At 64.6% G+C, this 217964-nt stretch carries 231 protein-coding genes, 5 tRNA genes, 1 pseudogene and 1 riboswitch (2 of these 238 only partly in view); of the genes and pseudogenes, 126 read left to right on the forward strand and 111 right to left on the reverse strand.

The features are described from left to right. Both GA645_RS07330 and GA645_RS07335 read right to left on the reverse strand, forming a co-directional pair. Nucleotides 1-558, reverse strand: partial view of a phosphotransferase gene (locus tag GA645_RS07330; protein WP_152221347.1) — the 5' portion only. 519 nt of this gene lie to the left of the window's left edge; the window shows 558 of its 1077 coding nt (coding positions 1-558); the start codon lies at nucleotides 556-558; its stop codon lies beyond the left edge, outside the window. 95 nt (nucleotides 559-653) lie between these two features. Then, nucleotides 654-1685, reverse strand: a complete 1032-nt coding sequence (locus GA645_RS07335; protein ID WP_152221349.1) for an ABC transporter substrate-binding protein — start codon at nucleotides 1683-1685, stop codon at nucleotides 654-656. A 264-nt stretch (nucleotides 1686-1949) separates the two neighbouring features. Between GA645_RS07335 and GA645_RS07340 the strand changes: the two genes are divergently transcribed. Continuing rightward, complete coding sequence (locus tag GA645_RS07340) at nucleotides 1950-2684, forward strand: SDR family NAD(P)-dependent oxidoreductase (protein ID WP_152221351.1); 735 nt, start codon at nucleotides 1950-1952, stop codon at nucleotides 2682-2684. Between the two features lie 87 nt (nucleotides 2685-2771). Continuing rightward, the gene (locus GA645_RS07345; protein WP_152221353.1) at nucleotides 2772-3446 is read left to right on the forward strand and encodes a GntR family transcriptional regulator; all 675 of its coding nucleotides are present in this window, start codon (nucleotides 2772-2774) and stop codon (nucleotides 3444-3446) included. 16 nt (nucleotides 3447-3462) lie between these two features. On the opposite strand, the gene vapC is transcribed toward GA645_RS07345, so the two are convergent. The 7 genes from vapC to GA645_RS07380 all read right to left on the reverse strand — a co-directional run bounded on the left by vapC (nucleotide 3463) and on the right by GA645_RS07380 (nucleotide 9118). After that, nucleotides 3463-3867, reverse strand: coding sequence for a tRNA(fMet)-specific endonuclease VapC (vapC, locus tag GA645_RS07350; protein WP_152221355.1), 405 nt, complete (start codon nucleotides 3865-3867; stop codon nucleotides 3463-3465). Next, complete coding sequence (gene vapB, locus GA645_RS07355) at nucleotides 3867-4097, reverse strand: type II toxin-antitoxin system VapB family antitoxin (protein ID WP_152221357.1); 231 nt, start codon at nucleotides 4095-4097, stop codon at nucleotides 3867-3869. Before vapB ends, vapC begins: the two co-directional genes overlap by 1 nt. 137 nt (nucleotides 4098-4234) lie before the next feature. Further along, on the reverse strand, nucleotides 4235-4936 hold the full coding sequence (locus GA645_RS07360; protein ID WP_152221359.1) for an ABC transporter ATP-binding protein: 702 nt from the start codon (nucleotides 4934-4936) through the stop codon (nucleotides 4235-4237). Nucleotides 4937-4939: 3 nt separating this feature from the next. Then, nucleotides 4940-5707: a high-affinity branched-chain amino acid ABC transporter ATP-binding protein LivG gene (livG, locus tag GA645_RS07365; protein ID WP_152221361.1), complete on the reverse strand. Its 768-nt coding sequence runs from the start codon at nucleotides 5705-5707 to the stop codon at nucleotides 4940-4942. Continuing rightward, on the reverse strand, nucleotides 5704-6960 hold the full coding sequence (locus tag GA645_RS07370) for a high-affinity branched-chain amino acid ABC transporter permease LivM (RefSeq protein WP_152221363.1): 1257 nt from the start codon (nucleotides 6958-6960) through the stop codon (nucleotides 5704-5706). The genes livG and GA645_RS07370 overlap by 4 nt, the downstream gene beginning before the upstream one ends. Continuing rightward, nucleotides 6957-7880: a high-affinity branched-chain amino acid ABC transporter permease LivH gene (livH, locus tag GA645_RS07375; protein WP_152221365.1), complete on the reverse strand. Its 924-nt coding sequence runs from the start codon at nucleotides 7878-7880 to the stop codon at nucleotides 6957-6959. Before livH ends, GA645_RS07370 begins: the two co-directional genes overlap by 4 nt. Nucleotides 7881-7996: 116 nt before the next feature. Then, entirely contained in the window at nucleotides 7997-9118 is a 1122-nt protein-coding gene (locus GA645_RS07380; protein WP_152221367.1) for a branched-chain amino acid ABC transporter substrate-binding protein, read from the reverse strand. Between the two features lie 308 nt (nucleotides 9119-9426). Between GA645_RS07380 and GA645_RS07385 the strand changes: the two genes are divergently transcribed. Both GA645_RS07385 and GA645_RS07390 read left to right on the forward strand, forming a co-directional pair. Then, complete coding sequence (locus GA645_RS07385) at nucleotides 9427-9744, forward strand: DUF2288 domain-containing protein (RefSeq protein ID WP_152221369.1); 318 nt, start codon at nucleotides 9427-9429, stop codon at nucleotides 9742-9744. Between the two features lie 66 nt (nucleotides 9745-9810). Beyond that, entirely contained in the window at nucleotides 9811-10167 is a 357-nt protein-coding gene (locus tag GA645_RS07390; RefSeq protein ID WP_152221371.1) for a DUF5064 family protein, read from the forward strand. 134 nt (nucleotides 10168-10301) lie between these two features. Here the strand turns inward: GA645_RS07390 and phnE are convergent, their stop codons facing one another. From phnE to GA645_RS07410, 4 genes are read right to left on the reverse strand one after another with little or no spacing between them, the layout of a single operon-like run. Further along, entirely contained in the window at nucleotides 10302-11072 is a 771-nt protein-coding gene (gene phnE, locus GA645_RS07395) for a phosphonate ABC transporter, permease protein PhnE (protein ID WP_152221373.1), read from the reverse strand. After that, complete coding sequence (locus tag GA645_RS07400) at nucleotides 11069-11911, reverse strand: ABC transporter permease (RefSeq protein ID WP_152221375.1); 843 nt, start codon at nucleotides 11909-11911, stop codon at nucleotides 11069-11071. Before GA645_RS07400 ends, phnE begins: the two co-directional genes overlap by 4 nt. Beyond that, on the reverse strand, nucleotides 11905-12711 hold the full coding sequence (locus tag GA645_RS07405; RefSeq protein ID WP_152221377.1) for a phosphonate ABC transporter ATP-binding protein: 807 nt from the start codon (nucleotides 12709-12711) through the stop codon (nucleotides 11905-11907). Before GA645_RS07405 ends, GA645_RS07400 begins: the two co-directional genes overlap by 7 nt. Then, nucleotides 12708-13565: a putative selenate ABC transporter substrate-binding protein gene (locus tag GA645_RS07410; RefSeq protein WP_152221379.1), complete on the reverse strand. Its 858-nt coding sequence runs from the start codon at nucleotides 13563-13565 to the stop codon at nucleotides 12708-12710. The genes GA645_RS07405 and GA645_RS07410 overlap by 4 nt, the downstream gene beginning before the upstream one ends. 309 nt (nucleotides 13566-13874) lie before the next feature. Here GA645_RS07410 and GA645_RS07415 point away from each other — a divergent pair, with 309 nt between their 5' ends. Beyond that, nucleotides 13875-14771: an NAD(P)-dependent oxidoreductase gene (locus GA645_RS07415; RefSeq protein WP_152221381.1), complete on the forward strand. Its 897-nt coding sequence runs from the start codon at nucleotides 13875-13877 to the stop codon at nucleotides 14769-14771. Next, nucleotides 14768-15556: a hydroxypyruvate isomerase family protein gene (locus tag GA645_RS07420; RefSeq protein WP_152221383.1), complete on the forward strand. Its 789-nt coding sequence runs from the start codon at nucleotides 14768-14770 to the stop codon at nucleotides 15554-15556. The genes GA645_RS07415 and GA645_RS07420 overlap by 4 nt, the downstream gene beginning before the upstream one ends. Here the strand turns inward: GA645_RS07420 and GA645_RS07425 are convergent. After that, a complete protein-coding gene (locus GA645_RS07425) occupies nucleotides 15539-17701 on the reverse strand; it encodes a bifunctional diguanylate cyclase/phosphodiesterase (protein ID WP_152221385.1) in 2163 nt (720 codons plus the stop codon). The genes GA645_RS07420 and GA645_RS07425 overlap by 18 nt on opposite strands. Before the next feature lie 302 nt (nucleotides 17702-18003). Here GA645_RS07425 and GA645_RS07430 point away from each other — a divergent pair, with 302 nt between their 5' ends. Next, nucleotides 18004-19662: a phosphoethanolamine transferase gene (locus tag GA645_RS07430; RefSeq protein WP_152221387.1), complete on the forward strand. Its 1659-nt coding sequence runs from the start codon at nucleotides 18004-18006 to the stop codon at nucleotides 19660-19662. 69 nt (nucleotides 19663-19731) lie between these two features. Here the strand turns inward: GA645_RS07430 and GA645_RS07435 are convergent, their stop codons facing one another. Together GA645_RS07435 and rapA are read right to left on the reverse strand one after the other, a co-directional pair. After that, a complete protein-coding gene (locus GA645_RS07435) occupies nucleotides 19732-20184 on the reverse strand; it encodes a universal stress protein (protein ID WP_152221389.1) in 453 nt (150 codons plus the stop codon). Between the two features lie 299 nt (nucleotides 20185-20483). Next, nucleotides 20484-23336: an RNA polymerase-associated protein RapA gene (gene rapA / locus GA645_RS07440; protein ID WP_178119499.1), complete on the reverse strand. Its 2853-nt coding sequence runs from the start codon at nucleotides 23334-23336 to the stop codon at nucleotides 20484-20486. A gap of 223 nt (nucleotides 23337-23559) precedes the next feature. On the opposite strand from rapA, the gene GA645_RS07445 reads away from it, so the two are divergent. The 7 genes from GA645_RS07445 (at nucleotide 23560) to GA645_RS07465 (ending at nucleotide 28234) form a co-directional block, all read left to right on the forward strand. Beyond that, on the forward strand, nucleotides 23560-23862 hold the full coding sequence (locus GA645_RS07445) for an aspartate-semialdehyde dehydrogenase (protein ID WP_152221393.1): 303 nt from the start codon (nucleotides 23560-23562) through the stop codon (nucleotides 23860-23862). A gap of 50 nt (nucleotides 23863-23912) precedes the next feature. After that, nucleotides 23913-24512: an alpha-ketoglutarate-dependent dioxygenase AlkB gene (locus GA645_RS07450; RefSeq protein WP_152221395.1), complete on the forward strand. Its 600-nt coding sequence runs from the start codon at nucleotides 23913-23915 to the stop codon at nucleotides 24510-24512. Beyond that, nucleotides 24509-24670, forward strand: a complete 162-nt coding sequence (locus GA645_RS28760) for a hypothetical protein (RefSeq protein WP_178119500.1) — start codon at nucleotides 24509-24511, stop codon at nucleotides 24668-24670. The genes GA645_RS07450 and GA645_RS28760 overlap by 4 nt, the downstream gene beginning before the upstream one ends. Before the next feature lie 216 nt (nucleotides 24671-24886). Next, entirely contained in the window at nucleotides 24887-24997 is a 111-nt protein-coding gene (ccoM, locus tag GA645_RS29175; RefSeq protein WP_279381559.1) for a cytochrome c oxidase subunit CcoM, read from the forward strand. Between the two features lie 181 nt (nucleotides 24998-25178). Next, the gene (locus GA645_RS07455; RefSeq protein WP_152221397.1) at nucleotides 25179-27167 is read left to right on the forward strand and encodes an FUSC family protein; all 1989 of its coding nucleotides are present in this window, start codon (nucleotides 25179-25181) and stop codon (nucleotides 27165-27167) included. After that, nucleotides 27154-27363: a DUF1656 domain-containing protein gene (locus GA645_RS07460; RefSeq protein WP_152221399.1), complete on the forward strand. Its 210-nt coding sequence runs from the start codon at nucleotides 27154-27156 to the stop codon at nucleotides 27361-27363. Before GA645_RS07455 ends, GA645_RS07460 begins: the two co-directional genes overlap by 14 nt. Before the next feature lie 13 nt (nucleotides 27364-27376). Next, nucleotides 27377-28234, forward strand: a complete 858-nt coding sequence (locus tag GA645_RS07465) for an HlyD family secretion protein (RefSeq protein ID WP_152221400.1) — start codon at nucleotides 27377-27379, stop codon at nucleotides 28232-28234. On the opposite strand, the gene GA645_RS07470 is transcribed toward GA645_RS07465, so the two are convergent. The 3 genes from GA645_RS07470 to GA645_RS07480 form a co-directional block, all read right to left on the reverse strand. Continuing rightward, nucleotides 28215-29393 carry an MFS transporter gene (locus GA645_RS07470; RefSeq protein ID WP_152221402.1) on the reverse strand — a complete coding sequence of 393 codons (1179 nt, stop codon included), beginning with the start codon at nucleotides 29391-29393 and terminating at the stop codon, nucleotides 28215-28217. The two genes, GA645_RS07465 and GA645_RS07470, sit on opposite strands and share 20 nt — an antisense overlap. Before the next feature lie 207 nt (nucleotides 29394-29600). After that, entirely contained in the window at nucleotides 29601-30071 is a 471-nt protein-coding gene (locus GA645_RS07475; protein WP_152221405.1) for a MaoC family dehydratase, read from the reverse strand. Next, nucleotides 30068-31021 (reverse strand): alpha/beta hydrolase, encoded by a 954-nt coding sequence (locus GA645_RS07480; RefSeq protein WP_152221407.1) that lies wholly within the window; start codon nucleotides 31019-31021, stop codon nucleotides 30068-30070. The genes GA645_RS07475 and GA645_RS07480 overlap by 4 nt, the downstream gene beginning before the upstream one ends. 335 nt (nucleotides 31022-31356) lie before the next feature. Here GA645_RS07480 and fadD2 point away from each other — a divergent pair, with 335 nt between their 5' ends. Further along, nucleotides 31357-33045: a long-chain-fatty-acid--CoA ligase FadD2 gene (fadD2, locus tag GA645_RS07485; protein ID WP_152221409.1), complete on the forward strand. Its 1689-nt coding sequence runs from the start codon at nucleotides 31357-31359 to the stop codon at nucleotides 33043-33045. A 73-nt stretch (nucleotides 33046-33118) separates the two neighbouring features. Here the strand turns inward: fadD2 and GA645_RS07490 are convergent, their stop codons facing one another. Then, a complete protein-coding gene (locus GA645_RS07490) occupies nucleotides 33119-33355 on the reverse strand; it encodes a YdcH family protein (protein ID WP_152221411.1) in 237 nt (78 codons plus the stop codon). Nucleotides 33356-33814: 459 nt separating this feature from the next. Between GA645_RS07490 and fadD1 the strand changes: the two genes are divergently transcribed. Together fadD1 and hrpA are read left to right on the forward strand one after the other, a co-directional pair. Then, the gene (gene fadD1 / locus GA645_RS07495) at nucleotides 33815-35500 is read left to right on the forward strand and encodes a long-chain-fatty-acid--CoA ligase FadD1 (protein ID WP_152221412.1); all 1686 of its coding nucleotides are present in this window, start codon (nucleotides 33815-33817) and stop codon (nucleotides 35498-35500) included. 197 nt (nucleotides 35501-35697) lie between these two features. After that, nucleotides 35698-39717: an ATP-dependent RNA helicase HrpA gene (gene hrpA, locus GA645_RS07500; RefSeq protein ID WP_152221414.1), complete on the forward strand. Its 4020-nt coding sequence runs from the start codon at nucleotides 35698-35700 to the stop codon at nucleotides 39715-39717. 75 nt (nucleotides 39718-39792) lie between these two features. Here the strand turns inward: hrpA and GA645_RS07505 are convergent, their stop codons facing one another. Then, on the reverse strand, nucleotides 39793-40497 hold the full coding sequence (locus GA645_RS07505; protein WP_152221416.1) for a glutathione S-transferase N-terminal domain-containing protein: 705 nt from the start codon (nucleotides 40495-40497) through the stop codon (nucleotides 39793-39795). A 138-nt stretch (nucleotides 40498-40635) separates the two neighbouring features. Here GA645_RS07505 and GA645_RS07510 point away from each other — a divergent pair, with 138 nt between their 5' ends. Further along, nucleotides 40636-41073, forward strand: a complete 438-nt coding sequence (locus GA645_RS07510) for an HIT family protein (RefSeq protein ID WP_152221418.1) — start codon at nucleotides 40636-40638, stop codon at nucleotides 41071-41073. 26 nt (nucleotides 41074-41099) lie between these two features. Here the strand turns inward: GA645_RS07510 and GA645_RS07515 are convergent, their stop codons facing one another. After that, nucleotides 41100-41522, reverse strand: coding sequence for a 3-isopropylmalate dehydratase (locus GA645_RS07515; RefSeq protein ID WP_152221420.1), 423 nt, complete (start codon nucleotides 41520-41522; stop codon nucleotides 41100-41102). Between the two features lie 193 nt (nucleotides 41523-41715). Here GA645_RS07515 and GA645_RS07520 point away from each other — a divergent pair, with 193 nt between their 5' ends. Then, nucleotides 41716-42780 (forward strand): GGDEF domain-containing protein, encoded by a 1065-nt coding sequence (locus GA645_RS07520; protein ID WP_152221422.1) that lies wholly within the window; start codon nucleotides 41716-41718, stop codon nucleotides 42778-42780. A gap of 5 nt (nucleotides 42781-42785) precedes the next feature. Here the strand turns inward: GA645_RS07520 and GA645_RS07525 are convergent, their stop codons facing one another. Further along, on the reverse strand, nucleotides 42786-43298 hold the full coding sequence (locus GA645_RS07525) for an ankyrin repeat domain-containing protein (RefSeq protein WP_152221424.1): 513 nt from the start codon (nucleotides 43296-43298) through the stop codon (nucleotides 42786-42788). Between the two features lie 407 nt (nucleotides 43299-43705). Between GA645_RS07525 and GA645_RS07530 the strand changes: the two genes are divergently transcribed. Genes GA645_RS07530 through GA645_RS07540 form a run of 3 tightly spaced genes read left to right on the forward strand, consistent with a single transcriptional unit; the run spans nucleotide 43706 to nucleotide 45671 of the window. Next, complete coding sequence (locus tag GA645_RS07530; RefSeq protein WP_152221425.1) at nucleotides 43706-44827, forward strand: beta-ketoacyl-ACP synthase III; 1122 nt, start codon at nucleotides 43706-43708, stop codon at nucleotides 44825-44827. A gap of 2 nt (nucleotides 44828-44829) precedes the next feature. Next, entirely contained in the window at nucleotides 44830-45438 is a 609-nt protein-coding gene (locus GA645_RS07535) for an RNA polymerase sigma factor (RefSeq protein WP_178119501.1), read from the forward strand. Beyond that, on the forward strand, nucleotides 45432-45671 hold the full coding sequence (locus tag GA645_RS07540; protein WP_152221427.1) for a zf-HC2 domain-containing protein: 240 nt from the start codon (nucleotides 45432-45434) through the stop codon (nucleotides 45669-45671). The genes GA645_RS07535 and GA645_RS07540 overlap by 7 nt, the downstream gene beginning before the upstream one ends. Before the next feature lie 224 nt (nucleotides 45672-45895). Here the strand turns inward: GA645_RS07540 and GA645_RS07545 are convergent, their stop codons facing one another. Continuing rightward, complete coding sequence (locus tag GA645_RS07545) at nucleotides 45896-46810, reverse strand: DedA family protein/thiosulfate sulfurtransferase GlpE (RefSeq protein WP_152221429.1); 915 nt, start codon at nucleotides 46808-46810, stop codon at nucleotides 45896-45898. A gap of 298 nt (nucleotides 46811-47108) precedes the next feature. Here GA645_RS07545 and GA645_RS07550 point away from each other — a divergent pair, with 298 nt between their 5' ends. Beyond that, nucleotides 47109-48425, forward strand: a complete 1317-nt coding sequence (locus GA645_RS07550) for an OprO/OprP family phosphate-selective porin (protein WP_152221431.1) — start codon at nucleotides 47109-47111, stop codon at nucleotides 48423-48425. Nucleotides 48426-48569: 144 nt separating this feature from the next. Here the strand turns inward: GA645_RS07550 and GA645_RS07555 are convergent, their stop codons facing one another. After that, nucleotides 48570-49034 (reverse strand): GNAT family N-acetyltransferase, encoded by a 465-nt coding sequence (locus tag GA645_RS07555; protein ID WP_152221433.1) that lies wholly within the window; start codon nucleotides 49032-49034, stop codon nucleotides 48570-48572. A gap of 145 nt (nucleotides 49035-49179) precedes the next feature. On the opposite strand from GA645_RS07555, the gene GA645_RS07560 reads away from it, so the two are divergent. Both GA645_RS07560 and GA645_RS07565 read left to right on the forward strand, forming a co-directional pair. Continuing rightward, entirely contained in the window at nucleotides 49180-50319 is a 1140-nt protein-coding gene (locus GA645_RS07560) for an acyl-CoA dehydrogenase family protein (RefSeq protein WP_152221435.1), read from the forward strand. Nucleotides 50320-50361: 42 nt separating this feature from the next. Next, a complete protein-coding gene (locus GA645_RS07565) occupies nucleotides 50362-51543 on the forward strand; it encodes a CaiB/BaiF CoA-transferase family protein (RefSeq protein WP_152221437.1) in 1182 nt (393 codons plus the stop codon). A gap of 6 nt (nucleotides 51544-51549) precedes the next feature. Here GA645_RS07565 and GA645_RS07570 read toward each other — a convergent pair whose 3' ends face one another. From GA645_RS07570 to GA645_RS07580, 3 genes are all read right to left on the reverse strand, one after another. After that, on the reverse strand, nucleotides 51550-52047 hold the full coding sequence (locus tag GA645_RS07570) for a SprT family zinc-dependent metalloprotease (protein WP_152221439.1): 498 nt from the start codon (nucleotides 52045-52047) through the stop codon (nucleotides 51550-51552). A 235-nt stretch (nucleotides 52048-52282) separates the two neighbouring features. Beyond that, entirely contained in the window at nucleotides 52283-52879 is a 597-nt protein-coding gene (locus tag GA645_RS07575; protein WP_152221441.1) for a Yip1 family protein, read from the reverse strand. A 160-nt stretch (nucleotides 52880-53039) separates the two neighbouring features. Further along, nucleotides 53040-53636, reverse strand: a complete 597-nt coding sequence (locus tag GA645_RS07580) for a DNA-J related domain-containing protein (protein WP_152221443.1) — start codon at nucleotides 53634-53636, stop codon at nucleotides 53040-53042. Nucleotides 53637-53737: 101 nt separating this feature from the next. Between GA645_RS07580 and ttcA the strand changes: the two genes are divergently transcribed. The 7 genes from ttcA (at nucleotide 53738) to GA645_RS07615 (ending at nucleotide 58156) form a co-directional block, all read left to right on the forward strand. Next, the gene (ttcA, locus tag GA645_RS07585) at nucleotides 53738-54565 is read left to right on the forward strand and encodes a tRNA 2-thiocytidine(32) synthetase TtcA (protein ID WP_152221445.1); all 828 of its coding nucleotides are present in this window, start codon (nucleotides 53738-53740) and stop codon (nucleotides 54563-54565) included. A gap of 20 nt (nucleotides 54566-54585) precedes the next feature. After that, on the forward strand, nucleotides 54586-55257 hold the full coding sequence (locus tag GA645_RS07590; protein ID WP_152221447.1) for a DNA-3-methyladenine glycosylase I: 672 nt from the start codon (nucleotides 54586-54588) through the stop codon (nucleotides 55255-55257). Nucleotides 55258-55285: 28 nt separating this feature from the next. Further along, the gene (locus GA645_RS07595; RefSeq protein ID WP_152221449.1) at nucleotides 55286-56050 is read left to right on the forward strand and encodes an NAD-dependent deacylase; all 765 of its coding nucleotides are present in this window, start codon (nucleotides 55286-55288) and stop codon (nucleotides 56048-56050) included. A gap of 69 nt (nucleotides 56051-56119) precedes the next feature. Continuing rightward, the gene (locus GA645_RS07600) at nucleotides 56120-56746 is read left to right on the forward strand and encodes a C40 family peptidase (RefSeq protein ID WP_152221451.1); all 627 of its coding nucleotides are present in this window, start codon (nucleotides 56120-56122) and stop codon (nucleotides 56744-56746) included. A gap of 81 nt (nucleotides 56747-56827) precedes the next feature. Further along, nucleotides 56828-57358 (forward strand): C40 family peptidase, encoded by a 531-nt coding sequence (locus GA645_RS07605; RefSeq protein ID WP_152221453.1) that lies wholly within the window; start codon nucleotides 56828-56830, stop codon nucleotides 57356-57358. An 18-nt stretch (nucleotides 57359-57376) separates the two neighbouring features. Next, the gene (locus tag GA645_RS07610; protein ID WP_152221455.1) at nucleotides 57377-58039 is read left to right on the forward strand and encodes an O-methyltransferase; all 663 of its coding nucleotides are present in this window, start codon (nucleotides 57377-57379) and stop codon (nucleotides 58037-58039) included. 41 nt (nucleotides 58040-58080) lie between these two features. Continuing rightward, nucleotides 58081-58156: transfer RNA gene (locus tag GA645_RS07615), tRNA-Ala, on the forward strand. Between the two features lie 53 nt (nucleotides 58157-58209). On the opposite strand, the gene GA645_RS07620 is transcribed toward GA645_RS07615, so the two are convergent. From GA645_RS07620 to GA645_RS07640, 5 genes are all read right to left on the reverse strand, one after another. Further along, nucleotides 58210-58908, reverse strand: a complete 699-nt coding sequence (locus GA645_RS07620; RefSeq protein WP_152221457.1) for a pirin family protein — start codon at nucleotides 58906-58908, stop codon at nucleotides 58210-58212. A gap of 139 nt (nucleotides 58909-59047) precedes the next feature. Further along, the gene (gene tcyN, locus GA645_RS07625) at nucleotides 59048-59803 is read right to left on the reverse strand and encodes an L-cystine ABC transporter ATP-binding protein TcyN (protein WP_152221459.1); all 756 of its coding nucleotides are present in this window, start codon (nucleotides 59801-59803) and stop codon (nucleotides 59048-59050) included. Next, nucleotides 59800-60474, reverse strand: a complete 675-nt coding sequence (tcyL, locus tag GA645_RS07630) for a cystine ABC transporter permease (protein WP_152221461.1) — start codon at nucleotides 60472-60474, stop codon at nucleotides 59800-59802. Before tcyL ends, tcyN begins: the two co-directional genes overlap by 4 nt. Beyond that, a complete protein-coding gene (gene tcyJ, locus GA645_RS07635) occupies nucleotides 60471-61271 on the reverse strand; it encodes a cystine ABC transporter substrate-binding protein (protein WP_152221462.1) in 801 nt (266 codons plus the stop codon). Before tcyJ ends, tcyL begins: the two co-directional genes overlap by 4 nt. Nucleotides 61272-61387: 116 nt before the next feature. Next, a complete protein-coding gene (locus tag GA645_RS07640; RefSeq protein WP_152227962.1) occupies nucleotides 61388-62389 on the reverse strand; it encodes a D-cysteine desulfhydrase in 1002 nt (333 codons plus the stop codon). Nucleotides 62390-62627: 238 nt separating this feature from the next. Here GA645_RS07640 and hflK (GA645_RS07645) point away from each other — a divergent pair, with 238 nt between their 5' ends. From hflK (GA645_RS07645) to GA645_RS07675, 7 genes are all read left to right on the forward strand, one after another. Next, the gene (gene hflK, locus GA645_RS07645; protein WP_152221464.1) at nucleotides 62628-64589 is read left to right on the forward strand and encodes a protease modulator HflK; all 1962 of its coding nucleotides are present in this window, start codon (nucleotides 62628-62630) and stop codon (nucleotides 64587-64589) included. Further along, nucleotides 64586-65647 (forward strand): protease modulator HflC, encoded by a 1062-nt coding sequence (hflC, locus tag GA645_RS07650; protein WP_152221466.1) that lies wholly within the window; start codon nucleotides 64586-64588, stop codon nucleotides 65645-65647. Before hflK (GA645_RS07645) ends, hflC begins: the two co-directional genes overlap by 4 nt. Beyond that, nucleotides 65640-66680 (forward strand): protease modulator HflK, encoded by a 1041-nt coding sequence (gene hflK / locus GA645_RS07655; RefSeq protein WP_152221469.1) that lies wholly within the window; start codon nucleotides 65640-65642, stop codon nucleotides 66678-66680. Before hflC ends, hflK (GA645_RS07655) begins: the two co-directional genes overlap by 8 nt. 133 nt (nucleotides 66681-66813) lie before the next feature. Continuing rightward, on the forward strand, nucleotides 66814-67266 hold the full coding sequence (locus tag GA645_RS07660; protein ID WP_256676092.1) for a hypothetical protein: 453 nt from the start codon (nucleotides 66814-66816) through the stop codon (nucleotides 67264-67266). An 18-nt stretch (nucleotides 67267-67284) separates the two neighbouring features. After that, on the forward strand, nucleotides 67285-69249 hold the full coding sequence (locus tag GA645_RS07665; protein ID WP_152221471.1) for a cation-translocating P-type ATPase: 1965 nt from the start codon (nucleotides 67285-67287) through the stop codon (nucleotides 69247-69249). 64 nt (nucleotides 69250-69313) lie between these two features. Further along, nucleotides 69314-69520 carry a hypothetical protein gene (locus GA645_RS07670; RefSeq protein WP_152221473.1) on the forward strand — a complete coding sequence of 69 codons (207 nt, stop codon included), beginning with the start codon at nucleotides 69314-69316 and terminating at the stop codon, nucleotides 69518-69520. 198 nt (nucleotides 69521-69718) lie between these two features. Next, the gene (locus GA645_RS07675; protein WP_152221475.1) at nucleotides 69719-69973 is read left to right on the forward strand and encodes a hypothetical protein; all 255 of its coding nucleotides are present in this window, start codon (nucleotides 69719-69721) and stop codon (nucleotides 69971-69973) included. Between the two features lie 88 nt (nucleotides 69974-70061). On the opposite strand, the gene GA645_RS07680 is transcribed toward GA645_RS07675, so the two are convergent. From GA645_RS07680 to GA645_RS07695, 4 genes are read right to left on the reverse strand one after another with little or no spacing between them, the layout of a single operon-like run. Continuing rightward, on the reverse strand, nucleotides 70062-70700 hold the full coding sequence (locus GA645_RS07680; RefSeq protein ID WP_152221477.1) for an ABC-type transport auxiliary lipoprotein family protein: 639 nt from the start codon (nucleotides 70698-70700) through the stop codon (nucleotides 70062-70064). Continuing rightward, nucleotides 70697-71635 carry an MlaD family protein gene (locus GA645_RS07685; RefSeq protein WP_152221479.1) on the reverse strand — a complete coding sequence of 313 codons (939 nt, stop codon included), beginning with the start codon at nucleotides 71633-71635 and terminating at the stop codon, nucleotides 70697-70699. The genes GA645_RS07680 and GA645_RS07685 overlap by 4 nt, the downstream gene beginning before the upstream one ends. Next, entirely contained in the window at nucleotides 71636-72421 is a 786-nt protein-coding gene (locus GA645_RS07690) for an ATP-binding cassette domain-containing protein (RefSeq protein WP_152221480.1), read from the reverse strand. Continuing rightward, nucleotides 72418-73563 carry an MlaE family lipid ABC transporter permease subunit gene (locus GA645_RS07695; protein WP_152221482.1) on the reverse strand — a complete coding sequence of 382 codons (1146 nt, stop codon included), beginning with the start codon at nucleotides 73561-73563 and terminating at the stop codon, nucleotides 72418-72420. Before GA645_RS07695 ends, GA645_RS07690 begins: the two co-directional genes overlap by 4 nt. 130 nt (nucleotides 73564-73693) lie before the next feature. Then, a riboswitch (cobalamin riboswitch) is annotated at nucleotides 73694-73921 on the forward strand. Nucleotides 73922-74033: 112 nt separating this feature from the next. On the opposite strand from GA645_RS07695, the gene btuB reads away from it, so the two are divergent. From btuB to GA645_RS07750, 11 genes are all read left to right on the forward strand, one after another. Beyond that, nucleotides 74034-75878, forward strand: coding sequence for a TonB-dependent vitamin B12 receptor (gene btuB, locus GA645_RS07700; protein ID WP_152221483.1), 1845 nt, complete (start codon nucleotides 74034-74036; stop codon nucleotides 75876-75878). Between the two features lie 14 nt (nucleotides 75879-75892). Then, nucleotides 75893-76504, forward strand: coding sequence for a cob(I)yrinic acid a,c-diamide adenosyltransferase (gene cobO / locus GA645_RS07705; RefSeq protein ID WP_152221485.1), 612 nt, complete (start codon nucleotides 75893-75895; stop codon nucleotides 76502-76504). 28 nt (nucleotides 76505-76532) lie between these two features. Further along, nucleotides 76533-77825 carry a cobyrinate a,c-diamide synthase gene (locus GA645_RS07710; protein ID WP_152221487.1) on the forward strand — a complete coding sequence of 431 codons (1293 nt, stop codon included), beginning with the start codon at nucleotides 76533-76535 and terminating at the stop codon, nucleotides 77823-77825. Beyond that, on the forward strand, nucleotides 77822-78472 hold the full coding sequence (gene bluB, locus GA645_RS07715) for a 5,6-dimethylbenzimidazole synthase (RefSeq protein ID WP_152221489.1): 651 nt from the start codon (nucleotides 77822-77824) through the stop codon (nucleotides 78470-78472). Before GA645_RS07710 ends, bluB begins: the two co-directional genes overlap by 4 nt. Next, nucleotides 78469-79398 carry an adenosylcobinamide-phosphate synthase CbiB gene (gene cbiB / locus GA645_RS07720; RefSeq protein ID WP_152221492.1) on the forward strand — a complete coding sequence of 310 codons (930 nt, stop codon included), beginning with the start codon at nucleotides 78469-78471 and terminating at the stop codon, nucleotides 79396-79398. Before bluB ends, cbiB begins: the two co-directional genes overlap by 4 nt. Beyond that, a complete protein-coding gene (gene cobD / locus GA645_RS07725; protein ID WP_152221493.1) occupies nucleotides 79399-80400 on the forward strand; it encodes a threonine-phosphate decarboxylase CobD in 1002 nt (333 codons plus the stop codon). A gap of 8 nt (nucleotides 80401-80408) precedes the next feature. Next, nucleotides 80409-81878 carry a cobyric acid synthase gene (locus GA645_RS07730; protein WP_152227966.1) on the forward strand — a complete coding sequence of 490 codons (1470 nt, stop codon included), beginning with the start codon at nucleotides 80409-80411 and terminating at the stop codon, nucleotides 81876-81878. A 178-nt stretch (nucleotides 81879-82056) separates the two neighbouring features. Next, nucleotides 82057-82578 carry a bifunctional adenosylcobinamide kinase/adenosylcobinamide-phosphate guanylyltransferase gene (cobU, locus tag GA645_RS07735; RefSeq protein ID WP_152221500.1) on the forward strand — a complete coding sequence of 174 codons (522 nt, stop codon included), beginning with the start codon at nucleotides 82057-82059 and terminating at the stop codon, nucleotides 82576-82578. Further along, nucleotides 82575-83630 (forward strand): nicotinate-nucleotide--dimethylbenzimidazole phosphoribosyltransferase, encoded by a 1056-nt coding sequence (cobT, locus tag GA645_RS07740; protein ID WP_152221502.1) that lies wholly within the window; start codon nucleotides 82575-82577, stop codon nucleotides 83628-83630. Before cobU ends, cobT begins: the two co-directional genes overlap by 4 nt. Then, nucleotides 83627-84217 carry an alpha-ribazole phosphatase family protein gene (gene cobC, locus GA645_RS07745; RefSeq protein WP_152221504.1) on the forward strand — a complete coding sequence of 197 codons (591 nt, stop codon included), beginning with the start codon at nucleotides 83627-83629 and terminating at the stop codon, nucleotides 84215-84217. The genes cobT and cobC overlap by 4 nt, the downstream gene beginning before the upstream one ends. Then, entirely contained in the window at nucleotides 84214-85023 is an 810-nt protein-coding gene (locus GA645_RS07750; protein WP_152221505.1) for an adenosylcobinamide-GDP ribazoletransferase, read from the forward strand. Before cobC ends, GA645_RS07750 begins: the two co-directional genes overlap by 4 nt. A gap of 61 nt (nucleotides 85024-85084) precedes the next feature. Here GA645_RS07750 and GA645_RS07755 read toward each other — a convergent pair whose 3' ends face one another. Then, nucleotides 85085-86917, reverse strand: coding sequence for an acyl-CoA dehydrogenase C-terminal domain-containing protein (locus GA645_RS07755; protein WP_152221508.1), 1833 nt, complete (start codon nucleotides 86915-86917; stop codon nucleotides 85085-85087). Nucleotides 86918-87091: 174 nt separating this feature from the next. On the opposite strand from GA645_RS07755, the gene GA645_RS07760 reads away from it, so the two are divergent. The 5 genes from GA645_RS07760 (at nucleotide 87092) to GA645_RS07775 (ending at nucleotide 90608) form a co-directional block, all read left to right on the forward strand. Then, entirely contained in the window at nucleotides 87092-87508 is a 417-nt protein-coding gene (locus tag GA645_RS07760; RefSeq protein ID WP_152221510.1) for a MarR family winged helix-turn-helix transcriptional regulator, read from the forward strand. Nucleotides 87509-87587: 79 nt separating this feature from the next. After that, a complete protein-coding gene (locus GA645_RS07765) occupies nucleotides 87588-88790 on the forward strand; it encodes an MFS transporter (RefSeq protein ID WP_152221512.1) in 1203 nt (400 codons plus the stop codon). Next, complete coding sequence (locus tag GA645_RS28995) at nucleotides 88787-88909, forward strand: hypothetical protein (protein WP_256676222.1); 123 nt, start codon at nucleotides 88787-88789, stop codon at nucleotides 88907-88909. The genes GA645_RS07765 and GA645_RS28995 overlap by 4 nt, the downstream gene beginning before the upstream one ends. Nucleotides 88910-88957: 48 nt before the next feature. Next, nucleotides 88958-89515 (forward strand): glutathione peroxidase, encoded by a 558-nt coding sequence (locus tag GA645_RS07770; RefSeq protein WP_152221514.1) that lies wholly within the window; start codon nucleotides 88958-88960, stop codon nucleotides 89513-89515. Nucleotides 89516-89681: 166 nt separating this feature from the next. Further along, nucleotides 89682-90608 (forward strand): DUF2167 domain-containing protein, encoded by a 927-nt coding sequence (locus tag GA645_RS07775; RefSeq protein WP_152221516.1) that lies wholly within the window; start codon nucleotides 89682-89684, stop codon nucleotides 90606-90608. A gap of 55 nt (nucleotides 90609-90663) precedes the next feature. Here the strand turns inward: GA645_RS07775 and GA645_RS07780 are convergent, their stop codons facing one another. The 3 genes from GA645_RS07780 to purM are packed head-to-tail and all read right to left on the reverse strand — an operon-like array spanning nucleotide 90664 to nucleotide 93102. Next, nucleotides 90664-91380 carry a DUF3108 domain-containing protein gene (locus GA645_RS07780; protein ID WP_152221518.1) on the reverse strand — a complete coding sequence of 239 codons (717 nt, stop codon included), beginning with the start codon at nucleotides 91378-91380 and terminating at the stop codon, nucleotides 90664-90666. Between the two features lie 10 nt (nucleotides 91381-91390). Further along, nucleotides 91391-92041 (reverse strand): phosphoribosylglycinamide formyltransferase, encoded by a 651-nt coding sequence (purN, locus tag GA645_RS07785; protein ID WP_152221520.1) that lies wholly within the window; start codon nucleotides 92039-92041, stop codon nucleotides 91391-91393. Beyond that, nucleotides 92041-93102, reverse strand: coding sequence for a phosphoribosylformylglycinamidine cyclo-ligase (gene purM / locus GA645_RS07790; protein ID WP_152221522.1), 1062 nt, complete (start codon nucleotides 93100-93102; stop codon nucleotides 92041-92043). The genes purN and purM overlap by 1 nt, the downstream gene beginning before the upstream one ends. A gap of 211 nt (nucleotides 93103-93313) precedes the next feature. On the opposite strand from purM, the gene GA645_RS07795 reads away from it, so the two are divergent. After that, nucleotides 93314-94357 carry a DUF2066 domain-containing protein gene (locus tag GA645_RS07795; protein WP_152221524.1) on the forward strand — a complete coding sequence of 348 codons (1044 nt, stop codon included), beginning with the start codon at nucleotides 93314-93316 and terminating at the stop codon, nucleotides 94355-94357. A gap of 157 nt (nucleotides 94358-94514) precedes the next feature. After that, nucleotides 94515-95219 (forward strand): DnaA regulatory inactivator Hda, encoded by a 705-nt coding sequence (hda, locus tag GA645_RS07800; protein ID WP_152221526.1) that lies wholly within the window; start codon nucleotides 94515-94517, stop codon nucleotides 95217-95219. Nucleotides 95220-95243: 24 nt separating this feature from the next. On the opposite strand, the gene GA645_RS07805 is transcribed toward hda, so the two are convergent. The 3 genes from GA645_RS07805 to arsC are packed head-to-tail and all read right to left on the reverse strand — an operon-like array spanning nucleotide 95244 to nucleotide 96640. After that, complete coding sequence (locus GA645_RS07805; protein ID WP_152221528.1) at nucleotides 95244-95693, reverse strand: DUF2069 domain-containing protein; 450 nt, start codon at nucleotides 95691-95693, stop codon at nucleotides 95244-95246. Next, nucleotides 95694-96290, reverse strand: coding sequence for an NAD(P)H:quinone oxidoreductase (gene wrbA / locus GA645_RS07810; protein WP_152221530.1), 597 nt, complete (start codon nucleotides 96288-96290; stop codon nucleotides 95694-95696). Then, nucleotides 96287-96640, reverse strand: a complete 354-nt coding sequence (gene arsC / locus GA645_RS07815) for an arsenate reductase (glutaredoxin) (RefSeq protein WP_152221532.1) — start codon at nucleotides 96638-96640, stop codon at nucleotides 96287-96289. The genes wrbA and arsC overlap by 4 nt, the downstream gene beginning before the upstream one ends. 124 nt (nucleotides 96641-96764) lie before the next feature. Between arsC and GA645_RS07820 the strand changes: the two genes are divergently transcribed. Together GA645_RS07820 and GA645_RS07825 are read left to right on the forward strand one after the other, a co-directional pair. Beyond that, nucleotides 96765-97994 (forward strand): YihY family inner membrane protein, encoded by a 1230-nt coding sequence (locus tag GA645_RS07820; RefSeq protein ID WP_152221534.1) that lies wholly within the window; start codon nucleotides 96765-96767, stop codon nucleotides 97992-97994. 157 nt (nucleotides 97995-98151) lie between these two features. Beyond that, nucleotides 98152-98355 (forward strand): hypothetical protein, encoded by a 204-nt coding sequence (locus GA645_RS07825; RefSeq protein ID WP_256676093.1) that lies wholly within the window; start codon nucleotides 98152-98154, stop codon nucleotides 98353-98355. On the opposite strand, the gene GA645_RS07830 is transcribed toward GA645_RS07825, so the two are convergent. Next, complete coding sequence (locus GA645_RS07830; RefSeq protein ID WP_152221538.1) at nucleotides 98356-98751, reverse strand: hypothetical protein; 396 nt, start codon at nucleotides 98749-98751, stop codon at nucleotides 98356-98358. A gap of 184 nt (nucleotides 98752-98935) precedes the next feature. Then, nucleotides 98936-100345 carry a PilZ domain-containing protein gene (locus GA645_RS07835; protein WP_152221540.1) on the reverse strand — a complete coding sequence of 470 codons (1410 nt, stop codon included), beginning with the start codon at nucleotides 100343-100345 and terminating at the stop codon, nucleotides 98936-98938. A gap of 30 nt (nucleotides 100346-100375) precedes the next feature. Between GA645_RS07835 and GA645_RS07840 the strand changes: the two genes are divergently transcribed. Both GA645_RS07840 and GA645_RS07845 read left to right on the forward strand, forming a co-directional pair. After that, nucleotides 100376-100846 (forward strand): TlpA disulfide reductase family protein, encoded by a 471-nt coding sequence (locus tag GA645_RS07840; protein WP_152221542.1) that lies wholly within the window; start codon nucleotides 100376-100378, stop codon nucleotides 100844-100846. After that, the gene (locus GA645_RS07845; protein ID WP_152221544.1) at nucleotides 100846-101121 is read left to right on the forward strand and encodes an acylphosphatase; all 276 of its coding nucleotides are present in this window, start codon (nucleotides 100846-100848) and stop codon (nucleotides 101119-101121) included. The genes GA645_RS07840 and GA645_RS07845 overlap by 1 nt, the downstream gene beginning before the upstream one ends. A gap of 1 nt (nucleotide 101122) precedes the next feature. On the opposite strand, the gene GA645_RS07850 is transcribed toward GA645_RS07845, so the two are convergent. Further along, nucleotides 101123-102082, reverse strand: a complete 960-nt coding sequence (locus GA645_RS07850) for a hypothetical protein (protein ID WP_152221546.1) — start codon at nucleotides 102080-102082, stop codon at nucleotides 101123-101125. 8 nt (nucleotides 102083-102090) lie between these two features. Beyond that, on the reverse strand, nucleotides 102091-103806 hold the full coding sequence (locus GA645_RS07855) for a proline--tRNA ligase (RefSeq protein WP_152221549.1): 1716 nt from the start codon (nucleotides 103804-103806) through the stop codon (nucleotides 102091-102093). A gap of 111 nt (nucleotides 103807-103917) precedes the next feature. Here GA645_RS07855 and GA645_RS07860 point away from each other — a divergent pair, with 111 nt between their 5' ends. Then, nucleotides 103918-104325 (forward strand): PaaI family thioesterase, encoded by a 408-nt coding sequence (locus tag GA645_RS07860; RefSeq protein ID WP_152227968.1) that lies wholly within the window; start codon nucleotides 103918-103920, stop codon nucleotides 104323-104325. An 83-nt stretch (nucleotides 104326-104408) separates the two neighbouring features. Here the strand turns inward: GA645_RS07860 and GA645_RS07865 are convergent, their stop codons facing one another. After that, nucleotides 104409-105743 carry an OprD family porin gene (locus GA645_RS07865; RefSeq protein WP_152221551.1) on the reverse strand — a complete coding sequence of 445 codons (1335 nt, stop codon included), beginning with the start codon at nucleotides 105741-105743 and terminating at the stop codon, nucleotides 104409-104411. 718 nt (nucleotides 105744-106461) lie between these two features. On the opposite strand from GA645_RS07865, the gene GA645_RS07870 reads away from it, so the two are divergent. Both GA645_RS07870 and GA645_RS07875 read left to right on the forward strand, forming a co-directional pair. Then, the gene (locus GA645_RS07870) at nucleotides 106462-106887 is read left to right on the forward strand and encodes an HIT domain-containing protein (RefSeq protein WP_152221553.1); all 426 of its coding nucleotides are present in this window, start codon (nucleotides 106462-106464) and stop codon (nucleotides 106885-106887) included. A gap of 3 nt (nucleotides 106888-106890) precedes the next feature. Continuing rightward, nucleotides 106891-107097 carry a SlyX family protein gene (locus GA645_RS07875; protein WP_152221555.1) on the forward strand — a complete coding sequence of 69 codons (207 nt, stop codon included), beginning with the start codon at nucleotides 106891-106893 and terminating at the stop codon, nucleotides 107095-107097. Nucleotides 107098-107157: 60 nt separating this feature from the next. Here GA645_RS07875 and GA645_RS29260 read toward each other — a convergent pair whose 3' ends face one another. Together GA645_RS29260 and GA645_RS07885 are read right to left on the reverse strand one after the other, a co-directional pair. Then, nucleotides 107158-107757: a cold shock domain-containing protein membrane protein gene (locus tag GA645_RS29260; protein ID WP_372239783.1), complete on the reverse strand. Its 600-nt coding sequence runs from the start codon at nucleotides 107755-107757 to the stop codon at nucleotides 107158-107160. A 216-nt stretch (nucleotides 107758-107973) separates the two neighbouring features. Then, nucleotides 107974-108444: a Dps family protein gene (locus tag GA645_RS07885; protein ID WP_152221557.1), complete on the reverse strand. Its 471-nt coding sequence runs from the start codon at nucleotides 108442-108444 to the stop codon at nucleotides 107974-107976. 245 nt (nucleotides 108445-108689) lie between these two features. On the opposite strand from GA645_RS07885, the gene GA645_RS07890 reads away from it, so the two are divergent. The 17 genes from GA645_RS07890 (at nucleotide 108690) to nadA (ending at nucleotide 122334) form a co-directional block, all read left to right on the forward strand. Further along, nucleotides 108690-108959, forward strand: a complete 270-nt coding sequence (locus GA645_RS07890) for an FmdB family zinc ribbon protein (RefSeq protein ID WP_152221559.1) — start codon at nucleotides 108690-108692, stop codon at nucleotides 108957-108959. Nucleotides 108960-109002: 43 nt separating this feature from the next. Beyond that, on the forward strand, nucleotides 109003-110781 hold the full coding sequence (gene aspS / locus GA645_RS07895; RefSeq protein WP_152221560.1) for an aspartate--tRNA ligase: 1779 nt from the start codon (nucleotides 109003-109005) through the stop codon (nucleotides 110779-110781). 73 nt (nucleotides 110782-110854) lie between these two features. Further along, nucleotides 110855-111601 (forward strand): YebC/PmpR family DNA-binding transcriptional regulator, encoded by a 747-nt coding sequence (locus tag GA645_RS07900; RefSeq protein ID WP_152221562.1) that lies wholly within the window; start codon nucleotides 110855-110857, stop codon nucleotides 111599-111601. A gap of 116 nt (nucleotides 111602-111717) precedes the next feature. Then, nucleotides 111718-112242 carry a crossover junction endodeoxyribonuclease RuvC gene (gene ruvC, locus GA645_RS07905; RefSeq protein WP_152221564.1) on the forward strand — a complete coding sequence of 175 codons (525 nt, stop codon included), beginning with the start codon at nucleotides 111718-111720 and terminating at the stop codon, nucleotides 112240-112242. Nucleotides 112243-112273: 31 nt separating this feature from the next. Next, a complete protein-coding gene (gene ruvA / locus GA645_RS07910; RefSeq protein ID WP_152221566.1) occupies nucleotides 112274-112879 on the forward strand; it encodes a Holliday junction branch migration protein RuvA in 606 nt (201 codons plus the stop codon). A 10-nt stretch (nucleotides 112880-112889) separates the two neighbouring features. Next, a complete protein-coding gene (gene ruvB, locus GA645_RS07915) occupies nucleotides 112890-113948 on the forward strand; it encodes a Holliday junction branch migration DNA helicase RuvB (protein WP_152221568.1) in 1059 nt (352 codons plus the stop codon). Between the two features lie 52 nt (nucleotides 113949-114000). Then, nucleotides 114001-114447, forward strand: a complete 447-nt coding sequence (ybgC, locus tag GA645_RS07920) for a tol-pal system-associated acyl-CoA thioesterase (RefSeq protein WP_152221570.1) — start codon at nucleotides 114001-114003, stop codon at nucleotides 114445-114447. A gap of 1 nt (nucleotide 114448) precedes the next feature. Beyond that, the gene (tolQ, locus tag GA645_RS07925) at nucleotides 114449-115144 is read left to right on the forward strand and encodes a protein TolQ (protein ID WP_152221572.1); all 696 of its coding nucleotides are present in this window, start codon (nucleotides 114449-114451) and stop codon (nucleotides 115142-115144) included. Between the two features lie 24 nt (nucleotides 115145-115168). Continuing rightward, nucleotides 115169-115633, forward strand: coding sequence for a protein TolR (gene tolR, locus GA645_RS07930; RefSeq protein WP_152221574.1), 465 nt, complete (start codon nucleotides 115169-115171; stop codon nucleotides 115631-115633). Beyond that, nucleotides 115630-116727: a cell envelope integrity protein TolA gene (gene tolA, locus GA645_RS07935; RefSeq protein ID WP_152221575.1), complete on the forward strand. Its 1098-nt coding sequence runs from the start codon at nucleotides 115630-115632 to the stop codon at nucleotides 116725-116727. Before tolR ends, tolA begins: the two co-directional genes overlap by 4 nt. After that, nucleotides 116724-118022 (forward strand): Tol-Pal system beta propeller repeat protein TolB, encoded by a 1299-nt coding sequence (gene tolB / locus GA645_RS07940; RefSeq protein WP_152221577.1) that lies wholly within the window; start codon nucleotides 116724-116726, stop codon nucleotides 118020-118022. The genes tolA and tolB overlap by 4 nt, the downstream gene beginning before the upstream one ends. 52 nt (nucleotides 118023-118074) lie before the next feature. Continuing rightward, complete coding sequence (gene pal, locus GA645_RS07945; RefSeq protein WP_017522099.1) at nucleotides 118075-118581, forward strand: peptidoglycan-associated lipoprotein Pal; 507 nt, start codon at nucleotides 118075-118077, stop codon at nucleotides 118579-118581. 6 nt (nucleotides 118582-118587) lie between these two features. Continuing rightward, on the forward strand, nucleotides 118588-119442 hold the full coding sequence (ybgF, locus tag GA645_RS07950; protein WP_152221579.1) for a tol-pal system protein YbgF: 855 nt from the start codon (nucleotides 118588-118590) through the stop codon (nucleotides 119440-119442). Nucleotides 119443-119639: 197 nt separating this feature from the next. Continuing rightward, entirely contained in the window at nucleotides 119640-120287 is a 648-nt protein-coding gene (queE, locus tag GA645_RS07955) for a 7-carboxy-7-deazaguanine synthase QueE (protein ID WP_152221581.1), read from the forward strand. A 20-nt stretch (nucleotides 120288-120307) separates the two neighbouring features. Next, complete coding sequence (gene queC / locus GA645_RS07960) at nucleotides 120308-120982, forward strand: 7-cyano-7-deazaguanine synthase QueC (RefSeq protein WP_152221583.1); 675 nt, start codon at nucleotides 120308-120310, stop codon at nucleotides 120980-120982. Nucleotides 120983-121041: 59 nt separating this feature from the next. Further along, nucleotides 121042-121117 (forward strand) — tRNA-Lys (locus tag GA645_RS07965). A gap of 158 nt (nucleotides 121118-121275) precedes the next feature. Further along, nucleotides 121276-122334 carry a quinolinate synthase NadA gene (gene nadA / locus GA645_RS07970; protein WP_152221584.1) on the forward strand — a complete coding sequence of 353 codons (1059 nt, stop codon included), beginning with the start codon at nucleotides 121276-121278 and terminating at the stop codon, nucleotides 122332-122334. A 76-nt stretch (nucleotides 122335-122410) separates the two neighbouring features. Here the strand turns inward: nadA and GA645_RS07975 are convergent, their stop codons facing one another. Beyond that, nucleotides 122411-123847, reverse strand: a complete 1437-nt coding sequence (locus GA645_RS07975) for a M48 family metalloprotease (protein ID WP_152221586.1) — start codon at nucleotides 123845-123847, stop codon at nucleotides 122411-122413. 226 nt (nucleotides 123848-124073) lie between these two features. Here GA645_RS07975 and GA645_RS07980 point away from each other — a divergent pair, with 226 nt between their 5' ends. Beyond that, nucleotides 124074-124325, forward strand: a complete 252-nt coding sequence (locus GA645_RS07980; protein ID WP_152221589.1) for a sulfurtransferase TusA family protein — start codon at nucleotides 124074-124076, stop codon at nucleotides 124323-124325. Between the two features lie 53 nt (nucleotides 124326-124378). After that, nucleotides 124379-125458 carry an AI-2E family transporter gene (locus GA645_RS07985; protein WP_152221591.1) on the forward strand — a complete coding sequence of 360 codons (1080 nt, stop codon included), beginning with the start codon at nucleotides 124379-124381 and terminating at the stop codon, nucleotides 125456-125458. A 71-nt stretch (nucleotides 125459-125529) separates the two neighbouring features. On the opposite strand, the gene GA645_RS07990 is transcribed toward GA645_RS07985, so the two are convergent. Next, nucleotides 125530-126003, reverse strand: coding sequence for a peroxiredoxin (locus GA645_RS07990; RefSeq protein WP_152221593.1), 474 nt, complete (start codon nucleotides 126001-126003; stop codon nucleotides 125530-125532). 12 nt (nucleotides 126004-126015) lie between these two features. Continuing rightward, nucleotides 126016-126573, reverse strand: a complete 558-nt coding sequence (locus GA645_RS07995) for a glycine cleavage system protein R (RefSeq protein WP_152221594.1) — start codon at nucleotides 126571-126573, stop codon at nucleotides 126016-126018. A gap of 172 nt (nucleotides 126574-126745) precedes the next feature. Here GA645_RS07995 and dapA point away from each other — a divergent pair, with 172 nt between their 5' ends. The 7 genes from dapA to GA645_RS08030 all read left to right on the forward strand — a co-directional run bounded on the left by dapA (nucleotide 126746) and on the right by GA645_RS08030 (nucleotide 132011). Beyond that, nucleotides 126746-127624: a 4-hydroxy-tetrahydrodipicolinate synthase gene (gene dapA, locus GA645_RS08000; RefSeq protein WP_152221596.1), complete on the forward strand. Its 879-nt coding sequence runs from the start codon at nucleotides 126746-126748 to the stop codon at nucleotides 127622-127624. 13 nt (nucleotides 127625-127637) lie between these two features. After that, nucleotides 127638-128828 (forward strand): outer membrane protein assembly factor BamC, encoded by a 1191-nt coding sequence (gene bamC / locus GA645_RS08005; protein ID WP_152221598.1) that lies wholly within the window; start codon nucleotides 127638-127640, stop codon nucleotides 128826-128828. Beyond that, a complete protein-coding gene (locus tag GA645_RS08010) occupies nucleotides 128767-129525 on the forward strand; it encodes an MBL fold metallo-hydrolase (protein WP_152221600.1) in 759 nt (252 codons plus the stop codon). The genes bamC and GA645_RS08010 overlap by 62 nt, the downstream gene beginning before the upstream one ends. Nucleotides 129526-129555: 30 nt before the next feature. Beyond that, nucleotides 129556-130266: a phosphoribosylaminoimidazolesuccinocarboxamide synthase gene (gene purC / locus GA645_RS08015; protein WP_152221602.1), complete on the forward strand. Its 711-nt coding sequence runs from the start codon at nucleotides 129556-129558 to the stop codon at nucleotides 130264-130266. 94 nt (nucleotides 130267-130360) lie between these two features. Then, nucleotides 130361-130450 (forward strand) — tRNA-Ser (locus GA645_RS08020). A 221-nt stretch (nucleotides 130451-130671) separates the two neighbouring features. Continuing rightward, nucleotides 130672-131031: a nucleotide pyrophosphohydrolase gene (locus GA645_RS08025; RefSeq protein WP_152221604.1), complete on the forward strand. Its 360-nt coding sequence runs from the start codon at nucleotides 130672-130674 to the stop codon at nucleotides 131029-131031. Further along, entirely contained in the window at nucleotides 131031-132011 is a 981-nt protein-coding gene (locus GA645_RS08030; RefSeq protein ID WP_152221606.1) for a hypothetical protein, read from the forward strand. Before GA645_RS08025 ends, GA645_RS08030 begins: the two co-directional genes overlap by 1 nt. Here GA645_RS08030 and GA645_RS08035 read toward each other — a convergent pair. From GA645_RS08035 to GA645_RS08060, 6 genes and pseudogenes are all read right to left on the reverse strand, one after another. Further along, nucleotides 132000-132988, reverse strand: a pseudogene (locus tag GA645_RS08035) (tyrosine-type recombinase/integrase). The gene GA645_RS08030 and the pseudogene GA645_RS08035 overlap by 12 nt on opposite strands. Further along, nucleotides 132988-134280, reverse strand: a complete 1293-nt coding sequence (locus tag GA645_RS08040; RefSeq protein ID WP_152221608.1) for a hypothetical protein — start codon at nucleotides 134278-134280, stop codon at nucleotides 132988-132990. Before GA645_RS08040 ends, GA645_RS08035 begins: the two are co-directional and overlap by 1 nt. A 106-nt stretch (nucleotides 134281-134386) precedes the next feature. Further along, a complete protein-coding gene (locus tag GA645_RS28765; protein ID WP_178119502.1) occupies nucleotides 134387-134539 on the reverse strand; it encodes a hypothetical protein in 153 nt (50 codons plus the stop codon). A 218-nt stretch (nucleotides 134540-134757) separates the two neighbouring features. Further along, entirely contained in the window at nucleotides 134758-135150 is a 393-nt protein-coding gene (locus GA645_RS08050; RefSeq protein WP_152221610.1) for a hypothetical protein, read from the reverse strand. Next, on the reverse strand, nucleotides 135143-135358 hold the full coding sequence (locus GA645_RS08055) for a hypothetical protein (protein ID WP_152221612.1): 216 nt from the start codon (nucleotides 135356-135358) through the stop codon (nucleotides 135143-135145). The genes GA645_RS08050 and GA645_RS08055 overlap by 8 nt, the downstream gene beginning before the upstream one ends. Further along, nucleotides 135355-135579 (reverse strand): DNA-binding protein, encoded by a 225-nt coding sequence (locus tag GA645_RS08060; protein ID WP_178119503.1) that lies wholly within the window; start codon nucleotides 135577-135579, stop codon nucleotides 135355-135357. The genes GA645_RS08055 and GA645_RS08060 overlap by 4 nt, the downstream gene beginning before the upstream one ends. A 137-nt stretch (nucleotides 135580-135716) precedes the next feature. Between GA645_RS08060 and GA645_RS29000 the strand changes: the two genes are divergently transcribed. Further along, nucleotides 135717-135986 carry a DNA-binding protein gene (locus tag GA645_RS29000; RefSeq protein ID WP_152221613.1) on the forward strand — a complete coding sequence of 90 codons (270 nt, stop codon included), beginning with the start codon at nucleotides 135717-135719 and terminating at the stop codon, nucleotides 135984-135986. A 128-nt stretch (nucleotides 135987-136114) separates the two neighbouring features. Here GA645_RS29000 and GA645_RS08070 read toward each other — a convergent pair whose 3' ends face one another. From GA645_RS08070 to GA645_RS08115, 10 genes are all read right to left on the reverse strand, one after another. After that, on the reverse strand, nucleotides 136115-136327 hold the full coding sequence (locus GA645_RS08070) for a carbon storage regulator (protein WP_152221615.1): 213 nt from the start codon (nucleotides 136325-136327) through the stop codon (nucleotides 136115-136117). 201 nt (nucleotides 136328-136528) lie between these two features. Further along, the gene (locus tag GA645_RS08075) at nucleotides 136529-137266 is read right to left on the reverse strand and encodes a hypothetical protein (protein WP_152221617.1); all 738 of its coding nucleotides are present in this window, start codon (nucleotides 137264-137266) and stop codon (nucleotides 136529-136531) included. Beyond that, on the reverse strand, nucleotides 137259-138083 hold the full coding sequence (locus GA645_RS08080) for a hypothetical protein (RefSeq protein WP_152221619.1): 825 nt from the start codon (nucleotides 138081-138083) through the stop codon (nucleotides 137259-137261). The genes GA645_RS08075 and GA645_RS08080 overlap by 8 nt, the downstream gene beginning before the upstream one ends. Before the next feature lie 287 nt (nucleotides 138084-138370). Next, a complete protein-coding gene (locus GA645_RS08085) occupies nucleotides 138371-138778 on the reverse strand; it encodes a hypothetical protein (RefSeq protein ID WP_152221620.1) in 408 nt (135 codons plus the stop codon). A 26-nt stretch (nucleotides 138779-138804) separates the two neighbouring features. Then, nucleotides 138805-139596 (reverse strand): hypothetical protein, encoded by a 792-nt coding sequence (locus GA645_RS08090; protein WP_152221623.1) that lies wholly within the window; start codon nucleotides 139594-139596, stop codon nucleotides 138805-138807. Between the two features lie 726 nt (nucleotides 139597-140322). Beyond that, complete coding sequence (locus GA645_RS08095) at nucleotides 140323-141075, reverse strand: amino acid ABC transporter ATP-binding protein (RefSeq protein ID WP_178119618.1); 753 nt, start codon at nucleotides 141073-141075, stop codon at nucleotides 140323-140325. An 11-nt stretch (nucleotides 141076-141086) separates the two neighbouring features. Further along, nucleotides 141087-141809 (reverse strand): amino acid ABC transporter permease, encoded by a 723-nt coding sequence (locus tag GA645_RS08100; RefSeq protein ID WP_152221627.1) that lies wholly within the window; start codon nucleotides 141807-141809, stop codon nucleotides 141087-141089. A 28-nt stretch (nucleotides 141810-141837) separates the two neighbouring features. Next, nucleotides 141838-142698, reverse strand: coding sequence for an ABC transporter substrate-binding protein (locus GA645_RS08105; protein WP_218572350.1), 861 nt, complete (start codon nucleotides 142696-142698; stop codon nucleotides 141838-141840). 81 nt (nucleotides 142699-142779) lie between these two features. Continuing rightward, nucleotides 142780-143163 carry a VOC family protein gene (locus GA645_RS08110; RefSeq protein ID WP_152221629.1) on the reverse strand — a complete coding sequence of 128 codons (384 nt, stop codon included), beginning with the start codon at nucleotides 143161-143163 and terminating at the stop codon, nucleotides 142780-142782. A 405-nt stretch (nucleotides 143164-143568) separates the two neighbouring features. Further along, nucleotides 143569-144375, reverse strand: a complete 807-nt coding sequence (locus GA645_RS08115; RefSeq protein WP_152221631.1) for a phytanoyl-CoA dioxygenase family protein — start codon at nucleotides 144373-144375, stop codon at nucleotides 143569-143571. A gap of 97 nt (nucleotides 144376-144472) precedes the next feature. Here GA645_RS08115 and GA645_RS08120 point away from each other — a divergent pair, with 97 nt between their 5' ends. Both GA645_RS08120 and GA645_RS08125 read left to right on the forward strand, forming a co-directional pair. Beyond that, nucleotides 144473-145366: a LysR family transcriptional regulator gene (locus tag GA645_RS08120; protein ID WP_152221633.1), complete on the forward strand. Its 894-nt coding sequence runs from the start codon at nucleotides 144473-144475 to the stop codon at nucleotides 145364-145366. Between the two features lie 190 nt (nucleotides 145367-145556). Continuing rightward, the gene (locus GA645_RS08125; protein WP_152221635.1) at nucleotides 145557-145925 is read left to right on the forward strand and encodes a hypothetical protein; all 369 of its coding nucleotides are present in this window, start codon (nucleotides 145557-145559) and stop codon (nucleotides 145923-145925) included. Nucleotides 145926-146128: 203 nt separating this feature from the next. Here the strand turns inward: GA645_RS08125 and GA645_RS08130 are convergent, their stop codons facing one another. From GA645_RS08130 to GA645_RS08140, 3 genes are all read right to left on the reverse strand, one after another. Beyond that, nucleotides 146129-146512: a hypothetical protein gene (locus GA645_RS08130; RefSeq protein ID WP_152221637.1), complete on the reverse strand. Its 384-nt coding sequence runs from the start codon at nucleotides 146510-146512 to the stop codon at nucleotides 146129-146131. A 104-nt stretch (nucleotides 146513-146616) separates the two neighbouring features. After that, the gene (locus GA645_RS08135; RefSeq protein WP_152221638.1) at nucleotides 146617-146961 is read right to left on the reverse strand and encodes a carboxymuconolactone decarboxylase family protein; all 345 of its coding nucleotides are present in this window, start codon (nucleotides 146959-146961) and stop codon (nucleotides 146617-146619) included. A 131-nt stretch (nucleotides 146962-147092) separates the two neighbouring features. Then, entirely contained in the window at nucleotides 147093-147575 is a 483-nt protein-coding gene (locus tag GA645_RS08140; protein ID WP_152221640.1) for a transcription elongation factor GreAB, read from the reverse strand. Nucleotides 147576-147719: 144 nt separating this feature from the next. Between GA645_RS08140 and GA645_RS08145 the strand changes: the two genes are divergently transcribed. The 4 genes from GA645_RS08145 (at nucleotide 147720) to rmuC (ending at nucleotide 151099) form a co-directional block, all read left to right on the forward strand. Further along, the gene (locus tag GA645_RS08145) at nucleotides 147720-148088 is read left to right on the forward strand and encodes an antitoxin Xre/MbcA/ParS toxin-binding domain-containing protein (RefSeq protein WP_152221642.1); all 369 of its coding nucleotides are present in this window, start codon (nucleotides 147720-147722) and stop codon (nucleotides 148086-148088) included. Beyond that, the gene (locus tag GA645_RS08150) at nucleotides 148089-148859 is read left to right on the forward strand and encodes an RES family NAD+ phosphorylase (RefSeq protein ID WP_256676097.1); all 771 of its coding nucleotides are present in this window, start codon (nucleotides 148089-148091) and stop codon (nucleotides 148857-148859) included. A gap of 76 nt (nucleotides 148860-148935) precedes the next feature. Then, a complete protein-coding gene (locus tag GA645_RS08155; protein WP_152221644.1) occupies nucleotides 148936-149145 on the forward strand; it encodes a hypothetical protein in 210 nt (69 codons plus the stop codon). 589 nt (nucleotides 149146-149734) lie between these two features. Then, nucleotides 149735-151099, forward strand: coding sequence for a DNA recombination protein RmuC (rmuC, locus tag GA645_RS08160; RefSeq protein ID WP_178119619.1), 1365 nt, complete (start codon nucleotides 149735-149737; stop codon nucleotides 151097-151099). Between the two features lie 42 nt (nucleotides 151100-151141). Here rmuC and GA645_RS08165 read toward each other — a convergent pair whose 3' ends face one another. The 4 genes from GA645_RS08165 to GA645_RS08180 form a co-directional block, all read right to left on the reverse strand. Beyond that, nucleotides 151142-152488, reverse strand: coding sequence for an FAD-binding oxidoreductase (locus GA645_RS08165; protein ID WP_152221648.1), 1347 nt, complete (start codon nucleotides 152486-152488; stop codon nucleotides 151142-151144). Between the two features lie 88 nt (nucleotides 152489-152576). Beyond that, a complete protein-coding gene (locus GA645_RS08170; protein ID WP_152221651.1) occupies nucleotides 152577-153467 on the reverse strand; it encodes a metal-dependent hydrolase in 891 nt (296 codons plus the stop codon). An 8-nt stretch (nucleotides 153468-153475) separates the two neighbouring features. After that, nucleotides 153476-155248 carry an SDR family oxidoreductase gene (locus GA645_RS08175; RefSeq protein ID WP_152221653.1) on the reverse strand — a complete coding sequence of 591 codons (1773 nt, stop codon included), beginning with the start codon at nucleotides 155246-155248 and terminating at the stop codon, nucleotides 153476-153478. Beyond that, nucleotides 155245-156129, reverse strand: coding sequence for a M24 family metallopeptidase (locus tag GA645_RS08180; protein WP_152221655.1), 885 nt, complete (start codon nucleotides 156127-156129; stop codon nucleotides 155245-155247). Before GA645_RS08180 ends, GA645_RS08175 begins: the two co-directional genes overlap by 4 nt. A gap of 391 nt (nucleotides 156130-156520) precedes the next feature. Here GA645_RS08180 and GA645_RS08185 point away from each other — a divergent pair, with 391 nt between their 5' ends. Beyond that, on the forward strand, nucleotides 156521-157219 hold the full coding sequence (locus GA645_RS08185; protein WP_256676172.1) for a MerR family transcriptional regulator: 699 nt from the start codon (nucleotides 156521-156523) through the stop codon (nucleotides 157217-157219). 4 nt (nucleotides 157220-157223) lie between these two features. Here GA645_RS08185 and GA645_RS08190 read toward each other — a convergent pair whose 3' ends face one another. Next, complete coding sequence (locus GA645_RS08190) at nucleotides 157224-158132, reverse strand: LysR family transcriptional regulator (protein WP_152221657.1); 909 nt, start codon at nucleotides 158130-158132, stop codon at nucleotides 157224-157226. Nucleotides 158133-158214: 82 nt separating this feature from the next. On the opposite strand from GA645_RS08190, the gene GA645_RS08195 reads away from it, so the two are divergent. Further along, nucleotides 158215-158673 carry a DMT family transporter gene (locus GA645_RS08195; RefSeq protein WP_152221659.1) on the forward strand — a complete coding sequence of 153 codons (459 nt, stop codon included), beginning with the start codon at nucleotides 158215-158217 and terminating at the stop codon, nucleotides 158671-158673. Between the two features lie 143 nt (nucleotides 158674-158816). On the opposite strand, the gene GA645_RS08200 is transcribed toward GA645_RS08195, so the two are convergent. Continuing rightward, complete coding sequence (locus tag GA645_RS08200; protein ID WP_152221661.1) at nucleotides 158817-162293, reverse strand: hybrid sensor histidine kinase/response regulator; 3477 nt, start codon at nucleotides 162291-162293, stop codon at nucleotides 158817-158819. A gap of 262 nt (nucleotides 162294-162555) precedes the next feature. Here GA645_RS08200 and GA645_RS08205 point away from each other — a divergent pair, with 262 nt between their 5' ends. From GA645_RS08205 to GA645_RS08215, 3 genes are all read left to right on the forward strand, one after another. Further along, nucleotides 162556-163125 (forward strand): GNAT family N-acetyltransferase, encoded by a 570-nt coding sequence (locus tag GA645_RS08205; protein ID WP_152221663.1) that lies wholly within the window; start codon nucleotides 162556-162558, stop codon nucleotides 163123-163125. A gap of 67 nt (nucleotides 163126-163192) precedes the next feature. Next, nucleotides 163193-164044, forward strand: a complete 852-nt coding sequence (locus GA645_RS08210) for an AraC family transcriptional regulator (RefSeq protein WP_152221665.1) — start codon at nucleotides 163193-163195, stop codon at nucleotides 164042-164044. A 289-nt stretch (nucleotides 164045-164333) separates the two neighbouring features. Continuing rightward, on the forward strand, nucleotides 164334-166208 hold the full coding sequence (locus GA645_RS08215; RefSeq protein ID WP_152221666.1) for an MFS transporter: 1875 nt from the start codon (nucleotides 164334-164336) through the stop codon (nucleotides 166206-166208). A 63-nt stretch (nucleotides 166209-166271) separates the two neighbouring features. Here the strand turns inward: GA645_RS08215 and GA645_RS08220 are convergent, their stop codons facing one another. From GA645_RS08220 to rdgC, 4 genes are all read right to left on the reverse strand, one after another. Next, nucleotides 166272-166481, reverse strand: coding sequence for a cold-shock protein (locus GA645_RS08220; protein WP_045210321.1), 210 nt, complete (start codon nucleotides 166479-166481; stop codon nucleotides 166272-166274). Nucleotides 166482-166684: 203 nt separating this feature from the next. Beyond that, on the reverse strand, nucleotides 166685-166999 hold the full coding sequence (sugE, locus tag GA645_RS08225; RefSeq protein ID WP_152221668.1) for a quaternary ammonium compound efflux SMR transporter SugE: 315 nt from the start codon (nucleotides 166997-166999) through the stop codon (nucleotides 166685-166687). 134 nt (nucleotides 167000-167133) lie between these two features. Next, nucleotides 167134-168090 (reverse strand): bile acid:sodium symporter family protein, encoded by a 957-nt coding sequence (locus tag GA645_RS08230; protein ID WP_152221670.1) that lies wholly within the window; start codon nucleotides 168088-168090, stop codon nucleotides 167134-167136. Between the two features lie 55 nt (nucleotides 168091-168145). Next, on the reverse strand, nucleotides 168146-169066 hold the full coding sequence (rdgC, locus tag GA645_RS08235) for a recombination-associated protein RdgC (RefSeq protein WP_152221671.1): 921 nt from the start codon (nucleotides 169064-169066) through the stop codon (nucleotides 168146-168148). Nucleotides 169067-169244: 178 nt separating this feature from the next. Here rdgC and GA645_RS08240 point away from each other — a divergent pair. The 4 genes from GA645_RS08240 (at nucleotide 169245) to GA645_RS08255 (ending at nucleotide 171192) form a co-directional block, all read left to right on the forward strand. Then, nucleotides 169245-169320, forward strand: a tRNA-Val gene (locus tag GA645_RS08240). A gap of 15 nt (nucleotides 169321-169335) precedes the next feature. Continuing rightward, nucleotides 169336-169412: transfer RNA gene (locus GA645_RS08245), tRNA-Asp, on the forward strand. Between the two features lie 243 nt (nucleotides 169413-169655). Then, nucleotides 169656-170402, forward strand: a complete 747-nt coding sequence (locus tag GA645_RS08250; RefSeq protein WP_152221673.1) for an FKBP-type peptidyl-prolyl cis-trans isomerase — start codon at nucleotides 169656-169658, stop codon at nucleotides 170400-170402. 370 nt (nucleotides 170403-170772) lie between these two features. Beyond that, complete coding sequence (locus GA645_RS08255) at nucleotides 170773-171192, forward strand: YkvA family protein (protein WP_152221675.1); 420 nt, start codon at nucleotides 170773-170775, stop codon at nucleotides 171190-171192. Here GA645_RS08255 and GA645_RS08260 read toward each other — a convergent pair. Beyond that, nucleotides 171180-171938, reverse strand: coding sequence for a transporter substrate-binding domain-containing protein (locus GA645_RS08260; protein WP_178119504.1), 759 nt, complete (start codon nucleotides 171936-171938; stop codon nucleotides 171180-171182). The two genes, GA645_RS08255 and GA645_RS08260, sit on opposite strands and share 13 nt — an antisense overlap. Nucleotides 171939-172025: 87 nt before the next feature. Here GA645_RS08260 and GA645_RS08265 point away from each other — a divergent pair, with 87 nt between their 5' ends. From GA645_RS08265 to GA645_RS08275, 3 genes are all read left to right on the forward strand, one after another. Further along, a complete protein-coding gene (locus GA645_RS08265; protein ID WP_152221679.1) occupies nucleotides 172026-172343 on the forward strand; it encodes a helix-turn-helix domain-containing protein in 318 nt (105 codons plus the stop codon). Then, a complete protein-coding gene (locus tag GA645_RS08270) occupies nucleotides 172340-172705 on the forward strand; it encodes a hypothetical protein (RefSeq protein WP_152221681.1) in 366 nt (121 codons plus the stop codon). The genes GA645_RS08265 and GA645_RS08270 overlap by 4 nt, the downstream gene beginning before the upstream one ends. Nucleotides 172706-172775: 70 nt before the next feature. After that, the gene (locus tag GA645_RS08275; RefSeq protein ID WP_256676174.1) at nucleotides 172776-173192 is read left to right on the forward strand and encodes a sel1 repeat family protein; all 417 of its coding nucleotides are present in this window, start codon (nucleotides 172776-172778) and stop codon (nucleotides 173190-173192) included. 2 nt (nucleotides 173193-173194) lie between these two features. Here the strand turns inward: GA645_RS08275 and GA645_RS08280 are convergent, their stop codons facing one another. Together GA645_RS08280 and GA645_RS08285 are read right to left on the reverse strand one after the other, a co-directional pair. Further along, nucleotides 173195-174943: a bifunctional diguanylate cyclase/phosphodiesterase gene (locus GA645_RS08280; RefSeq protein ID WP_152221683.1), complete on the reverse strand. Its 1749-nt coding sequence runs from the start codon at nucleotides 174941-174943 to the stop codon at nucleotides 173195-173197. An 89-nt stretch (nucleotides 174944-175032) separates the two neighbouring features. Further along, nucleotides 175033-177111, reverse strand: a complete 2079-nt coding sequence (locus GA645_RS08285; RefSeq protein ID WP_152221685.1) for a carboxy terminal-processing peptidase — start codon at nucleotides 177109-177111, stop codon at nucleotides 175033-175035. Between the two features lie 138 nt (nucleotides 177112-177249). Between GA645_RS08285 and GA645_RS08290 the strand changes: the two genes are divergently transcribed. Next, a complete protein-coding gene (locus tag GA645_RS08290; RefSeq protein WP_152221687.1) occupies nucleotides 177250-178212 on the forward strand; it encodes an NAD(P)H-quinone oxidoreductase in 963 nt (320 codons plus the stop codon). A 29-nt stretch (nucleotides 178213-178241) separates the two neighbouring features. Beyond that, complete coding sequence (locus GA645_RS08295; RefSeq protein WP_152221689.1) at nucleotides 178242-179408, forward strand: site-2 protease family protein; 1167 nt, start codon at nucleotides 178242-178244, stop codon at nucleotides 179406-179408. 23 nt (nucleotides 179409-179431) lie between these two features. Here GA645_RS08295 and GA645_RS08300 read toward each other — a convergent pair whose 3' ends face one another. From GA645_RS08300 to GA645_RS08325, 6 genes are read right to left on the reverse strand one after another with little or no spacing between them, the layout of a single operon-like run. Continuing rightward, the gene (locus GA645_RS08300; RefSeq protein ID WP_152221691.1) at nucleotides 179432-180085 is read right to left on the reverse strand and encodes an HAD family phosphatase; all 654 of its coding nucleotides are present in this window, start codon (nucleotides 180083-180085) and stop codon (nucleotides 179432-179434) included. Then, on the reverse strand, nucleotides 180085-181080 hold the full coding sequence (locus GA645_RS08305) for an ABC transporter ATP-binding protein (protein ID WP_152221693.1): 996 nt from the start codon (nucleotides 181078-181080) through the stop codon (nucleotides 180085-180087). Before GA645_RS08305 ends, GA645_RS08300 begins: the two co-directional genes overlap by 1 nt. Nucleotide 181081: 1 nt before the next feature. Beyond that, a complete protein-coding gene (locus GA645_RS08310) occupies nucleotides 181082-181870 on the reverse strand; it encodes an ABC transporter permease (RefSeq protein ID WP_152221695.1) in 789 nt (262 codons plus the stop codon). After that, the gene (locus GA645_RS08315) at nucleotides 181854-182696 is read right to left on the reverse strand and encodes an ABC transporter permease subunit (RefSeq protein WP_152221697.1); all 843 of its coding nucleotides are present in this window, start codon (nucleotides 182694-182696) and stop codon (nucleotides 181854-181856) included. The genes GA645_RS08310 and GA645_RS08315 overlap by 17 nt, the downstream gene beginning before the upstream one ends. Continuing rightward, the gene (locus tag GA645_RS08320; protein ID WP_152221699.1) at nucleotides 182693-183502 is read right to left on the reverse strand and encodes an alkaline phosphatase family protein; all 810 of its coding nucleotides are present in this window, start codon (nucleotides 183500-183502) and stop codon (nucleotides 182693-182695) included. Before GA645_RS08320 ends, GA645_RS08315 begins: the two co-directional genes overlap by 4 nt. 55 nt (nucleotides 183503-183557) lie before the next feature. Then, nucleotides 183558-184616 (reverse strand): ABC transporter substrate-binding protein, encoded by a 1059-nt coding sequence (locus GA645_RS08325; RefSeq protein WP_152221701.1) that lies wholly within the window; start codon nucleotides 184614-184616, stop codon nucleotides 183558-183560. 355 nt (nucleotides 184617-184971) lie between these two features. Between GA645_RS08325 and GA645_RS08330 the strand changes: the two genes are divergently transcribed. Further along, nucleotides 184972-185688, forward strand: a complete 717-nt coding sequence (locus GA645_RS08330) for a UTRA domain-containing protein (protein WP_152221703.1) — start codon at nucleotides 184972-184974, stop codon at nucleotides 185686-185688. A 346-nt stretch (nucleotides 185689-186034) separates the two neighbouring features. On the opposite strand, the gene GA645_RS08335 is transcribed toward GA645_RS08330, so the two are convergent. The 6 genes from GA645_RS08335 to minC form a co-directional block, all read right to left on the reverse strand. Then, nucleotides 186035-186436, reverse strand: a complete 402-nt coding sequence (locus GA645_RS08335; RefSeq protein WP_152221706.1) for a GFA family protein — start codon at nucleotides 186434-186436, stop codon at nucleotides 186035-186037. Nucleotides 186437-186496: 60 nt separating this feature from the next. Further along, the gene (locus GA645_RS08340) at nucleotides 186497-187786 is read right to left on the reverse strand and encodes a M18 family aminopeptidase (protein ID WP_152221707.1); all 1290 of its coding nucleotides are present in this window, start codon (nucleotides 187784-187786) and stop codon (nucleotides 186497-186499) included. Between the two features lie 360 nt (nucleotides 187787-188146). Next, complete coding sequence (locus GA645_RS08345; RefSeq protein WP_152221710.1) at nucleotides 188147-188782, reverse strand: RluA family pseudouridine synthase; 636 nt, start codon at nucleotides 188780-188782, stop codon at nucleotides 188147-188149. A gap of 86 nt (nucleotides 188783-188868) precedes the next feature. Beyond that, nucleotides 188869-189123 carry a cell division topological specificity factor MinE gene (gene minE, locus GA645_RS08350; RefSeq protein WP_043253957.1) on the reverse strand — a complete coding sequence of 85 codons (255 nt, stop codon included), beginning with the start codon at nucleotides 189121-189123 and terminating at the stop codon, nucleotides 188869-188871. Next, nucleotides 189120-189935, reverse strand: a complete 816-nt coding sequence (minD, locus tag GA645_RS08355; RefSeq protein WP_152221712.1) for a septum site-determining protein MinD — start codon at nucleotides 189933-189935, stop codon at nucleotides 189120-189122. Before minD ends, minE begins: the two co-directional genes overlap by 4 nt. Before the next feature lie 61 nt (nucleotides 189936-189996). Continuing rightward, nucleotides 189997-190914, reverse strand: a complete 918-nt coding sequence (gene minC, locus GA645_RS08360) for a septum site-determining protein MinC (protein WP_152221714.1) — start codon at nucleotides 190912-190914, stop codon at nucleotides 189997-189999. A gap of 145 nt (nucleotides 190915-191059) precedes the next feature. Between minC and GA645_RS08365 the strand changes: the two genes are divergently transcribed. Next, nucleotides 191060-192007 (forward strand): lipid A biosynthesis lauroyl acyltransferase, encoded by a 948-nt coding sequence (locus GA645_RS08365; RefSeq protein WP_152221716.1) that lies wholly within the window; start codon nucleotides 191060-191062, stop codon nucleotides 192005-192007. A 55-nt stretch (nucleotides 192008-192062) separates the two neighbouring features. After that, nucleotides 192063-193247 (forward strand): patatin-like phospholipase family protein, encoded by a 1185-nt coding sequence (locus GA645_RS08370; protein ID WP_152221718.1) that lies wholly within the window; start codon nucleotides 192063-192065, stop codon nucleotides 193245-193247. A gap of 189 nt (nucleotides 193248-193436) precedes the next feature. Here GA645_RS08370 and GA645_RS08375 read toward each other — a convergent pair whose 3' ends face one another. The 5 genes from GA645_RS08375 to GA645_RS08395 form a co-directional block, all read right to left on the reverse strand. Beyond that, nucleotides 193437-194297 (reverse strand): pirin family protein, encoded by an 861-nt coding sequence (locus GA645_RS08375; RefSeq protein WP_152221719.1) that lies wholly within the window; start codon nucleotides 194295-194297, stop codon nucleotides 193437-193439. A 139-nt stretch (nucleotides 194298-194436) separates the two neighbouring features. Beyond that, nucleotides 194437-195249 carry a VacJ family lipoprotein gene (locus GA645_RS08380; protein ID WP_152221721.1) on the reverse strand — a complete coding sequence of 271 codons (813 nt, stop codon included), beginning with the start codon at nucleotides 195247-195249 and terminating at the stop codon, nucleotides 194437-194439. Between the two features lie 3 nt (nucleotides 195250-195252). Next, nucleotides 195253-196602, reverse strand: coding sequence for a serine/threonine protein kinase (locus tag GA645_RS08385; protein ID WP_152221723.1), 1350 nt, complete (start codon nucleotides 196600-196602; stop codon nucleotides 195253-195255). 85 nt (nucleotides 196603-196687) lie between these two features. Next, nucleotides 196688-197173: a GNAT family N-acetyltransferase gene (locus GA645_RS08390; RefSeq protein WP_152221725.1), complete on the reverse strand. Its 486-nt coding sequence runs from the start codon at nucleotides 197171-197173 to the stop codon at nucleotides 196688-196690. 76 nt (nucleotides 197174-197249) lie between these two features. Continuing rightward, entirely contained in the window at nucleotides 197250-197816 is a 567-nt protein-coding gene (locus tag GA645_RS08395; RefSeq protein WP_152221727.1) for a hypothetical protein, read from the reverse strand. A gap of 102 nt (nucleotides 197817-197918) precedes the next feature. Between GA645_RS08395 and GA645_RS08400 the strand changes: the two genes are divergently transcribed. After that, nucleotides 197919-198284, forward strand: a complete 366-nt coding sequence (locus tag GA645_RS08400; protein WP_152221729.1) for a hypothetical protein — start codon at nucleotides 197919-197921, stop codon at nucleotides 198282-198284. Nucleotide 198285: 1 nt separating this feature from the next. Here the strand turns inward: GA645_RS08400 and GA645_RS08405 are convergent, their stop codons facing one another. Together GA645_RS08405 and GA645_RS08410 are read right to left on the reverse strand one after the other, a co-directional pair. Continuing rightward, entirely contained in the window at nucleotides 198286-199869 is a 1584-nt protein-coding gene (locus tag GA645_RS08405) for a beta (1-6) glucans synthase (RefSeq protein WP_152221731.1), read from the reverse strand. 80 nt (nucleotides 199870-199949) lie between these two features. Beyond that, nucleotides 199950-200171, reverse strand: coding sequence for a DUF2061 domain-containing protein (locus GA645_RS08410; protein ID WP_152221733.1), 222 nt, complete (start codon nucleotides 200169-200171; stop codon nucleotides 199950-199952). A gap of 283 nt (nucleotides 200172-200454) precedes the next feature. Between GA645_RS08410 and GA645_RS08415 the strand changes: the two genes are divergently transcribed. The 9 genes from GA645_RS08415 to GA645_RS08455 all read left to right on the forward strand — a co-directional run bounded on the left by GA645_RS08415 (nucleotide 200455) and on the right by GA645_RS08455 (nucleotide 208392). Next, a complete protein-coding gene (locus GA645_RS08415) occupies nucleotides 200455-201309 on the forward strand; it encodes a glycine betaine ABC transporter substrate-binding protein (RefSeq protein WP_152221735.1) in 855 nt (284 codons plus the stop codon). Between the two features lie 211 nt (nucleotides 201310-201520). Continuing rightward, a complete protein-coding gene (locus GA645_RS08420; protein WP_152221737.1) occupies nucleotides 201521-201832 on the forward strand; it encodes a DUF485 domain-containing protein in 312 nt (103 codons plus the stop codon). Then, a complete protein-coding gene (locus tag GA645_RS08425) occupies nucleotides 201829-203499 on the forward strand; it encodes a cation acetate symporter (protein ID WP_152221739.1) in 1671 nt (556 codons plus the stop codon). Before GA645_RS08420 ends, GA645_RS08425 begins: the two co-directional genes overlap by 4 nt. Before the next feature lie 73 nt (nucleotides 203500-203572). Beyond that, nucleotides 203573-205363, forward strand: coding sequence for a DUF294 nucleotidyltransferase-like domain-containing protein (locus tag GA645_RS08430; RefSeq protein WP_152221741.1), 1791 nt, complete (start codon nucleotides 203573-203575; stop codon nucleotides 205361-205363). Then, nucleotides 205360-205986 (forward strand): 3'-5' exonuclease, encoded by a 627-nt coding sequence (locus GA645_RS08435; protein ID WP_152221744.1) that lies wholly within the window; start codon nucleotides 205360-205362, stop codon nucleotides 205984-205986. The genes GA645_RS08430 and GA645_RS08435 overlap by 4 nt, the downstream gene beginning before the upstream one ends. A gap of 151 nt (nucleotides 205987-206137) precedes the next feature. Beyond that, nucleotides 206138-206437: a hypothetical protein gene (locus GA645_RS08440; RefSeq protein WP_152221746.1), complete on the forward strand. Its 300-nt coding sequence runs from the start codon at nucleotides 206138-206140 to the stop codon at nucleotides 206435-206437. A 126-nt stretch (nucleotides 206438-206563) separates the two neighbouring features. Then, nucleotides 206564-207376, forward strand: coding sequence for an SDR family oxidoreductase (locus GA645_RS08445; RefSeq protein ID WP_152221748.1), 813 nt, complete (start codon nucleotides 206564-206566; stop codon nucleotides 207374-207376). Between the two features lie 229 nt (nucleotides 207377-207605). Continuing rightward, nucleotides 207606-208031, forward strand: coding sequence for a hypothetical protein (locus GA645_RS08450; RefSeq protein ID WP_015478190.1), 426 nt, complete (start codon nucleotides 207606-207608; stop codon nucleotides 208029-208031). Nucleotides 208032-208062: 31 nt separating this feature from the next. Next, a complete protein-coding gene (locus GA645_RS08455; RefSeq protein ID WP_152221750.1) occupies nucleotides 208063-208392 on the forward strand; it encodes a YnfA family protein in 330 nt (109 codons plus the stop codon). 269 nt (nucleotides 208393-208661) lie between these two features. On the opposite strand, the gene GA645_RS08460 is transcribed toward GA645_RS08455, so the two are convergent. Genes GA645_RS08460 through GA645_RS08475 form a run of 4 tightly spaced genes read right to left on the reverse strand, consistent with a single transcriptional unit; the run spans nucleotide 208662 to nucleotide 213746 of the window. Continuing rightward, a complete protein-coding gene (locus GA645_RS08460; protein ID WP_152221752.1) occupies nucleotides 208662-208892 on the reverse strand; it encodes a YheU family protein in 231 nt (76 codons plus the stop codon). Between the two features lie 59 nt (nucleotides 208893-208951). Then, on the reverse strand, nucleotides 208952-210154 hold the full coding sequence (locus tag GA645_RS08465; protein ID WP_152221754.1) for an osmoprotectant NAGGN system M42 family peptidase: 1203 nt from the start codon (nucleotides 210152-210154) through the stop codon (nucleotides 208952-208954). Next, on the reverse strand, nucleotides 210151-211944 hold the full coding sequence (gene ngg / locus GA645_RS08470; protein ID WP_152221756.1) for an N-acetylglutaminylglutamine synthetase: 1794 nt from the start codon (nucleotides 211942-211944) through the stop codon (nucleotides 210151-210153). The genes GA645_RS08465 and ngg overlap by 4 nt, the downstream gene beginning before the upstream one ends. A gap of 32 nt (nucleotides 211945-211976) precedes the next feature. Further along, nucleotides 211977-213746: an N-acetylglutaminylglutamine amidotransferase gene (locus GA645_RS08475; RefSeq protein WP_152221758.1), complete on the reverse strand. Its 1770-nt coding sequence runs from the start codon at nucleotides 213744-213746 to the stop codon at nucleotides 211977-211979. A gap of 128 nt (nucleotides 213747-213874) precedes the next feature. Between GA645_RS08475 and GA645_RS08480 the strand changes: the two genes are divergently transcribed. Continuing rightward, the gene (locus GA645_RS08480; protein ID WP_152221760.1) at nucleotides 213875-214357 is read left to right on the forward strand and encodes a MarR family winged helix-turn-helix transcriptional regulator; all 483 of its coding nucleotides are present in this window, start codon (nucleotides 213875-213877) and stop codon (nucleotides 214355-214357) included. Here GA645_RS08480 and GA645_RS08485 read toward each other — a convergent pair. Together GA645_RS08485 and mnmC are read right to left on the reverse strand one after the other, a co-directional pair. Then, complete coding sequence (locus tag GA645_RS08485) at nucleotides 214354-215106, reverse strand: sulfite exporter TauE/SafE family protein (protein ID WP_152221762.1); 753 nt, start codon at nucleotides 215104-215106, stop codon at nucleotides 214354-214356. The two genes, GA645_RS08480 and GA645_RS08485, sit on opposite strands and share 4 nt — an antisense overlap. 54 nt (nucleotides 215107-215160) lie before the next feature. Then, complete coding sequence (gene mnmC, locus GA645_RS08490; RefSeq protein ID WP_152221764.1) at nucleotides 215161-217140, reverse strand: bifunctional tRNA (5-methylaminomethyl-2-thiouridine)(34)-methyltransferase MnmD/FAD-dependent 5-carboxymethylaminomethyl-2-thiouridine(34) oxidoreductase MnmC; 1980 nt, start codon at nucleotides 217138-217140, stop codon at nucleotides 215161-215163. 232 nt (nucleotides 217141-217372) lie between these two features. On the opposite strand from mnmC, the gene pap reads away from it, so the two are divergent. After that, nucleotides 217373-217964 carry the 5' end (the start) of a polyphosphate:AMP phosphotransferase gene (gene pap / locus GA645_RS08495; RefSeq protein WP_152221766.1) on the forward strand. The gene runs 902 nt beyond the window's last position, so the window shows 592 of its 1494 coding nt (coding positions 1-592); the start codon lies at nucleotides 217373-217375; its stop codon lies beyond the right edge, outside the window.

Raw genomic sequence — 217964 nt, forward strand, 5'->3', positions numbered from 1 at the left:
CTCGCGGCCCTCGATGTAGGTCAGCAGGCGGCGCAGGCGCGAGGCGTGCTTCATGTCCCAGAGCAGTTCGTGGCCGGACGCCGGGTGTTCGAAGCCGTCGAGTGCGATTCCCAGGCGGGCCAGGGCATCGCCGAGGCCTTCACGCAGGGCGCGGCTGCGTTGCGGCACGCGGTGCAGCGGCAGGCCGTCGACGAAGGAGAACAGGCGGGCGAGCATCGGCTGGCCGTCGACGATCACGGGAATCTGGTACTCGCCGTTCAGCGACGGGTAGACGCGTTGCACCGGCAGGGTCGGGTCGGCAGCCTCGACGCGCAGCAGGGCGCGGGTCTGGAAGTCCACTACCTGCGGGTCTTCCAGCGGGTGGGAGAGCTTCAGCAGGCGGTCTTCACCGTGGCCGTGGCTGATGTGGAAGTTCAGGTCGCGTTCGCCGGCGAGCCGGTTCAGGGTGCCGCGCTGGCCGAAATATTCTTCGGCGATCGCGGCGGCCTGGGCGTCGCTCACCTGGGCGGGGGCCGCTTCCAGCAGGTGGTCTTGAACGGGGGCGGTATTGAGGGGCACGGGTACTTCTCCAGCGGGTCCGGCAGGTCAATCGTGCAGCGGCCCGGCGAGTCGCGGAGCACCGCCCGACGCAAGGTCGGGCGGTGCTTTTGCGGTTACTTGCTCGCCCAGGCGTTGAAGCGTTGTTCCAGTTCCTCGCCGTGGTCGATCCAGAACTCGGTGTCCATGGCGCGCGCGTTTTCCAGGTTCTGCGGCGCGGTGGGCAGCTTGCCGGCGATGGCCGGATCGATCAGCGGGATGGTGTTCTTGTTGGTCGGGCCATAGGGGATGTTCTCGGCGAACACCTTCTGATGCTCGGGCTTGTTGGCCAGGGCGATGAATTGCTCGGAGAGCTCCTTCTTCGGGCTGCCCTTGACGATGGCCCAGTGGTCCAGGTCGTAGATGCTGCCGTTCCACTGGATGGCGAAGTCACGGCCTTCCTTCTGCGCGGTGGCGACGCGGCCGTTGTAGGCGCTGGTCATCACCACGTCGCCAGCGGCCAGCCACTGCAGCGGTTGCGCACCGGCTTCCCACCACTGGATGTAGGGCTTGAGTTCGTTGAGCTTCTTGAAGGCGCGGTCGACGCCTTCCTTGGTGCCCAGCACCTTGTACAGGTCGGCCTGTTTCACGCCGTCGGCTTCCAGGGCGAATTCCAGGGTGAACTTGGCGCCACGGCGCAGGCCGCGCTTGCCCGGGTACTTCTTCACGTCCCAGAAGTCGGCCCAGCTGGTCGGTGCGCTGGCCAGCTTCTTGGCGTCGTAGGTGAGGACGGTGGACCAGATGAAGATGCCCACGCCGCAGTCGCTCACGGCGGCGTCTAGGAAGTCCTCGCGCTTGCCCAGCTTGGACCAGTCGAGCTGTTCGAACAGGCCTTCGCTGCAACCGCGCATCAGTTCCGGGGACTCCACTTCGACCACGTCCCAGCTGGTCTGGCCGGTGTCGGCCATGACCTTGATCTTGGCCATCTCGCCGTTGTACTCGGCGCCCTGGACGGTCACCTTCGCCTGCTGCTCGAAGGGTTTGTAGAAGGCCTTTTCCTGGGCCACCTTGTTATCGCCGCCGAAGGACACCACGGTGAGGGTTTCGGCGTGGAGCTGGCCGGCGGCGCCGCCGGCGAGCAACATCAGTGCTGCAACTTTCTTGAACATGCGATTACTCCAGATCGGGCCAGTGGCCACGGTAGTCAGAGGGCAGCTTCAAGAGGGGCAGGGACGGCCCTAGCTGGCAGGCCGGCCGAATTGCCCGGTGCTTCAGGGAGAGGAGCGCGGAGCGCAGGTGCGGTCGGTCATGGGATGTCCTCCGGTTTCTTGTTGTTGTGCGAGTGGGACGGAGGCATTAAAACATCTTCCAAAACATGATGCATCATGTTTTATTCTTCTAATCGGATAACGAAACGGACAGGGGAGTGCACCATGAACCAGACTAAGACCTTGCTGCTCACCGGCGCCAGCCGAGGCATCGGCCACGCTACGGTGAAGCACTTCAACGCCGCCGGCTGGCGCGTATTCACCGCCTCGCGCCAGGACTGGAGCGCCGAATGCCCCTGGGCCGAAGGGCTGATCAACCACATTCACCTGGACCTGGAAGACATCGACAGCGTGCAGGCCAGCCTGCCGCAGATCCGCGAAAAGCTTGGTGGCCAGCTGCATGCGCTGGTGAACAACGCCGGTATCTCGCCGAAGGGGGAGCAAGGGCAGCGCCTGGGCGTGCTGGAGAGCGACTACACCACCTGGCTGAAGGTGTTCAACGTCAACCTGTTCTCTACTGCGCTGCTGGCGCGCGGGCTGTTCGACGAGCTGAAGGCGGCCAAGGGCTCGGTGATCAACGTCACCTCCATTGCCGGCTCGCGGGTGCATCCCTTCGCCGGTGTCGCCTATGCCTGCTCCAAGGCCGCGTTGGCGGCGCTGACCCGCGAAATGGCCCACGACTTCGGTCCGCATGGGGTGCGGGTGAATGCCATTGCGCCGGGGGAGATCGACACCGCCATCCTCTCTTCGGGGACTGAGCTGATCGTCGAGCGGGATATCCCAATGCATCGCCTGGGCAAGCCGGAGGAGGTCGCCTCGCTGATCCACTTCCTCTGCACCAGCGGCGCCTCTTATGTGAATGGCGCGGAAATACACGTCAATGGCGGTCAGCATGTGTGATCCTGCTGGCATCGGGCGTGCTCAGTCCGCATCATGCACGCCGGATTCCCGACTGGGCCCGATGCCGCACCACGCGATGAGAAAGCGATGAACTACCCGATCGAAGGGCTGAACCATTCCTACCTGGGCAGCGGCGTCTACGCGCTGCTGCGCGAGGCGCTGATCACCGGCCGCTTCAAACCGGACGACCGCCTGCGCATCCGCGACCTGGCCCAGCAGTTGGGCACCAGTGTGACCCCGGTGCGCGACGCGATCCTGCAGCTGGCCAAGGAGCAGGCGCTGGTGCTCAAGACGCCGCGCGATATCCGAGTGCCGCTGCTCACCCGCGAGCAGTACCTGGAAATCCGCAGCATCCGCATCGCCCTCGAAGGGCTGGCCGCCGAGACGGCCGCCACCAAGGCGAGCGCCGAGCAGCTGGAGGAGCTGGAAGCCAACATTCGCGACAACCTGGCGGCGATCCACGCCGATGACATGGTTCTGGCGCTCAAGCTCAACCAGGCCTTCCACTTCGCCCTGGCCGACATTGCCGGCATGCCACTGTTGCGCGCCTTCCTCGACAGCCTGTGGATGCGTACCGGCCCGCTGATCGCCCAGGCCTACGCCGATTTCAACGAGCGCATGGCCGTCGAGCACCACTGGGAAGTGCTGCGGGCGCTGCGCGCAGGCGACGGCGCCGCCGCGCGCGCGGCCATCCACAGCGACCTGGTCGACGGCAGCGAGAAGATGCTGGAGTTCATTGCCCAGTCCGAGGCGGAGGGCTGAGGTTTCGCCGGTTGGGCTATACCGACGCCCAGTCTTCCAGGCGCAGCCCCGGAACCCGCTCGAACTCCCGCAGGTCGTTGCTGACCAGGATCAGGCCCAGCGAACGCGCATGCCCGGCAATCATCTGGTCGTAGGGGCCGATGGGCGTGCCGGCTCTGGCAAGTTCGGTGCGCAACTGGCCCGTGTGAGCGGCTGCGCTGGCGTCGTAAGGAAGGACGTCGAGGCGGGCCGCGAAGCCCTCGACCACGGCAAGGTTCCGCTCCGGCGCAGCAGATTTTTCCGCGCCGTAGATCAACTCCATCAAGGTCACCGAGCTGATGCACAGCTGTCCGTGATGGCGATTGAAGGCATCGCGCACGGCCTGCGGTTTGTTCTTGATGGTGAAGATGCAGATGTTGGTATCGAGCAGGTACTTGAGCATCAGAAACCTTCCCGCTCCTGCTCGGCGGGCTGTTCCCGGTCCGCCATGAAGTCCTGGCTGACGTCCTCGCCATCGAACCAGCTGTCCCAGCTTTCACCCGCGGGGCTGATGATGCGGGTGCGGCCTACGGCGACCACATCCACGCGCTTGACGTCGTCGGGAAGGGCGACGGCCTTGGGCAGGCGTACGGCCTGGCTGCGATTGCTCTGGAAGACGGAGCCCTGGTCCATGATCGGCCTCCATGGGGATAAAGGTGCCTCCATGCTAGGTGGAAGCAGGGATATGTCAATGGGATATACGTCTCGGCTGCGCGGGATGCCCAATGAAAAACGGCCCCGAAGGGCCGTTTTTCGTGGCAGCGCGGACGTCAGCCGCCGAGGTACGCGTCGCGCACCTTGGGGTTCACCAGCAGGTTGGCGCCGGTGTCCTGCATGACGATGCGACCGTTCTCCAGCACGTAGCCACGGTCGGCGAGCTTGAGCGCCTGGTTGGCGTTCTGCTCGACGAGGAAGACGGTCACGCCTTCCTGGCGCAGCTGTTCGACGATGTCGAAGATCTGCTGGATGATGATCGGCGCAAGGCCCAGGGACGGCTCGTCGAGCAGCAGCAACTTGGGCTTGCTCATCAGCGCACGGCCGATGGCGAGCATCTGCTGTTCACCGCCGGACATGGTGCCGCCGCGCTGGTTGAAGCGTTCCTTCAGGCGCGGGAATAGTGCCAGGACCTTGTCCATCTGCTCCTGGTAATCGCCCTTGCTGGTGAAGAAACCGCCCATGGCCAGGTTCTCTTCCACGGTCAGGCGGGCGAACACGCGGCGGCCTTCCGGCACGACGGCGATGCTCTTGCGCATGATCACGGAGGATTCCTTGCCGACCAGCTCCTCGCCCAGGTACTTGATGCTGCCCGAGGAGGCGCGCGGCGAGCCGCAGAGCGTCATCAGCAGGGTCGACTTGCCGGCGCCGTTAGCGCCGATCAGGGTGACGATCTCACCCTGCTGGACTTCCATGCTGACGTCGTGCAGCGCCTGGATCTTGCCGTAGAAGGTGGAAACCTTGTCGAACTTCAGCATGACTCAGGCCTCCCCCAGATAGGCTTTGATCACATCCGGGTTGCCGCGGATCTCTTCCGGGGTGCCGTCGGCCAGGGGCGTGCCCTGGTTGATCACGTAGATATGGTCGGAAATGCTCATCACCAGCTTCATGTCGTGCTCGATGAGCAGGACGGTGACGCCGTGTTCAGCGCGCAACATGGCGATCAGCGCCTTCAGGTCCTCGGTTTCCCGCGGGTTCAGACCGGCCGCCGGTTCGTCCAGCATCAACAGCTGCGGACGGGTCATCATGCAGCGGGCAATCTCCAGGCGGCGCTGCTGGCCGTAGGCGAGAGTGCCCGCCGGACGGTTGGCGATGTCCTTGAGATTGACGATTTCCAGCCATTGCGCGGCGTAGTCCAGCGCTTCCGCTTCACGACGGCGGAAGGCCGGCGTCTTGAGCAGGCCCGCGAGGAAGTTGGTGTTGAGGTGGCGATGCTGGGCGACCAGCAGGTTCTCCACCGCGGTCATTTCCTTGAACAGACGAACGTTCTGGAAAGTCCGCACCACGCCCTTGTGGGCGATCTTGTGGCCAGGCAGGTCCTGCACGGCTTCGCCGCGCAGGAGGATTTCACCACCGGTAGGCTGGTAGAAACCGGTCAGGCAGTTGAACACGGTGGTCTTGCCGGCGCCGTTCGGGCCGATCATCGAGACCACCTGCTTTTCCTTCACGTTCAGCGCCACACCGTTGACGGCCAGCAGGCCGCCGAAGCGCATGGTCAGGCCGTTTACTTCAAGAATGGTCTGGCTCATTTGCGCAACTCCAGATGCGGACGCTGCATGGGCAGCAGGCCCTGCGGACGCCAGATCATCATCAGCACCATGATGGCGCCGAACATCAGCATGCGGTACTCGCTGAACTCACGCATGAGTTCGGGCAGCAGGATCATCACCACGGCTGCGAGGATCACGCCCAGCTGCGAACCCAGGCCACCCAGCACGACGATGGCGAGGATGGTCGCCGACTCGATGAAGGTGAAGGATTCCGGCGTCACGAGACCCTGGCGCGCGGCGAAGAAGCTGCCGGCGAAACCGGCGAAGCAGGCGCCGAGGGTGAAGGCGGAGAGCTTGATGATGGTCGGGTTCAGACCCAGGGCACGGCAGGCGATCTCGTCTTCACGCAGGGCTTCCCAGGCTCGGCCCAGGGGCATGCGCAGCAGACGGTTGATCACGAACAGCACCAGCAGTACCAGCAGCAGCGCGACCAGGTAGAGGAACACGACCTTGTAGTTCGAGTTGTAGGCAATGCCGAAGAACTCGTGGAAGGTCTGCATCCCCTCGGGTGCGCGGCGCTCGAAGGTCAGGCCGAACAGGCTCGGCTTCTCGATGTTGCTGATGCCGTTGGGGCCGCCGGTCAGCCAGGTCATGTTGCGCAGCAGGATGCGGATGATCTCGCCGAAGCCCAGGGTCACGATGGCGAGGTAGTCACCGCGCAATCTCAACACCGGGAAGCCGAGGATGAAGCCGAAGAACGCGGCCATCAGGCCGGCGATCGGCAGGCACACCCAGAAGCCCAGGCCGTAGTAGTGCGACAGCAGCGCATAGCTGTAGGCGCCCACGGCGTAGAAGCCGACGTAGCCCAGGTCGAGCAGCCCAGCCAGGCCCACCACGATGTTCAGGCCAAGGCCCAGCAGCACGTAGATCAGGATCAGCGTGGCGATGTCCACCGCGCCGCGCGAGCCGAAGAACGGCCAGACGAGGGCGAGAACGATCAGGCCGAGGATGATCTTGCGCTGTACCGAGGAGTGGGTCAGGCGTTCGGCGAGCTTGGTGTGCGGTCTCGACAGGTACTGGCGGGTGCTGGTCACGAAATGGAATTTGTCTCGCATCAGTTGCCAGACGAACATGGCCACCGCGCACGCGGCGATGACCCACAGCGTGGTGTGGCTGACGCCTTCCAGCTGCAGGCCGATGCCGATCACGCTGAGCTTCACGCCGAGCACCGGGTAGGCGACAGCCATTACCAGCAGGGCGCTGAAGAACGCAGTCTTGAGTTTCTTGCTCATACCTTTTCCACCTCCGGGCGGCCGAGGATGCCGGTGGGGCGGAAGAGCAGGACGAGCACCAGCAGGGTGAACGCCACCACGTCCTTGTACTGGTCACCGAACACGTCGGCGCCGAAGGCCTCGGCAACGCCGAGCACCAGCCCGCCGAGCATGGCGCCCGGGATACTGCCGATGCCGCCCAGCACCGCGGCGGTGAACGCCTTGATGCCGGCCAGGAAGCCGATGTGCGGGTTGATCACGCCATACTGCAGTCCCAGCAGCACCGCGGCCACGGCGGCCAGGGTGGCACCAATGACGAAGGTCAGGGCGATGATGTTGTTGGTGTTGATGCCCAGCAGGTTGGCCATCTTCAGGTCCTCGGCGCAGGCGCGGCAGGCGCGGCCCAGGCGGGAACGGGAGATGAACATGGACAGGCCGTACATGGTCAGCAGGGTGATGATGAAGATCAGCACCTGCATGTACGAGATGGTCACGCCGCTCATTTCATCCGGGCCGATGACGAAGTTGCCCGGTAGCAGGTTGGGGATGGCCTTGTCCTTGGAGTCCTGGGCGAGCAGGACCTCGTTCTGCAGGAAGATCGACATGCCGATCGCGGAGATCAGCGGAATCAGTCGGTTGCTTCCGCGCAGGGGGCGGTAGGCGATTCGTTCGATACCGTAGCCGTAGGCACTGGTGACGATGATGCTCGCGGCGAAGGTGCAGATGATGACGACAGGAAGACTCACGATTCCCATCATCGCCAGCCCCGTGATCACAATGAAGGCTACGTACGAGCCAATCATGTACACCTCGCCATGGGCGAAGTTGATCATGCCGATGATGCCGTAGACCATGGTGTAGCCAATGGCGATCAGGGCATAGGTGCTGCCGACGGTGAGGCCGTTGATCAGCTGTTGCAGATAGTGATAGAGATCAGGCATTACCTAACTCCTCGGGCGTCGCGTGAAGCGGCGCTTGTGGCGCGACGGACCCCCGGAATACTCGGATAAACAAAGCCCACTGCAGGTGCAGTGGGCTTTGGGCGTCGGCAGGCGGCTTACTTGGCTTCGGTCTTGGTGCCGTCTTTGTGCCACTGGTAGACCACGAAGTTGAAGTTCTTCAGGTCGCCCTTCTCGTCGAAGGCCAGGGTGCCGGTCGGAGTGTCGAAGTTGTTGGCGCGCAGGGCCGCAGCGACCTTGTCGGTTTCCTCGCTGCCGGCTTTCTTGATGCCTTCGGCGATGACTTCGACAGCGGCGTAGGCCGGGAACACGAACGGACCGCTCGGGTCTTCGTTCTTGGCCTTGAAGGCGTCAACCAGGGACTTGTTCTTCGGATCCTGGTCGAAGGACTTCGGCAGGGTCACGTACAGGCCTTCGGAAGCGGGGCCGGCGATGGCGGAGATCTCTTTGTTACCCACGCCTTCCGGGCCCATGAAGCCGACTTTCAGGCCCTTCTCGGAAGCCTGGCGCAGGAGCAGGCCAAGTTCCGGGTGGTAGCCGCCGTAGTAGACGAAGTCCACCTTGGCTTGCTTGAGCTTGGCGATCATCGCGGAGAAGTCCTTGTCGCCGGCGTTGATGCCTTCGAACAGGGCAACCTTGATGCCGGCGCCTTCCAGGGTCTTCTTCACGGCAGTGGCGATGCCTTCGCCGTACTGCTGTTTGTCGTGGATCACGGCCACGGTCTTGGGCTTGATGTGCTCGGCGATGAACTTGCCGGCGGTCGGGCCCTGCAGGCTGTCCAGACCGATGGTACGGAAGATCAGCTTGTAACCGCGGGAGGTGATGTCCGGGCTGGTGGACGCCGGGGTGATCATGATCACGCCTTCGTCTTCGTAGATGTCGGATGCCGGTTGAGTGGAGCTGGAGCAGAGGTGGCCAACTACGAACTTGATGCCATCGTTGACGACTTTGTTGGCTACGGCCACGGCTTGTTTCGGATCGCAAGCGTCGTCATAGACTACGCCTTCCAGTTGCTTGCCATTTACGCCGCCAGCCTTGTTGATCTGCTCAATGGCCATTTTCGCGCCAACGAACTGCATCTCCCCATACTGGGCGACGGCGCCGGTCACCGGGCCGGCCAGAGCGATCTTGATAGTGTCGGCGGCCATGGAGTAGCTGGCAACGCCGGCGAGTGCCATGGCGGTGAACAGCTGGGAAAGACGCTGAGTACCCTTTTTCATAGTGCTCCACTCTTCTTGTGTTATTCGTTTTTGTAGTCCTGGTAGCCGAAGGCTGCCGAACCGGGATTGCCCCGGACAGGCCCACCGGCAACTGTACCGGTACAGTGTAGAGTGCCGCTTTACCGCTTGAAAAGCGGGGGGCGGCGGGCTGGCCGAGCGTATGTCGCAACGTTGACACAAACGTACAGAAAAACGGCGCCTTCCCGATTCCTCCCAGAGGGTTTCCGTCATCCGGAAAGCACTGTCCGAACCTTGCCTGGCGCGGCCTCGGCGCTATCATGGCGTCGACCGTTTACCAGGTGAGATCCATGACTGAACAAGCTAGCACCCTCTATGCCAAGTTGCTTGGCGAAACCGCGAAGATTTCCTGGCAGGAGCTCGCGCCGTTCTTCGCCCGCGGCAACCTGCTCAAAGTCGAGGGGTCCGCCGATCTGGTGGAAGTCGCGGTGGGCGTGGCTGAGGACGACAAGGCAAAGGTTGCCGCGTGGCTTGCGAGCGGTGAACTGAGCAAGGTCGACGAAATTCAGGCGGAGGATTTCCTCGCCCGTGATCCGGAACTCTGGGCGGTGGTGATCGCGCCCTGGGTGCTGGTACAGGAAAGAGTTCGAAAAGACGTTCTGCACTGACACAGAACGATTTCCAATTCGCCAAGGCGCGCTAGACTATCTGGATTCCATAGAAGGAGATTCGCCATGTTCGAACCGGGCCATCTGCATCTCCAGGCCATGCCGGGACTGGATCAGCAGGAAATTGACGCTCACATTTATTACGAAGTTCGCAGGGATGCGGAGAACGGCACCTATGTGCACTTCACCATGAAAGGCGAAATCGACCGCGCTGCCTTCAGCGAAGAGTGGGACATGCCCAAGGAGCAGGCCTTCAACTTCGCCAGCGATGCGACCCGCATTGCGCAGAAGCATGGCTTGCACCCGCGCTTTGGCGCCGTTGTGCGCAATCACAAGGAGTACGATGCGATGTTCGAGGACATCCGTCAGAAACTCGGCACCCATTATGGTGACCCGGTGGACCTCGATGAGGTGATTCGCTAAGGCGAAGCGGACAGAATGTAGAAGCCCGGCCATGTGCCGGGCTTTTTGTTGCGCGTTGCTTCTGTAGGAGCGGGCCATGCCCGCGTTTCGCGGACGGAGTCCGCTCCTACACGATCAAGGGCCCGCATGCCGCGTCAGTGACTCACCCAGCGCTGCCGCGCCCAGGCGCTCAGCGTATCGACGCCCAATACCAGGAGCAGCATGGCGAGAATCACCGTCGCCGCCTGTGCCTGCTGGAACAGGCTGAGGCTGAAATAGAGCATCTGCCCCAGGCCGCCGGCACCGACGAAGCCAAGCACGCTGGCCATGCGGATGTTGTTCTCCCAGCGGTAGAGCATGTAGGCCACCAATTGCGGCCAGACCGCCGGCAGTGTGCCGTAGGCAAAGGCGGCGACTCGTCCGCCGCCGGCCAGGCGCACGGCTTCAGCGGGAGCGGTGGGGGTGTTTTCCAGTGCCTCGGCGAATAGCCGGCCGAGCACGCCGCCGGTGTGCAGCGCCAGGGCCAGGGTGCCGGCGTTCGGTCCCAGCCCTGCGGCCAGCACCATCAGCGCGCCCCAGACCAACTCCGGCACCGCGCGCAGGGCGTTGAGCAGCAAGCGCGACAGACTCTGGGCGACTCGGCCGAAGCGTCCGGCGGCCGGTAGCGCCAGCAACATGCCGAGAAGCGCCGCGAGCAGGGTGCCGATGGCGGACATGGCCAGCGTTTCCAGAGCGCCTCGACCAATGGCCTGCAGGTGTGGGGCGGAAAGGTCCGGGGAGAGGAAATCGCGCGCGTAGGCGAGCATCTGGCCGAGGCCTTTGGCGCTGAAGAGGCCGCCGGTGTCCATCTCCAGGTAGGCGAACGACGCCACTACCGCGATCAGTACGGCGAGCAGCCAGGCCAGGCTGCGCAGCAATCCGCTCATTCGAGCCTCCCGCGCAGGAAGCGGCTGAGCAGGTCGGCGCCGAGCACCAGGACGAGGAAGGTCAGCAGGATGGCGGAGACTTCGCCGCCGGCGAACATACGCAGCGACAGGTCGATCTGCTGGCCGAGGCCGCCAGCGCCGACGAAGCCCATCACCACCGAGGCGCGGATCGCGCATTCCCAGCGGTAGACGGTGTACGAGATCAGCTCCGGTGCCGCCGCGGGCAGGACGCCGTAGGCGAAGGCCTGCAGGCGCGAGCCGCCGCCCAGCAGTACGGCGCGCGTCGGTCGTGGGTCCACCGATTCGAAGATTTCCGCATAGACCTTGCCGAGCATGCCGCCATAGGTGATGGCAATCGCCAACACGCCGGCGGTCGGACCCAGGCCCACGGCGCGGACGAACAGCAGCGCCCAGACGATTTCCGGCACGCTGCGCAGCAGGATCAGCAGACCGCGCACCGGCCAGCGCAGAGCGCGCGCCCACCAGGCCGGCAGGCCGCCGCGGGGCAGGGCGGAAATCGACAGCGCGCGGGTGGCCAGCAGGGCGGCGGGGAAGGCGATCAGCCAGGCCAGTGCCATGCCGGCGGTGGCGATGGCCAGCGTTTCCAGGGTGGCGCGGCCGAGCAGACCGAGGAATTCGGCGTCATGGGCCGGCGGCCAGAAGCCGCCGAGGAAATTGGCCATGGTCCGCGCGTTGTCGCCGCTGAACAGGCCGGCGATATCCAGCTCGGAGAGGCGCAGGCCCGGCCACAGCAGGGCCAGGGCGAGCAGGGTGAGCAGCAGGCGCGGCAGCGCGGCGGGGTCGCGGGGCGGGCTCTTCGAAAGCGCTGGGTTCAGCATCGCGGAATCTGCACCACCACAGGCTTGCCCACCGGCGAGGAGCTGTCCTGCCGTCCCAGTTTCTCGTTGGCGTAGAGCGCTCGCAGGTCGTCCGGGGTGACTTTCTCCGCAGGCTTGTCGAAGGCGATGCGGCCGTCGCGTACGCCGACGATGCGCGGGAAGTGCTCCAGCGCCAGATCCACCGCATGCAGGCTGGCCAGCAGCGTCACGCCACGGTTCTGCGCCTCGCGGGTGAGCACGCCGAGGGTGTGGCCGGCGAGCACCGGGTCCATCGCCGAGACGGGTTCGTCCGCCAGCAGTACTTCGGCCTGCTGATACAGCGCGCGGGCGATACCGACGCGTTGCAGCTGGCCCCCCGAGAGCTGGTCGCAGCGTTCGAACAGCTTGTCGCCCAGGTCCAGGCGTTGCAGTTCAGCGCGGGCGCCTGCGCTGTCAAGCGGATAGAGCAGGCTGGCCAGGCTCTTCCACAGCGACCACTGGCCAAGTCGGCCGGCGAGTACGGCGGTGACCACCCGCTGGCGTGGCGGCAGCGGCGGTGCCTGGTGCACCAGGGCGACGCGCGCGCGCAGGCGCTGGCGCGCCGAGTCGCCCAGCGCCCAGGGTTGGGCGCCGAGCAGTTCGAAATTGCCCGCCGAAGGTTTCAGGGCGGTGGCCAGTACGCGCAGGAGGGTGGTCTTGCCGGCGCCCGAGGGGCCGATGATCGCCACCCGTTCGCCGGCTTCGACCGCGAGATCGATGCCGGCGAGCGAACGCTGGCCGTTGGCGTGGAAGTGCTCCACGCCGGTCAGTTTCAGGGTCACTTCAGGAGGCCGGCGGCGCGAGCCGACTCCTCGATACCCTTGTAGTTCTCAGGCTTGGTCTCGATGAAGCGGCTGGCCGCTTGCAGGTCGAGGATTTCCTTATCGCGCGGCTTGCTCGGGTCGAGGGCGAGGAAGGCCTTCTTGATCTTCTCGGCCAGCGCCGGATCGAGGTTGCCACGCACGGTCCAGTTGTAGTCGTAGTAGGTCGGGGTGGTGGCGAAGACCTTCACCTTGTTGGTGTCGACCTTGCCGGCGTCCACCAGCTTCTGCCACACCGATGCGTTCAGCACGCCGGCGTCGACCTTGCCGGCCTGGACCCAGGCGACGGTGGCGTCGTGGGCGCCGGAATAGGCCACGCGGGAGAAGAACTGCTCGGGTACCACACCGTCCTTCTGCATGAAATAGCGCGGCATCAGGCTGCCGGAGGTGGACGACACGGAACCGAAGGCAAAGGTCTTGCCCTTGAGGTCCTGGATCGACTTCACGTTCGGGTCGGCGGTGATGAATTTGCTGGTGAACTGCTGGTCCTGCTCGCGCTGTACCAGCGGGATGGCGTTGCCGGTCTTCAGGCGCGCCTGGACGAAGGTGAAACCGCCCAGCCAGGCCATGTCCAGACGATCGGAAGCCAGGGCCTCGACCACGCCGGCATAGTCGGATACCGGAATGAACTTAACGGGTATGCCCAGCTGTTCTTCCAGGTAGGCGCCCAGCGGTTTGAACTTGCGCAGCAGTTCGGTGGGGGCTTCATCGGGGATGGCCGAGACCTTCAGTTCCTTCAGGGCTTCGGCATGGGTAACGGACGCAGCAAAGGACAGCGCAAAGCAGGCGGCGAGCGCCAGGGTGCGTTTCAGCATGGAGCAGTCTCCGGTTCAATAGCGGAAAAAGCCTGGGAAGTTTAGCGGCTGTCTGCCCGCGTATACCCCGACCCAGGGGACACGCACTGCCGGCAGGCTCGGCCTTCGAGCCAGCTGATGATCTGCTGCGCGTCGGCAGAACGGCGTTGAGAATGGCCTCGGATGCTCATTTACTCTCGTAAATTCCGCTCCTCGTCCCTTCTCGCCTTGTTCTGCGCTAGCTCGCGAGATCCTCAGCAGGCTCTTTGCCTTCGCGGGGGTTAAGATGGTCGCCCCCGTGCCCGCTATTTTGCCTCACAGGAGTTACCGATGTCTGCCCTGCCTTCCATTGCCTTTGCCGGTCTGGGCCTGATGGGCGTGCCCATGTCCCGCCGCCTGCTCGCCGCCGGCTACCCGCTGAGCGTGTGGAACCGTTCTGCCGGCAAGCGCGAACTGCTCGCGGGGGAGGGCGCCCGCGCCGTGGAAACGCCGGGACAGCTGTGCGCCGAGGCCGAGGTGGTGATGCTCTGCCTGGCCGATACCGCCGCCGTACGCGAGGTGGTGTTCGGCGAGGGTGGCATCGTCGAGAATGCCCGCGCCGGCCAGGTGCTGGTGGATTTCTCCAGCCTGGAGCCCGCCGCCACCCGCGAGATGGCCGCCGAGCTGGAAGCGCGCACCGGCATGCGCTGGGTCGATGCGCCGGTCTCCGGGGGTACACCGGGGGCCGAGGCCGGCAGCCTGGCGATCATGGCCGGCGGTCGCGTCGAGGACATCGAGCGCGTACGGCCGATCCTGGCGAACCTTGGCCAGCGCCTGACGCGCATGGGGGATGTTGGCGCCGGGCAGGTGACCAAGGTGTGCAACCAGATGATCGTTGCCTGCAATGCGCTGGTGATCGCCGAGGTGGTAGCGCTGGCGGAGAAGTCCGGCGTCGATGCCAGCCTGATCGCCCCGGCCTTGGCCGGCGGCTTCGCCGATTCAAAACCCCTGCAGATCCTTGCCCCGCAGATGGCCGAAAGCAGCTTCGAACCGGTGAAGTGGCACGTGCGCACGCTGCTCAAGGACCTGGATACCGCCGTGAAGCTTTCCCGCGAGGAAGGCTCGGCCACGCCCATGAGCGGCCTTGCCGCGCAACTGATGCGCCTGCACGGCAGCCAGGGCAATCTCGAACGCGACCCGGCTACCCTGGTCGAGCAATACCGTCAGTCGAAGGAAATTTCCGCATGAAACTCTGCGCCAACCTGTCCCTGTTGTTCACCGAAGTTCCGCTGCTGCAGCGTATCGACGCTGCCGCGAAAGCCGGCTTCGATGGCGTGGAAATCCAGTTCCCCTACGACGTTCCGGCCGAGCAGTTGAAGGCCGCGCTGGATGAGGCCGGCATGCCGCTGGTGCTGATCAACCTGCCGGCCGGCGACCTGATGCAAGGCGGTCCGGGCATCGCCGCCGTGCCGGAGCGCACGGCGGAGTTCGAGGCAGCGCTGGCCCAGGCGCTGGACTATGCGCGCATCGTCAAGCCGCAGCACATCAACGTGCTGGCAGGCCGGCTGGTCGAAGGACTGGAGCGCGAGGTCGCGCTGCAGACCCTGGCCGAACGCCTGCGCGCCACGTGCGATGCCTTCGCCGGCACGGGCACCGATGTGCTGATGGAGGCCATCAACTGCCACGACATGAAGGACTTCCTGCTCAACACCCCCGAGCACCTGCAGGACATGCTGGAGCGCGTGGCGCGGGAAAACCTGCGCGCGCAACTGGACCTCTACCACATGGCGCGTATGGGCCTGGAACTGGTGGATTGCATCTATGCGCTGATGGGCCAGATCGGCCATGTGCAGTTCGCCGACTACCCCGAGCGCGGTGAGCCGGGTTCCGGCGAGATGGATTTCGAGGTGCCGCTGCAGGTGCTCGGCGACGTCGGCTATGACGGTTGGCTGGGCGCGGAGTACCGTCCCACCGGTACCACGGCCGACTCGCTGCGCTGGCTGCCGCGCTGGCGCTCAGGCCTGATTGCGTAGCAGGGCCGACTCGCTGTCTTCGTGGTAGGCGTCGAGAAACTCCACCAGCGCGGAGAAGGGCAGGGGGCGGCTGAACAGGTAACCCTGCGCCAGCTCGCAATGATTGTCGCGCAGGAAGGCCAGCTGCGAGGGTGCCTCGACGCCTTCGGCGATCACCTTCAGATGCAGCTTCTGCGCCATGGCGATGATCGCCTGGGCGATCTCGCCATCGCGTTGGGATTGCGGCACGTCGCGGATGAAGGAGCGGTCGACCTTCAAGGCGTCCAGCGGTAGCTGGCGCAGGTACGACAGCGACGAATAGCCGGTGCCGAAGTCGTCGATCGACAGGCTGACGCCCAGCTCGCGCAGGCGGTTGAGCAGCGGGATCGCCTGGTCGATATTGGCCATCACCGCGTTCTCGGTCACTTCCAGCTCCAGGTAGCGGGCCGGCAGACCGGCGTCATCCAGGGTGCGCTGCACTTCCTCCACCAGGTTCTCGCGGCCCAGGTTGCTGGCGCAGCAGTTCACCGCCACCCGCAGCTTGGCGTAACCCAGGTCGTGCAGCTGGCGCAGGTCCTGGCAGGCGCGGCGCAGCACCCAGGCATCCAGTGCGCCGATCAGGCCGTTGGCGGTGGCCAGGCCGATGAAGCGGTCCGGCGCCAGCAGGCCGTGGGTCGGGTGCTTCCAGCGCACCAGCGCTTCCAGCTGTTCCACCTCGCCGTGGTCGATGCGCAGGATCGGCTGGTAGTAGAGCACCAGTTCGTCGTCCCACAGGGCCTTGCGCAGTTCCTCTTCCAGTTGCAGGTCCTGGGTGGCCTTGGTCTTGAGGTGTGGGCTGAAGAAATGGGTGGCGTTACGGCCGTTGCCCTTGGACTGGTAGAGGGCGAGGTCGGCGTGCTTGAGCAGCTCCTCGGCCTGCTCGCCGTCGTTGGGGAACAGGCTGATACCTACGCTCAGGGTCATCACCAGGCTGCGTCCGGCTGTGGTAATCGGCTCCTTCATGCGCTGCATCAGGCGCTGGGCAAGGATGCGCGCTTCGTGATCCTCACCCAGGTCGGCGAGGATGCAGAACTCGTCGCCACCGAAGCGGGACAGCAGGTCGGAGCCACGCAGGGCGCTGCGAATGCGCCCGGAGACGATGCATAGCAGCTCGTCGCCGGCGGCGTGGCCCAGGGAATCGTTGACCCGCTTGAAGTGGTCCAGGTCCAGCAGGATCACCGCCATGCCCTGGCCCTTCTTGCGGTTGCGTTCCAGGCGGACGGCGAATTCCTCATTAAGTGCCGCGCGATTGTGCAGTCCGGTCAGGCCGTCGAAGCGCGCCAGCTGTTGCAGCGAAGCATTGGCGTGATCGAGCTGGCTGAGCAGGGTGTTGACCCGATGCAGTTCGTTCTCCTTGCTCTCCAGGCTTTCCTCGATCCAGGCGGCCCAGAGTCCGGCGAGCACCACCCCCAGGGCCAGCAGGCCGACCATCAGGCCGAGCTGGATGGCGTTGCCCTGCGAGGCGTCGACGACCGGCACCACCCAGCTGGGGAGCCGCAGGGTCAGCGCCGCCATGCCGGTGAAGTGCATGCCGGCAATGGCGCCGCCCAGCAGCAGGCTGGCGAGGATCTGATAGAGCCGCTGGCGCCCTTGCGGTTGCTGGTTGAGCACTGGAGTGAGCGTCAGCGCGGCATAGGCCACCAGGATCGCCAGCAGCACCGAAAGCGCTACCCGCGCGGGATCGTAATACTGCGATGGCGGCGTCTGGATCGCCGCCATCCCGGTATAGTGCATGCTGGCGATGCTCACACCGATGCAGCCGGCGGCCAGCAGGTGTTGCAGCGTGCTGAGCCCGGCGTGGACAAGCAGGCGCATCGCGACCACCGAGGCGCCGATGGCGATGATCAGTGACAACAGGGTCAGGCCGCTGTCGAAGTGCAGCGGCACCGCAGGGTGGAAGGCCAGCATGGCGACGAAGTGCATCGACCAGATGCCGCTGCCCAGGCAGATGCCGCCTACCCACTGCCAGCGGTGGGCGTGCTGGGGCGTCCGCAGCATTCGGCCGGCGATGTTGAGGGCGACGAAGCTGGCGACGCAGGCGATCAGGATGGACAGCAGTACCAACCCGGGATTGTGTGTGCACTCCAACAGCACCGAGTCGGACACGGCGTCCTTCTGCCATTCCATAGCCGGGGGCTCCTGATGTCGGGACGTGGTCGGGGCACGGGTCGATATCACTTTGATGTCATTCTAGGGGGCGGGTATCGCCCTGCAAGGCGCGGCAGGTCTTTCCGACGGGCTGGAGAAGTGCTGCCGACGTACGGTCGTGCCGGAGGAGGACGGTGCCTCATCTCACCCAGGTACGAGGGGGCGTTGTAGCCTGATTGATACTTTTTTGACTGACTTGCCGCTACAGTACCGCCCCCTGTCGGCCGGCCCCGGCCACTGATGTTTCCAATCCGATTATTGCTGTTCAAGGAGTGCACTCGATGGCCGAGGGCAAACGCCACTTCATCCCGCGGGTCAGTTCGACACGACTGGTCATGCTGTTTTCCCTGGCCCTGGTGCTGTTCTACAACGTCGCCACCTGGAAGGCGTTGAACAACCTGGTCCCGCTCCAGGGCGTGAAAGGCGCGGCGTTCTTCCTCTCCTTCGCGTTCTTCCTCTGGGCAGCCTTCACCCTGCTGCTGACACTGGTGTCGTTCCGGCCCTTGCTCAAGCCGGCGCTCACCCTGGTGGCGCTGGTCTCCGCCGGCGCGTCATACTTCATGAACACCTATGGCGTCGTCATCGATACGGTGATGGTGCAGAACGTCTTCGAGACCAACCCCGGCGAAGCCGCGGCCCTGTTCAGCGCGCGGATGGTCGGTTACCTGCTGGTGCTGGGCGTGCTGCCGGCACTGCTCATCTGGCTGACCCCGGTGAGCTACCGCCCGTTCTTCCGTGGCCTGCTCAACAAGGTCCTGGTGGTCATCGGTTGCGTGGCGGTGGTGGCGGTTTCCGTGGGTAGCTTCTATTCCACCTACGCGCCGGTGTTCCGCCAGGAAGACAAGGTGACCCACTTCATCAACCCGACCAACTACATCTATGCGGTGACCAAGTACGCCAAGCAGCGCCTGGGCATCAAGGAGCACCTGGTGGTGCAGCCGATCGGCGAGGATGCCGTGGCGACCCAGCGCGTGCGCGCCGATGGCAAGAAGTCGCTGATGATCTTCGTGGTCGGCGAAACCGCGCGCGCCGATCATTTCTCCCTCAACGGCTACGCCCGCGACACCAACCCGGAGCTGGCGAAGCTCGACATCATCAACTTCGCCAACGTCAGCTCCTGCGGCACCTCCACCGCCGTCTCGGTGCCCTGCATGTTCTCCAAGTTCCCCCGCGAGGACTACAGCGACAAGAAGGGCAAGACCTACCAGGGGCTGCTCGATATTCTCCAGCGAGTTGGTGTGTCGGTGCTCTGGCTGGACAACAACAGCGACTGCAAGGGCACCTGCCTGCGCGTACCGAACCGCGACATTCCCAAGAACCAGCCAGGCCCCTTCTGCGATGGCAAGAACTGCCTGGACGAAGCCCTGCTGCAGGACCTGCAGGCCTACATCGATGGTCTGAAGGACAATGCGATCATCGTCCTGCATGCCGATGGCAGCCACGGTCCGGAGTACTACGACCGTTATCCGAAGTCCCTGGAGCGCTTCAAGCCGGTGTGCCACACCAATCAGCTGGGCAGTTGCAGCACCGAGGAGCTGGTGAACGTCTACGACAACACCATCCTCTACACCGACTTCTTCCTGTCCAAGGTAGTGGAGCTGCTCAAACGCAACGAGGGCCGCTTCGACACCTCGATGCTCTACGTTTCCGACCATGGCGAATCGCTGGGTGAAAACGGCGTGTACCTGCACGCGGCGCCCTACGCCATCGCCCCCAAGGCACAGACCCATGTGCCGATGGTGATGTGGTTCGGCAACAGCGCGCTGGGTGACCTGGGTATCGATCGCGGTTGCCTGGAAACCAAGGCCAAGGCCGACGAGCTGAGCCACGACAACCTGTTCCACTCGGTACTGGGCTTGTATGAGGTGCGCACCAGCCTCTACCAGCCGGACCTGGACATCTTCCACTCCTGCCGGCGCAACATGACCGCCGCCCAGTAATCCGGAGGAGGCAAAAAGAAAGGCCCTGCGGTGTATGCCGCAGGGCCTTTGCGTTTTCAGGGACGGGAATTACTTGTCGCGCACCAGCAGCACCGGGCGGTTGCTGACGCGGATCAGGCCTTCGGCCACGCTGCCCAGCATCAGGCGGCGCACGCCACGGCGGCCGTGGGTGCCCATGACGATCACGTCGGCCTTGGAGGCGTCGGCCTCGATCTCGATGCGCTCGGCGATCTCCTCGCTGGCGCGTTCCTGGCAGACCCGCTCGAACACGGCCTTGACCGGGAAATCGGCGATCTGCTCCCTGGCCTTGGCCAGGATGTCATCGGCGGCCTTCAGGGCTGCTTCGCGCAGCGGCTCGGGGTTGTAGTACACGGCGTAGTCGGGCAGGTGCCGCAACGGGCTGTCGACGATGGTGATGACACGCAGCTCGCCGCCGCTCAGCTTGGCCAGCTTGGCCGCTTCGACCAGGGCACGGTCGGAAACCGGACTGCCGTCCACCGCTACCAGAATGCGCTCGTACATGATGTGTTCCTCAATCAGTGGGTTTGGTAAGAAAACTCTATCCCTCCGAGGGCGAGATTCCCTTGCGCAGCGTCAATGGTAGTTGGTATGTCCGAAAATGCCGGGAATAGAGCGGTGTAACGGCGTATTTCCGCAGGAAGATCCCTAGCGTCGTACCCCCCCTTGTAGGAGCGGGCCATGCCCGCGAGTCGCGCCCATGGGGCGCTCCTACAGGAGAGTGCCTGCCTTCAAGTCAGCGGCAATGAAAAAAGCCGCCACAGGTCACCCCGTGGCGGCTTCTTCATGATGCAGTGGCGGGATCAGCCGGCTACCAGCACGCGGATCGCCTCCAGGCGCAGCGAGGCCTTGTCCAGCATCGCCAGGCTGTCGTCACGCTGCTTGCGCAGCGCTTCCAGTTCGCTGTCGCGCACGCTCGGATTGACGGCCTTGAGTGCGGTCAGGCGCGCCAGTTCCTCGTCCAGGGTGGCGGTCAGCTGCTGGCGAGCCTGCCCCACACGCTCGGCGTGGCGCGGGGTGATCTTGGTCTCGGCCACGGCGAACTGCTTGGCCAGCACGTCGCGCTGGGCCTGCACGAACTTGTTGGCACTGGCGCGCGGCACGCTTTCCAGCTGGTCGTTGAGGGTTTCGAAGGACACGCGTGCGGACAGGTCATTGCCGTTGGCGTCCATCAGGCAACGCAGCGCTACCGGAGGCAGGAAGCGGCCGAGCTGCAGCTTGCGCGGCGCCACGGCTTCGCTGACGAACAGAAGCTCCAGCAGCACGGTGCCCGGCTTGAGCGCCTTGTTCTTGATCAGCGCCACCGAGGTGTTGCCCAGCGAGCCGGACAGCACCAGGTCCATGCCGCCCTGCACCATGGGGTGTTCCCAGGTGAGGAACTGCATGTCCTCGCGGGCCAGGGCCTGGGCGCGGTCATAGGTGATGGTCACGCCTTCGTCGTCGCCCAGCGGGAAGCTGGCGTCGAGCATCTTCTCGCTCGGGCGCAGGATCAGCGCGTTCTCGGAATGGTCTTCGCTGTGGATGCCGTAGGTGTCGAACAGGCGCTCCATGTAGATCGGCAGGGCGAACTGGTCGTCCTGCTCCTCGATCTCTTCCACCAGCGCCTCGCCTTCACCGGTGCCACCGGAGTTCAGTTCCAGCAGGCGGTCGCGGCCGCTGTGCATCTCGGCTTCCAGCGCCTCGCGTGCGGCCTTGCCTTCGGTGAGCAGGGCGGCGAAGGATTCGTCGTCGCCGCCGTCCAGCAGTTCCACCAGGCGCGGGCCGAAACGGTGCTGCAGGGCGTTGCCGGTGGGGCAGGTGTTGAGGAAGGCGTTCAGCGCCTGGTGATACCACTGGAACAGGCGTTCCTGCGGGCTGTTCTCCAGGTGCGGCACGTGGATCTGGATGGTGTGCTTCTGGCCGATACGGTCCAGGCGGCCGATGCGCTGCTCCAGCTGGTCCGGGTGGGCCGGCAGGTCGAACAGCACCAGATGGTGGGCGAACTGGAAGTTACGGCCTTCGCTGCCGATTTCCGAGCAGATCAGCACCTGGGCGCCGAATTCCTCATCGGCGAAGTAGGCGGCGGCGCGGTCGCGTTCGAGGATGCTCATGCCCTCGTGGAACACGGTGGCGGGGATGCCGGACTTCAGGCGCAGGGCGTCTTCCAGGTCCAGTGCGGTCTCGGCGTGGGCGCAGATCACCAGCACCTTGTACTGCTTGAGCATCTTCAGGGTGTCGATCAGCCAGTCGACGCGCGGGTCGAAGCGCCACCAGCGGGCGTTCTCGTCGCCGTCCTCGGCCTGGGCCTGGAAGCTGACTTCCGGGTACAGGTCCGGGTGCTCGCCGATCGGCAGCTCCATGTACTCGATAGGGTTGGCCAGCGCATAGGGGTGCAGCTGGCGCTCGGGGAAGCCCTGCACGGCGGCGCGGGTGTTGCGGAACAGCACGCGGCCGGTGCCGTGGCGGTCGAGCAGTTCGCGCACCAGGCGGGCGCGGGCTTCTTCATTGCCGCCCTCGACGCTGGCCAGCAGCTCGTCGCCTTCGCTGCCGAGGAAACCGTGGATGGCCTCGCGGGCACTGGGGGAGAGACGGCCGTGGTCGATCAGTTCCTGCACGGCCTCGGCAACTGGACGGTACTGGCCGCTTTCGGCGCGGAAGGCTTCCAGGTCGTGGAAGCGGTCCGGATCGAGCAGGCGCAGACGGGCGAAGTGGCTGTCCAGGCCCAACTGTTCCGGGGTCGCGGTGAGCAGCAGCACGCCAGGGATGACCTGCGACAGCTGCTCGACCAGGTTGTATTCACGGCTGGCCTGTTCCGGGTGCCAGACCAGGTGGTGGGCCTCATCGACCACCAGCAGGTCCCATTCGGCGGCGAACAGCGCGTCCTGGGCCTTCTCGTCCTCGCGCAGCCACTCCAGCGCCACCAGGGCCAGCTGGGTATCTTCGAAGGGGTTGCTGGCGTCGCTCTCGACGAAGCGCTCGCGGTCGAACAGGGCGACTTCCAGGTTGAAGCGCCGGCGCATTTCCACCAGCCACTGGTGCTGCAGGTTTTCCGGCACCAGGATCAGCACGCGGCTGGCGCGGCCGGAGAGCAGCTGGCGGTGGATCACCAGGCCCGCTTCGATGGTCTTGCCCAGGCCTACTTCGTCGGCCAGCAGGACGCGCGGTGCCATGCGGTCGGCGACTTCACGGGCGATGTGCAGCTGGTGGGCGATGGGTTGCGCGCGGGCGCCGCCCAGGCCCCAGAGGGAGGACTGCAGCAGGCGGGTGCGGTGTTCCAGGGTGTGGTAGCGCAGGCCGAACCAGGACATCGGGTCGATCTGCCCGGCGAACAAGCGGTCGCTGGCCAGGCGGAACTGGATGAAGTTCGACAGCTGGGTCTCCGGCACGGTGCGCTGGTCGTTCTGCGCGGTGAGGCCGTGGTAGATCAGCAGGCCGTCGACTTCGTCCACTTCGCGGACGGTCATCTTCCAGCCTTCGAAGTGGGTGATCTCGTCGCCCGGGGCGAAACGCACGCGGGTCAGCGGCGCGTTGCGCTCGGCATACTGGCGGGTATCACCGGTGGCCGGATAGAGCACCGTGAGCAGGCGTCCGTCGAGCGCCAGGATGGTCCCCAGCCCAAGTTCCGCTTCACTGTCGCTGATCCAGCGTTGACCGGGTTGATACTGCGCCATGGACACCTCCCAAAAAAAGCCGGCTATGGTACCGGAACGCGCGGCATTCAGCGATGGCCGATGACGGTTCCGGTCGTCCGAAAGGTCGGGCTCGCCGGGAGGAGGGCGCTGGGCGTCGAAGGCTCCTGCCGGACGTGCTGCAAATGACGAAAGTGTAGCGAGCCGGGCTCAAGTCTGTAGCGGACCCGCCGATAGCCTGACCAGAGGAGCTCCGACAGGACCTTTCCACATGCTGCTGCCCATTCCCCACAGCGTGACACCGGTCACCGCCCAGCAGGACGTGCCCAAGCCGCGACCGGATGTCGCCCCGGTGAGCCCGCCTGCGCCCAGTGCGGGCAATTCCGGTGTGGGCCTGGAGCGGCGTCCCGACGAAGAGGTGCTGGAAGAGGAGTACCAGCGCCGCCGCAAGCGCCGCCAGGCCAGCGATGGCACTCCCGAGGTCGAGGCCCTGGAAGAGTTGGAGCAGGTCGAGGAGCTGGGCGACGAGGAGGACACCCAGCGCAAGGGCCGCTGGATCGATATCGAGATCTGACGGCAGGCTCGGAGTAAGCTGGACGAACACCCGACCGCGCCGAGCCTCCCATGCTGTTCGACGATGCCCCCATCCAGTTGCCCGATGCCGAGCTGCGCCTGCTGCCCGACTGGTGCCCGCCGCCGCTGGCGGCGAGCTGGTTCGAGCAGTTGGTCGCCGAGACGCCCTGGGAGCAGCCCAGCGTGCACCTGCACGGGCGCGACTACCCGGTGCCGCGGCTGGTCAACTGGTATGGCGATCCCGAGGCCTTCTACACCTATTCCGGCCTGACCCACGTGCCGCTGCCCTGGACGCCGCTGCTGGCGGAAATCCGTTCGCGGGTGGAAGCGGCAGCCGGGCAGGGCTTCAACGGCGTACTGCTCAATTACTACCGAGACGGCCAGGACTCGATGGGCTGGCATAGCGACGACGAACCGGAGCTGGGTCGCAATCCGGTGGTGGCTTCGTTGAACCTCGGCGGTGCGCGGCGCTTCGATCTGCGCCGCAAGGGTCGCAACACAATCGAACACTCCATCGAGCTGTCCGGCGGTTCGCTGCTGGTCATGTCCGGCGCGACGCAGCATTATTGGCAGCATCAGGTCGCCAAGACGCGCCTTGCGGTCGCGCCGCGCCTGAATCTGACTTTCCGCCTGGTGCATGCCCAGCCATGAGCAACGACGACAAACTGATCGACTTCTCCGCCGAGCGCGACAAGCGCATCCACGACGTGCACGAAAAGCGCCTGCAGGACGTGCGCAAGGCCTTCGAGAGCGCGCTGCCCATGGGCAAGGCGCGCAAGAAGGGCAAGGGCAAGCCGAAGAAGCGCTGATTCAACCCGCCGCAGACTGCTCCCTTTCCCTCGCAATTGCCGCCCTGCGCGGCTTCCCGCCGCACCCGTTCCCCTCTGTAAGTTGACCTGCGTCAGTGCTCCGGCCCTCGCCGGAAAGCGCCTTGTCGACCATTGATCCAGGTCAATTTGTCCTGCCCTGCCGCCGGTAATCTGCACACATCCCCAGACGATGTAGGCAAACAGGAGGCCAGCATCATGTTCATCGACGAAGTGGTTCTCGCAGGCATCGTTACCGTTGGCCTCATGGTGGTGTTCTTCGGTGGGATCGGAATTTTCATCTGGAAGGACAGCCACAAGAAGAGCTGATCCTTACAGATACACAGAGCACGCAAGGCACTTCGGGCGACTTAGGTCGCCCGTTTTTTTTGCCTGCGCGAAAGTCGGGATGTCAATTTGTTAGCAGGCTAATAATATGTCTTGCAACGATGTTTCCATCCCTGTGGCCGACTATCTTTAAGCGATAGACCGGAGCCTTTCGAGAGACCGCGTGCGATCTACGCTACAGGCATTCCTCGCGCCGGATACGCTGGCGCTGAAGTTCGCGATCAAGACCCTCCTGGCCGGCGGTCTGGCGCTCTGGTGCGCGTTCCGTTTCGACCTCGAACAGCCGCAGTGGGCGCTGATGACGGTGTTCATCGTGTCCCAGCCGCTGTCGGGCATGGTGGTGGCGAAGGGGCTGTTCCGTCTGATCGGCACCCTGGCCGGAACCGCCATGTCGGTGGTCATCATGGCGCTGTTCGCGCAGACCCCCTGGCTGTTCCTGCTGGCCGTGTCGGTGTGGCTCGGCCTGTGTACCGCCGCTTCGACCACGTTGCGCAATCACGTTTCCTACGCCTTCGTGCTCTCGGGCTACACGGTGGCGATCATCGGCCTGCCGGCGATCAGCCATCCGCTGGATGTGTTCGACCAGGCGGTGGCGCGCTCCACGGAAATCTGCCTGGGCATCCTGTGTGCGTCGGCGGTCAGCGCGATTCTCTGGCCGCGCCGGGTCGAGGCCAACCTGGACAAGCAGGCGCGGGCCACCTGGCTTACCGGGATGCAGGCCGCGCTCAGCGAAATCGAGGCAGATGCGCGGGAGATCAAGGGCCTGCTGCAGGCGCTGGGCAAGATCGTCGAAGTGGACGTGCAGCGCGACCATGCCTGGTTCGAGGGTTATCGCGGGCGCATGCGTTCGCGGGCGCTGCGCATCCTGTCCCGCGACCTGCTCAGCCTGTTGCGCACCGCGCGCGGCGTGGCCCGCCAGCGCAGCGTGCTGGACGAGGGCGACAAGAGGCGATTGCGGCCCTGGGTCGATGAGCTTCAGGCGGTGCTGCAGGACCCCCAGGTCGACTCGATGAAGGCATTGGGCGAGCGGCTGGAGCAGGCGGGCACTGACGACACCCAATCCAATGATCTGCGTTACTGCCTGACCCGCTGTGCACTGCTGCTGCGCAAGGCGGTGGAGGCCGAGCGCACCATGCGTTCGGTAGCCTCGGGGGCGGTGGATGAGCGAGCGGCGGGCACGCTGTCCTGGCACCGCGACTGGTTGATGGCCCTGTTCTACGGGCTGCGCAGCGCCGTGGCGCTGCTCGGCATGTCGGCCTTCTGGATGGCCACAGCCTGGCCAGCCGCTACCGGCGGGATGCTGCTGGCCGCGGTGATCTGCAGCCTGTTCGCCAACCGCGACAACGCCGTCGCCATCGGCCTGGGTTTCCTGCGCGGCATCCTCTACGCGATTCCCGCCGCCGCCGTGGTTACCCAGTGGCTGCTGCCGCAGTGGAATGGCTTCCCGCTGCTGTGCATGGCGCTGGGCGTACCCCTGTTCTTCGCCTTGCTGGGCATGGCCACGCCGGTGCTGGCCGGCACCGCCACGTCCTTTGCGATCCACTTCATCACCCTGGTGGCGCCGAGCAATGTAATGCGCTACGACCTGGCGTCGCTGCTCAACTCCGCCCAGGGCGTGGTCATCGGCGTGGGTTTTGCGGTCATAGTGTTCCGCTTGCTCACCCTGCCGGCGGACTGGCTCAACCGGCGCCTGATCCAGGCCACCTGCGACGATCTCGGGCGCCTGACCCGACGGCCGATCGAAGAGGCGGAGAACTGGTTCGGCGGGCGCATGGCCGACCGCCTGATTCGCCTCGCCCGGCACTACACCCTGTTGCCGAAGGAGGAGCAGCGGCGCTGGCAGGACGGGTTGCTGGCGCTGGACCTGGGCAACGAACTGATCCACATGCGGGCCTGCCTCAATAGCGCCCACGGTGTGTTGCGCAAGGCGCGCGACCAATTCCTGGGCTCGCTTGCCAGCGTGCTGGAGCAGGGGCCGGGCAGCGGCCGCGAACAGCGCCTGGAGTCGCTCTGCGAGCCGCTGGAACAGGCCCTGGAGCGCGACGTCCACGGCGAAAACGAGCCCAATCGCCTGGCCCGCGCCGCCCTGGCGCAATTGCGCCACACTTGGCGGCAGTGGTGCCAACTGGAGGATCAGCATGGGGCTGCATGAGATTGGCTGGGGCGGCGTCTACCTCAGTCCGTTGTTCATTTACGCGGTGCTGGCCCTGGGCCTGACGGTGGTGCTGCGCCTGCTGCTGCAGGCCACGCCCTTCGGCCGCTGGATCTGGCACGAGGCGCTGTTCGATTGCGCGCTGTTCGTGCTGATCCTGTGCGGTGTTACCTGGGCGCTGAGCGCAGCCCCTTGAGAGGAGAAGTTGCATGCGCGGATTCCTTCGCGTAGCCGTCACCCTGATTCTGGTCGCTGCCGCCGTACTCGCCGGCATCTGGCTATGGCGTTACTACATGCTCTCGCCCTGGACCCGCGATGCGCGGGTGCGCGCCGACGTGGTGGTGATCGCCCCGGACGTGTCCGGCTGGGTCACCGAACTTGCAGTGCAGGACAACCAGCAGGTGAAGGCCGGCGATCTGATCATGCGCATCGACCGCGAGCGCTACGCGGCCAATCTGGAGCAGGCCAAGGCCCTGGCGGAAACCCGGCATCAGCAATATCTGCTGCGCCAGAGCGAGGCCGCGCGGCGCAATCGCCTGGGGATCGCTGCGATCAGCGCCGAAGACAAGGAAACCGCGCAGATCAACGCGGCCATCGCCAAGAGCGAATACGACGAGGCGCTGGCCCAGGTGCGCCTGGCCGAGCTGAACCTTACCCGCAGCGAGATGCGCGCCCCGCGCGACGGCCAGGTGACCAACCTGCGCCTGGCCCAGGGCAACTACACCCAGGCCGGACAGCCGGCGATGGCGCTGGTGGACCAGAAGTCCTTCTACGTCACGGCCTATTTCGAGGAAACCAAGCTGCCCGGCATTCGTGTCGGCCAGCCGGCGAAGATCGTACTGATGAGCGGTGACACGCCCATCGATGGCACCGTGGAAAGCATCAGCAGCGGCATCACCGACCGTAACGCGATCCCCGACAGCCAGTTGCTGGCCAACGTCGAACCGACCTTCAACTGGGTGCGCCTCGCCCAGCGCATCCCGGTGCGCATCCGTCTGGACAAGCTGCCCGAGGGTGTGCACCTGAGCGCGGGGATGACTGCCAGCGTTACCGTGAAGGAGCACTGAGGGGCATATCGTCCCGCTCGCGCTGCAGCCAGCAGGACAGCGCCGCGCAAACGACCGACGCCGCCACCAGGCCGATGCCGGCCCAGGGCGTCCAGGCAATGCCGGCGAGGCTGATCACCGCGCCGCCCAGCGCCGCGCCGAGGGCCACGCCCAGGTGCATGGCCGAGGTGTTCAGCGCCACCCCGGCGCTGCCGCTGGCCGGGTCGCTGGCCAACAGGTAGCTCTGCACTGCCGGCGAGATCATCCAGCTGATGGTGCTCCAGACCATCAGGGCGCAGAGCAGCATCCATGGATGCCCGAGGCTCAGCGGGATCGCCAGCATCGCCAGTGCGAACAGCACCGGCACCACGATCAGCGCACGACGGTGGCCGAGGTGGTCGCTCAGCCAGCCGCCGAGGTAGCCGCCGCCGATGGCGGCCAGGCCGATCAGCAAGAGCGTCAGTGCGATGCTCTGGCTGCCGCTGATGCCGGCGACTTGCTGGAACCAGGGCGTGATGTAGGCGAACAGTGTGAAATGACCACCCAACAGCAGGATCGACACCAGCTGCGCCAGGTTCAGCGACGGGCTGCGCAGCTGGCGCCGGTACGCCGCGCCATTGGCCGGGCTGCCGAGGGTGCGGCGGGGCAAGGCAAGGCGCAGCAGGGCGGCCAGCGGCAATGAATAGAGAGCGATGGCGGCGAAGATCCAGCGCCAGCCGAACCATTCGTTCACCAGCACGCCGGCCGGCACACCGAACACCAGCGATCCGCTGATACCCATGAAGATCAGGCCGATGGCGCGCCCGCGCTGGGCCGGCGGCGCCAGCTCCACCGCCAGCAGGCTGGCCTGCATGATCAGCAGCCCGCAACAGGCCGCCATGCCGATGCGCATGGCCAACAGGGAGACGTAGCCGGGGCTCAGGGCTGCACCGGCGTTGAAGGCAGCGAACACCAGCAGGGTGATCACCAGCAGCCGGCGGCAGTCGGCACCGCGGGTCAGCCAGCCGAGTAGCGGTGCGGCAACGGCGAAGCTCAGGGAGAACAGGCTGGTGAGCTGGCCGGCGAGGCTGAGGGAAACGCCCAGGTCATCGGCGAGCGAGGGCAGGATACCGGTGAGGATGGCCTCGGCGAGGCCGGCGGCGAAGGTGCAGAGGGATAGCAACAGCAGTCGAAGGTCCATGGCGGCTCCGATTCCCGGTGATGGGGTTTCGGGCGGAGGGCCTTCGGTTATCCCAGTTGAGTGAACTGACGGAGGGCAGGGTAGTCGAGAGGAAAACTGTATACAAGTTTCCGGGGCCGGTGGCCGGCCCCGGGATGGACTTCAGAACCTGTTCAAGGTCTTGCCGAGCGCAGCATGAGCAAGCGCAGGCAGACGTTGAATAGGTTCTCAGCCGACGGTGATCGTCGGCAGCGCAGGCAGTTCGATGTCGAGCTTTTCGGTGGGCGCCATCACTTCGGCCTCGCCTTTCACCACGGCCTTGCCATCCTGGTTGAGCACGACTGTGCCGATGCGCACGCGGTTCTTCGGCAGCTTTTCCAGCACTTCCAGCTCCACCGTCAGTTCGTCACCGAGCTTCACCGGGCGGGTGAACGTCAGGTTCTGGCCGAGGTAGATGGTGCCCGGGCCGGGCAGGGTGGTGGCAATCGCCGCGCTGATCAGGGCGCCGCTGAGCATGCCGTGGGCGATGCGCTCCTTGAACTGGGTGGTGGCAGCGTACTCGGCGTCCAGGTGCACCGGGTTGCGGTCGCCGGAGACTTCGGCGAACAGCTGGATGTCGCGCTCGCCGACGCTGCGCTTGAAGCTGGCCTTCTGGCCGACTTCGAGTTCTTCGTAAGGGACGTTTTGCACGGAAGTCATAGGGGCTCCTCGGATTTCTCGACCTGCGGGACGGGGCAGTGCGCCGCCAGCCAGTCGATCAGGTTGTGGGTGACCTCGTCGCGGTTGCTCTCGTTGAACAACTCGTGACGGGCGTCGGGATAAATCTTCAGTTGGACGTCGCGTACCCCCGCCCGGGTCATCGCCTGGGCGAGGTCGTTCAGGCGCTTGCCCTGGCTGACCGGGTCGCGCTCGCCGCCGATCACCATCACCGGCAGGTCGCTGCGGATGCGTGACAGGTGCTCGACCGGGGTGATGTCGGCCAGGCCGCCGAGCAGGTCCAGCCACAGCTGGTTGCTGCAACGGAAGCCGCAGAGCGGGTCATGGACGTACTTGTCGACCTCGGCGGGATCGCGGCTGAGCCAGTCGAAGGCGGTGCGGTTCGGCTTGAAGGCCTTGTTGAAGGAGCCGAACGAAAGGAAGTCGATCAGTGCGCTACGGCCCAGCGGCCCCTGCCGCCAGCGCTGGAAGCGGGCGATCAGCCGGGCACTCTTGTACAGCGCCACCGGCTGGTAGTTGGAGCCGGACAGGACCGCCGCCTTCAGGCTGGCGCTGTGCTGCATCAGGTAGGCGCTGCCGATGTAGCTGCCCATGCTGTGGCCAAGGAGGATGATGGGCAGGTCCGGGTGTTCCTCGCGGATATGCCGGTTCAGCGTGTGCAGATCGCCGATCACCTTGCCCCAGCCGCCATGGTCGGCGTAGTGGCCCAGTTCGCCGTGTTCGGCGGTGCGGCCGTGGCCGCGCTGGTCGATGGCGTAGAGGTGGTAGCCGGCGGCGTTCAGCGCAAGGCCCAGGCGTTCGTAGCGGCCGGCGTGTTCGGCCATGCCGTGGGACAGCATCAGAGCCCCGCGGGACGGGACTTCCGGTGCCCAGTGGCGGGTGTACAACGGTGTCTCGTCGCTGGCGGTCAGCCAGTAGGCGGCGTAGGGCATGGGTCCTTCCCGATTGTTGTACGAATTATCGAGCGCAGGTGAGACACGGCGATCATCGCCGACGCAGCGCAGTGTACAGCGCCGCGCACGTCTGCCCAGGCGATTTTTGCGCAGGCTGGCCGCGGGCATCTCCTGTATGGATTGCCTCGGCTGGCCTAGGCTTCCCGCGACGCCAAGCGCATCGCCGTACCCCGCACGGCGGCGGGGTGGTGGCGGAAGATTCACGTAGTCAATGAAGCTTGCGGGAGTCTTTGCGCTGACCGGGGGAGCTGTTAGCTTCCGTCAAATGACCGCAATGGCGGTTTTGTTTCGCTCAGGTACGAGGATAAGAATAAATGCAACCTGATTTCTGGAACGACAAACGCCCGGCCGGCGTGCCCAGCGACATTGACCTGGCGGCCTACAAGTCCGTGGTGGAAGTGTTCGAACGCTCCTGCAAGAAGTTCGCCGACCGTCCGGCGTTCAGCAACCTGGGTGTCACCCTGACCTACGCCGAACTGGACCGCCTGTCCGCCGCCTTCGGCGCGTACCTGCAGAAGAATACCGACTTGAAGCCCGGCGACCGTATCGCCGTGCAGATGCCCAACATCCTGCAATACCCGATCGCCGTGTTCGGTGCCCTGCGTGCCGGACTCATCGTGGTCAACACCAACCCGCTCTACACCGCCCGCGAGATGCGTCACCAGTTCAAGGACTCCGGCGCCCGCGCGCTGGTCTACGTGAACCTGTTCGGCAAGCTAGTGCAGGAAGTGCTGCCCGATACCGGCATCGAATACCTGATCGAGGCGCGCATGGGCGACCTGCTGCCCACGCTCAAGGGCATGCTGGTCAACACCGTGGTCAAGCACGTGAAGAAGATGGTGCCGGAGTACAGCCTGCCCCAGGCCGTCTCCTTCAAGGACGCCCTGCGCCATGGCCGCGGCCATGGCCTGCAGCCGGTGAAAGTCGGCCTGGAAGACATCGCCGTCCTGCAATACACCGGCGGCACCACCGGCGTGGCCAAGGGCGCCATGCTCACCCACGGCAACCTGGTGGCGAACATGCAGCAGGTGCACGCCTGCCTGCAGCAGCACGGCCCGGACGGCAAGCCGCTGATGCAGGTCGGCAACGAGGTGATGATCGCGCCGTTGCCGCTGTATCACATCTATGCCTTCACCGCGAATTGCATGTGCATGATGGTCAACGGCAACCACAACGTGCTGATCACCAACCCGCGCGACATTCCCGGCTTCATCAAGGAACTCAAACAGTGGCGCTTCTCCGCGCTGCTGGGCCTTAACACCCTGTTCGTCGCCCTGATGGACCGCCCGGAATTCAAGGAAGTCGACTTCTCCAACCTGAAGGTCACCAACTCCGGCGGCACCGCGCTGGTCACCGCCACCGCCGAACGCTGGAAAGCCCTGACTGGTTGCTCGGTGGTCGAGGGCTATGGCCTCACCGAAACCTCCCCGGTGGTCAGCACCAACCCCTATGGCGACAAGGCACGCCTGGGCACGGTCGGCATGCCGGTGGCCGGCACCGCCCTGAAGGTGATCGACGACGACGGCAAGGACCTCGGCCTGGGCGAGCGCGGAGAGCTGTGCGTGAAGGGCCCGCAGGTGATGAAGGGTTACTGGCAGCGTCCGGAAGCCACCGCCGAGGTCCTGGACGCCGAAGGCTGGCTGCGTACCGGCGACATCGCGGTGATCGACCCGGACGGCTTCGTGCGCATCGTCGACCGCAAGAAGGACCTGATCATCGTCTCCGGCTTCAACGTCTACCCCAACGAGATCGAGGACGTGGTCATGGCCCACCCGAAAGTCGCCAACTGCGCGGCGGTTGGCGTGCCGGACGAGAAGTCCGGCGAGGCGGTGAAACTCTTCGTTGTGCCGCGCGAGGGCGGGGTGACGGTGGAAGAGCTCAAGGCCTACTGCAAGGAGAATTTCACCGGCTACAAGGTGCCCAAGCACATCGTCATCAAGGATGCCCTGCCGATGACGCCGGTGGGCAAGATCCTGCGCCGGGAGCTGCGCGAAACCGCCTGAGGTGAGAGCAACAAAAAGGGGGCTGATCCAGGATCAGCCCCCTTTTTTATTGCGGGTTGTCGGCCAGAGCCGGTCAACCACCACAGCCGCCACAGCAGCCGTCCTTCTTGCGCAGGATCTCGTAGAGATCGTCCTTGAGCTGCAGCTTCTGTTTCTTCAGCGCCTCGATGGTGTCGTGCGATGCAGGGGTGATGCCGGCTTCCATGTTCTTGATCTCCTGGTCGAGATCGTTGTGGCTATGGAAGAGCTTGGCGAAATGCGGGTCCTCGGCTTTCAGGCGAGTAATCTTTTCACGGAATTCGGGAAACATGAGGGTTCTCCAGGAGAGTGCAAAAGCACTCTGCGGGATCCGGACCTGGATAGTGTTGAGGTAGATCACTGAAGTCTCCGCGACGATAAGGACCGCATGGACCTGCCTGAAAGCGCCTGATCCGACTCCGAAGATTCACCCCTGCAACGAGGACCAGTCTGACCGCCAGTCCCATCCTTTTTTCCGGTTTCATTTCCCTGAAATCGACTTTGTCAGACAATCCAACAAGGCTCCAGCCCTTCTGGGACGGGCTTTTCCGACAGGCGGAGGGTTGGTGACCGAAACAGCTGCTTTCGGTCATTTTTCTGACTGACAAGGCTGTGTTTGGTGCTGGTCGCTGTTTATCAAAGCTGCTAATCTCGGCCCGCTTTTCGCTCCCTGCCTCCAGGGAAAGCGACATAAACACAACAACGAACCGCACTGCGGTAAAGACAAGCTGTTGCTTAGGAGTGGGCTTCCATGACCGACAATTTCTGGAAGGACAAATACCCAGTGGGGATCGCTGCCGAGATCAACGCTGACCAGTACCCGAACATCCTCGCGGTACTGAAAGAGTCCTGCCAACGCTTTGCAAACAAGCCTGCCTTCAGCAACCTGGGCAAGACCCTGACCTACGGCGAGATGTACAAGCTCTCCGGGGACTTCGCGGCCTATCTGCAACAGAGCACCGATCTCAAGCCAGGCGATCGCATCGCCGTGCAGCTGCCCAACGTGCTCCAGTACCCGGTCGTGGTGTTCGGCGCCATGCGTGCCGGCCTCATCGTGGTCAACACCAACCCGCTGTACACCGCGCGGGAGATGGAGCACCAGTTCAACGACTCCGGCGCCAAGGCGCTGGTGTGCCTGGCGAACATGGCACACCTGGCCGAGGAAGTGCTGCCGAAAACCGGCATCCGCAACGTCATCGTCACCGAAGTGGGTGACATGCTGCCGCCGCTCAAGCGCTTCATCGTCAACTTCGCGGTCAAGCACATCAAGAAGATGGTGCCGGCCTACAACCTGCCCAACGCGCAGAAGCTGACCGACGTCCTGGCCAAGGGCCGTGGCAAGGCGGTGGCGGAAGTCTCGCCCAAGAGCGACGACGTGGCCGTGCTGCAGTACACCGGCGGGACCACGGGCGTTGCCAAGGGCGCGATGCTGACCCACCGCAACCTGGTCGCCAACATGCTGCAGTGCAAGGCACTGATGGGCGCCAACCTCAACGAAGGCTGCGAGATCCTCATCGCGCCGCTGCCGCTGTACCACATCTACGCCTTCACCTTCCATTGCATGGCGATGATGCTCACCGGCAACCACAACATCCTGGTGACCAATCCGCGCGACCTGTCGAGCATGGTCAAGGAACTGTCGCAGTGGAAGTTCACCGGCTTCGTCGGCCTGAACACCCTGTTCGTCGGCCTGTGCAACAACGAAGGCTTCCGCAAGCTGGACTTCTCCGCGCTGAAGCTGACCCTCTCCGGTGGCATGGCCCTGCAACAGGCCGCTGCCGAGCGCTGGAAGGACGTCACCGGCTGCGCCATCTGCGAAGGCTACGGCATGACCGAGACCAGCCCTGTGGTATCTGTGAACCCGTTCCAGAACATCCAGATCGGCACCATCGGCATCCCGGTTCCGTCGACCCTGTGCAAGGTCATCAGTGATGACGGCCAGGACCTGCCGCTGGGCGAGCGTGGCGAGCTGTGCGTGAAGGGCCCGCAGGTGATGAAGGGCTACTGGCAGCGCCAGGAGGCCACCGACGAGATCCTCGACAAGGACGGCTGGCTGCGGACCGGTGACATCGCGATCATCCAGGACGACGGCTACATGCGCATCGTCGACCGCAAGAAGGACATGATCCTGGTGTCGGGCTTCAACGTGTACCCCAACGAGCTGGAAGACGTGCTCGCCACCCTGCCGGGCGTGCTGCAGTGCGCCGCCATCGGCATCCCGGACGAGAAATCCGGCGAGTCGATCAAGGTCTTCGTGGTGTCCAAGCCGGGCGTCACACTGACCAAGGAGCAAGTCATGCAGCACATGCACGACAACCTCACCGGCTACAAGCGTCCCAAGTCCGTGGAGTTCCGCGACAGCCTGCCGACCACCAACGTCGGCAAGATCCTGCGCCGCGAACTGCGTGACCAGGAGCTCAAGAAGGTCAGGGCCTGAGCCGAAGGATGAAGAACCCGCCGCAAGGCGGGTTTTTTTATGCCTGGACGCAGCCGGCGTGAAGGGTCGCCAAGCAATCGACGTGGCGGCCCTTGTCGGTCTTTTGCGACAATTCGCGGATTGTCGCCATGACAGCCCATTCCAGGGACCGGCTCCGCACCCGCTCGCGCCGCTCCCGCCTGATGCCCGCGAAGCCGATGACCACAGACAGCACGCCAACTCCCGAACAGCTCCTGCAGCGCATGGATCACGCGATGATCCGCGACCGCCATCGCCTGCGCCGGCAGCTCCACGAACTGCGCAAGCACCCCGACGAGGCCAAGCTGGCCCAGTGGGCCGAGCGCTTCCAGGCCTCCTGTGCCAAGGTCGAGGCGCGCCGCGCGAGCATCCCGAAGATCCGCTACGACGACAGCCTGCCCATCGCCGCCAAGCGCGACGAGATCAAGGCCGCGCTGGAAAAGAGCCAGGTGGTGGTGATTGCCGGCGAGACCGGCTCGGGTAAGACCACCCAGCTGCCGAAGATCTGCCTGGAGCTGGGACGCGGAACCCACGGCCTGATCGGTCACACCCAGCCGCGCCGCCTCGCCGCGCGCAGCGTGGCGACCCGCGTCGCCGAGGAGCTGGCGGTGCCGCTGGGTGAGCGGGTCGGCTACCAGGTGCGCTTCGAGGACCAGAGCGACGAAAGCACCCTGATCAAGCTGATGACCGACGGCATCCTGCTGGCCGAGACCCAGCATGACCGTTACCTCGAACGCTACGACACCATCATCGTCGACGAAGCCCACGAACGCAGCCTGAACATCGACTTCCTGCTCGGCTTCCTCAAGACGCTGCTGCCGCGTCGGCCCGACCTCAAGCTGATCATCACCTCGGCGACCATCGACCTGGAGCGCTTCTCCAAGCACTTTGGAGATGCGCCCATCGTCGAAGTTTCGGGGCGCACCTACCCGGTGGAAACCTGGTATCGCCCGCTGGCGGCGGAAGTGGACGAGGACGGTGAAGCGCTGTTCGACGACCTGTCCGTGGACCAGGGCATCCTCCGCGCGCTGGACGAGATCGCCGCCCATGAGCGCGAAGTCGGCAAGCGCCCCGGCGACGTGCTGGTGTTCCTTCCCGGCGAGCGCGAAATCCGCGATGCCGCCGACATGTTGCGCAAGGCCAACCTGCGCCACACCGAGGTGCTGCCGCTGTATGCGCGCCTGACGCCGGCCGAGCAGCAGAAGATCTTCGCGCCCATGCCGGGGCGCAAGATCGTGCTCGCTACCAACGTCGCCGAGACCTCGCTGACCGTGCCGGGCATCCGCTACGTGATCGACAGCGGCACCGCGCGCATCAGCCGCTACAGCTACCGTGCCAAGGTCCAGCGCCTGCCCATCGAGGCCGTTTCGCAAGCCAGCGCCAACCAGCGCAAGGGCCGTTGCGGCCGGGTCGAGCCGGGCATCTGCGTGCGCCTGTACAGCGAGGAAGACTTCAACGGCCGCCCGGCCTTCACCGATCCGGAAATCCTGCGCACCAACCTCGCGGCGGTGATCCTGCAGATGCTCCATCTGCGTCTGGGCGACATCGAGGCCTTCCCCTTCATCGAGCCGCCGGACGGCAAGGCCATCAACGACGGCTTCACCCTGTTGCAGGAACTCTCGGCGGTGAACCGCGAGGGCCAGCTGACGCCGCTGGGTCGCCAGCTGGCGCGCCTGCCCATCGACCCGCGCCTGGGCCGCATGCTGCTGGAAGCGGCGCAACTGGGCAGCCTGCCGGAAGTGCTTACCGTGGCCAGCGCGCTGTCCGTGCAGGACCCGCGCGAGCGGCCGATGGATCGCCAGCAGGCGGCCGACCAGGCTCACGCGCAGTGGAAGGACCCGGATTCCGACTTCGCTGCGCTGATCAACCTCTGGCGCGGCTTTGAAGAGCAGCGCCAGGCGCTGGGCTCCAACCCGCTACGCAACTGGTGCCGGAAGAACTTCCTGAATTACCTGCGCCTGCGCGAGTGGCGCGATGCGCACCGCCAGTTGACGCTGATCTGCCGCGAACTGCAGCTGCCCTTCGGCAGTAAGTCGGAAGGTGGCCAGCGCAAGAGCGAGCCCGTCCGCGAGCAGGCCAGGCAGCACGACAACCGTGGCCGCCAGCCGGTCGCCAAGACCGACGAGCCGAAAGCCCGCGACATCGACTACGCCGCCGTGCACAAGGCGATCCTCTCCGGCCTGCTCAGCCAGATCGGCCAGAAGGCGGAGGAGGGCGACTACCTCGGCGCGCGCCAGCGGCGCTTCTGGATTCACCCGTCCAGCGTGATCGGCCGCAAGAAGCCGCAGTGGATCATGGCTGCCGAACTGGTGGAGACCACCAAGCTGTTCGCCCGCATGGTCGCGAAGATCGAGCCGGACTGGCTGGAGCCGTTGGCCGGGCACCTGGTGAAGAAGAACTACCTGGAGCCGCATTGGGAAAAACGCCGTGGTCAGGTGGTGGCCTACGAGCAGGTGACTCTCTATGGCCTGATCATCGTTGGCCGCCGCGCCGTGCACTACGGCCCGATCGACGCGCCGGTTTCCCGCGAGATGTTCATCCGCGAGGCGCTGGTGCGCGGCGAAATCAACAGCCGCGCCAAGTGCCTGTCGGCCAACCGCCAGTTGCTGGAGAAGCTCGACGAGCTGGAAGCCAAGGCGCGCCGGCGCGACATCCTCGCCGACGAGGAAACCCTGTTCGCGTACTACGACGAGCGCCTGCCGGCGGACATCTACCAGTCCGCCAGCTTCGAGAAGTGGTACGAGCGCGAGCACAAGCAGCAGCCCAGCCTGCTGATCATGCGTGAGGAAGACGTCCTCGCCCGCGACGCCAGCGAAGTCACCGCCGGCCTCTACCCAGATCGCTTGCGCCTGGGCGAACTGCAACTGCCGTTGACTTACCACTTCGAACCCGGTCACGCCCGCGACGGCGTGACCCTGCGCGTGCCGGCGCCGCTGCTGCCGCAGTTGCCTGCCGAGCGCCTGGAATGGCTGGTGCCAGGCCTGCTGGAGGCCAAGTGCATCGAGCTGGTGCGCAGCCTGCCCAAGGCCATCCGCAAGAACTTCGTGCCGGTGCCGGACTTCGTCCGCGCCGCGCTGGGCAAGATGGTCTTCGCCGAGGGTGCACTGTCCGAATCCCTCGGCCGCGAGCTGCAACGCATGACCGGCAGCCGTGTACCGGAAGAGGCTTGGGCGGACGCTGAAACCCAGGTGGAAAACCACCTGCGGATGAACATCGAAGTGGTCGACGCCCGTGGCAAGTTCCTCGGCGAAGGCCGCGACCTGGCCGAGCTCACCGCGCGCTTCGCCGAGGCCAGCCAGGCCGCACTGGCGATCCCGCAGGCCGACAAGGCGCAGAAACCGGTGGAAGCCAAGGGCTTCGCCGAAGTGGCGGAGAAGACCCAGCAGAAGGTTGCCGGACTATCGATGACGGTCTACCCGGCGTTGGTGGAAGAGGCTGGCGTGGTTAAGGAAAACCGCTTCCCGACCCAGGCCGAGGCCGACTACCAGCACCGCCGTGCCCTGCAACGCCTGCTGCTGCAACAGCTGGCGGAGCCGGCCAAGTTCCTCCGTACCAAGCTGCCGGGGCAGACCGACATGGGCCTGCTTTACCGCGAGCTGGGCCGCGTCGAGGCGCTGGTGGAAGACATCCTGCTGGCCAGCCTGGACAGCGCGATTCTCGAGGGCGAAAGCAACCTGCCGCGCGACGGCGCCGGGCTGGCCTCGCTGGCTGAGAAGAAGCGCAGTGCCTGGACCGAACACGCCGAGCGCATCGCCCGCTTGACCCTGGAAATCCTCAAGCTCTGGCACGGCCTGCAGAAGCGCTTCAAGGGCAAGGTCGACCTTGCCATGACGGTGCCGCTGAACGACGTGAAGGGGCAACTGGCCAAGCTGGTCTACCCCGGCTTCGTGCGCGACACTCCGCTGGAGTGGCTGAAGGAGTACCCGCGCTACCTGAAGGCGGTCGAGCAGCGCCTGGACAAGGTCGCCGGGCAAGTCCAGCGCGACCGTGTATGGAGCGGCGAGATGGCCGGCTACTGGGAACAGTATTCGGCGCGCCTGGCCAAGCACAGCCAGGAGGGCAAGCGCGATCCGGAGCTGGTGTTGTACCGCTGGATGCTGGAGGAATACCGCGTCTCGCTGTTCGCCCAGCAACTGGGGACCAAGGTGCCGGTGTCGGACAAGCGCCTGTCGAAGCAGTGGAGCCAGGTCGAGGCCTGACCTCCGAGCCCCTTGTAGGAGCGGGCCATGCCCGCGATCGCGCGCATGGCCCGCTCCTACAAGGGGATTCCGAGGTCAATCGCGCTTCGGAATGCCCAACCCGCGCTGCACCGCCGGCCGTGCGAGGAAGCGCTCCAGCACACGCTTCACGTTCTGGAACCTCTCGAACTCCACCAGTTCGCCCGCCTCGTAGAACCCGACCAGGTTGCGAATCCACGGGAAGGTGGCGATGTCGGCGATGGTGTAGCGCTCGCCCATGATCCAGTCGCGCCCTTCCAGGCGCTGGTCGAGCACAGCCAGCAGGCGCTTGGATTCATCCACGTAGCGCTGGAGCGGGCGCTTGTCCTCGTAGTCCTTGCCGGCGAACTTGTTGAAGAAACCCACCTGGCCGAACATCGGCCCGATCCCGCCCATCTGGAACATCACCCACTGCAGCGTCTCGTAGCGGCCGGTCGGGCCGGGGACGATCAGCGAATCGGTCTTGTCGGCGAGGTAGACCAGGATCGCGCCCGACTCGAACAGCGCCAGCGGTTTTCCGTCCGGGCCGTTGGGGTCGATGATCGCGGGAATCTTGTTGTTCGGGTTGAGCGAGAGGAATTCCGGGGAGTGCTGGTCGTTGCGCTCGAAGCTGACCAGATGCGGCTCGTAAGGCAGACCCAGCTCTTCCAGCATGATCGACACCTTCACGCCGTTTGGCGTGGGCAGCGAGTACAGCTGCAGGCGGTCAGGGTGTTCGGCGGGCCATTTGCGGGTGATGGGGAATGTGGAAAGGTCTGACATGCGTACTCCGGTCAGGAAACTGAAGAAAAGCAGCGAAGGGCCTCAGGATAGACCTCCGCGCAGCGCCGGTCATGACCCGCGCTCGACAAACCGGTATGGTGCGACCCCATAACCCCGTCACCGGAGAAGGAACCCATCATGAGCCTGCATGGCGCCTACGATCCGCAGAACATCTTCGCCCAGATCATTCGCGGCGATGCCCCCTGCTACAAGCTGTACGAGGACGACGACGTGCTCGCCTTCCTCGACCTTTTCCCGCAGTCCTTCGGCCATACCCTGGTGATCCCCAAGCGCAGCGCCGCGCGCAACATCCTCGAGGTTGATCCCGAGGCGCTGGGCAAGGTGATGGGTGTGGTCCAGCGCCTGACCGGCGTGATCGTCGCCGAGCTCAATCCCGACGGCGTGCAGGTTGCCCAGTTCAACGGCGCACCGGCCGGGCAGACGGTGTTCCACATCCACATGCACATCGTCCCGCGCTATGCCGGCGAAGGCTTGGGCATCCATGCGGCGAACAGGGCCGAGGCGGCGGAATTGGAGAAGCTGCAAGCGCGCCTCGTTGCCCGTCTGAACGGCTGAGGCACGCCTGAACGGCGGGAGCTCGCTTAGCGGGCGACCACGGGCTTGATGTCGAAGCCTGCGCGGTTGTCGCTGTTGATGCGGAAGCGGTTGTCGTTGCCGGGCTCCAGCGACACCAGCAATTCGCGGCGCAGCATGGCCTTGCTGCACAGGCCGTCGCCGTCCTTGTCGCCGATGATGCCGACCACGTGCTGGCCCGCCGGCACGTGGAAGCTGGCCGACTCGCCGCTACCGATGCGCGCCGCCACCGCCTGGTCGATGGTGACGGCTACATAGCAGCCGCCACCCAGAAAGCCCGAGTCGCGGGTAACGTCCACCTGGACGCTGTCCTTGCCCGCTTGCTGATAGGCCAGCAGGCGATCTGAAGGAACAGGACGGGCCTCATCGTTCTGGTACGAGGCACAGCCCGACAGCACCAGCAACGGCAGGACAGCAAGGATCGAACGCATAGATTTCCTCCACGGATGATGCAGCGAAGGCTAGCCCAGAGCGGACGATCCTGCCGTGAATCAGTCAGCGCACAGATTGATTCGGTCGGATGGCTACGTAGTGTAGGAATTTGGAGTAGTCTTCTGGAGCGGGAGGCAGTCAGGATGACTGGGACGGCCAACCCGCTGAGGGCCGAGCCAAGGAGCCAGGCTGATGTACCGCAACAGCGATCCCGAACAGCTGTACGAACCCAGCACCGGGCCGACAGGGCTGGAAGAGGCCGATCACCGCCTGCTGATGCGGCTGATCTTTGCCTGCACCGGGGCGACCCTGGGGGTGTTCTGTATCCTGCAGAGCCTGGCCGGCAACTACTGGCTGGCCGCCACCGAGGCCGTCGCCTGCACACTGCTGCTGTGGGCTTCGCACCGGCTCAAGTGGGTGCGCCGCCTGGTGCCCTGGATCATCGCCTACCTGCTGCCGACCTTCTGCTTCATCCTCTATATCATCGTCATGCCCAAGGCCTCGGCCTCGGCCTTCGTCTGGGTCTACCTGATGCCCGTCATGGCCTACCTGCTGCTGGGAAAGTTGCGCGGATTCCTGCTGGCCGTGCCGTTCATGCTGCTGGCGACACTGCTGTACCTGTATGTGAACCGTCCGCACCTGGACGCGCCGGGGCTGATCGATGTCGGCAACGGCATCTTCTGCGGTGTGCTGGTTCTGGCGTTCATGCACCTCTACGAGGGGCGTCGCGCCGACGCCTATAAACAGCTGCGCCGCCTTGCGCTCACCGACGCACTGACCGGCGTGGCCAGCCGCGAGAGCTTCCGCCGTGCACTGCAGCGCTGTATCCAGGAAGTGGCCCTGTACGACGCGCGGCTGGTGCTGGTGGTGCTGGACGTCGACCACTTCAAGCTGATCAATGACCAATGGGGGCATGACGCCGGCGACAAGGCGCTGCAGCACCTGTGCAAGTCCTTGCGTCACCGCTTGCGCGCCACCGACCTCATCGGCCGCCTGGGCGGGGAGGAGTTCGGCATCCTGCTGCCGTACACCGACCGCTTCGATGCCCAGCCGCTGGTGGAGGAGCTGCGCAAGGAGGTGTCGCGGCGGCCGCTGGAGTACTCCGGGCAGCGCATATCGTTGTCCGCCACCTTCGGTCTGGCCGAGTGGCCCACCGACGGCCTGGATGCCGACGAGCTTTACCGCTGCACCGACCGCCGCCTGTACCGGGGCAAGGCGGAAGGGCGCAACCGGCTGGTGTGCAGCGACTCGGTCTGAGCGGCTCAGGCGGCGTCGAGCAGGGCGAGGGTATCGGTGGCGTTCATCATCCGCGCCACGGCCAGGGGCGTCAGGCCGCTGGCATCCTGCGCCGCACGGTTGGCGCCGTGTTCCAGCAGGCAGCGGACGATCTCCGGACGATTGAACATCGCTGCCATCATCAGTGCGGTCTTGCCATCGGGAGAGGCGCCTTCGACGTTGGCGCCGTGGGCGAGCAGCAGGCGGACCATCTGCAGGTCACCCTTGAAGGCCGCGCCGGCCAGTGGCGATTGCCCGGCATTGTTGTGCAGGTCCGGGTCGGCGCCGTGTTCCAGCAATGTCCGCACCGTGTCCTGGTGGCCGTAGTAGCTGGCCAGCATCAGCAGGCTGTCGCCCTTGTGGTTGCGCAGATTGGCCGGCAGACCCTGGCGCAACAGGGCGGCGAGGCGCTCCGTGTCGCCCTGGCGGGCCAGGTCGATCACCTGATTGGCGAATTCCAGTGTCTGTTCGTCCATTTCCGGGCGGGGTATGTCACTCATCCTGTCGGTCTCCCTGGTCAATGGCGTGAAGCATACGGGTCGCCACCGAATCCGGCGCGCCAGCCATGACTATGGTGCCCTTGCAGAAAATCAATCGATGGGGCCATGCCGGTCAGTACGAGGCTTTATTACGGAAAGTGGCGTAATCGCCGCGCTTTGCCGGCGACTTTTTGCCGAAAATTGCAGCATAATCAGTCCCCCTGTGCTTGTACTAAGGTGCCACCGCGCACCGCCGGGCGGCGAAAGATGCCGCCTGCAGACGGGGATGGCAGACTGCCTTGCTACATACCCAGGCCTCCGCGCCATGTCGCGAAGCCCAAGATTATCCAGTGCCGGCCGCCGTGCGGGCACCTTGATGCCTAACTTTGCCGCCTGGTCCGGCGGCTCGATACAGAAGAGGATTGACCGTGCATAAAGTCGTGATCAGCGGAACTGGCCTGTACACCCCGCCGTTCAGCATTTCCAACGATGAACTGGTGGAATCCTTCAACAGCTACGTCCGCATTCACAACGAGGAGCACGCCGACGCCATCGCCAAGGGCGAGATGGAGCCGCTGGCCGAATCCAGCTCCGCTTTCATCGAGAAGGCTTCCGGCATCAAGAGCCGCTTCGTGGTGAACAAGGAAGGCATCCTCGACCCGCAGCGCATGGCGCCGCGCATTCCGGAACGCTCCAACGAAGACTGGGGCATCCTCTGCGAAATGGCCGTACACGCTGCCAAGGAAGCCCTGCAGCGCGCCGGTCGTACCGCCGCGGACATCGACGGGGTGATCGTCGCCTGCTCCAACCTGCAGCGCGCCTACCCGGCGGTAGCCATCGAAGTACAGGCCGCCCTCGGCATCCAGGGCTTCGGCTTCGACATGAACGTCGCCTGCTCCTCGGCCACCTTCGGCCTCCAGGCCGCGGTGAACAGCGTGCAGCTCGGCCAGGCCCGCGCCATCCTGCTGGTCAACCCGGAAATCTGCACCGGCCACCTGAACTTCCGCGACCGCGACAGCCACTTCATCTTCGGTGATGCCGCCACCGCCGTGATCGTCGAACGCGCCGACCAGGCCACCAGCAAGCATCAGTTCGATGTGGTGAGCACCAAGCTGCTGACCCAGTTCTCCAACAACATCCGCAACAACTTCGGCTTCCTCAACCGTGCCGCGGAAGAGGGCATCGGCCAGCGCGACAAGCTGTTCGTGCAGGAGGGCCGCAAGGTGTTCAAGGACGTCTGCCCGATGGTGGCCGAGCTGATCGGCGAACATCTGGCGCAGAATGACATCCCGGTCAGCGACGTGAAGCGCTTCTGGCTGCACCAGGCGAACCTGAACATGAACCTGCTGATCACCCGCAAGCTGATCGGCCGCGATGCCGAGGCCCACGAGGCGCCGGTGATCCTCGACACCTACGCCAACACCAGTTCGGCCGGCTCGGTCATCGCCCTCCACAAGTACCAGGATGACCTGCCCGCCGGCTCCATCGGCGTGCTGAGTTCCTTCGGCGCCGGTTACTCCATCGGCAGCGTGATCCTGCGCAAGCGCTGATCGTGCCCATCGACGACAACGAGCTGTTGTCGCGCCTGCTGGCCGGTGACCAGCAGGCCTTCCGCACCCTGGTAGCGACCTACCAGGGCGCGATGCGCGCCGTTGCCATCGCTATCGTCGGCAGCGCCCAGGCTGACGAAGTGGTGCAGGACGCCTGGCTTGCCACCGTGCGCAATCTCGACGGCTTCCAGCGTCGCTCCAGCCTCAAGACCTGGCTGCTGACCATCACCGCCAATACCGCCAAATCCCGTCTGCGCAAGGTTCGCCGCGATATCTCGCTGGACGATCTACCCGCGCTCCACGGCAGCATCGACGACTCCCGCTTCGCCCCCGACGGCCACTGGAGTCCGGCACCGCTGGCCTGGCACGAGGACTCCCCGGAGGCCCTGCTGGCGGAGGACGAGCTGCGTGAATGCCTGGAAAAGACCCTCGCCAGCCTGTCCGAGCTGCAGCGCAGCGTCCTGTTGCTGCGTGAGCGGCAAGGGCTTGAGCTGGAGGAGATCTGTAATCTTCTGGACGTTTCGCTCTCCAATGTCAGGGTGCTGCTGCATCGCGCACGGTTGAAGGTGTTCGCCACGCTGGAGCACTTCGAGGAGACCGGGGAATGCTGACCTGTAAGGAACTGGTGGCACGCTCCAGCGACCTGCTGGACGAACAACTGGGCTTTCGCGAGAAGCTGGCGCTGAGGCGGCACCTGCTGCTGTGCCGCAATTGCCGGCGTTACCTGCGGCAGATGCGGCTGGCCCAGGCCACGTTGCGCGCGCTACCGGAAAAGTCCGGCGCGGACATCGACCTGCTTGCTGCCCATCTTGCCGAGCTGCGGCGGGATCATTCGCGACGGTAATCCAGCACTTCTGTAGGGCATGGAACCGTTCGCGGTCGTACGCCGATTCGCCTTGATTTGTCGACGGCTCCGGGGTGGGTTTCGGAGTGCCCTGAAACCGAGGTCAGACGGCGCATAACGTCGAACCTTATATGCCCTACGGTCCTGCCGATATTGCGCACTCCTGTAGGAGCGGGCCATGCCCGCGATCGCGCCCATGGGGCGCTCCTACCGCTGGGCCCAGATCAGCTTGGCCCCTGCGCATGCCACGCATCCAGCCCACCCGACAGTGCCCACGCACGCGGATGCCCGGACGCCTGCAGACGCTCGGCGAGCATGGCAGCGGAAAGTTCGTGGGGACAGGCGCAGTAAATCACGACATCGCGATCACCCAGGCTGTCGCGCAACTGGTCCAGCGGCGCGTCGAGGCCGAAGGGGATGGAACCGGGGATCGCCTCGCCATCGAACTGTGCGCGCACATCAAGGATCAGCGGCGGCTGCTCGGCGTCGAGACGGGCGCGCAGTTCGTCGACACTGATGCGCGGGATCCGCGAGGTGCGGCGCAACAGGCTGAAGCGCTGCCAGAGCTTCCAGGCGATGAACAGGGCGAAGGCGCCCAGCAGCAGGGCCGCGCCGAGGCTGGCGTACTGGGTGAGCCAGCCGAGCACATAGTCCACCGCGTCGCTGAAGATGCTGCCGATCATCAAGGCCGAACCCGCCCAGAGCGCGGCGCCGGCGCAATCGTAGCCGAGGAAGCGGTGCACGCGGGTGCCGGTCATCCCGGCCATGGTGGTGGTCAGCGCGCTGGCGCCGGGGAGAAAACGCGAGATCAGCAACGCGCGCGGGCCGATGCGCAGGTACAGGCTCTGGCTCTGACGGATGCAGCTGTCCGGGGACAGCGAGACCTTGCACACGCTGCGCAACATGAACCCGCCGTAGTGCCGGCCGGCGAAGTACCAGATGCAGTCGGCGAGCAGGCAGGCGATGACCGCCACCGCCAGGGCTTCGCCCAGCGGCACGCCGCTGCCCTGCAGGGCCAGTGCGCCGGCGACGATCAGGGCCGGGTAAGCCGGAATCGGCAGGCCGAGTTGCTCCAGCAGGACGTTGAGGAACAGCAGGCTGAGGCCGTGCTGTTGGATCAGGGGTTGCAGTTCGTGCATGGGAATGTCTGAGGGCAAGGTCTTTCAGAGGAAGGTGGAAGCATACCGTCAAAGCGGCTGAGGGAAAGAGCTCGGAGCCTAGTCGGACGCGGCCTAAAGCCTTTATGACATAAGAGAATCAAAAGTTCCTTTGTAATAAAAGTTTTATCTACGAGCAACTGATCTGAAATAACCCCTCGCCAAGATTCCCAGCAACACAAACGGGGGCCGCCAGAACGGCCTGTGCGAGTCCTTGGGGGGCGCGCAGCAGCCAGGCACTCGGCGTGTTCAACGCAAATACCATTAAGGGGAATCTTCGATGATCCGTAAGCACTTCGCCGGTTACGCCGCCACTGCCCTGGCACTGGCCGTTTCCGCCCAGGCTTTCGCAGGTACAGTCACCACCGACGGCGCCGATATCGTGGTCAAGACCAAGGGCGGCCTTGAGGTCGCCACCACCGACAAAGAGTTCAGCTTCAAGCTGGGTGGTCGCCTGCAAGCGGATTACAGCCGCTTTGATGGTTTCTACACCAAGAATGGTGACTACGCGGACGGCGCGTACTTCCGTCGTGCCTACCTGGAACTGGGCGGCACCATGTACCGCGACTGGAAATACCAGGTCAACTACGACATGTCCCACAACTCGGGTAACGCTGACAACGGTTACTTCGACGAAGCTTCCTTCAGCTACACCGGCTTCAGCCCGGTTGTTCTGAAGTTCGGCCGCTTCGACCCGGACTTCGGGCTGGAAAAGGCCACCAGCTCCAAGTGGGTGACCGCTACCGAGCGTACCTCCGCCTACGAAATTGCTGACTGGGTCAACACTCACCAGGACGGCATGGGTGCCCAGGTTGGCGGCGTGATCGCCAACATGGCCTATGTCGATGCCGGCGTGTTCTCCAAGGACGTCGACGACACCAATGGTGACAGCGTCAAGCAGTTCAACTTCCGTGGTGTGTTCGCTCCGATGAACACCGACGGCAACGTTCTGCACGTCGGTCTGGATTACGCCTACCGCGACCTGAACGACACCGCCTTCGACTCCCGTATCCGTCCGCGTCTGGGCATGCGTGGCGTTGCCACCAACGGTGGTAACGACGCTGGCGACAACGGCAACCGTGCTACCTTCGGCGGCGCGACCCTGAGCCCGGCGGGTTCCTACAAGGACGACACCACCTGGGGTGCTGAACTGGCCTACGCCTTCGGTCCGTTCTCCGCTCAGGCCGAATACGTCGACCGCAAGATGAAAGCCGATGCCAACGCTTACCAGGACATCAAGGCTGACGGTTACTACGGCCAGCTGGCTTACACCATCACCGGCGAGTCCCGTGTGTACAAGCTCGATGGCGCCAAGTTCGACACCATCAAGCCGGCTGACAAGCAGTTCGGTGCCTGGGAAGTCTTCTACCGCTACGACCACATCAAGGTCGATGACCCGAACGTGAAAGTAGCCACCGCTACCCGCGACGTCGGCGACACCAAGGCCAGCACCAACACCGTTGGTGTGAACTGGTACGCCAACGAAGCCGTGAAGGTCTCCCTCGACTACGTTCACGTCTCCACCGACGGCATTCGCAACAATGCCGGCGACGACAGCGGCGATGGCGTCGTGACCCGTCTGCAATACGTGTTCTAAGCAGTACGCAGTACCGTTGACTCCTTTGTGTGAACCCCCGCCTCGGCGGGGGTTTTTTTATGGGAGTCGGAAAAGGCACTCGGATTACCGATGTAGGAGCGCCCCATGGGCGCGATCGCGGGCAGGGTCGCTCCTATGTATGGATCAGCGGAAGCCCGGCACCGCCGGCCGCCGCTGGAATTCGACTTCGATCATCTCGTCGAAGGGCGTATCCCGCTCCCGCCGGGCCCAGCCGAGCCTCGTGAGGAACGCCAGCGCCGCAGGATTGTCCGGCATCACGCCAGCTCGCCACAGGGTGCTGAGCTGCAATTCGGGGTGGCTCATCATCAGCGCCATCACTTCGCGCCCAACGCCCGTGCCGCGCAGCTCCGGGCGCACGGCGAGGTCGGTGACGAAGTAGTACGGATGCGCCTCGACGGGCAGGCAGACGCCAACCACCGCCACCAACTGATCGCCATGCAGGATGCTGTACTGCACGCTACCTGCGTCAGCCAGCACGTGAGCCAGCCAGTTCCGGTCCATCGGCCCCAGTTGCGCATTCAGCACCGGGTCAGCGAACCAGCTTTCATACTCGGGAAAGTCGTCAGCGAGGAACGGGCGAATCTGCATGCGGGCGCTCTCCGGTGCCGCTGCGGGAGGGCTCACCCTCGCATTCCCTGGCTGTTTGCGTCAATCGACCCTGAGCGTTCGCGTCATTGAGGCCGTGCGCGGCCAGCACCTACCCTGCGGGCACTCAACCCACCGGGAGTCGACCATGCTGCGCAATCACTTCGAGACTGAGCACAACCTGTTCCGCGATGCGTTCCGAGCCTTCCTCGACAAGGAAGTGGTGCCCCATCAGGAGGCCTGGGAAGAAGCCGGCGTGGTGGATCGCAGCGTATGGCGCAAGGCGGGGGAAATGGGCTTCCTGCTGCCCTGGGCGGAGGAGGAGTACGGCGGAACCGGTCTGAAGGATTTCCGCTACGAACAGATCATGTGTGAGGAACTGGCCGCCATCAACGAGCCAGGCTTCATGATCCCGCTGCACTCGGCACTGTGCGGCCCCTACATCGCCGAGTACGGCAATGCCGAGCAGAAGGCCCGCTGGCTGCCGGGGATCATCCGCGGCGAGAGCATCCTGGCGGTGGCGATGACCGAACCGTCGGCCGGTTCTGACCTTGCCGGCATGCGCACCACGGCAGTGGACAAGGGCGATCACTTCCTCCTCAACGGCTCCAAGGTGTTCATCTCCAACGGGCAGCTGGCGGACCTGGTGATCGTCGCGGCGAAGACCGACCCTTCGAACAAGCACGCCATGGGCCTGTTCGTGGTCGAGCGCGGCATGGAGGGCTTCGAGCGCGGGCGCAACCTGAAGAAGCTGGGCATGAAGAGCCAGGACACCGCCGAACTGTTCTTCAACAATGTGAAGGTGCCGAAGGAGAACCTGCTGGGCGACGCCAAGGGCGGCTTCTTCTACCTGATGAACATGCTGGCTCAGGAGCGCCTGACCAACGCCTGCGGCGCGGTGGCCGGCGCCGAGGCAGCCCTGAACACGACCATCGACTACGTGAAGGAGCGCAAGGCCTTTGACCGTCCGGTGGCGCACTTCCAGAACACCCGTTTCAAGCTTGCCGAGATGCGTACCCAGATCGACGTGGCGCAGGTCTTCACCGACCGCTGTGTGATGGACCACAACCAGAAGAAGCTGACCCCTGAGGTTGCCGCCGAGGCCAAGCTGTTCACTACCGAGTTGCTGTGCAAGGTGGTCGATGAAGGCGTGCAACTGCATGGCGGCTGGGGTTACATGTGGGAGTACCCGATCTGCAAGATGTACGCGAATGCGCGCATCCAGCGCATCTTCGCCGGCACCTCGGAGATCATGAAAGAGATCATCAGCCGCGGCATGAAGCTCTGAGGCGCGGCGCCCACGCATCGATTGAGCGAAACAGGAGTGCCCATGAACGGCCCGCTCGCCTCACTGAAGATCCTCGATTTCTCCACCCTGCTGCCGGGGCCGTTCGCCTCGCTGCTGCTGGCGGACATGGGCGCCCAAGTGTTGCGCGTGGAATCGCCCACACGCATGGACTTGGTACGCGTGCTGCCGCCGCACGTGGACGGCACCTCCGCCAGCCACGCCTACCTCAACCGCAACAAACGCTCCATCGGCCTGGACCTCAAGCAGCCGCAGGCGGTGGAGGTGGTGAAGCAGTTGGTGCAGGAGTACGACATCGTGCTGGAGCAGTTCCGCCCCGGCGTGATGGACAAGCTCGGCGTCGGCTACGAAGCGCTGAAGGCGATCAACCCGAGGCTGATCTACGTGTCGATCACTGGTTACGGCCAGACCGGACCGCTGCGCGACCGTGCCGGGCACGATATCAACTACCTGGCCCTGGCCGGCATCGCCAGCTACACCGGCCGCCGCGACACCGGCCCGTTGCCGCTGGGTGTGCAACTGGCGGACATCGGTGGCGGTTCGCTGCATGGCGTAATGGGGCTGCTGGCAGCGGTCATCCACCGGCAGCAGACGGGAGAGGGGCAGCAGGTCGATGTGAGCATGACCGACTGCGCCTTCAGCCTGCATGGTATGGCTGGCGCGGGCTATCTCGCTGCGGGCGTGGAGCCGGACATGGAGTCCCTCGCGCTCAACGGCGGTAGCTTCTACGACTACTACCGCACCCGTGATGGCCGCTGGTTCTCGGTGGGCAGCCTGGAGCCCCAGTTCATGCAGCAGTTCTGCGCCGCCATCGGCCGCCCGGAACTGGCCGCCCGCGGGCTCTCGCCCAAGCCGGAAGACCAGCAGGCGCTCAAGCGCGAGATCGCCATCGAGTTCGAGAGGCACGATTTCAGCGAATGGCAGGAGCGCTTTGTCGCGCTGGATGCCTGCGTCGAGCCCATGCTGTCGCTTTCCGAGGCGGTGGAGCACCCGCAACTGCGTGAGCGCGGTGTGGTCACTCAAGTGCCCAACGGCAAGGGCGGTGAGCAGCGGCAGATGGCCTGCCCGATCCGCTTCTCCGCCGGCCGGCCAGAGCCGCGTCATATTGGTGTCGCGTTAGGTGCACACACGGGCGAGGTGATGGCCGAACTGGGTTATTCGACCGAGCAGGTCGAGGTGCTGAAGGCGGCGAAGGTCATCGCCTGAGCGGCATCACTCGCGGCGGGTTTCGCCGGTGAAGATCAGTGTCGCGCGGCAGCGCCGGCAGTAGTAGCGACGGCCCTGGGCGACCAGGTTGTGGCGCTGGGCGGAGAAAGGGAATTCATTGCCCTCGCCGCAGTGGCAGCGGTACAGGTAGCGGGTGGCGCGGCGGCGCTTGATCTCGTAGGTGTGGCAGCGATCTGGTGGCAGGCCGTAGATGCCGCGCATGATCAGCTGCCACTCCTCGCCGTGGGGGCGGATGCGCGGGCCGAACATCTGGTGGGCGATCAGGTGGGCCACTTCATGGGCCACGGTCTGCTGCAGGAAGTGGTCGTAGTTTTCCCGATACAGCTGCGGGTTGAAGCGCAGCAGGTTTTCATCGAGGTGGGCGACGCCGGCCTTCTGGCCGCGTAGCCGGAAGCTCACTTCCGGGCGGGGAAAGCGCCGCTGGAAGAAGGCTTCGGCCTGCTGGTAGCAGGCTTCGACGCGAGCATTGAGCTGTTCAGGCATACAGTGGTTCTCCGGCGGGGGCAGATTATGCCGCAGTCGAAGCGCGGGTGGAGGATTTCTCTCGGCCGCTCGTCCGGGGTGCAGGTTCAGGCAAGCCAGAAGAGTTTCAGGCAAGAGAGGGCCATTGCAGGAGCGGGCCATGCCCGCGATCGTGGGCATGGCCCATTCCTACAGGAATCGTTGGCGCAAAAGAAAACCGGGCCAGATGGCCCGGTTTTTCATGCAAGGAAAAGAATCAGGTGTATTCCGGACCAACACCGCTGCCCCAGAGGATCACTGACAGCGCAATCATCGCCACCAGCACCACCAGTCCCACCGCCAGCACGGAGCTGGAGAACAGGAAACCTTCATCCTTGGGAATGTTCATGAAGGTCGGGATGCCGACGTAGAGCAGGTAGACGGTGTAGCAGATCGCGGCGGTGCCGATGACCATGCCCAGCCACAGGTGCGGGTAGAGCGCCGCCAGGCCGCCGATGAACAGAGGGGTGGCGGTGTACGCGGCGAATACGACGCATTGGGTCAACGATGGCGCGGCGTCATAGGTACGTGCCATCCAGTGGATGAAGGCGCCCATCACGGCGACGCCAGCGAGCATGGCGATATAGGTCATGATGGTCAGCTGCATCGCGCTGGCGGCTGTGAGCTTGACCGGTCCTGCGTTGCCCAATACCCAGCCGACCTGCGTGGTGCCGATGTAGGCGGAAATGACCGGGATGGCAGCGAGGATCAGGACGTGGGTCAGGTACATGTGGCTGATGGATTCTTCCTCGCCACGGATGTCCTGCCATTCCTGATCGGGATGGGTGAAGAGCCCCCACACATGATGGATCATGTCAGCATTCTCCTCTTCTTATAGAAGGCCGCCCCCCAGCAAGACGCCGGAGACGCGTAGCCAGCGTCATCCGGTGTCCGGCCGACCTTTGCGACCTTATGACGCAGTATAGGGAGGGCTGGAGACCACGTCGTCCGTGGGTTTAGAGCAAATGGAAGTTTCACGGGCGACTGTAATAGCGCTCCAGAATTTCCATCGCCTTGTTGATCGACTGCAGCCGCGTGGTGCTGCCGCCACGATCCGGATGATGCTGGCTGACCAGCTGACGGTAGCGCAGCTTGATCAGCGCATAGTCCACCGGGCCTTCTTCCAGCTCGAAGAGAGCCAGCGCGGCGGCCTTTTCCTCGTTGCCCTGCATGCGCGTCCAGAAACTTTCCAGCAGCTTCTCCACGTCGCGCTCGGTGGTTTCCTTCAGGTGTTTTTCGTCCAGGTAGTAGGCGCGCAGGGCGTCCTGCTCACCGAGCGCCTGCGCACCACTTATATAAGGAGAGAGGCGGATCTGCAGCGGTCCGATCTCCAGGTGCGCGGTGCGCTCTTCCCAGAGCCGGTCACGCAGGCGATAGAGCGCGTTGAACACCAGGAAGTGCGTGCGGAACAACACCAGCTTGTCGATCAGCGGAAGATTGGGCACGTGAGTGGAGTGCCGCGCCTTCAGTTGCTGGATCAGCTGGAATTCGGAGAGTCCTTCAGGCGCTTCGCGCAGCAGTTCAAGGAGCTGGTCGGCGAGGTCGAGGCTGTGGTCTAGGTCGAGAGTCATGCTGTCAGATTAGCAGCGAGCCGATCAGGGGGCTGGGGTATGGGCCGCTTTGCGCGTAAAATGACCGGCTTTTCGTCTTGCCTTTCGGATTCCAGAGCACCATGGCCAGCACCCTTTCGGTCAACCAGAACAAACTGCAGAAACGCCTGCGCCGCCAGGTTGGCGAAGCGGTCACCGACTTCAACATGATCGAGGACGGCGACAAGGTCATGGTCTGCCTGTCCGGCGGCAAGGACAGCTACACCCTGCTGGACATCCTGCTGTACCTGCAGAAGGTGGCGCCGATCCAGTTCGAGATCGTCGCGGTGAACATGGACCAGAAGCAGCCCGGCTTCCCCGAGCACGTGCTGCCGCAGTATCTGGAGTCCATCGGCGTGCAGTACCACATCATCGAGAAGGACACCTACTCGGTGGTGAAGGAGAAGATCCCGGAAGGCAAGACCACCTGCTCGCTGTGTTCGCGTCTGCGCCGTGGCACCCTCTACACCTACGCCGACGAAATCGGCGCGACCAAGATGGCGCTGGGGCACCACCGCGACGACATCCTGGAAACCTTCTTCCTTAATATGTTCTACGGCGGCACCCTCAAGGCCATGCCGCCCAAGCTGCTGTCCGACGACGGCCGCAACGTGGTGATCCGCCCACTGGCGTACTGCAACGAGAAGGACATCGAAGCCTACTCGGTGCTCAAGGAATTCCCGATCATCCCGTGCAACCTGTGCGGCTCCCAGGAGAACCTGCAGCGCCAGGTGGTCAAGGAGATGCTGCTGGACTGGGAGCGCAAGTCGCCGGGCCGCACCGAGATCATGTTCCGCGCCCTGCAGAACGTGGTGCCGTCGCAACTGGCCGACCGCAACCTGTTCGACTTCAACAGCCTGCGCATCGACGAGACCGCCACTCCGCGCTTCCTCGATGTGATGAATCTGTAAGCCCTTCGCAAGGACGCCCGATGCGCGATTACCAGTGGCTGTACGAGTACTGCCTGAACCGCTTCGGTTCGGTCGAGGCGCTGGAAGCTCGGCTGCCTCAGCCCCGGTCGCCGAACGAGCTGGCGGCGGTGGGCGATGACCGCTACCTGTCGCTGATCAGCCTGCGCATCTTCCGCGCGGGCCTCAAGCACAGCTTGGTGGATGCCAAGTGGCCGGCCTTCGAAGAGGTGTTCTTCGGTTTCGATCCGCAGAAGGTCGTGCTGATGGGGGGCGAGCGCCTGGAAAACCTGATGCAGGACGCCCGGTTGATCCGCCACCTGGGCAAGCTCAAGAGCGTGCCCCGTAATGCCCAGATGGTCCTCGATATTGCCCGTGAGCACGGCAGCTTCGGCAAGCTGCTGGCGGACTGGCCGGTGACTGATATCGTCGGCCTGTGGAAGCTCCTGGCCAAGCGCGGTAACCAGTTGGGCGGACTGTCGGCGCCGCGTTTCCTGCGGATGGCCGCCAAGGACACTTTCATTCCCACCGATGACATGGTCGCCGCGCTGAAGGCGCAGGAGATCATCGACAAGGCGCCCACCAGCCAGAAAGACCTGGCACTGGTGCAGGCGGCCTTCAACCAGTGGCACGCAGAAAGCGGCCGGCCTCTGTGCCAGCTCTCTGTCATGCTGGCGCACACGGTCAACCACTGACAGGCGGCCTGGCCGCGGAGGAGGGCGCATGGATTCGGCGATCGAACGTACCGGCGCGGCACTGGCCCGCGCCGAACGTATCCTGGTGATCACCGGCGCTGGCGTCTCCGCCGACTCCGGCATGCCCACCTATCGTGGCCTCGGCGGTCTCTACAACGGTCGTACGGAAGAAGGGCTGCCCATCGAGGCGGCGCTTTCCGGGCCGATGCTGCGCGATAACCCGGCGCTGTGCTGGAAGTACCTGGCCGAGCTGGGGCGAGCCTGCCTGAACGCACAGCCCAACGCCGGCCATGACGCCATTGCTGAATTGCAGCGGCGCAAGCCGGAGTGCTGGGTGCTGACGCAGAACATCGATGGCTTCCACCGCCGCGCGGGCTCGCCGCTGGAGCGGCTGATCGAGATCCATGGCGAGCTGGCCCCGCTGTACTGCCAATCTTGCGGTCAGGAAAGCGCCGGGCTGGTCGAGCACCTGGATGGTCCGCTGCCGCCGAAATGTGTGCGCTGCGGCGGCGTGTTGCGTCCGCCGGTGGTGCTGTTCGAGGAGATGCTGCCGGAAGCGGCGATCGACACGCTCTATGCGCAGCTGCGCAAGGGATTCGATGCCGTATTGCTGGTGGGGACTACCGCGAGCTTCCCCTACATCATCGAGCCGGTGATGCGTACCAGGGCCGCCGGAGGCTTTACCGCCGAGGTAAATCCGGGGCTGACTGACCTGAGTTCAGTGGTCGCAGAAAGAATGGTGGGTCGAGCCTTAGACATTATGCCGCGCCTGTTGAGTCACATTCCGCGATAAAAAACTTGCATTGAGCCGATTGAGCGGGCACATTAGCCCGCTATTAAATGGAACTAATGAGACACGGTCGTGCCCATGCTTAAACGCTTCGCACCCCTCGTGCCCATGAGTTTCGTTCTGTTGCTGGCCGCTTGTGCCAGCCATTCGCCGGAATCGCAGCAAAGCCAGGTAGCCGTAGCGCCGACCAGCCGAGCCGCAATTCAGATCGACCAGCATAAGGTCGCGCAGGCGGGTGAGTCGCAGGACGAGGGGGCCAAAAACTATAACGGCAGTTCGACCACGCACATTTCCGACATCCTGGATCGTGCGTTCTCGCTGATCGGTACTCCGTACCGTTTCGGTGGGAAATCGGAGCGGACTGGTTTCGATTGCAGCGGCTTCGTGGGCTATCTGTTCCGCGAAGAAGCAGGCATCAGTCTGCCACGCTCCACGCGCGAGATGATCACCATGGATGTCCCGCTGGTCTCGAAAGAAGACCTGCAGCCGGGCGACCTGATCTTCTTCAACAATCGTGGTCGTGGTCGGGTGAGCCATGCCGGCATCTATATCGGTGACGGTCAATTCATCCACTCCGCCAGCCGCCGTGGCGGTGGTGTGCGGGTGGACAGTCTGGACGAGAGCTACTGGCGCCTGAGCTACATGGAAGCCAAGCGCATTCTCGAGCCGGGTTACCAGCCAGAGACGGCTACACGCTAAACTTAAAGTTTTACTTTAAGTATTGCGTTCAAGTCACTGTGGGTGCAAAGTGATGGCATTCCTTCGCAGGGATGCCATCACATGTCCGTTCCACAGCGCATCATCCTCCTCGCGGTTCTCGCCTCCCTGGCCGCCTGCGCCAGTCGCACTCCGCCGTCACCGCCTCCCGTGGTGAGAGCACCTTCGCTCCCTGCCTACAACTCGCAAGCTGCCGATGATGTCCTGATCCGTGCCATTGGCCTGGTCGGTACGCCCTATCGCTGGGGTGGCAATACGCCCGATGGCGGTTTCGATTGCAGCGGCCTGATCGGCTATGTCTACCGTGATGCCACCGGCCTGCAACTGCCGCGCTCCACGCGCGAGATGATTTCCATGCGCGCGCCCAGCGTCGGCCGCGAATCACTGCAGAGTGGTGACCTGGTGTTCTTCGCCACCAACGGTGGACGTGGCGTCAGTCATGCGGGTATCTATGTCGGAGAAGGGCGCTTCGTGCATGCGCCCAGAACGGGCGGGACGGTACGCCTGGACAGCCTCGACAGCGCCTATTGGCAGAAGGCCTTCCTGGAAGCCAAGCGCGTCCTCGCCGTGCAGAGTCTCGCTCTACATCCCTGATCGTTTTCGGGAGGGGTCATGACCACGCGTACGCTGAACCTGGACGACACCCTCTACCAGTATCTGCTTGATGTTTCCTTGCGGGATTCACCCATCAAGGCCAATCTGCGCGCGGAGACTGCGGCGCTGCCGATGTCGCGCTGGCAGGTTGCGCCGGAGCAAGGGCAATTCCTTGCGCTGCTGGTGAAGCTGATTGGCGCCCGTCGCCTCCTCGAGGTGGGTACCTTCACCGGCTACAGCGCACTGTGCATGGCCGAAGCGCTTCCTGCCGACGGCCATCTCCTGTGCTGCGACCTGCCCGGCGACTATAACGAGATCGCGCGCGCCCACTGGCGCGAGGCGGGCGTCGATACCCGAATCGAATTGCGCCTGGGTCCGGCGCTGTCCACGCTGGAAAGCCTGATGGTCGGAGGCGAGGATGGCTGCTTCGATCTGGTCTTCATCGATGCCGACAAGGCGCGTTATTCCACCTATTTCGAGTACGCCCTGAGCCTGTTGCGCAGTGGCGGTCTGGTGGTCTTCGACAACGTGCTGTGGAGTGGAAGGGTGCTGGAAGTAGAGCCGGAGAGCGCCGATACGCGCGCCATCCAGCAGCTCAATCGGGCCTTGAAGGAAGACGCCAGGATCGACTACTCGCTGGTACCGATCGGCGACGGCATGAGTCTCTGCCGCAAGCGGTGAAATTGCCGGCCTGACAGTCCAGGGCTAGATTGCCTGGTATCGGGCCGATAGCTCAGCTGGGAGAGCGCCGTGTTCGCAATGCGGAGGTCGTGAGTTCGATCCTCATTCGGTCCACCAGATGCAAAAAGGCACGCCATTGGGCGTGCCTTTTTCGTTTCTACCGCGTTCCGTCAGGCGATGTCGACCAGGATGACTTCGCTGTCTTCCAGTGCCGTCACCTTGACCACGGCCTCCTGGGAGATGGCTGCGCCGTCACGGGCTTCCAACGTTACGCCGTTGACTTCGACCTTGCCGGTCGCCGGCACCAGGTAGGCGCGGCGGTCTGCGCCCAGTTCGTACTCGGCGCTCTCGCCAGCCTTGATGGTGGCGGCGACCAGGCGACCTTCTGCACGGATGCGCAGGGCGTCGGTGTCGTTCTCATAGCCACTGGCCAGGGTGACGAAGCGTCCGCTGCGGTCGCCCTTCGGGAAGGGTTTGGCGCCCCAGGACGGCGTGCCGCCGCGTACCGAGGGGATGATCCAGATCTGGAAGATCTTGGTGACTTCCTTCTCCAGGTTGTACTCGGAGTGCACGATGCCGGTCCCGGCGCTCATGACCTGCACGTCGCCCGCTTCGGTGCGGCCCTTGTTGCCCAGGCTGTCCTGGTGGGTGATCGCGCCCTGGCGGACATAGGTAATGATTTCCATCTCGCGGTGCGGGTGCGGCGGGAAGCCGGTGCCGGCGGCGATTTCGTCATCGTTCCAGACGCGGAGGTTGCCCCAGTCCATGCGCTCGGGGTCGTAGTACTCGGCGAAGGAGAAGTGGTGCTTGGCGTTGAGCCAGCCGTGGTTGGCACCGCCGAGTTGCTGGAAGGGTCTGCGTTCGATCATGGCGAAGTCCTCATGGGCAAGGCCGGCGGAGTCACCGGCTCGTGCAGTTCATGGGAGTTATCTTCTCTCGCATATGATCGATATAAAAGCGCAAATATCCGAGCAAACAAATCGATTTTGTCGATTTGTTTGTGATGGGTCAGGACCCGCCCTGGGTTAGGAATTTGCTCAGGAACTGCCGCGTGCGTTCCTCGCGGGGGTTGGTGAAGAGTGCCTTGGCGTCGCCCTGTTCGACGATCACGCCCTTGTCGATGAAGATCGCCCGATTGGCCACGTCGCGGGCGAAGCTCATCTCGTGGGTGACGATGACCATGGTGCGCTTTTCCTGCGCTAGCCCACGGATGGTCGACAGCACCTCGCCAACCAGTTCGGGGTCGAGTGCTGAAGTCGGCTCATCGAACAGGATCACGTCCGGCTGCATCGCCAGCGCCCGGGCGATGGCCACGCGCTGTTGCTGACCGCCGGAGAGGCGCTTGGGATAGGCGTCTTCCTTGCCGCTCAGGCCGACCTTGGCGAGCAGCGCGCGGGCGCGTTGCTCGGCCTGGGCGCGGGGTTCCTTCTTCACGATCACCGGGCCTTCGATCACGTTCTCCAGCGCGGTGCGATGCGGGAACAGATTGAAGTTCTGGAACACGAAGCCCACGTGCTGGCGCAGCTTGCGGATCAGCCCCTGCTGGCCGCTGAGCGGGCGCGAGGCGTCGATACGGATCTCACCGACCTGGATGGTGCCGCCGCTGGGCACTTCCAGCAGGTTCAGGCAGCGCAGCAGGGTGGTCTTGCCGGAGCCGCTGGGGCCGATGATCGCAACCACTTCGCCGGGTTCGACGGTCAAGTCGATGCCCTTGAGCACCTCCTGGCCGCGGAACTGCTTGGTCAGCTGGCGTACTTCGATCATGCCTCGTGCTCCTGGTCATGACGGTTGACCCGCTCTTCCAGGCGGTTCTGCAGGTGCGACAGGATGCTGGCGAGCACCCAGTAGAGGAGCGCGGCGGCGAGGTACATGGTGAATACCTCGAAGGTGCGCGCCGTGATGAGTTGGGCCTGGCGGAACAGCTCCGGCACCTGGATGGTGGCGGCCAGCGCGGTGTCCTTGACCAGTGAGATGAAGCTGTTGCCCAGCGGCGGCAGCGCGGTGCGCGCAGCCTGCGGGAGGATCACCCGGCGCAGGGTCTGTGCGCGGGTCATGCCGATGCTCGATGCCGCCTCCCACTGGCCACGGTCGATGGAGCCGATGGCGGCGCGCAGGATCTCGCAGACATAGGCGGCCATGTTCAGCGAGAAGCCGATCAGCGCCGCGGGCAGCGGGTCGAGCTCGATGCCCAGTTGCGGCAGGCCGTAGTAGATCATGAAGAGCTGGACCAGCAACGGCGTGCCGCGGAAGAACGACACGTAGATGCGGGCGAGCCAGCTCAGGGCGGTGAAACCGTACAGGCGCATCAGCGCCAGTCCGAAACCCAGCAGCAGTCCGAAGAACATGCCGCCTACGCTGAGGACTACCGTGAAGACCGCGCCCTTGAGCAGGAAGGGCGCGGAATCCAGCGCAAGCTGCAGGCTTGCGTCGATCATTGGGTCACGTCAGCCTTGAACCACTTTTCCGAGAGCTTCTTGAGGGTGCCGTCGGCACGCAGCTTCTCGATGGCCTTGTTCAGCGCCGCGAGCAGCTCCGGGTTGCCCTTGCGCAGGGCGATACCGGCTTCCTGGCGGGCGAAGGGCGCACCGGTCAGGGTCATGGCGCCATTGGTCTTGTTGACCATGTCGAAGGCGGCCAGGCGGTCCACCAGAATCACGTCGATGCGGCCGCTGCGCAGGTCCTGGAATTTGGTCGGATCGTCCTCGTAGGTGCGTACGTCAGCTTTTGGGACATGTTCCTTGAGCCACTGCTCGTAGTTGGTGCCCAGGCCGACGCCGACCTTCACCCCGGCGAGTTTCTCGGGGGTGTCGTACTTGCTTTCGTCACCCTTGCGCACCAGGGCCTGGATACCCGAAACGGTGTAGGGCTCGGAGAAGTCGTACTTCTTCTTGCGCTCTTCGGAGATGGTCACCTGGTTGATCACCAGGTCCAGGCGCTTGGACTCCAGGGCGGCGAGGATGCCATCCCACTTGGTCGGCTGGAGCTTGGCCTTGACGCCCAGTTCCTTGGCGATCAGGTCGGAGAAGTCCACTTCGAAACCGGCGAGCTTGCCGCTTTCGTCCTGGAAGCTGAAGGGCGGGTAGGTTCCCTCGAGGCCGACGCGGACTTCGCCCTTGGACTTGATCTGGGCAAGCTGGTCTTCGGCGGCCTGGGCCTGGCCGAACAGACCGGCGCCGAGGGAGAGAGTCAGGCTGGCAAGCAGGAAATGACGGCGCAGTGCAGAGAAGGTCATGGTGAGCCCCGTTTTTGGTGTTTTATGCAGGTTAGTCAACGTCGGGTGACTATAGGGTCGTAGTTGTTATGCAATAAAATAATAAAAAATTACATGCTTATTTCTTTGTTTGTTTTTCAGCTCGCCGGGTGATAGGCAAACAGCGCCGGTGAGCCTCCGGTGTGCAGGAACAGCAGCGGGCCCTGGTTGGCGAAACGCTGGCGGGCGACTCCATCGAGCAGGCCGGCCATGGCCTTGCCGGTGTAGACCGGGTCGAGCAGCAGCCCTTCATGGCTGGCCAGCAGGCGTATCGCATCCAGTGTGCCGGCGTTGGGTTCGCCATAGCGTGGGGCGAAGTACTCGTCCCAGAGTTCCACTTTCGGCGCCTTGGCAGTGTTCTGGCCGAGGAGTTCCAGTGTGCGCTGGATCAGCCCCTCCACTTTCGGTCGTTGCGCAGCATCGGTGCGCGAGACTGTCACGCCAATGACCGGCAGTCCCGGCATGGTATCGGCCAGCGCCACGGCCAGCCCGGCATGGGTGCCGGCGCTGCCGGAGGCCAGTATCACGGCGGCGAAGCGCTGCCCGCTGTGGCGAATCTGATCGGCAAGCTCCAGCCCGGCGCGCACATAGCCCAGCGCACCGAGGGCGTTGGAGCCGCCAATGGGCACCAGGTAGGGCTTGCGGCCTTCGCGCAGCAGACGCTCACCGGTCTGCTGCAGCAGTTCGTCGGCGTTGTCCAGGTTGGGCACCAGTTCGACCTCTGTGCCGAACAGGTCCAGCAGCAGGCGGTTACCGTTGCTCAGGTAATTGTGGTCGCCGGTGTCGATGGGATTTTCCAGCAGCGCAACGCAACGCAGGCCCAGCTTGGCGGCGACGGCGGCTGTCTGGCGCACGTGGTTGGACTGGATGGCCCCCGCCGTCACCAGGGTGTCGGCACCGGCGCGCAGCGCATCGGCGGCCAGGAATTCGAGCTTGCGTACCTTGTTGCCGCCCAGCGCAAAGGGCGTGGTGTCGTCGCGCTTTGCGTGGATATCGCGGCCCAGGTGGGCGGAGAGCCGCTCCAGCTTGTCCAGCGGCGTGGGGCCGCCGGCCAGTTCGAGACGAGGGAAACGGGCGAGCGATTCGCGCAGGGAGCTCATGGAGGCATCTCGGTTCGGCACGGTGAGACAGCCACGATAGAGCGCCAGGCGGCGCTCGGCAATGGACAGGCTGCCGCGTGGCAGGCGCTGCCGCGACAACAATTTCACAAGTTTCGTTATAAAGTTACAATTTATTCGTCGCCGGTTTCACGCAGCCTTAATTTTCTACGCTCAGGCTCGCCGGCGCGCCGCTTTCGGTCGAAGAAGGCGGACGATCCGTTCAATCGTTGGAGCATCCATGAGAGTCGACCTGGATATCGAGGACCGCAGCCTGGAAGGGTTGCCGCGTTTCCAGCGCTCGGCGTACCAGTCGCGTCGCTTGATGCTGCTGGCCTGGCTGTCGGGCAGCTTCGCCGCGCTGCTGTTCCTGGCGGCGATCCTGATTGGCCTGTTCGCGTCCGACTCGCTCTGGCTGCCCTTGCTGTGCAACAACGCCGCAGCCTTGCTGTTGCTGGCGGCGGTCAGCCAGTCGGCCTGGCGAGTGGCTCACTGGCGCGCTACCGCGATCGGCTCGATGGCGCCGGCAGTGGCTGCGGAGACGCCGGTCGACCTTGCCCAGCTCAGTGCCTACGACCGCCTGCTCGAACGCCTCAGCCGTTCCGGCCAGAGCCTGGCGCAGCGCATCGGCGTCGGTGCTCTCTGGTTGGCGGGTCTGGCGCTGGTGGCCCTGTTGGTCGTCAAGGCCGGCTGGAGCCTGGCAACCCCGGCTGCCGCGCTGGGCCAGGCCGGCTGGCTGGTCACAGGATTGCTGACCTTGGCGGCCTTCGGCCTGCTCGTGGTGGAGCGCCACCTGAGTACGGCCAGCGCGGAAGAATGGCCCGAAGCCTCCGCCCTGGCACTGATGGTGCGGGCGGTGATCGCCGTGCAATTGCTGTCGTTGCCCGGCCTGCTGTTCTCCAATGGCGAGAGCCTGTGGCCGAGCCGTTTCGTGGTGCTGGTGGGGCTGCTGCCGGCGCTGCTGGCGGTGGAGCTGATCCTGCGCGCGCTGCTCTCGGTCTTCAGCCCGCTACGGCCGCGCGAAGAACCCCGCCTGATCGGTGAAAGCCTGATTGCCGCGCAATTGCGCTGGCCGCCGCGTCCGCTGCAGTTCCTGCAGAGCGAACTGCAACAGCGTTTCGGCATCGATCTGCGTCAGGTCTGGGCCTTCGGCTTCATGCGCCGCGCGTTCCTGCCGGTGGCGGGGTTGATCCTGCTGGTGGGGTGGTTGCTTACCGGGGTCAGCGAGATTGCCATGAACGGCCGAGGCGTCTACGAGCGCTTCGGCAAACCGGTGGAGGTCTATCCGCCGGGGCTGCACGTCGGGCTGCCGTGGCCGTTCGGGCGCGTGTTGCCGGTGGAGAACGGGGTGATCCATGAGCTGGCGACCTCCGGCGATTCCGCCCGGGCGGACTTGCTGGTGGACGCCGAAGGCCCTGCGCCGGAAGCGGCCAACCGTCTGTGGGACGCCTCCCATGTCAGCGAGAACTCACAGGTGATCGCCAGCGAAGCGGGCGGCCAGCAGAGCTTCCAGATCGTCAACATGGATGTGCGCTTCGTCTACCGCATCGGCCTGAGCGACAAGGCCGCACTGGCGGCGACCTACAACAGTGCCGACGTGCCGACGCTGATCAGCAGCACCGCCAATCGCGTGCTGGTCCACGATTTCGCTGCCCGTACCCTCGACGGCGTGCTCGGGGCGGAGCGCGAGGCGCTGGCGCGGGACATCGGCAAGGCCGTGCAGGCCGACCTCGACCGCCTGGACAGCGGGGTGGAAATCCTTGCAACGGTGGTCGAGGCGATCCATCCGCCGGCCGGCGCAGCCAATGCCTACCATGGTGTACAGGCGGCGCAGATCACCGCACAGGCGCTGATCGCCCGCGAGCAGGGCAAGGCTGCCGAGCAGACCAATGCCGCACGCCAGGCCGCCAGTGCCGCGACCGACACGGCATCCGCCAGCGCGCGGGAAACCCTCGCCCAGGCCCAGGCCGCCGATCTGCGCTTCGGCGCCGAGCGCTCCGCCTGGCAACGTGCCGGGCAGGCCTTCCTGCTCGAACAGTATTTCAGCCAGCTGGGCCAGGGCCTGGCCGGAGCCCGCAGCCTGGTCATCGATCACCGCCTGAGTGCGGACCAGGCCCCGACCCTCGACCTGCGCAGCTTCGGCGCGCCGGTCGATCCGCAGCGCGGCAAGCCCGCCAACCGTACCCAGGAGATCGCACCTTGAGTCCGACCCACGTTCACGGCGATCACCACCACGACCACGACCACGACCACGACCACGACCACGACCACGGTCATGACCATGATCATGGTCATCATCACGCTCATCACCATGACGAAGGCCCGGCGGGGTTCCCCTGGCGCCGTACCGCCCTGGCCAGCCTGCTGGTGCTGTTCGCCGCCGCGACCGCCTGCCTGGTGCAGGTGCGCTCCGGCGAGGCGACGGTGATCACCCGTTTCGGCAATCCCGCCCGGGTACTGCTCGAACCCGGACTCGCCTGGCGCCTGCCGATACCGTTCGAGGCCGCCGTGCCGGTGGACCTGCGGCTGCGTACCACCTCCAGCGGCCTGCAGGACGTCGGCACCCGCGATGGCCTGCGGATCATCGTGCAAGCCTACGTCGCCTGGCAGGTTAAGCCCGAGTCGGACAACGTCCAGCGCTTCATGCGCGCCGTGCAGAACCAGCCGGACGAAGCGGCCCGGCAGATCCGCACCTTCGTCGGCTCCGCGCTGGAAACCACCGCCAGCGGCTTCGATCTCTCCGACCTGGTCAATACCGATGCCGGCAAGGTACGCATCGCCGACTTCGAGCAGCGCCTGCGCGAGCAGATCGAGCGCCAGCTACTCGATACCTACGGCGTGCGCGTGGTCCAGGTTGGCGTCGAGCGACTGACGTTGCCGAAAGTCACCCTGGGCGCCACGGTCGACCGCATGCGCGCCGAGCGCGAGACCATCGCCACCCAGCGGACCGCCGAAGGCAAGCGCAAGGCTGCGGAAATCCGCTCCGCCGCCGAGCGCGACGCGCGCATCCTGCAGGCCGACGCCACAGTGAAGGCCGCCGATATCGAAGCCCAGTCGCGGGTACAGGCCGCCGACATCTACGGCAAGGCCTATGCCGGCGCGCCCGAGCTGTACAACCTGCTGCGCTCGCTGGACACCCTCGGCACCGTGATCAACTCCGGCACCCGCCTGGTGCTGCGGACCGACGCCGCGCCGTTCCGGGTACTGGTGGATGGCCCGCCGCAGCAGCCCACCGCCAAACCGGGCAGTGCGCATGACTGAGTCGCGGGAGGAGGGCGCAAGCCCCTGGCTGCAGGCCGGGCGCCTGGCGTTCCTGGCGCTGTATGGCGTGACCCTGCTGGCGGCGCTCGGCTGGGCGCTGTCCAACGTCCGCCAGATCGGCCCGGAAAGCCGGGCCGTGGTCCTGCGCATGGGCGCGCTGGAGCGCATCCAGAACGCCGGACTGCTGCTGGCCTGGCCGCGTCCGTTCGAGCAAGTGGTGATCCTGCCGTCTGCCGACCGGGTGATCGAGCGCCGTGTGGAGACCCTGTTGCGCTCCCAACAGGCGCAGAAGTCCGACCTGGATGGCAGCCTGGCGAACGACGCCACCGCGGGCTCCGGTTATCTGCTCACTGGCGATGCCGGTGTGGTGCAGCTGGATGTGCGGGTGTTCTACAAGGTCACCGCCCCCTATGAATTCGTGCTCCAGGGCGACCATGTGCTGCCGGCGCTGGATCGCCTGGTGGCGCGCAACGCCGTGGCGGTCTGCGCATCACGCGACCTGGACACCATCCTGGTCGCCCGCCCCGAGCTGATCGGCGCCGACAGCAGCGTTGCCGAGCGCCGCGAGCGCTTGCGTGGCGACCTTCAGCAGGGCATCAATCGCAGCCTGGCCGCGCTGGTCTCGGCCGGCAACGGACTGGGCGTCGAAGTCGAGCGGGTGGACGTGCAGTCCTCCTTGCCGCGCGAGGCGGTGAGCGCCTTCAATGCCGTGCTGACCGCCAGCCAGCAGGCGGAGCAGGGCGTCGCCGCCGCGCAGAACGACGCCGCCCGCCAGCTCCAGGCGGCCAACCAGGCCGCCGATCGCACGTTGCAGGTCGCCCATGCCCAGGCCAGCGAGCGCCTGGCCCGTTCCCAGGCGGATACCGCCACCATCACCAGTCTCGCCCAGACCCAGCAACAGCACGCCGACCCCGGGCTGTTGCTGCGCCTGTACCGCGAGCGCGTGCCGGGCATCCTGTCCCGTGCCGGCTCGGTGACCACTGTCAACCCAAGTGATTCCGGACACCTGATCCTCGAGGGACCGCAGCCGTGAGCACGCTGATCGCCGGAGGCTGTGAATCAATGTGCGGACAGCGTCGTGGCGAACCGCTACGCTCGCAACACAAGCCCGGCAGCTTCGTCCGGGCGGATAACGACAATCAGGAACACCAGGGGCGGGACATCCAATGACATCAGCCGGACTTCACACCATCCAACACACCCGAGGGGCGCTGCGACGCCTGGCCCTGCAGTGCCTGGGCGCGCTGGCGCTGGTACTGGGATGCAGCCTTCCGGCGCATGCCGACCGGGTTCTGCCCTCGGGCATGATGCTGGCGTTCGTCGACTACGCGCAGTTCCCGTCGATCACGTTGAAACGCCCCAGACCCAGCCTGCTCAAGCAGATACTCACCCTTGGGCTGTACAGGAAGAACATCACCTATCCGGTGGCGGCGTCCGTGCGCATCCGTGACGAGGACAACCATTTCGTCGTGAATGGATTGATGCCGTTGCTCAAGGGCAAGGTCGTTGCCGTCAAGCCCGGCATCGATAAGCAGATCAACCAGATCTGGGTCCTGACCGAAGCGGAAGCGAACGAGTACGCCACCCGGCCGGGAACCCTGTTCCCACCCCTCAACTAAAGCAGGCACCTTCGCGGTATGAGCGTTCACCACCATCACGGCCATGCGCACCACGGCCACCACCATGGCCACCTCACCGGTGGAATGCTCACCCGCGACGAACAGCGCAGCGCCGCGCGCCAGCTCAGCCTGGCGATGATCGCCCTCGGTCTGCTCATGCTGGGCCTGCTCTGGCGCTGGTTCGCCCCGCAGCAGGAAGGCGTGGCGCAGATACTCCTGGGCGTCGCCTCGCTGCTGGTCGCGGTGCCCGTCCTGCGCTCGGGCTGGTACAGCCTGCGTCATCCCAGCCTGCACGGCATCACCGACCAGCTCATCGCCCTCGCCATGCTCGGCGCCTGGGCCACCGGCGACCTGATGACCGCCGCATTGCTGCCAATCATCATGATCTTCGGCCATGTGCTGGAAGAGCGCAGCGTGATCGGCTCGCAGGAAGCCATCGAGGCGCTGGGCCGGCTCACCCGCAGCCAGGCCCGGCTGATCGACGCCGATGGCAGCGTGCGCGAGGTGGATAACAGTGAGCTGCGGCCGGGCGACCAAGTGGAGGTCCGAGCCGGCGACCGCGTGCCCGCCGACGGCCGTGTACTGGAAGGCCAGGCCAGCCTGGATACCGCGCCGATCACCGGTGAGTCCGTACCGCTGGAGGCAAGCGCCGGCATGGAGGTCTACGGCGGCGCGATCAACCTCGACGGCCTGCTGTGCATCGAGGTGACCCGCACCGGCGATGCCTCCACCCTCGGCAAGGTCATCGCCCTGATGCAGCGCGCCGAACAGTCCAAGCCGCCCATCACGCGCCTGCTGGAGCGCTATGCCGGGCGCTACATGGTGCTGGTGCTGCTGATCGCCGCCGTCACCTGGTTCATCACCAACGACCCGCAGGCCATGCTGGCCGTGCTGGTGGCCGCCTGCCCCTGTGCCCTGGTGCTATCGGCGCCGGCTACCGCCATTGCCGGCATCGCCGTCGCCGCCCGCCACGGCATCCTGATTCGCAGCTCGGCGTTCCTCGAGGAACTGGCCGACCTGACCTCGCTGGTGATCGACAAGACCGGCACCCTGACCTACGGCGCGCTGCGCCTGCAGGCGGTACGCACGGAGCCCGGCGAAAACCGTGACGACATCGAGCGCCTGGCCGCCAGCCTGGGCGCCGCCAGCAGCCACCCGGTCAGCCGCGCCCTGGCGTCGCTGGCACCGCACGATGCGCACCATCCGCTGGCTGAGATCCAGGAACGCCAGGGCCTGGGCGTGGTCGCCCGGACCGGGCAGGGCGATGCCGCGCTCGGTCGTCCGGAATTGTTCACCCGCCTGGGGATTACCACGCCGGAAGTACCGGACCATGACGGCCCCATCGCCGGTCTCTCGCTGGGCGGACGTTTCCGCGCCTGGTTGCTGCTGGCCGACAGCGTCCGCCCGGAGGCCACTCACGCGGTGGCGGACCTGCGGGAGCTGGGGATTGGCCGGCAACTGCTGCTCACCGGCGACCGCCAGAGCGTGGCCGATGCGCTGGCGCGCGAGGTTGGCATCGACAGCGTGGTGGCCCAGGCACTGCCCGAAGACAAGCTGAAGCGGGTCAACGAGGAGATCCGCAAGGGCTTCCGGCCGTTGGTGGTGGGGGATGGCATCAACGATTCGCTGGCGCTCAAGGCTGGCGTGGTCGGCGTGGCGATGGGCGCCGGCGGGGCGGATATCGCCCTGGCTTCGGCGGATATCGTGCTGATCGGCAGCGATCTTCGCCGTCTGGGGACCTGCGTGCGTTTGAGCCGCCAGTGCCGCAGCACCCTGCAGGTCAACGTGCTGATCGGCCTGGCCTGGACCCTGGCCATCGTCGCTGCGGCCGCCTTTGGCCTGCTGGGGGCAGCTGGGGCGATGATCGCGGCGATCCTGCACAACCTCAGCACCTTGCTGGTGTTGGGCAACGCTGGCCGCCTGCTGCGCTTCGACGAAGCCCTCGGCCAGCCGGGCGCTCGTCTTGCCGACGCAGCGGCGTGAGCCGCAGGTCGGCGAGATCGGCTATCATGTGTGCCGTTCCAATCTCTTGCAGACCCCTAGAACCATGACTTCCTCTCAGCAGCCGCCCCGCGACGACAGCGCGGACAACGCTCAAGACTCCACCACCCTGTCCCTGACCGAACTCGCCAAGGCCGCCCTGGCGGCGCAGAAGCAGGCGAAATCGGCCTATCAGCACCGCAAGCCGCACGACAAGGCGGAGTTCCGTCCGCCACATCCGCGCGGCTCACGCCGCTCGATGGGCAAGCGCTGAGACAAGCTTCCACCGGTGAGCTCTCCAGGTAGTTCGACATGCCTGGCGGGTCCGGAGGCTGAACTGCGTCGCTGTGTTCGGGTCGAATTTCCACCGCCACCTTCAGGCGGTCGTTCGAATCATCAGCCCGCTTTCGCGAAACCGTCAGGGAACGACGGGCGCGCCACCCCTCGGCGCATCGCGTAGCAAGGAGAAGCCATGAAATATCTGCTCCCCGTACTCGCCCTGCTGGCCCTGGGTGGTTGCATCACCATGACCGGCAATTACGAAGTTAGCGCCCACGACGAAGCGGGCAACGCCCTGGGCAAGGGCAAGTTCCTCGCCCACGGCAGCGGCATCTACACCGTGCGCAACTCCCTCTGCTCCGTATACCCCAAGGCCATCGTGACCATCCGCGACGTGGGCAACGACCAGGAGTTGGAGGGCGAGAGCCCGTACCGCTGCCACAAGTGATGGGCGGTGATTGCCGCACCTGACTACCAGGCAAGCACCTTCGGCGACCTGCGCCCGGTAGGCGATACCTGCGAGGAAGGCCTCTGGATCAGCGTCCGGCTGTGGCCGGCTGCCCGATCTTCTGCGCCTGCCCCTGCTGCAGCGTCCACTCCACCACCTGCGCGGCGAGCTGGTCGCTGGCCTTGCCGAAGGCGCTGACCACTTCCGCGACCTGTTTGCCGTCCACCGCCTGGCGGATCTCGAAGCTGCGCGAGGCGACGATGCGCTGGCCAAGGGTGCGTACCAGGCGCGCTTCGTAGCGGATGTGCACGACCGGTTTGCCGCCCTGGTATTCGCTCTGGAAGGCGCGCAGGTCGCCGGTGAGGTCGAGGTCGGCCTGCAGGCTGGTTTCGTCGCTGCTCAGGGCGCGGATGCTGCCGTTGGCGGTGAAGGCGTCGAGCAGGCGGTCGCGCAGCAGCCCCGGCGCACGGTTGCTCCAGCGCGCGCCCTGGTAGCTGCTGATCTGGTTGCCCTGGGGGATCACGGCAATGCGGTTGCTGTCCAGCGCGAGGCTCGCGCTGGGAGTGCTGACCCGCAGCGACCAGTCCACCGTGGCGCTGCCGCGTGCCGGCTGCTGGGTGGCCGGCAACAGGTAGAAGTCCGGGGTTTCCGCTTCCGGGAGGATCGAGCAGGCGCCAAGCAGGCCGAGCAGCGCGGCGACACCGAGCAGGCGGGGAAGGGCGGTCATGGCTGGAACTCCTTGTTGCGCTCGCGGCCGAGCAGATAGCCGGTGGGGTTTTCCTGCAGGCGGCGGGTGACGCCGCGCAGGTCCTCCAGAGTGGAGCGCAGTTCGCGTACTGCCGGGCCGACTTCGCCCAGGCCGTTGAGGCCGCCGTTCACCGCGTCATAGTTGTTGTTGAGCAGCTGCTCGATCCGCTCGCTGCTGGCGCGCAGGGCGGCCAGGGTCTTCTGGGTGTCGTCGAGCATGGCCGGGCCGCGGCTGCCGAGGGTCTGGTTGGCGCGTTCGAGCAGCGCACTGGCGTTGGCCAGGGTGACGCGCGCCTGCTCGCTGGCGGCGGCCAGTTCCTTGACGGTCTGGCGGATGTCCTCGCGCTGTTCGGCGATCACGCTGGTGGCCTGGTCGATGTGATCGAGGGTGCGGCTGATGTGGTCGACGTTTTCCTGGGAGAACAGGTGGCTTGCGTTGGTGAGCAGGTTGTTGATGTTTTCGGCGATGTCTCCGCCATTGGCGAGGAATTTGGCCAGCGGCGAAGGAATGGTCTTGATCACCGGGATGCTGCCGTCCTTGCTCACCAGCGGTGGGCTGTCCTGGGCGGCGCTGGAGAGCTGGATGGTGGACTGGCCGGTGACGCCGGTCAGCGCCAGCTTGGCGCGGGTGTCTTCGCGGATAGGCGTGCTCTCGTAGACGCGGATGCGCGCACGGACCTTGCGCGGGTCGTTCGGGTCCAGGCGCAGGGACACCACGTCGCCCACGCGGATGCCGCTGTACTGCACGGTGCCGCCTTCGGAGAGGCCGGTTACCGACTCGTTGAAGATCACGTCATAGAACTTGAACTGCTGGTCGTTGGCCGACTGCGACAGCCATAGCGCGAAGAGCAGGGCGCCGATCGAGACCAGCAGGGTGAACAGGCCGATCAGCACGTGATGGGCACGGGTTTCCATTCAGCTTTCCTCCCGCAGGTGCTCAGTGGCCTGCAGCGCGGCACGGCCCCGCGGGCCGTGGAAGTAGTCCTGCACCCAGGCGTCGTTGGTCTTGGCGACCTGGTCCAGCGGCCCCACCACCAGCACCCGTTTCTGCGAGAGCACGGCGACGCGGTCGCAGATGGTGTAGAGGGTGTCCAGGTCGTGGGTGACCAGGAACACGGTGAGGCCGAAGGCGTCGCGCAGGGTCAGGATGAGTTGGTCGAAGGCCGCCGCGCCAATCGGATCGAGGCCGGCGGTGGGTTCGTCGAGGAACAGGATGTCCGGGTCCAGCGCCAGGGCGCGGGCCAGGGCCGCGCGCTTGACCATGCCGCCGGAGAGTTCGGCGGGGTACTTGGCGCCGGCATCCGGTGGCAGTCCGGCGAGGGAGATCTTCACCTTGGCGATGAACTCGGCGTCGGCGCGAGACAGCCTGGCGTGCTCGATCAGGGGCAGGCAGATGTTCTCGCTGACCGTCAGCGAGGAGAACAGCGCGCCGTTCTGGAACAGGACGCCGAAGCGCCGCTCCAGCTTCGAGCGCCGCGGCGGCGGCAGCTCCAGCAGGTTCTGGCCGAAGACCTGCACGCTGCCCTCGCTGGGCTGGCGCAGGCCGATGATGCTGCGCAGCAGCACGGATTTGCCGGTGCCCGAGCCGCCAACCACGCCGAGAATCTCGCCTTTCATCACGTCGAGGTCGAGGTGCTCGTGCACGGCATGGCTGTCGAAGCGGTTGGCGAGGTCGCGGACGACGATGATCGGCTCGCTCACCAGCCCATCTCCATGAAGAACAGGGCGAACACCGCATCCAGCAGGATCACCACGAAGATCGACTGGACCACGCTGGAGGTGGTGTGTTCGCCCACCGACTGCGCGCTGCCGCTGACGCGGAAGCCTTCCAGGCAGCCGATCACGGCAATGATGAAGGCGAAAACCGGGGCTTTGACGATGCCGACCAGGAAGTGCTGCACGGCGATGTCGTTCTGCAGCATGTAGAGGAACATGCGTGGCGAGATATCCAGTGCCAGGGCGCAGACCACGCCGCCGCCGAAGATGCCGGACATCATCGCCAGGAAGGTCAGCAGCGGCAAGGTCAACAGCAGCGCGAGCACGCGTGGCAGCACCAGCAGCTCCACCGGGTCCATGCCCTGGGCCTGGATAGCGTCGATCTCCTGGTTGGCCTTCATCGAACCGATCTGCGCGGTGAAGGCGCTGGCGGTGCGGCCGGCCAGGAGGATGGCGGTGAGCAGTACGCCGAACTCGCGGAGGAAGGCGAAGCCGACCAGGTCGACGGTGTAGATCGCCGCGCCGAACTTCCTCAGCACGGTGGCGCCGAGGAAGGCCACTACCGCACCGACCATGAAGGTGAGCAGGGCGACGATGGGCACGGCGTCCAGGCCGGTCTGCTCGATGTGCGCGGTCAGCGAGGTGAGGCGCCAGCGGCGTGGACGCACCAGCGTGCGCGCCAGGGTCTGCAGGGTCAGGCCGATGAAGCCGAGCCCGCCGACGACATGACCGCGGAAGGCCAGGGTGGCGATGCCGATGCGTTCGAGGACATCGATGATGGCATTGCCGGGTGGCGGTTTCTGTTCGTCCAGCCGGCACTGGGTGATGGCGCTGCCCACGGTGCGCAGCAGCGCCAGGCGCTCGGCGGGCAGGTTGCGGGTGATCTGTTCGAGCTGGCCCATGCGCGCGCCGCCGATGACGTCGGCGAGCAGCGCCGCGCCGGCGGTGTCGAGAGCGCCGAGGTTACTGAAGTCCAGTTCGGCGGGTTGGCCGCCAAGGCGTACGTCGGCGACCTGGGATTCCAGGGTGCTGAAATGCGCCAGCGTCCAGTCGCCGCTGACGTGCATCAGCGGAGGGCTGGCGCGGGGATCGAGCTGGAGCTGGCCGGGCTGTGCAGTCGTTGTCATGCCTCGCATTCTAGCGAGTTTCTGTGGTGCCTCCACTTGACTTGTATATATCGTTTTAGCCGCTCTGGGGCGGGCGTTGGCGCTGGATGCGACAGCCTGTTCAATTGACGCCCCAGGCCGCGAGCCACTAAGCTGCGCGCCTGCTTCAGGTGCCCCCGGCGCAAGTCGGGGGTGAAACAGGGAAGCCGGTGAATTCGGACCTCGTGGGTCCGACCATTCCGGCGCTGCCCCCGCAACGGTAAGCGAGCATCGAGCCGCATTTCGCCACTGTGCCATTGGCATGGGAAGGCGCGGTTTCAGGAGCCTTTCACGGCCCCACTCGCAAGCCCGGAGACCGGCCTGTTGCAAGCCATGGCACGCGGGAGGCGTTGTCGATCGCTCCGTCCGGCCTATGCTGCCGGGGCGTTCCCGTCCTCCGCCTGCCCTTTCGGGTCAGAGCCGCGCGGGTGAGAGCGGCGGAGTGAGTTCACGTGAAGCAGTTCTTCAATTGGCCGACGGCGCTGGCGCTGGGCGGCTTCTCCTGTTTGGGCCTGGCGGCCGACGAAACGCCGCTGGCGCTCGACGATCAAGTGGTGACCGCCACGCGCACCGAGCAGCGCGCCGGGCAGAGCCTTGCCTCGGTCAGTGTGCTGGATCGCGAAGACATCGAACGCGCCCAGGCGCAGTCGGTGCCCGACCTGTTGCGGCGTCTGCCGGGTATCTCCCTGAGCAGCAACGGCGGGCCCGGCAAGGCCACCAACCTTTATCTGCGCGGCAGCGAATCCGACCATGTGCTGGTGCTGATCGACGGCGTCAAGGCCGGCTCGGTGTCTTCCGGTGGCGCATCGTTGCAGGACCTGCCGGTGGAACTGATCGAGCGCATCGAGGTGGTGCGCGGGCCGCGCTCCAGCCTGTATGGCTCCGAGGCCATCGGCGGGGTGATCCAGATATTCACCCGCCAGGCCGTGGAGCAGGGCTTCAAGCCCTGGGCCTACGCCGGCGCGGGCAGCCAGAGCACCTATGAAGGCAGCGCCGGGGCCTCGGCCGGCAATGGGCGCGGCTGGTTCGCCCTGGGTGTGTCCAGCCTGGATACCGCCGGCATCGATGCCAAGGCCAACGGCGCCAGCGGCCATGAGCCGGACAGCGACGGTTACCGCAATCTCTCGGGCTCCCTGCGTGCCGGCTACCGTTTCGACAACGGCCTGGAGCTGGACGGCAGCCTGTTGCAGACCGATTCGCACAACGACTTCGATCAGGTGAACAGCCGTCGCACCCAGGGCTTCGACGCCTACAACGATGGCGTGCAGCGAGTGATCGGTGGCCGCGCGCGCTTCGCCCCGCTGGAGCCCTGGCGGGTGACCCTGTCCGCCGGGCGCAGCGAGGACAACTCCGACGCCTATCAGGACGGCGCCTTCTACTCGCGCTTCGACAGCCGTCGTGACACCGCGTCCTGGCAGAACGACCTGGACCTTGCCCCCGGCCAGACTCTGACCCTGGGCTACGACTGGCAGCAGGACGAGCTGGGCAGCTCCACCGACTACGCGGTGACCTCCCGCGACAACCGCGGCACCTTCGCCCAGTACCTGGGCAGTGCGGGTCGCCACGATTGGCAGCTGAGCCTGCGCCACGATGACAACCAGCAGTTCGGCAGCCGCAACACCGGCAACCTCGCCTGGGGCTATGCGCTGACCGACGCGGTGCGTACCTTCGCCAGCTACGGCACGGCCTTCAAGGCGCCGACCTTCAACGAACTCTATTACCCCGGCTACGGCAACCCCGACCTGGACGCGGAAACCTCGCGCAGTGTGGAGCTCGGCCTGGACGGCCATCACGGCTGGGGGCACTGGGCGGTGAACCTGTATCGCACGATGATCGACGACCTGATCGCCTACGACTCGGCATTACGCGCCCCGGGCAACATCGACCAGGCGCGCATCCGCGGCGTCGAGCTGCAACTGGGCAGTCAGTGGCAGGACTGGGTGTGGAACGCCAACGCCAGCCTGCTCGACCCGGAAAGCCGCGCCAGCGGCAGCCGTGGCAATGACCTGCCGCGCCGCGCCCGGCAACTGTTCAACCTGGACCTCGACCGGCGCTTCGACGCGCTGAGCCTGGGGGCCAGCCTGCACGCCGAGGGGCATCGCTACGATGACCTGGCCAACCGCAATCGTCTGGGCGGCTTCGCCACCCTGGACCTGCGCGGCGAATATGCGTTGAGCCCGGAGTGGCGCCTGCAAGCGCGCCTGAGCAACCTGTTCGACGCCGACTACCAGACCACCCTGGGCTATGAGCAGCCCGGCCGCGCCGTACTCTTCGGCGTGCGCTACCAGGCCCTTTGAGAGGAGAGAGACCGATGAGTGAATCCCTGGAAAAGGACGAACGCCACCGTTCGCGCATGCAGCGCAAGAAATCCGTGGTCGACGAGAAGATCGCCCAGGCCCAGGGTGAGCGTGGTGTATTCCTGGTTCACAGCGGCAACGGCAAGGGCAAGAGCAGCTCGGCCTTCGGCATGGTCGCCCGCGCACTGGGCCATGGCATGAAGGTCGGTGTGGTGCAGTTCATCAAGGGCGCCGCCACCACCGGCGAGGAAGCCTTCTTCCGCCGCTTCCCCGAGGAGGTCAGCTACCACGTGATGGGCGAGGGCTTCACCTGGGAGACCCAGGACCGCCAGCGTGACATCGCCAAGGCCCGTGAAGCCTGGGACATTGCCCGCCAGTTGCTGAGCGATCCGCAGGTCGGCCTGGTGGTGCTGGACGAGGTGAATATCGCCCTCAAGCACGGCTATCTGGAGCTGGACACCGTGCTTGCCGACATCGCCGCCCGCCCGCCGATGCAGCATGTGGTTGCCACCGGGCGCGGCGTGCAGCCGGCGATGGTCGAGGCGGCCGATACCGTGACCGAGATGGGCCTGGTGAAGCACGCCTTCAAGGCGGGCATCAAGGCGCAGAAAGGGGTGGAGTTCTGATGGATTCCCTTATGGCGGAGTGCGCCCGATGACCTCGCGCCAGTGCCCCGCACTGCTGATCGCCGCTCCCGCTTCCGGCCAGGGCAAGACCACCGTCACCGCCGCCCTGGCGCGCCTGCACACGCGCCTCGGGCGCAAAGTGCGGGTGTTCAAGTGCGGCCCGGATTTTCTCGACCCGATGATCCTCGCCCGCGCCAGCAATGCAGCGGTCTACCAGCTGGACCTGTGGATGGTCGGCGAGGACGAGAGCCGCCGGCTGCTCTGGGAGGCCGCCGACGAGGCCGACCTGATCCTCATCGAAGGCGTGATGGGCCTGTTCGACGGTTCGCCCTCGGCCGCCGATCTCGCGCGGTGTTTCGGCGTGCCGGTAATGGCTGTGATCAATGGCCAGTCCATGGCCCAGACCTTCGGCGCGCTGGCGGTCGGCATGGCCACCTACCAGAGCGACCTGCCATTCTCGGGCGTACTCGCCAACCGCATCGGCAGCCAGCGCCACCGTGATCTGGTACGTGACAGCCTGCCGGAGTGGATTCGCTGGTACGGTGCGCTGCCACGCGACACCGAAGTGGAACTGCCCAGCCGGCATCTGGGGTTGGTGCAGGCCGACGAGCTGGCCGACCTCGATGCTCGCCTGGACGCCGCCGCCGATGCCCTGGCCGCCAGCGCCAGTACCGAACTGCCGGCGCCGGTGCGCTTCGCCGCGCCGCAGCCGCGCGCCGTGCAAGGTCGCCTCGACGGCGTGCGCATTGGCGTGGCGCGGGACAATGCGTTCGCCTTCCTCTACCAGGCCAACCTCGACCTGCTGCGTGAACTGGGCGCCGAGCTGGTGTTCTTTTCGCCGCTGCGCGATGCGGCGCTGCCGGAGGTGGACAGCCTCTACCTGCCCGGTGGCTACCCGGAACTGCACCTGCGCGCTCTGGCGGAAAACCAGGCCATGGCCCAGGCGATCCGTGCGCATCATGAGGCCGGAAAGCCGATCCTCGCCGAGTGCGGCGGGATGCTCTATCTGCTCGACGGATTGACCGATGTGGCGGGCGAGCGCGCCGAACTGCTTGGCCTGCTGCCCGGTGAGGCGCGCATGCAGAAGCGCTTGGCGGCACTGGCGCTGCAGGCGGTGACGCTGCCTGAAGGCACCTTGCGTGGCCACACCTTTCACCATTCGCTGCTCGACAGTGCCGAAGCACCACTGGCCCGTGGCGTCTGCCCGAACGACAAACCGGTGGCCGAGGCGGTGTTCCGCCGTGGCCGGCTCACCGCGTCCTACATCCACTTCTACCTGTCGTCCGATCCGGACGCCGCAGCGGCGCTGTTCCGACCATGACCGACCACGCATACAGCCTTGAGGAGCGCGCCGCGCTCTACCGCGCCATCGCCGAGCGCCGCGACATGCGTCACTTCAGTGGAGGCGAGGTGGCACCGGAGCTGCTCGCCCGCCTGCTGGAAGCCGCGCACCAGGCGCCCAGCGTCGGCCTGATGCAGCCGTGGCGCTTCATTCGCATCACCCAGCCGCCGCTGCGCCAGGCGATCCATCGCCTGGTGGAAGAGGAGCGCGTGCGCACCGCCGAGGCGTTGGGCGAGCGTTCCAGCGAGTTCATGCGGCTGAAGGTGGAGGGCGTGCTCGACTGCGCCGAGTTGCTGGTCGCCACGCTGATGGATGGCCGCGAGGCCCATGTGTTCGGCCGCCGCACCTTGCCGCAGATGGACCTGGCCTCACTGTCCTGCGCGATCCAGAACCTCTGGCTGGCGTCCCGCGCGGAAGGCCTGGGCATGGGCTGGGTGTCGCTGTTCGACCCGGTCGCGCTGGGCGAACTGCTCGGCTTGCCCGCTGGCGCCGAGGCGGTTGCGGTGATCTGTCTCGGACCGGTCACCGAGTTCTATCCGGCGCCCATGCTGGCCCTGGAAGGCTGGCGCCAGCCGCGTCCGATCAGCGAGCTGGTATTCGAAAATCATTGGGGAGAACAACCATGAGCCCGGCCCTGCTGGCTCTGCTCGGGGTGGCGCTGGACGCGCTGCTGGGCGAGCCAAAACGCTGGCACCCGCTGGTGGCCTTCGGGCGCTTCGCTGACCGCCTGGAGCGCCGCTTCAACCGCTCGCGCACGGACACCGCGACCGACACCCCCGGCCTCGGCTGGCGTAGCCACGGCGTCACGGCCTGGATTCTCGCGGTGATCCCGCTGACATTGATCGCGCTGTTGCTAAGCCTGCTGCCCTACGTCGGCTGGCTGGTGCAGGCCCTTGCACTCTATGCCGCGCTGGGCCTGCGCAGCCTGGGTGAACACGCCGAGCCGGTGGCGCTGGCATTGCGCGCTGGCGACCTGAATGAAGCGCGCCTGCGCGTAGGCTACGTGGTCAGCCGCGAGACCTCCGCGCTGGATGAAACCGCCGTGGCCCGCGCCGCCACCGAGTCGGTGCTTGAGAACGGCAGTGACGCGGTGTTCGCCGCGCTGTTCTGGTTCGCCGTCGCCGGCGCGCCGGGCGTGGTGCTGTATCGCCTGAGCAATACCCTCGATGCGATGTGGGGCTACCGCAACGCCCGCTTCGAGCGTTTCGGCTGGGCGGCGGCGAAGATCGACGACCTGCTCAACTACATTCCCGCACGGCTGGTGGCGCTGACCTACGCGCTGCTCGGGCAGACCCGCCTGGCCCTGCGCTGCTGGCGCACCCAGGCGCCCCAGTGGGACAGCCCCAACGCCGGCCCGGTGATGGCCGCTGGCGCCGGCGCCCTGGGCGTTTCGCTGGGGGGTGCGGCGCGCTACCACGGCGAGCTGCATGAACGTCCGCAACTGGGCGAAGGCCCGGCGCCGACCGCTGCGGACATCTGGCGAGCGCTGGCCCTGGTTCGCCAGGGTGTGCTGCTGTGGCTGGCGGTAATCCTGATTCTCGGAGTGCTCTGAATGCTCGAACATGGTGGCCGGTTGCGCCGGGCGGCGCAGCAATACGGTATCCCACTGGCGGAGTGGCTGGACCTGTCCACCGGCATCTCGCCCTGGCCGTGGAACCTGCCGACTATCCCGACCAATGCCTGGATGCGCCTGCCCGAAGACAGCGACGGCCTGGAGGCCTCCGCGTGTCGCTACTACGGCGCCGAGCAACTGTTGCCGCTGCCCGGCAGCCAGGCGGCCATCCAGTTGCTTCCGAAACTGCGCCGGCCGGGCAAGGTCGGCGTGGTTTCGCCCTGTTATGCCGAGCACGCCGAAGCCTGGCGCAGTGCCGGGCACATCCTGCGCGAGGTCGGCGACCACGAGGTGGCGCATCACCTGGAGCGCTTCGACGTGCTGGTGGTGGTCAACCCGAACAACCCCACCGGTCGGCGCATCGAGCCCGGCGTGCTGCTGGAGTGGCACGCGCAGTTGCAGGCGCGTGGCGGCTGGCTGGTGGTGGATGAAGCCTTCATGGACTGCACCCCGGAGCAGAGCCTGGTACCCAGCTGCACCAGCCGTCCCGGTCTGATCGTGCTGCGTTCCTTCGGCAAGTTCTTTGGCCTGGCCGGCGCGCGCCTGGGCTTTGCCTTCGCAGAGCCGCGTTTGCTGGCGAGCCTGGCGCAACTGGTCGGCCCCTGGGCGGTGAACGGCCCCACCCGCTGGGTCGCCCAGGCGGTGCTGGGGGATTACCACGAGCATGTTCAGCGGCGCCGTGATCTGGCCGACGCCAGCCGGCGACTGGCGGGGCTGCTGGGTGAGCACGGTTTCGCGCCCCAGGGCGGCACGTCGCTGTTCCAGTGGACGGTGTCGATGCAGAGTCGTGCGCTGCGCGATCACCTGGCGCGCCAGGGGGTTCTGGTGCGCCTGTTCGAGTCGCCCGCCAGCCTGCGCTTCGGCCTGCCGCCGGACGAGGAGGGCTGGCGGCGGCTGGAGCATGGCCTGCGTACTTTCAACCAGATGGAGAGCCTGCGATGACCACTCGCATGGCGCAGGGCGCGACGTTGATGGTGCAGGGGACTACGTCGGACGCCGGCAAGAGCACCCTGGTGACCGCCCTGTGCCGCTGGTTGCGCCGCCAGGGCGTGGCGGTGGCGCCGTTCAAGCCGCAGAACATGGCGCTCAACAGCGCGGTGACCGCCGACGGTGGTGAGATCGGCCGCGCCCAGGCGGTTCAAGCCCAGGCCTGCGGACTGCCGCCGCACACCGACATGAACCCGGTGCTGCTCAAGCCCAACAGCGACGTTGGCGCTCAGGTGATCATCCATGGCCGCGCGGTGACCAGCATGAACGCCGCCGCCTACCACGACTACAAGCGGGTGGCGATGCAGGCGGTGCTGGAGTCCCACCAGCGGCTAGCAGCGAAGTACCCGGTGGTGATGGTCGAGGGGGCTGGCTCGCCGGCGGAGATCAACCTGCGCGCCAACGACATCGCCAACATGGGCTTCGCCGAGGCGGTAGACTGCCCGGTGATCCTGGTGGCGGACATCGACCGGGGCGGCGTGTTCGCCCACCTGGTCGGCACCCTGGAGCTGCTGTCCGAGTCCGAGCGGGCGCGGGTGAAGGGCTTTGTGATCAATCGCTTCCGCGGCGATATCGCGCTGCTGCAAGGCGGGCTCGACTGGCTGGAAGAGCGCACCGGGGTGCCGGTGCTCGGCGTGCTGCCGTACCTGATGGACTTCCACCTGGAAGCCGAGGACGCCATCGACATCCGCCAGGCTGCCAAGACCGGCGAGCGCCTGCGGGTGTCGGTGCCGGTGCTGCCGCGCATCAGCAACCACACCGATTTCGATCCGCTGCGCCTGCACCCGCAGGTGGAACTGACCTTTGTCGGGCCGGGGCAGCCGCTGCCGCCGACCGACCTGATCATCCTGCCGGGCTCCAAGAGCGTGCGCGCCGATCTGGCCTTCCTCCGCGAGCAGGGCTGGGGGGCGGCGATCCAGCGTCACCTGCGTTATGGCGGCAAGCTCCTGGGCATCTGCGGTGGTTTGCAGATGCTCGGCCGCATCCTGGCCGATCCTCATGGACTGGAAGGTGCGGCGGGGGAGAGTGACGGTCTCGGCCTGCTGGATTTGCGTACTGTGCTGGAGCCGGAGAAGCAACTGCGCAACGTCACTGGCCGGCTGGCGCTGGAGGATGCCGAAGTGGCCGGGTACGAGATTCATGCCGGCGTCACCGAGGGGCCGGCGCTGGAGAGCCCCGCCGTGCGTCTTGGTGATGGCCGCGTCGAAGGTGCGCTGAGCGCGGATGGCCAGGTGATGGGGACCTATCTGCACGGCCTGTTCGAGTCGCCGGCCGCCTGCTCGGCACTGCTGCGCTGGGCGGGGCTGCGCGAGGTGCGGAGCATCGATTACCACGCGTTGCGTGAGCGCGACATCGAGCGCCTGGCCGATCAGGTCGAGGCACATCTGGATACTGAAAAATTGAGGGCGCTGTGCGGACTGAAGAACGCATGACCGTTCGCGGTTATCTGCCGTATCGCCGCGCCATGATTTCGGCGGATAACGCCGGGGGCGTTATGCGCCCTACGAGACTGTGCGGACCTTTCTGGTTCCCCGCGTTCGCGGGGATGACGCCTGATTCACCCTCGTCGTTCCCGCGAATGTGGGAAACCAGCAACAGTGGAGACTTGCCATGCTTGAACTGATCCTCGGCGGTGCCCGTTCCGGCAAGAGCCGCCTGGCCGAGCGGCTGGCGCTGGAAAGTGGCCTGCCGGTCACCTACGTCGCCACGGCCCAGGCCGGCGATGGTGAGATGTCCGCGCGCATTCTCCAGCACCGCGCGCGCCGTCCCGCGCAGTGGGGCCTGGTGGAAGAGCCGCTGGCGCTGGCCGATGCGCTGGAGCGTCTGGCTGGGCCTGAGCGCTGCGTGCTGGTGGACTGCCTGACCTTGTGGGTCACCAATCTGCTGATCTTTGAGGACGGCTGGCGCCTGCGCGGCGAGATCGATGCGCTGCTGGAAGTCCTGCCGCGCCTGCCGGGGCGGATCATCCTGGTGAGCAATGAAACCGGTTTGGGGGTGGTGCCGCTGGGCGAGCTCAGCCGCCGTTATGTCGATGAGGCCGGCTGGTTGCACCAGTCGCTGGCCGAGGTCAGCGAGCGTGTGGTGTTCACCGTCGCCGGCCTGCCTATGGTGCTGAAGGGGGATGCGTTATGAGTTTGCAATGGTGGTTGCAGGGTACCCAGCCGATCGACCGCGTGGCGCAGGACAAGGCCGCCGCGCGCCAGGACCAGCTGACCAAGCCGCGTGGCGCGCTGGGCCGGCTGGAAGAAGAAACTATCCGCCTGGCCGGCCTGCAGGGCCGCGAGCGGCCAACGCTGGAGCACATCTGGATCGCCCTGTTCGCGGGCGATCACGGTGTGGTGGCGGAAGGCGTGTCGGCCTACCCGCAGGCGGTCACCGTCGAGATGCTGCGCAACTTCGTGCACGGTGGCGCGGCGATCAGCGTGCTGGCCCGCGACCTCGATGCGCGTCTTGAGGTCATCGACCTCGGCACGGCGACTCCGCTGGAGCCGCTGCCGGGCGTGCTGCATGTGATGGTCGGCGCCGGCACCGCGAACTTCACCCAAGAGCCGGCCATGACGGCCGCGCAGTGCCTGATCGCCTTGGAGACCGGACGCGAGGCGGTGCGACGCGCGCAGCAGGCGGGCACGGAGCTGTTCATCGGTGGCGAGATGGGTATCGGCAACACCAGCGCCGCCGCCGCACTCGCCTGTGCGCTGCTGGATGAGCCGGCGCAGGTGCTGGTCGGCCCCGGCACCGGGCTGGATGCCCAGGGCGTGGCGCGTAAGGTCGAGGTGATCGACCGTGCGCTGGCGCTGCACCGTCCCCACTGCGACGACCCCTTCGAGGCGCTGTGCCGCCTGGGCGGCTTCGAGATCGCCGCGCTGGTCGGCGCCTACCTGGCCTGCGCGCAGAAGGGCATTCCGGCGTTGGTGGATGGTTTCATCTGCAGCACCGCCGCGCTGTGCGCGACCCACCTGAATCCCGATTGCCGTGACTGGCTGTTGTTCGCCCATGCTGGTGCGGAGCCTGGGCACAAACGCGTGCTCGGCGCGCTGAATGCGCAGCCGCTGCTGGACCTCGGCCTGCGCCTGGGCGAGGGCAGCGGCGCGGCGCTGGCGGTACCGCTGCTGCGTCAGGCCTGCCGGCTGCACAACGACATGGCCACCTTCGCCGAGGCGGCGGTGTCGGATCGCCCGGCATGACGCTGCGCCTGGACCTGCTGCGCCACGGCGAGACGGAACAGGGCGGCGGATTTCGCGGGCGCCTTGACGATGTGCTGACCGACACCGGTTGGGCGCAGATGCGGGCGACGGCGGGCGAGGCGTGTCGCTGGTCGGCGGTGGTCAGTTCGCCGTTGCGCCGGTGCGCTGCCTTCGCCGAGCAGCTGGCGGGCCGCCATGGGCTGCCGCTCTCTTTCGACGTGGACCTGCGCGAGCTGGACTTCGGCCAGTGGGAAGGCCTTTCGCCCGCTAAGCTGATGGAAAGCGATTCGCAGGCGCTGGGACGCTTCTGGTCCGATCCCTACGCCTTCCCGCCACCGGGAGGCGAGCCGATGGGCGACTTCGAGTCGCGCGTGTTCCGCGCGCTGGAACGGTTGTATTGCAGTCACGCCGGAGCGACCGTGCTGGTGGTGACCCACGGAGGGGTGATGCGCCTGCTGGGGGCGTTGGCTGGCGGCTTGCCGGCCCGGCGTTTGCTGGAGGTGGTGGTCGAGCACGGCCAGTGCCTGTCGCTGGCGGTGACGCGTGAAGGCGATGGCTGGCGAATCCAGCAGGTGGATCAGCGATGAGCGAACAACCCGAACAAGAGGAGCCCGTGCCGCCGCCAGGCGACGCATACGCTTCCTCGCCGGCCGGTCAGCTCAGTGACTGGTGCCTGCCTTTGGTCGCGCTGCAATTCCTCACCCGCCTGCCGGTGCACTTCAGGCGGATGCCGACGTCCGTGCAATTCGGCCGGGCGACGCTGTTCTATCCGCTGGTGGGGTTGTTGATCGGTGGGCTGCTGATGGGCGTGGGCGCGCTGCTGGGCAACGTGCACCTGCTGCTCCAGGCAGCGCTGCTGCTGGCGCTGTGGGTCGTGATCAGTGGCGGCCTGCACCTGGACGGGCTGGCCGATACGGCGGATGCCTGGGTTGGCGGCCTGGGTGATCGAGAACGCACCCTGGCGATCATGAAGGATCCGCGCTGCGGACCGGTGGCGGTGGTGACCCTGGTCGTGGTGCTTCTGCTGAAGTTCGCCGCGCTCACGGCGGTGCTTGGCAATCACCAGTACTGGGCTCTGCTGCTGGCGCCCTGGCTCGGGCGTTGCGCCTTGCCCTTGCTGTTTTTCACCACCGCATACGCCCGCCGCGGCGGTCTGGGACAGGCGCTGGCGGACCATCTGCCACGCAAGGCGATGCCCTGGATGCTGGCGGGCAATGCCGTGCTGATGGTGCTGGTGGGCCTGCCTGGAATGCTCGCGGTGGCGGTTGCACTGGTGGTCTTCGTCTGGCTGCGCAGACGCTTCATCGCGCGCCTGGGCGGCACCACCGGGGACACCGCCGGGGCGATGCTGGAACTGATCGAGTGTGCGGTGCTGCTGGCGCTGGCGGTCTAGGTTTCCCCCCTGTAGGAGCGGGCCATGCCCGCGATCAGCGCGCATGACGCGCTCCTGCCCATCAATCGAAGGCGAAATGCTCCGTCTTCAGCCCCATGATTGACCGCACCGGCTTCGCCATCGCCGCCGCATGCCCCTTGGCGCGAGGCAGCAGGCGGGCGAAGTAGAAGTCACTGGTGGCGATCTTGGCCTTGTAGAAGTCGCTCGACTCGCTGCCGCCCTGGCGCAGGCGCTTGCGTGCGGCGGCTTCCTGCAGCGCCCAGGAGTACGCCAGCGCGGCGTAGCCGGAGAACATCAGGTAGTCGTGGCTGGCGGTGCTCACAAGATCGCGCTGCTTGCGGGCGGTGAGGGCGATGCGCATCGTCAGCAGGTTCCACTGCGCGCAGAGCTTGAGCAGGGTGAGCGCGCGGCCGCGCATGGCCGGTTCCTGCTTGAGCAGCTCCATGGCGAGCTTCGCCACTTGCTTAGTGAAGTCACGTACGGCCTTGCCCTGGGTCATCAGCAGCACCTTGCGACCGAGCAGGTCCAGCGCCTGGATGCCGGTGGTGCCCTCGTACAGCGTGGCGATCCGCGCGTCGCGGACGATCTGCTCCATGCCGTGTTCCTTGATATAGCCGTGACCACCGAACACCTGCATTCCGAGGTTGGCGCTTTCCAGGCCCAGCTCGGTCAGGCAACCCTTGAGGATCGGGGTGAGGAAGCCGAGCTTGTCGTCCCAGCGGTCGTACTCGGCGTTGTCCTTGGTCAGCAGGCCCTGGATCATCTTGTCGGCGTACTGGGTGGCCAGGTAGATCAGCGCGCGGCCGCCCTCGGCCACTGCCTTCTGGGTCAGCAGCATGCGGCGTACGTCGCCGTGGTGCATGAGGCTGTCGGCGATCTGTTCAGGTTCCTTGGTGCCGGAGAGGGCGCGCATCGAGCGGCGCTCACGGGCATACGCGAGCGCGCCCTGATAGGCCAGCTCGGCGGTGGCCACACCCTGGATGGCGGTGCCGATGCGCGCGCTGTTCATGAAGGTGAACATGCACTCCAGGCCCTTGTTCGGTTCGCCGATCAGATAGCCGGTGGCGCCGTCGAAGTTCATCACGCAGGTGGCCGAGGCCTTGATGCCCATCTTCTTTTCCAGCGCGCCGCAGGTCACGCCGTTGCGCGGGCCGAGTGCGCAGGCTGACCCGCTGCTTTGGGATGGTAGAAACTTCGGCACGATGAACAGGGAGATACCCCGTGTGCCTTTCGGCGCATCCGGCAGGCGCGCGAGGACGATGTGCACGATGTTCTCGGTGAGGTCGTGCTCGCCGGAAGAAATGAAGATCTTGGTACCGGTGATTGCATAGCTGCCGTCGGCGTTGGTTTCCGCGCGAGTCTTCACCTGGCCCAGGTCAGTGCCGCACTGCGGCTCGGTCAGGCACATGGTGCCGCCCCAACGGCCTTCGGTGAGCGGGGTGAGGTAGGTCTGTTTCTGTTCCTCGGTGCCGTGCTGCATGACGGTGTTCATCGCGCCCAGCGACAGGCCCGGGTACATCGAGAACGGCCAGTTGGCGGTGCCCATCATCTCCTGCTTGAGCGCGCCCAGGCTCATCGGCAGGCCCTGGCCGCCGTATTCCACCGGGTGCGAAAGGCCTTGCCAGCCACCGGCGACGTAGGCGTCATAGGCCTCCTTGAAGCCCTTGGGCGTGCGTACTTCGCCGTTCTCCAGGTGGCAGCCTTCTTCGTCGCCGCTGTGGTAGAGCGGGGCGATCACTTCCTCGCAGAGCCTGGCGCATTCGCCAAGGATGGCGTCGACCATGTCCGGCGTGGCTTCGCCGCCGTTGACCAGGTTCTGGTAGTGAGTGGGGAAATCGAAGACTTCGTTGAGCAGGAAGCGGGTGTCGCGCAGCGGAGCTTTGTAGACGGGCATCGGGAACCTCGGACCGTGATGCGCCCCGTCGAATGCGCGGGGCTGGATGGCCGCAGTTATACGACCGGCTCCCCGCGATGCCCTTGGCTGCGCCAACGCGGCGATCTGGCAGATGGGACAATCAGTCGCGGCGGTCATTGACGGCTCGCTGATTGCGGGTATATACACGCATCTATGCTGACGACCCAATGCCTCTGTACCAAACTGCGCCGCTCCGCCCGCGCGGTCACCCGTGTCTACGATGACGCCCTGAAGGGTGTCGGGCTGACCACGCCGCAATTTTCCCTGTTGCGGCACCTGTCGCGGTTGGAGCAGCCGAGCATTTCCGACCTGGCCGATGCCATGGGACTGGACCGCAGTACCCTCGGGCGTAACCTCAAGCCGCTGGAAGGCGAGGGGCTGGTGCGCCTGGCCGAGGGTGAGGATCAGCGCAACCGCATCGTGGTGCTGACTCCGGAAGGACTGGCGCGCATCGAACTGGGCCGCGAAGCCTGGGATGCGGCGCAACGGGATGTGGCGGCGCACCTGGGCGAGGACAAGCGCCGTCAGCTGGAAGACTTGCTGGATGAACTGGCTGAGCTGGAGAGCTAGCGGCGGTCTGCGTGCACTGCGGAGTTCTTCAATTTAGAAGACGAATTAAAAGCGGGTATATACCCGTGTGGGAGAAATGATGTCGAAGCTATCGCGTACGGGGTTCTGGATACTCCTGTCCGGCGCCCTGATCCTGGCCCTGTCCCTGGGCATCCGCCATGGCTTCGGCCTCTTCCTGGCGCCGATGAGCGCCCAGTTCGGCTGGGGGCGCGAGACCTTCGCCTTCGCCATCGCCCTGCAGAACCTCATCTGGGGCATCGCCCAGCCCTTCACCGGAGCCATCGCCGACCGCTTCGGCGCCATGCGCACGGTGCTGGTGGGCGGAATTCTCTACGCCATCGGCCTGGTACTGATGGGCTTTTCCGATTCGGCTTTCAGCCTGTCGCTGAGCGCCGGTCTGCTGATCGGTATCGGTCTGTCCGGTACCTCCTTCTCGGTGATCCTCGGCGCCGTGGGGCGCGCGGTCCCGCTGGAGCGACGCAGCATGGCCATGGGCATTTCGGCGGCTGCCGGTTCGTTCGGTCAGTTCATCATGCTGCCAGGTACCCTCGGGCTGATCGGCTGGCTGGGCTGGTCCGCCGCGCTGCTGGCGCTGGGGCTGCTGGTGGCCTTCATCGTGCCGCTGGCGGCGCTGATGCGCGACAAGCCGCTGCCCATGCAAGGCCATGAACAGACCCTCGGCGAGGCGCTGCGCGAGGCGGCCGGGCATTCCGGTTTCTGGCTGCTGTCTCTGGGCTTCTTCGTCTGCGGCTTCCAGGTGGTGTTCATCGGTGTGCACCTGCCGGCCTACCTGGTGGACCGCCACCTGCCGGCTACCGTCGGCACCACGGTGCTGGCGCTGGTAGGGCTGTTCAACGTATTCGGCACCTATATCGCCGGCTGGCTCGGCGGGCGGATGAGCAAGCCCAGGCTGCTCACCGGCCTGTACCTGCTGCGCGCAGTGGTGATCCTTGCCTTCCTCTGGGCGCCGCTTTCGGTGTGGACGGCCTACGCCTTCGGCATCGCCATGGGGTTGCTATGGCTTTCCACGGTGCCGCTTACCAACGGCACCGTGGCCACGCTGTTCGGCGTACGCAACCTGTCGATGCTGGGCGGTATCACCTTCCTGTTCCACCAGATCGGCGCCTTCCTCGGTGGCTGGCTGGGTGGTTATGTGTATGACCACACCGGCAACTACGACCTGGTCTGGCGGATTTCCATCCTCCTCAGTCTGCTCGCTGGCCTGCTTAACTGGCCTGTGCGCGAACGCCCGGTCGAGCGGCCGGTGCTGGAGGCTGCGTGAAACGTACGCTGGTGATCGCGCTGGCGCTAGGCATCAGCCTGGCGCTGGCCGGCCTCGCCTGGTGGGGCTGGCAGCGTGGTGGGCTGGCGCTGATGCAGCTGGGCATGGGCAGTTGCTGAGGGTGGCCGCGCAGCGTAGCGTGGCGGGATAATTCGAGGATCACCACCATGCCTGCACGCCTTTCCCTGCTTGCCTTGTCCCTGTTGCTGCCGCTGGCGGCCCAAGCCGCCGATTGCCCGGCACTGCTCAAGACCCAGGGCGAGCTGCCCAAGCTGCGCTCCAAGGACAATCTCGACCTCTGCGAGCTCTACGCCGGCAAGCCGCTGGTGGTGGTGAACACCGCCAGCCACTGCGGCTTCACCCCGCAGTTCAAGGGGCTGGAAGCGCTGTACCAGAAGTACAAGGGCCAGGGCCTGGAAGTGCTCGGCGTACCTTCCGACGACTTCAAGCAGGAAGATGCCGACGCCGCCGAGACCGCCAAGGTCTGCTACGGCAACTACGGCGTGACGTTCAACATGACCTCGGTGCAGCACGTCCGGGGCGACCAGGCCATCCCGCTGTTCCAGGACCTTTCCGCTCAGGCCGACCAGGTGCCGCGCTGGAATTTCTTCAAGTACGTGGTGGATCGAAAGGGCAAGGTCGTGGCGGAGTTTTCCAGCCTGACCAAGCCGGATGATCCCGAATTGCAGGCGGCCATCGAGAAGGCTATCGCCAGCCAGCCTTGACGTGGCAGGGGCGTCAGAAGGCCGGGCCGATGCCCGGCTTTTTTGTGTCCGCGCCGCCGGGAGGACATTTTCTGTTACACACGCGTCGCTGGAATGCGACAATCCTCGGTCCGGAACCGCGCCAGGCGGTTGCCGGGTCATGGACTGATTCAGGAGATTCAACCCTATGGATGGCAAAGCCCTCTTCCTTGTCGCATTGCTTGCCCAGGCTGTCGCCGCGCCGGCATTCGCAGCCACTGCCAACCCGAGCGAGGCGCCCGCAGCTGCTGCCGCACAGGCCGCCGAGTCGGACGAGGAGATGTCCCCCGAGACCTTCGTCGCCAGCTTGCACTTCCAGAAGGGCAAGGTAGTGGTCGGCGACAACCTCGCCACCTTCGACCTGCCTGGCAACTTCGTCTTCCTCGACGGCAAGGATTCCGAGCGCGTGCTCGAGGCCTGGGGCAACCCGCCGAGCGAGGAGCCGCCGCTGGGCATGCTGATGCCCGCTGGTGTATCGCCCTTCGAGCCCGCCGCCTGGGCAGTAACTGTGGAGTACGAGGAGAGCGGCTACGTCTCCGACGAGGACGCGGGGAAGATCGATTACGCCCAGATGCTCAAGGACATGCAGGGCGATCTGAGCGAAGCCAATCCGGCGCGCGAGAAGCAGGGCTTCGAGCCGATCCAGCTGATTGGCTGGGCGGCGCCGCCGCACTATGACGCGGCGGAGAAGAAGCTGTACTGGGCCAAGGAGCTGAAGTTCGGCGACAGCAAGGAGCACACGCTGAACTACAACATCCGCGTGCTGGGCCGCAAAGGCGTGCTGGTGCTGAACTTCGTCGCCGGCATGGAGCAACTGCCGGAGATCGAGCAGAACGTCGGCAAGGTACTGGCGATGACCGAGTTCAATCCGGGCAGCCGCTACATGGACTTCAACCCTAGCGTCGACAAGGTTGCCGCCTATGGCCTGGGCGCGTTGATCGCCGGCAAGGTGGCGGCAAAGGTCGGCCTGTTCGCCACGCTGCTGGTCCTGCTGAAGAAACTGTGGATCGTCCCGGCGCTGGCCATTGGCTGGATCGCCCGTCGCTTCAAGCGCAAGCCGTCCGCCGAGGGCTGATTCGCAGCCAAAGAAAAGCCGGGCAATGCCCGGCTTTTTCGTGATGCTGCAAGGATCAGCCTTTCTCGCCCTGGACGGTCTTGCCGTTCACGGTGCCGTCCTTGAGCATGATCTGGTACTCCTTGCCATCGGACTCCTGCTGATACAGGCGGACGAGCAGGAAGTCCCAGTCCTTGGCGAACCAGAGGATGGTCTTGCGGTTGCTCTTGGTGGGGTCGCGCACGCGCTCCACCTTGATGGCGGTGATCAGGCCGGCCTGGGTGCGGACCTTTTCCTCGCCGAGCACGCGGAAGTCGTAGGTATCGGTGTCAGTACCTTCGATCACCTGGTAGCTCATGGCCTTCTTGCCGACGGCGACGTCATGCTGCAGCGCGAGCTGGTAGGTGGATTTGTCCAGTTGGCCCTTGTTCAGCGGCTGGCGCACCTGGTCGCCACGGTCGCTGCCCAGTACCTGCTTTTCAGCCCAGTCGAAATCGAGTTCGGTCTGCTTGTTCTTGCCCAGACCTTCACGCGCCCACCGATAGGTCAGCGGCATGTAGACATCGTTCTCGACTTTGAAGGTGCTGCTCTCGGTGAGGCTGGCAAGCAGCATGGATGCCTTGAAATCCAGTTCCCAGCGGCCGCCGGCGCCTTTCTTGAGGCTACGGGAGGCGGTCCCACTGATCGGCATCTGTTTCCAGTCGGCGGTATAGCTGGCCTCGAACGGTTGCAGGTCGAATGCCTGCGCCGGCAAGGTCAGTACAGCCATCAGGAACAGCAGGGCTCTACGCATTGCGAATCTCCTAGGTTCGGTACGAATAGCCGGAGGCGGGGAGAGCCTCCCCATCCAGCATGGCGCCATGCTCGCCAAGGCGCAAACGGCCTTCGGCGAACCAGTGCATGGCCAGCGGGTAGATCACATGCTCCTGCAGGTGAACGCGCTGGGCCAGCGTCTCCGGCGTGTCCTCAGACTGTACCGGGATTGCCGCCTGTACGACCAGAGGACCACCGTCAAGTTCCTCAGTGACGAAGTGCACACTACAGCCATGTTCGGCATCGCCGGCTTCCAGCGCGCGCTGGTGGGTGTGCAGCCCCTTGTACTTGGGCAACAGGGACGGATGGATGTTCAGCAGGCGGCCGTGGTAGTGGCGCACGAAGCCAGGGCTGAGGATGCGCATGAAGCCGGCCAGCAGCACCAGGTCGGGACTGAAACCGTCGATGGCCTGGATCAGCGCGGCATCGAAGCCTTCGCGGTCGGCATAGGCCTTGTGGTCGAGGAAGCAGGTCTCGATGCCGGCCTTGCGCGCACGCTCAAGGCCGTAGGCGTCCGCGCGGTTGGCGATCACCGCGCGGATCACCGCCGACGACGGGGCGTCGGCGAGACTGTCGATCAACGCTTGCAGATTGCTGCCGGAGCCGGAAATCAGCACCACGACATTGCAAGTAGCGGACATCAGTGGCCTTTCAGGTTGTTCAGGACCACGCGCTCGGCGTCGGCGGCGCAGGCGTCGATGCGGCCGATGACCCAGGGCTGTTCGCCAGCGTCACGCAGGGCCTTCAGGGAGGCGTCGACCTGATCCTCGGCGACGCAGATGACCATGCCCACGCCGCAGTTCAGCACGCGGTGCATCTCGGTCTCGTCGACGTTGCCTTTCTCCTGCAGCCAGTCGAAGACCGCCGGGCGCTGCCAGCTGGCCACGTCGACCACGGCCTGGGCGTTGTCCGGCAGGACGCGCGGGATGTTGTCCAGCAGGCCGCCGCCGGTGATGTGGGCCATGGCCTTGACCGCGCCGGTCTGCTTGATCAGCTGCAGCAGCGGCTTCACGTAGATGCGGGTCGGAGCCATCAGCAGGTCGGCCAGGGGCTTGCCGGCCAGTTGGGTGGATTCGATGTCGGCGCCGGAGACTTCGATGATCTTGCGGATCAGCGAGTAGCCGTTGGAGTGCGGGCCGGAGGAGGGCAGGGCGATCAGGGCGTCGCCAGCGATTACTTTCGAGCCGTCGATGATTTCCGATTTTTCCACCACGCCGACGCAGAAGCCGGCCAGGTCGTAGTCTTCGCCTTCGTACATGCCCGGCATCTCGGCGGTTTCACCACCGACCAGGGAGCAGCCGGCCAGCTCGCAGCCGGCGCCGATGCCGGTGACCACGGTGGCGGCCACGTCGACATTCAGCTTGCCGGTGGCGTAGTAGTCGAGAAAGAACAGCGGCTCGGCGCCGCACACGACCAGGTCGTTCACGCACATGGCGACCAGGTCCTGGCCGATGCTGTCGTGCTTGTTCAGGTTCAGCGCCAGGCGCAGCTTGGTGCCGACGCCGTCGGTGCCGGAGACCAGCACCGGCTGCTTGTAACCGGCCGGGATTTCGCACAGAGCGCCAAAGCCACCCAGGCCGCCCATCACTTCCGGACGCGCGGTGCGCTTGGCGACGCCTTTGATGCGTTCGACCAGGGCTTCGCCGGCGTCGATGTCCACACCGGCGTCCTTGTAGCTCAACGAGGGTTGCTTGTTGCTCATAAATCCAGGCCTATAGAGGGATGATTCGTCTTGCGGCCCGAGTGCGCCATCGGCGCGCTCAGTCTGCGCGGGAGGCGCGGGATTTTATCAGGCTTGCCCGGCAGCGGCCATCTCGCGCTGTTGCCGCTGGCTGGACGGCTGTTTAAGGTATAGGTCTCCCGAGGCGCCTCCGTGAGGCCGCCATGCCGATTTCCCCCCGCGAGAGCCCGCCATGCGTCTGACTGTCCGCCTGTTGATCCTCTGCCTGTCGCTGCTCAGCCTGCCCACCTTCGCTGAAACGCTGGGCAACCTCTACCAGGTACACGAGCCGGTCGCCTCCCAGCAGCCGGATGAGCGCAATGCCGGCCTGACCCGTGCCCTGCAGACCCTGGTACAGCGCCTGACCGGCGACAGCCGTGGTCTGCAGAGCCCCGCGCTGGCCGGCTACTTCAAGGACCCGCAGCAACTGATCAGCAAGTACGGCTACGAGAACGGCCCGCCCATGGCGCTGGTGGTCGATTTCGACCCGACTGCCACCGACAAGGCGCTGCGCCAGGCCGGCCTGCAGGTATGGGGCGCCAGTCGTCCGTCCGTGCTGGCCTGGTGGTTGAACGAAGGTGCCAGCGGTAGCAGCCTGGTGGGCGACAGCCAGGAGGCCGCTGCGCCGCTGAACCGCGCCGCCCAGCGCCGTGGTCTGCCGCTGCGCCTGCCGATCGCTGACCTGAGCGAGCAGCAGGTCGGCACTGCGGCGAACCTGAATGCTGCCCAGCCCGACGCACTGAAGTCCGCTTCCGAGCGCTACGGCGCGGACGCACTGCTGGCGGTGGACGCCAAGGAAGCCGGCGGCAAGTGGACCGCCACCTGGCACATGTGGATGGGCGACAGCCGCGAACAGGGCCAGGCCCAGGGCGACACCCCCGATGCGCTGGCCGATGCGGTCATGCTGGGCGTTTCGCAGCGCCTGTCGCAACGCTTCGTCGGCGGCAGTACCGGCGCCGACACCGCACAGGTCCTGCAGATCGAGGGGGCCGACCTCGCCCGCTACGCCGAAGTGTCGCGCCTGCTGGAGCCGATGGGCGCCAAGCTGGTACTGGTGCAGGGCGGCAAGCTGGTCTACAACGTGACCGCCAGCCCCGAGCAACTGCGCGCACAACTGGCTCTGGCCCGTCTGCAGGAAGCGCCCGCCGAGCCGGCCCAGCCAGCGGTGGATGCCAATGGCCAACCGGTGCCGAATCCCGCCGTACCGCGCGCGAACGTCCTGCGCTTCCACTGGTAACAGTTGCCGTTAAGACGGGGCCTGGGCGTGGACAAAGTCCCGTTCCCAGGCCCCGGCCGCTCTGATCCGCACTGAATAGCTGCGTTATCCTTCTGATTTGGATAAACTTTCAGTCACCACGGCCCACCACAAGCGATTGAAGAAACGCCCGGCCCGCATGACTCCTATGCAGCTCCCCTTAAGCGTACGCCTGCGTGATGACGCAACGTTCGCCAACTACTATCCCGGCGCCAATGCTGCGGCGCTGGGCTATGTCGAGCGTCTGTGCGAACCGGAGGCGGGTTGGACGGAAAGCCTGATCTATCTCTGGGGCGCCGAAGGCGTGGGCCGCAGCCATCTGTTGCAGGCGGCCTGCATCCGTTCCGAACAGCTGGGCGAGCCGTCCGTCTACCTGCCGATGGCGGACCTGGTGCCCTACGGTCCGGAAATCTTCGACAACCTCGAACAGCGCGAGCTGGTGTGCCTCGATGATCTCGATGCGCTGGCCGGCAAGCGCGAGTGGGAAGAGGGGTTGTTCCACCTGTTCAACCGCCTGCGCGATTCCGGTCGCAAGCTGTTGCTCTCGGCCTCGGTGTCACCGCGCGAGTTGCCGGTGAAGCTGCCGGACCTGAAGTCCCGCCTGACCCTCTCGCTGATTTTCCAGCTGCACCCGCTGACCGACGACGAGAAGCTCCGTGCCCTGCAACTGCGCGCCTCGCGCCGTGGCCTGCACCTGACCGACGAGGTGGGGCGCTTCATCCTCACCCGCGGTGCGCGCAGCATGCAGTTCCTCTTCGACCTGCTCGACGAGCTGGACAAGGCCTCGCTGCAGGCCCAGCGCAAGCTGACCATTCCCTTCCTCAAGGAAACCATGGGCTGGTAAGGCCCAGGCTTCCTTCGCGGTACTTCAGGCGTTTGTCGCTTCCTGCTTCGGCTCATCGCCTTCGCCAGCGCGCTTGCGGTCGTACTGGAAGCGCCAGCGCGTGTAGATCAGCGCCGAACAGAACAGCGACACGCTGAGGATGATCTCCGCCCAGCCGAAGATGGCGTGGTTGGGATCGAAGGCGTTGAGCACGCCGAGGATGAAGTACAGGTTGATTACGTAGCACGCCCAGGCATGGCCGCGTGCGCTGCCGATCAGGATGCCAGGCGCCACCACCAGCAGCGGCAGCAGCTTGAACGCCAGCACGGCCCAAGGTACCCAGTGCGCGGCGCCATGGGCGTCGGCGAACAGCAGATCCCAGATGACTATGAGCAGAATCAGCCCGATGAAGCTGCCGAGGGCAACGGCCCGGCTGGCGGCCAGCCGGGGCTTGAGCCAGTCCATCGACGGCAGCGGTTTGTTCTTGCGGGCCATTCAGCTCTCCAGTTTGCGGGCAACTTCGGCCAGGCGCTTGCCCAGCGCGCGGCACAGGGTGATTTCGTGGTCATCGAGGCTGCGCTTGCCATCCGCGCCGGCGAAGTGGCTGGCGCCATAGGGCGTGCCGCCGCCGCGGGTCTCCAGCAGCGCAGGCTCGCTGTAGGGGATGCCGGTGACGATCATGCCGTGGTGCAGCAGTGGCAGCAGCATCGACAGCTGGGTCGTTTCCTGGCCACCGTGCAAGCTGGCGGTGGAAGTGAAGACCGCCGCCGGCTTGCCCACCAGGCCGCCGGTCAGCCAGAGGCTGCTGGTGCCGTCGAGGAAGTACTTGAGCGGCGCGGCCATGTTGCCGAAGCGCGTCGGGCTGCCCAGGGCCAGGCCAGCGCAGCCTTTCAGGTCGTCCAGGGTGGCGTAGAGCGCACCTTCGGCGGGGATGTCCGGGGCCACGGCCTCGCATTCGGTGGAGACCGCCGGTACGGTACGCACGCGTGCCTCCAGGCCGCCCTGTTCCACGCCGCGGGCGATCTGTCGCGCCATCTCGGCGGTGGCGCCGTGGCGGCTGTAGTACAGGACCAGGATGTAGGGTGTGCTCAAGGCAGGATCTCCAGCACCTTCTCCGGCGGACGACCGATCACGGCCTTGTCGCCGACGATCAGGATCGGCCGTTCGATCAGCTTGGGATGGCTGGCCATGGCTGCGATCAGTTGTTCGTCGCTGAGCGCCGGGTTGGCGAGGTCGAGCGTCTTGTACTCGTCCTCGCCGGTACGCAGCAGTTGGCGCGCGCCGATGCCCAGCTTGCCGAGCAGCGCCTTGAGTTCGCCTGCGCTGGGCGGGGTTTCCAGATAACGGATGATCTCCGCCTGGATGCCGCGTTCTTCCAGCAGTTCGAGGGCGCCGCGGGATTTCGAGCAGCGGGGATTGTGAAACAGTGAAATCTGGCTCATGTGCCGGGACTCGCAAGGCCGATGAAGTGGCGGCTATTCTAACCGCCTCCTCGGATCGGACTGAACCGCTGTCGTGCGCCGAGATCTACGTGGACGGATTTTCTGTACAGCCAAAGGACAATTCATGCGTGAACGCTTGCAGGGCCTGGTCGAGTTCGGCCGCTATCTGGTCCAGCGCTTCCTCGCCGACAAAGCGCCGAACAGTGCGGCGGCCCTGACCTACACCACGTTGTTCGCCGTCGTCCCGATGATGACGGTGACCTTCGCCATGTTGTCGGCGGTGCCGGCCTTCGAGGGCATGGGGGAACGCATCCAACTGTTCGTGTTCCGCAACTTCGTGCCGTCCACCGGCGAGGCGGTGGAGGCCTACCTGCGCAACTTCATCGTGCAGGCACGGCACCTGACTTGGCTGGGCGTGGCTTTCCTGGCGGTCACCGCCTTCACCATGCTGGTGACCATCGAGAAGGCCTTCAACGCCATCTGGCGCGTGCGCCAGCCGCGCCGGGGCGTCGCTCGCTTCCTGCTGTACTGGGCGATCCTCAGCCTGGGGCCACTGCTGCTGGGCACCGGCTTCGCGGTGTCGACCTACATCACCTCGCTGTCGCTGCTGTCCGGCCCGCATGCCCTGCCGGGCGCGGCGACGCTGCTGAAGTTCATGCCGCTGCTGTTCAGCGTGGCGGCCTTCACCCTGATCTACGCGGCGGTGCCCAATGCGCGGGTGCCTTTCCTGCATGCCCTGGCCGGCGGCGTGTTCACCGCCATCCTGTTCGAAGCGGCCAAGTCGTTGTTCGGTCTCTACGTCAGCCTGTTCCCCGGTTACAAGCTGATCTACGGCGCCTTCGCCACGGTGCCGCTGTTCCTCCTGTGGATCTACCTGTCCTGGCTGATCGTGCTGTTCGGCGCGGAACTGGTCTGCAACCTGTCCTCGACGCGCCTGTGGCGGCGCCGCGCACTGCCACGCCTGCTGGTGATCCTCGGGGTGTTGAGGGTGTTCTTCGACCGCCAGCGGCATGGTGTGCCGACCCGGCTGGAGCACCTGCACCGTGCGGGCTGGTTGCTGCCGGAAGACGAGTGGGAGGAGATCCTCGATTTCCTGGAGGGTGAGCAACTGGTGTGTCGCGTTGGCGCGACCAGTGCGTCCTGGGTGTTGTGCCGCGACCTGGGCAGCTACCGCCTGCATCACCTGCTCAACCGAAGCCCCTGGCCGTTGCCGTGCCTCGACGCCTTGCCGGCCGAGCTGGACGAGCCCTGGTACCCTGCATTGCGGCAAACCCTGGAGCGCTACCAGGCGGAGCGGCAGGCGCTGTTCGGTGCTAGCCTCGCAGAATGGTTGAAGCCGTCACATTCTGAGTGACGTAAAACGTCAGTTTCGGGCGATTCTGATGCTTCGGAAATTTCGTGTTTGGTGTGCGGCGCGCCAAACATGGCTCTTTGTGGATTGGCACGCTTCTGGCTAAAGACCTGCCAGGACAATGATGTCCTGCAGAAGTTCCTTCAAGGCCAGTGAATCCATGAATAACGACCAGAAGAACGTAGTACACCTGCATCAGCGTGACCCCCAGAGCGCCCTGGAGCGGCTGAATAGAATCACTGGTCTACAGTTCAGCAGTTGGCCGGAGTCCCTGCTGCCCACCGTGCAGGGCGAGTTGAAAGGCTCGTCGGCGCAGGTCGAGGCTGAGCTCGAGTCCTTCGCGCAGGCGCGCCAGCTGGGTTGATCAGAGGCTGGTGGCCATCGGGCGGGCGGGGCTTTCCTGCGGCTCCACGGCCTGAATGAACAGCTCTTCGACCACCAGGCGCGACAAGCCGATGGCTGTCCGCAGCCTGACCTGCATGTCCTCGATTCGCTGGCGGAACGGCAGGCGGGCGATGCCCGACAGCAGGATGCGGCTTTGCGCATTCACCGTGCCGTGATCGACGGCCACTTCCCGAGCCTGTTCGCCATCCCGGTAGGTGATTACCAGCGTCACCGGCAGCTCCGCCACGCCAGGCAAGTGCAGCCAGGCGGCGACGTTGTAGTCGGTCAGACGGCCGCCGCTGGCGGAGCTTGCGGAGCGCGCACTACTGACGATGTGACTGGGAACCTTGCTGACGAGCTGGTCGGTGGGCTGCATCTGGCGATCCTGTCGAGAGTGGGCGGCGTACGTGGCGCCTGCCGCATACTGAGTGCTACCGAGAGGCGGCTGGATGAATGACTTCTAGTCGGCTCGGACGAACGTTCCGAATTATAAGTAGGCAATATCCGACAAACCGGGCGTACTGCCGATCTTGGCTGTGACCTGTCTCGCAATTCAGCTTTCAGGCGAGGCGCAGCGGATGCCGGGAGACGAGCGGGGTGCTCAGGTTGGTGGTCGGCAGCGGCAGGATGGTCTGGTTATCGAAGCTGGCCAGTTGCAGCCAGAGGTTTTCACCCTCCACGAAGTGCCCCTGGGGCAGCCAAAGCCCGTGATACCAACCATTGCCGGGCTCGGGGGTGCTCTGCAGTACTCCGGGGTGACGCTGGGCGTCAGGTGCCCGGCGTAGCCAGACGGGCCGGGGAAGCCCTTTCAAATAGCGCAGGCCCAGGTGCAGCCCGTCAGTGTTCAGGTGCCGCCAGCGCACGATGGCCAGGGTTGGCGTGCCGTTGCTGTTGAGGATCAGCAGTAGCTGGCCGACCGGGAACTGATTGGCGCGATTACCGGCGCACTGGATGCGGGCGCCTCCGGCGCTCACGTCGAGTATCCCGGCGTCGCAGCTGCCCTGGTCGCCGGGGGTGAGAAGATGTTGCTGGATAGCGCCAAGTCCAATGACCAGCCGACAGGTGCCGGTCTGCTCCATGCGCTCGTGCCGGCGAGGGTGGTGTCCCAGCCAGTGGTGACGGACGCGTTCAAGCAGGACTCCCTGGTCGGCTTTGCGCAAGGGCGCGGGGTCGTCCAGGGCGATCAGCAGCGCTCCCAGCTCCAGGCGCCGCAGTTGCTCGGCAGGTGTGTCGCCGATCTGCTCGTGATTGATGCAGGGCAGGTCGGCCCCCAAGTCGACCAGGTAGCCCTCCTGGTCCTCCTCATCCCAGGCCTGTAACCGTCCGAGAGCGGCGAGGGGGGCTAGCGCGCCGAACAGCCGCGGGGCTTCTCCCTCGGTCAGGTGGAAGGGGTTGCTCAGGGCGAGCAGCAGGATCTGCTGGTAAAGGCCGCGCAGGGTGCCGGCGGGTACGGGGTCGAAGGCCGCAGCCACTGGTTCGTCGAGACACTCCTGAAACTCGCCGATCCAGTACAGCAGATGGCTGTCACGCCAGAGTGCGCCGGGCGGCTGCTGGTACTGCTGGTAGTGGCGCAGCAGCGCCTGGGCGAGGAAGTGCTGGGCCATGTACAGGCACCAGGCCATGTGCGGCAGCGACGGCTTGCGGCCCTGCAGGATCTGCAGCAGCAAGCGCTTGAAGCCCGCCGCCAGCTCGGTGCAGAAATGCACGATGAGCGCCGGCAGAGCCTTTTCGTGGCGAATCAGCTGCGAATAGTGGCGATATTCTTCGGTCAGGCTTTGCAGGGCGCGTTGCCTTTCCAGTAAGGTCAGCGCACATCGGTTGAGGCGAAACAGTGTGCCCAGGGCCTTCTGCAGTCCTTCCAGCGCAGGAAGGCGCCGGGACTCCTGAAGCCCAGCCGCCAGATTGCTCATTGCATCGGAATCCTCCTCGAGGATATCCGGCACCGCCAGACGCAAGGCATCGAGCGTCATGAACACCCCGCATACACGAGGACTGAAGGCATGGGAGTGCGGCTCCATATTGTGATGGGACTGGTCGCCGGCCTGCTCCTGGCCGGTTGTTCGGCGGACTATGGCACCGATCAGCACGGACAGAAAGTAACCGCTGCGAGCATAGATGGCCAGTGGCTAGTTATTAATTATTGGGCCGAATGGTGCGCACCGTGCCGCAAGGAAATTCCCGAGCTGAACCGGCTCGCTGAGGAGGGCAAGGCAAAGGGCTTCCGCGTGCTGGGCGTGAACTACGACGGCTTGCGCGATGCCGATCTGGCGAAGGCCGCACAGGCGCTGGCGGTGCAGTACACCGTGCTGGCGGATGATCCTGCTCCGCGCTATAGCCTGCCGCGCAGCGAAGCGCTGCCTGTCACCTATATCGTCGACCCTGAGGGCAAGTTGCGCGAGCAGTTGCTTGGCGAGCAGACTGCCGCCGGCCTGCAGGCGCGCCTGACCGCGCTGCGGGAGGAGAAGCACTGATGGCCAGAATCTGTCTGCACGGTTATGTGAGTGGCAAGGTGCAGGGCGTGTACTTCCGCCAGGGCACGCAGGAACAGGCCGAGCGCCTGGACATCGACGGCTGGGCGCGCAATCTGGATGACGGTCGGGTGGAGGTGTTGCTCGAGGGGGAGGAGGACGCCGTGCGCGAGCTGGAGAAGTGGCTGGCCCGTGGGCCGGTCAAGGCGAAAGTGGTGGCGGTGGAGCTGGAGCCGATGACGCCTCAGGGGATCACCGGCTTCATCGTGCGCCGCTAAGTCAGTTGCTCGCTGCGCCGGGGTCGGCGGCCAGGCGACCGGCATCGGTCATCAGGCTGTGGAGGAACTCCTTCTGCAGCTCCGGATCGTTGCGTGTCAGTTCGATCAGGCTCTGTTCCAGCTCGCTGGCTTCCTCTTCCATGCCGAGCTCGGACAGGCGCTTCACGCGGTGCACCCAGTGGTGCACGTCATCCGCTTCCAGGTCGTCGTAGATCAGCCTGTGAGCTTCCTGCAGCTTGCCGCGCAGTGAGCGGCTGACCTGCAGGCTGGCATCGGCACGGGTGTCATCCGTCGGGTCCTGCACACTGAACTGCAGACGGCCGATTCGGCTCACCTCTTCGTCACTGAAGGGACCTTCCAGCAGGTTCAGGCGCAGCACGCCATGACGGTCAGTCAGCAGCTCCTGGGAGTTCTTGCCGGCGGTGATGGTCACCGGACGTTCCGACCAGGGCAGGCTCGAATACTCCGTGCGCTTGTCGCGCTGGTGCTCTTCGATGGCGGCCAGGTTCTGTTCGGCGCGGCCGTTGGACTGCATGTTCATGAACGGATTCATGCCGTCGATGCCATAGCGGATCCAGCCGCGGGTAACGCTTTCCGGCAGGTTGCCGAGGGCGAACACGTTGACCACGTTGGCGCCGATACCGCCAACGAAGGCCACGATGCCCAGCGGCATTTCGTAGACCTTGCGCCAGCCCTGGTAAGGCGTATAGCGGTCGTAACGGCGGGTGACCTCGAACTCGGTGACCTCGAAGGTCTTCTGCTCCTGCACGCGAATGCGTCGCTGCGGCAGCTCCAGGGTGCCTGGCGTGCCCACGTCGATCTGCAGGTTGTGATCGAGCAGTTTGCGCTCGACACGTTCTTCATGCTCGCTGCGTTGCGACAGCTGGTTGGCGCAGCCGCTCAGCAGGAGGCTGCCGCACAAGGCGGCAGCCGCGAGGCTGGAGGTACTTCGGGGGAACATCGCTCTGCTCAGTTGCGGATCTTGGCCGTGATGAAGGCTTGCAGGTCGGACAGGGCGACGCTTTGCGATTCGGCGTCACGACGGCCCTTGTACTCCAGGGCGCCTTCGTCCAGACCGCGCTCGCTGACCACGATGCGGTGCGGGATGCCGATCAGCTCCATGTCGGCGAATTTCACGCCGGGGCTGGTCTTCTTGTCGCGGTCGTCCAGCAGCACCTCGAAGCCGGCAGCGGTGAGGTCCGCGTAGAGCTTGTCGGCGGCGGCGCGCACGGCCTCGTTCTCGTACTTCATCGGCACGATGGCGATCTGGAAGGGGGCCAGGGCGGCCGGCCAGAGGATGCCGCGCTCGTCGTAGTTCTGCTCGATGGCGGCGGCGACTACGCGGGATACGCCAATGCCGTAGCAGCCCATGATCAAGGTGACCGGCTTGCCGTTCTCGCCCAGTACGGAAAGCTTCATGGCTTCGCTGTACTTGGTGCCGAGCTGGAAAATGTGGCCGACTTCGATGCCGCGACGGATCACCAGGGTGCCCTGACCGTCCGGGCTCGGGTCGCCTTCGACGACGTTACGCAGGTCAGCGACTTCCGGTACCGGCAGATCGCGTTCCCAGTTCACGCCGAAGTAGTGCTTGTCGTCGACGTTGGCGCCGGCGACGAAGTCGCTCATCAGGGCCACAGAGCGGTCGATGATGCAGGGCAGCGCCAGGTTCAGCGGGCCGAGGGAGCCGGGGGCGGCGCCGATGGCGGCCTTGATGTCCGCTTCGCTGGCCATCTGCAGGGGGCTGGCCACCAGCGGGTGGTTGCCGGCCTTGATCTCGTTGAGTTCGTGGTCACCGCGAACGACCAGGGCGATCAGCTTGCCTTCCTCGGCAGCGTGCACCACCAGGGTCTTGATGGTCTTCTCGATCGGTGCGCCGAACTTCTCGACCAGATCGGCGATAGTCTTGGTCTCGGGGGTGTCGATCAGGCGCAGCTCTTCGCTCGCCGCGCCGCGAGCGGTTTCGCGAGGCAGGGCCTCGGCCTTCTCGATGTTGGCGGCGTAGTTGGTGGATTCGCCGAAGACGATGTCGTCCTCACCGGAGCCGGCCAGCACGTGGAATTCGTGGGAACCGCTGCCGCCGATGGAGCCGTTGTCCGCCTGCACGGCGCGGAAATCCAGGCCCAGGCGAGTGAAGATCTTGCTGTAGGCCGCGTACATGATGTCGTAGGTCTGCTGCAGCGAGTCCTGGCTGGCATGGAAGGAGTAGGCGTCCTTCATGATGAACTCGCGGCCGCGCATCAGGCCGAAGCGCGGACGGATCTCGTCACGGAACTTGGTCTGGATCTGGTACATGTTGATCGGCAGCTGCTTGTAGCTGTTCAGTTCGTTGCGTGCCAGGTCGGTGATCACTTCCTCGTGGGTCGGGCCGACGCAGAAGTCGCGGTCATGGCGATCCTTCAGGCGCAGCAGCTCGGGGCCGTACTGCTGCCAGCGGCCGGACTCCTGCCACAGCTCGGCGGGCTGGATGGCGGGCATCAGCACTTCCAGGGCGCCGGCGGCGTTCATCTCTTCGCGAACGATGGCTTCGACCTTGCGCAGTACCCGCAGACCCATTGGCAGCCAGGTATAGAGTCCGGACGCCAGCTTGCGGATCATGCCGGCGCGCAGCATCAGCTGGTGGCTGATGACGACCGCATCGGAGGGGGTTTCTTTCAGGGTGGACAGCAGGTACTGACTGGTACGCATCTTTGGCCGTTATGTCGGTTGCGAAGAGGGATATAGGCTGGGCATTGTACGGTGCAGGTCCGGCTGCGTACAGGGCGCGGCGGGCAGAGAGGGAGGAGTAAGGTGAGTCGACTGAATGCAGCGCAGGTACAGGCGTTCATCCGGGCTGGATTGCCCATGGCGGACGAAATGGATTTTCGTATCGATGCACTGGAGGGGCGTAGCGCGTTCGCGCGGATACCGTTCCACGGCAAGCTGGTTCGTCCTGGCGGAACAGTGTCCGGACCGACCATCATGGCGCTGGCAGATGCAGCGATGTATGCGGTGATTCTGGCTCAGCTGGATAACGTCGAGATGGCCGTTACTTCCAACCTCAATATCAATTTTCTCAGCAAGCCGAAGCCGGAAGATCTTTTGGCAGAGGCGAAGATATTAAAGTTGGGGCGTCGTCAAGTGGTATGTGAGGTGTCTGTCTATTCCGTGAGCAATCAAGAAGAGTTGGTTGCCCATGTAACCGGCACCTATGTGTTGCCGATGTAACAAGTTCGTTCGAAGTTGTTTGCAAAATGCATGAAAAAGCCCGGCCGAAGCCGGGCTTTTCATTACCTGCAGTTTGTTCTGTATTACAGAACAGACAGCGGGTAGTCCACGATCAGGCGGAACTCGTCGGCGTTGCCATCGATCTGAGTGGAGTTGGCGCGGTGCCAAGCCTGACGGACGCGGAAGGACAGGTCTTTGGCCGGGCCTTCCTGGATCACGTACTTGGCTTCCACGTTGGTTTCGTGGTGGCGGTCGTCATCACCCCAGAGGCCGGCGTAGGCGGTGCCTTCAGCCTTGCTGCCGTCGATGTGGTCGCCATGGACGTAACGGGTCATGAAGGTCAGGCCAGGTACGCCGTATTCCTTCATGTTCAGGTCGTAACGAGCCTGCCAGGATTGTTCGCCCGGGCCGTTGAAGTCGGAGTACTGCACGGAGTTGGCGAGGAAGATCGAGTCAGCGCCCTTGTTGCTGTTGCGCTCGCCCGGTTCGCCGCCGACGCCCAGGTAGTCGAACGGAGTGTTGCCGTTCACTTTCTGGAAGGCCACGGTGAAGGTATGCGCGCTCAGGGTGTAAGCGGCTGCCAGGGAGAAGGTGTTGTTGTTGATTTCGCCAAGCTTGGCGGTGCCTTCGTCCTTGGTGTTGTAGTAGTTGAAGTCCAGGCCCAGGGACTGGTTGTCGGCGATCGGCAGGGTGTAGTTCAGGTTGAGGTAGTACTGGTTCCACAGGTCTTCCAGCTTGGAACCGTACACGGACGCGCTGAGCTCTTTGTTGAACGCGTACTTGCCGCCGACGAAGTCCGCAGTCTTGGTGGTTTCGCCACCGTACTGGGAGAACAGTTCGCCGTCGCGGTTGGTGGTAACCTGGTTGGTGGAGGAGTAGAAGTGGCCGGCTTCAACGTCCAGGCCATCGATCTCGCTGCTCATCAGGTTCAGACCGCTGGCGGTCTGTGGGATCAGGCGGGTGCCGCCCACTGCGAATACCGGGTTCTGCGGCTGCATGTCGCCCGCTTTCAGCTCGGTCTTCGATACGCGGACTTTAACGGCGGCGCCTGCCTTGCCATAGTCCTTGGCCGGCTCGCCGTCGCTGCCTACCGGCAGGTTGCCGGTGCCGGAGGTGCCTTTGCCGCCATCCAGCTTCAGGCCCAGGTAACCGAAGGCATCAACGCCGAAACCGACGGTGCCTTGGGTGAAGCCGGAGTTGTAGTTTGCCCAGAAGCCCTGAGTCCAGTCTTTGGAGTCATGGGCGCCGTTGACGTTGTTACGATTGAAGTAGTAGTTGCGAACCAGGAAGTTCAGGCTGCTGTCTTCGACAAAGCCTTTAGCGTCAGCCTGGTTGCCTACGAAGGGTTCGGCCATTGCCAGTTGCGTGGTGCCTGCAGATACCGCCAGGGCGATGGCGCTCCACTTCATCACTTTCATTGTGATTGCTCCTTTGGTTTTGAAATTATCTGCCATCACAGTGCCGCGGTGACGGCTCATTCTTTTTGTCGGCGCTAACTTATAGCACGCGTGTTCTCTTGGCGATAGTTGCTTAAATAATCACGCGAAAACTTTACTGGGCTGTCGCAAACCTGCATGAAGCGTGTCGCATTCAGGCAGACCTGATGTTGCAAAAGAGATTTTCCCCCGGTTTGCAGCATGTCGTGCGTTGCGTCAGCCAATGTGGTTCGTTCTCCATTGACCACTTTCGGGTCCTTTCGTCGCGCTGCCTGCGGCTGGCGCGGCATCAATGTCCTTGCCCTTCGTCCCGCGTCTAGCAACAAGCGTGCACAATTGCTCCGTTGTTGTCTCGCGTCGTCGGGCCCGCGGCGCGATGACACATTTCACGGCTTCCTTGGCGGTTTTGCAATAAAGAGCATGCGTCGATGTCGTTTTCAGAATTGTGTCGTGTTAGCTGATTTGGCTATTTTTCGATGCTTTTCGGGTTTCTTTGCGGTGGATTCGCTTCCGGCGGCCTGTTGTCGGAATCTGTAGCGAGCACAATCTGTGCGTCTTTGTGGTGCGCCGCGTGGTGTCATGCCCGGGGGAGTGCATGGTTCGGCGTATTCGCTGGCGGGGCGCTCTAGTATCCTTCGCGCCCTTGGGCCCCTGGCGGGGCTAGTCTTATCAATGCGTTCGTCGAACAGGAGATGTGGTTATGTTCGCCCTGGATTCCCGCCTGAAGCAGGACACTGTCCCGGTGGGGGATTTTCCATTGAGCAGTCTGCTGCTGATGAATGACTCGCAGTACCCGTGGTTCATCCTGGTGCCCCGGCGTGAGGATGTCAGTGAGCTGTTCCAGCTGGATCCCGAGGATCAGCAGCAGCTCTGGAAGGAGGCTACGCAGTTAGCCGAAACCCTCAAGGACACCTTCTGTGCCGACAAGATGAATGTTGCCAATCTCGGTAACGTCGTCAGCCAGCTGCATGTGCATGTGATCGTCCGCCGCCGTAGTGACGTGGCCTGGCCGGGCCCGGTCTGGGGTCGCCATCCGGCAGTGCCGTACAGTGCCGAGGAACTTGCCAGCTTGCGCGAGAAACTGCGCATGGTGCTGGGTGACGATTTCCGTTTCGCACAGGAGTGAGTGATGGAGCTGGAAGATCGGGTTGCCGACCTGGAGAGCCGATTGGCATTTCAGGATGATGCATTGCAGACCCTGAGTGATGTGGTCTACGACCAGGAGCGGGTGATCGAGCGTCTGCGGCTGCAGATGCAGGCGCTGATCAAGCGTCTTGAGGACCTGCAGGGGCAGGTGGGCGTCGCGGATGATGAGGCGCCGCCGCCGCATTACTGAATGCGTGGACTCGAGCCAATAAAAAAGCCCGCCAATCGGCGGGCTTTTTTATTGGGGTGTTCAGCGGCGGTTGGGCAGGGCCGCGATCACGTCCTCGGCCTGCAGTCCCTTGTCGCGCTGGACGACGGAGAACTCCACTCGCTGGCCTTCGATCAGGATGCGGTGGCCTTCGCCGCGGATGGCGCGGAAGTGCACGAAGATGTCTTCCCCGGAATCGCGGGAGATGAAGCCGAAGCCCTTGGAGGTGTTGAACCACTTCACGGTGCCGGTTTCGCGGCTTTCGTCGGTCATTGGTGTCGTGGTTGTGGGGCGGGCTTGGGTCTTGTTCAGGCTCGCCGCCCATTGCAGGGTGACGGCTGCGGCGAGGCTCAGCAGTGGCAGCAGAACGGCCGGTTGTTCGCCGATGAAAGGCAGGGGTGCGAGCAGGATCAGCACTTGCAGTACGACGGCCAGGACTACCAGGGCGGTCGACAGGCTCTGCAGCGCGGCAGGTTGCTTGAGGCCGCTGCTGGGAGCGAGCAGCAGGCTGGTCAGGCCGAGCAGGGCAAGGTAGATGGCATCGTTTTGCTGCAGGTAGGGCAGGGCATCGTTGCGCAAACTGGGGACGAACGACAGCAAGAGTGCTGCGACGCCCGTCAGGAGATGGACGACTTTCAACATGGCTACGGATTCACCTTGAGCGGGTAACGAAGAAGTAGCCGGCCCTCGATGCGACGCCAAATATGGAAATGAAAGCGTGCTGGGCGGCCTATGCGAGAAACGCACGGCGGTTATTTAACAGCAAACCACTTGCCTTCACAAATCAACCGCTTAGGCCATTCGTGGGGGGAAGAAATGCCCGCCTCGTGGCGGGCTTCCTCTTATTAATGAAGAGCTTCAGTCTTCGAGCAGGCTGCGGAGCATCCAGGCGGTCTTTTCATGAACCTGCATGCGCTGGGTGAGCAGGTCTGCGGTGGGTTCGTCGTTGACCTTGCCCAGCAAGGGGAAAAGATTTCGGGCGGTACGCACTACGGCCTCCTGCCCTTGCAGTAGCGCGCGGATCATGTCCCTGGCTTCCGGTACGCCTTCCTCTTCCTTGATCGAGGAGAGGCGCGCGTAGGTGGCATAGGTCCCCGGTGCGGGGAAGCCCAGCGCGCGAATGCGCTCGGCGATGCTGTCCACGGCCAGTGCCAGTTCGGTGTATTGCCCCTCGAACATCAGGTGCAGGGTGTTGAACATCGGCCCGGTAACGTTCCAGTGGAAGTTGTGGGTCTTCAAATAAAGGGTGTAAGTGTCGGCCAGCAGTCGGGACAGGCCTTCGGCGATGGCGGCGCGATCCTGTTCGGCGATTCCGATGTTGATTTCCATGGTGATCTCCTCATCGTTTGGCATGGGCGATTCAAGGGTGTGGAATCGAGGCTAACACCAGGGTGTATGCGAAGCTCTTGGTCTGTATCAACGCAATCGATTGGGTTTTTCTATTAAAGGGTTGTGCGCTCGCCGGACTTTCCGGTCGCCGGTACCCGGCTGCAACCTGTGGATTTTTCAGGCTATAATCCGCGTCTTTGCCCCGGGATGCGGGCCCGTGGCAGCGTATTTAGCCAAGGTGTCCCATGCCGATTTACGAGTACCAGTGCCAGTCCTGCGCGCGTCAGCTGGAATCCCTCCAGAAGCTCAGCGATGCGCCGTTGGTCGATTGTCCGGCCTGCAAGGCTCCCGAATTGAAGAAGATGTTGTCGGCTCCGGGCTTCCGCCTGGGCGGCAGCGGTTGGTACGAGACCGACTTCAAGACCGGAGCGAAGAAGAACCTGGCCTCCGGCGATGCCACAGCGGCCTGTCCGGCCACCGGTTGCGGTGGTGGCGGCTGCTCCGCCAGCGAATGAGCGGTTCCCTAGAATTCAAGACTTTCGAGAAGCGAAACACACCATGATGCGCAGCCACTATTGCGGCCAATTGAACGAGAGCCTGGACGGCCAGGTAGTCACTCTTTGCGGTTGGGTACACCGTCGCCGCGACCACGGCGGGGTGATCTTCCTCGACGTGCGTGATCGTGAGGGTCTGGCCCAGGTGGTGTTCGACCCGGATCGCGTCGAGACCTTCGCCAAGGCCGACCGCGTGCGCAGCGAGTACGTGGTGAAGATCACCGGCAAGGTGCGCCTGCGCCCCGAAGGCGCGCGCAACGCCAACATGGCTTCCGGTGCCATCGAAGTGCTGGGCCATGAACTGGAAGTGCTGAACCAGGCTGAGACCCCGCCGTTCCCGCTGGACGAATACTCCGACGTGGGCGAGGAAACCCGCCTGCGCTACCGCTTCATCGACCTGCGTCGCCCGGAGATGGCCGCCAAGCTGAAGCTGCGCGCGCGCATCACCAGCAGCATCCGCCGCTACCTGGACGACAACGGCTTCCTCGACGTGGAAACCCCGATCCTCGGTCGCCCGACTCCGGAAGGCGCGCGTGACTACCTGGTGCCGAGCCGCACCTACCCGGGCCATTTCTTCGCCCTGCCGCAGTCGCCCCAGCTGTTCAAGCAGCTGCTGATGGTGGCCGGCTTCGACCGCTACTACCAGATCGCCAAATGCTTCCGCGACGAAGACCTGCGTGCCGACCGCCAGCCGGAATTCACCCAGATCGACATCGAGACCAGCTTCCTCGAAGAAAGCGACATCATCGAGATCACCGAGAAGATGGTTCGCCAGTTGTTCAAGGAAGTGCTGAACGTCGAGTTCGACGAATTCCCGCACATGCCGTTCGAAGAAGCCATGCGCCGCTACGGTTCGGACAAGCCTGACCTGCGTATCCCGCTGGAACTGGTCGACGTGGCCGATCAGCTCAAAGACGTCGAGTTCAAGGTCTTCTCCGGCCCGGCCAACGATCCGAAGGGCCGCGTTGCCGCCCTGCGCGTTCCGGGTGGTGCGAGCATGCCGCGCAAGCAGATCGACGACTACACCAAGTTCGTCGGCATCTACGGCGCCAAGGGCCTGGCCTACATCAAGGTCAACGAACGCGCCAAGGGCGTGGAAGGCCTGCAGTCTCCGATCGTGAAGAACATCGCCGAACCGAACCTGAACGTGATCCTGGATCGCGTCGGTGCGGTCGATGGTGACATCGTGTTCTTCGGCGCCGACAAGGCCAAGGTCGTGTGCGACGCTCTGGGCGCGCTGCGTATCAAGGTCGGCCATGACCTCAACCTGCTCACCAAGGAGTGGGCGCCGATGTGGGTCGTGGACTTCCCGATGTTCGAAGAGAACGACGACGGCAGCCTGACTTCGCTGCACCACCCGTTCACCGCTCCCAAGTGCACCCCGGAAGAACTCGAGGCCAACCCGGCCGACAAGCTGTCCCGTGCCTACGACATGGTGCTCAACGGCACCGAGCTGGGCGGCGGCTCCATCCGTATCCACGACAAGGCCATGCAGCAGGCGGTATTCCGCGTGCTGGGCATCAATGACGAAGAGCAGGAAGAGAAGTTCGGCTTCCTGCTCGACGCCCTGAAGTACGGCGCGCCGCCGCACGGTGGCCTGGCCTTCGGCCTGGACCGTCTGGTGATGCTGATGACCGGCGCGGCCTCGATCCGCGAAGTCATCGCCTTCCCGAAAACCCAGAGCGCCGGCGACGTCATGACCCAGGCTCCGGGCACCGTGGATGCCAAGGCCTTGCGCGAGCTGAACATCCGTCTGCGCGAGCAGCAGAAGGCCGCCGAGTAAGTCGATTCGGATTGCAGCGGCGCCCGCACAACGGGCGCCGCCAGCGAAGCAAACAAGCGATACGGAGTGAGTTATGGCTGGTCATTCCAAATGGGCCAACATCAAGCACCGCAAGGAACGTCAGGACGCCAAGAAGGGCAAGATCTTCACCAAGCTCATTCGTGAGCTGACCGTCGCTGCCAAGCAGGGCGGGGGGATCCCGGCGGACAACCCGCGTCTGCGCCTGGCCGTGGACAAGGCACTGACCGCCAACATGACCCGCGACACCATCGATCGCGCCATCCAGCGCGGGGCGGGCTCCAGCGAAGCGGACAACATGGCTGAGCTGACCTACGAAGGTTACGCGCCCAGTGGCGTGGCGATCATCGTCGAAGCCATGACCGACAACCGCAACCGCACCGCAGCCGAAGTGCGTCATGCCTTCAGCAAGTGCGGCGGCAACCTGGGCACTGACGGTTCCGTTGCCTACATGTTCGAGCGCAAGGGCCAGATCAGCTACACGCCGGGCGTGAACGAGGAAGCGTTGATGGATGCCGCGCTGGAAGCCGGCGCCGACGACGTGGTGGTCAACGATGACGGTTCTATCGACGTGTTCACCACCTTCGCCGACTTCATCTCGGTCAACGAAGCGCTGACCAAATCCGGTTTCAAGGGCGACGAAGCGGAGATCACCATGATCCCGTCGACCGTGGCGACCCTGGACCTGGACACCGCGCAGAAGGTCCTCAAGCTGATCGACATGCTCGAAGACCTGGACGACGTGCAGAACGTCTACTCCAATGCGGACATCCCGGACGAGGTGATGGCCCAGCTGGGCTGATCCCACCACCGGCGATGTGCTGAAGCCGGAAGCGGGAGTGGTCGTAAGCGGCGCCTCCCGCTTCCGGTTTTTGTTATTTGAAGTGCGTGTCGCAGACAAGGTTTGATCGGACGGACATGACCCTGATTCTCGGTATTGACCCAGGCTCACGGATTACCGGCTTCGGCGTGGTGCGCGACACCGGCCGTGGCTGCGAATACGTCGCCTCGGGCTGCATCCGTACCGGCAACGGCGAGCTGTTCGAGCGACTGCAGATCGTCTTTCGTGGTGTGCGCGAAGTCATACAGACCTACAAGCCGACCATGATGGGCATCGAGCAGGTATTCATGGCGCGCAACGCCGACTCGGCGCTGAAGCTGGGGCAGGCGCGCGGCGCGGCCATAGTGGCGGCAGCGGAAGAGGGGCTGCAGATCGCCGAGTACACCGCCAGCCAGGTCAAGCAGGCCATCGCCGGCACCGGCGGCGCGGACAAGCAGCAGGTGCAGATGATGGTCATGCATCTGCTCAAGCTGGTGCAGAAGCCGCAGATCGATGCCTCCGATGCCCTGGCCATTGCCCTGTGCCACGCGCATACCCGGCAGAGTCTGGTGCCGCATGGCCTGGTAGGCGCCCGCCGGCGTGGCGGTCGCCTGCGCCTGTGATCCCGAATCTAGCAATTAAGGACACCTACCTGTGATTGGACGCCTGCGTGGCAATCTGGCGGAAAAACAACCGCCGCACCTGATCGTCGATGTGAATGGCGTGGGTTACGAGCTCGAAGTGCCAATGACCACGCTCTACCGACTGCCCAGCGTTGGTGAGCCGGTGACTTTGCATACGCACCTGGTGGTGCGTGAGGACGCTCAACTGCTCTATGGCTTCGCCGAGAAGCGTGAGCGTGAGCTGTTCCGCGAGCTGATCCGCCTGAACGGCGTGGGGCCGAAACTTGCCCTTGCACTGATGTCGGGTCTGGAAGTCGACGAACTGGTACGCTGTGTCCAGGCGCAGGATACATCCACCCTGGTGAAGATTCCGGGGGTGGGCAAGAAGACCGCCGAGCGCCTGTTGGTTGAGCTCAAGGATCGTTTCAAGGCCTGGGAGAACATTCCGTCGATTGCGCCGCTGGTGGTGGAACCCAAGCTGGTTGGCGCAGTCTCAAGCGCCGAATCCGATGCCGTCAGCGCGCTGATTGCGCTGGGCTTCAAACCCCAGGAGGCGAGCCGTGCCGTGGCCGCCGTACAGGAAGAAGGCTTGTCCAGCGAAGAACTCATCCGCCGCGCCCTCAAGGGCATGGTCTAGGTAGCCATAGATGATCGAAGCCGATCGCCTGATCTCCTCTGTAACCGGTCGTGACCGCGAAGAGCAGTACGACCGCGCCATCCGCCCGCTCAAGCTGGCCGACTACGTTGGGCAGCCGGTGGTGCGCGAGCAGATGGAACTGTTCATCCAGGCGGCCCGTGGGCGTCAGGAAGCCCTCGATCACACGCTGATCTTCGGCCCGCCCGGCCTGGGCAAGACCACCCTGGCGAACATCATTGCCCAGGAAATGGGTGTTTCGATCAAGAGCACCTCCGGCCCGGTGCTGGAGCGGCCCGGCGATCTGGCGGCGCTGCTGACCAATCTCGAACCCAACGACGTACTGTTCGTCGACGAGATCCATCGCCTGTCGCCCATCGTCGAAGAAGTGCTGTACCCGGCCATGGAAGACTTCCAACTGGACATCATGATCGGTGAGGGGCCGGCGGCGCGCTCCATCAAGCTGGACCTGCCACCCTTCACCCTGGTGGGGGCGACGACTCGCGCCGGCATGCTGACCAATCCGCTGCGTGACCGCTTCGGCATCGTCCAGCGTCTTGAGTTCTACGGTGTGGACGACCTGTCCAGTATCGTCGCCCGCTCGGCGGGCATCCTCGGTCTTGAGATCGAGCCGGCGGGCGCCTACGAGATCGCCCGTCGGGCGCGCGGTACGCCGCGGATCGCCAACCGCCTGTTGCGGCGGGTGCGGGATTTTGCCGAGGTGCGCGGCACCGGGCATATCAGCAGCGACATCGCCGACAAGGCGCTGAACCTTCTGGACGTTGACGAGCGCGGCTTCGATCATCAGGATCGCCGCCTGCTGTTGACCATGATCGACAAGTTCGACGGTGGCCCGGTGGGCATCGACAACCTGGCGGCAGCCATCAGCGAAGAAAGACACACGATTGAAGACGTGCTGGAGCCCTATCTGATCCAGCAAGGCTATATCATGCGCACTCCCCGGGGGCGTGTAGTGACCCGGCATGCGTACCTGCATTTCGGCCTGAACGTGCCGAAGCGGATGGGGGAGGGGGCGACGACGGATATGTTCGCCCCTGAAGATGGTAATTAATTGCATTTGTGGGCGATTGCTGATTGGCAAAGCCTTTACTTGGTTCTAGAGTATGCGCGCGCAACACGGGGATCAGCCGTTCCAGCAGCGGTTTCGGGTCTATTACGAAGACACCGATGCCGGCGGCATCGTCTACTACGTCAACTACCTCAAGTTCATGGAGCGGGCTCGTACCGAGCGGCTGCGTGATCTGGGCTTTGCCCAGTCGCAGCTGGCGGGAGAGAACCTGCTTTTCGTCGTTCATTCGGCCGAAGCGCGCTATCACGCGCCGGCCCGCCTGGATGACGAGCTGCTTGTCAGCGCCGAGGTGGAGGAGTTGAACCGCGCGAGCCTGAAGTTTCGTCAACAGGTTCGGCGGGCATCGGATTCGACCTTGCTCTGCGAGGGGCGATTCCTGGTGGCGTGCGTGCGGGCGGACAACCTGAAGCCCCGCGCTATTCCAGATGTGTTGCGCGCGGCATTTGCCGGCAGTCCGGACACCCTTTCAGCAGGAGATTAACGTGGAACCGAACGTCGTCGACCATACTTCCATGTGGAGCTTGATCAGTAACGCCAGCCTCGTGGTACAGCTGGTCATGCTGACCCTGGTGGCCGCCTCGGTCACTTCGTGGATCATGATTTTCCAGCGCAGCAACATGATGCGCTCGGCCAAGAAGGCTCTGGAAACCTTCGAAGAACGCTTCTGGTCGGGAATCGACCTGTCCAAGCTCTATCGCCAGGCCGGCAGCAACCCGGACCCGGACTCGGGCGTCGAGCAGATCTTCCGTGCCGGCTTCAAGGAGTTCTCCCGTCTGCGCCAGCAGGCTGGCGTAGACCCGGATGCGGTGATGGAAGGTGTCGCCCGCGCCATGCGTGTCGCCATCTCCCGTGAGGAAGAGAAGCTGGAAACCAGCCTGCCGTTCCTTGCCACCGTCGGCTCCACCAGCCCGTACATCGGTCTGTTCGGCACCGTGTGGGGCATCATGAACTCCTTCCGCGGCCTGGCCGCCGTGCAGCAGGCCACCCTCGCCACCGTGGCGCCGGGTATTGCCGAAGCACTGATCGCCACCGCCATCGGCCTGTTCGCCGCGATCCCCGCGGTCATCGCCTACAACCGCTTCGCCGCTCGCTCGGAAACCCTGATCGGCCGTTACTACACCTTCGCCGACGAGTTCCAGGCCATCCTGCACCGCAAAGTGCACACCAGCGACGATTGACGACGACGTAAGAGGTAAGCCGATATGGCAAGGGTTCGTCACAAGCGCAAGCCGGTCGCCGAAATGAACGTGGTGCCCTACATCGACGTGATGTTGGTACTGCTGGTCATTTTCATGGTGACCGCGCCGATGCTCAACCAGGGGGTCAAGGTCGACCTGCCCAAGGTTTCCAGCGAAGCGCTGCCGCAGGACAACGATTCGCGTGTCCTCACTATCTCCATCAAGGCCGACAAGACCTACTACTGGAACATGGGTTCCGAGGTCAATCCGGACCAGGGCAAGGGCAGCCAGACTGCCGTGTCCCTCAACCAACTGGTCAGTGCCGCCACCGGCATCCTCGCCGAGAATGGTCGCCAGGGTAAGAAGGTCCAGGTCTTCGTCCGGGGTGACAAGGCAGTCGACTACGGTTCGGTCATGGCCGTCATGGGCGGCCTGCAGAAAGCCGGTGTCGGTAACGTCGGTCTGATTACCGAGGCGCCGGGGACTTGATGCACCAGCTCGAGCGCTCTCCTTCGGAAAGCTACTTCTGGCCGATCGTTCTGGCCGTAGCCCTGCACGTCCTGATCTTCGCCATGCTCTTCGTCAGCTGGGCCATGACGCCTGAACTGCCGCCCTCGCGGCCGATCGTTCAGGCGACCCTGTACCAACTGAAGTCCAAGAGTCAGGCGACCCAGCAGACCAACCAGAAGATTGCCGGCGAAGCCAAGAAAACCTCGTCGAAGCAATACGAGCAGGAGCAGCTCGAGCAGAAGAAAGCCGAGCAGCAGGCCATCGCCGAGGCCAAGGCCGAGGAACAAAAGAAGGCCGATGCGGCTCAAAAGGCGGCCGAAGCCAAGAAAGAGGCCAAAGAGGCCAAAGAGGCTGACGCCAAGAAAGAGGCCGAAGCCAAGAAGGCGGATGAGGCCAAGAAGGCCGCCGAGGCCGCCGTGGCCAAGAAAGAGGCCGAGGCGAAGGCGGCTGCCGAGAAGCAGCAGGCCGATATCGCCAAGAAGAAGGCCGAGGAAGAGGCCAAGAAGGAGGCCGCCGAGGAGGCCAAGAAAAAGGCAGCCGAAGAGGCCAAGAAGAAGGCGACCGAAGAAGCCAAGCAGAAGGCTGAGGACGCGAAGAAGAAAGCCGCTGCCGAGGAGGCCAAGAAAAAGGCCGCTGCGGTGGCGGAAGCCAGGAAAAAGGCGGCTGCGGCTGCGGCCCGCAAGGCACAGGAAGACAAGAAGGCCCAGGCACTGGCTGAGTTGCTGTCGGACGATACGCAGCGGCAACAGGCCTTGGCTGACGAGCAAGGTAACGAGGTGGCGGGTAACTACGATGACCTGATCGTGAGTCTGGTCAGTCAGCAGTGGAACCGCCCACCCTCAGCTCGTAACGGAATGAGCGTAGAAGTGCTGATTCAGATGTTGCCGGACGGGACCATCACCAACGTGAGCGTGACCCGCTCCAGCGGTGATAAACCTTTCGATGACTCGGCGGTGGCCGCGGTCCGAAATGTAGGGCGAGTTCCCGATCTGCAAAAACTGGATCGTGCCACTTTCGATAGCCTGTATCGTCAGCGTCGTATGGTCTTCAAACCGGAGGATTTAAGTCTGTGAGTACCTTGATTCGCTTCGCGCTGTTCGCCCTGGCCCTGGTGGCCGGCGCGGCGCAGGCCGCCGACCCGCTGGTGATTTCCAGCGGTCGCGACTCGGCCGTCCCGATTGCGGTGGTTCCGTTCGGCTGGCAAGGCGGCAACGTCCTGCCCGAGGATATGTCCAATATCATCGGCAACGACCTGCGCAACTCCGGTTACTTCGAGCCGATCCCGCGTCAGAACATGATCAGCCAGCCGGCCCAGGCCAGCGAAGTGATCTACCGCGACTGGCAGGCTCTCGGTGCGCAGTACGTCCTGGTCGGCAGTATCGTCCCCAGCGGTGGCCGCCTGCAGATCCAGTACGCCCTGCTCAACGTGGCGACCCAGCAGCAGGTCCTGACCGGCAGCGTGGGCGGCACCACCGACCAGCTGCGTGACATGTCGCACTACATTGCCGACCAGTCGTTCGAGAAGCTCACCGGCATCAAGGGCGCGTTCGCCACCAAGCTGCTCTACGTGACCGCCGAGCGCTTCTCCGTGGACAACACCCGCTACACCCTGCAGCGCTCCGACTATGACGGTGCGCGTCCGGTGACCCTGCTGCAGTCCCGCGAGCCGATCCTGTCGCCGCGCTTCTCGCCCGATGGCCGCCGTATCGCCTATGTCTCCTTCGAGCAGAAGCGTCCGCGCATCTTCATGCAGTACGTCGATACCGGCCGCCGCGAGCAGATCTCCAACTTCGAAGGTCTCAACGGTGCGCCGGCCTTCTCGCCGGACGGCAACCGCCTGGCCTTCGTGCTGTCGCGCGACGGCAACCCGGAGATCTACGTGATGGACCTGGGCAGCCGCCAGCTGCGTCGCCTGACCAACAACCCGGCGATTGACACCGAACCCTTCTGGGGCAAGGACGGCTCGACCCTGTACTTCACTTCGGACCGTGGCGGCAAACCGCAGATCTACAAGATGAACGTGAATTCGGGCGCCACCGACCGCGTGACTTTCATTGGCAACTACAACGCCAACCCGAAACTTTCCGCGGATGAGAAGACGCTGGTAATGGTTCACCGCCAGGATGGTTTCACCAACTTCCAGATCGCGGCCCAGGACCTTCAGCGCGGCAATCTCCGGGTACTTTCCAATACCACTCTGGACGACTCGCCCACTGTTGCGCCCAATGGCACGATGCTAATATACGCCACCCGCCAGCAGGACCGGGGCGTGCTGATGCTCGTCAGCATCAATGGACGCGTTCGGTTGCCAATTCCCACCGCTCAAGGCGATGTTCGCGAGCCTTCCTGGTCCCCTTACCTGAACTGACGGTTGCCAACTTTTTCAAATTTATACACTGGGGTTCATTAGGAGTTACATGATGGAAATGCTGAAATTCGGCAAATTTGCCGTTATCGCCCTCGCCATGGCTGTAGCCGTAGGCTGTTCGTCCAAGAAAGGCGATGCTACTGGTGAAGGCGCCAATGGCGGCGTTGACCCGAACGCTGGCTACGGCGCCAACAGCGGTGCCGTTGACGGCTCCCTGAGCGACGAAGCCGCTCTGCGCGCTATCACCACCTTCTACTTCGAGTACGACAGCTCCGACCTGAAGCCGGAAGCCATGCGCGCTCTGGACGTACACGCCAAGGACCTGAAAGGTTCCGGCCAGCGCGTTGTCCTGGAAGGCCACACTGACGAGCGCGGTACCCGCGAATACAACATGGCTCTGGGCGAGCGTCGTGCCAAGGCCGTTCAGCGCTACCTGGTACTGCAGGGCGTTTCCCCGGCTCAGCTGGAACTGGTTTCCTACGGTAAAGAGCGTCCGGTTGCCACTGGCCACGACGAGCAGTCCTGGGCCCAGAACCGTCGCGTTGAGCTGAAGAAGTAAGACGTGATGCCGATGCGCCTGCGTTTTCTGACCTTGATCGCATGCGGCCTGCCCCTGATGGCGGCGGCCGCGGTTCCGGTACAGGACGGCAATGGTGGCGGTTACGCCAGCCAGCCGCCCTCGGGTTATGGCACCGCAGGCGCTGAGGGCGCCTATGCCGGAGGCGGGGTGACCAATCAGCCCGTCTCCGGACAGGCACAGCTGTTCCTGCAGCTGCAGCAGATGCAGGACGAAATGTCCCGTCTGCGCGGCATGCTCGAAGAACAGCAGAACCAGATTCAGCAGTTGAAGCAGGAAAACCTGGAGCGTTACCAGGAACTCGACAGCCGTATTTCCGGCGGCGCGGGTTCTGGCTCGGCCGGTGCTGCTCAACAGAGCTCCCCCGCTGCCGGTGTTGGTGCCGGAGCTGCCGCGGGTGCTGGCGCAGCCGCCGCTGCACAGCAACAGCAGCCCGCTGCTGCCGCCAGCAGCGAGCCGGGCGACCCGGCAAAAGAAAAGCTCTACTACGATGCCGCCTTCGACCTGATCAAGGCCAAGGACTTCGACAAGGCCAGCCAGGCTTTCAGCGCCTTCCTGCGCAAGTACCCGAGCAGCCAGTACGCCGGTAACGCGCAGTACTGGTTGGGTGAGGTGAACCTCGCCAAGGGTGACCTGCAGGGCGCCGGCCAGGCCTTCGCCCGTGTCAGCCAGGCTTACCCGACCAGCGCCAAGGTGCCGGACTCGCTGTACAAGTTGGCCGACGTCGAGCGTCGCCTGGGCAATACCGACAAGGCTCGCGGCATCCTGCAGCAGGTGATCGCCCAGTATCCGGGCAGCTCCGCCGCGCAGCTGTCCCAGCGCGACCTGAAGAACCTCAAGTAAGGTCCTGTCGGTCAGTCTTGAAAACCCGCGCTTGCCGCGGGTTTTTTCGTTAGAATTCCAGCCCCTCGGGACGCGCCAGTGGTTTCAGCTCGGCTGATGTCTGCAGTGCCCCGTGTATGCCGAGTGCGCTCGTCGCGCTCCTGACTCCAACGCAACGGAGGCGGATGGCCTGTATTGCCGTCACGCCCGTGGCTGATATGCAACAGACCCTGCGAATCACCGAGATTTTCTACTCGTTGCAGGGGGAAACGCGCACCGCCGGCTTGCCGACCGTGTTCGTACGCCTGACCGGCTGTCCCCTGCGCTGCCAGTACTGCGATACCGCCTATGCCTTCAGTGGCGGTGAAATCCAGACTCTGGACGCCATCCTCGAGCGCGTCGCCGCCTACCAGCCGCGCTATGTCTGCGTCACCGGCGGCGAACCACTGGCCCAGCCCAACTGCATCCCGCTGCTGCAGCGCCTCTGCGATGCCGGCTACGACGTGTCGCTGGAAACCAGCGGCGCGCTGGATATCTCCGCCACCGACCGCCGTGTCAGCCGCGTCCTCGATCTCAAGACACCCGGCTCCGATGAAGTGGCTCGTAACCGCTACGAGAACATCGGGGAGCTGACGTCCAACGATCAGGTGAAGTTCGTCATCTGCTCGCGCGAGGACTATGACTGGGCAGTATCCAAACTCATCGAGTACCGCTTGGAGCAGCGCGCCGGCGAGGTGCTGTTCTCACCCAGCCATCGCCAGGTGGATGCCCGTGCGCTGGCCGACTGGATCGTCGGTGACAACCTGCCGGTGCGCTTGCAGCTGCAATTGCACAAGATTCTCTGGAACGACGAGCCGGGCCACTGAGCACGGAGGAGACCTTCTTCATGAACGACAAGAAAGCCGTGATCCTGCTCTCCGGTGGTCTGGACTCCGCGACCGTGGTCGCCATGGCCAAGGCCGAGGGCTACGGCTGCTATACCATGAGCTTCGACTACGGCCAGCGCCACCGCTCCGAGCTGCAGGCAGCCGAGCGCGTTGCACGCCAGCTGGGTGTCATCGAGCACAAGGTGATTGGCCTGAACCTGAACGGCATCGGCGGCTCGGCCCTGACCGACAGCAGCATCGACGTGCCGGAAGCACCGAGCGAAGGCATTCCGGTGACCTACGTGCCGGCGCGCAATACCGTATTCCTTTCGCTGGCCCTGGGGTGGGCGGAAGTGCTGGGTGCGCGGGACATCTTCATCGGTGTGAATGCGGTCGATTATTCCGGCTACCCGGATTGCCGTCCCGAGTTCGTCGAGGCCTTCGAGCGCATGGCCAACCTGGCCACCAAGGCCGGTGTAGAGGGCGAGGGCTTCCGCATCCAGGCGCCGCTGCAGTTCCTCTCCAAGGCGCAGATCGTGCAGGCCGGCATGGCCCAGGGCGTGGACTACAGCCTTACGGTTTCCTGCTATCAGGCAGACGATGACGGGCGTGCGTGCGGCAAGTGCGACAGTTGCAGGCTGCGGGCTGACGGCTTCCGCGCAGCCGGAATTTCCGACCCGACGCGATATTTCTGAAAAAAGTTTTCGTGGGGTGTTGTTTTTGCGTTAGAAATCAGTATTATACGCCCCACGTTGGGTCGTTAGCTCAGTCGGTAGAGCAGTTGGCTTTTAACCAATTGGTCGTAGGTTCGAATCCCACACGACCCACCAACATGTAAGACAAAAGCCCCGTGGTCGAAAGATTACGGGGCTTTTGCTATGCGCTGGAAAAAGTCCGCCGTGCGGCCGCCGACAGCGCGTCGCCCGTAGGGCGGTGATGATAAAATCGTCAGCATAATCAGAACCGCGCCTGTAGAGGTTTCCACACGATGTCCCAGATTTCCGAACGCCTGCTGGTTCAGGCTCACCTGGCGGCCAAGCAGCCGCGGGTGCTGAGCGCGCAGGAAGAGGCCGATTACCGTGCGGCCATCGCCGCCGAGCTGAAAGCGCAGAACGCTGTGCTGGTCGCGCACTACTACTGCGATCCGGTGATCCAGGCGCTGGCTGAGGAGACCGGTGGCTGCGTGTCCGACTCGCTGGAAATGGCCCGCTTCGGCAACCAGCATCCGGCGCAGACCGTGGTTGTCGCTGGCGTTCGCTTCATGGGCGAGACCGCGAAGATCCTCAACCCGGAAAAGCGCGTGCTGATGCCGACCCTGGAAGCGACCTGCTCGCTGGACCTGGGTTGCCCGGTGGACGAATTCTCGGCGTTCTGCGACCAGCATCCGGAGCGCACCGTGGTGGTCTACGCGAACACCTCGGCTGCGGTGAAGGCGCGTGCCGACTGGGTGGTGACCTCCAGCTGCGCGGTGGAGATCGTCGAGCACCTGATGGACAACGGTGAGCCGATCCTCTGGGCGCCGGACCAGCACCTGGGGCGCTACATCCAGCGCGAGACCGGCGCGGACATGCTGCTCTGGGACGGCGCCTGCATCGTCCACGAAGAGTTCAAGGCCAAGCAGCTGGAAGACCTCAAGGCGGTCTATCCGGACGCCGCGATCCTGGTGCACCCGGAGTCGCCGGAGGCCGTGGTCGAGCTGGCCGACGCCGTGGGCTCCACCAGCCAGTTGATCAAGGCGGCGCAGACGATGCCGAACAAGCGCTTCATCGTCGCCACCGACCGCGGCATCTTCTACAAGATGCAGCAGCTGTGTCCGGACAAGGAGTTCATCGAGGCGCCCACCGCCGGTAACGGCGCGGCGTGCCGCAGCTGCGCGCATTGCCCGTGGATGGCCATGAACACCCTGGAGCGCACTCTGGCATGTCTGAAGGAGGGGAGTGGCGAGATCTTCGTCGATCCGGCGCTGATTCCCAAGGCGATCAAGCCGCTCAAGCGCATGCTCGACTTCACCCAGGCCGCCCGGCTGAAAGTGGCGGGCAACGCCTGATCGAATGCGCTGAAATGAAAAAGGCCCGGCTTAACGCCGGGCCTTTCTGTTTCTACCGAAGCGATCTTCCTGAGATTTAGCGGCCCATCATCTGCTTCAGCAGCTGCTCCTGGTCGCGGAACTCCTGCTGGCGAGCATCCAGGCGCGCAGCCAGGGTGAAGTTGCCGCCGGCGCGACGCTTGGCGAAGTCCAGCTGCTCGATGGCGTGCTTGTAGTCGCCGGTCAGCGCGTAGAACTCCGCACGCGCCTGGTACACGCCGATGGCGTTGCCGCTGAGTGTGCAGGCGTCGGCCAGGCGGCTCCAGACATCCGGGTCCAGCGGGCGCTTCTGCGACAGCTTGAAGAGCGTCTTCTCGGCGTCTGCGGCATGGTTGGTCTTCATCATCAGGTCAGCCTGGGCCTGGATCAGCGGATAGCTGTCCGGGTACTGGCCGAGCATTTTCTGTACCCGCGCCTGGGCATCGGGCAGCTTGTTGGCGGTGATGTCCACATCGACCATTGCCAGGTTGTAGCTGATGTCGTTGGGCGCTTTCGCCAGCAGTTGCTGGAGATTGCTGCGGGCCTCGTTGAGCTGGCCGATCTTGGTCTGCGACAGGGCCAGGCCATAGCGCGCGGCATCGTTCTTCGGGTCTTCGTCGAGCTGGGCGCGGAACTGCTTGCTGGCCATGCCCGGGGTGTCCTCGAACATCTGCTGCACGCGCGCGCGCATCAGCTCGTAGCGCGGGGTGTCTTCCTTGCCGCCCTTAGGGTACTGCTCGGCGCGGTTGCGGGTATCGGCGATACGCGAGTCGGTCACCGGGTGAGTCAGCAGGAATTCTGGCGGTTTGCCCTCGTAGCGGTACTGACGGGCGAGGCGCTCGAACATGTTGGGCATGGAGCGCGGGTCGTAGCCGGCGCGCACCATGGTGGCAACGCCGACGCGGTCGGCTTCCTGTTCGTTCTGCCGGGAGAAGCGCAGCTGGTTCTGGATCGCCGCCGCCTGGGTCGAGGCGATCGCGGCGATACCGGCATCACCGGCGCCGGCCGCGGCGGCGACGATGCCGGCGAGCATGGCCGCCATCACTGGCACCTGCATACGCTGCTGGGCCTCGATGCCGCGGGCGAAGTGGCGCTGGCTGAGGTGGCCGAGTTCGTGGGCCAGTACGGCGATGTATTCGCCTTCGCTCTGGGCGTAGAGGAACAGGCCGCCGTTGACACCGACGACACCGCCGGGGGCGGCGAAGGCGTTGATCTGCTTGTCGCGGATCAGGATGAACGCCAGGCGGTGGTCCTGCAGTTCGCTGGATTCGGCCAGGCGGTAGACGGTGGACTCGACGTAGTCCTTGAGCTGTGGGTCATTGAGCGTATCGACCTGACTGCGCAGCATGCTCAGCCAGGCGCGACCGAGCTGGAATTCCTGCTCCGGGGATACGATGGACGAGCTGGCATCGCCCAGGGATGGCAGGTCGTCCGACATCGCGGGCAGTGCGAAGGCGCAGGCGATGGAGAGCAGGGCAGGGCGCAGTACTTTCATGTACAAGAGGCTCGTTCCGAGAAAGCCTCTACTTTAGCCGTACGTTATTGCCAATGCCTAGGTTGCAAGGTGCGACTGCTGCGCAAATCGAAGTCGGCATTTTCCGCTCTACTTGCGTCTCAAACCTCGGTGCTGACAGCTTCCCAGGGGGAGCGTGCCTTGCGGCCACTGGTTAATTTTCCAATGCTTTCGGTATTCTTGAACGCCATTGCCGGAGTTCGTTTCGATGTCAGATTCCACACCGCCCATCCCTGCCTGTGACGCGGAGCTGGATGCCAGCGGTCTCAATTGTCCGCTTCCCCTGCTCAAGGCCAAGCTCGAGCTGAACCGCCTTCCTAGCGGAGCGGTGCTCAAGGTGATCGCCACCGATGCAGGGTCGCAGCGGGATTTTCGCGCCTTCGCCGACCTCGCCGGGCACTCGCTGCTGCATGAAGAGGTCGAAGCAGGCGTCTATCGCTACTGGCTGCGCAAGAAGTAGCCCCCGTTTCCGGATAACCGGGACGTTACCCCATTCGTTTCGCAGGTCTGTTCATGCTCAAGGTTTTGCAGGACTGGATGCAGCGCTATTTCTCCGACGAGGAGGCGATAGTGCTCGCGGTCATTCTGGTGCTGGGTTTCAGTGTCATCCTGACCTTTGGCGGCATGCTCGCGCCAGTGCTGGCGGCGATGGTGATCGCCTTCCTGATCCAGGGCATGGTGGGGGTGCTGGAGCGCCTGCGCGTACCGCACCTGTTCTCCGTCTGGCTGGTCTATTCGCTGTTCCTCGGGCTGCTCGCGGTGTTCCTGCTGGTGCTGGTGCCGCTGCTCTGGAAGCAGCTGTTCACCCTGCTCAACGAACTGCCGAGAATGCTCGGTGAGTGGCAGGCCACGATGCTTATGCTGCCCGAACGCTACCCGGACATGATCAGCGAGGAGCAGGTTCTGCGGACCGTAGAGGCCGCGCGCAGCGAACTGGGCCAGCTTGGACAGTGGGCGCTGACCTTCTCGCTCTCCGGGTTGCCGGTGGTGGTCAACATCATGATCTACCTGGTGCTGGTGCCGATCCTGGTGTTCTTCTTCCTCAAGGACCGCCGCCGCTTCTACCACTGGTTCCGCCGCTACCTGCCGCGCGAGCGGGGGCTGATGAAGCAGGTGTGGAACGAGATGAACCAGCAGATCGCCAACTACATTCGTGGCAAGGTCATCGAGATCTTCATCACCGGGGTGGCGACCTACATTGCATTTGCAGTGCTGGGGCTGAACTATGCGGCGCTGCTTGCCCTGCTGGTCGGCCTGTCGGTGGTCGTGCCCTACATCGGCGCGGTCGTCGTGACCGTGCCGGTGGCGCTGATCGCCCTGTTCCAGTGGGGTTGGGGAGACCAGTTCATCTACCTGATGGCCGCCCACGCGATCATCCAGGCGCTGGATGGCAACGTGCTGGTGCCGCTGCTGTTCTCCGAGGCGGTGAACCTGCATCCGGTGGCGATCATCTGCGCCGTGCTGCTGTTCGGCGGCCTGTGGGGCTTCTGGGGTGTGTTCTTCGCCATTCCCCTGGCGACCCTGGTGAAGGCGGTGCTGGATGCCTGGCCACGCCAGCCGGCGCAGGAGCCGCAAGTCAGCCCGCTGATGTGACCTTGCTCTGGAAGGGGCGGGGAAAAGAAAAAGGCCGCTGATCAGCGGCCTTTTTCGTGGCAGCCCGTGGCTCAGCCCTTGCTCAGTTGCTGGGCTGCGGCGAGCACGGCATCGACGTGGCCAGGGACTTTCACGCCGCGCCATTCCTGGCGAAGCACACCCTGGGCGTCGATCAGGAAGGTGCTGCGGTCCACACCCATGTATTCCTTGCCGTAGAGCTTCTTCAGCTTGATCACGTCGAACAGCTGGCAGACGGCCTCGTCCTTGTCGCTGATCAGCTCGAAGGGGAAGCACTGCTTGGCCTTGAAGTTCTCATGGGACTTGATGCCATCGCGGGACACGCCGAAGACCAGGGTGTTGGCCTTGGCGAAGTCCTCGATCTTGTCGCGGAAGCCCTGGCCCTCGGTGGTGCAGCCGGGAGTGCTGTCCTTGGGGTAGAAGTACAGGACGACCTGCTTGCCCTTGAGTTCCGACAGACGGAACTCGACACCGCTGGTGGCGGGCGCTTGGAAGTCGGCGACGGCTTTGTTCAGTTCAACGGCCATGGGCCTCTCTCCTCAGGGATGCTGCGGGCGCCAGGGTTCGATCAGCGCGTCCAGGTTCAGGGCGTCGGCGAAATCCAGGAACTGGTCGCGTAGCCAGCTGATCTGGGTGCCGGCCGGCAGGGTCACGGTGATGGTGGCGTTGAGCATGCTGGTGTTGGTGTGCGGCGCCTGGTAGGTGTCGCAGGTGAGGTTCTCCAGCTCGATGTTGTGATCGATGAAGAACTGGCACAGCTCGTTGAGGATGTCCGGCCGATACACGGCGCTGACGTAGGCCACGTAGGGCAGGGCCTGGGCGCGGGTGACGTGGACATTGCTGCGGGTGACGCTGAGGGTGAAGCCGTGGCGCTTGGCCAGCGCCGGCAGGCCGCCCTCCAGGCGGGCCAGGGCGTCCCAGCTGCCGGCAACCTGCAGGACCAGTGCGCTGAACTCGCCATGGCGGGTCAGGCGGCTGCTGATGACCGAGCAACGGTTATCGATGCAGGTGCGGCACAGCACGCTGGTCAGCTCCATCGGGTTCGGGCCCAGCGCACTGATCAGAAGAAATTGTTCACGAGGGTGGGAGGTGGACATGCAGCTTTCCTGGGAATGGCGGCCAAGCGGGCCGCACCGACAAAGGGGAAAGGGTAGCGAAAAGAGCCGATGAGGGGAATGTCTGACCGCTCGCGGGACGCTGCTGTCACCTTGTGCGTGGCCGGTGGCGACAGTACCATTACGGCTTTCTTTTTCCGGCAGGAGCGGTTGCATGATTGCGGGCAGTATGGTGGCGCTGGTCACCCCCTTCGATGCTCAGGGTCGACTGGATTGGGACAGCCTCGCGAAGCTGGTGGACTTCCACCTGCAGGAAGGCACCAACGCCATCGTTGCGGTCGGCACTACGGGTGAGTCCGCCACGCTGGACGTGAGCGAGCACCTGGAAGTGATCCGACGCGTGGTCGATCAGGTCAATGGCCGCATTCCGGTGATCGCCGGTACCGGCGCCAACTCCACCCGCGAAGCGGTCGAGCTGACCGAGGCTGCCAAGAGCGGCGGCGCCGACGCTTGCCTGCTGGTGACCCCGTACTACAACAAGCCGACCCAGGAAGGCCTGTACCAGCACTTCCGCCACATCGCCGAAGCCGTGGCCATCCCGCAGATCCTCTACAACGTGCCGGGCCGCACCGCCTGCGACATGCTGCCGGAGACCGTCGAGCGCCTGTCCAAGGTGCCGAACATCGTCGGCATCAAGGAAGCCACCGGTGACCTGCAGCGCGGCAAGGAAGTACTGGACCGCGTCGGCAAGGATTTCCTGGTCTATTCCGGCGACGACGCCACCGCTGTCGAACTGATGCTGATGGGCGGCAAGGGCAACATCTCCGTGACCGCCAACGTCGCCCCGCGCGCCATGAGCAACCTGTGCGCCGCCGCCATGCGTGGCGATGCCGGTGAAGCCCGCGCCATCAATGACCGCCTGATGCCGCTGCACAAGGCCCTGTTCATCGAATCCAACCCGATTCCGGTGAAATTCGCCCTGCACGAAATGGGGCTGATCCCCGAAGGTATCCGCCTGCCCCTGACCTGGCTCAGCCCGCGTTGCCACGAACCGCTGCGTCAGGCCATGCGCCAGACCGGCGTGCTGGCATAAGGAGCTTTCTCGCATGAAGCGACTGGCAGGACTGACTGCGCTCGCCCTGGTCATCGGCAACACCTCCGGCTGCGGCTGGCTGTGGGGCCCGGATGGTTATTTCCGCGACCGCGGCGACGATTACCTCAATGCCCGCGAAACGGCGCCGATGAAGGTGCCCGAAGGCCTGCAGAGCAAGCCGCTCGACCCGCTGCTGCCGGTGCCGATGAACGTCGCCGACACCCATGAGAAGGAAGGCGAGTTCGAAGTACCGCGTCCGCAGCCCCTGGCCAGCGCTGGCGAAGTCAGCGACTTCAGCCTGCAGAAGAGCGGCGATTCGCGCTGGCTGATCGCCCAGCGTCCGCCAGCGGAAGTGTGGCCTGTGGCCCACCAATTCTTCCAGGACAACGGCTTCTCCATCACCAACGAACGTCCGCAGACCGGCGAGTTCAGCACCAACTGGCAGCCGCTCTCGCAGCTCTCCGCGCCCCTGGCGCGCCGCCTGAGCAGCCGTGTCTCCGGCGTCGAGCCCGACAGCGAGGCGCGCGTGCGCGTGCGCATCGAGCCGGGAGTGGAAACCAACACCAGTGAAGTCTACGTGCTGAGCGAAACCCGCCCGGCCGGTAGCACCGCCAGTCCGGACTGGCCGTCCAAGCCGGCGGTGCCGAGCCTCGACGCCGCGCTGCTCGACGAAATGCTGGCCAGCATGGCGACCAGCGCCGAGAAGGGCGGCTCCGTCTCCCTGCTCGCCGCGCACTCGGCCTACGACACTCCCGGCACCGCCGAGCTGAGCAAGGACGGCAGCGGCAACCCGGTACTTACCGTGGATTCCGACTTCGACCGCGCCTGGGTCAGCGTTGGCCGCGCGCTGGATCGCGCCGACATCCGCGTGGACGACCTCAACCGCAGCCTGGGCGTGTACTACGTCAACATCGCCGAAGGCGCGAAGAAGAAGGACGAAGACAAGCCTGGCTTCTTCCGCAGCCTGTTCGGCGGCGGCGAGAAGACCAAGGAAGAGGAAGACGCCAAGGCCAAGCGTTACCAGCTTCGCCTGACCAGCGTGAACAACACGGTGCAGATCACCGTCGACAAAGACATCAACACTTCCGCGCCGGCTGACGTGGCGCAGGGCGTGCTGGAAAAACTCCAGGAGAGTATGCGGAATGCACTTCGCGGTCCTGGGGAGCGGAAGCCGGGGCAATTCGGCCTTGGTGAGCAGCTCTGACACCCGGATACTGATCGATTGCGGCTTTCCGCTGCGTGAAACCATCCGTCGTCTGGCGCGCCTGGGCGTAGAGCCCGGGCAGCTGGACGCGATCCTCGTCACGCACGAGCACTCCGATCACATCAACGGCGTCGAACTGCTGGCCCGGCACCATCGAATACCCGTGTACCTCAGTGCCGGCACCCTGCAGGGAATGCGCAAGCCGGTGACACCGGCGGGGCTGCTCAAATGCGGCGACCGCCTGGTACTGAAAGACCTGGAAGTCACTGCGGTGAGCGTCTCGCACGATGCGCGGGAGCCCTTGCAGTACGTGTTTTCCGATGGCCGGAAGCGCTTTGGCCAGCTCACCGATCTGGGGGCCGCCACGGCGCAGGTGCTGGAGTGCTATCGTGGCCTCGATGCATTGATCATCGAGGCAAACCACGATACCGACATGCTGGCCCGCGGTCCGTATCCCTACCCACTCAAAGCCCGCGTTGGCGGCCAGTGGGGGCATTTGAACAACCGGCAGGCCGCCGAATTGGTGGCGCAGCTGGGCTGGGAAAGCTTGCAGCACCTGGTGCTGGCGCATCTCAGCGAAAAGAACAACTCGCCGCAGCTGGCCCGGCAAAGCTTCGTCGACACCCTAGGGTGCGACCCGGGCTGGCTGCAGGTGGCCGATCAGCATTCGGGACTCGACTGGCGCACCATCGCCTGAGCCCATCCATTCAAGCAAGCGGAGCCCATCATGGAAAAACGCGAAGAACTGTATCGCGGCAAGGCCAAGTCGGTTTACACCACCGATGACGCCGACCGCCTCGTCCTGCTGTTCCGCAACGACACCTCGGCGTTCGACGGCAAGCGCATCGAACAGCTCGACCGCAAAGGCATGGTGAACAACAAGTTCAACGCCTTCATCATGCAGAAGCTCGAAGCCGCCGGCATCCCGACCCAGTTCGACGCCCTGCTGTCGGACAACGAAGTGCTGGTCAAGAAGCTCGCCATGATCCCGGTCGAGTGCGTCGTGCGTAACTACGCCGCCGGCAGCCTGGTGCGTCGCCTGGGTGTGGAAGAGGGCGTGCAGCTCACTCCGCCGACCTTCGAACTGTTCCTGAAGAACGACGCCCTGGGTGACCCCTTCATCAATGAATCCCACGTCCAGGCCTTCGGCTGGGCGACCCTGGAGCAGCTGGCCGAAATGAAGGCCTACTCCTTCAAGGTCAACGAAGTGCTGAACAAGCTGTTCGACGACGCCGGCCTGCTGCTGGTGGACTTCAAGCTGGAGTTCGGCGTGTTCCACGGCAAGATCGTCCTGGGCGACGAATTCAGCCCGGACGGTTGCCGTCTGTGGGACAAGGAAACCCGCAAGAAGATGGACAAGGACCGCTTCCGCCAGGGCCTGGGCGACGTGATCGAGGCCTACGAGGAAGTCGCTCACCGACTCGGCGTGCCGCTGTAAAACGGCGAAATCACGCAAGCGCCTGATACCACGCAAAAAAATCCAAAACAGGGCTTCGCCTTCGGACTTCAAGCTGGTATCATGCGCGCCGCACGGAGAGATGCCGGAGTGGTCGAACGGGACGGATTCGAAATCCGTTGAGTCAGCAATGGCTCCTAGGGTTCAAATCCCTATCTCTCCGCCATTACAGATGGCCGAAACCCCTGAAATGCCTAGCGTTTCAGGGGTTTTGTCTTTTCTGCGTCCGGCGTTTGTCGAAGAAGTGTCGAAGATCGCTTTCATGACCGCCCGCGATCCTGGATTACTCCACTCCTCTTGCTGGACAGCCTGACCTCCAGCCGTTAGCGTCCTGCCTTTCCTACAGCCATTTCCTACATGGCTGCGACTTTCTGGATAGGGCATTCGATGGACGTTGTGAAAGAGCTACAGGCAGAGCTGTGCCGCTTTGCCAAAGAGCGGGACTGGGATCAGTTCCACACCCCCAAAAATCTCGCTATGGCGCTCTCCGGAGAGGCTGGTGAGCTGCTCGAGCTCTTTCAATGGCTGACGCCCGAGCAGAGTCAGCGCGACGCACTCTCCGAGAAAATGCTCCTCGAGATAGAAGGGGAGATGGCAGACGTCCTGCTCTACCTCCTGCGCCTGGCCGACAAGCTCGGTATCGACGTCCTTCAGGCAGCGCGTTCAAAGATCCAGCTGAATGCTGAGAAGTACCCGGTTGATAAAGCCAAAGGGAATGCCGTCAAGTACTCCAGGAGGGACGATTGATGGCTCATTTGGTCTACCAGCCATGCTCCGATGACGATGCGGGCGAGAACCTCCAGAAAACGATCCTCAATCCCGTGCCTTTGTCGAGGATAAGGGCGTGGTTGCCGGAGGCGTTGTACGCGAAGCTTTTGATTGAGAATCCTGACGGAAAGGTCTTCGTATGGGGCGTTGTACCAAGCAGCAATACCAATTCGTCATACGCCAAGTTGTCTCCGGACGATGTGGTGATCTTCAACCGCAAAACGATAATCACCGTCGCTGCAACGGTTACGTACAAGCTTACTTCCAAGAGTCTAGCGATTGAGCTGTGGGGCTATAAAAGCCGGGAAGAGCAGACTACTTGGGAGAACATCTATTTCCTGACCGACGTCCGCCATCTGTCCATCCCCTTCAGGGCGATTCAGCAACATGTGAAGAGCCAGCAGCGGCAGTGCTTCTATCGTTTCAACGAATCGGATAGCGAGTCAGCCTTTGCTGCGTTCGACCAGCTGCAGAGTATGTCTCTTGGTCTGGTTCCGACATTGGCTGACGTGAAAGCTGAAATTCTGGCCAACCTGACTGTTGATGGCGTCGGCTCTGCCCCCACCCGAGGGGAGCACCGTTATATCGTCGATCACCTGTTTGGGAAGAATGCTGAAGGTAGCTGTTCAATTTGCGGTGGTGCTTTCCCTCGGTCCATGTTGGTGGCCTCGCACATCAAGAAGCGCTCAGCCTGCAGCAGAGATGAGAAGCTCGACGTTCAAAACGTCGCGACTGCGATGTGCCGGCTCGGCTGCGATCCTCTGTTTGAACTGGGCTTCATATCGGTTCTTGAAGGCAAAGTCGTTCGACACCCATCTCGAACTGGTTCCGAGCTGATCAGCAGCTACATCGACAAATTGGTGGGGCGTCCCGTAAATGCGTGGACAAAGAAGACTCAAAAGTACTTCCAGTGGCACGCAACGGCTCACGGCTACGGCGTCACGCCCTCAAAGCCCTAGGCCTCGCATCGGATTGAGCCTCACCGCATCCTGCAGATGATCTGGCGATAGATGGGCATAGCGCATCGTCATCGTCAGCGAGCCGTGGCCCAGGATCTTCTGCAGGGTGAGGATATTCCCGCCGTTCATCATGAAGTACGACGCGAAGGTGTGCCGCAGCACGTGGGACGCTTGGCCAGCGGGGAGGGCGATGCAGGTTTTGATGGTCTGGTCGAAGCTGTTCCGGCAGTTGGAGAACAGGCCATGTTCCAGGAAGTGCTGCTGCAACGCGGTTTCCAGCTCGCCATCGATGGGGACTGAGCGCGTCCGCTTTGACTTGGTGTTCGCGAAGGTCACGCATCCAGCTCGTACACGTGCAGGCACCAGCGATTCGGCCTCACCCAGCGTGCACCAGTGGACAGGCATATCCGGGCCACCATCTCGACGTGCGGGGTCTTGCAGCGGTTCCTGATGGCTTCGAACAGGGTTCTGATCTGGCCCTCGTTCAGCCAGGTCAGCTCGCGTTCCTGAAGCTTGAGCGGTTTGACGCGCTGGAGAGGGTTGGCGAAGTCGATGTCGCCCAGTTGCAGCAGCGCGTTGAACACCGCACGCAGGTAGCCCAGCCGGTTGTTGAGCGTCTTCCCGTTCGAGCCGGCCTCGAGCTGTCGGGAGCGATACTCGGCATAGTGGTGCGCCGTCAGTTGGCTGCCCACCGGGTCACCCAGTTCCTTTGCCAGCATGTGCAGCAGGCGTTTGCGGTTCTCTCCGTCCGCGAGCGTATGGCCGTGCAGCACCGCCCAGCGATCAACCAGCTCAGATAGGCGCCGCCGGTCCTTGGGCTTGGCTGTCCATGCAGGGTTCTCGATGCACTTCTGCCGCACCGTGGCTTCGAAGCGCTGGGCCTCCCCCTTGGTCTTGAACCGCTTGCGGAAGCGCTTGCCCTTGATGGGTTCGACGTCGACGAACCAGAGGCCGTCCGGGAGTTTTGTGATGCTCATCAGACGGCATAGCCTCGCCTGAGGTAGCGGTCCGAGATCAGGTCCTTGATGTGCTGCTCGAGGTCGCGACGAGTCCAACCCTTGGCCAGATAGTGGTCTTCGATGACGTGCCAGAATTCCAGTCGGTAGGCGGACTCAATAGCCTTTTTTGCGGGTATGCGCTCCCGTGCAATCAGGCTGATGAACTGGCCCAGGAACATCTCGCAGTTCTTGCCGGAGAAGCCCTGAGCGGTCTTGTAGTAGCGCCGGTATTCGACGCGGTCGATCAGCGGATCACACTCCACCTGCACCTTCACGTCCTGCATGATCAGCGACCAGAACGGGTCGTACACGGCATCCCGGGCGAGCAACTTGAACGCCTCGCAGGCATAGCCGAAAAGGCCTTGCAGGTGCGGACAGATACCGGTGTAGGTCTGCGTGGCGATCACCGCGCCAGAGGGCAGGCAGGTGCCTTGGGCGAACTGTTCGACGATGGAGTGGTGGAAACGGAACTCGATGCGCCACACCGTTTCCTTCGGGTCGTAGGCGGCTTCACCCTCGTCGAACGGATCGCCGTTGAGACCGGACCACACCGCATTCCAGTAATCCAGCTTGTCGCTCGCTCGGGCCTGTAGCGTCTTGTTGTAGATGCACAGCTGAAGGCCGTTGGCCGAGCCGAACATGAAGGTCTCGCCGCGTCCGTACACCGAGGCGTTGCCGTCGAACTCGATGCGGTCGATGCCGCTGATCTGGCGGACCCGGTTCGACCGGCAGTGCATGCGATCCACGATGTCAGCGGGTGGCTTCCAGCCTTGAACATCCAGGGCGATATGCACCGCGCATTGGTTCGTTTCGCAGTGGGTGAGCACCGCGGCGGCGAGATCGTCGAGCACTGTCTGAAGGGCCGCAGGATCGGTGCCGTCGATAGCGTGCGGAGACGCCTCGATCTTCAAGTGCGAGCCGATGGTGTCGAGCTTGATGTTGTGGTTCTTGATCAACAGGATCAGGCCGAGGTCCGCGTTCTGCAGGCGGAACTGGTAGCCGGAGTCGCGGCCGATACGCCCCTTGGACCACTGGCGCCCGGCGAATTCGGCGGTGGCCTCCTTGTCATCGAACAGCGCCATAACCTCGGGGCGGATCATGCCGTTGTACAGCTGCCGGACCGTATCGACGCCGCACCGCAGCACCCGCACGCCGGAGAGGTCGGTGAAGCTGCCGGGCCGCGCATCGACAAACAAACGGCCGCGCGGGGAATCAACGATCTGGCCGTCAGGCTGAACGATCAGGCGGTGCTGGTGGGTCACTTTTCTCATGGGGAATCACCTAACAATGTCCAATAACCAACGAATAGGAAATGGGTTGTCCGACGTGTTACAGGGCCGTCGGCCGCGCCCACCGTCGGGGCGCTCGTGCCTTACGCTACCGTCCGGTGGGCGCGGCCAACGACCAGCACGCGAGGCGTCCAGGATCGATCCAGCAGGTGGGGTATTCGGGGCGATGCAGCTCCCACAGACCGAACAGGTACGCGGTGAGCAGGAAGAGAAGGGTCTTGAGCAAGAGGCACTCCGACATGGCGCGCTCCAGGGTGTGAATGGGGAGTGGCGACGGAGCGAGGGGATCGGGGCGGGGTGCTGCTGCGGCGGCCGGGAAGGCCCGTGCGCGCCGGGAAGAAGATCAACACCAAGGGCGCTGCCCTTGTCATCCCGCTCTTGCCGCCGAGGGCTCGGGAGCGCGGTGCGGAAGAGCTGCACCGCCCTCCCAAGCCGAGGCTGTTTCTGGCGGGTGCGCGGTCAAGGGTGCGCTGCGCCCGTGCTTCCGTTCGCCGGAACGGTGGAGCTGTTCCGACGAGCCGGGAGCTCGGCCCCTGACCGGGATGTTGCAGGGTGGGCGATGCGGCCCAGTACGTTGCCGGAACTCTGCCGGTCGCGGTGCCGCATCACCCGGATCGTGCGAATGGTGTCCCAGAAGGTCTCACTCGCGAATTCATCGGTCACGCCAACGGGCACCGTCAGGAAGTGCGGCTCGTCGCGCACGCCTTCGGCCGGCAGTACCACGCCGATGACACGCAGCAGGCGCCACACCGGCTCGGGGTCCTCGTCCGGCCACACCATTTCGATCAGGACGGTCTGCCCCAGATAGCGCAGCGCGCTTTGTGCATCCAGGCTCACGCGGTCGTTATTCATGGCGGTAGTCCCCGGCGTCAAAGGTGGCTTTGCCCTTGATCAGATCGGCGCGGAAGCGCGCGAGGTTGACCATGCGGAAGGTGCCCATATCGAGGCTGGGAATGGTGCCGTCTTCCGCCCACTGTTCCGCTTCGGCGTACGACACGCCGCACATCTCCGCGAAGGCCGCGACGGTGCAGAGCTCGGGGGCTACTTGGGTTTTGCTCACAGTCGAATCTCCTTATCCATCAGTTGGCTGGTCAGCAGTGCCACGTTGACCATCATGTGTTTGCCGACCTTGTGGGACGGGATGTAGCCGTTGCGAATCCAGCCCCACACGATGTCGTGGCTGTCGCTCATGCGTATCCAGTCGGCGAAGTTGCGCCACGGCATCAGCGGCGGCGGGGCAAGCAGGTCTTTCAGAGTGAGGGGCGTTCCTTCCACATCCATGGGCTTTCCTGCACTATGTTGGGCTTTATCTTCCGGCCTTGAGCTGAGCTCAAGTCAATAATTACCTTTCGGCAAATGTTGATTTGCTGGATTTTTCGCGTCAATAGTTACCTTGTAGGAAAGGCTGAATTCTGGATATGGAAAGCTCCGCAGATAGGGCGCGATTACTGATCAAGCGGGTAGGCCCTAAAAAGCTCAGTCAATTGAGCGACGTTGACCACAGCCGTTGGCTGAACGTCAGCAAGGGCGCTGTGCGGGTGAGTACGGAAGAGCTCGACGTACTGGTGAAGGCTTTTCCTCAGTACGCGCTTTGGCTGGCTAGCGGAGAAATCATTCCGGAGAGCGGGCAGACAAGCCCAGACTACGACGAAGCAAATCGAAACTTGAGCAATCAAGACGCGGGATAAAACTCACTGCCGAGGTGAGTAAACGCTGGTACACATGGCGCTCCCGCAATGGAGCGACGGCGGAAGAAGACAGCAGGGCTGACCATTTAACGTCCAGCTCTGCTACGGATACACGCCCCATCGAGTGATCACGCCCAGGATGTCAGCAGCTCCGCTCGGAGAGTCTTCATCGACTCCGGCGCGCTGATCGCAATGCTTGCGACCTTGGGTCCGGTACGCGCAACGCATACCGCAATCCCCTGCTCCCTGATCTGCCGAATCAGGTCCTCATCACTCACATCCGGATTCGCGGTCAGCAGAATCTGCTCATTCGCGTGACGCTGAAGTACGAGATAGCTCATGGCTCCGCTCCATGTTGCGGCCTACAAATCGCACTAACATGGCAGAGCGAATCTACGCATCAAGGGCAGAACAAGTGTTTCGGCAAGGTCCGACTTATGAGACGCCATCGTCCTACGTATGGATTGGCCTAAGGGCTTTGACAGGATTAAAAATAGAGGGGCGTTGGCAAAAGGTATTTTAGCGGGTGAGTGGGGTAGTGGTCAGTAAAGATCGAATTTTAATCCAACCTCGTTTAATACTGCTTCGAACTCTTTGTTCTTTCTCAAGTAATCGGTGGATTCAAATTTCATAAACTGCATGGTGATCATGATGAGACGGAGTAAGGAGAAATCAGTAAAATTTATAAGCGTAAGGAAGTGAGCTCGTCTGTCTTCTAGGTTAAATCCTTTGGAGTCGCTTAATTTTTCATCAATCATTTTTACCATGACATAAAAAATTCGAGTAACCCCGTAGAGTTGGTCGCGTGAATCAACCCAATCCAAATACTGTTGGAAGTTTTTATCTCTATTAGATCCCCATCTGATTGTTTCTAGTTTGTCTTCAATCTCGATGACAGCTTCCGCTCCGCTTTTGTTGTTAAGGAATTGGGGCTTTCCAAATTTAATAGTCATAGACTCGAAGTATGCCTTCTGAGAGTCAAGCATATTAAATAGGTGTGCCTCAAACGAGCGCAGCGACTCCGTCTTTCTGTTGTTTCTTATTTCGTCACGCAAGTCTCTATTTGCTTCGTTTTGTAAGCTTAATGATTTTATTAAGAGGACTAGAGATATAAAGCTCAGCGCGGGATTCAACAGGCCACCTATGTAGTCGCCAAGCTGGCCCCAAACAGCTGGGTCGGGAGATATGCCGAATTCGAGTCTGTGGTGAAATTGCCAGACGTAGGCGGATACGGCAAGTAACGCAAATATCGCCGCTGTGATTACATATCTATTAATCACTGTGGTACCCTGTGATGATATATTTTACAACTTTCCCAGAGGCTAGGCTTATTGGCTTTGCGATTAGCCGCAAGTGCTTCCAATTGCGGTTTTCTAATCCGTTGTTGTGGTTTAAGTTTTCCGAAAATAACTTCTTGGCCTCTACGGCAACATCGTGATAACCAATTCCAAAGCCGAATGCAATTGTTTTCTCCTCGCCTTCGATCAAGAGGCGCCCGTTCCCGGTATTTATATTTAGTCGAGTAATGCTGGCTGTAATGTCTACTTTTTCATCAGATGCTTTTGCCTGTAGAACCAATGAGGTCTCACTATTGAATCTAGCAATTATGACGCGTTCTCCTATGGCGCGCCTGTATCTGATTTTGACATCGTGACCAAATTTTGTTGATACTTTATGGATGTTTTCCATGGACGATACGCGAAGTTGCTCCAATAACTCTTCGGCAACCACTCCTAGATCGTCTATAATGTCTTGGGCGGAGGGGGATAGATTGCGAGCCTCTAAATAGAGAGCCTCTCGCATGAAGTAAGATAGCAGTTCGGAAAATACTGGATTTCCAATATCGTTATACTTGGCTTGTAATTTGTCATCAAGAATCTCGATTCCGAATACTTGGCCATAAGATCCCTTAAAGGACTTCTTGAGGATCGTTCTTACTCTGTCCTTAGAGCGTTGCCGCTTTGGTACTTTTTTCGTTAATACAGTCTCTGTGATGCATCGAGTGGCATCAGAAGCGCCTCGCAGTGTTTCTAGCCCGGACTTCATATCCACTTCATAATCTGGTGTGTCAATAACTACATCAAGATCAATTGGCATATTTTTCCCTAAATACACAGGCAAGCAGTTCCACTGCTTGCTAATTTCAAAATGGATTTCGGATATTTAGCGGCAGCGCATAGCAGGGTGAATGGCATAATGCCACCTAGTGCTCGGCGGGTAAAGTGGAGCGCTGCGATACGCATTGGGTAAGTCTAGATTCCAGGCAGTGGCTCGCCAGCCTGTAGACTCCAATTGCATTAGTTCGAGTGCCGCCATCCAATTCGCTGCGAGGCGTGATGGTTGTCTCGTTGCATATTAAAAGCCCACAAATGTGGGACTCTTTGCTACGCGGCTTTCGATGCTTTTAGGTCGGAAACTAATTGGGCCATGGCTTGGCAGCGAGTTAGGTGGGACTCGGCCGCCTCCCTGGTGATGGTGTCATGGAGTCGGTAGTCTGCATTGACACGTTGCTCATGAAGCTGCTTCAGGGTATACCCTAGGCGGCGGTGCATGAGGCGAATTCCTTTGTCGCTATCTAGATTATTCTCATAGAAAACAGAAAGCTTCCTATGCGATGGGCCGGCAGTATCGCTGACAGGTGGGACACTGACCGTATCTGCATACTCTAAACCGATGTGATACACGCCATAGTAAGCTCGGGAGATTGAGCACCTAAATTTGATCTCGCTTCCAGGGGCTTCAGCGAGACTTTCGGCCGCCTCTGCAATGAAAAGGGACGGATCAGTTGGCATGTTACTTCCTTATTTTTAAATCATCCTTAGGCAACATATGCAGCTTCAGAGGGCGCTCCCTCTTCAGGTGCGTGAGCGACATTAAATATTAGCCTGTCCCAAGTCTCAAGGTCTGACTCGATAATGGCCTCGGTTATTAAATTATTCAGACGAGTTAGCTCTTCTGCGGATGGTGAATCAATATCTATTTCTGTATAGACGTGGTTGACACCATCGAACATGCCTGGAAGGACAACAGATGCGTCCGGTAGATAGCCGTTGCTGACTATGATGGACTCAACTAGCCCCATGGCTATCTTGAATTCACTCTCAGGTATGTTGGCGCGCGCTAAATTTTTCCTTATTCGCATAATGCTCTTCACGTCCTTGTTTTGAGCTATGTCATGTTCAGGATTGGCTTTAGAGAATCTTTCTATAACATTCTCAAATTTCGAAAAGTCTCCCGAGTAAATCATTGCATTTAGAAGCTCGGAGAGAATGTCTGCCGTGAGTGAGGCATCGAATGCTTGTAGGAGAGGAGTGATGGAGTCGCTACTTTTTCCGAGCCGTCTCAACGAAAGACCAAAATTCATATATTCGACTATGTCGCCAGACGCTTTAATCGATCTTTGATGGCTTTCTATCGACTGTTCAATATCGCCCGAGATTGAATAAAGCATACCCAGGAGCATATAAGCCTCCGCTGGGTTTGCTTTCTTAACTTGCTCAATCTCTCGCTTAAGAGCGTGCATCTCAAATTCAGATGGACGCCCTTTCTGCTTAGCCAAGGAGTTGAGGCGATCCGTAAGATCGTTCCCCTTAGTCTGCTGTACAGCCATATCCCCTCCTAGGGACACCCTGCAAATGGCACGCTAGCACTCACCTAGTCTAGGTGACGGCAGTGCCAAAAGCCGGGAAAAAAATTGCTCCCACCGCGCTGGGCGGTACGCCCAGCGCGGTGGGAGCGATTTTTGGGTAAAACCCCATAGGTGCTGATCGTGCGTCATGTCAACTCCCGTAGTCAATGCTGGAATTGCACGAACTTTGCTGCAGCCGACGGACAGCACAGCGGTGCTGAAGGACGGGCTCTGATTGGGGGGCGCTGGCGAGGCCTATAGGTGGTGGGAGCAGCCAAAAGCCCTTAGCTTGGCTGGCTGTCGAAAAAGTGTCGAATTCACTTGCCGATACTTGCCAGTGCTGTCCAGTACCACAGCGCTGAAAGCTCCGGTTTTACCGGTATTGGCCAATAGTTTTCATCAACAGGCATGGCAAAAATCGGGTTCAAATCCCTATCTCTCCGCCATTACAGATGGCCAAAGCCCCGAAGCTCATTGAGCTTCGGGGTTTTGTCTTTTCAGGGTTTGCCGATAAGGGAAAATCCGGGGCGGAAGGCGCTTCCTGCACATCTAGCCTGATCCTCTGCGCTGCCTTTCTGCACCCCGTCTTCTACGTACCCATTCCGAGCTTTCGCGCCCCAATCGATAAGGGGCTGGCTTCACGCACGCGGAAAGCGGCGAGAACGCGCAGACCGACACTTCCAGCGTTCCGCGTCGATCGACGACTCCCTAATGCTGCATCGACTGAATAAAACTCGCGATACGGCCATTCTGGGGTGAGCTGAGCAGCTCTTCCGGGCACCCGGATTCAAGAATCCCCCCATCCGCCACAAAGCAGATGCGATCAGCCAATTTTCGGGCGAAGTTCATTTCGTGGGTGACGATGATCATCGTCATGCCTTCCTGCGCCAGTTGGCGAATGATGTCGAGCACCCCGGAGACCAGTTCCGGGTCGAGCGCCGACGTCGGTTCATCGAAGAGGATCAGTTCCGGCTTCATCGCCAGCGCCCGTGCGATGGCAACCCGCTGGCGCTGGCCGCCGGAGAGTTGGTCGGGGTAGTAGTGCAGGCGTGCCGAGAGGCCGACCTTGTCGAGAATGACCTCGGCCTCGGCGATGGCTTCGTTCCTGGGGCGGTTCAGTACATGCACCGGCCCTTCGATGACGTTTTCCAGCACCGTCCGGTTGCTGAACAGATTGAACTGCTGGAACACCATGGGCATCTTGCTGCGCGCCATGCGCAGCTTGGACTCGCTCACCTGCTGGTAGGTCTGGTTCTGCTGGTGGCACAGTCGTTCCCCGGTGAAGGTGATTTCACCGGCGCAGGGCGTTTCAAGGAAGTTGATGCAGCGCAGCAGGGTCGATTTACCGCCGCCGCTGGGGCCGATGAGGAAGATGACTTCGCCGCGCTTAACCGTCAGGTCGACGCCGCGCAGGATCTTGGTGTCCCCGTAGGCCTTGTGCAGGCCCCTGATTTGCAGGATCGGTTCGGCGTTCATGATTTGGCCTCTGCCAGCTTGGCGGGAGTGGGGTTGCTGCTGATGCGGGCATTCGCGCGCAGATGGGCAGGCGTCAGGCGTTGCTCGATCCAGTGCACGGCGCGCGCCGCGACGAAGCTCAGCATGAAGTAGATGATCGCGACCATCAGGTAGACCTGCATGCTGAGGAAGGTGTTGGAGATGACGATGGTGCCGTGGCGCAGCAGTTCGTTCACCGCGATGAAGGACACCAGCGAGGAGTCCTTGAGCAGCGAGATGAAGTAGCCGCCGACAGTGGGAACGGCGATCTTGAGTGCCTGGGGCAGGATCACTCGGCGGTAGATCTTGGTTCGCGACATGCCAATCGACAGGCCGGCCTCCCGCTGGCCCTTGTCCAGCGAGAGGATGGCGGCGCGGAACACCTCGGACAGGTAGGCGCCCAGGTTGAGGCTCAGGCCCAGTACCCCGGCCCAGAAGCCGGGGAGCGTCAGGCCCACCTGTGGCAGGGTGAAGTAGATCACCAGTAACTGCACGACCAGCGGGATACCGCGCCAGATCTCCACATAGGTACGCAGCGGCCAGTCCAGCCAGGCGCAGCGCGCCAGTCGCCCGAGGGCGACGGCCATGCCGATGAGGATGCCCAGGGCCATGCTCAGCACCGACAGCTCCAGTGTCACCACTGCCCCTTGGAGCAGGAACGGGAAGTACTTGGGGATGAGGACAAAAAAGAAGTCGTACAAAGCGGGTACCCCTCTGTTCGTGTCGGACTCAGTTCTTGGTCAGCTTGGCTTGCATGGCGTCCCACACGCCGTATTTCTCGAGGATGGCCTTGTGCGTGCCGTCGGCCTTCATCGATTCCAGGGCGCCGTTGATGGCATTGCGCAGGTCCGTGCAGTCATTGCGCACGGCGATGGCCTGGGTGCCGTAGACATAGGGCGCCTTGGCTTCGGCCGCGGCCCATTCCGGCCGGGGTTGGTAGGGAATCGGCTCGCCGACCACGCGCAGGTTCTTCATGGTTTCTTCCTGGCCGATCAGGGTGCCCTGGTCGAGCAGCACGGCATCGGCCTGGTTGTTCTGCAGGGCCATGAAGGGTTCGCCGAAGCCGTTGAAGTCCATCACCTCGCCGACCACGCCGGCTTCCGCGAGGCGGTGGGCGTTGAGCGAGTCGTCGGTGCCGAGCACGGTGGCGAGCTTCTTGCCCTTGAGGTCGCCCATCGATTTGATCGGCGAGTCGGTCTTCACGATCACGTAGTTGAACGACATGAAATAGGGATCGGTGAAGCTGATCCCGGCGCTCTGTACGCGCTCCTGGGTGGCGGACATGGCGGAGAGGATGATGTCCCAGCGCTTGGACTTCAGGCCGGGGATCAGGGTCGTCCACTCGGTAATGACATACTCGGTCTTGGGCACGCCGATACGCTTGCCGATTTCCTTGAACAGTTCGGCTTCGAAGCCACCGTAGGTGCCGTCCTCGTTCTGCCAGATGAAGGGTTTGGTGCCCATCAGGCCGTTGCCCGAGCGCAGGACGCCGGAGGCTTTGACGTCCTCCAGGCAGCTATCGGCAAAGGCCAGGCCGGTGGTGCCGAGGGTGAGCATGAGAGCGCCGATCTTGAGTAGCGAACGTTGCATGTGCGTGTCTCCGATTGGGGCGGGGTCGGCAAATTGCCGTGTTGTGCTCGACGGGGTGCAAGGTTGCTTGGGCGTATCGGGTCAGGCCGGGGCGAAGCAGTAGGCGGCGAGCTTGTTGCCGTCCGGATCGCGGGCGTAGGCGGCATAGGCATGCGGCGCCCAACCACGCGGGCCCGGCGCGCCTTCATCCTTGCCGCCTGCGGCCAGGGCTGCGGCGTGGAAGGCATCGATCGAAGCCCGGTCCGGCGCTTCGAAACTGACGGTCATGCCATTGCCGACGGTGGCGGGGGCGCCGTTCGCGGGGGAGAGGACGAAGAAGGAAGGCTTGTCCTTCCCCCAGATCGACCCCTTCTCGCCAAGATCGGCAACGCGCTGGAGGCCGAGCTGGCCGAGCACGCTGTCGTAGAAGATCCGCGACTTGGACAGGTCGTTGGTGCCAACGGAAACGTGAGTGAAGATCGCCATCTTGTTCTCCTCGATGTGGCTATACGTGGTGGGCTTTCGCAAGGGCGCGCGCTTCCTGCCACCGGGAGGTGGCGACGATGGGCGCTGAAGGAAACGAAGTGGATGAGGGGTACTTCCTTCGTGCATTGGCACGAAGGCGTTGAGTCGGTCCGGGATGTGGAGGTCGCAGGTCTCCAGCGAGATCCAGGCGGGACGCGTGAATACCCGCCCGCTGGGCGCGCCCGGTGAGGGGTAGGCGCGGCCGAGACGGCTCCCCGGCCTGGGTAGCCGCTGTCGCACAAGGCTCGATCATGTGGATGACCTTCGATTCTGGTTCTTGTTCTTATTGTTGGAGCGAGCTCGGGCTCGCTCTCTCGAAACCGTCTATCCGGGGTGGGCAGCCCCTCGGCACGCGGGCGCGGAAGCTCAGGCGTCCTGACGCCAGACGACCGGGAACCAGTCCTCGCGCATGCGTTCGCCGTTCTTCAGGTTGATCCCGGGGAAGGGCGGGGACGTGCGTCCGGGGCGGGCGACATAGCGGACATCGTCACCGATGAAGCGGGTCGAGAAGGCCCTTCTGCGACCGCTACCCTGGTTGCCGGCGGCGCCATGCACGGTGCGGAAGTCGAAGACCACCGCGTCGCCCGGCTCCAACTCCGGCGAAAGGATGTTGAACTCGCCGTTGCTCACATCCGGCATGTCCATGAAGACACTCTCGCCGGTAGCGGAGTTGGTCTCGCCGTAGAAGTCCTTGTTGCTGGCCCAGCTTTTCGGGCGTACCGGCTTGGGCCAGAGGTGCGAGCCCAGCACCAGGCTCAGGGTGTTGAGCTTGGTCACCGGGTCGAGCGGGATCCAGTAGCTGGCGGTCTGCAGGCCGTCTACGCAGTAGTAGGGCAGGTCCTGGTGCCAGGGCGTGGGCTTGGAGGTGCCGGGCTCCTTGACCAGAATGTGGTCGTGGAAGACCTGCACCTGGGACGACTGCATGAGCGATCCGGCGATGCGCGCGGCGGGGGAGTTCATGACAAAATCGGTGAAGGTCGGGATGCGCTGCCAGTTGCAGTAGTCTTCGAAGAACCGGCCGCCTTCACCCGTGCCGACGTTCTCGATGGCGAACGGGCTGGGGTGGGTGAGGTTCTCCTCGAAGCCTTCGCGCAGGCGTTCGATCCATTCGCTGAAGATGCCGCGCAGGACGACAGCGCCATCTCGCTGAAAGATCTCGACATCGGACATCATCAGGCTTGCTCCTCTCTTCTTATTGGTTTTCGAGGAGTATTGCCTTGGGGGAAGAATAGGGAAAATATATGTTTCTTATTCTTGAGTATAGGAAGACATGATAGGTTTCTCCTTCCGCCAGCTCGAATATTTCGTCTCCGCCGCCGAGCATGGAAGCATCAGCGCGGCGGCCAGGGCGCGGCATGTCTCGCAGCCTTCGGTGTCCCTGGCGATCTCTCAGCTGGAGGACACCCTGGGTGAGCGCCTGTTTCGCCGGCAGGTCAGCCGCGGGCTGGAACTGACGCCTGCGGGAGCGCGACTCCTGGGGCAGGCGCGCGACATCCTCAACATGGCGGCCGCCATGACCGTCGAGCACGATGAACGGCAAGCCTTGCGAGGCCAGCTCACGCTGATCTGCTTCCAGGACCTGGGCCCGTATTTTGCGCCTCGGTTGTTGGCGGGCTTTCGCGCATTGCACCCGGAAGTGCTGGTCACGCTGTTCGAGACCGACCTGGCCGGCGTGCATCGCACCCTGAGCGCAGGGAAGGCGGAGCTCGCCCTGACCTATGAGCTGGGACTGGACCCGCAGGCCGAGCGGCAGGTTCTCGCGCAGCTGCCGCCCTATGCCTTGTTACCCGCCAATCACCCGTTGGCGGCACAGGCCGAGGTGTCGCTGTTCGATCTGGCCAGGGAGTGCGTGATTCTCGAAGACATCGCGCAGACGCGGGAGTATTTCCTCTCGCTGTTCTGGGCGCATGACCTGCATCCGCTGGCGCAGCAGTACACGCAGACCTTCGAGATGCAGCGCGGACTGGTGGCCCACGGATACGGCGTGGCGTTGTCCTGCACCCGCCCGGTGGGTGACCAGAGCTATGACGGCAAGCCCATTGCCTGTCGCCCCTTGCGTGAAGAGGTCAAGCCACAGCGCGTCGTGCTGGCACAGTCCAATGCGATGCGGCCTTCTCTGGTTGCCGAGGCATTCATGCGTTGGGCGGCCACTCAAGTCCAGTAAGACGTCCCTCTTCTCTCGTGGCACCTGCAGCCCTATCGAACTGGCGCATTGGAACTGCCTGATCTAGGTTCGAAGAATTCCGTCTCTGCTCTGGTGCAGGTCGTAAGTGCAGGTTGGCAGTGGTCGTCAGAACCAATGTCGGGTCTTTGATATCGATTCCAGGGGGGGCCATATGAAAGCCAGAGGCTTCTTGATCAAGTACTTCTTCGTCAGTCTTCTAGTGGCGATTCTGCTGGCGACCTTGAAGCTTGGCGGACGATCCGGCAATGCCATCTGGCTCCACTTGTTTGCGGGGCTTTTCTTTCTGTCGGGGCTGTTGTTCAACCATCTCAAGGACAACTACGGAAAGATCACTGACGGGCACATGTACAAGATCACCGCCGGGGTCTGCCTGCTCAGCTTCTTATTCATTCCAGCCTTTTCATGGCATGTGCCGCCCGCCACTGCCCTGGGCTACTTCGTGAGCTTCGCAGCGATCAACGCAGTGGCGGTCTATGTGATTTCGTTTGTTTCGATCAGGATTATCGAGAGCGCCCCTTCCGGTGGAGATGAAGGATAAGCAGGTCCCTTTCCTGGACTGGATAGATAGCGAGCGGGCAGGCGGGGAATAGTGATCGTTGCGGCGTTTCAAATACCTGGGACGAGCAACGTAAGTCGGGTGGATGCGAAAGCTTTCAATCGTTTAGGGCAGCCGCTTAATACCTCAGATTCATTCTGAGCGATTTAGCCTTATTGGAATCGAGTCGTTGGGATTTCGCACCATCACCCGCAATACCCATCCATCTTCTCCCGATTCCTCTGGGTCGGCTCCGCCTGATACTGCTGACGCCAGAACTGACAGGGCGCGCTGTTGAAGCGCTTGTCCTGCTCCGCTTTCTCGGCCTCCCGGTTCTGCTGTTCCTGCACGGCCTGCTGGCGTTGCTGGTATTGCTGGAACATCTCTTCATTGCTGCGAGGGGCAGGGGGAGCGGCCGGAATTGCCGCGGGTGCCGCGGGCGCTGTGGCCGGATGGCTGGCCAGAAGGGGTGGAACATCACGCCAGATCAGCCAGCCGGTGGCCGCCACGGCCATGCAGCCGAGCCAGATGCCGGCGGCGATGCTGAGGATGAGTTTCCAGGCGCTGAGATGGGTGGGTGTGTGGGGCATGAGGAGCAGGGGCGGGTGAGTGGGTGGACCCCACTGATACTCCATTGCTGCCGATCAGGAAAGAGGCGAGCCCGCGACGCCTTGGCGGTGTCGCGGGCACGACCTTATTTCTGGGCGGAGGCGTCGAAGGCTTCCATGGCGCGCAGGGAGTAGACATAGGCGGCGCCGGCGTTCATGGCGATGGCGGTGGCCAGGGCCTGGGCGACTTCGGCCTCGGTGGCGCCGGCCCGGCGTGCGGCTTCGGCGTGTACGCCAATGCAGCCGTCGCAGCGGGTGGTGATGGCCACGGCCATGGAGATCAGCTCACGAGTTTTGGCGTCCAGGGCGTCGCCATCGGCGGCGGCGACTTCCAGCGCCTGGTAGGCGGCGATCATTTTCGGGTGCTTCTTGCCCAGGGCGCCGAAGGCTTTCTTCACGGCAGGGACGTATTCGGACCAGTTGAACAGCATGATGCTTCTCCTTGAGACCACGGAAGGGAGGGATGTGGCCTTGAAGCTTAGTCTGCGTCAGCCGGTCGGATGGGTATTGTCTGTTCCGCTCGGTTTTTTCATCGATAGGCTCGACATGCCGCCCGGAGGGTTCAGTAGGCGTCGAGGATCTCGTAGCGCTGGCGGGCGTTGCCCTGGCCGATTTCCAGCTCGTCGCCCGGTAGGCGATGCAGCAGGGCGCTGCCCAGCGGGGCGCGAGTGGTGATGACGAGGATTTCGGTACCCTCGTGCTGCACTTTCAGGCCGGCGGCATCAGGGCCGAGGAAGACCCAGCGCTGCTGGCCACTGTCGTTGACCAGCTCCACCAGGGCGCTGGTCTGGATGCCGGATTGCTCGTCGAAGTCGCGCAGTTGCAGGTTCTCGAACAGCGACAGTGCCTGGCGGATTTCCTCGACGCGGCGCGACTGGCCGGCGGCGAGGTAGGCCGCTTCGAGACCGAGGGTGTCGTACTTGTTCTCGGCGATGTTTTCTTCGTGGGTCGCTGTTTCATGGGCCGTCCTGGCGGCGCGCACGGCGACGTCCAGGTCTTGCGCGAGCCTGGCGAGAATGCGTTGGTAGACCTGCTGTTTGTTCATCACGGGGGAGTCGTCGGTCGGGCTGTGTATTCTGCGGGCTTTACCGCCGCGAGGCGACAGGCGTGGCCGGAGAGGAAGTAGCTGTTCGTGTTTTTTCAGCATTGAGTGGTATATTTGCTGTAAATACACGTTAAGGAGGTCGCCATGAGTGCCCTGTTGCGCGAAAGCCCCGCAGCTGATGCCGTACTGGCCAAGGCGGTACTCACGGCGCGCGAACATCTGGCGATGACCCAGCAGGAGCTGGCGACGATAGTCGGGGTGGAACGTAGCGCCGTCAGCCGCTGGAAGCAAGGCGGTCTGCGGGTGGACAGCAAGACTGGCGAACTGGCCCTGCTGCTGGTGCGTGTCTATCGCGCGCTGTTCGCCCTGTTCGGCGGCAACCTGGAGGACATGCGCCACTTCCTGCGTACCGAGAACCGGCACCTGAGCGGCGTGCCGCTGCAACTGATGGAGCAGGTGCAGGGGCTGGTGGCGGTGGTCGAATACCTGGACGCCATCCGGGGCAAGGTCTGAATGTCCTTCGAAACGGGCGCCCGCATCTGGGCCACGCATGAACCGGAGTCGGTCGTCACCTCCATCCGCGGACGCCTGGTGCGCCTGGTGGAGAGCCAGGGGCAGGTGGCCACGCTACAGCTGGTGGACACGCTGGCCGAGCAGGCGTTGCTGGAAGAGCTGCTGGAAACCAGCAAGCCACGCGTACCGCCGCCTGCCGCGCACCTGCACTATCTATTGAAGACGCCGTTTCGCTATCCGCCGCTGCGCTGGGGCTCGCGCTTCGGCCGGCGGCATGAGCCAAGCCTGTTCTATGCGGCGCTGAAGCTGGACACGGCGATGGCGGAGTCGGCCTTCTATCGCTTCGTGCTCTGGGAGGGGATGGCTACGCCACCGCCGAGTGGGCGGATTCTCTCCGAGCACGCCTCGTTCGAGGCACGCTTCCAGGTACAGCGCGGCGTGCGCCTGCAGTTGCCGCCGTTCCGCGAGTACGAGCCGGCGCTGCGAGATCCGTCGGATTACCGCGTCGCCCAGGGGTTGGGCAGCGCCATGCGCGAGGCCGGGGTCGAGGCGTTCGAGTACCGATCCGCGCGTTGCCCGCACGGCGGGGTGAACGTTGCGCTGTTCGCGCCATCGGCCTTCACCGAGAAGCGACCGCGCAACCTGATGCCCTGGCTGTGCGAAACCACGGCGGAGTACGTTGCCTTCAAGCATGCCCAGGTGCCGGATACACCGCGCCTGTTCCCGCGCACGCAGTTCCTCGTGGACGGGCACCTGCCGTATCCGGCCTGACCGTTTGTCGTGCCGTGGCTTGCCGTCGCCGGCATCGGTGTAAGGTGCGGGATGGTCACGCAGGGAGTGCAACGAGATGGATATACGGATAGCCGTCCACCCCGGCGACAGTCGTCGCTGGCGGGTCTACCTGAACCAGTTCTTCATCGATTGCGACAGCCGCGGTGCGGCTGAACGTGCGTTCGCGCGGGCCTGCGCCGCTGAGCGGCAGTTGGCCTCGCTGCCCAGTCCGCCCATGGTCGTCCGCTCCGAGCGGCGGCGCGCCCGGCGGGTGGCGTGGGCATGAGCCGGCTATTCCTGCCTTCATCGACTCCGCTCCGGATGGTCCGGATATCGGCACGAGCTTCGCCTGGCTGATTCGATTGCCGTTCGCTTTCCGCTCCACATCCTCCCTTCCACTGCCCTCGAATAGGGCGGTCGGCTGCACCCTGGCGCGCACTTGTGCACAACGCTGATGCGCCCTGTCAAGCCCCTGCAATATTGCATTTAGCCACTTGCTTGTTTCTCTTGCGTTTTTTAACTTATTGAAAAGTAAGGGAAATTTTCGTTGGTGAAAAAATCGCCAATCTGTCACGCACCCCCGTCTTACTGGGGGTAGGGCACTTTTTCATCACGTTTTCCACCAACTTATCCACAGCTTCTGTGGATTGTCCCGAGCGCTTGCTCAGGAGCCCTGTTCCAGGGCCTTTACAGGCGACAAGGCGTCTCCAGGTAGCCGCTGTTAGTATTGCGCGATTGTTTGTCACACCCCGGAGTCCTGCATGCCCCTCGACCTCTCCGCCTTGTTGCTCGGTGCGCTTGCCGGCCTGTTGCCCATGGCGGCGCTGGCCTGGCGCCTGCAGTCGCAGCGTGTCGCCACGGAGCAGGATGCGACCCTGCTGCGCGAGCGCCTGGCCAATGCGCAGCTTGCGCAGGACGGCTTGTCCGCCCAGGCCGAGGCGGATCGTGAGGCTTTCCAGCGACTGAGTGGCAGGCATGGCGAATTGTCCGCCGAGGCGGCCGCTCTGCGTCGCGAGGTTGAGCTGGGCCGGCAGGAGCGTGAGCGCCTGGGCGCGTCGGAGCAGGACTGGCAGGCCGAGCGGGCTGACAAGGAAGTGGAGCTGCGTCGCCTTTCGGCCGAGCATGCGGCGCTTTCCGCCGAGTTGCGCGAGCAGCAGGACAACCATCAGCAGCGCCTGGGCGACTTGCAGTCGGCGCGGGATGACCTGCGCGCTCAATTCGCCGAGCTGGCCGGGAAGATTTTCGACGAGCGCGAACAGCGCTTTGCCGAGTCCAGCCAGCAGCGCCTCGGGCAGTTGCTCGATCCGCTCAAGGAACGCATCCAGTCCTTCGAGAAGCGGGTGGAGGAGAGCTACCAGGCCGAGGCCCGAGAGCGCTTCTCGCTGACCAAAGAGCTGGAGCGCCTGCAGCAGTTGAACCTGCGCCTGGGTGAGGAAGCCACCAACCTGACCCGCGCACTGAAGGGGCAGAAGACCCAGGGCAACTGGGGCGAGCTGGTGCTGGAGCGCGTGCTGGAGCATGCCGGCCTGGAGAAGGGCCGTGAGTACGAAACCCAGGTCAGCCTGCGCGCGCCGGACGGCGAGCGCTTCCAGCCGGACGTGCTGATCCGCCTGCCCGGCGACAAGCAGGTAGTGGTGGACGCCAAGGTCAGCCTGACGGCCTATCAGCAGTTCATCGCCGCCGAGGACGAGGTGATCCGCCAGCAGGCGCTGAAGGCTCATGTACTGTCGCTGCGCAGCCATGTGAAGGGTCTGTCCGACAAGGACTACCGCCGCCTGGAAGGCCTGCACAGCCTGGACTTCGTGCTGTTGTTCATGCCAATCGAGGCAGCCTTCTCGGCGGCGCTGCAGGCCGAGCCGAACCTGTTCCAGGAGGCCTTCGAGCGCAACATCGTGATCGTCAGCCCGACCACCCTGCTGGCCACGCTGCGGGTGATCGACAGCCTGTGGCGCCAGGAGCGGCAGAACCAGAACGCCCGCGAGATCGCCGAGCGCGCCGGGGCCCTGTACGACAAGTTCGTGCTCTTCGTGCAGGACCTGGACGAGATGGGCACCCGCCTGCAGCAGCTGGACAAGACCTACGCCGCTGCGCGCAACAAGCTCTGCGAAGGGCGCGGCAACCTGATCAGCCGCGCCGAACAGGTAAAGCTGCTCGGCGCGCGGGCGAGCAAGAACCTGCCGACGGACTGGCTGGAGCGCGCGTTGAGCGATGATTCGCCGCTGGTGGAAGAGGGCGAGTAGGGGCGGCTGGGGACGCGCCTACAAAAAACACTGGGCGATCCGTCAGAACAGCGAGTAGGGCTTGCCCGCCGTGCCATCGGCGAATCGCTGCAGCCGGAAGGCGTGCAGGTCCATTCCGGGATCGCCCCTGTGTATCCACTGGCTCATCAACTGGCCGACGATCGGCCCCATGGCGAATCCATGGCCGCAGAAGCCCGTGGCGATCAGCAGTCCGGGCACTTGCGCTGGTGCATCGAGCACCGGAATGCCGTCGGGCAGCACGTCGATCAGTCCCGCCCAGCTTTCCACGACTTTCACATCGCGTAGTGCCGGGAAGGCCTTCGCCAGATTCTGCTGTGCCGTGAAGACACGCGCGGTGTTCGCCTTTACCTGCGGATCACGCTCACCGAGTACCGGGCCGTTCACGCTTCTTTCCGAACCGGGCAGGCGCTGGCACAGGTCATGGAAAAGCGCGCCATTGAGCTTAAAGGAGAAGCCCGCGCGGTGCTCCGGCAGGTGCGGCAGATAGTGTTTGGCCCCGCGCAGGTAATCGAGGTTGAGGTCGATGTCGGCCTGGGTTTCGTCAGCGAGGTTGATGCTGCCATCGGCGCGCTGGCGGAAGCCGATTCCATGGCCGATGAAGCTTTGCGCGCCGACGTCCGGGCCGGGGCTGGTGCGCGAAACGGTGCAACGTACGGCCTGTTGCGGCAGCTCCAGGCCGAGGCTCTGCACCAGGCGCCAACTGCTGGCGCCCGCGCAGACCAGCAGGTGTCGGGTTTTCACATAGCCGCGTTCGGTTTGTACGCCGCAGATGGCACCGGCGGCGCGATCGCTGCCAGTGACGCCACAGCCTTCGACGAACAGTGCTCCGCGTTCGATGGCGCGCAAGGCGTAGCCGGGAGCGACGCGGCGCGGTTCGGCCTGGCCGTCATTGGCGGTGTACAGGGCGCCCAGTGCGGGGTCGCTCAGCGCCGGCATCAGTTGCGCGACTTCCGCGCGGCTCAGCAATCGGGTGCCGAGGCCGAAGTTGGCGGCGACCTTCAGCCAGTCTTCGTACTTGCGCTGCTGCTCGGGCGTTTCGGCCAGGTACAGGCAGCCGCCCTGGCGCCATTCCAGCGGCAGTTGCAGCTCCTCTTCCAGGCGTTCCCACAGCGGAATCGCCGCCATCATCAACGGCACTTCCGCCGGATCGCGCGCCTGTTGGCGGACGAAGCCCCAGGCGCGGGTGGATTGCTGGCTGGCGATCCCGGCCTTGTCCAGCACCAGTACGCTCAGGCCCTGACCGGCGAGCTGCCAGGCGGTGGCGCAGCCCATGATGCCGCTGCCGGCGATGACCACGTCCACCTGATCCGGCAGGCGCTCCACACGGGAGGAAAGGGCGGGGTGAAGCGGATAGGTTCCCATCGGCATACGGCGGCATCCCTGATTCGAATAACGGATGCCGCAGTATGCGATTGACGTGCGCCGCGCATCCACTGCGCGGGCGCGGCGACAGGCCCTATGAGGCGCGCGCGGCCCGGCTGGCGGCCGGCGAACGCGCCAGGTAGTCCAGCGCTTCCTGGGTGTTGGCTTCATGGTCCGGGTGGTACCAGGGCTTGAAGTAGCGCAAGAAGCTGGTGGCCAGGGAGCTGATCTTCGGCAGCACGCCGGACTTCGAACCATCACGCCAGATTGCGGCGAAGGAGCGCGGATTGGCGATGGTCGGGTCCTGCCGCGACAGGGTGCGGGTGCCGAAGGCGAACAAATAGATGATCAGCGGCCACACCACGAACATCCACAACTGCCGGCTGACAAAGGTGCCGCCCAGGTGCACGTGCAGGTCATGGGCGACATTGCGGTGCTCCACTTCCTCGGCGCCGTGCCAGCGGAACAGGTCGAGCAGCACCGGGTCGGCCTTGGCGCGGTCCAGCGCATCGGCTTCGAGAATCCACTTGCCGAGGATGCAGGTGAAGTGCTCCACCGCCGCGACGATGGCGCAGCGCTGGCCGATCCACCATCGCTTCAGCCAGGGGGTGCGATTGAACAGTTCAGTGCCCAGCGGCGTGTCGCTGAGCAACTGCTCGAACAGGTAGTCCATGACCTTCAGATAGCGCGTGGAGTCGATGCCGTGATGACTCAGGTAGCGCTCCAAAGCACCCGAGTGGGCGCGGGCGTGCATGGCTTCCTGGCGGATGAAGCCCTGCACGTCCTCGCGCAGCCGGCCTTCCTTCACGAAGGGCAGCGCCTTGTTGTAGAGCCGGCAGAACCACAATTCGCCCGCCGGCAGCATCATGTGGATGACGTTGATCGCGTGAGACGCCTCGGCCTCGCCGGGAATCCAGTGCAGCGGCGAATCGGTGTAGTCGAACTGCACCTTGCGTTGCACGAGCTTGTGATGATGGTCGTTCATGGCAGTTCTCAGGCAGTGAGATTGAGGCGGGCGAACAGGCGCGACAGCCAGGGCATGAAGCGCCATTGCAGGGCGCCCAGGTGCACTTCGCTGCCGACCTTCACCACCGGCTGGTTGCGCTCTACCGCGCGGGTGATGCGCTCGCCGACGGTGTCCGGGCTGAGCCGGCGCCGACGGTAGAAACGCTGCACTTTCGCGCGGTGTTTCGCCTGTTGTTCGTCATCCAGGCCGGCAAAGCGCGTGGCCTGGACGATACCGGTGTCGACGAAACCTGGGCACGCCGCGCTGACGCCGATGCCATGGCCGGCCAATTCAGCGCGTAGGCATTCGCTGAGCATCAGCACTGCCGCCTTGCTGGTGGCGTAGGCCGGGTAGTTGCGTGAAGGCGCGAAGGCCACGCCGGAGGCGACGTTGACCAGGTGCCCCGGCTTGCCGCTCTCCACCATCTGCATGCCGAACAGCCGGCAACCGTCGATCACGCTCCACAGGTTGATGCGCAGCAGGCGCTCCCATTCCTGCGGGGTGGTCTTGAGCATCGGCCCGGCCAGGCCGATGCCGGCATTGCTGACCACGACATCGGGCACGCCGAGGCTGCTTTTCACCCACTGGGCAAAGCGCTCCATGGCGGCACTGTCGCCCACGTCCACGCAATAGCTGTGAGCCGTGGCGCCGACCGCGCGGGCCAGCTCGGCGCTACGTTCGGCAGCGGCCGGGTCGATGTCTGCGGCCAGTACGCTGGCGCCGCGTTCGGCGAAACTCAGCAGGGTCGAGCGACCGATACCGCCGCCCGCGCCGGTGACGACCACCAGCTTGCCGGCGAACGGGCCAGAGCCCGGTTTCAGAGCGGCGCGCTGCAATTCCGGCGTGGCCTCGCCGCCCTCGATATGGCTGACGAATTCGTCGATCCACTTGCCCAGCCGGGTCGGTTCGGCGAGCAGTTGCCAGTGTCCGGCAGTGACATCGCGGCGCCACAGGCGCGGCGCCCACAGCGAGAGCTGCTGGAAGAGTTGCTGGCCGACGTAGCGGTCGCGGGTCGGCACGATGAGTTGCACCGGCACCTCGGTGTGGCGCTTGCGCGGCTTGAAGAGCGAGGTGATGAAGTTGGCCCGGTAGAGCTTCACCCCGTGTTCGCCGTCGCTGGCCTGGTGCGGGTTGCGCACCGGGTTGCGGATGCCCTCGACCTTGCGCAGGTACTGCGGCCACAGTTTTGCCGCGCCGAAGCGCCAGGACAGCGATGGCAGCAGCGGCAGGTGGAAGTAGTAGATGTACCAGGAGTGCAGCAGCTGGCTGAACATCTGCAGCAGCGCGCGCGGGGTCTTGTGGCGCAGGCGGTCGCGCATCCAGAAGCCGACGTGATCCAGGCAGGGGCCGGAGACGCTGGTATAGGACGCGATGCGCGCGCGCAGCTCGGGATCAGTGACGCTTTCCCAGGTCTGGATCGAGCCCCAGTCGTGGGCCACCAGGTGCACCGCGCGCTGCGGGCTGACCGCATCGAGCACGGCCTTGAGGTCCTGGCTGAGCAGTTCCAGTCGGTAGTCGCGGGTCTTGCGCGGCTTGTCCGATTCGCCAGCGCCGCGCACGTCGTAGGCCACCAGTTGGAAGCGTCCCGAGAGGTGGCGGATCAGTGGCAGCCAGGTTTCATGGTTGTCCGGGTAGCCGTGGACGAACAGCACCATCGGCAGGTGAGCCTCGCCCCAGCGCCACACGGCCAGGCGTACGTTGCCGGACTGCACGTCCAGCCGTTCCGGCGCCGGCAGGGTCTTCTCCAGCATGGCGTTCATGCCACCTCCCGCCGCGCCGGGGCGCTGATCAGGTCACGGGTGACCCAGCGGCGCACGTGGGGCAGGTCGTCGTCCAGCCAGTAGGCGTCGTCCTCGGTGACCACCAGCAGCTCCTCGAACTTGGCGCCCACGCCGCGCAGGCCCAGGTGCGGCTCGACGGCCCAGAGGCCGGGCGTGGGCGCATGTTGCGAACGATCATTGCTCGACCACAGCGGCGACCAGCCTTCGCGGCGGCCGGTGATCAGGGCGTTCTTCATCAGCGTGGCAATATTGCGCACGCCAAAGCGTGCGAGCGATGGACCGGTGTTGCGCGCGCCGAGTTTTTCCACGCGGTGCGCCAGCACTTCGAAGGGATAGGCCTTGTGTCGCGGCAGGGTGCCCTGGCGCTGGCACAGGCGGTCCACCGACTGGCTGACTTCGGCCAGCGGCAGGCGCTGGCGCACCTGCTCGACGATCAGGTTGCGGTGCGCCAGCAGGTCGTCCATCAGGCGCTCCACCAGCAGGTTGTGGCCGAGTGCGCCGGAGTAGCCTACGTCGGCGGTGTAGGCGCCCAGGGTCGGCGCGCAGTCGAGGATGAAGGGCATGCCTTCCTCCAGGCGCTGCTTGCCGGGGTAGAAGGCCAGGTTGAAGCCGCCCAGGTGGCGCAGGCCGTCGAAGCCCTTGAACGAGGTGCGCGGGCCGAACCAGGCAAAGGGCTGGTGGAACCAGTCGCGCACGCCGTGATCGAGCAGCCAGGTCTTCATCAGGGCGGCGGTCTCGCGCTCGCTGATGCCCGGGCGCAGTTCGCCGGCAATGGTTTCGCAGCAGCGATAGGCCAGCTGCTGAATCTCGCGGAAGTGCCGCAGGTCTTCGGAAGTGGGCACCCAGGCGCCTTGGGACATGGCCTTCTCCAGGCTGGTTGTTGTTATCGTGACATTGAGCAATGTCACGATCGATGCTGACCCATCGACGGGCTTTGCGCCATGCCGTGCGCGCCGGGTCTGAAGTGTTACCGGGGCGGGGAGCCACTGGTGGCGCGGGTTGCGGCCGGCAGGGCGGAATCTGGTGGGTGCAGTTCCCGTCTTTGGTTGGGCCTCGGGGATGAGAAGGGGATCACCGAAGGATTAATCCTTCCGATTGTTCCGGGGGCACGTCGATGGCTATCATCCGGCCATGAGCACACCCCTGAACCTCCTGCAGCGCCTGCTGCAACGCCCGGATGACGCGCCTTCCGCGCTGGAAGACGAGCGCGAGTACTCGGTGGATGAACTGGCCCGCGAGGGCGGCACCACGGTGCGCAACCTGCGCGCCTACCAGGATCGTGGCCTGCTGCCGCCCCCCGAGCGCCGGGGCCGCGCCGGGGTGTACTTCGCCAGCCACCTACGTCGCTTGCGCTTGATTAACCGCTTGCTGGAGCGCGGCTACAACATCGCCAACATCAAGGAACTGCTGGAGAGCTGGGAGCACGGCCATGACCTGGACCATGTACTCGGCCTCGACGAAGCCATCGTCGGCCCATGGAACCTGGAGACGGCCGGAAGCATCGAGTTCAGCGAGCTGCAGGCGCTGTTCGGTGGCGAGCTCAATGATGCGGTGATCGATCAGGCGCTGGCGCAGGGCCTGCTGGCCTTCGACGGCGAACGCATCAGTATTCCCAGCCCGCGCCTGTTCAACGCCGGCGTCGAGCTGTACCGCGCCGGCATTCCGCTGGCCGCGCTGCTGGATCACTTGGCCGTGCTGCGCACCGATACCGAACACCTGGCCGCCGGCATCGTGCGCCTGGTGGTGACTCATCTGGTGGACAAGCCCGGCGCCGACCTGCTGCCCGGTGCGGCCGATCTGGAGCGTCTCGCCGAGGTGTTCCAGCGCCTGCGGCCGGTGGCCGAGCAGGTGGTGCTGGTGGAGCTGGCGCGAGGCCTGAAGCGTTCGGCCAACGAGATGCTCGGGGAGCGCGTGGGGGAAATCCTCCGCCGCCTGGAAACCCCGGAATAAGCAGTCAGCTGGCTGCCTGGGCCAGCTTGCCACGCAGCCAGCGCCGCGCCGGGTCGTCCTCGCTGGCCTCCGACCAGATCTGCACGAAATCGAATGGGGCCAGTTTCAGCGGCGGCTCGAAGCTGGCCAGGCCATGGCTTTCGAGATCGTCCGGAAGCATCCGCGCAGCAATCGTCAGCACCAGATCGGTGCCCGCCAACAGGCTGGGCGCCACGCTGAAATGCGGCACGGTAGAGGCCACCTGACGGCGCCGGCCGAGTTTTTCCAGATGACTGTCGATCTCTTCCGCCGGGCTCTGCTGCAGGGCGACCCGCAGGTGCGGAGCGGCGAGGTAGTCGTCGAGGTCCAGGCGCTTGCGGCCGCCCAGTGTTTCGCGCGAGCACAGGCAGACGAAGCGTTCCTCGAACAAGCGCTGCACGCGCAGCCCTTCCGGCAGCATCGGGAAGACCCCGAGGGCGCCATCCAGCTCGCCGCTCGCCACCTGCTCGGCCATGCCCACGCGCGAGGCCTGGCGTACGTCCAGGTGAATGCCCGACGCCTCGCGGCGCAGGATCGGCAGCAGCGTTGGCAACACCACCCAGGCGCCGTAGTCGGACATGCCCAGGCGCAGCTCCAGTTCGGCGCTGGCCGGCTCGAAATCGTCGCCCAGCACCAGCCGGCGCACGCTGCCGAGAATCTCGTGCAGCGGCCCGGCCAGTTCGAAGGCTCGGCGGGTCAGCTGCATCTGGTTGCCGGCGCGCACCAGCAGCGGGTCGTCGAGCAGGTCGCGCAGGCGACCCAGCGCATGGCTCACCGCCGGCTGGGTCATGGCCAGGCGCTCGGCCGCGCGGGAGACATGGCGCTCATCCAGCAAGGCGTCGAGGATCACCAGCAGGTTGAGGTCGATACGGCGCAAGTCATGAACTGGGTGCATTCAGGGTGTACCAATCATTCATTTCCATGCGCTGGATGGATAGCAGAAGCTGCATTCATCGACAAGAAACGGAGGAAAGTCGATGTCGAAACTGCTTCTTCTGCTGCCCGCCATCGGCGTGGGCGCGCTGGTCGCCTTGCAGGCCGGCAGCAACTCCCTGCTGGGTCGCCAATTGGGCCATCCGTTGAGCGCAAGCCTGACTTCGCTGGGCGTTAGCCTGGCGGCGGTAATCATCGCGCTGCTGGCCTTTCGTGTGCCGCTTCCGCCGGCAGCGGGTATCGCCGCTACGCCCTGGTGGGGCTGGCTGGGCGGGCTGTTCGGTGCGGCCTATCTGACCGTGGCGGTGATGCTGGCGCCGCAGCTGGGCGCGGCGACCTTCCTGGCCTGCGTGGTGGCCGGGCAGATGCTGATGTCGGCGCTGTGCGACCAGTTCGGCTGGGCCGGTTTTCCGGTACGGCGGTTGTCGCCCGAGGGTGTGCTGGCCGTCGGGCTGATCATCGCCGGGGTGGTGTTGTTGCAGTGGCGGGGGAGGGTGGCTTGAAGAGGTTTTGCTGAGGGGGCTGGGCGGGTTCGCGAGCAAGCTCGCTCCTACAGGGAAAAGCTGGCGTGCTCTTCGTAGAGCCGAGGGGGACGCCTAGTCCTTGCTCGCGAACCGCCGCCACTGCCAAGGCGTGGCAGGGCGGCTCATCTCAGGCTCAGATGCCGACTCAACAACGCCCGCAGTGCCGCCGGCTTCACCGGTTTGGGGAGGAACTCCAGCCCGGCCGCGTGGATCTGCGCCACAAGCTCGGGACGGGCGTCCGCGCTGATCACCACGCCCGGCACCGGCTCGCCCAGGCGGGTGCGCAGCCAGGCCATGAGGTCGGTGCCCAGTTCGCCGTCGTCCAGGTGGTAGTCGATCAGCGCCAGTTGCGGGCGCGCATCGCCTTCCAGGAGGGTCTGGCATTCCTCGCGGCTGCGCGCGGTGAGCACGCGACAACCCCAGCGGCTGAGCAGGCTGTTCATGCCGGTGAGGATGCTGTCCTCGTTGTCCACGCAGAGCACCTGCGCGCCGTTGAGCTGTTCCGGGGTTTCCAGCTTGTGTCCGTTGAGCTGCGCTGGCGCCGGTTGGCGCGCCAGCGGCACGCTGACGCTGAACACGCTGCCCTTGCCCGGCCAGGAGCGTACTTCCAGGCGGTGGCCGAGCACCTTGCACAGCCGGTCGGCGATCGCCAGGCCCAGACCCAGGCCTTTCTCGGCGCGGGTCTGGTGACTGTCCAGGCGTTTGAATTCCTCGAAGATCACATGGAGCTTGTCCGGCGGGATGCCCGGACCATGGTCCCAGACTTCCAGGCGCAGGTGCCCGGCTTCGCGACGTACGCCCAGCAGCACGTGGCCCTTGGCGTAGCGGAAGGCGTTGGTGAGGAAGTTCTGCAGCACGCGGCGCAGCAGCTTGATGTCGCTCTCCACGCGCAGCTTGCTGCCGCGCATGTGGAAGTCGATGCCGTGCTCCTGGGCCAGTACGCGGAATTCCACGCCGAGGGTCTCGTACAGGTTGCTCAGCGGGAAGGACGCGACATCGGCGCTGACCCGTCCGCCCTCCAGGCGCGATATGTCCAGTAGGTCGGTGATCAGGTCTTCCGCCGAGCGTAGCGACGAGTCCAGGTGGCGCACCAGTTCGGTGGCCTCCTCGGGCAGTAGCTCCTGGTGGGCGAGGGCGGCGGAGAACAGCCGCGCGGCGTTCAGCGGCTGCATCAGGTCATGGCTGACCGCGGCGAGGAAGCGCGACTTGGACTGGTTCGCCGCCTCGGCCGTGCCCTTGGCTTCGGTGAGCGCATGGTTCAGCTGCGACAGCTCGAAGGTGCGCTCCTGCACCCGTTGCTCCAGGCCTTCGTTGGCGTCTTTGAGGCCCTGCTCGGCGTGGCGGTAGTTGGTGATGTCGGTGAAGCTCATGACGAAGCCGCCGCCCGGCATCGGGTTGCCGATCAGTTCGATCACCCGGCCGTTGGGGAACAATCGCTCGGAAGTGTGCGGGGTGCCCTGGCGCATCCAGTACAGGCGCTTGGCGACGTGCAGGTCCGGATCACCCGGCCCGCACAGGTTGCGCTCGGCGTTGTAGCGGATGATGTCGGCGATCGGCCGGCCGACGTAGATCAGCCCCTCCGGGTACTCGAACAGCTCCAGGTAGCGGTGGTTCCAGGCCACCAGGCGCAGCGACTGGTCGACCACGCTGATGCCTTGGGTGATGTTCTCAATGGCGCCTTGCAGCAGCGCGCGGTTGAACTGCAGCACCTCGGAGGCTTCGTCGGCGATCTTCACCACGTCCTCGACCTGCATCTCGCGGCCTTCGATGGCGGCCTTCACCACCGCCCGCGCGGAGGAGGCGCCGAGCACGCCGGCGAGCAGGCGTTCGGTGTGGGCGATCCACTCGTCGTTGGCGTTCTGGCTCGGGGTGAAGCCCTTGCCCTGGCGGTAGGCGAAGCGGATGAAGCTTTGCCGCGCGCGCTCCTCGCCGACGAAGCGGGCGGCGAGCATCAGCAGGTCTTCCAGCTGCACCGCGAGCATCGAGCGCGAGCTGAGTTTCTGGGAGATTTCCTGGCCGATGAAGCGGCTGGCCTGCCAGTGCTCGGAGACGCGGGTGCGGGAGAACACCGAGACCAGCCCGAACAGGGCGAAATTGCCGATCAGCGAGAGCAGCACGCCGAGGGTCAGCGGTTCGATGGTCAGGCCGAAGGGGCGGCCGGCCAGCCAGGCGAGGCCGGGGAAGGCTTCCAGCGGCCAGCCCAGGCCCTTGGCGACCACCGGCAGCACCAGGGTGTAGGCCCACAGCAAGGAGCCCGCGGCCAGCCCGGCGAATACGCCGCGGCGGTTGGCCTGCTTCCAGTACAGCGCGCCGATCATGGCCGGGCCGAGCTGGGCGATGGCGGCGAAGGCGATCTGGCCGATGGTAGCGAGGCTCGCGGTGGAGCCCAGCAGACGGTAGCTGACGTAGGCCAGCAGGAGGATCAGCGCGATGCTCACCCGGCGCACGGTCAGCAGCCAGTGGCGGAACACCTCGAAGGGCTGCTCGGCCTCGCCTTTGCGGCGCAACAGCCAGGGCAGCAGCATGTCGTTGGAGACCATGGTCGACAGCGCCACGCTGGCGACGATGACCATGCCGGTGGCCGCCGAGGCGCCGCCGATGAAGGCCAACAGGGCCAGCGCCGGATGGGCCTCGGCCAGCGGCAGGCTGATCACGAAGGAGTCGGGGATGACCCCGGCCGGCAGCTGCATCTGTCCGGCCAGCGCGATGGGCACCACGAACAGCGCGGCCAGCACCAGGTAGATCGGGAATACCCAGCGCGCCAGGCCTAGGTCGCGCGGCTCGATGTTCTCCACCACCAGCACGTGGAACTGGCGCGGCAGACACATGATGGCGGTCATCGCCACGCCGGTCTGCAGCAGCATGCCCGGCCAGTGCACGGTTTCTTCCCAGTAGTCGGCCAGCTGCGGCGCGGCGCGGGCCTTGTCGAGCAGGTCGTCGAAGCCGTCGTAGAGGCTGTAGGTGACGAAGATGCCGACCGCGAGGAAGGCGGTGAGTTTGACCAGCGACTCGAAGGCGATGGCCAGCACCATGCCGCGGTGGTGCTCGGTGACGTCGAGGCTGCGGGTGCCGAAGACGATGGTGAACAGCGCCAGGACCAGCGAGACGATCAGCGCGGTGTCCTGGGCGCGGCTGCCGCCGGCGTCGGCTCCGGCGCCGATCAGCAGGTTCACCCCGAGCACGATGCCCTTGAGCTGCAGGGCGATGTAGGGCAGCACGCAGACGATGCAGATCAGCGCCACCACCACCGCCAGGGCCTGCGACTTGCCGTAGCGCGCGGCGATGAAGTCGGCGATGGAGGTGATGTTCTCCTGCTTGCTGATCATGATCATCTTCTGCAGCACCCAGGGCGCGAAGAGCATGAGCAGCACGGGGCCGACGTAGATCGGCAGGAACGACCAGAGCTGGCCGGCGGCCTGGCCGACCGCGCCGAAGAAGGTCCAGCTGGTGCAGTACACCGCCAGGGAGAGGCTGTAGACCCAGGCGCGGACGCGCGGCGAAAGAGGGGCGCGACGGCGGTCGCCATAGAACGCAATGGCGAACAGGACCGCCATGTAGAGCAGGGCGACCGTTGCGATCAACCCACTGGACAACGACATGCTGACTCCGGAAATGAACTGGCTCCCCCGCAGGAGCGCTAGCAGCAGTTTCGCACCAAAGTCCCGATGTGTCAGACCGACTGCTACCAATGTCTCAGTGGCGCTGTGTCGCGCTTCTCACTTGAGTGGCGCTGGCCGGGCTGATAGCTTGCCGGCCTTTGCAGTCCGCCCGTCTGTCGCGCCCTTTTGCGGGTGCGGCACTTCAGGCAGCCGCTACGCTCTGAAATGAGCGAGATCTGCGTCGACGTATCAGGAGCACACCATGTTCAGACCGCTACCGATCACCTTGCAGCGCGGGGCCTTGCGCCTGGAGCCGATGGTGGAGGCCGACGTGCCTGAACTGGTGACCCTGGCGGAGGCGAACCGCGATGTACTGCAGTTCATGAGCGCACCGGGGCGCCCGGACTGGTATCGCCAGGGCCTGGCCGACCAGCGTGAAGGCCGTGCGCTGCCGCTGGTGGTGCGCCTGGGCAACGAGATCGTCGGCACCACGCGCTTCACGGACTTCCTCCCGGCGCTGCCGGCCTGCGAGATCGGCGCCACCTGGCTGGACCAGGCGCAGCATGGCAGCGGCCTGAACGCCACCATGAAGTACCTGATGCTGCGCCATGCCTTCGACAGCTGGAAGATGGTCCGCGTGCAGTTCAAGACCGCCGCAAGCAACCTGCGTTCGCAGCGTGCCATCGAGAAGCTCGGCGCGGTGCGCGAAGGCGTGCTGCGCAATCATCGGCGCCTGGCCGGCGGCCGTCTCGACGACACCATTCTCTACAGCATCACCGACCATGAGTGGCCGCAGGTAAAGGCCGCGCTGGAGGCGAGTTTCAACGGCTGACGGCGCTGGTGTAAGGTGATCGACCCGCTCGTTCTCCAGAGCGGCGGTGCGACATCGGGGCAGGAGCATGACAGACCACCACGCGAGCGGCGAACGTACCCGTTTCTGGCGCGCCCAGGAGCTGGGCGGCGTCGAGCTGCTGCACGCGCGCTACATCGAGCAGGTATTCTCGCCCCACGTCCACGAAGGCTTTGCCTTCGTGATGATCGAGCAGGGGGCGCAGCGTTTCCACCATCGCGGCGCCGAACACTTCGCGCCGGCTGGCAGCGTGGTGCTGATCAATCCTGACGAGGTGCATACCGGCTCCAAGGCTGACGAGGCCGGTTGGCGGTATCGCGGCTTCTACCCTGAGCTGGCGCAGGTTTCCGGGGTGCTGGAAGAGCTGGAACTGAACGGTGGCGGTACGCCGTCGTTCGATGCCAGCGTGGTGCACGATCCGGAGTTGGTGCGGGCGCTGTTCGCCGCCCACCGCCTGGTGGATTCCGACGCCCCCGTATTGCAGCGCCAGACCTGCTGGCGTGAGGCCCTTCTGCTGCTGTTCCAGCGCCATGCGCGGATTCCCGACGCGCCGCCCGCCGGCAACGAACCCGTCGCCGTGGCGCGCGCCCGCGAACTGCTCGGCTCGCGGCTGATGGAGCCGCCGTCGCTGGAAGAGCTGGCCGCCGCCGTCGGACTGTCGCCGTTCCACTTCGCCCGGGTGTTCCGCAAGGCCACCGGCCTGCCGCCCCACGCCTGGCTCAAGCAACGCCGCCTGGAGCAGGCCCGCGCGCTGCTCAAGCAGGGCTGCGCGCCGGTAGGCGTGGCCATGCAACTGGGCTTCGCCGACCAGAGCCATCTCAGCCGCCAGTTCAAGCAGGCCTACGGCGTCGGCCCCGGCGAATATCGGCAGGCGTGTGCGAGATCGTTCAAGACGGCGTGAACCGTTCGCCCCAGGCTTGTCGGGCGAATAGCGCGCAGCGCTATCCGCCGTGATGGAGCGCCCCCAACCGCCTACGACCCAACAGCTTCCCAGATTCCAGGCGTGCGTAGAGCCCTGTCAGAACACCAGGCGGAGATTGCATGGAGCAAGCGGCATGGATGTCGCTGGAGTGAGATTTCGTAGTCGCCTGGATGGACTTGTGCGGAAAATGTGGCTTTTCTTCAGGTCGTTGCCGTCATATCCATGCTGTCATCCCGGCCAGAGGCCCCCACGCAGGTAAACAAGGACGATGTCTCAACACTCGCAATTCGCCCTCTTGGGCAAGAAGCGTTTCCTGCCATTCTTCGTCACCCAGCTGCTGGGTGCGTTCAACGACAACATTTTCAAGCAGTCACTGATTCTGGCGATCCTCTACCACCTCACCGTCGGCGGTGACCGCAACCTGCTGGTCAACCTCTGCGCGCTGTTGTTCATCCTGCCGTTCTTCCTGTTCTCCGCCCTGGGCGGACAGTTCGGCGAGAAGTTCAACAAGGACGCTCTGATGCGTGCACTGAAGCTGGCCGAGATCGGCATCATGGCGGTGGGTGCCGCGGGCTTCGTGTTTGGCAGCCTGCCGCTGCTGTTCCTTGCGCTGTTCGCCATGGGCACCCACTCGGCGCTGTTCGGTCCGGTGAAGTACTCGATCCTGCCGCAGCACCTGCGTGAGGACGAGCTGGTGGGCGGTAACGCCCTGGTGGAGATGGGCACCTTCCTCGCCATCCTCTGCGGCACCATCGGCGCTGGCGTGCTGATGTCGCGGCAGGACTACGCCGCCGGCGTTGGCAGCGCCGTGGTGCTGGTGGCTGTCTGCGGCTTCCTCGCCAGCCGCAACATTCCCCGCGCGGCGGCCGCGCTGCCGGACCTGACGATCGACTGGAACATCTTCCGCCAGTCCTGGAGCATCCTCTTGCTCGGCCTGCGCCAGCGTCCGGCGGTGTCGCGCTCGCTGGTGGGCAACTCCTGGTTCTGGTTCCTCGGCGCGGTCTATCTCACTCAGATCCCGACCTACGCCAAGGAGCTGCTGCACGGCGACGAGAGCGTGGTGACGCTGATCCTCACCGTGTTCTCCGTGGGCATCGCGCTGGGCTCGATGCTCTGCGAGAAGCTCTCCGGGAAGAAAGTGGAAATCGGCCTGGTGCCCTTCGGCTCCATCGGTCTGAGCCTCTTCGGCATCCTGCTCTGGTGGCACTCCGGCGACTTCCCGCAGGGCGAGCAGCCGTACCACTGGCTGGCGGTGCTGGAGCATTCGCAGTCCTGGGCGGTGCTGGCCGACATCCTCGGCATCGGCATCTTCGGCGGCTTCTACATCGTGCCGCTGTACGCGCTGATCCAGGCGCGCACCGAGGAGGACAAGCGCGCGCGGGTGATCGCCGCCAACAACATCCTCAACGCGCTGTTCATGGTGGTGGCGGCGATTGTTTCGATCCTGCTGCTGTCGGTGGCGAAGCTGACGATCCCCGAGCTGTTCCTCGTGCTGTCGCTGATGAACGTCGCGGTGAACGTGTACATCTTCAAGATCGTTCCCGAGTTCACCATGCGCTTCCTGGTGTGGCTGCTGACCCACTCGATGTACCGGGTGGATCACCGCAACCTCGAGGTCATCCCCGACGAAGGCCCTGCGGTGCTGGTGTGCAACCACGTGTCCTTCGTCGATGCGCTGCTGATCGCCGGCTCCGTACGTCGCCCGGTGCGTTTTGTCATGTACTACAAGATCTTCCGCATCCCAGTGCTGAACTTCATCTTCCGCACCGCTGGCGCCGTGCCGATCGCCGGGCGCAACGAAGATCCGGCGACCTATGAAACGGCGTTCGCCAAGGTTGCCGAGTACCTGCGCGAAGGGGAGGTGGTGTGCATCTTCCCCGAGGGCATGCTGACCCTGGATGGCGAGATGAATGAGTTCCGCAGCGGGGTGGAGCGGATCATCGCGGAAACCCCGGTGCCGGTAATCCCGATGGCACTGCAAGGGCTTTGGGGCAGCTTCTTCAGCCGCGACCCGGGCAAGGGCTTTTTCCGCCGTATCTGGTCGCGGGTGTGCCTGGTGGCCGGCCAGCCGGTGGCTCCGGAGGACGCCAAGCGTCTGGCGCTGCAGGAGCAGGTCGCCGTGCTGCGTGGCGCTGCACGCTGAGTTTTCCGGCGGCAAAGAAAAAGCCCCAGCAATGCCGGGGCTTTTTCATGGGCGTGTCGCGGTTCAGATAACCTGAACTTCGTCAGCCTGCAGGCCCTTCTGGCCTTCAACCACAACGAAGGAGACCTTCTGGCCTTCCTGCAGCGATTTGAAGCCGGTGCCCTGGATGGAGCGGAAGTGCACGAAGACATCGTTGCCGCTTTCCGGAGTGATGAAGCCGAAGCCCTTGGCGTCGTTGAACCACTTGACGGTGCCGGTCTGACGATTCGACATGGAATTACACCTTGAACAATTGAATATTGTTTTGCGGAAAGCCCGCGCTCTTCCTGAGTTGCAAGGTGCAGTCGAAGCCGGGTGATGGGGAATGGCCCCACCAGGTCACGAGCCACAGTGACGCAAGCAAACACAGTGGGCCGCAGCATACCGACAAATTTTCGGGAAAGCGACAGCCCGCCGGCATCGAAATCGATGCAGCGTCAGTGGCTCAGTTTCAGGCCAACCAGCCCGCAGAGAATCAGCGCTACGCTGAGCATGCGTACCGGCGCCATGGATTCGCCGAACAGCCAGATGCCAACGGCAACGGTGCCCAGCGCGCCAATGCCGGTCCAGATGGCGTAGGCGGTGCCCAGTGGCAGGTTCTTCATGGCCAGCCCCAGCAACCCGACGCTGGCGGCCATCGCCAGGGCGGTAAGTACCGAGGGAACCAGGCGGGTGAAGCCTTCGGTGTACTTCAGGCCGACAGCCCAGGCGACTTCGAACAGGCCGGCGACGAACAGAATGATCCAGGACATGTTGGACTCCAGACGGTGGATGGATTGAAGGGCCGTCCCCGCTGGAACACCGGAAGGTGGTGAGGTCGTCCTCACGATGTGCATTATTTTGCACAAATCTGACTCCCCGGGCAAGCCGGGGCCGGATCGGGGCTTCACTCCGGGGCCTGTTCCCGCGCGGGCGACTCGTCGGTCATGCGCCGGAACCAGGTGGAGAGCGTGGCGCCGGAGATGTTGTGCCAGACGCTGAACAGCGCGCTGGGCACTGCGGCCAGGGGCGAGAAGTGCGCGCTGGCGAGGGCGGCGCCGAGGCCGGAGTTCTGCATGCCGACTTCCAGCGTCAGTGACTTGCGCTGTGCCAGCGGCAGGCCGAAGAGCTTGGCGGTGAAGTAGCCGAGCAGGAAGCCGAAGCCGTTGTGCAGGATCACCACGGCCAGGATCAGCAAGCCGGACTCGGCGATCTTCGCCTGGCTGGCCGCCACCACCGCCGCGACGATGATCACGATGGACACCACCGACACCAGCGGCAGCACCTCCACCGCATGGCGCACCCGTGCGCCGAGCAGGTGCTGAGCGGCGAGGCCGAGAACGATCGGCACCACGACTACTTGCAGGATCGACCAGAACAGCGCACCGAAGGATACCGGCAGCCAGGCCGAGGCCAGCAGCCAGATCAGCGCCGGGGTGAGCAGCGGGGCGAGGAGGGTAGTGACGCCGGCAATGGCCACCGACAGCGCCAGGTCGCCGCGCGACAACCAGGTCATCACGTTGGAGGCGGTGCCGCTGGGGCAGCAGCCGACCAGGATCACGCCGACGGCGATCTCCGCCGGCAGGTGCATCGCCTGGCAGAGCAGCCAGGCCACGCCGGGCATGATCACGAAGTGGGCGATCACCCCGAGGGCGACGCGCCAGGGATGCCGGGCGACTTCGGCGAAGTCCTCGACCCTGAGGGTCAGGCCCATGCCGAACATCACCACGCCGAGCATCGGCACGATGGCGGGGGTGAGCGGGGTGAAGAGGGTGGGGACGAAGAACGCCAGGATGGCGAAGAGCAGCACCCAGAGGGCGAAGGTGTTGCCCATGAAGCGGCTGAGGAGAATGAGAGCACGCATGGGGCCTTCCTTGTTGGTATGTCAGGCGCCGCGCGGAGGCGGCGCCCGTCGGGCATCAGATGCCTTCCGGCATCGCCTCGCCACCGAGAGCTTCGACCAGCGCCGGGAGGAACTCGGCAAACGTCAGCATCATCAGGGTGAAGCTGGCATCGAGCTGGCCGAGGGCGTCTTCGCCACCGTCCTGCTCGGCCTTTTCCTGCAGCATGTCTTCGAAGCGCAGGCGCTTGATCACCACCTTGTCGTCGAGGACGAAGGACAGCTTGTCCGACCAGGCCAGGGACAGCTGGGTGACCAGCTTGCCGGCGGTCAGGTGCAACTGGATTTCCTCGCTGGTCAGGTCCTGGCGCTTGCAGCGCACCACGCCGCCGTCTTCATGCGTGTCGCGCAGCTCGCATTCGTCGAGGACGAAGAAGTCGCCAGCGGCCTCCTGGGTCTTCACCCATTCGGTCAGGGTGGCGGTCGGCGCGACCTTCACGGTCAGCGGGCGCACCGGCAGCGAGCCCAGGGCTTCGCGCAGGGTGGAGAGCAGGTCTTCGGCCTTCTTCGCGCTGGAGGAGTCGACCAGGATCAGGCCGAGGCTCGGGGCGATGGCGGCGAAGGTAGCCGAGCGGCGGATGAAGGCGCGCGGCAGCAGGGTCTGGACGATCTCGTCCTTGAGCTGGTCGCGCTCCTTCTTGTAGACCTTGCGCATCTGCGCGGTCTCGATTTCGTCGACCTTGTCCTTCAGTGCGTCACGCACGACGCTGCCGGGGAGGATGCGTTCTTCCTTACGCGCGCTGATCAGGAAGAAGCCTTCGCTGGCGTGGACCAGTGGCGCGTCCGGGCCCTTGCCGAAGGGCGCGGAAAAACCGTAGGTGGCGAGCTCCTGGCTGGCGCAGGGGCGCGCCGGCTTGCTGGCCAGGGCCTTCTCCAGGGCATCGGCGTCGATCTGCAGATCCTGGGTGAGGCGGTATACGAGCAGGTTGCGGAACCACATGAGGGGCTAACTCCTGGACACAAAGGCCCCATTATTCCGTCAGGCGCTTTCCAGGCCAACCCCGTTTCGTCATTCGCACACTTCATCTAAGCCTTTGGAACATCTGAAAATTTTTTTCATTGAGGGGCTTGCCAGCCTCGAATCTCCTCCGTAGAATGCGCCCCACTTCGAGAGTGAAGGGTGATTAGCTCAGCTGGGAGAGCATCTGCCTTACAAGCAGAGGGTCGGCGGTTCGATCCCGTCATCACCCACCAAACTCGAGGTCCGACGCAGCGGTAGTTCAGTCGGTTAGAATACCGGCCTGTCACGCCGGGGGTCGCGGGTTCGAGTCCCGTCCGCTGCGCCATATTTCGAAAAGCCCTCAGGTAGCGATACTTGGGGGCTTTTTCTTTGCGCTCGAAAAAGCCGCGCCAGTTCGCATTCCTTCGACCTGTTCGTCGAACATATCCTGTTAATTTTCCTATAAGTTTGCTGTGGGAACTTCTCCTCTGGCAGGGGTTCCTATTGCCCATAGCCACTGGCCACGAGCGCCTGATAAGCTCGCGGCTTCAAAGACCCTGCCATGACGGCGTAAAGACAAGGATTCAGCATGAAACAACATCGGTTGGCGGCAGCGATCGCGCTGGTCGGCCTGGTTCTCGCGGGCTGCGACAAGCAAGCCGCTGAAGTGGAACTGAAGACCCCCGCCCAGAAAGCCTCCTACGGTATTGGCCTGAACATGGGCAAGAGCCTGGCCCAGGAAGGCATGAACGATCTCGACTCCAAGGCTGTTGCCCTGGGTATCGAGGACGCCGTTGGCAAGCAGAAGCAGAAGCTGACCGATGAAGAGCTGACCGAAGCCTTCACCTTCCTGCAGAAACGCGCCGAAGAGCAGCTCGCCAAGAAGAACTCCGAAGCCCTGGAAGCAGGCAAGAAGTTCCTCGAGACCAACGGCAAGCGCGAAGGCGTGGTCACCACCAAGTCCGGCCTGCAGTACGAAGTCGTCAAGAAAGCCGACGGCCCGCAGCCCAAGGCTACCGACGTGGTCACCGTTCACTACGAAGGCAAGCTGGTCGACGGCACCGTATTCGACAGCTCCATCCAGCGTGGCAGCCCGATCGATCTGCCGGTTGGCGGCGTGATTCCGGGTTGGGTCGAGGCGCTGCAACTGATGCACGTCGGCGAGAAGATCAAGCTCTACATCCCGAGCGAACTGGCCTACGGCGCGCAGAGCCCGAGCCCGACCATCCCGGCGAACTCCGTGCTGGTGTTCGACCTGGAGCTGCTGGGCATCAAGGATCAGAATCAGCCGGAAGCTGGTCCGGAAGCGACCCTGGAAGCTCCGAAGCAGAACTGAGTACCTTCGTACCAATGAAAGCGCCCCGTTACCCGCGGGGCGTTTTCGTTTTTGCCGGACCTGCTCTGGAACGGGCGGCAGACCCGAGGGTCTGTTTGGGAGTAGGCTGGGCCGTGCTGTTACGCTTATGCACATAATTGCCGCAGCTGTAGTGACACCGGGTGCTTGACATTCCGGTGGCCATCGAATAGCCGCAACTGCATGATTTTTAACGTATTTGTCAGGCTGGATAAAAAATCGCCTATCTGTCTGGAGCCCTGATGGCTCGGGCCTTTGGGCGATGTTGAAGCTTTCTTTCAACAGAGTTATCCACAGTAAAGGTGGATAACCTGAACCATTCCCGTCTGAGTATTCCTACCAAGGTGGAGTGATGAGAAAACCTCCGGGATTCGATCGCTACCTGAACCTTGCCGGACGATTCCTGGCCCGTGGCCGGGTGCCGGCGTTGTTGTTCGCGGTGGCGCGCAAGAGTGGCCGGCTGAAGCTGGTCCGCAGTGACCTGAAACTGCTGCAGGAACTGCTGGTGGCCTGGGTGCGCGGTGATTATCGCGGCATCAGTTCCCAGGCCCTGGTGTCCGTCGTGGCGGCGCTGCTGTATTTCCTGTCGCCGGTGGATCTGATACCTGACTGGTTGCCGGGTGTGGGGCTGCTCGACGACCTCGCCGTGCTGGCCTGGGTTGTGCGTCGCTGGCAGTCCGAGCTGGATGCCTTCAAGGTGTGGCGTGACGGCCAGGGTGTGGAAACCCGCGAGGCGCTCAGGCAGCTGCCGGCGCCGGTTCAGCGGCGCTGACGCAGCAGCTGGTTCTGCTGGGCAAGCATGCGCTGGATGGAACCGTCGTCCACCAGTGTCTGCAGTGCCGCGTCGAGTCGCTCGGCTGGAATCGGTAGCGTCGGGCCGTAGGAGCAGCGGATCGAATAGCGCTGCAGGATGCCGGGATTGACCCGGATGCTCAGGCCGGGGTGTTCCCGCAGCAGGAATTCCAGCGGCCGGCGCATGTCGACGATGGCGTCCAGGCGATTGTGTTCGAGCATGTGCAGGCGGGTTTCCAGGTCGCGCACGTCGTTGCGACGAATCGCGTGGCTGGCGAAGGCCTCCATCAATGCCGGCGGATAGACGTAGCCGAGGCTGGTGCCGAGTGTGTGGCCGCGCAGGGCGTCGAGTGTGTTCAAGGCGGGCGCGTCACTGCGTTGTGCCAGAACGTCCTCCTCCTCGAACAGGCTGGGCGACCAGTGCAGCTTCTCCGGGGCGCTCATCCATTGCGGGTTGTTGATGCACAGCAGCTGGATACTGCCCTGTTGCAATGAGGCTTCCACACGTTTGTCCGGGGTCTCGACGAAGCGAACCTCGAGGTTCAGGAGCTGTCCGACCCTTTCGCCCAGATCACGAATGAAGCCGTGCGCCAATTCGTGGTCAATACTTTCCACGTAGGGCATTCCGTTGCTTGGCGAGTAGCCCCAGCGCAGTTCGTCGGCGCTACAGAGGACACTGGCCAAGCAGAGGCAGATCAGGAGAAGACGCGGCAAGTCGGTCCCCATGTTCGGCTGGAAGTGACGGCAGCAGCAGTATAGCCGGCACAGGTGCCGGTCAGGCTGTTAAGATGGCGGCCTGCAAGGAGTGTTGTCATGAACGTGCAAGTCATCATGCGTGACGGCGAGGCGGAATACGCCGTTGTTCCCTGGGCCGAGTACCAGGCACTGTTGGCCGCCGCCGGCCGCGGTGCCGCACAGGTGGTCAAACCTGCCGCAGCACCCGTATCCGACGAGGCTCCGAACTGGAAAAACCTGCGCGAGGCGCGCGGCTTTTCCCTCGAGACACTGGCGCGTGCGGTGGGCATCAGTCCGTCCTACCTCGCTCTCATCGAAAGCGGCGAGCGCGAGGCCAGCGACGCCATTCAGCACGGCCTGCGCCGTGCCCTGGGCATTGGGGAGTCCGGGTCTTGAGCGTACAGATCAGTCGCAAACACTGGGAAGGTCTGCTCGGTGAGCTGGAAGACGCCCGCCGCCAGCGCCATCTGTTGACCTACCGGGCGCTGATCGAGCGCCTGCAATTGCCCACGCCGGCGATGACCACCCTGACCGCCGCCCTCGAACATCTCGCCGCCCTGGATGCCCGCGCCGGGCGTCCGTTGCGCAGTTCGCTGGTGATCAGCCAGGGGGCGAGCCGTCTGCCGCGTACCGGCTTCTTCGAATGCGTGGAGCGCCTGGGGCGCTTCTCCGGCGCACCGGATGGTCCGGCGGCGGCGGGTTGGCATGCGGCGGAAGTAGTGCGGGTCTTCGAGTTCGAGTACCCCGAGGAGCTTTGAGGTGGAGACGCCGCGTGAGCTGTTCTGGCGCCTGCGGGCGCGCCTGGCCTATGCCGTGGCGCGACGACTGATGGGCTGGCCCTGGCTGGTCCGCCAGCCACGTGCCTGGCAGTGGATGCAGGGGCAGTTCTCGCGCAGGGCCAACCTGGGCGACATCGCCGCACAGAGTTTCTATGGACACCTGCTGCTGTTCCGGGGGCAGGGCCTGGGCGCTCGCGAGGAAGGGTTGCGTCTGCTGCGTCTGGCCGCGACTGGCGGTGATGCCAAGGCTGCCTATCAGGTCGGCGTGCAACTGCTCAAGGGCGATACCCGCCATGCCGCCGATGCGCAGGAAGCCGCGCGCTACTGGGGGCAGGCCGCAGAGGCCGGCCATCCACTGGCGGCGCGCAAGCTGATGGAGCTTTACCGCAATGGCGGCCCCGGTCTGCTGCCCGATGAGACCCAGGCGGCGCGCTATGAAGCGCGCGCCCATCATCTCGGGCTCTGAGCTCAGTCGGCGCTGAGGATGTGCAGGCTGTAGCCGGGCACGGCCTTGGCGTGCCGCTTGGCCTCGGACGCCAGTCCCGCCAGTTGTCCGGCATCCAGGCGGGCGCAAGCCTCGGCCTTGAGGTGCACCACGCCAATCGACAGTGACAGCAGGGGGAACTCCTCGCGCTGCCCGTGCCGGTTGTGCGAGACGAAACAGCCCGCTTCGAGATGCTCGCGGCTGTAGAAGCGCCGGCACTGCCCCTGGAAGTCTTCCAGCAGGTGATTGAGGTGTTCGCGCCAGTCCCGGTTGCCCAGCACGAGCATGAAGTCATCGCCGCCGATATGACCGACGAAGTCCTGCGCCGGGTCTACCCGTTCGCCCAGGCATTGCGCCAGGCACAGCAGCACTTCATCGCCACGCGCGTAGCCGTAGAGGTCGTTGAAGGGCTTGAAGCTGTCGATGTCCACGTAGCACACCACGGCTTCCCGGCCCTGCTGAAGCAGCCGGGTCAGGCACTGCTGGATCGGTACGTTGCCCGGCAGCAGGGTCAGCGGGTTGGCGTAGCGTGCCTGGCGGATCTTCTGTTCGGTAATCAGCTTGAGCACGTCGATCACCCGGCCCAGCCCCAGGTAGCGGCCGTTCAGGGTGATGATGAAGTCTTCCTCGATGCGCTGTCGCGCACGGCTGGTCAGCAGGCGGCTGACCTGTTGCAGCGACTGGCTGCGTTCCACCGCAAGAAAGTCGCTGCTCATCAGGCGGCTGATCGGCTTGCGTGCGTAGAGTTCCGTCGCGAAGGGTTTCAGCAGGGCGTCGGAGAGGGCATGCCGGTGGACAATTCCAACCGGCTGATCGGCGCTGTCCAGCACCGCCAGGGAGTTCAGGTTGGCCTGGGCGCGGAAGGCCTCCAGTACGTCGCCAATCGGGGTTTCGTCGCGTACCGCCGGCTGTTCGAGCAGCAGCGGTTGCAGGTCGGAGGGTTCGTCGGCGAGCAGGCTGCCGCTGGCATCCACGTCCGGCAGCAGGTTTCGCGCATCGCGCGGTGGCTGTTCGCTGGGACGGCCGAACAGGTAGCCCTGTACCAGGTCGACGCCCATTTCCGAGAGCACCGCGAGCTCTTCGGCAAGCTCGATGCCTTCGGCGATGACCTGGGCACGCGAGGCGTGGGCCATCTTCAGGATGGAGCCGACGAACTCGCGCTTCACCGCATCCAGGTGAATGCCTTCGATGAAATGGCGGTCGATCTTCACGTAGTCGGGGCGCAGCTCCGACCACAGGCGCAGGCTGGAATAACCCGCGCCGAGGTCGTCGAGGGCAATGGAGAAGCCCATCGCCCGATAATGGTGAAGGGCGGTGTCGAGCAGGCTGAAATCCTCGATGGGCGTCTGCTCGGTGAGTTCGATCACCACGTCGCTCGGCGAGATGCCGAAGGTCTGCAGCAACTGCAGGGTGCGACCGGGCTGGTGGGTGGGCTCCAGCAGCGATTCGGGGGAAACGTTGAGAAACAGCTTGCCGTCGAGGTTCAGGTCACGGAAGCGCGCGCAGGCCTGGCGTCGGCAGAGCAGCTCCAGCTGGCTCAGGCGGCCGCTGCTGCGGGCGATGCTGAACAGCGGAAGGGGCGAGTGCAGGGGGCCGTTGGAGGGGCCGCGGGTGAGGGCTTCGTAGCCGACCAGGCGCCGTTCGGAGAGCGACAGGATGGGCTGGAACAGGCAGTGCAGGTCGCCGTGAGCGAGGATCTGGTCCAGGGCGCTCAACTGCTCGGTGACGGTCATGACGGTTCTCGGTGGATGAAAATGCAAAGGGCCGGTTTCCCGGCCCTGTGCATTTCACGACAGCGTCATGACTGTTTGATTACATCCGATCAGTGTTTGGCGACCTGGGAATCCAGGTTCAGGTAGTCGATCAGGATGTGCCCGGACTCGGTCAGGTAGGCGTCGTCCTGCGGCTTGGTCTTATCGTCGTCCGGCAGGGCGTTTTCGTCTTCCTTCTTCAGCTCCTTGAGCGGTTCCTGGCCCTTGGATTTGCGCAGGGTGTTCTCCATGGCCAGCTGGCGGCTTTCGATGTTGGTCTGCTGGGCGCGACGCTTGGCTTCGTTGAGGCTGACGGTCTTCTCTTTCATCAGCTCCTGGGCCAGCGCCAGACGCTCGCGGGCGTAGACGAAGTCGGCATTGTTCGCGGTGCGCGTGTCATGACGGCTGCGCAGCTGGTCGAGGAACGGCTTGAACGGATCGGCCTGGGCCTTGAGCACCGGCTTGATGGTGTCCCAGGGCATGGAGTCGGGCAGGGCGCTCTCGCCGATTTCCTTGTCGTCGACGATGGACGGGTAGCTGATGTCCGGGATCACACCCTGGTGCTGAGTGCTCTGTCCGGAAACGCGGTAGAACTTGGCCAGGGTCAGCTTCAACTCGCCGTGGTTCAGCGGCTGGATGGTCTGCACGGTGCCCTTGCCGAAGGTCTGGCCGCCGACGATCAGTGCGCGGTGGTAGTCCTGCATGGCGCCGGCGAAGATCTCCGAGGCCGAGGCGGACAGGCGGTTGACCAGCACGGTCATCGGGCCGTTGTAGAAGGCCTTGCCTTCGTCATCGTTGAGCACGTCGACGCGGCCATCGCTGTTGCGCACCAGTACGGTCGGACCCTGGTCGATGAACAGGCCGGTCAGTTCGGTGGCTTCCTGCAGGGAGCCGCCGCCGTTGTTGCGCAGGTCGATGACGATGCCGTCGACCTTGTCCTTCTGCAGCTCGCTGATCAGCTTCTTCACGTCGCGGGTGGTGGACTTGTAGTCCGGGTCGCCAGCGCGGTAGGCCTTGAAGTCGAGGTAGAAGGCGGGCACGTCGATGATGCCCAGCTTGTAGCTCTTGCCTTCGTGGTCGAGGGTGATTTCCGACTTCTTCGCGGCCTGGTCTTCCAGCTTCACCGCCTCGCGGGTGATGGTGACGATCTTGCTGGTCTGGTCGTTCGGCGCGTTGGTGGACGGAATCACTTCCAGGCGGACCTGCGAGCCTTTCGGGCCGCGGATCAGCTTGACCACTTCGTCCAGGCGCCAGCCGACCACGTCGACCATTTCGCCCTTGCCCTGGGCGACGCCGATGATCTTGTCGGAGGTGGCGATCTGCTTGCTCTTCTCCGCCGGGCCGGCGGGGACCAGGCGCACGACCTTCACGTAGTCGTTGTCGCTCTGCAACACGGCGCCGATGCCTTCCAGCGACAGGCTCATGTTGATGTCGAAGTTTTCCGCGCTATCCGGCGACAGGTACTGGGTGTGCGGATCGTAGGTCTGCGCGAAGGCGTTGATGTAGGCCTGGAAGATATCTTCGCTGCGGGTCTGCTCCAGGCGCATCAGCTGGTTCTTGTAGCGCTTGGTCAGTTGGTCCTGGATGGCCTTGTTGTCCTTGCCGGCGATCTTCAGGCGCAGGACCTCGTCCTTCACCTTCTTGCGCCACAGGTCGTCCAGCTCGGCGCTGCTCTTCGCCCAGGGCGCCTTCTCGCGGTCGATCTCGAGGGATTCGTTGGTGGTGAAGTCCATCTTGTCGACGCCCTTGTTCAGGGTGGCCAGGGCGAAGTCCAGGCGTTCCTTCAGGCGGTCGAGGTGACGCTTGTAGATGGTGAAACCGGGCTCCAGCTCGCCGCTCTTGAGGAAGTCGTCGAACTGGGTGCGCCAGGGGGCGAACTGGTCGATGTCAGCGGCGGTGAAGTACATGCGTGCCGGGTCGAGGATCTTCAGGTAGCTGTCGTAGATCTTCGCCGAGCGGTCGTCGTTCAGCGGCGGTTTGTTGTAGTGGTGGCGCTTGAGCAGCTCAACGATGTTGAGGCTGGCGATCACCTGGTCCCGGTCCGGCTGCAGGCCATCCCAGACGTTCGGGCTGCTGGTGGCAGCGAACGAGGACAGGGCGCTTGCGCCGAGGATGAACAACAGGGCGGTACGGGGCAAAAATCGCTTCATGCTGATTCGACTGATCGCGGAGTTATGACGCATATTAGGCCGTAATTGGCGGCGCCGGGTTCAATCACTGGAGAATTCGACGCGAAGAAAGGGCCCGACCTTACGGATCGGGCCCTGCAAGGTCACTATGGAGGCAGCGTGAACGCATTGCAAGGTATCGAAGGGCGGGTGGAGTGGGGGGAGCGTCCCTCTCCGGCCTGCGCACAGGGCGAGATTCGCATCCAGGTCGCTGCCGCCGGCCTCAATCGTGCCGACCTGCTGCAGGTGGCCGGTCTGTACCCGCCGCCGCCCGGGGCCAGCGATATCATTGGCCTGGAGTGTTCCGGGGTGGTCACCGAGGTGGGCGCCGGCAGTACCTGGCAGGTGGGCGACCGCGTCTGCGCGCTGCTGGCCGGCGGCGGCATGGCCGAGGAAGTGGTGGTGGACGAACGCCATGCCCTGTCGGTGCCGGCGGGCCTTTCCCTGGCCGAAGCCGCCGCATTGCCCGAGGTCTACGCCACCGCCTGGCTGAACCTGTTCATGCTGGGCGCGCTGCAGCCTGGCGAGAAGGTGCTGCTGCACGCCGGCGCCAGTGGTGTCGGCTCGGCCGGGATCCAGCTGTGCAAGGCCTTCGGCAGCCCCTGCTGGGTCAGCGTCGGCAGCGCCGAGCGCCTGGCCTACTGCGAGGGTCTGGGGGCCGAGGGCGGCGCTCTGCGCGGCGAGAGTCTCGAATCTCTTCGGGATTTCGCGCCGTTCGACGTGATCCTCGATCCGGTGGGGGGCAACTACGCCAAGCTGGACCTGGAAATCCTCGGTCGCGATGGCCGATGGGTGGTCATCGGACTGATGGGTGGTCGCAAGGCTGAACTGGATCTGGCCCTGCTGCTGGGCAAGCGCATCCAGCTGATCGGCTCGACCCTGCGTTCGCGCAGCGCCGACTTCAAGGCGCACCTGATGGCAGAGCTGGGGCAGAAGGTCTGGCCATTGTTCGAAACTGCCAAACTGAGCCCGCAACTGGAGCGGACCTTCTCGATCGGGCAGGCACAGCAGGCCTTTGATGCGCTGGCCAGCAACCAGGTGCAGGGCAAGGTCGTGCTGGTCATCGATCCGGCCTTGAGCTGATCCGCCGCCGGACGCAGGGAGCGCAATCCATGGCGGACACAGGGAATGCCGAAAGTCACGCCGGCGAAGTCGCCGGACTCTGGGAGTTGCCACCCGTGCTGAACGAGGCGCTGCGGATGCTGGTGTATCTGCTGGGAGGGGCGGCGGGCATTCTGGGCGTGATGTTGTGCATGCTCTCGATGCCCGCCGAGACGGTGTGGATTCTGCCCGGCATCCTCGCCGGCGCAACGGTGCTCTATCTCTCCATTTTCGTACACGAACTGGGGCATCTGCTCGCTGCTCGCTGGAGCGGCATGACGGTGCTGCGTATGTGTGTACGCCGCCTGGACGTACGCCTGCTGCGTGAGGGATTGAAGGTCGGCTGGCGGCCCAGGTATAACCGACGTCTGGCCGGCTTCGTCATGGCCTTCGCCGATCCCCGTGGCCCCTGGCGCCGTCAGCAGATGTGGTTCGTCGCTGGCGGGCCGCTGGCGAACCTGGCGGTTGCCCTGTTGGCTGGGGCGATCGTGCTGTGGCTGGAGCCCGGTCCTCTGCGGGGGATTCTACTGGCCATCTGTGCGACCAATGCCTGCGTGGGCGTTGCCAACCTGTTGCCGGTGGTGGGAAGGCCTCGGGTGGTCAGCGATGGACTCTGGCTGCTGCGCTGGCGGCGTGGCATGGACATCGGTCATCCGCAACTTGCGTTCGCCCGCCTGATGGGGCTCTCCTGTGCCGGAACCTGCGCTGACGAGGCGCCAGAGCCAGAGCTGCGGCTGCTGGAATCCCAGGACCAACCCATGCCGCTGGTGGCGCTGTATCTCCGGCTGCGTGCCTTGCAGATCCAGGGACGCTGGCAGGAAGCCGCTGCGCTTGAGGTCCCCTTCCAGGTGCTGCGAAATGCGCTTCCCGAGGCACTGCAGCGACCTCTGTTTGACATGCTACGGCTGATCGGCGCGGAGTTGGCCTTTGTTGCGGCGGTGTCTTCGGGGAGTGCCGCCGGGCTGTTCGATGAATTGCTGCCGGAGCGCCTGAAGCGTGAATACGCGAGCGTCTGGGCGCGCTGCCTGGCTGTGCGAGCTGCCTTCGGTGGGGAGCGGGAGGAGTGTCGCCGGCAGCTGGCTCGCGCGGTGGCCTCTGCCCGGCGCTCGCCCGATCTCTCCCAGGAGACGGAAGAGACGCGCATGTGCGAGCGTTTACTGGAGGCGCTGCCGGCCTGATTCCCCAGGCCGGCTCGCGCGGGTCACTTCCAGGCCAGGCTGTCCCAGCCCATCTTCTGCGCCTGTTCCAGTAGCACCGGATCGGCGTTCACCACATGCGGGTGGCCAACCAGCTTGAGCAGCGGCAGGTCATTGCGCGAGTCGGAGTAGAAGTGCGCGTCAGCCAGCGGGCTGTCGTCGCCCTCCAGCAGGTCAAGCAGGCGCAGTACCTTGCCTTCGCGATAGGTAAGGACGCCCACGGTGCGCCCGGTGTAGTGGTCGTTCACCACTTCCAGGTCGATGGCCAGCACTTCGTCGATGCCGATGCGCTCGGCGATCGGTTGCACCAGGTGCACGCCAGAGGCCGAGATCACCAGGGGGCGGTCGCCGGCTGCGCGGTGGCGGGCGAGGGTGGCGCAGGCGTCGCTGTGGATCAGCGGCTCGATCACGTCCTCAACGAAGGTTGCCACTTCACGCTCGATTTCCTCGACGCTGCGCCCGGCCATCGGCTCCAGGGCGAAGGCCATGTAATCCTCCATGGGCAGCTTGCCCTGCGCGTACAGCGCCATCAGTTCGGCGTCGCGCTTGAGGAACGACTCCGCATCCACCCAGCCGAGATCGGCCATGCGCTGGCTCCACAGGCTCGCGCAATCGCCGTCGATCAGGGTGTCGTCGAGGTCGAAAATCACCAGGGCCATCAGGCCACCTCCCGAATACTTTCAATGTCTACTTGCAGGCTGAGTTCGGTGCCGGCCGGGTACAGGCGCTCGGCGCTGCGGTTGAGGACGTCCACGGTCAGTTCCACGCCAGCGGCGTCTACCCGGTAGCGGATCACGTTGCCCAGCAGGCTGTGGGAGAGTACCCGAACCGGGATGCCGTCGCCGGCGTCCATGCTCAGGCGCAGGGATTCCGGACGGATCGCCACCTTCTGCTGGAAGGGCCGGTCCAGCAGGCGGGTCGCCTGGGCGGCTTCGAGCAGGTTGTAGTTGCCGATGAAGCCGGCGGCGAAGGCATTTTCCGGCGCGGTGTAGAGGGTTTCCGCGTCGCCGCTCTGGACGATGCGCCCGGCGTTCATCAGCACGATGCGGTCGGAAAGGGTCAGCGCCTCTTCCTGGTCGTGGGTGACGAACACCGTGGTCAGTTTAAGCTCCTGCTGGATGCGGCGGATCTGCTCGCGCAGGTGCTTGCGGATGCGCGCGTCCAGCGCCGACAGCGGCTCGTCGAGCAGCAACAGGCGCGGGCGGGTGACCAGCGAGCGGGCCAGCGCCACGCGCTGGCATTGGCCGCCGGAGAGCTGGTGCGGGTAGCGCGAGGTCAATGGGCCGAGTTCGACCATCTCCAGTACCTCGCGTACCCGCTGGGCGGACTCCGCCGCCGGCACCTTCTGCATGCGCAGGCCGAAGGCGACGTTCTGCTCCACAGTCATGTTGGGGAACAGCGCGTAGCTCTGGAACACCATGGCGATGCCGCGCTTCTGCGGGCTCTTGGGCACGATGTCCTCGTCACCCAGCAGGATGCGCCCGCTGTCCACCGCGGTGAGGCCGGCGATGCAGCGCAGCAGGGTGGACTTGCCGCAGCCGCTGGGGCCGAGCAGGGTGACGAACTCGCCGCGCTCGGCGGCGAAGTCGATGTCCTGGAACACCGTGGTGTTGCCGTAGTTCTTGTTCAGTCGTTCGACGCTGAGAAAGCTCATGTCAGGTCTTGTCCTTGTTCAGACGGTTCGCCGCCCAGGTGAGCAGCAGGACGAAGAGGAAGTAGGAAACCACCACCGCACTGGTGTAGTGGCCGCTGCTGTTGCGCATGTTGTTGAGGAACACCTGCAGCGTCTCGTAACGGGTGCCCACCAGCAGGTTGGCGAAGACGAATTCGCCGATGAGGAAGGAGAAGGACAGGAACAGCGCCACCATCAGGCCCTTGCGCAGGTTCGGCAGCACCACCAGCAGGGCGGCCTGCCAGGTGCTGGCGCCGAGCAGGTGGGCGGCGTCCATCAGGTCGTGCAGGTTGATCGCCTGCAGGTTGTTGCTGATCGCCCGGTACATGAACGGCAGGGCGATGGTGAAGTAGCAGCCGATCAGCACCCAGGGCGTGCCGATCAGCGGCAGTGGGCCGGCGGCATAGAGCTGCAGCAGGCCGACCGAGGAGACCACCGGCGGCACCGCGAAGGGCAGCAGGATCAGCACGTTCATCAGTGCGTCCAGGCGCGGGAAGTAATAGTGCACGACGAACATCAGCGGCAGCACCAGCACCACGCTCAGCACCAGCGAGCCGAAGCACACCAGCAGCGACTGGCCGAAGGCGGTGAGGAAGCGCGGGTCGCTCCACAGCGTGAAGTACCACTTCAGGGTCAGGCCGTCAGGCAGCACGCTGGCACTCCAGGAGGTAGCCAGCGAATAGAGCAGGGTGGCGGCCAGCGGCAGCAGCAGGATCAGGAACAGCGCGTAGACCACCACGCGGTGGTACAGCGAATTAGCGCTTCTGGACATGGTAGCTCCGACGCAGCAGCCACTGGTGGGCGAGGGTGATCAGGGTCATCAGGCCGACCAGGAACATCGCCAGCGCACTGGCCATGTTCGGGTCGAGGAACACGTCGCCCGAGACCAGGCCGGCGATGCGGATCGTCACCACGTTGAAGTTGCCGGTGGTCAGCGAATACACCGTGGCGTAGGCGCCCAGGGCGTTGGCCAGGAGGATGACGAAGGTGCCCAGCAGCGCGGGGGTCAGCACCGGGATGCCGATGTGCCGCCAGAACGCCCAGTGGCTGGCGCCCAGCAGCGCGGCGGATTCGCGCCAGTCCTCGCGCAGGGCGTCGAAGGCCGGGAACAGCAGCATCACCCCCAGCGGAATCTGGAAGTAGGTGTAGAGGATGATCAGGCCGGTCTTCGAGTAGAGGTTGAAGTCCTCGATGAGCCCCGCCTGCTTGAGCAGCAGGGTGATGGCGCCGTTGAAGCCGAGGATGATGATGAAGGCGAAGGCCAGCGGCACCCCGGCGAAGTTGCTGGTCATGTTGGCGAAGGCCATCACGAAGTCGCGCAGCTTGCCGTCCACCTGGCGCAGCGAGTAGCTGCCGAGCACGGCGATGAGCAGACCGATCAGGCTCGACCAGATCGATATTTCCAGGCTGTAGCGGATTGCCTGTCGGTAGAAGGGCGAGCCGAGGATCTCGGCGAAGTTACCCAGGCCCCAGGCGTCGCTGGTGCGCAGGCTGTTCACCGCGACCCAGGCCAGCGGTGCCACCTGGAAGGCGATGAAGAACACCGCGAAGGGCAGCAGGCAGAGCAGCGCGATGAGTTTTCCGCGATTCGATCTCATGCCTTGAGCAGCTCCCGGCAGACGGGTTTGTCGTGGGCGGCGCCAAGCAGTTCGCACAGCGTGCCGCACAGTTCGACCTGGCGCGGGCGAGCCTGGTCGTCGAGGCTGAAGGCCTCGCCGAAGACGAACAGCGGTACTTCGCGCTCCTCCGACAGGATGCCGCCGTGGCTGCGGTCGTCGTTCATGCCATGGTCGGCGGTGACCATCACCTGGTAGCCGGCGGCCAGCCACTGGTGCAGGTACTCGGAGAGGATGATGTCGGCGTGCCGCGCGCTGTTGCGGTACTGCGGCGTGCCCAGGCCGTGCTTGTGGCCGGCGTCGTCGATGTTCATCGGGTGCACCAGCAGGCAGTTCGGCGAATGCCGGCGGCGCAGGGACTCGGCGTCGGTGAACAGGTGCGAGTCGGGGTAGTGGTCCGTCCAGTAGAAGTGGCCATGCTGGATCGGCAGGGATGCGTCGTCGGTGTGACGGTCGCGCGCCGGATCGAACGGCGTGCGGTTGTACAGCTCGCTGACCCAGTGGTAGGCCGCCGCGGCGGTGGTCAGGCCGGCGTCGCGGGCGTAGTGGAACAGGCTGCGCTGGTTGGACAGGCGCGACACGTCGTTGTGCAGGATGCCGCTGTCGATGGGCGGCACACCGGTAAGGATGCATTCATAGAGTGGGCGGGACAGCGATGGCAATTCGCATTCCAGCCGGTAAAGCTGACCGCGGCCAGCGTTGCACAGGGCCTGAAGGTGGCCCATGCAGTCGTGGGCGACGCTGTAGTTGAGGCCGTCGAGAACGACCAGGATGACGTCGTGGCGCATGGGGCGGGCCTTTTCGGAACGCGAAACCGCCCCGGCGAACCGGGGCGGCCGGGCGTTACTGCATGTTGATGATGACGTTTTCCTGCCACATGCGCGGCAGACGCTTGGAGGTCTCTTCCCAGGCCTTGGCGTCCTTGATCGGCTGGGCCTTGGCGTACTGCTCGTTGGGCAGCAGCTTGGCCTTCACCTCGGCCGGCAGGGTCAGGTGCTCGGCGCGGATCGGACGGGCATTGCCCTTGGCCAGGTTGATCTGGCCGGCGTCGCTGAAGATGTACTCGCGGGCGAGCTTGGCGGCGTTCGGGTTCTTGGCGTACTTGTTGATGATGGTGGTGTAGCCGGAGATCACCGAACCGTCGGAGGGGATCAGCACCTCGAAGCGCGACGGGTCGATCTGGTCGCGGTAGCTCAGGCCGTTGAAGTCCCAGACGATGCCGACTTCCACTTCACCCTTCTCCAGGGTGTTGATCACCGGGTTGGTCAGCGACAGGCGGCCCTGCTTGGCGATCTGCGCGAAGAACTCCAGGCCCGGCTTGATGTTCTTCTCGTCGCCGCCGTTGGCGATGCTCGCCGCCAGCACGCCGTTGACCGCCTGGGCCGCGGCACTCACGTCACCAATGGTGACCTTGTACTTGCCCTTGAGCAGGTCGGCCCAGCTGTGCGGCACGTCCTTCACCAGCTGCTTGTTGACGATGAAGGCGATGGTGCCGGTGTAGGCCAGCGCCCAATGGCCGTCCTTGTCCTTGGCCCACTCCGGCACCTGGTCCCAGGTGCTCGGCTTGTAGGGCTGGCTGACGTTCTGCTGCACGGCGATCGGCCCGAAGGCGGCACCGACGTCGCCGATGTCGGCGCTGGCGTTCTCGCCCTCGGCCTTGAACTTGGCCAGCTCCTGGGCCGAGCTCATGTCGGTATCCATGTGCTTCAAGCCGTACTTGCTTTCCAGGTCCTTCCAGGTGTCTTTCCAGTTCGCCCAACTGTCGGGCATGCCCACGCTGTTGACCTGGCCTTCCTTGCGGGCGGCGGCTTCCAGCGATTGCAGGTTGGCGTCGGCCGCCATGGCGAGGCCACTGCCGATGGCAATGGCCGATCCCAGCAGTGAAGCAAGCAAGCGTTTCATTCGGTGCTCCTTCGATCGTTAGGGTAGGTCCGTGTCCGGCATCCGCCGACGCGGGGAAACAAGTGGTCTAGATCAGCAGACCCAGGCCAATCTATGCGGCCCGGATGACAGTTTGATGTCCGGCCTGGCGCGGGCCTGGGCGGCGGGGCTGTTTGGCGGGGCATCCGCAGAAAGCGTAGACCATCGCCAATGCCCCGGTTTCATTGGGCTACGCTGTTTTCTTGCGCTGGCACGGGTGCTGCTCGAAAGCTGGTTGTCACGGGACCGTCACGGGACTTTCCTAGGATGAAGAGGCCCCGCACGAGCAGCGAAATGCCCCGTTTCGGGGCTGGACTAGGCCAAGATAGGAGTCGGCATGCGCGACACGGCGCTACCCACGGTGACGGCGATCTGCCGGGCACTGATCGAACAGATAGACAGCGGGCTGCTCAGTGCCGGCGGCAAGCTGCCGGCCGAGCGCAAGCTGAGCGAACTGTTCGATACCACGCGGATCACCTTGCGCGAAGCGCTGGGCCAGTTGGAGGCCCAGGGGCTGATCTATCGCGAGGAACGCCGTGGCTGGTTCGTCTCGCCGCCGCGCCTGCTCTACAACCCGCTGGTGCGCAGCCACTACCACGCGATGGTGGAGGGACAGGGACGGGTGCCGGCTACCGAAGTGCTGTCGGCCCGGCAGATTCCCGCCAGTGCCGCGATCTGCGAGCTGCTGGAGCTGCCGGCGCTATCCAGCGTGTACCAGATCCGCCGATTGCGGCGGGTGGACAGCAGGCTGGTGCTGTACGTCGAGCACTACCTGAACCCGGCGTACTTCCCCGGCATTCTAGACTGCGACCTCACCTGTTCCCTGACCGAGTTGTACGGTAGCCGCTACGACATTCGCTATGGTCGCGTGCGCTTCGACATGGTGCCCACCGCCCTGCATGGCGAGGCGGCCAGCGTGCTGCGCGTCGCCGAAGGCAGCCCGGCGCTGCGCATCACCCGCATAAACCGCGACCAGCACGGGCGGATCATCGACTGCGACCTGGAGTTCTGGCGGCATGATGCCATTCATGTGAGCGTGGAAGTGCCGGACTGATGGCGGCCCCTGTCGGCATCAATCTTCTCTGGGTCCCCGCGTTCGCGGGGATGACGTTTGCGGGGGCATGACACCGCCACTCCCGCGTTCGCGGGGATGACGTTTGCGGGGGCATGACACCGTCACTCCCGCGTTCGCGGGGATGACGTTTGCAGGGGCATGACACCGTCACTCCCGCGTTCGCGGGGACGACGTTTGCGGGGGCATGACACCGCCACTCCCGCGCTTGCGGGGAAGACGTTTGCGCGGCATGACACCGTCACTCCCGCGAACGCGGGAGCCCAGAAAACAACGTAAATCGTCCATGTCGGCGATCGCGCGCATGGCGCGCTCCTACAGGTTCGCTTCAGCGATCCGGATTCCACTCCGGGTAAGCCGGAATCCCGTCCTGCGCCAGCCAGGGCCGGTCATGGGATACCCAGATGTGTCGGGCCGGTCTCGCGCCCGGATCGTCGTCGAGGCTCGCCACGCGCACGATGACGTGAGGCTGGCCGTCGCGCTCGGCGAGCAGCTGCGTCCCGCAACGCGGGCAGAACTTGCGCAGCTTGCCGGGCGACGATTCATACGCCGCCACCTTGTCCTCGCCACGCGTCCAGCGGAAGTGCTCGCGCATCACCCCTGCCGTGGTGGCGAAGGCGGCGGAGTGCGCCTTCTGGCAGGTGTGGCAATGGCAATGGCCGATCGGCATGTCCAGGCCATCGATCTGGTAGGCGATGTCGCCGCACAGGCAGCTTCCGTTGAAAGGCATGATCGGTCTCCGCAATGACTGTCCGTAATAAAAAAGCCCGGCGGGTGCCGGGCCTTCGGGTCAGGGCAGGTCGGCGCTGTCGTAGAAGGCGCTGAGTACCTTGGTCAGGTAGTGCAGGTCCTGGCTGCCGGCCAGTTCGCGGATGGAGTGCATGGCGAAGGTCGGCAGGCCGATGTCCACGGTGCGCACGCCGATCTGGCTGGCGGTGATCGGGCCGATGGTCGAGCCGCAACCCATGTCGCTGCGGGTCACGAAGCTCTGCACCGGCACTTCGTTTTCCAGGCACAGGTGGCGGAAGAAACCGGCGGTCTCGCTGTTGGTGGCGTAGCGCTGGTTGCTGTTGATCTTGATCACCGGGCCGCCGTTGAGCTTCGGGCCATGGTTGGCATCGTGCTTGTCGGCGTAGTTGGGGTGCACGCCGTGGGCGTTGTCGGCCGAAACCAGCAGCGAGCGCTGTACGGCGCGGGTATAGACGTCGTTCTCCGGCAGCACGCGGCGCAGCACCTGTTCGAGGAACGGGCCATCGGCGCCGCAGGCGGAGCAGGAGCCGACTTCTTCGTGGTCGGTGCAGACCAGTACGCCACTCTGCTCGTTGTCGCTGGCCAGCAGGGCTTGCAGGCCGGCGTAGCATGACAGCAGGTTGTCCAGGCGGGCGCCGGCAATGAAGGCCTGGTCGAGGCCGATTACGGCTGCACGCTGGGTGTCGTAGAAGCTCAGCTCGTAGTCGAGGATGGCGTCGGCGGTAATGCCGTGCTCCAGCTGCAGCTGCTCGCCGAGCAGGTCGCGGAAGTCGCGGCCCTCGCCGGCGGAGACCTGGGCCAGGATCGGCGGTAGTTCGGTCTGCGCGTTGATCGCCCAGCCCATGTTGGCCTCACGGTTGAGGTGGATGGCCAGGTTGGGGATCACGGCAATCGGTGCCTTGAAGTCGATCAGGCGGCTTTCGACCTTGCCGGCGAGGCGGAAGGTGACCCGGCCGGCCAGGGACAGGTCGCGGTCGAACCAGGGGGCGAACAGTGCGCCGCCGTAGACCTCGACACCCAGCTGCCAGTAACCCTGGCGCACCAGCTCGGGATTGGGCTTGACCCGCAGGCAGGGGCTGTCGGTGTGCGCGCCGACCAGGCGCAGGCCGCTCTCCAGCAGCGGTGCAGTGCCGAGCTTGAAGGCGATCAGCGAGGAGTCGTTGCGGGTGACGTAGTAGCGGCCACCGGCTTCGGTACGCCAGGCATCGCGCTCGTCCAGGCGATGGTAGCCGGCTTCTTCAAGCCGACGGGCGAGGGCCTGGGTGGCGTGGAAGGGCGTAGGGGAGGCCGCGAGGAAGTCGATCAGGCCCTGGTTGAGTTCTGCACGCATGGGTAACTCCGGACAGCGAATGGCCGGAAGTTTAACGTAAATGCGGGAATCTGCGGCCTGTCGAGGCGTGTCATTGGGCGCCGACTCACCGGCGTATCAACCGGGCCTTGTAGGAGCCCCCATGGGCGCGATCGCGGGCATGGCCCGCTCCTGAAGGTGGGAACTCGCGTATGAGCAAATGTCTTTTGGGCTATTCGCTGTGCTCACCCTTCGGGCCGCACTGAAGTGCGCTCAGCGCAAGCGCTGTCCCGAAGGGGTATCACCCAGAAACAATGTAGGAGCGCACTTTGTCCGCGATAGTCGCGCATCGCGCCGGAAGTCAATCGCGGACGGAGTCCGCTCCTGCGTCAGTCGGAAACGTCAGAACGGCGCGGGCGACTCGAAGCGCAGACGCTCGCCGGTCTGCGGATGGGTCAGGGCCAGCATGCTGGCGTGCAGGCACAGGCGGTCGCGCAGGGTGAGGGCTTCGCCTTCGGCATACAGGCGGTCGCCCAGCAACGGGTGACCGATGCTCAGCATGTGCACACGCAGCTGGTGCGAGCGACCGGTGATGGGCGTGAGCTCCACGCGGCTCCAGTTGCCATGGCGCTCCATGACGCGCCAGAAGGTCAGCGCATGTCGACCCTGCTCGAAGTCCACCACATGACGCGGTTTGGTCGGCGGGTCATAGCGCAGGGGCGCTTCGATGCGGCCGCTGTCCAGCTCCGGTTCGCCCCAGCACAACGCGGTGTAGGCCTTCTCCGTCTCACGATCGTGGAACTGCCGGGACAACTCGCGGTGGCTGTCGGCGTCGCGAGCGAGGACGATCAGGCCGGAGGTCTCCCAGTCCAGGCGATGGACGATGCGTGCTTCCGGATAGCCATTTTCCTGCAGGCGGGTGATCAGGCAGTCCTTGTTGTCGTCCGCGCGACCGGGCACGGAAAGCAGCAGGGTGGGCTTGTTCACCACCAGCAGGGCGGCGTCCTCATGGACGAATTCGATCTGGGAAAGCGGCATGGAAGCTCTTGTGCGACGTGTACGCGAAAAAAAGGGACGAAAACGACTGCGGCGGCCGAAGCCGCCGCAGATCCACCACTACCGGATCAACGCTCCGGCAGGGTGATGTTGAGTTCCAGGATCGAACAGCTGCCCTGGTTGGCCAGTTCGACCTGGACTTGTTCCTGGTCGATGGGGACGTATTTGCGGATCACTTCCAGCAGGTCTTTCTGCAGCTGCGGGAGGTAGTCCGGTTGCGAACGGTTGCCGCGCTCATGGGCGACGATGATCTGGAGTCTTTCTTTCGCGATGGAGGCGCTGGATTGCGCCTTCCGGCTGCGGAAGAAATCTAAAAGGCTCATTCACGTCCTCCGAACAGTCGTTGCAGGAATCCTTTCTTCTGCACATCGAGGAATCGATGCGGCATCTCTTTGCCCAGCAGGCGCTCTACTGCGTCGCTGTACGCCTGGCCAGCGTCGCTTTCTTCGTCGAGGATGACCGGTACGCCCTGGTTGGAAGCCTTGAGCACGGCCTGGGATTCCGGGATCACGCCGAGCAGGCGGATGGCCAGGATTTCCTCGACGTCTTCGACGCCCAGCATTTCGCCCTTGGTGACGCGCTCGGGGTTGTAGCGGGTCAGCAGCAGGTGTTCCTTGATCGGGTCCTCGCCTTTCTCGGCGCGGGCGGACTTGCTTGCCAGCAGGCCCAGCATGCGGTCGGAGTCGCGGACCGAAGAGACTTCCGGGTTGGTCACGACGATCGCCTCATCGGCGTAGTACATGGCCAGGTGGGCGCCTTTCTCGATGCCCGCCGGCGAGTCGCAAATGATGTAGTCGAAGGATTGCTTGAGCTCTGCCATCACCTTGCCGACGCCTTCCTGGGTAAGGGCGTCCTTGTCGCGGGTCTGGCTGGCGGCCAGCACGAACAGGTTTTCGAGGCGCTTGTCCTTGATCAGGGCCTGGGTGAGGGTCGCCTCGCCATTGATGACGTTGACGAAGTCATACACCACGCGGCGTTCGCAGCCCATGATCAGGTCGAGGTTACGCAGGCCCACGTCGAAGTCGACGATGACGGTCTTGTGGCCGCGCAGGGCCAGGCCGGTGCCGATGGCTGCGCTGGTGGTGGTTTTACCGACGCCACCCTTACCGGAAGTGACTACGAGGATCTTGGCCAAGGTGATTCACCCCAAAGAAAAAACGAAGAATTCTGGTCCCTGAAAGTCGCGGCAGTATCCGTTAAAGGCGGGTGATGTTCAACACATCACCCGACAGGCTGACGTGCACCGCCTGCCCCCATTGCGGACTGCGTCGAAGGTCTTCGGCGACCTTGTAATTACCAGCGATGGACACGAGTTCCGCGGCCAGTTGCTGGCAGAAAATCCGTGCGCTGGTGTCGCCCTTGACACCGGCCAGGGCACGACCGCGCATCGGACCGTACACATGGATATTTCCGTCGGCGAGAAGTTCCGCTCCCGGGCTGACCGGGGCCAGCACGATCAGGTCGCCGCCGGCGGCATAGATCTGTACGCCGCCACGCACCGGCGTGGTCACCAGCTTGGTCGGACGGACGACCGGTGCCGGCGGCTCGGCCGGTTTTTCCGGTGCGGCGTCCTTCGCCGGTTCCTGGGGCTGGGCGGTTTGGACTTCCGCCGGCTTCTCGGCGCCTTCCTCGGCGGGCTTTTCCGTCTGGGCGGTGGCGCTGCCGGCTGCCTGCTCCACGGCCTTTTCGGAAAGGCGCTCGCTGCGCGTACGGCGCACCGGGGTGGCACCGGTCAGCGGGGCGGCCGGGTCCTTCGCCTCGACAACGCGTTCACGGGACGAACCGGATGGCGGCAGCACCGGGATGTCGAACATGGTGGCCAGGCGAATGTCTTCCTCGCGGCTGGCGCGGATCGCCAGGGTACGCAGGCCGTGGCGGCGGCAGATATCCAGCACGCCCTGCAGGTCGAGCTGGCCCTCGCCGTCGGGCAACTTGTCCAGCGCCAGCACCAGCGGGGTGCCACGGAAGAAGTTCGGCGCCTGGGCGACCTTGTCGGCGAGCTGACGGTCTAGGCGCGGCAGGTCGTTGTGGGCCAGTTCCAGAACGGTGACGGCGAGCATGCTGCCCTTGAGCTGGAATACGGGGTCGTGGTCGAGAAGGTCAGCTTGGCTCATGGTCGGACTGCGTCATTAAATGGGTTGGACTTATAGCGGACCGCCCCGGTAGCCGCAAGCGTGGCGGATTGCTAGGTCTCTCGTGCAGGCAAGGGGCGTATCGGCAAGGTAGAATGTCCGGCTTTGACCGTGACCGGAAAGTTCCATGGACCGCCCCACCTTTCGCCGTGAGTTCCTCCATCCCCGCCACTGGCCGCTCTGGCTCGGCCTTGGCGCGCTCTGGCTGGTGGTGCAGCTGCCATATCCGGTGCTGCTCTGGCTGGGGCGCGTGCTCGGCGCCGTGATGTACCACCTGGTCGGCAGCCGCGGGGAAATCGTCGCGCGTAACCTGGAGCTGTGCTTTCCGGAGCTGCCGCTGGCCGAGCGCAAGCGGCTGCTGAAGGAAAACTTCGCGTCCACCGGCATCGCCTTCTTCGAGATGGCCATGAGCTGGTGGTGGCCGAAGGCGCGCCTGGCGAAGCTTGCGCACATCGAGGGCCTGGAGCACTTGCGCAAGGCCGAGGCCGAAGGCAAGGGCGTGATCCTCATGGCCATGCACTTCACCACCCTGGAAATCGGCGCGGCGCTGCTCGGTCAGGTCCAGACCATCGATGGCATGTACCGCGAGCATGACAACCCGGTATTCGACTTCGTCCAGCGCGCCGGCCGTGAACGGCACAACGCCGACGCCACCGCCATCGAGCGCGAGGACGTGCGTTCCATGCTCAAGGTGCTGCGCGCCGGCCGCGCCATCTGGTATGCGCCGGATCAGGACTATGGCGCCAAGCAGAGCGTCTTCGTGCCGTTGTTCGGCATCCAGGCGGCGACCGTCACCGCCACCACCAAGTTCGCCCGCCTGGGCCGTGCGCTGGTGTGCCCCTTTACCCAGTCGCGCCTGGCTGACGGTTCCGGTTATCGCCTGACCATCCACCCGCCGCTGGAGGACTTCCCCGGCGAGAGCGAGGAAGCCGATTGCCTGCGTGTCAACCAGTGGGTCGAGCAGGAGATCCGCCGCCAGCCCGAGCAGTACCTGTGGGCGCACCGCCGCTTCAAGAGCCGCCCCGAGGGCGAGCCCAAGCTCTACCCCAAGCGCAAGCGCAAGAGAAGGAAGTAGGTCCCGTCGCGCCGAGGCGACCTAAGCTGGAAACGACGTGACAAGGACTTCGATCGTGACGGACTCCACCAGCCCTGCGACACCCCCAGCCGTAACTGGCCTCATCCTCTCCGGTGGTGGGGCGCGGGCGGCGTATCAGGTCGGCGTTCTGGCGGCGATCGCCGAGCTGTTGCCGCAGGGGGCCGAGAATCCCTTTCCAGTGATCGTCGGCACGTCGGCCGGGGCGATCAATGCGGTCGGGCTGGCCTGCGGGGCGTTGTCCTTCCCGACGGCAGTCCAGCGCCTGACTCAGGTCTGGAAGGGCTTTCGCACCGGCCAGGTGTATCGCGCCGACTGGTTGGGGGTGATCGGCCAGGCCTTCAAGTTCCTTGGCCACAGCCTGCTAGGGCTGGGCAAGCGCCAGCCGGTGGCGTTGCTGGACAGCACGCCATTGCGCTACCTGCTGGAGCGCGAACTGGACTTCACCGGCATTGCCGCCGCCGTGCGCCGTCGCAACCTGCGCGCGGTGGCGGTCACCGCGTTCGGCTACGAATCCGGCCAGGCGGTGACCTTTTACCAGGGGCGCGCCACCATCGATCCCTGGCTGCGCCATCGGCGCGTCGGCGTGCCGACACGCCTGGGCCTGGAGCACCTGCTCGCCAGCTCGGCGATTCCCCTGTTGTTCGCCCCGGTGAAGGTCAATCGCGAGTTCTTCGGCGACGGCGCGGTGCGCCAGCAGGCGCCGATCAGTCCCGCATTGCACCTGGGCGCCAATCGCGTGCTGGTGATTGGCGTGAGTGGCAACCCGACCATGGGCAGCGCCAACGACACGGTGGCCAATTACCGCACCGGTCAGCCGCCGAGTCTGGCGCAGGTGGGTATCCATCTGCTCAACAGCACCTTCATCGACAGCCTGGAAGGTGACATCGAGCTACTGCACCGGATCAACTTCCTCAGTTCGCTGGTGCCGGAGGGTAAGCGCCGCGCGGCGCTGGGGCTGCAACCGGTCGACGTGCTGCTGATCTCGCCGAGCAGGCCACTGGACGAGATCGCCGCCGAGTACCGCCACGAGTTGCCACGCGCGCTGCGCCTGTTCCTGCGTGGGCCGGGGGCGACCAAGGCGAGCGGGGCGGGCGTGCTGAGCTACCTGCTGTTCGAGCCGGGCTACTGCAATGCGCTGATCGACCTGGGGTATCGCGATGCCATGGAAAAGCGCGCCGAACTGACGCGCTTTCTGGGGATGGAGGAGTGGTCGCTGTAGGGCCGAGCGCGGTACGTGACGGGTGGCTTACCGGCCTTGCGGCCAGATCGCGGATAAGAGGCGCTCCTACGGGAGCGCACGGTACCTACCTGTAGGAGCGCGCCATGCGCGCGAATCGCGGGCATGGCCCGCTTCTACAGGGGGCATACCGGCGTATAACCGCGAGCGGTTATACGCCCTACGAGAGCGTCAGACGGCGAACACACCATCGCGATAATCACGCAGCGCCTGCTCGATCTCTTCGCGGCTGTTCATCACGAAGGGACCGTACTGCACGATCGGCTCGTTAAGCGGCTTGCCGGCCAGCAGCAGGACCCGCGCGCCGCTCTCGCTGGAGAGCTGGATCTCGTCGCCCTGGCCGAGCCGCACCAGGCGGTTGGTGGCCACGCTCTCGTCGCCGCGCTCGCCCGGCACTTTCAGCGAGCCTTCGTAGACATACAGCATCACCCTGTGCCCCGCCGGAATGCGCGGGTTGACCGAGGCCCCCGCCGGCAGCTCCAGGTCGTAGTAATGCGGCTCGGTGCCGGGACGTTGCACGGCGCCGTCCAGCGTGGTTTCACCATCGTCGAAGCGGCCGGCGATCACGGTGACGCCGACGCCTTGCGCGGTAGTGGTGCGCGGTACGTCTTCCGGTTCGATGTCGCGATAGCCGGCCGGGGACAGCTTGTCTTTCGCCGGCAGGTTCAGCCACAACTGGAAGCCGCGCATGGCGCCTTCTTCCTGCTCGGGCATCTCGCTGTGGATGATGCCGTGGGCAGCGGTCATCCACTGTACGCCGCCGGGCTTGAGCAGGCCGCGGTTGCCCAGGTGGTCCTCATGGCGCATGCGCCCTTCGAGCATGTAGGTGACAGTCTCGAAGCCACGGTGCGGGTGGGCCGGGAAGCCGGCGATGTAGTCGTCCGGGTTCTGCGTGTCGAACTGGTCGAGCATCAGGAACGGATCGAAGCGCTCGATGCCGGGGCCGCCGATCACGCGGGTCAGGCGCACACCAGCGCCGTCGGAGGCGGGGTGGCCGATGTGTTGGTCGATCAGCGTACGCAAACGGGTCATGGAAACCTCCTTGATCAGTGAATGAGGACATCCTAGTCCTGAATGATGGATCAATGGTTGAGAGTTTTCTGCCAAAACAATCGAATTTATGGATGTTTTTGCGGAAAAAGAAACCGCCGCGAAAGGCGGCGGTTTCGGATCACTCCTGGATCTGCAGCTTGCGCGCTTCGGTATAGACGTAGCGCAGCTTCTCGTACTCGAACGGGGAGTTGGTCTGGCCGTAGCGGAAGTCGTTGCTGTAGCGCTTGTCGATGATCTGCAGCACCGGCAGTTCCCAGTACTCGCGGCCAAGGCTGGCGGTGTTGAGGTAGTCCACCTCGCGCGCCGCCACGAAGTCGGTCGCCAGGCCACCGGTATCGCGCAGGTTGGAAGGACCGAGGATCGGCAGCATCAGGTAAGGACCCGCCGGTACGCCCCAGTAGCCCAGGGTCTGGCCGAAGTCCTCGCTGACTTTCGGCAGGCCCATGGCGGTGGCCGGGTCCCAGAGGCCGGCGACACCGAAGATGGTGTTGAACAGCAGCCGCGCGGTGCTGTTCGCCGCCCGTTCGGGGCGGAGCTGGCCGATGTTGTTGAGCAGCGTCGTTACTTCGCCCAGGTTGCTGAAGAAGTTGCTCACGCCGGTGCGTACGAAGCGCGGGGTGACGTATTCGTAGCCGTGGACCACGGGCAGGAACACCCACTCGTCGAAGCGGTAGTTGAAGTGGTAGACGCGGCGGTTCCACGACTCCCAGGGGTCGTAGACGTTGAGGGCGTCCAGGGTCGCGCGCTCGAATTCGCGCTGGTCCAGGCCGGGGTTGAACTTCAGGGCATCCATCGGGTGCTTGAAGCCGTCGGCCTGCGGCGGCTCGGAGAAGCTGTCGCTGCTGCGGGAGGTGAACTTCAGGTTGTCGTCGGCTTGTGCCAGGCCGCAGCACAGCGCCAGGACGAAAATCCAGGAAGAGCGGAATGGCATGGGTCAGTTCCCTGTCTGCGCGGTTGCCAGGCCCGGGGCCTGCGCATCCTGTCCTTTGAAGAACGCCAGCATGTCCTGGGCGTTCACGCGGTAGTTGAGGTTTCCGCAGTGGCCGCCGAGCGGGTAGAGCGTCAGGCGCTCGCCGAAGGTGCGGCGCAGGAAACCAATGTCGCCCGGGCCGAGGATGACGTCGTCGGCGTTGTGCATCACGGCGATCTTCGGGCTGTCGTGCAGGTAGTCCTGCAGGGCGTAGAGGCTCACCTGCTGGATCATCTGCGGCAGGCTGTTGCCCTTGCCGTGGGCGCGCCAGACCGGGATCAACTGGTCGGTCAGGTAGCACTCGAAGTCGCATTGCATGGCGCGCCTGAAGAAGGGTTCGAGGCTGGTGCCTTCCTTGATCGGGAAGTTCGGCGGGGTGATCAGGCCACGGCGGTTGATCAGGTCGGAGGTGAAGGCCATGTCGGCGGCCGAGAAGCGGAACACCGTGCCGATCAGCATCGCCATTTCTTCGTTGGAGAGATGCTGCTTGGACTGCTGCAGCTCGTAGACGAAGGCGTCGTTGAGGTCGATGTAGCCCTTCTGCTTGAAGTAGCGCGACAGCTTGCTCAGCACCACCTGGTAGAAGGTCTTGGAGTCGTTGATGCCCTTGACCCGGGTCTGCACCATCTTGTCCAGGTTGCTGACCGAGGTGTAGAGGTTCACCGGCGGGTTGAGCAGCAGCACGCGCTTGAAGTTGAAGCTGCGGCGGGTTTCGTCGAGCTGGCTGACGAAGGCAGCATGCAGGGCGCCGAGGCTGTAGCCGGTGAGGTAGTACTCGCTGACCGGCAGTTCCGGATGCTGCGCACGCACCGCCTGCATCACCCGGTAAAGGTCGTCGGCATCGGTGGGGCTATAGCCGGGCGTGGCGGATTGCGAGGCTCCGGCCATGAAGTCCCAGCTGGTCGGCGAGGAGATCTGCACCACGTGGTAGCCGGCGCTGTAGAACAGGCGCTTGAGGTATTCCGGAGTGCTGCTGGAGTAGGGCGCACCGGTGCCGGCGATGATGAACACCAGTGGCGCCTGGTGGTCCTGTTGGGCCAGGCGGTAGTGCAGCTTCTTCACCGCCCAGAAGTTCTCCGGCAACTGGTGTTCGCGTTCCGGGCGCAGCTTCAGGGCGTAGTCGGACTGGCGAATGTCGTCGTCATCGGGCAACTGCGGGCGCAGGTCCGGCGGCGTCGTGGCGATGGTCGCCTCGAACGGGTTGGTCAGCGGAAAGCCGTAGCTTGCCTCGTCGACGTCGCGGCTGAACGCCGGGCCGGAGAGGGCCAGGGCGAGACAGCCGAGCAGGACGGCCGCGCGTGAAAGACATTTCATGGTGAGGAGTCCTTTCGGAAAGAAGCCAACTCTAGGGGGACCGGCGAATATGACCAGCGGATTGCCGACAAGTGCTACCGCTGCTTCACCCCTTGTGGGCCAGGTCACGCAGGGCATCGCCGGTCAGGCGATAGACGGTCCATTCATCCTGCGGGCGGGCGCCCAGGCTTTCATAGAAGCCAATGGCGGGCTCGTTCCAGTCCAGTACGGACCATTCCAGGCGTCCGCAGCCACGCTCCACGGCCAGGCGCGCAAGCTCCGTGAGCAGCGCCTTGCCCAGTCCGGCGCCACGGGAGGCGGGGCGTACGAACAGGTCTTCCAGGTAGATGCCCGGCTGGCTGAGCCAAGTGGAGTAGTTGTGGAAGAACAGCGCGAAGCCCTGCGGCTCGCCGTCCACCTCGCCGATCAGCACTTCGGCGTAGGGGCGCGGGCCGAACAGGTGGTCGTGCATGCGCTGCGCGTCGGCCTTGACCTCATGGACGAGGCGTTCGTAGTCGGCGAGTTCGGTGATCAGTTCGAGGATCAGCGGGATGTCGGCGGGGACCGCAGGGCGGAGCGTGACGCGTGGCATGGGGGCTACCTGAATGAGGGGACGCCCGAGAATGCCCCGTGGCCAGCGTCGCTGGCAACTGCTCGATGCGACGGCGCTACAGGCGCTCCAGGCTCTCCACCCAGACCAGTTCACAGGCGCCGGCGCCGGTGTCCTCGCGACTCAGGGAACTGACCCAGCGCCAGCCGTCGTCGCCCTCCACGCGCACCAGTTTGCCGCTCAGGCGGATGCGCTGGCCCTTGTCGACCTGCGCCAGGGTACGGGCCACGCTGTCGTTGGCGGGGATCATGTGCATGTTGGCACTGTGGGTTTCTATTTCGCGGCGTGGAATCGGCAGCGGGTCGGCTCGCCAGAAGTACCAGCGATTGCCCTGGGAGATCTGAATGCCGGCGAGGACGGTCGGGTCGGCCATCGGTCCCCAGCCCAGGGCGAGGTCGGTGGGGGAGAGGTCGGCCTCGCGGCCCAGGCGATAGTTCTCGCGGCCCAGCACCCGGGCTTCGATGCTGAAATCCTGCAGTGGATAGATGGAGTAGTGCTCCACCCGGAAACCGCCGTCGGGCAACGCGTTGCTCGGCGACACTGGCGCATGGGGGCGCCCGCCCGGCCAGAGCCACCAGAAGCTGATAATCACGCAGGCCAGCAGGAACAGGTTCGATCGCTTCATCGGGGGCTCCGTCGCTGATCGCAGTGTAAGCAGGCGCAGCGCCTCTTGCATCGGCCATTGCGCTGGTTATGCTGGGCGCCGTTTTCGCCCCGGAGAGGCACCATGCCCCGTCGAATGCCCGTCATCCTGCTGTTGATCGTGTTGTCGCTGTGGCTGGCCGCCAGTTACGGCGTGCGTTTCGGGCTGATGGAAGATAGCCGCTGGGTCGGGTTGTGCGCCGAGTCGGCCAGCCGCTGGGAATGCGTCGCGCGTTCGCAACTGGGCTGGCTGATCCATTTCGGCGTGTTCGGCACGCTGGCGCTCGGCTTGTCGGCGGTGGCCTTCCTGATCCCCGGCCGCCTCGGCTGGCGCCTGGCGGCGTTGGGGATGTTCGCCGCGCTGCCCGCACTGGCGCTGTACAACACCAGCCTTGCGGTGTTCGCCGTAGTGCTGGCCGGGCTGCGCCTGGTGCGCGCGCGGCCGTCCTGATTCAGCTGGCGTTCGCCTGCATCCCGCTGGCGAGCGGCAGAGGTTGCTGCAGGCCGCGGCAGAGCGCCCCGAGCAGCAGCAGGCTGACCGCCGCCCAGCCCAGCGCCTGCAGGTTGCTCAGGCCTTCCAGCACCAACTGCGCCGGAAGCCCCAGGGCGATGAACAGGATCAGCAACAGGCTTTCTCGGCGCGGCGCCGTGACCGGTCGGCACAGGTAGACCAGCGCCGGGAACAGCAACGCGACGCTGGGGAAGCTGCGGTAGCGGGCATCGAACACCAGGCCCAGCATCAGCACCGCACCGGCGAAGCCGGCCGCCGCCAGCCAGAGCCCGGCGCGCTTCTCCAGCCAGTCGAAGGCGTCGACACGCCAGCCCCGGCGCACCGACAGCGCCAGGCAGAGATGCAGCAACACCAGCAGGTTCAGCCCGATCAGGCACGCCGCCCACAGCCACTCGTCCCAGGAGCGGCTGGTGACGACCGCCAGCTCTGCCCACAGACCGATGCAGGCACCACCCAGTGCGGCGCCCAGGGGGAGCAGCAGTGCTGCGCGGGTTGACGCAGGACGGCCGCCCAGCAGCAGACCGCCGGCCAGGATCAGCCCGGACAGGCCCAGCCACATCGGCCAGCCCGGCAGGTTGCTGACCGGCCCTGCGAGCACACCCTTTTCCTCGCGATCGGCGCTGAACAGTCCCCAGTAGCCGCCCACCGCGCCTTCGCTCAAGCGCTTCCAGGGCTGGTCGAAGGCTTCGATCAGGTTGTAGTGCCAGCCGCGCTCCTCGGCCATGCGCACGAAACCGCGAATGAAGCGCGCCTCGTTGACCCGGCTGGGCAGGGCGGTTTCGCGCTGGCGGCCCTCGCTGGGCCAGCCGGTCTCGCCGATCAGGATGTCCTTGGGCGCGAACTCGCGGCCGAAGTCTTCGCGAATCTGCGCCACATGGGCGAGGGCGTCGTCGATGCCGCTGGGGTTGTCTTCCCAATAGGGCAGCAGGTGGATGGTGACGAAGTCCACCGCCGGGCCGATCTCCGGGTGGCGATGCCAGAACTCCCAGACGTCGGCGTAGGTCACCGGCTGATGCACCTGCGACTTCACGTGGCGGATCAGTCCGGCCAGGTAGCGGGCGGTGACTTCCTTGCGCAGCAGGGTCTCGTTGCCGACGATCACCGCCTGGACCACGTCCGGGTATTCGTTGGCGGCCTTGATCAGTGCGGCGACTTCACTGTCGGTGTCGACCGGATTGGCGTTGACCCAGGCGCCGAGCATCAGCTTCAGGCCGTGCTTGCGGGCGAGGGCGGGGATGCCCTCCAGGCCGGTCATGGAGTAGGTGCGCACGCAGTCGAAGCGCGTCGCCAGCAGGGCCAGGTCGGCGTCCATCTGCTCGGGGCGCAGGACGAAGGGCTTGTCGAAGGGCGACTGGTCCTTGGCGAAAGGACTGTAGGACGCGCACTGCAACTTGTGTGTCGGCGTCGCCGCGTCGGGCAGGTTCACCGGTTTGCCCAGGCCATACCAGAGCCCACACAGGGCGGTGATGGCGATCAGCAGGGCAAGGCAATAGGGCAGCAGCGGAAAACGCAGGGACTGAGGCATGGGAACGGAGGCACGCGAGCCGTGGCGAGGCGCGCATCTTAGCAATGCCACCGGCCGGCGTCAGCGCCCCCGATGAGCACTCAGGCGTGACGGTGCAGCCAGTTCTGCGCGGGCGCGGCCTCGCTCGGCCGGCCCTGCTCCAAACGCTTCCAGAACTTCTCGTGGAAGTGGAAGCCCACGGCGTTGCACAGCGGCTCGACGATCGCCACCAGCCCACCCACGGCGATGCTGCCGGTCAGGGCATAGGCCACGCTGAAGGCGATGGTGAAGTGCATCAGGGTGAAAGTGACGGTCTTGAGCATGGCGGTCTCTCCGTATCGAGAATTGTTCTCCGTTGAGAGAAGGCTATCGCGGGGCGGCCCCTGCGGGTAATCGAGCCTCTGTATGGAGGCGATAGGCCGTCACCTTCGTCGTGGATGGAAAGGCACGGTCGTGGACGGACGGTTTCTGTCGTGGATCGGATCGTTGCGTGTCGTTCTCAGAGCAGCCCCCCAGCCGCCCCGGCAGATGATGGAGGGGCGGCCAAGACCGCGAATTGCGCCGGGTTCGCCCGGACGCTCCGACAAAAAATACGGGGAGAAAACCATGCGAATGATGCGACGCCTGTTAGGTCTGGGCGCAGGTCTGGTGCTGTCGGCGGCTGCGGGCCTGGCCGGTGCGGCGGCCAAGCCGGAAGTCACTCTGGGTTACGTTGATGGCTGGTCGGACAGCGTGGCCACCACGCACGTGGCCGCCGAGATCATGCGCGAGAAGCTCGGCTACCAGGTCAAGCTGATGCCGGTCGCGGCCGGGATCATGTGGCAGGGCGTGGCGCGCGGCAAACTCGATGCCATGCTCTCGGCCTGGCTGCCGGTCACCCACGGCGCCTACTACGACAAGATGAAGGACAAGGTGGTCAACCTGGGCGTGAACTACCCGGGCGCGAAGATCGGCCTGATCGTGCCCGATTACGTGAAAGCCAACAGCATCGAAGACCTCAAGGCACAGAAGGCTGATTTCGACGGCCGTATCGTCGGCATCGACGCCGGCGCCGGGGTGATGCTCAAGACCGACCAGGCGATCAAGGACTACGGCCTGGACTACAAACTGGTGGCCAGCTCCGGCAGCGGCATGATCGCCGAGCTGACCCGTGCGGAGGCTGACAAGAAGGCTGTGGCGGTAACCGGCTGGATTCCGCACTGGATGTTCGCCAAATGGAAGCTGAAGTTCCTGGAAGATCCGAAAAAGGTCTACGGCGACGAAGAGCACGTCGACAGCGTCGCCAACCCGGCGCTGGAGAAGAAGGCGCCTGAAGTCTGGGCCTTCCTGAAGAAATTCCAGTGGAAGGACGGCCAGGAAATCGGCGAGGTGATGCTCGCCGTGCAGAACGGCGAGAAGCCGGAAGTGGCCGCCAAGAAGTGGGTCGAAGCGCATCCGGATCGCGTGAAAGAGTGGCTGTAAGCGCTTAGATCGCGCCACGCCTGACACAGGAAAATCCCTCGCGAAGCCAAGCCTTCGCGGGGGATTTTTTCATGGCGCGGCGTCTATTCCGGGCTTGTTCGCAAATCCCTTGCAAACGCTACGACTAAAGTCGTCTGGAGCGCTTGCACTGGAGTCCTAAAGTGGAGATCGACGACATCCGCGTCATCCCCGCTGTGAGGACAAGAACAAAATGAACGACAGCATCTACCAGCGGATTGATACCAATCCGCGCTTCAAAGAGTTGGTGGCCAAGCGCGAGCGATTCGCCTGGCTGCTCTCCCTGGTCATGTTGGGCCTGTACGTGAGCTTCATCCTGCTGATCGCCTTCCAGCCGCAGCTGCTGGGCACCAGGATCAGCGCCGATTCGTCCGTCACCTGGGGCATCCCCATGGGCGTCGGGCTGATCCTCTCGGCCTTTGTGCTCACCGGCATCTACGTGCGCCGTGCGAATGGTGAATTCGACCGCCTGAACCAGGAAATTCTCAAGGAGGCCCAGCAATGAAAGGCCGAATCGCCGCGGCCCTCGCTCTGGCCGCCATTGTTCCCGCACTCTGGGCCCCCGCACTCTGGGCTGACGCCCTCACCGGCGAGGTGAAGCGCCAGCCGCTGAACCTCTCCGCCATCATCATGTTCGTCGCCTTCGTCGGCCTGACCCTGTGCATCACCTACTGGGCCTCCAAGCGCAGCAAGTCCGCCGCCGATTTCTACACCGCCGGCGGCAGCATCACCGGCTTCCAGAACGGCCTGGCGATCGCTGGCGACTACATGTCCGCCGCATCCTTCCTCGGCATTTCCGCGCTGGTGTTCACCTCGGGCTATGACGGCCTGATCTACTCCATCGGCTTCCTGGTCGGCTGGCCGATTATCCTCTTCCTGATCGCCGAGCGCCTGCGCAACCTGGGCAAGTACACCTTCGCCGACGTGGCGTCCTACCGCCTCAAGCAGAAGGACATCCGTACCCTGTCCGCCTGCGGTTCGCTGGTCGTCGTGGCCTTCTACCTGATCGCGCAGATGGTCGGCGCCGGCAAGCTGATCGAGCTGCTGTTCGGCCTGAACTACCACGTCGCAGTGGTCATGGTCGGTATCCTGATGGTGCTCTACGTGCTGTTCGGCGGCATGCTCGCCACCACCTGGGTGCAGATCATCAAGGCCGTGCTGCTGCTCTCGGGCGCCACTTTCATGGCGATCATGGTGCTCAAGCACGTCAATTTCGACATCAGCACCCTGTTCTCCGAAGCCATCAAGGTCCACCCGAAGGGCGAGTCGATCATGAGCCCAGGCGGACTGGTGAAGGACCCGATCTCGGCCTTCTCCCTGGGCTTCGCGCTGATGTTCGGCACCGCCGGCCTGCCGCACATCCTGATGCGCTTCTTCACCGTCAGTGACGCCAAGGAAGCCCGCAAGAGCGTGTTCTTCGCCACCGGCTTCATCGGCTACTTCTACATCCTGACCTTCATCATCGGCTTCGGCGCGATCCTGCTGGTCAGCACCAACCCGGACTTCAAGGACGCCACCGGCGCCCTGCTGGGCGGCAACAACATGGCCGCCGTGCACCTGGCCAACGCCGTGGGCGGCAGCCTGTTCCTGGGCTTCATCTCCGCCGTGGCCTTCGCCACCATCCTCGCGGTGGTTGCCGGCCTGACCCTGGCCGGCGCCTCGGCCGTGTCCCACGACCTGTACGCCAGCGTGCTCAAAGGCGGCAAGGCCAACGAAAAGGATGAACTGCGCGTCTCGAAGATCACCACCGTCTGCCTGGGCGTGGTGGCGATCATCCTCGGCATCCTGTTCGAGAAGCAGAACATCGCCTTCATGGTCGGCCTGGCCTTCTCCATCGCCGCCAGCTGCAACTTCCCAGTGCTGCTGCTCTCCATGTACTGGAAGAAGCTGACCACCCGCGGCGCCAAGATCGGCGGCTGGATGGGCCTGATCACCGCGGTGGTGCTGATGATCCTCGGCCCGACCATCTGGGTGCAGATCCTCGGCCACGAGAAGCCCATCTACCCGTTCGAATACCCGGCGCTGTTCTCCATGGCGGTGGCCTTCACCGGTATCTGGTTCTTCTCCATCACCGACAAGTCCACTGCGGCCGACGAAGAGCGCGCGCGCTTCTTCCCGCAGTTCATCCGCTCGCAAACCGGCCTGGGTGCCACTGGCGCAGTCGCCCACTGATCGCCTGAGCCAACCTGCGGGGCCGGGGGTGGAAACACCTCCGGCCCCGTTGCTTTGAGACGGGGACTTCTTGATGTCCGACGATTTCAATTTCGCCGCGCCGCCCTTCGACCAGTTGCGCCCGCAGGAGAGAGAGCAGCTGCGCGATGCGCTGAGCGTGGGTTACTACACGGTCGATGAAGTGCTGCTGGAACCCGGCGCGCCGGTGCCGTGCCTGTTCATCCTGATGAAAGGCGTGATCGAGGAGCGCGGCGAGGACGGCAAGCTGTTCGCCCAGTACGCCGCCGAGGACCTGTTCGACGTGCGCGGACTGTTCTCCGGCAGCAGCAAGCACCGCTACCAGGCGGTCGAGGAGAGCATCGTCTACGAGCTGCCGGCGGAAGTGTTCCACCAGCTCTGCGCGAGCAATCCCGAGTTTGCCCGCTTCTTCCGCGCGGACCTGGCGAGCAAGCGCCAACTGGAGCGTCGCGACGGGCAGAACCTCGCCGAATTCATCCTCACCCGTATCGCCCGCGAGCACCTGCTGCCGGCCATCGAGGTGGAGCCGGCGTTGCTGTTGGGCGATGCTGCACGTCTGCAATTGAGCTGTGGCGCCGATGCGCTGCTGGTGCGCGAAAACAGTGCGCTGGGCATCGTGACCCGTACCGACCTGATGGTTGCGCACTTCCGCGATGGTCGCAGTGAAGCCGAACCCATCGGCCCGCTGGCGCACCGGCCGCTGGCCTGCGTCGAGCTGGGCGACTTCCTGTTCGACGCGATGATCCTGATGACCCGCCAACGCATCGAGCGGGTGGCGGTGTGCGAGGCGGGCAGGGTGGTCGGGTTGCTGCACCTGACCCAGGTGCTCAGCCTGTTCTCCACTCACTCCCATGTGCTGGCGCTGCGCATCGCCCGCGCCGAAAGCGAGGCCGAGTTGCGCGCGGCGGCGGAAACCCTGCACACCCTGATTGCGACCCTGGCCGGCAACGGCATCCGCCTGCGCTTCATCATGCAACTGGTCAGCGCGCTCAATGAGCAGTTGCTGCAGCGCCTCTTCGAACTGCTGATCCCGCCGGAACTGCGTGGCAAGTGCTGCCTGATGGTGATGGGTAGCGAAGGCCGCGCCGAGCAACTGCTCAAGACCGACCAGGACAACGCCCTGATCCTCGCCGACGACCTGCCGGTGGAGAAGGGCCTGCAATTGATGCAGCGTTTCTCCGCGGCCCTGCTGGACTTCGGTTATCCACCTTGCCCTGGCGGTGTCATGGCCAGCCGCAGCGAGTGGTGCAAGCCGTTGTCCGAATGGCAACACGAACTGCGCGATGTGCCGTTGCAGGGGCGTCCGGAACAACTGATGCGCCTGTCGATCCTCGCCGATGCCTGGCCGGTGGCGGGTAACCTGCAATTGTTCGAAAGCCTGCGCGAGAGCCTGAACGCCCTGGCCGGCGACGACAGCCGCTGGCTGAGCGACCTGGCGCTGCCGGCCCTGCAGTTCGACACACCGCTGACCTTTCTCGGCCAGCTCAAGACCCAGGACGCGCAGCTGGACATCAAGCGTGGCGGCATCTTCCCCATCGTCCACGGCGCCCGCGCGCTGGCGCTGCGCGAAGGGCTGGAGGAGCGTGGAACCCTGGGCCGCCTGGCCGCGCTCAAGGCGCTCTGTGTGCTGGACGAGACGCTTGCGGACAACCTGGTGGAGTCCTTCGAGCTGTTCCTGCAGCTGCGTCTGCGCCAGCAACTGGATGGCCAGCGCGACGGACGGATGCAGGGACTCGATGTTTCGCGGCTGAGTCGCCATGAACGCGACCTGTTGCGCTACGGTTTGCACGTGGTGAAGAAGTTCAAGCAGAGCCTGATCCGGCAGTTCCACCTGGAGACCCGATGAACGGCTGCATCAGCCTCCCCGATCACCAGTGGGCCGCGTGGCGCCGCCGCCTGTACTGGTGGCGGCATGATCCGGCGGACGCCGAGGAGCTGGTGTCGCTGGACCTGGAGACCACCAGCCTCGATCCGCGCAAGGCCGACATCCTCAGCATCGGCGCGGTGCGCATCCGGCGTGGCAAGCTGATCCTCGGCGAGCGCCTGGAATTGCTGGTGGAGCCGCCGCCGAGCCTGAGCGGCGAGTCGATTCGCATCCACAAGCTGCGGCGCACCGATCTCGAAGGGCAGTTGCCGCTGGCGGAGGCGTTGCGCCGGGTGCAGGCATTCATCGGCGATCGCCCGTTGCTCGGCTATTACCTGTCCTTCGATGTCGCTGTGCTGCGCCGGCACCTGCGCGAGCAGCTCGGCGCGCGCCTGGACAATCCGCGGGTGGAGGTATCCGAGCTGTATCACCGCAAGATGAGCCGGCGCTTCCCCGACCTGCACCTGGACCTGCGCTTCGATACGCTGGCGCGCAACCTGGATATCCCGGTGGAAGGCCGCCATACCGCGATCGGCGATGCGCGCACCGCCGCGCTGATGTTCCTGCGCCTGCGCAAGGGCTCGCTGCCGCGCGACCTGAGCTGAACGGCGCAGAGAAATACCCGCGCTGTGGATGACGTCACGCCGCCAGTGAGACTTGCGAACACTCCGTCGTTCCACAGGGTGATTCGTCGCACAGCCCCGGCCATGATGGCGTACTACCATACCCGTCCTTTGCCGTCGTGGAGTCGAAAGGATGCCGGGTGTCGTGCTGCTCGCACTGGGAGTTGTGTGGTTGATCGTCCAGTGTGGCGTGGGCTTGCTGCCGCTGGCAGATGCCGGCTCGCTTGAGCCGGTCAGCCGGCCCGAGCGTTTCTGGCAGTTCGCCTTCCTCGGTCCGTCCATTCCACTGGCCCTGGGCCTGTTCCTGCTGCGCTATCGGGTGCGGCGTTTCGCGCAGCTCAAACACGAGAGCCTCAACTGCGCTGCCTACCTGCTGATCTGCGCCGGGGTTGCCCTGGTGCTGGGCAAGCTCTGTGTCCTGCTGATCGATTGAGCGCTTGATCCTGGGGGCTGTGGCGGCGGTTTGCCGGGGGCATTCAGCTCCCTGATTTCGCCGCTGGGGGCGCGAAGCCGTGGTTACACTTCGGCCCACGTCCTAACAGGAAAGGCAAACCTCTCCATGCAAAACCGCATCATGATCACCGGCGCCGGTTCCGGCCTCGGTCGCGAAATCGCCTTGCGCTGGGCCCGCGAGGGCTGGAAGCTGGCCCTGGCCGACGTTAACGAAGCGGGTCTGGCGGAAACCCTGAAGCTGGTGCGTGAAGCCGGCGGCGATGGCATCACCCAACGCTGCGACGTGCGCGACTACAGCCAGTTGACCCAGCTGGCGCAGTCCTGCGAAGAGAAATTCGGCGGCATCGACATCATCGTCAACAACGCCGGCGTTGCTTCCGGCGGCTTCTTCAGCGAGCTGTCGCTGGAGGACTGGGACTGGCAGATCTCGATCAACCTGATGGGCGTGGTCAAGGGCTGCAAGGCCTTCCTGCCGCTGCTGGAGAAGAGCAAGGGCCGGATCATCAACATCGCCTCCATGGCCGCGCTGATGCAGGGCCCGGCGATGAGCAACTACAACGTGGCCAAGGCCGGCGTGGTGGCGCTGTCGGAGAGCCTGCTGGCCGACCTCAGCCTGGTGGACGTGAAGGTCCACGTGGTCTGCCCGTCGTTCTTCCAGACCAACCTGCTGGATTCCTTCCGCGGCCCCAGCCCGGAAATGAAGTCCCAGGTCGGCAAGCTGCTGGAAAGCTCGCCGATCAGCGCCGCCGACATCGCCGAGTACATCCACCAGGAAGTGGCCCGCGACGTCTTCATGATCCTGCCTCACGAACAGGGCCGAATGGCCTGGCAGATCAAGCAGCAGAACCCGCAGGTGATCTACGACGAAATGGCCAAGATGGCGGAGAAGATGCAGGCCAAGCGCCGCTCGCAGGCCTGATCCGGCCCTCTTTCGGTGCACTGAAAGACAGGGCTTGCCCAGTCCGGTGCAAAGGGTTAGCTTTAGTCACCGGCCTGCCTGGCTGAAGAACGTTGGACCCCGGTGAAAGCCCCGCACATTTCGCGGGGCTTTTGCTTTTTCGGGCCACTGCGCATCGACGTGGATTCGCGCTTTGCGTGTCGGCAGGCCTGTGTTAGAAGGCACCGGTGTCATTGAAGGAAGAACCCGCTTGCAGTCCGAATCCATCGTCTATGGTTGCATCCGCGACTGGCCCGGCGACTCGATGGAGCGCCGCCTGCGCCGCGCCGCCAACCGCAAGGTGCTCGACAGCCTGCCAATGGGGGAGGCCTGGCCCTTCCTTGGCCGCGAGATGTTCAGCCGCTGCGAAACCGAGGGCGCCGGCCTGTACCAGTCCCAGGTGATCCATTTCGGCGCCAGCTACCAGACCATCGAGTACGAGTGGAAGCTCTGGGTCGAGCAATTCGAAGCCCTGTTGCGCCGCCTCTATTGGGCCAGCGCGGTGGTGCACCTGGAGACCGAAGTCAACGGCAGCCACACCTTCCGCTGGGAGTCCGAGAACGGCTTCCACAGCCCGCGCGAAGGCGAACTGAAAGTGCGTTGCGCCTGGGAGCGCGAAGGCGGCCTGCGCGGCTGACCGGCACACTTTCCGTCACGGAAGGAACCCCATGATCAATTACCTCTGGTTTGTCCTTGCCGCATTCTGCGAGATCGGCGGTTGCTACGCCTTCTACCTCTGGCTGCGGCTGGACAAGAGCGCCCTGTGGATAATTCCGGGGTTGTTCAGCCTGACGGTGTTCGCCCTGCTGCTGACCCGCGTCGAGGCCAGCTATGCCGGGCGCGCCTATGCCGCGTACGGCGGCATCTACGTCGCCGCGTCGTTGTTCTGGCTGGCCTTCGTGGAGAAGAGCCGCCCGCTGTGGAGCGACTGGGTCGGCGTGGCGCTCTGTGTGATCGGCGCCAGCGTGGTGCTGTTCGGGCCCAGGTTCGCGCCCTGAGTTCTGTTTCCTACGAAGAGCTCGCAACGGGTGGGGTCTTCGTAGGATGGGTAGAGCGTAGCGAAACCCATCAATCACAGGCCGCCACGGTGCAGGTAACGATGGGTTTCGCAGGCTCTACCCATCCTACGCCCTACGCTTGCTAGGTCGTTTTTGTAGGAGCGGATCTTATCCTCGAAATCCCGGCGAAGCCGGGGCACAGGACAGAGCACCGGCCTACGGTCGGATCGCGGACAGGGTCCGCTCCTATGGGGAACAGCGGCGCTGGCTCAGTCCTCCAGCCACTCCTTCGGCACTTCGCTTTTCAGCATCAACTGGCACTGCTGGCTTTCCGGGTCGAAGACGATCACCGCATCGCCGCGCTTGAGGGCATGCCGCGCGCGTTCCACGCGCACGTCCAGCGGCGTGTCGTCGCCATTGTCGGTGCCTTCGCGGGTGACGAAGTCTTCCAGCAGGTTGTTGAGGGTGTCGGCTTCGATGAGATCAAAGGGAATCAGCATGGCGGGTACTCGCAAATTGCAGCGCGGGATTGTAGTCCCGCGCTGCGGCGAGTGCAGCCTCAGTTCTTGCCCTTGTCAGTGCTGTCGCCGGTGTCTATCAGCTCGTCGACCGGCGGCACATGGGTGGCGCTTTCCATGTGCACCGGATGTTCCAGCTGCTTGCTGAAGCGCTCCAGCGTGCCTTCGTGGGGCTTGGCGTCGCTGTCGAACACAGGCGGGCTCAGCAGGTAGGCCGTCAGCAATTTCGCCAGTGCGGCCAGGCTGTCGATATGGGTGCGCTCGTAGCCGTGGGTGGCGTCGCAGCCGAATGCCAGCAGCGCGGTGCGGATGTCGTGGCCCGCGGTGACCGCCGACTGCGCATCGCTGTGGTAATAGCGGAACAGGTCGCGCCGCACGGCGATTTCGTGGCGTTCGCTCAGACGCAGCAGGTGCCGCGACAGGTGGTAGTCATAGGGCCCGCCGGAGTCCTGCAGCGCCACGCTGACCGCGTGCTCGCTGGAGTTCTGCCCTTCGGCCACCGGGGCGATGTCGATGCCGACGAACTCGCTGACATCCCAGGGCAGCGCACCGGCCGCGCCGGAGCCGATCTCCTCGGTGATGGTGAACAGCGGATGGCAGTCGATCGGCGGCTCCTGGCCGCTCTCGCGGATCGCCTTCAGCGCCGTCAGCAGCGCGGCGACGCCGGCCTTGTCGTCAAGATGACGGGCGCTGATGTGGCCGCTCTCGGTGAACTCCGGCAGCGGGTCGAAGGCGACGAAGTCGCCAATGGCCACGCCCAGGGTCTCGCTGTCGGCGCGGCTGACGGTGTAGGTGTCCAGGCGCAGTTCGACGTGGTCCCAGCTGATCGGCAGGCTGTCCACCGCCGTGTTGAAGGCGTGCCCGGAGGCCAGCAGCGGCAGCACGCTGCCGCGCAGCACACCGTTCTCGCAAAACACCGTGACCCGGCTGCCCTCTGCGAAGCGGCTCGACCAGCAGCCCACCGGCGCCAGCGCCAGTCGGCCGTCGGGCTTGATCTCGCGAACGATGGCGCCAATGGTGTCCAGATGCGCCGAGACCGCGCGGTCCGGGCTGTTTCGCCGGCCCGCGAGGGTGGCGCGGAGGGTCCCGCGGCGGGTCATCTCGAAGGGCACACCGATCTCCTCCAGACGCTCAGCGACGTAACGCACGATGGTGTCGGTGAAGCCGGTGGGGCTGGGGATGGCGAGCATTTCCAGCAGCACGCGCTGCAGATAGTCGAGGTCGGGTTGTGGCAGTGGACTCATGCCGAAGCCTCCGGGCTGTGCTGGGATTCGCGGTTGAGCAGTTCGCGGCTCAGCGGGAACAGCAGGTCGACGAAGCGCTCGGCGGTGGGCTGCGGCTCATGGTTGGCCAGCCCCGGCCGCTCGTTGGCCTCGATGATCACGTAGTCCGGCTGGTCGGCGTCGCGCACCAGCAGGTCGAGGCCGGTGACCGGGATTTCCAGCGCGCGCGCCGCACGGATCGCGGCGTCGGCCAATTGCGGGTGCAGGCGCTCGGTGACGTCCTCCAGGGTGCCGCCGGTGTGCAGGTTGGCGGTGCGGCGCACGGCCAGGCGCTGGCCGCTGGGCAGCACGTCGTCGTAACCGAAGCCGGCGGCGGCCAGGGTGCGCTCGGTCTCGCCGTCGAGCGGGATGCGGCTTTCGCCCCCGGTGGCGGCCTGCCGGCGGCGGCTCTGCGCTTCGATCAGCCGGCGGATGCTGTGCCGGCCATCGCCGATCACTTCGGCGGGACGGCGGATCGCCGCGGCCACCACTTCATAGCCAATCACCACGACGCGCAGGTCCTGCCCGGCGTGGTAGCTCTCAAGGATCACGCGGGTGTCGAACTGCCTGGCCTGGGCGATGGCGCTTTCCACTTCGCCGGTGTTGCGCAGGTCCACGGCGACACCCTGGCCCTGTTCGCCGTCCACCGGCTTGACCACCAGTGATCCGTGCTCGGCGAGGAACTTCGCATTGTCCTTGGCATTGCCAGCCAGGCGCTGTTGCGGTTGGCGCAGGCCGGCGCGGTCGAGGGCGCGATGGGTCAGGGTCTTGTCCTGGCACAGGCTCATGCTCACCGCGCTGGTCAGGTCGCACAGCGATTCGCGGCAGCGGATGCGCCGGCCCCCCTGGGTCAGGGTGAACAAGCCGGCGTCGGTGTCCTGCACCTGCACCTCGATGCCGCGTCGATGAGCCTCGTCGACGATGATCCTGGCGTAGGGGTTCAGGCCCTGTTCCGGGCCGGGCCCGAGGAACAGCGACTGATTGATGCCGTTCTTGCACTTGATGGCGAAGGTCGGCAGCTCGCGGAAGCGCAGCTTGCGGTACAGCGATTTGGCCTGCTGGTTGCTGTGCAGCACCGACAGGTCGAGGTAGGCCAGACCCCGGCTCATGAAGTGCTCGATCAGGTGGCGTACCAGCGCTTCGCCCACGCCGGGGCGACTGGACTGCGGGTCCACCGCCAGGCACCAGAGGCTGGAGCCGCCTTCCGGATCGAGGAACGCCTTGGTGTGGTTGATGCCCATGACGGTGCCGATCACCGTGCCGGTCTCGTCGTCCTCGGCGAGCCAGTAGGCCGGCCCGCCCTGGTGGCGGGGGGTGACTTGCGCTGCGTCGACCGGGAGCATGCCGCGCGCCAGGTACAGGCGGTTGATCGCCGCCCAGTCCTCGTCGCTGTGCACCCGGCGGATGCGGAAGCCGCGGAACGGTCGGCGTGCCGGGCGGTAGTCGGTGAACCACAGGCGCAGCGCGTCGGACGGGTCGAGGAACAGTTGCTGCGGGGCGTTGGCCAGCACCTGTTGCGGCGCGGCGACGTAGAGGGCGATGTCACGCTCGCCGGGGCGTTCGTTGAGCAACTCGGCGGCCAGTTGTTCGGCGGTGGCGAAGGTGTGGCCGATCAGCAGGCGGCCCCAGCCGCATTGCAGGATCAGCGGACCTTCGTGGCGTTGTTGCGTGTGGTCGCCGGCGAAGCGGGCCTGGAGGCGTTCGTAGGTCGGCGTCTGGCCTCGCAGCAGGCGCTGGTTGTGGCAATGAGGCAGGTTCAAATGGGTCTTCATGGCGTACTCCCTGAAAAGCATTCGTCCCGGCTTCACAAACCCTGTTCGGTCAGCCAGAGATTGAGCGCAGCCAACTGCCAGAGCTTGGAGCCCCGCAGCGACGTGAGATCGCTCGATGGGTTGCTGAGCAGACGGTCGAACATCGCCGTCTCGAACAGGCCGCGATCCTGGCTCGGGTCGAGCAGCAGCTCGCTGACCCAGGCGCGGGTATTGCCTTGCAGATGCTTGAGGCCGGGTACCGGGAAATAGCCCTTGGGCCGGTCGATCACCTCGCTGGGGATGACGCGACGAGCGGCGGCCTTGAGCACCTGCTTGCCGCCGTCGCCGAGCTTGAAGCGCGACGGAATGCGCGCCGACAGCTCCGCCACCCGGTAGTCGAGAAACGGCACGCGGGCTTCCAGGCCCCAGGCCATGGTCATGTTGTCGACCCGCTTGACCGGGTCGTCGACCAGCATGATGGTGCTGTCCAGGCGCAGGGCCTTGTCCACCGGGTCGTCGGCGCCGGGCTGGGCGAAGTGCTCGCGGACGAACTGGCCGGCCACATCCTCCACCCGCAGGGCTTCGCGTACGGTTTCCAGGTATTCGCCGTGGCTGCGGTCGAAGAAGGCCGCGCGATAGGCTTTCAGCGGGTCCGCTGCACCGGCCACCTTCGGGTACCAGTGGTAGCCGGCGAACAGCTCGTCGGCGCCCTGGCCGCTCTGCACCACCTTGCAGTGCTTCGACACTTCGCGGGAGAGCAGGTAGAAGGCGATGCAGTCGTGGCTGACCATCGGCTCGCTCATGGCCTGGAAGGCCGCCGGCAGCTGCTCGATGACTTCCTTCTCGGCAATGCGCAGCTGATGGTGGCGGGTGCCGTAGTGCCTGGCGATCAGGTCCGAATACTGGAACTCGTCGCCGCGCTCGCCGCCGGCATCCTCGAAGCCGATGGAGAAGGTCAGCAGGTCTTCCACGCCCGTCTCATGCAGCAGGCCGACCAGCAGGCTCGAATCGACCCCGCCCGAGAGCAGCACGCCCACGTCCCGGGCGGCGCGCTGGCGCACGCTCACGGCGTCGCGCAGGCTGTCCAGAACACGGTCTTCCCAGTCATCCAGGGTCAGCTCGCGTTCATCCGGCAGCGGGCCGTAGTCCAGGTTCCACCAGCGCTGACGCTCGGTGTGACCCTCGGCGTCGATGCTCATCCAGGTGGCGGGCGGCAGCTTCTGCACCTCGGCCAGCAGGGTACGCGGTGCGGGCACCACGGCATGGAAGTTGAGGTAGTGGTTGAGCGCCACCGGGTCCAGCGCAGGGTTGATGTCACCCCCCTTGAGCAGGGCCGGCAGGCTGGAGGCGAAGCGTAGGCGCTGGCCGGTCCGCGACAGGTACAGCGGCTTGATGCCGAGGCGGTCGCGGGCGATGAACAGGCGCCGTTTGTCGCGTTCCCAGATGGCGAAGGCAAACATGCCATTGAGGCGCGGCAATAGTTCTTCGCCCCAGGCGTGGTATCCCTTTAGAAGTATTTCGGTATCGCCGCCGGAAAAGAAGTGGTAGCCGAGGGCTTCCAGCTCTCCGCGCAGCTCGGGGTAGTTGTAGATTGCGCCGTTGAATACCAGCGACAGGCCCAGCGTCGGATCGACCATCGGCTGGCCGGAAGCTTCGGCCAGGTCCATGATCTTCAGGCGCCGGTGTCCCAGGGCCATTGGCCCTTCACTGTGGAAGCCCCAGGCGTCAGGGCCTCTCGGGGCGAGGTGGTGAGTGATGCGTTCGACCGCGGCGAGATCGGCGGCCTGGTTATCGAAGCGAAGTTCGCCTGCTATTCCGCACATGTCCTTACCGGTTCTCCGTTGGGGATGAGTGGGTGGTCCCTCAGGGGGGCATAGGGGAGGACCGTCCGATTGGATGAGAGTTCTATTTGATTTCATTGAGGAAAGTTCGAAGGCGCAGGTGAGCGATCATGGCTGAGAGCAAATCAACGACGCGCAATGCCCACGCCCTGTCGATGCTGCAGGCGTTGCGTCGCCTGCAGCAGGCGGCTGACGTGCATTCCAAGAGTCTGGGGCGCGATGGCGAGTTGACGCCGCTGCAAGTGCTGATCCTGCAGGTGGTGGCGCTGGAGGGGGAAATTACCGCTGGTCAGTTGGCGGGGCAGGTCGCGCTGTCCCAGTCATCGCTGTCGGGCGCACTCGCCCGCCTGGAGAGCCAGCGGCTGCTGACGCGCCGGCGCGATGCCGATGATCGCCGCAAGCAGTGGCTGAGCCTGAACGACGCGGGGTACGAGGCGCTGCGTGATGGGCCGGAACTGCTGCCCGAGCACGCGCTGGAGCGATTCGCCGGACTGCCGGAGTGGGAGCAGCACACCATTCTCGCTGGCTTGCTGCGCGCCGCCGAGTTGTTCGAGACGCCCACTACGGCGAGCGTCGAAGAGGCAGAGAGCTAGGACGCCAGCAGCTTCTGCGCGGCCAGCGACAGGCTGACCGCCACCAGCATCAGGGCGAACAGGCGCTGCAGCGTGGCGCCACCCAGGCGCACGGCCAGGCGGTTGCCGACCAGCACGCCGAGGGCACCGCCCGCGGCGAGGCAGGCCAGCAGAGGCAGGGGCGGCTGGGCATGACTCAGGTAGAGCAGGAAGCCGCCGCCGGAAACCAGCGCGATCACCGCCATCGAGGTCGCGGTAGCCGCCAGCATCGACAACGGGGTGAACCACAAGAGCCCCGGTACGATCAGGAACCCCCCACCCACGCCCATCAGGCCGGACAGCAGGCCCACCGCCAGCCCCACTCCCAGCAGCGGACCATTGCGCGTCGCCTGGCCGCCCGCGCGCTCCTGACGCGAGCCCTGCCACATGCGCCAGGCCGACCACAGCACCAGCAGGCAGAAGCCGACGATCAGCCAGGAGTCCGGGACGAAGCGCCCCACCCATTGGCCGATGGCGTTGCCGGGCCAACCGGTGATGACCAGCCAGAACAGTGGCCGCCAGGCCACTTGGCCCTGGCGCGCCCGGGGCACCGCGCCGATTGCCGCCGACAGCGCCACCGCGCCGAGACTGACGCCGATGGCGTCGTGCAGCGGCAGGTGCAGGCTCAGCAGCAGTGGCAGCGCCACCAGCGAACCGCCGGCGCCGGTGAGGCCCAGCAGCAGGCCGAGGATCAGGCCGATGACCGTAGATTCCAGCAGTAATGCATCCATGTCGGTGGTCCGCTCTGGAAGCTGGCGCGGCGCGAGGGAGCCGCCGCGCGGTGATCAGGAGGTCTTCTGCCCGCGCACGACTTCGCGCAGGAAGAAACGGTTGGGGTGGCAGGCCTCGGCGACGGCACGCGGCAGTGGCAGGGGTTCGTCATCCAGCCAGGCCGCCAGCAGCTCGCCGGACAGCGGTGCGGTGATCAGCCCGCGCGAGCCGTGGGCGCTGTTCAGGTACAGGCCATCCAGCCAGGGGCAGGGCGTATCCGGCACCTGTCGAGCGTCCTTGCCAAGCACCGCGTAGGCCGCCGCGAAGGCGTCGCGGTCGGCCAGCGGGCCCACCAGCGGCAGGTAGTCCGGGGTGGTACAGCGGAAGGCCGCGCGGCCCTGCAGGGTTGCCGGGTCGAGTTGGGCGACGTGCAGGCGCTCGGTCAGGTCTGTGGATATCTCTGCCAGCAGGTCGAGGTTGCCCACGTGTTCTTCCAGCGACGGCTCGGTGTCGTCGCGCTTGAATTCGAAGCTGGCGCCCAGGGTGTGCTCGCCAAGGCGCGGCGGCGCCACGTAGCCTTCGGCGCAGACCACGGTGTTCAGCGCCGCGCTGTCGGTGGTAGCGGGCAGGCGGGTGATCTGGCCACGGATGCGCTTCATCGGCAGGCTCTGCGCGCCCTCGAAGCGGCGCACTTCGGCGGCCGTGGCAAGAATGGCGACCGGCGCGCCGGCGAGCCTGTGATCGCCACTCCAGGCGCTCCAGCCGTCGGCATCACGCTGCAGGCGAACTTCCTCACCGGTCAGCACGCGGATGTTCGGATGCTGCGCCAGGTGCCGGCACAGCGCCGGCGGATGCACCCAGCCGCCTTCGGGGTAGAACAGGCCGCCAGCGGGTAGGCCGATACCGGCGATGGCTTCGGCTTGCGCCTTGTCCAGTTGGCGCAGCAGCGTGTCAGGGAAGGCTTCGGCCAATTTCGTCTGGCGCTCTGCTTCAGCGTCGCCAAGGCCCAGTTGCAGCACCCCGCAGTCGGACCAGTCTTCATTCTTCTGCAATCGCTCGATCAGCCGCCGGGTATGGCCGAAACCACTGACGATCAGGCGCGACAGCGCGGTGCCGTGGGCCGACAGCTTGAGGTAGAGCACGCCCTGGGGATTGCCCGAGGCTTCCTCGGCGAGGGCGCAGTGGCGTTCGATCAGCGTCACCTGCCAACCCCGTGCGGCGAGGCTGGCGGCGCTGGCGCAACCGGCCATGCCACCGCCGATCACCAGCGCTTCGCGTGGGCCATTGGGGCGTGTGGGCCGCGCATACCAGGGTTTGCCGGCCGGTTGTTCGGCGCCGATGTATTCGCCCTGGGACATCTCCCATTTCTTGCCGAAGCCCAGCGTGCGACGGATCTTGAAGCCGGCGGCGCCCAGTCCGCGGCGGACGAAGCCGGCACTGGTGAAGGTGGCGATGGTCGTGCCTGGCGCCGAGAGCCTCGCCAGCTGGGCATATAGCGCGTCGTTCCACATCTCCGGGTTCTTCGCCGGCGAGAAACCATCGAGGAACCAGGCGTCGATGCGCGCATCCAACTCCGGCAGCATCTCCACTACGTCGCCCACCAGCAGGGTCAGCACCACCCGGCCACCGGCCAGGACGAAGCGCTGGAAGCCGGGGTTGATCGCGACGTACTGCGCCAGCAACTGCTCCGACAGGTGCGCCAGCTCCGGCCAGAGGGCAAAGGCGCGTTGCAGGTCGTCGAGCGCCACCGGGAACTTCTCCACGCTGACGAAGTGCAGCCGCGCATCGGCCGGCGCCAGCGCATCGAACTGCTGCCAGGCGCAGAGGAAGTTCAGGCCGGTGCCAAAGCCCGTCTCGCCGATGCACAGCCGCCCGCCGGCCGGCAGCGCGGCGAAGCGCTCGGGCAGGCGGTTGCCGGCGATGAACACGTGGTGCGTCTCCTCGATGCCGGAGGCGCGGGAGAAGTACACGTCGCCGTAGACGCGGGAGGTGGGTTGGCCGTTCTCGTCCCAGTCGATCTGGGCACTGTGGGCTTTGGGCGGGGAAGGGAGCATGCGTCGGTCGCGATGAAAGCAAAGGCCGCAGTTTAGCCGATCCGTCACGCGGACCTCAGAGGTTGGCGAAGTTTCGAGGTGCGCCGCGTTGCCGCGGCATATCGCAGGCTCTGGTCATTTTCCTGGTCGACACCTCAAACCTGCGTGGCGTTGTCGTGGCCACGAGAAAATCTCAGCAGTGCTCCCGTCACTTCCGCTACCTTTTACGGCATTCAGATACAAGGAGAGGTGCATGTTCGAATCCGCCGAGATCGGCCATTCCATCGACAAGGAAACCTACGACAAGGAGGTCGCGGTACTGCGCGAAGCCTTGCTCGAGGCACAGTACGAGCTCAAGCAGCAGTCGCGCTTCCCGGTGATCATCCTGATCAATGGCATCGAGGGCGCCGGCAAGGGTGAGACGGTGAAGCTCCTCAACGAATGGATGGACCCGCGTCTGATCCAGGTGGAGAGCTTCCTCCTGCCCACCGACGAGGAACTCTCCCGCCCGCCGCAGTGGCGCTTCTGGCGCAAGCTGCCGCCCAAGGGGCGCATCGGCATCTTCTTCGGCAACTGGTACAGCCAGATGCTCTATTCGCGGGTCACCGGCGAGATCAAGGACAGCCAGCTGGACGGCCTGATCGGCGACGCCGAGCGCTTCGAGCGCATGTACTACGACGAAGGTGCGCTGATCTTCAAGTTCTGGTTCCACCTGTCCAAGAAGCAGCTCAAGGAACGGCTCAAGGCACTGGAGAACGACCCGCAGCGCAGCTGGCAGCTCAGCGACCTGGACTGGAAGCAGAGCGAGGTCTACGACAAGTTCGTGCGCTACGGCGAGCGCGTGT

This window comes from Pseudomonas sp. SCB32 (genome assembly GCF_009189165.1).
Classification (GTDB): domain Bacteria; phylum Pseudomonadota; class Gammaproteobacteria; order Pseudomonadales; family Pseudomonadaceae; genus Pseudomonas.

What these genes read in the sequence shown, in the direction of transcription:
- GA645_RS07335 (WP_152221349.1), bottom strand. Translation starts at nt 1,685, where the DNA reads ATGTTCAAGAAAGTTGCAGCACTGATGTTGCTCGCCGGCGGCGCCGCC.
- GA645_RS07340 (WP_152221351.1), top strand. Translation starts at nt 1,950, where the DNA reads ATGAACCAGACTAAGACCTTGCTGCTCACCGGCGCCAGCCGAGGCATC.
- GA645_RS07345 (WP_152221353.1), top strand. Translation starts at nt 2,772, where the DNA reads ATGAACTACCCGATCGAAGGGCTGAACCATTCCTACCTGGGCAGCGGC.
- vapC (WP_152221355.1), bottom strand. Translation starts at nt 3,867, where the DNA reads ATGCTCAAGTACCTGCTCGATACCAACATCTGCATCTTCACCATCAAG.
- vapB (WP_152221357.1), bottom strand. Translation starts at nt 4,097, where the DNA reads ATGGACCAGGGCTCCGTCTTCCAGAGCAATCGCAGCCAGGCCGTACGC.
- GA645_RS07360 (WP_152221359.1), bottom strand. Translation starts at nt 4,936, where the DNA reads ATGCTGAAGTTCGACAAGGTTTCCACCTTCTACGGCAAGATCCAGGCG.
- livG (WP_152221361.1), bottom strand. Translation starts at nt 5,707, where the DNA reads ATGAGCCAGACCATTCTTGAAGTAAACGGCCTGACCATGCGCTTCGGC.
- GA645_RS07370 (WP_152221363.1), bottom strand. Translation starts at nt 6,960, where the DNA reads ATGAGCAAGAAACTCAAGACTGCGTTCTTCAGCGCCCTGCTGGTAATG.
- livH (WP_152221365.1), bottom strand. Translation starts at nt 7,880, where the DNA reads ATGCCTGATCTCTATCACTATCTGCAACAGCTGATCAACGGCCTCACC.
- GA645_RS07380 (WP_152221367.1), bottom strand. Translation starts at nt 9,118, where the DNA reads ATGAAAAAGGGTACTCAGCGTCTTTCCCAGCTGTTCACCGCCATGGCA.
- GA645_RS07385 (WP_152221369.1), top strand. Translation starts at nt 9,427, where the DNA reads ATGACTGAACAAGCTAGCACCCTCTATGCCAAGTTGCTTGGCGAAACC.
- GA645_RS07390 (WP_152221371.1), top strand. Translation starts at nt 9,811, where the DNA reads ATGTTCGAACCGGGCCATCTGCATCTCCAGGCCATGCCGGGACTGGAT.
- phnE (WP_152221373.1), bottom strand. Translation starts at nt 11,072, where the DNA reads ATGAGCGGATTGCTGCGCAGCCTGGCCTGGCTGCTCGCCGTACTGATC.
- GA645_RS07400 (WP_152221375.1), bottom strand. Translation starts at nt 11,911, where the DNA reads ATGCTGAACCCAGCGCTTTCGAAGAGCCCGCCCCGCGACCCCGCCGCG.
- GA645_RS07410 (WP_152221379.1), bottom strand. Translation starts at nt 13,565, where the DNA reads ATGCTGAAACGCACCCTGGCGCTCGCCGCCTGCTTTGCGCTGTCCTTT.
- GA645_RS07415 (WP_152221381.1), top strand. Translation starts at nt 13,875, where the DNA reads ATGTCTGCCCTGCCTTCCATTGCCTTTGCCGGTCTGGGCCTGATGGGC.
- GA645_RS07420 (WP_152221383.1), top strand. Translation starts at nt 14,768, where the DNA reads ATGAAACTCTGCGCCAACCTGTCCCTGTTGTTCACCGAAGTTCCGCTG.
- GA645_RS07425 (WP_152221385.1), bottom strand. Translation starts at nt 17,701, where the DNA reads ATGGAATGGCAGAAGGACGCCGTGTCCGACTCGGTGCTGTTGGAGTGC.
- GA645_RS07430 (WP_152221387.1), top strand. Translation starts at nt 18,004, where the DNA reads ATGGCCGAGGGCAAACGCCACTTCATCCCGCGGGTCAGTTCGACACGA.
- GA645_RS07435 (WP_152221389.1), bottom strand. Translation starts at nt 20,184, where the DNA reads ATGTACGAGCGCATTCTGGTAGCGGTGGACGGCAGTCCGGTTTCCGAC.
- GA645_RS07445 (WP_152221393.1), top strand. Translation starts at nt 23,560, where the DNA reads ATGCTGCTGCCCATTCCCCACAGCGTGACACCGGTCACCGCCCAGCAG.
- GA645_RS07450 (WP_152221395.1), top strand. Translation starts at nt 23,913, where the DNA reads ATGCTGTTCGACGATGCCCCCATCCAGTTGCCCGATGCCGAGCTGCGC.
- GA645_RS28760 (WP_178119500.1), top strand. Translation starts at nt 24,509, where the DNA reads ATGAGCAACGACGACAAACTGATCGACTTCTCCGCCGAGCGCGACAAG.
- ccoM (WP_279381559.1), top strand. Translation starts at nt 24,887, where the DNA reads ATGTTCATCGACGAAGTGGTTCTCGCAGGCATCGTTACCGTTGGCCTC.
- GA645_RS07460 (WP_152221399.1), top strand. Translation starts at nt 27,154, where the DNA reads ATGGGGCTGCATGAGATTGGCTGGGGCGGCGTCTACCTCAGTCCGTTG.
- GA645_RS07465 (WP_152221400.1), top strand. Translation starts at nt 27,377, where the DNA reads ATGCGCGGATTCCTTCGCGTAGCCGTCACCCTGATTCTGGTCGCTGCC.
- GA645_RS07470 (WP_152221402.1), bottom strand. Translation starts at nt 29,393, where the DNA reads ATGGACCTTCGACTGCTGTTGCTATCCCTCTGCACCTTCGCCGCCGGC.
- GA645_RS07475 (WP_152221405.1), bottom strand. Translation starts at nt 30,071, where the DNA reads ATGACTTCCGTGCAAAACGTCCCTTACGAAGAACTCGAAGTCGGCCAG.
- GA645_RS07480 (WP_152221407.1), bottom strand. Translation starts at nt 31,021, where the DNA reads ATGCCCTACGCCGCCTACTGGCTGACCGCCAGCGACGAGACACCGTTG.
- fadD2 (WP_152221409.1), top strand. Translation starts at nt 31,357, where the DNA reads ATGCAACCTGATTTCTGGAACGACAAACGCCCGGCCGGCGTGCCCAGC.
- GA645_RS07490 (WP_152221411.1), bottom strand. Translation starts at nt 33,355, where the DNA reads ATGTTTCCCGAATTCCGTGAAAAGATTACTCGCCTGAAAGCCGAGGAC.
- fadD1 (WP_152221412.1), top strand. Translation starts at nt 33,815, where the DNA reads ATGACCGACAATTTCTGGAAGGACAAATACCCAGTGGGGATCGCTGCC.
- hrpA (WP_152221414.1), top strand. Translation starts at nt 35,698, where the DNA reads ATGACCACAGACAGCACGCCAACTCCCGAACAGCTCCTGCAGCGCATG.
- GA645_RS07505 (WP_152221416.1), bottom strand. Translation starts at nt 40,497, where the DNA reads ATGTCAGACCTTTCCACATTCCCCATCACCCGCAAATGGCCCGCCGAA.
- GA645_RS07510 (WP_152221418.1), top strand. Translation starts at nt 40,636, where the DNA reads ATGAGCCTGCATGGCGCCTACGATCCGCAGAACATCTTCGCCCAGATC.
- GA645_RS07515 (WP_152221420.1), bottom strand. Translation starts at nt 41,522, where the DNA reads ATGCGTTCGATCCTTGCTGTCCTGCCGTTGCTGGTGCTGTCGGGCTGT.
- GA645_RS07520 (WP_152221422.1), top strand. Translation starts at nt 41,716, where the DNA reads ATGTACCGCAACAGCGATCCCGAACAGCTGTACGAACCCAGCACCGGG.
- GA645_RS07525 (WP_152221424.1), bottom strand. Translation starts at nt 43,298, where the DNA reads ATGAGTGACATACCCCGCCCGGAAATGGACGAACAGACACTGGAATTC.
- GA645_RS07540 (WP_152221427.1), top strand. Translation starts at nt 45,432, where the DNA reads ATGCTGACCTGTAAGGAACTGGTGGCACGCTCCAGCGACCTGCTGGAC.
- GA645_RS07545 (WP_152221429.1), bottom strand. Translation starts at nt 46,810, where the DNA reads ATGCACGAACTGCAACCCCTGATCCAACAGCACGGCCTCAGCCTGCTG.
- GA645_RS07550 (WP_152221431.1), top strand. Translation starts at nt 47,109, where the DNA reads ATGATCCGTAAGCACTTCGCCGGTTACGCCGCCACTGCCCTGGCACTG.
- GA645_RS07555 (WP_152221433.1), bottom strand. Translation starts at nt 49,034, where the DNA reads ATGCAGATTCGCCCGTTCCTCGCTGACGACTTTCCCGAGTATGAAAGC.
- GA645_RS07560 (WP_152221435.1), top strand. Translation starts at nt 49,180, where the DNA reads ATGCTGCGCAATCACTTCGAGACTGAGCACAACCTGTTCCGCGATGCG.
- GA645_RS07565 (WP_152221437.1), top strand. Translation starts at nt 50,362, where the DNA reads ATGAACGGCCCGCTCGCCTCACTGAAGATCCTCGATTTCTCCACCCTG.
- GA645_RS07570 (WP_152221439.1), bottom strand. Translation starts at nt 52,047, where the DNA reads ATGCCTGAACAGCTCAATGCTCGCGTCGAAGCCTGCTACCAGCAGGCC.
- GA645_RS07575 (WP_152221441.1), bottom strand. Translation starts at nt 52,879, where the DNA reads ATGATCCATCATGTGTGGGGGCTCTTCACCCATCCCGATCAGGAATGG.
- GA645_RS07580 (WP_152221443.1), bottom strand. Translation starts at nt 53,636, where the DNA reads ATGACTCTCGACCTAGACCACAGCCTCGACCTCGCCGACCAGCTCCTT.
- ttcA (WP_152221445.1), top strand. Translation starts at nt 53,738, where the DNA reads ATGGCCAGCACCCTTTCGGTCAACCAGAACAAACTGCAGAAACGCCTG.
- GA645_RS07590 (WP_152221447.1), top strand. Translation starts at nt 54,586, where the DNA reads ATGCGCGATTACCAGTGGCTGTACGAGTACTGCCTGAACCGCTTCGGT.
- GA645_RS07595 (WP_152221449.1), top strand. Translation starts at nt 55,286, where the DNA reads ATGGATTCGGCGATCGAACGTACCGGCGCGGCACTGGCCCGCGCCGAA.
- GA645_RS07605 (WP_152221453.1), top strand. Translation starts at nt 56,828, where the DNA reads ATGTCCGTTCCACAGCGCATCATCCTCCTCGCGGTTCTCGCCTCCCTG.
- GA645_RS07610 (WP_152221455.1), top strand. Translation starts at nt 57,377, where the DNA reads ATGACCACGCGTACGCTGAACCTGGACGACACCCTCTACCAGTATCTG.
- GA645_RS07620 (WP_152221457.1), bottom strand. Translation starts at nt 58,908, where the DNA reads ATGATCGAACGCAGACCCTTCCAGCAACTCGGCGGTGCCAACCACGGC.
- tcyN (WP_152221459.1), bottom strand. Translation starts at nt 59,803, where the DNA reads ATGATCGAAGTACGCCAGCTGACCAAGCAGTTCCGCGGCCAGGAGGTG.
- tcyL (WP_152221461.1), bottom strand. Translation starts at nt 60,474, where the DNA reads ATGATCGACGCAAGCCTGCAGCTTGCGCTGGATTCCGCGCCCTTCCTG.
- tcyJ (WP_152221462.1), bottom strand. Translation starts at nt 61,271, where the DNA reads ATGACCTTCTCTGCACTGCGCCGTCATTTCCTGCTTGCCAGCCTGACT.
- GA645_RS07640 (WP_152227962.1), bottom strand. Translation starts at nt 62,389, where the DNA reads ATGAGCTCCCTGCGCGAATCGCTCGCCCGTTTCCCTCGTCTCGAACTG.
- hflK (WP_152221464.1), top strand. Translation starts at nt 62,628, where the DNA reads ATGAGAGTCGACCTGGATATCGAGGACCGCAGCCTGGAAGGGTTGCCG.
- hflK (WP_152221469.1), top strand. Translation starts at nt 65,640, where the DNA reads ATGACTGAGTCGCGGGAGGAGGGCGCAAGCCCCTGGCTGCAGGCCGGG.
- GA645_RS07660 (WP_256676092.1), top strand. Translation starts at nt 66,814, where the DNA reads ATGACATCAGCCGGACTTCACACCATCCAACACACCCGAGGGGCGCTG.
- GA645_RS07665 (WP_152221471.1), top strand. Translation starts at nt 67,285, where the DNA reads ATGAGCGTTCACCACCATCACGGCCATGCGCACCACGGCCACCACCAT.
- GA645_RS07670 (WP_152221473.1), top strand. Translation starts at nt 69,314, where the DNA reads ATGACTTCCTCTCAGCAGCCGCCCCGCGACGACAGCGCGGACAACGCT.
- GA645_RS07675 (WP_152221475.1), top strand. Translation starts at nt 69,719, where the DNA reads ATGAAATATCTGCTCCCCGTACTCGCCCTGCTGGCCCTGGGTGGTTGC.
- GA645_RS07680 (WP_152221477.1), bottom strand. Translation starts at nt 70,700, where the DNA reads ATGACCGCCCTTCCCCGCCTGCTCGGTGTCGCCGCGCTGCTCGGCCTG.
- GA645_RS07685 (WP_152221479.1), bottom strand. Translation starts at nt 71,635, where the DNA reads ATGGAAACCCGTGCCCATCACGTGCTGATCGGCCTGTTCACCCTGCTG.
- GA645_RS07695 (WP_152221482.1), bottom strand. Translation starts at nt 73,563, where the DNA reads ATGACAACGACTGCACAGCCCGGCCAGCTCCAGCTCGATCCCCGCGCC.
- cobO (WP_152221485.1), top strand. Translation starts at nt 75,893, where the DNA reads ATGAGTGAATCCCTGGAAAAGGACGAACGCCACCGTTCGCGCATGCAG.
- GA645_RS07710 (WP_152221487.1), top strand. Translation starts at nt 76,533, where the DNA reads ATGACCTCGCGCCAGTGCCCCGCACTGCTGATCGCCGCTCCCGCTTCC.
- bluB (WP_152221489.1), top strand. Translation starts at nt 77,822, where the DNA reads ATGACCGACCACGCATACAGCCTTGAGGAGCGCGCCGCGCTCTACCGC.
- cbiB (WP_152221492.1), top strand. Translation starts at nt 78,469, where the DNA reads ATGAGCCCGGCCCTGCTGGCTCTGCTCGGGGTGGCGCTGGACGCGCTG.
- cobD (WP_152221493.1), top strand. Translation starts at nt 79,399, where the DNA reads ATGCTCGAACATGGTGGCCGGTTGCGCCGGGCGGCGCAGCAATACGGT.
- GA645_RS07730 (WP_152227966.1), top strand. Translation starts at nt 80,409, where the DNA reads ATGGCGCAGGGCGCGACGTTGATGGTGCAGGGGACTACGTCGGACGCC.
- cobU (WP_152221500.1), top strand. Translation starts at nt 82,057, where the DNA reads ATGCTTGAACTGATCCTCGGCGGTGCCCGTTCCGGCAAGAGCCGCCTG.
- cobT (WP_152221502.1), top strand. Translation starts at nt 82,575, where the DNA reads ATGAGTTTGCAATGGTGGTTGCAGGGTACCCAGCCGATCGACCGCGTG.
- cobC (WP_152221504.1), top strand. Translation starts at nt 83,627, where the DNA reads ATGACGCTGCGCCTGGACCTGCTGCGCCACGGCGAGACGGAACAGGGC.
- GA645_RS07750 (WP_152221505.1), top strand. Translation starts at nt 84,214, where the DNA reads ATGAGCGAACAACCCGAACAAGAGGAGCCCGTGCCGCCGCCAGGCGAC.
- GA645_RS07755 (WP_152221508.1), bottom strand. Translation starts at nt 86,917, where the DNA reads ATGCCCGTCTACAAAGCTCCGCTGCGCGACACCCGCTTCCTGCTCAAC.
- GA645_RS07760 (WP_152221510.1), top strand. Translation starts at nt 87,092, where the DNA reads ATGCTGACGACCCAATGCCTCTGTACCAAACTGCGCCGCTCCGCCCGC.
- GA645_RS07765 (WP_152221512.1), top strand. Translation starts at nt 87,588, where the DNA reads ATGTCGAAGCTATCGCGTACGGGGTTCTGGATACTCCTGTCCGGCGCC.
- GA645_RS07770 (WP_152221514.1), top strand. Translation starts at nt 88,958, where the DNA reads ATGCCTGCACGCCTTTCCCTGCTTGCCTTGTCCCTGTTGCTGCCGCTG.
- GA645_RS07775 (WP_152221516.1), top strand. Translation starts at nt 89,682, where the DNA reads ATGGATGGCAAAGCCCTCTTCCTTGTCGCATTGCTTGCCCAGGCTGTC.
- GA645_RS07780 (WP_152221518.1), bottom strand. Translation starts at nt 91,380, where the DNA reads ATGCGTAGAGCCCTGCTGTTCCTGATGGCTGTACTGACCTTGCCGGCG.
- purN (WP_152221520.1), bottom strand. Translation starts at nt 92,041, where the DNA reads ATGTCCGCTACTTGCAATGTCGTGGTGCTGATTTCCGGCTCCGGCAGC.
- purM (WP_152221522.1), bottom strand. Translation starts at nt 93,102, where the DNA reads ATGAGCAACAAGCAACCCTCGTTGAGCTACAAGGACGCCGGTGTGGAC.
- GA645_RS07795 (WP_152221524.1), top strand. Translation starts at nt 93,314, where the DNA reads ATGCGTCTGACTGTCCGCCTGTTGATCCTCTGCCTGTCGCTGCTCAGC.
- hda (WP_152221526.1), top strand. Translation starts at nt 94,515, where the DNA reads ATGACTCCTATGCAGCTCCCCTTAAGCGTACGCCTGCGTGATGACGCA.
- GA645_RS07805 (WP_152221528.1), bottom strand. Translation starts at nt 95,693, where the DNA reads ATGGCCCGCAAGAACAAACCGCTGCCGTCGATGGACTGGCTCAAGCCC.
- arsC (WP_152221532.1), bottom strand. Translation starts at nt 96,640, where the DNA reads ATGAGCCAGATTTCACTGTTTCACAATCCCCGCTGCTCGAAATCCCGC.
- GA645_RS07820 (WP_152221534.1), top strand. Translation starts at nt 96,765, where the DNA reads ATGCGTGAACGCTTGCAGGGCCTGGTCGAGTTCGGCCGCTATCTGGTC.
- GA645_RS07825 (WP_256676093.1), top strand. Translation starts at nt 98,152, where the DNA reads ATGAATAACGACCAGAAGAACGTAGTACACCTGCATCAGCGTGACCCC.
- GA645_RS07830 (WP_152221538.1), bottom strand. Translation starts at nt 98,751, where the DNA reads ATGCAGCCCACCGACCAGCTCGTCAGCAAGGTTCCCAGTCACATCGTC.
- GA645_RS07835 (WP_152221540.1), bottom strand. Translation starts at nt 100,345, where the DNA reads ATGACGCTCGATGCCTTGCGTCTGGCGGTGCCGGATATCCTCGAGGAG.
- GA645_RS07840 (WP_152221542.1), top strand. Translation starts at nt 100,376, where the DNA reads ATGGGAGTGCGGCTCCATATTGTGATGGGACTGGTCGCCGGCCTGCTC.
- GA645_RS07845 (WP_152221544.1), top strand. Translation starts at nt 100,846, where the DNA reads ATGGCCAGAATCTGTCTGCACGGTTATGTGAGTGGCAAGGTGCAGGGC.
- GA645_RS07850 (WP_152221546.1), bottom strand. Translation starts at nt 102,082, where the DNA reads ATGTTCCCCCGAAGTACCTCCAGCCTCGCGGCTGCCGCCTTGTGCGGC.
- GA645_RS07855 (WP_152221549.1), bottom strand. Translation starts at nt 103,806, where the DNA reads ATGCGTACCAGTCAGTACCTGCTGTCCACCCTGAAAGAAACCCCCTCC.
- GA645_RS07865 (WP_152221551.1), bottom strand. Translation starts at nt 105,743, where the DNA reads ATGAAAGTGATGAAGTGGAGCGCCATCGCCCTGGCGGTATCTGCAGGC.
- GA645_RS07870 (WP_152221553.1), top strand. Translation starts at nt 106,462, where the DNA reads ATGTTCGCCCTGGATTCCCGCCTGAAGCAGGACACTGTCCCGGTGGGG.
- GA645_RS07875 (WP_152221555.1), top strand. Translation starts at nt 106,891, where the DNA reads ATGGAGCTGGAAGATCGGGTTGCCGACCTGGAGAGCCGATTGGCATTT.
- GA645_RS29260 (WP_372239783.1), bottom strand. Translation starts at nt 107,757, where the DNA reads ATGTTGAAAGTCGTCCATCTCCTGACGGGCGTCGCAGCACTCTTGCTG.
- GA645_RS07885 (WP_152221557.1), bottom strand. Translation starts at nt 108,444, where the DNA reads ATGGAAATCAACATCGGAATCGCCGAACAGGATCGCGCCGCCATCGCC.
- GA645_RS07890 (WP_152221559.1), top strand. Translation starts at nt 108,690, where the DNA reads ATGCCGATTTACGAGTACCAGTGCCAGTCCTGCGCGCGTCAGCTGGAA.
- aspS (WP_152221560.1), top strand. Translation starts at nt 109,003, where the DNA reads ATGATGCGCAGCCACTATTGCGGCCAATTGAACGAGAGCCTGGACGGC.
- GA645_RS07900 (WP_152221562.1), top strand. Translation starts at nt 110,855, where the DNA reads ATGGCTGGTCATTCCAAATGGGCCAACATCAAGCACCGCAAGGAACGT.
- ruvC (WP_152221564.1), top strand. Translation starts at nt 111,718, where the DNA reads ATGACCCTGATTCTCGGTATTGACCCAGGCTCACGGATTACCGGCTTC.
- ruvB (WP_152221568.1), top strand. Translation starts at nt 112,890, where the DNA reads ATGATCGAAGCCGATCGCCTGATCTCCTCTGTAACCGGTCGTGACCGC.
- ybgC (WP_152221570.1), top strand. Translation starts at nt 114,001, where the DNA reads ATGCGCGCGCAACACGGGGATCAGCCGTTCCAGCAGCGGTTTCGGGTC.
- tolR (WP_152221574.1), top strand. Translation starts at nt 115,169, where the DNA reads ATGGCAAGGGTTCGTCACAAGCGCAAGCCGGTCGCCGAAATGAACGTG.
- pal (WP_017522099.1), top strand. Translation starts at nt 118,075, where the DNA reads ATGGAAATGCTGAAATTCGGCAAATTTGCCGTTATCGCCCTCGCCATG.
- ybgF (WP_152221579.1), top strand. Translation starts at nt 118,588, where the DNA reads ATGCCGATGCGCCTGCGTTTTCTGACCTTGATCGCATGCGGCCTGCCC.
- queE (WP_152221581.1), top strand. Translation starts at nt 119,640, where the DNA reads ATGCAACAGACCCTGCGAATCACCGAGATTTTCTACTCGTTGCAGGGG.
- queC (WP_152221583.1), top strand. Translation starts at nt 120,308, where the DNA reads ATGAACGACAAGAAAGCCGTGATCCTGCTCTCCGGTGGTCTGGACTCC.
- nadA (WP_152221584.1), top strand. Translation starts at nt 121,276, where the DNA reads ATGTCCCAGATTTCCGAACGCCTGCTGGTTCAGGCTCACCTGGCGGCC.
- GA645_RS07975 (WP_152221586.1), bottom strand. Translation starts at nt 123,847, where the DNA reads ATGAAAGTACTGCGCCCTGCCCTGCTCTCCATCGCCTGCGCCTTCGCA.
- GA645_RS07980 (WP_152221589.1), top strand. Translation starts at nt 124,074, where the DNA reads ATGTCAGATTCCACACCGCCCATCCCTGCCTGTGACGCGGAGCTGGAT.
- GA645_RS07985 (WP_152221591.1), top strand. Translation starts at nt 124,379, where the DNA reads ATGCTCAAGGTTTTGCAGGACTGGATGCAGCGCTATTTCTCCGACGAG.
- GA645_RS07990 (WP_152221593.1), bottom strand. Translation starts at nt 126,003, where the DNA reads ATGGCCGTTGAACTGAACAAAGCCGTCGCCGACTTCCAAGCGCCCGCC.
- GA645_RS07995 (WP_152221594.1), bottom strand. Translation starts at nt 126,573, where the DNA reads ATGTCCACCTCCCACCCTCGTGAACAATTTCTTCTGATCAGTGCGCTG.
- dapA (WP_152221596.1), top strand. Translation starts at nt 126,746, where the DNA reads ATGATTGCGGGCAGTATGGTGGCGCTGGTCACCCCCTTCGATGCTCAG.
- bamC (WP_152221598.1), top strand. Translation starts at nt 127,638, where the DNA reads ATGAAGCGACTGGCAGGACTGACTGCGCTCGCCCTGGTCATCGGCAAC.
- GA645_RS08010 (WP_152221600.1), top strand. Translation starts at nt 128,767, where the DNA reads ATGCACTTCGCGGTCCTGGGGAGCGGAAGCCGGGGCAATTCGGCCTTG.
- purC (WP_152221602.1), top strand. Translation starts at nt 129,556, where the DNA reads ATGGAAAAACGCGAAGAACTGTATCGCGGCAAGGCCAAGTCGGTTTAC.
- GA645_RS08025 (WP_152221604.1), top strand. Translation starts at nt 130,672, where the DNA reads ATGGACGTTGTGAAAGAGCTACAGGCAGAGCTGTGCCGCTTTGCCAAA.
- GA645_RS08030 (WP_152221606.1), top strand. Translation starts at nt 131,031, where the DNA reads ATGGCTCATTTGGTCTACCAGCCATGCTCCGATGACGATGCGGGCGAG.
- GA645_RS08040 (WP_152221608.1), bottom strand. Translation starts at nt 134,280, where the DNA reads ATGAGAAAAGTGACCCACCAGCACCGCCTGATCGTTCAGCCTGACGGC.
- GA645_RS28765 (WP_178119502.1), bottom strand. Translation starts at nt 134,539, where the DNA reads ATGTCGGAGTGCCTCTTGCTCAAGACCCTTCTCTTCCTGCTCACCGCG.
- GA645_RS08050 (WP_152221610.1), bottom strand. Translation starts at nt 135,150, where the DNA reads ATGAATAACGACCGCGTGAGCCTGGATGCACAAAGCGCGCTGCGCTAT.
- GA645_RS08060 (WP_178119503.1), bottom strand. Translation starts at nt 135,579, where the DNA reads ATGGATGTGGAAGGAACGCCCCTCACTCTGAAAGACCTGCTTGCCCCG.
- GA645_RS29000 (WP_152221613.1), top strand. Translation starts at nt 135,717, where the DNA reads ATGGAAAGCTCCGCAGATAGGGCGCGATTACTGATCAAGCGGGTAGGC.
- GA645_RS08070 (WP_152221615.1), bottom strand. Translation starts at nt 136,327, where the DNA reads ATGAGCTATCTCGTACTTCAGCGTCACGCGAATGAGCAGATTCTGCTG.
- GA645_RS08080 (WP_152221619.1), bottom strand. Translation starts at nt 138,083, where the DNA reads ATGCCAATTGATCTTGATGTAGTTATTGACACACCAGATTATGAAGTG.
- GA645_RS08085 (WP_152221620.1), bottom strand. Translation starts at nt 138,778, where the DNA reads ATGCCAACTGATCCGTCCCTTTTCATTGCAGAGGCGGCCGAAAGTCTC.
- GA645_RS08090 (WP_152221623.1), bottom strand. Translation starts at nt 139,596, where the DNA reads ATGGCTGTACAGCAGACTAAGGGGAACGATCTTACGGATCGCCTCAAC.
- GA645_RS08105 (WP_218572350.1), bottom strand. Translation starts at nt 142,698, where the DNA reads ATGCAACGTTCGCTACTCAAGATCGGCGCTCTCATGCTCACCCTCGGC.
- GA645_RS08110 (WP_152221629.1), bottom strand. Translation starts at nt 143,163, where the DNA reads ATGGCGATCTTCACTCACGTTTCCGTTGGCACCAACGACCTGTCCAAG.
- GA645_RS08115 (WP_152221631.1), bottom strand. Translation starts at nt 144,375, where the DNA reads ATGATGTCCGATGTCGAGATCTTTCAGCGAGATGGCGCTGTCGTCCTG.
- GA645_RS08120 (WP_152221633.1), top strand. Translation starts at nt 144,473, where the DNA reads ATGATAGGTTTCTCCTTCCGCCAGCTCGAATATTTCGTCTCCGCCGCC.
- GA645_RS08130 (WP_152221637.1), bottom strand. Translation starts at nt 146,512, where the DNA reads ATGCCCCACACACCCACCCATCTCAGCGCCTGGAAACTCATCCTCAGC.
- GA645_RS08135 (WP_152221638.1), bottom strand. Translation starts at nt 146,961, where the DNA reads ATGCTGTTCAACTGGTCCGAATACGTCCCTGCCGTGAAGAAAGCCTTC.
- GA645_RS08140 (WP_152221640.1), bottom strand. Translation starts at nt 147,575, where the DNA reads ATGAACAAACAGCAGGTCTACCAACGCATTCTCGCCAGGCTCGCGCAA.
- GA645_RS08145 (WP_152221642.1), top strand. Translation starts at nt 147,720, where the DNA reads ATGAGTGCCCTGTTGCGCGAAAGCCCCGCAGCTGATGCCGTACTGGCC.
- GA645_RS08150 (WP_256676097.1), top strand. Translation starts at nt 148,089, where the DNA reads ATGTCCTTCGAAACGGGCGCCCGCATCTGGGCCACGCATGAACCGGAG.
- GA645_RS08155 (WP_152221644.1), top strand. Translation starts at nt 148,936, where the DNA reads ATGGATATACGGATAGCCGTCCACCCCGGCGACAGTCGTCGCTGGCGG.
- GA645_RS08165 (WP_152221648.1), bottom strand. Translation starts at nt 152,488, where the DNA reads ATGCCGATGGGAACCTATCCGCTTCACCCCGCCCTTTCCTCCCGTGTG.
- GA645_RS08170 (WP_152221651.1), bottom strand. Translation starts at nt 153,467, where the DNA reads ATGAACGACCATCATCACAAGCTCGTGCAACGCAAGGTGCAGTTCGAC.
- GA645_RS08175 (WP_152221653.1), bottom strand. Translation starts at nt 155,248, where the DNA reads ATGAACGCCATGCTGGAGAAGACCCTGCCGGCGCCGGAACGGCTGGAC.
- GA645_RS08180 (WP_152221655.1), bottom strand. Translation starts at nt 156,129, where the DNA reads ATGTCCCAAGGCGCCTGGGTGCCCACTTCCGAAGACCTGCGGCACTTC.
- GA645_RS08190 (WP_152221657.1), bottom strand. Translation starts at nt 158,132, where the DNA reads ATGCACCCAGTTCATGACTTGCGCCGTATCGACCTCAACCTGCTGGTG.
- GA645_RS08195 (WP_152221659.1), top strand. Translation starts at nt 158,215, where the DNA reads ATGTCGAAACTGCTTCTTCTGCTGCCCGCCATCGGCGTGGGCGCGCTG.
- GA645_RS08200 (WP_152221661.1), bottom strand. Translation starts at nt 162,293, where the DNA reads ATGTCGTTGTCCAGTGGGTTGATCGCAACGGTCGCCCTGCTCTACATG.
- GA645_RS08205 (WP_152221663.1), top strand. Translation starts at nt 162,556, where the DNA reads ATGTTCAGACCGCTACCGATCACCTTGCAGCGCGGGGCCTTGCGCCTG.
- GA645_RS08210 (WP_152221665.1), top strand. Translation starts at nt 163,193, where the DNA reads ATGACAGACCACCACGCGAGCGGCGAACGTACCCGTTTCTGGCGCGCC.
- GA645_RS08215 (WP_152221666.1), top strand. Translation starts at nt 164,334, where the DNA reads ATGTCTCAACACTCGCAATTCGCCCTCTTGGGCAAGAAGCGTTTCCTG.
- GA645_RS08220 (WP_045210321.1), bottom strand. Translation starts at nt 166,481, where the DNA reads ATGTCGAATCGTCAGACCGGCACCGTCAAGTGGTTCAACGACGCCAAG.
- sugE (WP_152221668.1), bottom strand. Translation starts at nt 166,999, where the DNA reads ATGTCCTGGATCATTCTGTTCGTCGCCGGCCTGTTCGAAGTCGCCTGG.
- GA645_RS08230 (WP_152221670.1), bottom strand. Translation starts at nt 168,090, where the DNA reads ATGCGTGCTCTCATTCTCCTCAGCCGCTTCATGGGCAACACCTTCGCC.
- rdgC (WP_152221671.1), bottom strand. Translation starts at nt 169,066, where the DNA reads ATGTGGTTCCGCAACCTGCTCGTATACCGCCTCACCCAGGATCTGCAG.
- GA645_RS08250 (WP_152221673.1), top strand. Translation starts at nt 169,656, where the DNA reads ATGAAACAACATCGGTTGGCGGCAGCGATCGCGCTGGTCGGCCTGGTT.
- GA645_RS08255 (WP_152221675.1), top strand. Translation starts at nt 170,773, where the DNA reads ATGAGAAAACCTCCGGGATTCGATCGCTACCTGAACCTTGCCGGACGA.
- GA645_RS08260 (WP_178119504.1), bottom strand. Translation starts at nt 171,938, where the DNA reads ATGGGGACCGACTTGCCGCGTCTTCTCCTGATCTGCCTCTGCTTGGCC.
- GA645_RS08265 (WP_152221679.1), top strand. Translation starts at nt 172,026, where the DNA reads ATGAACGTGCAAGTCATCATGCGTGACGGCGAGGCGGAATACGCCGTT.
- GA645_RS08275 (WP_256676174.1), top strand. Translation starts at nt 172,776, where the DNA reads ATGGGCTGGCCCTGGCTGGTCCGCCAGCCACGTGCCTGGCAGTGGATG.
- GA645_RS08280 (WP_152221683.1), bottom strand. Translation starts at nt 174,943, where the DNA reads ATGACCGTCACCGAGCAGTTGAGCGCCCTGGACCAGATCCTCGCTCAC.
- GA645_RS08285 (WP_152221685.1), bottom strand. Translation starts at nt 177,111, where the DNA reads ATGAAGCGATTTTTGCCCCGTACCGCCCTGTTGTTCATCCTCGGCGCA.
- GA645_RS08295 (WP_152221689.1), top strand. Translation starts at nt 178,242, where the DNA reads ATGGCGGACACAGGGAATGCCGAAAGTCACGCCGGCGAAGTCGCCGGA.
- GA645_RS08300 (WP_152221691.1), bottom strand. Translation starts at nt 180,085, where the DNA reads ATGGCCCTGGTGATTTTCGACCTCGACGACACCCTGATCGACGGCGAT.
- GA645_RS08305 (WP_152221693.1), bottom strand. Translation starts at nt 181,080, where the DNA reads ATGAGCTTTCTCAGCGTCGAACGACTGAACAAGAACTACGGCAACACC.
- GA645_RS08310 (WP_152221695.1), bottom strand. Translation starts at nt 181,870, where the DNA reads ATGTCCAGAAGCGCTAATTCGCTGTACCACCGCGTGGTGGTCTACGCG.
- GA645_RS08315 (WP_152221697.1), bottom strand. Translation starts at nt 182,696, where the DNA reads ATGAGATCGAATCGCGGAAAACTCATCGCGCTGCTCTGCCTGCTGCCC.
- GA645_RS08320 (WP_152221699.1), bottom strand. Translation starts at nt 183,502, where the DNA reads ATGCGCCACGACGTCATCCTGGTCGTTCTCGACGGCCTCAACTACAGC.
- GA645_RS08325 (WP_152221701.1), bottom strand. Translation starts at nt 184,616, where the DNA reads ATGAAACGCTTGCTTGCTTCACTGCTGGGATCGGCCATTGCCATCGGC.
- GA645_RS08330 (WP_152221703.1), top strand. Translation starts at nt 184,972, where the DNA reads ATGCGCGACACGGCGCTACCCACGGTGACGGCGATCTGCCGGGCACTG.
- GA645_RS08335 (WP_152221706.1), bottom strand. Translation starts at nt 186,436, where the DNA reads ATGCCTTTCAACGGAAGCTGCCTGTGCGGCGACATCGCCTACCAGATC.
- GA645_RS08340 (WP_152221707.1), bottom strand. Translation starts at nt 187,786, where the DNA reads ATGCGTGCAGAACTCAACCAGGGCCTGATCGACTTCCTCGCGGCCTCC.
- GA645_RS08345 (WP_152221710.1), bottom strand. Translation starts at nt 188,782, where the DNA reads ATGCCGCTTTCCCAGATCGAATTCGTCCATGAGGACGCCGCCCTGCTG.
- minE (WP_043253957.1), bottom strand. Translation starts at nt 189,123, where the DNA reads ATGAGCCTTTTAGATTTCTTCCGCAGCCGGAAGGCGCAATCCAGCGCC.
- minC (WP_152221714.1), bottom strand. Translation starts at nt 190,914, where the DNA reads ATGAGCCAAGCTGACCTTCTCGACCACGACCCCGTATTCCAGCTCAAG.
- GA645_RS08365 (WP_152221716.1), top strand. Translation starts at nt 191,060, where the DNA reads ATGGACCGCCCCACCTTTCGCCGTGAGTTCCTCCATCCCCGCCACTGG.
- GA645_RS08375 (WP_152221719.1), bottom strand. Translation starts at nt 194,297, where the DNA reads ATGACCCGTTTGCGTACGCTGATCGACCAACACATCGGCCACCCCGCC.
- GA645_RS08380 (WP_152221721.1), bottom strand. Translation starts at nt 195,249, where the DNA reads ATGCCATTCCGCTCTTCCTGGATTTTCGTCCTGGCGCTGTGCTGCGGC.
- GA645_RS08385 (WP_152221723.1), bottom strand. Translation starts at nt 196,602, where the DNA reads ATGAAATGTCTTTCACGCGCGGCCGTCCTGCTCGGCTGTCTCGCCCTG.
- GA645_RS08390 (WP_152221725.1), bottom strand. Translation starts at nt 197,173, where the DNA reads ATGCCACGCGTCACGCTCCGCCCTGCGGTCCCCGCCGACATCCCGCTG.
- GA645_RS08395 (WP_152221727.1), bottom strand. Translation starts at nt 197,816, where the DNA reads ATGAAGCGATCGAACCTGTTCCTGCTGGCCTGCGTGATTATCAGCTTC.
- GA645_RS08400 (WP_152221729.1), top strand. Translation starts at nt 197,919, where the DNA reads ATGCCCCGTCGAATGCCCGTCATCCTGCTGTTGATCGTGTTGTCGCTG.
- GA645_RS08405 (WP_152221731.1), bottom strand. Translation starts at nt 199,869, where the DNA reads ATGCCTCAGTCCCTGCGTTTTCCGCTGCTGCCCTATTGCCTTGCCCTG.
- GA645_RS08410 (WP_152221733.1), bottom strand. Translation starts at nt 200,171, where the DNA reads ATGCTCAAGACCGTCACTTTCACCCTGATGCACTTCACCATCGCCTTC.
- GA645_RS08415 (WP_152221735.1), top strand. Translation starts at nt 200,455, where the DNA reads ATGCGAATGATGCGACGCCTGTTAGGTCTGGGCGCAGGTCTGGTGCTG.
- GA645_RS08420 (WP_152221737.1), top strand. Translation starts at nt 201,521, where the DNA reads ATGAACGACAGCATCTACCAGCGGATTGATACCAATCCGCGCTTCAAA.
- GA645_RS08425 (WP_152221739.1), top strand. Translation starts at nt 201,829, where the DNA reads ATGAAAGGCCGAATCGCCGCGGCCCTCGCTCTGGCCGCCATTGTTCCC.
- GA645_RS08430 (WP_152221741.1), top strand. Translation starts at nt 203,573, where the DNA reads ATGTCCGACGATTTCAATTTCGCCGCGCCGCCCTTCGACCAGTTGCGC.
- GA645_RS08435 (WP_152221744.1), top strand. Translation starts at nt 205,360, where the DNA reads ATGAACGGCTGCATCAGCCTCCCCGATCACCAGTGGGCCGCGTGGCGC.
- GA645_RS08440 (WP_152221746.1), top strand. Translation starts at nt 206,138, where the DNA reads ATGCCGGGTGTCGTGCTGCTCGCACTGGGAGTTGTGTGGTTGATCGTC.
- GA645_RS08445 (WP_152221748.1), top strand. Translation starts at nt 206,564, where the DNA reads ATGCAAAACCGCATCATGATCACCGGCGCCGGTTCCGGCCTCGGTCGC.
- GA645_RS08455 (WP_152221750.1), top strand. Translation starts at nt 208,063, where the DNA reads ATGATCAATTACCTCTGGTTTGTCCTTGCCGCATTCTGCGAGATCGGC.
- GA645_RS08460 (WP_152221752.1), bottom strand. Translation starts at nt 208,892, where the DNA reads ATGCTGATTCCCTTTGATCTCATCGAAGCCGACACCCTCAACAACCTG.
- GA645_RS08465 (WP_152221754.1), bottom strand. Translation starts at nt 210,154, where the DNA reads ATGAGTCCACTGCCACAACCCGACCTCGACTATCTGCAGCGCGTGCTG.
- ngg (WP_152221756.1), bottom strand. Translation starts at nt 211,944, where the DNA reads ATGAAGACCCATTTGAACCTGCCTCATTGCCACAACCAGCGCCTGCTG.
- GA645_RS08475 (WP_152221758.1), bottom strand. Translation starts at nt 213,746, where the DNA reads ATGTGCGGAATAGCAGGCGAACTTCGCTTCGATAACCAGGCCGCCGAT.
- GA645_RS08480 (WP_152221760.1), top strand. Translation starts at nt 213,875, where the DNA reads ATGGCTGAGAGCAAATCAACGACGCGCAATGCCCACGCCCTGTCGATG.
- GA645_RS08485 (WP_152221762.1), bottom strand. Translation starts at nt 215,106, where the DNA reads ATGGATGCATTACTGCTGGAATCTACGGTCATCGGCCTGATCCTCGGC.
- mnmC (WP_152221764.1), bottom strand. Translation starts at nt 217,140, where the DNA reads ATGCTCCCTTCCCCGCCCAAAGCCCACAGTGCCCAGATCGACTGGGAC.